Here is a 182,208-nt window from a genome sequence, read left to right on the forward strand (position 1 = left end):
GAGGGCCCGCAGCGATCACGCTGCGGGCCCTCCGGCGTTCCGTACGCCCCCCGGGGCCGTACGGCTACGGCTGCCGAGTCAGTTCTCGTCGCGGCGGAGCGAGGGCTTCAGGTCCTTCAGCCGGCCCAGCAGGCCGTTCACGAACGAGGGCGACTCGTCCGTGGAGAACTCCTTCGCCAGCTGCACCGCCTCGTCGAGCACCACGGCGTCCGGGGTCTCGTCGACCCAGATCAGCTCGTAGGCACCGAGGCGCAGGATGTTGCGGTCGACGACCGGCATCCTGTCCAGCGTCCAGCCGACGGCGTACTGCGCGATGAGCTCGTCGATCCGCCGCGCCTTGGCGGCGTAGCCCTCGACCAGCTCCATCGTGTATTCGCTGACCGGCGGCTGCCGGGTGTCGGACCGGGAGTGCCGGATCCAGTCCGCGAGGACCGTCAGGACGTCCACACCGCGCTGGTCGCCCTCGAAGAGGATCTGGAAGGCGCGCTTGCGGGCCGTGTTGCGGGCAGCCACGGTTAGCTGTTCACCCGGCCGAGGTAGTCGCTGGTGCGGGTGTCGACCTTGATCTTCTCACCGGTGGTGATGAAGAGCGGGACCTGGATCTGGTGACCGGTCTCCAGGGTGGCGGGCTTGGTGCCACCGGTGGAGCGGTCGCCCTGGACGCCCGGCTCGGTCTCCTGGATGACCAGCTCGACGGCGGCCGGCAGCTCGACGAAGAGCACCTCGCCCTCGTGCTGGGCGACGGTGGCCGTGAAGCCCTCGATGAGGAAGTTGGCGGCGTCGCCGACGGCCTTGCGGGCGACCATGAGCTGGTCGTACGTCTCCATGTCCATGAAGACGAAGTACTCGCCGTCCATGTAGGAGAACTGCATGTCGCGCTTGTCGATCGTGGCCGTCTCGACCTTGACGCCGGCGTTGAACGTCTTGTCGACGACCTTGCCGGAGAGCACGTTCTTCAGCTTGGTGCGCACGAAGGCCGGGCCCTTGCCGGGCTTGACGTGCTGGAACTCGACGACGGACCAGAGCTGGCCGCCTTCGAGCTTGAGCACCAGGCCGTTCTTGAGGTCGTTCGTGGAAGCCACGGTTGCGGAATCTCCTGGACTGACGTGGACGACCCCGGCGCACGCGCGCAGCCCGAAGGCTAGAGCGCGAGCAGTTCCTTGGTCGTGATGGTGAGTAGCTCGGGTCCGCCGTCCGCCTCGGGGCGTACGACGAGCGTGTCATCGATCCTGACACCGCCCCGGCCCGGGAGGTGGACCCCCGGTTCGACGGTGACCGGCACGCAAGCGTCCAGTTTACCCATGGCCGCGGGGGCAAGCTGCGGGTCCTCGTCGATTTCGAGCCCGACACCGTGCCCCGTCAGGGACGGAAGGCCTTCCGCGCGGCCCCCGGAATCCAGTACCTGGCGGGCCGCGCGGTCCACGTCCCGGTAGGCGGCGCCGGGTGCCAACGCCTCCCGTCCGGCGCGCTGGGCGGCGAAGACGAGGTCGTACAGCTCGATCTGCCAGTCGGCGGGCGAGGTGCCGATCACGAACGTACGGCCGATCTCGCACCGGTAGCCGCGGTAGGTCGCGCCGAGACAGACGGAGAGGAAGTCGCCCTCCTCGACACGCCGGTCGGTGGGCCGGTGGCCGCGGCGTCCCGAGTTCGGGCCGGTGCCGACCGAGGTCGCGAAGGCCGGTCCGTCCGCGCCGTGGTCGACGAGACGGCGCTCCAGCTCCAGGGCGAGATGGCGTTCCGTACGGCCGACGAGAATGGATTCGAGGAGTTCACCGAGCGCCTGGTCGGCGATCTCGGCGCCGATCCGCAGCGCGGAGATCTCCTCCTCGTCCTTGATCACGCGCAGCTGCTCCACCGCGCCGCCCAGGTCGGCCAGGCGCAGCCGCGGCGCGACCGAGCCGAGGGCGCGGTGCCGCGTCACGGTCAGGTGGTGCTCCTCGACCGCGAGGGAGTCGGCGCCCTGATCGGCCGCCGCACCGGCGGCGGCGACGGCCGGATCACCGCCGGCGCGCGACAGCACCCGGACCTCCAGCGCCTCGTCGGGGCGCCCCTCCGCGGCTTCGCCGGACGGAGGGCCGTCGCACAGCAGCACGTCCTCCTCGCTGCCGAGCAGGAGTACCGCGCCGAGCGGCGCGGCTCCGGCGAGATACCTCACGTTGGCGGGACGGGTGACGAGCGCCGCCGCGCTGCCGCCCGCCGTACAGCGCTCCCGGAGCCGCTCTCTGCGGGTCGCGTACACCTCTGGCATGAAACCGAGCCTACGAGCGGTGGCCGGATGTCGCCGGTCCAGAGGGCCGGACGGGTAGTCCTCCGCCTCGGAGGGACGGATGCGGGACGCGACCGCGACGGGCGGGAACCCTGCCCGGGCACGGCGGCGAGCCCGACGGCCGAGGTCCCCGTGCCGGGCACACCGATGGTCCTGCCCGGCACGGACGCCCCCGCCGGGCAGGACGGCGGACCCGAGCGGCAGACCGCCGGGTACGACAGGGAACTCACGCGGCGGAAGTCCACCGCCTCGTACGACGGCCGTCCGGTCGGTTCGTCATCGGGGCGGGCCCGACGGCCTCACCACCGCGGCGGAACGGGTGGTCTCACCGGTGCCGGGGAGCGGCCGGTCTCACCACTGCGGCGGGCTGGCGATCGCGCGGGCCAGGACCTCGTCCAGGACGTGGGCCGTGGCCGCCACGTCGAGCTGCGAGTTGTCGATGATCGGGAGCCCGGAGCCGTACCAGCCGGCCATCCGGCCGTGGATCCGCGCGACCTCCTCGTCGCTGAGCCTGCGGTTCCCGGAGCGCTCCGCGTTGCGCTCCAGGACCACTTCCAGGCCCGGCAGGAGCACGACCGGCAGCAGCCCGGGGCCCACGTGCCGCTTCCAGCCGCCGAGGCCGACGACCGGCCGGTCGGGGAAGACCGCGTCGTCGAGGATGCACGAGATGCCGTTGGCCAGGAAGTTGCGGGCGGCGAAGCCGCAGGTGCGGCGGGCGAGACGATACTGCGCCTCGGAATGGTCGTTCCATCCCGACTGCGGGTCGGCGAAGCCCGAGCGCACCCATTCGCGTACGTCGTCGAGGCTGATGTGGGCCGTGGGAACCCGGCGGTGGTCCGCCCAGTACCTGGCGACGCTGGTCTTCCCCGCGCCCGCGGGGCCGATGAGCAGGACCGCGAGCGTGGTCGCCGCGGGGTCGGGCGCGCCCGTGGCGGGCGGCGGGCTCGGCATGGCCACCGAGACGCCCGGAGGGAGCTGCACATGCCCGGTGCCGTCCGGCACGGGCGGATGCGGCGGAGGCTGCACCGACGGGTGCTGCGGAGGCTGCGGGGGCATCTGATGCGGCGGCAGATGGTGCTGTGGCGCCTGGGCGGGCGGGGCGCCGGGCGGCACCGGCGCGCCGGCGAAGCCCGGAGCGGGCGCGGGACCCTGCTGCCCCGGGTACTGTCCGGCCGGCGACCAGCCGACGGCCGGCCCTCGCCCCGGCTGGTGGGGCGGCAGCGGAGCCCCCACTGCGTGCTGCATCCGGTGCCACTCCGTCTCGTACAGGCGATGAGCGCTGGCGGACGGGACGCGGGCCCCGTCGCTACTGAACGGTACCTTCCCCGGCCGCCGTTGTGTGAACGGCCGGGGACGGTGCGAAGTGCCCGGGAAGGAGAGGCAAAACGGGCTGAGCAGGTGCGCTTCGGAGGATAAGACCCCGCGCGGCGCGGTCGGCTACTCGCCGACCTCGCCGTAGGCGGCGAGCAGGACGGCCGGGTCCGGGCCCTCCAGGACGGTCGGCTTGGCCAGTCCGTCGAGGACGATGAAGCGCAGCAGGTCGCCGCGGGACTTCTTGTCGACCTTCATGTTCTCCACGAGCTTGGGCCACTGGTCGTAGCGGTAGCTGAGCGGGAGACCGACGGACTCCAGGATCGTGCGGTGCCGGTCGGCGGTCGCGTCGTCCAGCCGGCCCGCGAGGCGGCCCAGTTCGGCGGCGAAGTGCATGCCGACGGAGACGGCGGCGCCGTGCCGCCACTTGTAGCGCTCGTTCTTCTCGATGGCGTGGGCGAGCGTGTGGCCGTAGTTGAGGATCTCGCGCAGCCCCGACTCCTTGAGGTCCCCGGAGACGACCTCGGCCTTGACCCTGATGGAGCGCTCGATCAGCTCGGCGGTGTGCGGGCCGGCCGGCGTCCGGGCCGCCTCGGGGTCGGACTCGATGAGGTCCAGGATCACCGGGTCGGCGATGAAGCCGGCCTTGATGATCTCCGCGAGCCCGGAGACGTAGTCGTGGACCGGCAGCGAGTCGAGCGCGGCCAGGTCGCACAGCACGCCCGCGGGCGGGTGGAAGGCGCCGACGAGGTTCTTGCCCTCGGCGGTGTTGATGCCGGTCTTGCCGCCCACCGCCGCGTCGACCATGGCGAGCACGGTGGTGGGAACGGCGATCCAGCGGACCCCGCGCAGCCAGGTCGCCGCCACGAAACCGGCGAGGTCGGTGGTGGCGCCCCCGCCGACGCCGACGATCACGTCGGTGCGGGTGAAGCCGGACTGGCCCAGCGCCTTCCAGCAGTAGGCCGCGACCTCGGCGGTCTTGGCCTCCTCGGCGTTCGGCACCTGGATGGCGACGGCCTCGAAGCCCTGCTCCGCCAGGTCGGCGCGGAGCGCCTCACCGGTGTCGGCGAGCGCCTCGGGGTGGATCACGGCGACACGCTTGGCCTTCTCGCCGATCAGGGTGCCGAGTTCGCCGAGGAGCTGACGGCCGATCAGGACCTCGTAGGGGTCGGTGCCCGCGGTGCCGCCGACCTGGACCCGGGTCACTGCCTCGCTCATGCTTCCTTCAACTCCAGTGCGTCGAGGACCGCCTGGGCGACCTCATCGGGGGTGCGTCCGTCGGTCGCCACGACCGCGCGGGCGACCTCGGTGTACAGGTGGCGGCGGGCCTCCATCAGCTCGCGCCACTGCTTGCGCGGGTTGACGGCGAGCAGCGGCCGGGCCGCGTTCAGGCCGGTGCGCTGCACCGCCTCCTCCACGTCCATGGAGAGGTAGACGACCTGGTGGCCGGCGAGCAGCGCGCGGGTGTCGGCATCGAGGACCGAGCCGCCGCCCAGCGCCAGGACGCCGTCGTGCCCGGCGAGCGCCGCGCGCACCGCCTCCTTCTCGAGGGCGCGGAACGCGGGCTCGCCCTCCTCGACGAAGATGTCGGCGATGCTGCGGCCCTCGGCGGCCACGATGTCGTCGTCCGTGTCCCGGTAGGCACAGCCGAGCCGCTCGGCGACGAGCGCGCCCACCGTGGACTTGCCGACCCCCATCGGGCCGACGAGGACCAGCCGCGGGGCGGTCACCGGATGGCCAGGTTCTCGAGGTAGGACCGGACGTTGCGGCGGGTCTCGGTGACCGAGTCGCCGCCGAACTTCTCGGCCACCGCGTCCGCGAGGACGAGGGCGACCATGGCCTCGGCGACGATGCCCGCGGCCGGGACGGCGGAGACGTCGGAGCGCTGGTGGTGGGCCTTGGCGGCCTCGCCGGTGGCGACGTCGACGGTGGCCAGCGCGCGCGGCACGGTGGCGATCGGCTTCATCGCGGCGCGGACGCGCAGCAGTTCGCCGGTGGTCAGACCGCCCTCGGTGCCGCCGGCGCGGCCGGAGACGCGGCGGATGCCCTCGGGCGTGGAGACGATCTCGTCGTGGGCCTGGGAGCCGGGAACCCGGGCCAGCTCGAAGCCGTCGCCGATCTCGACGCCCTTGATCGCCTGGATGCCCATCAGGGCGCCGGCGAGACGGGCGTCCAGCTTGCGGTCCCAGTGGACGTGCGAGCCGAGGCCGACGGGGACGCCGTACGCGAGCACCTCGACGACGCCGCCGAGCGTGTCGCCGTCCTTGTGGGCCTGGTCGACCTCCGCGACCATCGCCTTCGAGGCGTCGGCGTCGAGGCAGCGCAGCGGGTCGGCGTCGAGCTTCTCGACGTCGGCCGGGGTGGGGTAGACGCCCCCCGGAGCCTTCACTGAGCAGAGCTCGACGACGTGGGAGACGATCTCGATCCCGGCCGTCTCCTTCAGGTACGACCGGGCGACGGCGCCGAGCGCCACGCGGGCCGCGGTCTCACGGGCGGAGGCGCGCTCCAGGATCGGCCGGGCCTCGTCGAAGCCGTACTTCTGCATGCCCGCGAGGTCGGCGTGGCCGGGCCGCGGGCGGGTCAGCGGGGCGTTGCGGGCGAGACCGTCGAGGATCTCCTGGTCCACCGGGTCGGCCGCCATGACCTGTTCCCACTTGGGCCATTCGGTGTTGCCGACCATGACCGCGACCGGGGAGCCGAGGGTGAGGCCGTGCCGGACGCCGCCGAGGAAGGTGACCTCGTCACGCTCGAACTTCATCCGGGCACCGCGTCCATAACCCAGGCGCCGCCGGGCGAGGTGGTCCGCCACCATCTCCGTGGTGATCGGCACGCCGGCGGGAAGGCCCTCCAGCGTCGCGACAAGTGCGGGACCGTGGGACTCCCCCGCGGTCAGCCAGCGCAACCTGCTCAACGGTGCTCCTCATGCTCGCGCCCTGGTACTGCTGCTGCGTACACGTGTCCTCGCGTACGGCGACGGCGCGACCGGGTGCGCGGCCCTGGCCCGCCATGTCCGATCCTCCCACGTTCGGGGGCGGAAACAGGCCGCAGGTCCATCAGGCGGGACGGCCGGGCGCGGACGGCGGACTCAGCGCGCCCCGTCCTGTCCCTGTACCGGCGCGTGGTCGCCGGGGAAGTCGGCACCGCTCGGCCCGGCCGACGCCGGGGTCTGCTGGGGCTGGTTCTGCTGCGGCTGGTTCTCCTGGAGTTGGTTCTCCTGGGGGGCGTACGCGCCCAGATAATCCGCGCCACGCCCCTGTCCGTACTGCGCCGCGGCGTGCACGGGCTGCCCCGTCCGCACGGCGCGCCGGTACTGGATCTTGCGCTTGAGCTTGAGGGTCCACGAGCCGACGACGGCGAGCACAACCAGCGCGAGCACCATGACCTGCACCCAGCCGGGCATGAACCACAGTATGAACTTCAGGACGAGCTCGAAGATCTCGCTCCTGCCGGACGCCAGCGGCACCCCGGTGGACATGTCGGTCATGTACCTGACTCCCCTGACCCCTCGCTCCGCCCCCTGCGGAACTCAGTGGATCTTAGCGGGAGGCGAGCGCGTGCTCCCCCGCCTTCCTCATGGCGTCCACGGGGGCCGGGTGCCGTCCGGTCATCTGCTCCACCTGGAGCACCGCCTGGTGGACGAGCAGGTCGAGTCCGCCGACGACGGCCCCGCCGTACGCGGACCAGCGCGCCGCGAGGTCGGTCGGCCAGGGGTCGTACAGCACGTCGAAGAGGGTCGTGGGGCGCCCCGGGACGGCGGCGGCCAGCGCGTCCGTGGTCCCGGCCGGCGTCGTGGCGATCACCAGGGGCGCCCGCAGCGCCTGTTCGGCGTCTGCCCAGTCCTCGGTGCGCACCTCGATCTCGAGGCGCTCGCCCCACTGCCGCATCTCGGCGGCCCGCTCCCGGCTCCGGACGTACGCGACGACCTCGCCGGTGCAGATCCGCGCGAGGGCGGCCAACGCGGAGGAGGCGGTGGCGCCGGCGCCGAGGACGGCGGCCGAATCGACCTGTTCGATGCCCCGCTCGCGCAGCGCGGCGACCATCCCGGGGATGTCGGTGTTGTCCCCGACGCGCCGCCCGTCCTCGGTGAACACGACGGTGTTGACCGCCTCGACGGAGGCGGCCGTCTCGCTGATCTCGTCGAGGAGCGGCATGACGGCCCGCTTGAGCGGCATGGTCAGCGACAGTCCGGCCCACTCCGGTCCGAGGCCCCCGACGAAAGCGGGCAGCGCCTCCTCGTCGACCTCGAAGCGGTCGTACGCCCAGTCACCGAGACCCAGCTCCCGGTACGCCGCGCGGTGCAGCACCGGGGAGAGGGAATGGGCGATCGGCGAACCGAGCACCGCGGCCCGGCGGGCATCAGTTGCCCGAGCTGGCATTGAACTTGTCCTTGAGTTTCTCGAATTCGGCGAGCGTCTTGGCGAATTCCGTGTTGTTCTGACCGTCGGTCGCCACGAAGTACATCCAGCCGTCCTTCGTGGGGTTGAACACCGCCCTGAAGGCGTCGTCACCGGGATTGCCGATCGGACCGGGCGGCAGACCCCGATGGTAATACGTGTTGTACGGGTCCGGATTGCTGTTGATCTCGGACTCACCGATATTGATCTTGCTCTGCCCCTTCAGGTAATTGAAGGTCGAGTCGAACTGAAGTTTCTGATTGGTCTCGGTGTTGGTGCTCTTCAGGCGGTTGTAGACGACCTCGGCCATCTTGCGGTAGTCGTCGTGCGTCTTGCCCTCCGCCTGGACCAGGCTCGCGACCGTGACCACCTGCAGCGGATCGTCGAGCTTGAGTGCCTTCGCCTTCGCCACGAGTCCCATCGCCGCGTACCTCTTGTCGGCCTGCGCGACCATGCTCTTCAGCACGGTCTCGGGCTTCATCCCCTTGGCGGCGGGATACGTGAGCGGGTAGAGGAACCCTTCCAGGGGATCCTTTATGTCCTTGTTGCTGTTCGCCCAGCTCGGAAGCCCGAGGGTCTTGTACTTCTTCTTCGCGACGGCGCTGGTGGTGCCCTTGGCGAGGCCGAGCTTCGCGTCGATCGCCGCGTACACCTGGGCATTGCGGGTCCCGGGAGGCACGGTCACGTTGTTCTGGCTCTTGGGGTCGAGCATCAGCGCGACGGCGCTCTTGGCCGACATCCCCTTGCGCAGGATGTAGGCGCCCGCCTGGATCGTCTTGCCCTTGGGATTCTCCGCCTGGGCCGACACGAACGCGTCCACGCTCTTGACGACACCGGCCGCCTTGAGCTTCTGGCCGATCACATAGCCGCCCTCGCCCTTGGCGATCTCGACGGGAACCTGCCCCGAGCCCTCGCCCGCGAAATCGGGGGCGGAGCCGAAACGATTCTGGTAGTACTGGTACCCGAAATACCCGGCTCCGGCGATACCGCCGCCGAAGACCAGGACGACCACCAGGCAGGCGACGCCGTTGCGGCTCTTCTTGCCCTTGCCGCCCCCGCGCTCCTTGCCCCCGCGCTCCTTGCGGTCACCGCGGCCCCGGCGCTCCTTCGGGTCGTCGTCCTCGTCGAGGTCGTCGTCCTCGTCGTCGTCACCGGCGAAGAAGGCGTGCTCGCCCTGGTCCGGTCCCGGGTCCCAGTCCGACTCGGACTCGGGTTCGGGTTCGGGTTCGGCGCCGCGCCGGGCCGGCGGCTCGGGCGGCGGATAGGCCTCGGGCGTGTTGTAGAGGTCGGGCTGCTCGCCCGCGTACTGGCCCGCGTAGGGGTCGGCGGGGTCGGCCGCGTACGGCACCTGCGGCTGCGCACCGCTGCCGCTGTCGGCGTACTGCTGCTGGCCCTGACCCGGGTACTGCTGCCCCTGGCCGGGGTACTGCTGACCACCCTGACCCGGGTACTGCTGACCCTGGCCGGGATACTGCTGCTGACCCTGCCCCGGGTACTGCTGCTGCCCCTGGCCGGAGTACTGCTGCTGGCCCTGGCCGGGGTACTGCTGGCCCTGGAACTGCTGACCCTGGTACTGCTGACCCTGGTACTGCTGCTGGCCGGGATACTGCCCGTGCTGGCCCTGCTGCGCGTACTGCTGCTGGCCCTGGTACTGCTGACCCTGGCCCCAGTCGCCCTGCTGCTGCGGATAGTGCTGCGGCTGGCCGCCGTCGTAGGCGGACTGGCCGTCGGCGGCCTGCCCGCCCCATCCGCCGTCCCCGTACAACGGGTCCTCCGGATGCCACGGTTCGGAGCCAGGGCCCCGGCCATACTCAGTCATCGATCCCCTACGAGCCGCGAGCCGGCAGCGGCCGGCTCGCGTGGCCCGGCTCCCGTCCGCCTCTTTACTGTGCGACGGCTGTTCGAACACCACCGCATCGGGCGGAACGTTACCGTATCGCGATCACATGACCACTTCGACGCCCTCTCCGGGCGACTTGCCTGACACCCGTTCGGATTCCAGGGCTTGCTGCAGGATGACGACTGCCGCAGCCTGGTCGATCACCGACCGGCCCTTCTTCGTCTTCACACCCGCGGCACGCAGGCCCTGGCCGGCCGTGACCGTGGTCATCCTCTCATCCAGGAGCCGTACCGGAACAGGAGCGATCCCTTCCGCGAGCTCCTGGGCGAAGGCGCGGACCTTGGCCGCGGCCGGGCCCTCGCCCCCCTTGAGGGAGCGAGGGAGTCCGACGACGACCTCGATCGGCTCGTACTCCTCGACGAGTTGCCTCAGTCGGCGGTGGGCGGCCGGGATGTCACGTCCCGGGACCGTCTCCACCGGAGTCGCGAGGATCCCGTCGGGGTCGCACGAGGCGACCCCGATCCGGGCGTCCCCGACGTCGATCGCGAGCCGACGTCCTCTGCGCATGTCCGCGGCCCTTACTTGGCCGTCTCGGCGACGAGGCGCTGGACCGCGTCGATGGCCTCGCCGACGGCGGCCGGGTTCTGGCCGCCGCCCTGGGCGACGTCCGGCTTGCCGCCACCGCCGCCGCCGAGGGTCTTGGCGGCGCCGCGGACCAGGTCGCCGGCCTTCAGACCGCGCTCACGGGCGGCCTCGTTGGTGGCGATGACCGTCAGCGGCTTGCCGCCCACGACGGTGAACAGGGCCACGACGGCGGCGCGTCCACCCTGGATGCGGCCGCGCACGTCGAGGACCAGCTTGCGCAGGTCGTCGGCGCCCGTGCCGTCCGGGACCTGACCGGTGACCAGGGCCACGCCGTTCACGTCCTGGGCGGACTCGACCAGACCGGCGGCGGCCTGCAGGACCTTCTCCGCGCGGAACTTCTCGATCTCCTTCTCGGCGTCCTTCAGCTTGCCGAGCATGGCGGAGACCTTCTCCGGAAGCTCCTCCGGACGACCCTTGACCAGCTCCTGGAGCTGGGCGACGACCGTGTGCTCACGGGCCAGGAAGTTGTAGGCGTCGACGCCGACCAGGGCCTCGATGCGGCGCACGCCGGAGCCGATGGACGACTCGCCGAGCAGCTTCACCAGGCCGAGCTGGGCGGTGTTGTGCACGTGCGTGCCGCCGCACAGCTCCTTGGAGAAGTCGCCGATGGTCACGACGCGGACGCGCTCGCCGTACTTCTCGCCGAACTCGGCGATGGCGCCCTGCTTCTTGGCCTCGTCGATGCTCATGACCTCGGCCTGGACGTCCAGGTCGCGGGCGAGCACCTCGTTGATCTGCTGCTCGACGTCCGTCATCACGGCCGTCGGGACGGCGGACGGGGAGCCGAAGTCGAAGCGGAAGCGGCCGGGCTGGTTCTCGGAACCGGCCTGGGCGGCCGTCGGGCCCAGCGCGTCGCGCAGCGCCTGGTGCGTGAGGTGCGTGGCCGAGTGGGCGCGGGCGATGGCCTTGCGACGGCGTACGTCGATGGTGGCCTGGGCCTTGGCACCGACGGTGGCCTCGCCGACCTGGACGACACCCTTGTGGACGTACACACCGGGGACGGGCTTCTGGCAGTCGCGGATCTCGATGACGGCACCGGAGTCGACCCGGATGCGGCCGGTGTCACCGATCTGGCCGCCGCCCTCGGCGTAGAACGGGGTGCGGTCGAGGACGATCTCGACCTCGTCGCCCTCGGTGGCGGCCGGGGAGGAGACGCCGTCGACGAGGATGCCGACGATCGTCGACTCGGCCTCGGTGCCGTCGTAGCCGACGAAGTCGGTCTCGCCGGCGGCGTCGGCGATCTGGCGGTAGGCGCCGAGGTCGGCGTGGCCGGTCTTCTTGGCGCGGGCGTCGGCCTTGGCCTTGTCCCGCTGCTCCTTCATCAGGCGGCGGAAGCCGTCCTCGTCCACCGACAGGCCCTGCTCGGCGGCCATTTCGAGGGTGAGGTCGATCGGGAAGCCCCAGGTGTCGTGGAGCAGGAACGCCTTGTCGCCGGCGAGGACCGTGCCGCCGGACGACTTGGTGTCGGTGATGGCCGTGTCGAGGATGTTCGTGCCGGCCTTCAGCGTCTTGAGGAAGGCGGCCTCCTCGGCGAGGGCCACGGTCTCGATGCGCTGCCGGTCGGTGACGAGCTCCGGGTACTGCTGGCCCATCATGCCGATCACGACGTCGATGAGGTCCTTGACGACCGGTCCGGTGGCACCGAGCAGACGCATGTTGCGGATGGCGCGGCGCATGATGCGGCGCAGCACGTAGCCGCGGCCCTCGTTGCCGGGGCTCACACCGTCGCCGATGAGCATCACGGAGGTGCGCATGTGGTCGGTGACCACGCGCAGCGAGACGTCGGAGTCGTGGGCGGCGCCGTACTCGACGCCGGTCAGCTCGGTGGCCTTCTTGATGACGGCCATGGACGTGTCGATCTCGTACATGTTCTGCACGCCCTGCAGGATCATGGCGAGACGCTCGAGGCCGAGGCCCGTGTCGATGTTCTTGCTGGGCAGCTCACCGAGGATCTCGAAGTCGTCCTTCGAGATGCCCTCACCGCGCTCGTACTGCATGAAGACCAGGTTCCAGATCTCCACGTAGCGCTCGTCGTTGACGGCCGGGCCGCCCTCGACGCCGAACTCGGGGCCGCGGTCGTAGTTGATCTCGGAGCACGGGCCGCAGGGGCCCGGGACGCCCATGGACCAGTAGTTGTCCTTCTTGCCCAGGCGCTGGATGCGCTCGGCCGGGACGCCGATCTTGTCGCGCCAGATGGTCTCGGCCTCGTCGTCGTCGAGGTAGACCGTGATCCACAGGCGCTCGGGGTCGAGGCCGTAACCACCCTTGTCCTGGGGCGAGGTGAGCAGCTCCCAGGCGTAGGTGATGGCGCCTTCCTTGAAGTAGTCGCCGAAGGAGAAGTTGCCGCACATCTGGAAGAACGTGCCGTGGCGGGTGGTCTTGCCGACCTCTTCGATGTCGGGCGTGCGCACGCACTTCTGCACGCTGGTGGCGCGGGCCCAGGGGGCCTTGACCTCACCGAGGAAGTACGGCTTGAAGGGGACCATGCCGGCGGGGACCAGGAGCAGAGTCGGGTCGTCCGCGATGAGCGACGCCGAAGGGACGACGGTGTGACCGCGCTCCTCGTAGAAGCTCAACCAGCGGCGGCGGATTTCAGCCGACTCCATCAGTGGTCCTCATTCCGGTTGTACGAGTACGTCGTGTTGTCGATGTACTTGATCTGCTTGTTGTCGCCGGGCTGCCCGCCGCCGATCGCGCGGATGCGGCGTTGCGTGGGCAGTTCGGGGTCGGGGTGCCCGTTCAGGCCGAGCACCTCTCCGAGTTCGGCCTCGCGCTGGGCCATCCCGTCGCGGACGTCGAGCGCGAACTCCTTGAGCCGGTGGCCCGCGTCGATCGCCTTGTTCGCGGCCTGCGCCGCGAGGCTCTCGGGGGTCAGCTGCCTGAGCTTGCGGTTGACCTTGGTGGTGGCCCATACACCCGCGGCTGCGCCCGCGGTGAACCAGAACGTACGGCGGAACATCGCTGCGTCAGTCCTTCTTCCGCTTTCCCCGCCGCGCGGACGGGACGGTGCGGCCCACGATCACGGTACGCCGGGACGCTTTGTCGGGCACATTCTCTCGACGGCCTCCGATGGCCCGGCGCACGCCGTAGCCGAACGCCGCGACCTTGACCAGCGGGCCGCCGAACGTGGAGGCGACGGTCGTCGACAGCGCCGAGGCGTTCGACGTGACCTCCTGGACGTCCGACGCGATGGCGTCGACCCGGTCGATCTGCGTCTGCGCGGAGCGCACCGCCTCGGAGGCGTCGGCCAGGAGCGGGACGGCCTGTTCGGTCACGTCCGCCACGAGCTTGGTGGTCGCCCTGAGCGTCTGGGCCAGCCTCACCAGCGCGACGGCGAGGAAGGAGACCAGGATCGCCCAGAAGACGGCCACCAGGATCCCGGCCACCTCACCACCGGACACTGTGCACCCGCTCCCTGACTGTGTGCCTGAACATCGAAAAGTCGTCACCCGAGCCTATCGCGCCGGGGCCGGGGCTCCGTACCGCATTAATCCGCTCCGGAGTGTGGAGTTGCGCGAACCGATTGTACGGAGCGCTAACGGGTCAGTACGCTCCGTATCTCATGCAGCGTTCTCAGCCCGTACGGCGCTCCGCTCCCGGCGTACCCGGCAATCTGCCTCTGGAACTCGACGCGTTCGTGGGGCGCTCCGCGGAGCTCGCCCGGCTGGCCGAGGCGCTGGAGACGGTCCGCCTGGTCACCGTGACCGGCATGGGGGGCGTCGGCAAGTCGCGGTTCGCCGCGCACGCCGCGGCGGGGACGGACGTGCGCGACGGGGTGTGGCGCGTGGACCTGTCCGCGGTGCGCGATCCGGAACTCGTCGGCCACGCCGTGGCCGAGGCCCTCGGTCTGACGGACCACACGGCGAAGTCTCCCCGTCAGGTGCTGCTCGACCACGTCGCCGGGCGTCGGCTCCTGCTGGTCCTGGACGGTTTCGAGCACCTGGTGGACGCGAGCGCCTCGCTGGTGGGCGAGCTGCTGCGGCGGACACCCGGGCTGCGGGTGCTCGCCGTGGGCCGCAGACCGCTGGACATCGCGGGCGAGCGGGTGTTCCCGCTGGCCCCGCTGGACGTGGCGGAGGCGGTGGAGCTGTTCACGGACCGGGCGACGGCCCGGGTGCCCGGCTTCGCGCTGGACGAGGGGAACGCCTCCGACGTCCGGGAGCTGTGCCTGCGCCTCGACGGGATCCCGCTGGCGCTGGAGCTGGCGGCGGGACGCGTCGGCGTCCTCTCCCCCGCGCAGCTCCTCGCCCGGCTGGAGGACCGGTTCCGGCTGCTGACCGGCGGTGTGCGCGACGCGTCGCCCCGGCACCGGACCCTGCGGACGGCGATCGGCTGGAGCCACGAACTGTGCACTCCGGGAGAGAGGCTGCTGTGGGCGCGGCTGTCGGTGTTCGCCGGGCAGTTCGACCTGGAAGCCGCCGAATACGTGTGCAGCGGGGACGGACTGCACGCCGGCGACGTCCTCGACGTGCTCGGCGAACTGCTCGCGCAGTCGGTGCTGTCGCGCGAGGAGACCGCGGCGGGCGTGCGCTACCGGATGCTGGACACGGTCCGGGCCTACGGCGCGCACTGGCTGGCGGCGACGGGCGACGCGGAGCGGCTGCGCCGTCGCCACCGCGACTGGTACATGGGCCTGGTCACCTGGTGCGAGCTGGACTGGTTCTCGCCGCGGCAGGGCGAGGTCGCGGTCCGCGTCGAGACGGAACTGCCGAATCTGCGCTGCGCGCTGGAGTACTCGCTCACCGAACCCGGCGAGGCGCATCTGGGCCAGTACCTGGCGGGCTCGCTGTGGTTCTACTGGGTCGGCTGCGGCCGGCTCGCCGAGGGCCGGCACTGGCTGGAGCGCAGCGTCGAGCTCGACGGCGACCGCGACCAGTCGCGGCTGAAGGCCCTGTGGGTGCTCGGCTACGTGGCGGTCCTCCAGGGGGACCCGGTGCCCGCGCTGTCCGCGCTCCAGGAGTGCCGCGAGGAGGCGGAGCGCTGCGAGAACGCCGTCGCCCTCGCCTACGCCGAGCACCGCACCGGCTGTCTGGCCCTGGTCACGGACGACATGGCGCGCGCCGAGGTCCTGCTGCGCTCGGCGCTGGACCGCTACCACGCGATCGGCGAGCTCAACAGCAATGTGCTGATGGGCCAGATCGAACTGGCGATGGCGCTCGCCTTCCAGGGCGACATGCCGGGCGCGGTGCAGCTGTGCGAGGACGTCCGCGGGGTCTGCGAGGACCACGGGGAGCGCTGGGCGCTGGCGTACGCGCTCTATGTCCTCGCCTACCAGGCCCAGGCCGAAGGCGATCCGGCACGGGGCCGCGGCCTGCTGGAACGGGGGCTCGGCATCGCGCACGGCTTCCGTGATCTGCTCGGCACCGTCCTCTCGGTCGAGCTGCTCGCCCTGATCACGGCGGTGGAGGGTGATCCGGCCGAGGCGGCGCTGCTCCAGGGGGCGGCGTCGCGGATGTGGCCGTCGGTGGGCCTGCCGCTGTTCGGTTCGGCGTACTACAACGCGCCGCACGAGCGCTGTGCGGCCCTTTCCCGGCAGCAGCTGGGTGACGAGCGCTACGAGGAGTGCGTGCGGGCGGGAGAGCTGCTCGGGCGGGACGCGGCGGTCGCCCGTGCGCTGGGCGGTGCCGGGGTCCCGCCGCTCGGGGCGGTGCCGTCGCCGCGCAGACTGCCCCCGGACGTGCGAGAGCCCGCCGTCTCGCCCACCTCGAAGGGCGGGGAGACGACGGGCTGACACTGACGCGCAGGTGGTACCGCGTCCGCTGCAATAAGATCAGCGGGCGTAGTACTCGACGACGAGCTGCTCGTCGCAGATCACCGGGATCTCCTTGCGGTTCGGCTCGCGGTCCAGGCGGAAGGCCAGGGCGGCGAGGTTCACCTGGAGGTAGCGCGGGGTCTCGCCGTCGGGGGCGAAGCCGCCCGCGCGGGAAACCTCGAACAGCGTCTTGCTGCGGCTGCGCTCGCGGACCATCACGACGTCGTCGGGACGGACGCGGAACGAGGGCTTGTCGACCTTCTGGCCGTTGACCTCGATGTGGCCGTGAACGACCATCTGGCGGGCCTGGTAGATCGTGCGGGCGATGCCCGAACGCAGGACCAGCGCGTCGAGACGACGCTCCAGCTCGATGATCAGGGCCTCACCGGTCTTGCCCTGGACCTTGGAGGCACGCTCGTAGGCGCGGACGAGCTGGCGCTCGGACACGTCGTACTGCGCGCGCAGACGCTGCTTCTCGAGCAGACGGACCTTGTAGTCCGAGTTCTGCTTGCGGCCACGGCCGTGCTCACCCGGCGGGTAGGGGCGGGCCTCGAAGTACTTGACGGCCTTCGGGGTCAGCGCGATACCGAGCGCACGCGACTTCTTGACCTTGGGGCGGGACTGGTTCGCCATGAACCAAACACCTCATGTTTCTGATGCGAATACGGCTTCACCAGGGTTAGGGGAGGTCGCAATCCGCAGCCCGGGAAACCCTCCTCGCCGCTGTGGAGATCCACGGGGACGGGGCGGGCAGCCGCTCCTGGGTCTGGGCACATACGTGCAGCACGCGAGTGGCCCACCGGCCGCTCCCGGGAATCCGGGTGGTGGTGGGCTGCCCGCGACACCTTCGACGGTGCGCGACGCTCCTGGAATCCCCCCGTGGAGGCGGGGGCTCCGGCTGGATGTCCCGTTCTGGTGGTGCCGACCGGAGCCGGACACGGGACTCAGCGCTTCGAGCCATGCTACAGGGTGCTCAGGCACGCCCTCCACCGAGGTGCTTCCTGGTCCACTCCACCGCGTCGGCGTACCGCGCCTCGGCTCCGTGCCGGGTCGGCGCGTAGTACCGCCGGTCCGTGAGCCCGTCGGGCGCGTACTGCTGGGCCGCGATGCCCTCGGGCAGGTCGTGCGGGTACACGTACCCCTGGGCGTGCCCGAGCTTGGCCGCGCCCTTGTAGTGCCCGTCGCGCAGATGGGCCGGCACCGGACCCGCGTGCCCCTTGCGCACGTCCTCCAGGGCGGCGCCGATGGCCGTCGTCGCGGCGTTGGACTTCGGGGCCAGCGCCAGGGCGATGGTGGCGTGGCTGAGGGTGAGCGCGGCCTCGGGAAAGCCGATCATCGCGACGGCCTGGGCGGCCGCCACGGCTATGGGCAGCGCGTTCGGGTCGGCGAGGCCGATGTCCTCGCTGGCGGAGATCATCAGACGGCGGGCGATGAAGCGGGGGTCCTCGCCCGCCTCGACCATCCGGGCCAGGTAGTGCAGGGCGGCGTCCACGTCGGAGCCTCGGATGGACTTGATGAGTGCGCTCGCCACGTCGTAGTGCTGGTCGCCGTCGCGGTCGTACTTCACGGCGGCGCGGTCGACGGTCTCCTCCAGCGTCTGGAGGGTGATCTCCGGCTCGCCCTTGTCGAGGGCGGCGCCGGCCGCGGCCTCCAGGGCGGTCAGGGCGCGGCGGGCGTCGCCGCCGGCGATCCGCAGCAGATGGTCCTCGGCGTCCCCGGGCAGGGCCACGGAGTCCTTGAGGCCGCGCTCCGAGACGAGCGCCCGGCGCAGCAGGCCGCGCAGGTCGTCGTCGGTGAGCGGTTCGAGGGTGAGCAGGAGGGAGCGGGAGAGCAGTGGCGAGATCACCGAGAAGTACGGGTTCTCGGTGGTCGCGGCGATCAGCGTCACCCAGCGGTTCTCCACGGCCGGGAGGAGGGAGTCCTGCTGGGCCTTGCTGAAGCGGTGGATCTCGTCCAGGAAGAGGACGGTCTCCTTGCCGAAGCCGCCGACGGCACGGCGGGCGCCGTCGATGACCGCGCGCACCTCCTTGACGCCCGCGGTGATCGCGGACAGTTCCACGAAGCGCTTGTCGGTGGCCTTGGAGACGACGTACGCGAGGGTCGTCTTGCCGGTGCCCGGCGGGCCCCAGAGGATCACCGAGGACGGTCCGGCCGGACCGCCGCTCCCCTCGGCCACGAGCCTGCGCAGGGGAGAACCCGGCTTGAGCAGATGCTGCTGCCCCACGACCTCGTCGAGGGTGCGCGGGCGCATCCGCACGGCCAGGGGGCTGCCGGCGGGGTCCTTCTCCTGGCGTTCTTCTGCGGCGGCGGTGAACAGGTCGGGCTCCACGTCAAGAACCTTATGTCACCGCACGGACAATCCCCCCGGTCCGGTCAGCTGGTCCAGAAGTCCCACCAGCGGGTCAGGATCAGCATGCCGATGATGCCGATGTGCAGCGTCGGCAGGACCCAGGTGAACTCGCCGAAGAAGCCCTTGAGCCAGCCCGGGGCGGGCAGGAAGCCGTTGCGGACGTTGAAGGACGTGACGTACCAGAACATGATGATCGTGGCGACCCAGGCCAGGCTGCACCACAGGCACAGCGAGTTGATCCGGTACAGCGACTGGAACTGGAGCCAGGTGCAGAACGCGACGCCGAAGAGCGTGCCCGCGTTGAAGGTGAGCCAGTACCAGCGCGGGAAGGTGGCCCGCGCGAGCAGGCTCACGCCGACGCAGATCACGATGCCGTAGGCGACGAGCCCCATCATCGGGTTCGGGAAGCCGAAGGCCGAGGCCTGGGCGCTCTTCATGATGTTGCCGCAGGAGACCACCGGGTTCAGACTGCATCCCGGAACGAAGTTCGGGTTCTCCAACAGCTTGAACTTGTCGATCGTGATGACCCACGCGGCGAGGAGACCGGCCGCCCCTGTGATCACCAGCAGCACGGCGAGGGCACGGCTGCCGCCCACCGTCCGCGGAGCGGCGGCGGGGCGTTCCTGATCGGTCGGGACGTCCTTGACTGTCGTCTTGTTCATCACGCCGTTTCCGTAGCGTCGAAGGGGCCTGTGGGCAGGCTCATTGTGCCGCACCCGCCCGTCCGTCCACCGTTCGGTGGACATAAGAAGGTACGCACGGTCGCCCCGGAAGGTTCGGTTCGGGGACAGGCTCGTCCGTATGACCACACACGCGGAACGACTCGCGGTGGACGTACGGGGGCTGCGCAAGCAGTACGGGGACGTGACCGCGGTCGACGGTATCGATCTGGGCATCCGGCAGGGCGAGGTGTTCGGCCTGCTCGGGCCGAACGGAGCGGGCAAGAGCACCACCGTGGAGATCCTCCAGGGCAATCGCCGGCGGGACGCGGGCGAGGTCTCCGTGCTCGGCTCGGACCCTGCGACGGCCACGCGCGCGTGGCGCTCACGCGTCGGAATCGTCTGGCAGGACGAATCCGCGCCCGCCGAGTTGACGGTGGGCGAGACGGTGCGCCATTTCTCCCGTTATTACCCGAATCCCCGTGACCCCGAGGAAGTCATCGGTCTGGTCGGTCTCGAGGCGAAGGCGGGCAGCAGGATCAAGTCGCTCTCGGGAGGTCAGCGCCGGCGGCTCGACGTGGCCCTCGGGGTGATCGGCGGGCCCGAGCTGCTGCTCCTGGACGAGCCGACCACGGGTTTCGACCCGGCGGCGCGGCGCCGGTTCTGGGAACTGATCCGCAAACTGGCCGACGAGGGCACGACCATCCTGCTGACCACGCACTACCTGGAGGAGGCCGAGGCCCTCGCGGACCGGCTGGCGGTCGTCGCGCGGGGCCGGGTCGTCGCCGAGGGCGAACCGGCCGCGCTGCGCGAGCGGTTCGGCAGCGAGGCCACGGTGGAGTGGACGGAGGCCGACGGCAGCCCGCGCAGCGAGCGCACCGACACCCCCACGAGGACGGTCGCCGAGCTCACCCGCCGTTTCGACGGGGAGATCCCGGGACTGCGGGTGAGCCGTCCCACCCTGGAGGACGTCTATCTGCGACTGACCGGCCTGGAGGACGCGCGATGACCACGACCGACGTACGACCGGGCACGAAGGACACCTCCGCCCGGCTGCCCGGCGCCTGGGGGCTGGGGCTGCGCCGCGGCGGCCTGGAGCTCAGGCAGTTCTTCCGCCAGCGCGACCAGGTGGTGTTCACCTTCGCCTTCCCGGTCGTCTTCCTGTTCCTGTTCGCGTCGATCTTCAGCAACGACGTGAAGGGCGCGGGCATCACCGCCTCCCAGCTCTACGTCCCCGCGATGATGGCCGCCGGCATCATGTCGACCAGTTTCCAGTCCCTCGGCATCTCGATCGCGATCGAACGGGACGAGAAGGTGCTGCGCCGGCTGCGCGGCACGCCGATGCCGCCGGCCGCGTACTTCTTCGGCAAGATATGGCTGGTCCTGGTGACCGGCGCCCTGGAGACGGCGGTCCTTCTCACCGTCGGCACCACGCTGTACGACGTCGACCTGCCCTCGAGCCCCGGCAAGTGGGCGGACTTCGGCTGGATCTTCGTCCTGGGGCTCACGGCCTGCGCCCTGCTCGGCATCGCGATCAGTTCGGTCCCGAAGTCCGGCAAGAGCGCCACATCGGTGGTCGTCCTGCCCTTCCTCGTCCTCCAGTTCATCTCCGGCGTCTACATCGCCATCGACACCATCCCGGACTGGATGCTGAACATCGGCGCGCTGTTCCCCCTCAAGTGGATGTGCCAGGGGCTGCGCGGGGTGTTCCTGCCCGACTCCGCGAAGGTCCTGGAGCAGGCGGGCGACTGGGAGTTCGGGCGGATCGCGCTGGTGCTCGGAGCGTGGTGCGTCGGAGGATTGCTGCTGTGTCTGCTGACCTTCCGCTGGAAGAACCGGCGCGACGGATGACGACTCCGGCCGCGCGCACCGGCCCGGCGCCGGACCGGACCCGAACCGGTCCGGCACCGGGCGGGGCCCGCGCGTCGAACACCTGGGAACTCTCGTTCCGGCTCTGGGACGCGTACTTCGCCGTCGTGTGGGTGGCCACCCTGGTGTTCGTGCTCGGCACGGCGCACCCGGGGTGGCACGTCCGGCTCGCGGCGGGCGGGGTGCTCCTGCTGCTGATCCCCTGGTACCTGCTGGTCGGGCGGCCCGTCCTCACCGCCGAGGTCCCCGACGAGCGCCGCGCCCTCGGCTACATCGCGGGCGCGGTCCTGCTGTTCCTGCCGCCCGGCGTGCTCGTCGGCGAGACCCGGCTGATGACCTTCGCGCTCATCCCGCAGTGCTTCATCGCGCTGCGGCTGCGCCGGGCCCTGACCGCCTCGGCCGTCATCAACATCGCGCCGGTGGCGGGCTGGGCCCTGCTGTGGCGGCCCGGCGGACAGGCCCTGTTCTTCAACTCGGTCTTCGCGGTGGTCACGCTCGTCTTCTCGGCGGCGCTGGGGAGCTGGATCATCCGCATCATGGAGCAGAGCCGCGAACGGGCCGAGCTCATCACCGAACTGGACGCCAGCCGCCACGAGATCGCCCGGCTCTCGGCCATGCACGGCGCGCTGGCCGAACGCGAACGGTTCTCCCGGGAGATCCACGACACCCTCGCGCAGGGTTTCACCAGCCTCCTGATGCTGGTCCAGGCCGTCGAGGCCGAACTCGACCACGATCTGCCGCAGGCCCGCCGCCATCTGGCCCTCATGGACGAGACCGCCCGGCAGAACCTCGCCGAGGCACGGGCCCTGGTCGCCGGCGGGGCGCCCGCCGACCTGGACGGCGCCACGCTGCCCGACGCGCTGCGGAGGCTGGCCGCCCGCCACGACGCGAGCATCGCCGTGACCGGTCCGGTGCGCCCGCTGCCCGCCGGCCCCGAAGTGGTGATCCTCCGCTCCTGCCAGGAGGCGCTGGCCAACGCCCGCAAGCACGCGGGGAGTTCACCCGCCGTCACGGTCGGCCTCGCGTACGCGGCCGACTCGCTGGCCCTGTCGGTGCGCGACGACGGCCGGGGCTTCGACCCCACCGCGCCGGTCGACGGGTACGGTCTGGCGGGGCTGCGCGCCCGGGCCGCCGAGGTGGGCGGCACCGCTCTCATCCGCAGTGCGCCGGGCGACGGGACGACCGTCACCGTGCGCCTGCCCGTCCCCGGGAGTGACGTGTGATCCGGATCATCCTCGCCGACGACCACCCCGTCGTACGCGAAGGGCTGCGCGCGATGCTCAGCGCCGAGCCCGACCTCGAGGTGGTCGCCGACGCGTCCAGCGGACCGCGCGCGGAGGCGCTGGCCGCCGAACTCCGGCCGGACATCGTGCTCATGGACCTGCGGATGCCCGAGGGCGGGGGTGTCGACGCGATCGTGCGGATGACGCGGGCCGGTCTGCCCTGCCGGGTCGTCGTGCTGACGACGTACGAGACGGACCGGGACATCCTGCGGGCGGTGGAGGCAGGAGCCGCGGGCTATCTGCTGAAGGACCTGCCGCGCGCCGAACTCGCGGACGCCGTACGGGCCGCGGCGCGCGGCGAGACCGTGCTGGCGCCGTCGGTCGCGGCCCGGCTGGTCGACCAGCTCCGCAGCAGGCCGGAGCGGCCGCGTCTCTCCGAGCGGGAGACCGCGGTGCTGCGGCTGGTGGCCGAGGGCTGCACGAACGCGGAGATCGGCCGCCGCCTCTTCATCGGCGAGTCCACCGTGAAGACCCATCTGCTGCGGGCCTTCGGCAAACTGGGGGTGGACGACCGGACGGCGGCGGTGACGAGCGCCATGCGCCACGGGCTGCTGGAGTGAGCCACGGCCCGCCGGAGCGAGGCCCCGGGCACTGGTTCGCGGCACCCGCCGCGAACCGGGGAGCAGGCCCGCGGCGCCCGTCCCGGTGGGGGACCCACCGGGACGGGAAGAGCCGCGTCAGCCCAGGCGCGAGCGCAGTTCGGACACGAGCGCGTCGACCGCGACCGCCGTCTGCTCCCCGGACTCCATGTCCTTGAGCTGCACGACGCCCTCGGCGAGGTCACGTTCGCCGGCGACGACCGTGAAGCGGGCCCCGCTGCGGTTCGCGTTCTTCATCGCGCCCTTGAGGCCCTTCGCGCCGTACGAGAAGTCGGCGGCGACACCGGCCCTGCGCAGTTCGGTGACCACGCCGAAGAGGATCCGGCGGGCCTCCTCCCCGAGCGGCACCGCGAACACACTGGTGGATGCGGGGAGTTCGAGCTCCACGCCCTCCGCCTCCAGCGCCAGCACCGTACGGTCGACGCCCAGCGCCCAGCCGACGGACGGCAGCGCGGGGCCGCCGATCATCTCGGACAGTCCGTCGTAGCGGCCTCCGCCGCCGACCGCGGACTGCGAGCCGAGACCGTCGTGCACGAACTCGAAGGTCGTGCGCGTGTAGTAGTCCAGGCCGCGCACGAGCTTCGGGTCGTCCTCGAAGGAGACGCCCGCGGCCGTGATCAGGTCGCGCACCTCCTCGTGGTACGCCTTGCAGCCGTCACAGAGGTAGTCGCGCAGCAACGGCGCCCCGCCCAGTTGCTTCTGGACGTCCTCGCGCTTGTCGTCGAGCACGCGCAGCGGGTTGATCTCCGCGCGGCGCAGCGTCTCCTCGTCGAGGTCCAGTCCGCGCAGGAAGTCCTGGAGCGCGGCCCGGTAGACGGGACGGCACTCCTTGTCGCCCAGGCTGTTCAGCAGGATGCGGAAGTTGCGCAGGCCCAGCGAGCGGTACGCCTGGTCCGCCAGGATGATCAGCTCGGCGTCGAGCGCCGGGTCCTCGGCTCCGATCGCCTCGGCACCCACCTGGGAGAAGTGGCGGTACCGCCCCTTCTGGGGGCGCTCGTAGCGGTAGTACGAGCCCGAGTACCAGAGCTTGACGGGGAGGTTGCCCGCCTTGTGCAGGTTGGCCTCGAGCGCCGCGCGCAGCACGGAGGCGGTGCCCTCGGGGCGCAGGGCCAGCCTGTCGCCGCCCTTGGTCTCGAAGGCGTACATCTCCTTGGTCACGATGTCGGTGGACTCACCGACACCGCGGGCGAACAGTTCGACGTTCTCGAAGCCGGGCGTCTCGATGTAGCCGTAGCCGGAGTTGCGCAGCGGGGCCGCGATGGCCTCGCGGACCGCGAGGTACTTGGCGCTGTCCGGCGGAATGAGGTCGTACGTGCCCTTGGGGGCCCTGAAGGTGCTCACGGAAGTCTTGTCACATTCCTCGTCGAGGAGCGGCGGTCGGGTCCGCTCCCAGGCCGGCGGCCACCTGCCGCAGATACGGGTTGGTGGCGCGTTCCTGGCCGATGGTCGTCTGGGGGCCGTGGCCGGACAGCACCACGGTCGAGTCGTCGAGCGGCAGGCACACACGGCCCAGCGAGTCGAGCATCTCGTCCATGTCGCCGCCCGGCAGGTCGGTGCGTCCGATGGAGCCGGCGAAGAGCAGATCCCCGGAGAAGAAGACGGACGGGATGTCCGCGCTCTCGGGCATCCGGAACGTCACCGACCCCTTCGTATGGCCCGGGGCGTGCGCGACGGAGAGGTCGAGGCCCGCCAGCTTCAGCTCGGCGCCGTCGGTCAGCGTCCGCACGTCGTCGGGCTCCCCCACGGTCAGCTCGCCCATCAGCGGCATCCCGATGGACCGGCCGAGCGCCTTCTCGGGGTCGCTCATCATGTACCGGTCCGCGGGGTGGATCCAGGCGGGCACGTCGTGCGCTCCGCACACCGGGACGACCGAGGCGACGTGGTCGATGTGGCCGTGGGTGAGGATGACCGCGACGGGCTTGAGCCGATGCTTCTCGAGCGCGTCCTCGACTCCCTGGGCGGCCTGATGGCCCGGGTCGATGATCACGCACTCCTCACCCGCGGCGGGGGCGACCAGGTAACAGTTGGTCCCCCAGGCCCCGGCGGGGAACCCGGCAATGAGCACGATCGTCCTTCGTGGTGGCGTACGCGCGAGTGTCGTACGGGCGGGTGGCTGTGGATCAGAGCCTACCGGCGCTGCCGATTCCTCAGCTAACCCATATACGGTACGGGGCACACGCAGGCGGTCGGCTCAGGCGACGCACGCGTCCCACTCGACGTACGAGACGCACGAGGAGAACTCCGGTGGTCAGCCAGGAACAGCGGCGGCGTCAGCTCGCCCGGGAGAAGTTCTTGCGACAGCAGCAGCGCCGCACATCCGCTCGACGAAGGACCCGAACGCGCAACGCGGTGATCGCGGCGGTCGTCGGCGTGGTCGTCGCGGGCGGTGCGACGGCATACGCGACCGGGGCCTTCGAGAGCGACGGCAAGAAGGCGAACGCGGGCGCCGGGGCGACGCCCAGCGCGACGCCGACGAGCAAGGCGCCCGATCCGTGCGAGAAGCCCGCCGCGGGCAAGGTGAAGCCGCTCACGTGGAAGAAGGAGCCGGCGCTCACCATCGACAAGTCCGCCGCCTACACGATGAAGCTGGCGACGACCTGCGGCGACATCGACATGTCCCTCAAGGCGTCCGCCGCCCCGCACACGGTGAACTCGTTCGCCTTCCTCGCCGGCAAGGGTTACTTCGACCACACCAAGTGCCACCGGCTCACCCCCGAGGGCATCTACGTGCTGCAGTGCGGTGACCCGCAGGGCACCGGCGCCGGCGGTCCGGGCTACACCATCCCGGACGAGAACCTGAAGGACAAGGCCCTCAAGGGCAACGTGTACCCCGCGGGCACCGTCGCGATGGCCAACCAGTACAACTCCCAGACGCAGCAGGGACGCAACACGGGCGGCAGCCAGTTCTTCCTCGTCTACCGGAACAGCCCGCTCCCGCCCGACTACACACCGTTCGGGACGATTTCCGAGGCGGGGATGAAGGTCCTGAAGAAGATCGCCGCCGCCGGCGCGCAGGCTCCCGATCCCCAGACCCAGAACACCGCGCCGAACGCGACCGTGGTGATCGACAAGGCGACGGTCACGAAGTCCTGACCGTCAACCGGGGAACTTCGGTCGCGCGGGATGCGGACAGGCAACCCGCTGGTCGCCTATGTTGGCCGTGACGAAACTGTGGACGATGCCAGGGGGCTCCGAAGCCCCACACAGGCATCATGTGGAGGAGGCGCTGTGAGCAGCGACCCGTGGGGCCGCGTCGACGAGACGGGGACCGTGTACGTGCGTACGGCCGACGGCGAGCAGGTCGTCGGCTCCTGGCAGGCCGGCACGCCCGATGAGGCGCTGGCCTACTTCGAGCGCAAGTACGAAGGCCTGGTTGTCGAGATCGGCCTCCTCGAGAAGCGGGTGAAGACCACCGACCTGTCGGCGAAGGACGCCCAGACCGCCATCGATCACATCCGTGAGCAGGTGGACGCCCACCACGCGGTCGGCGATCTGGACGCGCTGAAGGTACGGCTGGACAAGCTCGTGGAGACCGTCGACGCGCGCCGCGAGGAACGCAAGGTCCAGCGGGCCAAGCAGTCCGACGAGGCGCGGCACGCCAAGGAGGCGCTGGTCGTCGAGGCCGAGGAGCTGGCGCAGAGCGACCAGTGGCGGGCGGCCGGTGAGCGGCTGCGCGCGCTGGTGGACACGTGGAAGGGGCTGCCGCGACTCGACCGCAAGTCGGACGACGAGCTGTGGCACCGCTTCTCGCACGCCCGCTCGGCGTTCTCCAAGCGGCGCAAGGCGCACTTCGCCTCGCTGGACGCGCAGCGCGAGGAGGCCCGCAAGGCCAAGGAGAAGCTGGTCGCCGAGGCCGAGGCGCTGTCCGGCTCGACGGACTGGGGTCCGACGGCGGCCCGTTACCGCGAGCTGATGGCGGACTGGAAGGCCGCGGGCCGCGCCCAGCGCGAGCACGAGGACGACCTGTGGAACCGCTTCCGCGGCGCCCAGGACGTGTTCTTCGCCGCGCGCAGCGGGGTCTTCGCCGAGCGTGACGCGGAGCAGACGGAGAACCTGAAGCTCAAGGAGGAGCTGGCCGAGGAGGCCGAGAAGCTCGTCCCGGTGACGGATCTGAAGGCGGCCCGCGCGGCCTTCCGGTCCATCAACGAGCGCTGGGAGGCCATCGGCCACGTGCCGCGCGACGCCCGCCCGAAGGTCGAGGGCCGGATGCACGCGGTGGAGCGGGCCCTCCAGGAGTCGGAGGAGACCGAGTGGCGCCGGACGAACCCGGAGGCACGCGCGCGTGCCGAGGGGCTGACCGGTCAGCTGCAGGCCGCCGTGGACAAGCTCCAGGGCCAGATCGAGGCGGCGCGCTCCGCGGGCAACACCGCGAAGGCCGACAAGCTCCAGAAGGAGCTCGACGGCCGTCAGGCGCTCCTCGACCAGGCGCTGAAGGGTCTTCAGGAGTTCGGCGGCTGATTCGGCCGCGCACGCGCGAAGGGGCTCCCGTACGCACCGTACGGGAGCCCCTTCGTGTGCCGCCGCCGGCCCGCCCGGTACGCGGCCGGGCGGGACCGGACGGGCGTCAGGCCTCCGAGGGCCTGCGGGCCGACGTCACGCGGTACACGTCGTAGACGCCCTCGACGCCCCGTACGGCCTTCAGGACGTGTCCCAGGTGCTTGGGGTCGCCCATCTCGAAGGTGAACCGGGAGGTGGCGACACGGTCGCGCGAGGTCTGGACGGCCGCGGACAGGATGTTGACGTGCTGGTCGGACAGCACGCGGGTGACGTCCGACAGGAGCCTGGACCGGTCCAGGGCCTCGACCTGTATGGCGACCAGGAAGACCGAGGACTGGGTCGGCGCCCATTCGACCTCGAGGATGCGCTCGGGCTCGCGCGAGAGCGAGTCGACGTTGACGCAGTCGCTGCGGTGGACCGACACTCCGCTGCCACGGGTGACGAAGCCGATGATCGGGTCGCCCGGCACCGGTGTGCAGCAGCGGGCGAGCTTGACCCAGACGTCGTCGACGCCCTTGACGACCACCCCGGGGTCGTTGTTGCTGCGCCGCTTGCGGCTGCGGCCCCGCGCCGGCGGTACGGACTCGTCGATCTCCTCGGTGGCCGCCTCCTCGCCGCCGAGCGCCTGGACGAGCTTGTGGACGACGCTCTGGGCGGTGACGTGGCCCTCGCCGATCGCCGCGTACAGGGACGAGATGTCGGGATAGCGCATCTCGTGCGCGAGGGTGACCAGGGAGTCGCCGGTGAGGATGCGCTGGATCGGCAGGTTCTGCTTGCGCATCGCGCGGGCGATGGCGTCCTTGCCGTGCTCGATCGCCTCGTCGCGGCGTTCCTTGGAGAACCAGGCGCGGATCTTGTTGCGGGCGCGCGGCGACTTCACGAAGCCGAGCCAGTCGCGGGAGGGGCCCGCGCCGGCCGCCTTGGAGGTGAAGACCTCGACCAGGTCGCCGTTGTCCAGGGTGGACTCGAGCGGCACCAGGCGTCCGTTGACCCGTGCTCCTATCGTCCGGTGGCCGACCTCCGTGTGGACCGCGTACGCGAAGTCCACCGGCGTCGCCCCGGCCGGAAGCGCTATCACGTCGCCCTTGGGCGTGAAGACGAAGACCTCGTTGCGCGAGAGGTCGAAGCGCAGGGACTCCAGGAACTCGCTGGGGTCCTCGGTCTCCTTCTGCCAGTCGAGCAGCTGGCGCAGCCACGCCATGTCGTTGACGGTGTCCTGGCCCGCGCTGCCCTTGGCCGCCCGGGGCACGTCGGTGCGGATCTTGGAGGAGCCCGCGACGGTCTCCTGCTTGTACTTCCAGTGCGCGGCGATGCCGTACTCGGCGCGGCGGTGCATGTCGAACGTACGGATCTGGAGTTCGACGGGCTTGCCGTTGGGGCCGATGACCGTCGTGTGCAGCGACTGGTACATGTTGAACTTCGGCATCGCGATGTAGTCCTTGAACCGGCCGGGGACCGGGTTCCATCGCGCGTGCACGGTGCCGAGCGCCGCGTAGCAGTCGCGGACGGTGTCCACGAGGACGCGGATGCCCACCAGGTCGTAGATCTCCGCGAAGTCACGGCCGCGGACGATCATCTTCTGGTAGACGCTGTAGTAGTGCTTCGGGCGGCCGGTGACGGTCGCCTTGATCCGGGCCGCGCGCAGGTCGGACTGGACCTCGTCGGTCACTATGGCGAGGTACTCGTCGCGCTTGGGGGCGCGTTCGGCGACCAGGCGCACGATCTCGTCGTACATCTTGGGGTAGAGGATCGCGAAGGCGAGGTCCTCCAGCTCCCACTTGATGGTGTTCATGCCCAGGCGGTGGGCGAGCGGCGCGTAGATCTCCAGGGTCTCGCGCGCCTTCTTCTCCTGCTTCTCGCGCTTGAGGTAGCGCATGGTGCGCATGTTGTGCAGGCGGTCGGCGAGCTTGATGACCAGGACACGGGGGTCCTTGGCCATCGCGACGACCATCTTGCGCACGGTCTCGGCCTGGGCGGCCTCGCCGAACTTGACCTTGTCCAGCTTGGTGACGCCGTCGACGAGGAGGCCGACGGCGTCACCGAAGTCGCGGCGGAGCTGGTCCAGGCCGTACTCGGTGTCCTCGACCGTGTCGTGCAGGAGGCCGGCCATGAGCGTCGCCGGGTCCATGCCGAGCTCGGCGAGGATGGTGGTGACGGCGAGCGGGTGCGTGATGTACGGGTCGCCGCTCTTGCGCTTCTGGCCCCGGTGCCAGCGCTCGGCGACCTGGTAGGCCTTCTCGATCTGCCGGAGCGTCGACGTCTCGATCTTGGGGTCGTTGCTGCGCACTATCCGCAGCAACGGCTCCAGAACCGGGTTGTAGGGGTTCGAACGCTGGACGCCGAGGCGGGCCAGACGGGCCCGGACGCGGTTGGAGGAACCGCCGGAGCGCGTGGGCTGGGGTGCCGCCGGACGGGCCGCCGGGGTGCTCGCGGGGCGCTCGGGAGGGGCGGGCTTGGGACGTGCCCCTCCGGCGGCCGCGCCGTCGGGCGCGGACTGGGCGTGCTCGACCGGCCCGCTCGCTGCCTTCCGTGCGGGCTTCTCCGCGGCGCCCGAGGCGGGCTCGGGCTGGGCGGAGGCGGTTCGCCCCAGGCGTTCCGCGCTGGGGGCGAGTGGCTGGGCCTCGTCTGGCAAGAGGGCTCCTCGTGCGCGATCCGGGTCCCCCGGTCAGGCTCCGGAAACCCCATGGTAGCGATCCTCCGCGCCGGGCTCGCTGCCGGCCGCCGACGGCGGCCTCGTACAAGGGAACGCCAGAGGCGGGCGCCGGATTCCTCCGGGCCCGCCTCCACGGTGTCCTACGGGTGCCTCAGGCCTTTCGGGGGCCTTTCCGGGAACGGACTCCCGGGTGGCGTGCGCGCGGTCCTCAGACCGTCAGGAGCGCTTCCAGGGGAGCCCCGGCCAGGGCCGGCTCCAGACGGCCGCGGCCGCCCAGGAAGCCGAGCTCCATCAGCACGGCGACGCCCGCGACCTCGGCACCCGCCCTGCGGATGAGCTGGAGCGACGCCTCCGCGGTGCCGCCGGTGGCGAGGACGTCGTCGACGACCAGTACGCGGTCGGCCGCGCCCAGGTCCTCGGCGTGCACCTCGATCTCGGCGGAGCCGTACTCCAGGTCGTACGCCTGCGACAGGGTCGCTCCGGGGAGCTTGCCCGCCTTGCGCACGGGGATGAAACCGATCCCGGCGTGGACGGCGACCGGGGCCCCGAGGATGAAGCCGCGGGCCTCCAGACCGACGATCTTGGTGGCGCCGTTGCGCACGGCGATCTCCGCCAGGGCGCCGGTGAGCGCGCCGAACGCGGCCGGGTCGGCCAGGAGCGGGGTGATGTCCTTGAACATCACGCCCGGCTCCGGGTAGTCGGCCACGTCACGGATGCGGCTGGTCAGCAGCTCTTCGATGCCGGTCATCGGCGCTTCCCCGAGGGACGGCCGCGGCCGCGGGAGCGGGACGCGGGCTGGCTGCGGGGACCGACGACCGCCGGGGCGGCGTCGTCCAGGTCGTCCTCGTACGAGGAGTCGGTGGCCCCCGGCTCCAGGGACTCGCCCGTGGCGGCCGCCTGGGCCCGCTTGGCGAGGACCCGCTTGCGCAGGGCCTTCATCTCCGGCTCGCGCTCCTTGAGGTCGGCGACGAGCGGCGTGGCGATGAAGATCGAGGAGTACGCACCGGCCGCGAGACCGACGAACAGCGACAGCGAGATGTCGTTGAGCATGCCGGCGCCGAGGACGCCGCCGCCGATGAACAGCAGGCCGGCGACCGGCAGCAGCGCGACCACCGTGGTGTTGATGGAACGCACCAGGGTGCTGTTGATCGAGCGGTCGGCGACGTCGCTGTAGGTCCAGCGGGTCTGCTTGGTGATCCCCTTCGTCTGCTCCTTGAGGCTGTCGAAGACGACGACCGTGTCGTAGAGCGAGTAACCGAGGATCGTGAGCAGACCGATCACCGTGCCCGGGGTGACCTCGAAGCCGACCAGGGCGTAGATGCCGACCGTGATGGTGATGTCGTGGATCAGCGCGACCAGGGCCGCGATGGCCATGCGCCACTCGAAGGCGATCGCCAGGTAGATCACGACCAGGACCATGAAGATCGCCAGGCCCTCCCAGGCCTTGTTGGCGATCTGGTCACCCCAGCTGGGGCCGACCAGGTCGGCGTTGATCTTCTCGGAGTCGACCTTCAGGTCGGTGGCGAGCTTCGTCTTGATCGCGTCCGACTTGTCGGTGTCGATGCCGGCGATCTGGATGCGCAGTCCGCCGTTGCCGAGCTTCTGGACGACGGCGTCGTGGCCGGAGGCCTCTTCCGCGAACGTCTCCGCCTGGCTCACCGAGATGCTGGTCTTGTCGGTGGTGAAGACGGCGCCGCCCTGGAACTCGATGCCCATGTTCAGGCCCCGCACCGTCAGGCCGAGGATGGCCGTGATGGTGATCAGGATCGAGATGCCGTACCAGATCTTGCGCTTGCCGACGAAGTCGTAGCCGATCTCGCCGCGGTGGAGCCGGGCGCCGAGGGTGCCGAGTTTCGACATCTCACGCCTCCTTCGTGTCGACGGGGGCGGACGCGCGACGGGTGCGGCGCAGCGGCGGCTTGGCGCCCAGTCGCTTCGGGTCGAGGCCGGACCAGCTGTGGCCCTCCGCGAAGAACTTCCTGCGGGCCATGATGGTCATCAGCGGCTTGGTGAAGAAGAACACGACGACGACGTCGAGCACCGTGGTCAGACCGAGGGTGAACGCGAAGCCCTGCACCTTGCCGACGGTGACGATGAAGAGCACCGCCGCGGCGAGGAACGACACGAAGTCGGAGACCAGGATGGTGCGCCGGGCACGCGGCCAGGCACGCTCGACGGCCGGGCGCAGGGAGCGGCCCTCACGGATCTCGTCCCGGATGCGTTCGAAGAAGACGATGAACGAGTCCGCCGTGATACCGATCGCGACGATCGCGCCGCAGACGGCCGGGAGGTTCAGCGCGAAGCCGATGGCCGGGCCGAGCAGCGCCATGAGCACGTAGGTGAGGATCGCCGAGACGCCCAGGGAGGCGATGGCGATGACCGACAGGCCCCGGTAGTAGATCACCAGGTAGAGGACGACCAGGGCGAGGCCGATGGCGCCCGCGATCAGACCGGCGTGCAGCTGCTCGCCACCGAGCGCGGCGGTCACCGTGGTGACGCTCGACTCGTGGAAGGTGAGCGGCAGGGCGCCGTACTTCAGCATGTTGGCCAGGTCCTGGGCCTCGGTCTGGGTGAAGCTGCCGGAGATCTCCGCGCTGCCGCTCAGCGACTGGGCCACGGAGGGGTCGGAGACGACCTGACCGTCGAGGACGATGGCGAACTGGTTCTGCGGCGGCTGGTTCTGGGCCAGCTTGCCGGTGATGGCGGCGAACTTCTTGGAGCCACCGGACGTGAAGTCCATGGTGACCTTCCAGCCCGCGGCGCTCTGCGTGTCGAAGACCGCGCCGGCCTTCTTGATGTCCGTACCGGCGACCTCGGCCGGGCCGAGGATGTACTTCTGCCACTGGCCGGCGGAGTTCTTGTCCTGGCCGCAGGCCACGGTCGGCTCGGTCGGCTTGACGCCGGTGCCGGCCTTGGCGCGGACCGCCTTGTCGGTGCAGTCGATCGTGGCGTACTCGGCCTGCAGCTTGGCGGTCGCCGGGTCCGTGCTCGCGCTCGCGGACGGCGAGGCGCTGGAGGAGGCCGAGGCGCTCGGGCTGCTGCTCGCGGACGGCGAGGAGCCCGCCTTCAGGGCGTCGGTGACCGCGCGGCCCTGGGTGGTGGCGGAGGCCGACGGCTTGGCGGAGGACGAAGCGGACGGGGACGCCTTGTCACCGGTCTTGGCGGAGGAGCTGCTGGAGGCGCTCGGCGACGGGGTGGCCGAAGCCTTGGCGCCGGAGACGTCGGTGGCCAGCACGGGACGGAAGTACAGCTTGGCGGTGGTGCCGACCTGCTCGCGGGCCTGCTTGGAGTTCGTGCCCCGGGGGATGTTGACAATGATGTTGTCGGATCCCTGGGTCTGAACCTCGGCCTCGGAGACACCGAGACCGTTGACACGGCGGTTCATGATGTCGACCGCGGTGTCCATGTTGGTCTTGTTGATCGCGTTGGGCTGGCCCGGCTCGTTCTGCGCCGTGAGCGTGATGCTCGTGCCGCCGGCGAGATCGATGCCGAGGCGCGGAGTCGTGTTGCCGGAGGCGAACATCCCCCCGGTGAGCGCCGCGATGGCGATCAGGATCAGGGCCAGCGAGCGCCCCGGCCTGCTCTGGGCGCTCGCGTTCCGGCCCTTCTTCGGTGCTGCCACCTTCTCGTACTCCCTCTCGGGCCGCCCTGCGCCGGGTGAGCGCCTGGACGGCCATGCCATGGTGTCGGGACTCCGTGCGAGAACAGCACGTCCCGGGAGGCGCGCGGCGCGATCGGACCGCGCCGCGCTCCCGGGTCGTGACTACTTCGCGTCGGCCCCGCCGTCGGTCTTCTTCGGCTCCGCCCCGTCGGCGTCGGCCTCGTCGGCCTTCGCCTCGACGGCCTCGTCGGCCGGCTTGTCCGCCGCGTCCTTCTTGCCGAGGTCGAGGGGCTTGTCGTCGGAGGCGTCGGAAGAGGCGTCGGCGGCGGGCTCGTCGGTCTCGGTGAGGGAGGAGGCGTCGTCCGGCACGACCGAGCCGTCGGTCTTCAGGTCGTGCTCGATGCCGTGGACGATGCGGTTGTACTCGTCGTCCGTGAGGACGGCGCCGATCGCGTTCTTCGCGAAGAGCAGGTCGACACCGGGCGCGGCGTCGAGGAGGACCGTGTCCTCGTTGACCTCCTTGACGGTGGCGTACATACCGCCGATCGTGCGCACGCCGGAGCCGGGCTGCATCTCGTTGCGCATGGAAGCCGCCTGCTGCTGCTTCTTCTTGGCCGACCGGGTCATCAGGAACATGGCCCCGATGAGCACGATGAACGGGAGGAGGGTCACTGGACTCACGGGTCGGGACTTCCTTCTTCGACCGCGCATCGAGGTGAGCGGCCTGCTGGATGGGGGTATGTATGCCGTCGACATGGGCGGCATCGGCGGAGTCTAAGCGAGTCCGCACTCAGGGAACAACGCTCAGCATGGCACCGGGGTTCCTGCCCCGGTGCGTACGCACGCCGTCACGCCCCGAACAGGTCCTCTTGTCCGTTTCCGCCGGCTGCCCGGCGTGGCGGGGTGAGGCCGAGATGTGCCCATGCCGCGGGTGTCGCCACCCGGCCACGGGGAGTGCGGGCGAGGAGCCCCTCCCGTACGAGGAAGGGTTCGGCGACCTCTTCCACCGTCTCACGCTCCTCCCCCACAGCGACAGCAAGTGTGGACAATCCGACAGGACCGCCGCCGAAAAGCTTGAGCAGGGCTTCGAGGACTCCGCGGTCGAGCCGGTCCAGACCGCGCGCGTCGACCTCGTAGACCTTCAGCGCCGCCGCGGCGATCTCCCGGGTGATGATCCCGTCCGCTCTGACCTGGGCGTAGTCGCGCACGCGGCGCAGCAGGCGGTTGGCGATGCGGGGCGTGCCCCGGGAGCGGCCGGCGATCTCCGCCGCGCCCTCGGCGTCGATCTCGACGTCCAGGAGGCCGGCGGAGCGGTTGATGACGCGCTCCAGCTCGGCGGGCTCGTAGAACTCCATGTGCGCGGTGAACCCGAAGCGGTCGCGCAGCGGCGGGGGCAGCAGTCCCGCGCGCGTGGTGGCGCCCACCAGCGTGAACGGGGGCAGCTCCAGCGGGATGGCGGTGGCGCCGGGGCCCTTGCCGACGATGACGTCGACGCGGAAGTCCTCCATCGCCATGTACAGCATCTCCTCGGCGGGCCGGGACATGCGGTGGATCTCGTCGAGGAAGAGGACCTCTCCTTCCTGGAGGGAGGAGAGGATCGCGGCGAGATCCCCGGCGTGCTGGATGGCGGGACCGCTGGTGATGCGGATGGGAGCGCCCATCTCGGCCGCGATGATCATGGAGAGGGTGGTCTTGCCGAGGCCGGGGGCACCGGAGAGCAGCACGTGGTCGGCGGTGGCTCCCCGCGCGCGTGCGGCGCGCAGCACCAGGTCGAGCTGCTCGCGGACCTTCTCCTGGCCGATGAACTCGTCCAGGTCCTTGGGGCGCAGCGCGGCCTCGACGGCCTGGTCCTCGCCGTCGGCGACCGATCCCACCAACCGTTCCGCGGCGGGGCCGACGAGCCGCTCGTCGGCGGCTTCGTCTGTCGTGTCGTCCCAGTTCATCGGTGGTGCCTCGCGGTCTCGTGGTGGTGGGGCGGTCGGCGGTCCGGCGGGCGCGGCCCGCGCCGGGGCGCGGGCCCGGCCCGGGGGCCGGGGCCGTTCAGCGGGCGCGGTTCAGGGTCTGCAGGGCCGCTCTGAGGAGCTGGCCGACCTGCGGGGTTCCCCCGGCGGCCTCGGCCTGCGGGGCGACGGCGGCGACCGCCTCGTCGGCCTCGCGGGTCGCGTAACCGAGGCCGACGAGCGCGGCGTGCAGCTGGTCGCGCCAGCCGGCGGTGACCGCCGTGCCGATGGCCGGACCACCGGGGCCGAGGGGCTCGCCGAGCCGGTCCTTGAGCTCCAGCAGCAGCTTCTGGGCACCCTTCTTGCCGATGCCGGGGACGGCGACGAGCGCCTTCTCGTCACCGGTGGACACGGCGCGGCGCAGGGCGTCGGGGGTGTGGACGGCGAGCATCGCCTGGGCGAGGCGCGGACCGACTCCGCTCGCGGTCTGGAGCAGCTCGAAGACCTGGCGCTCGTCGTCGTCGGCGAAGCCGTAGAGGGTGAGCGAGTCCTCGCGTACGACGAGGGAGGTGGAGAGTTTCGCGTGCTGTCCCGTGCGGAGCCCGGAGAGCGTGCCGGGCGTGCACTGGACGGCGATGCCGATGCCGCCGACCTCGACCACCGCGGAGTCCGGGGCGAGGGCGGCGACCGGGCCGCTGACGAAGGCGATCATGCGGTACGGCCTTTCGGTGCTGGGTTCGAGGCGTGCGCGGCCGCGGCCCGCTGGAGTCTGTTCTGCGCGACGGCCCGGGCGGGCCCGGTCCGCGCGGCGGCCTGCTGGAGCCGGTTCTGGGCGGGAGCACGCCAGATGTGGCAGATGGCGAGCGCCAGGGCGTCCGCCGCGTCGGCGGGCTTGGGCGGCGCGGCGAGCCGGAGCAGACGGGTGACCATCGCGCCGACCTGGGCCTTGTCCGCACGTCCGCTGCCGGTGACGGCGGCCTTGACCTCGCTCGGGGTGTGCAGTGCGACGGGGATGCCCCGCCGGGCCGCGCAGAGCATGGCGACGGCGCTGGCCTGGGCGGTGCCCATCACGGTCCGTACGTTGTGCTGGCTGAACACCCGCTCCACGGCGACGTACTCGGGTTCGTACTCGTCGAGCCACTGCTCGATGCCCTGCTCGACGGCGACCAGGCGCAGGCCCAGTTCGGCGTCCGCCGGGGTGCGTACGACTCCCACGCCGAGCATGGTCAGGGGGCGCCCGGCCACTCCCTCGACCACCCCGACACCGCACCGGGTCAGCCCGGGGTCAACGCCCAGCACCCGCACCGGGCCCTCCTTCGATCTCGCCGCTCGTCACCGGGGTGTTCCCGGTTCGTGCAGGCTATCGGGTGCCACTGACAGAGCGGCGGGCCGACGGGGGTGTCCCGTCGGCCCGCCGCTCCGCACGGACCTCGCTCAGGCGCCGGTCAGGCGTCGACCTTCTCCATGACCTCGTCGCTGACGTCGAAGTTGGCGAAGACGTTCTGCACGTCGTCGCTGTCCTCCAGGGCGTCGATCAGCTTGAAGATCTTCCGGGCGCCCTCCTCGTCGAGCTCGACCTGCATGGTCGGGACGAAGTTGGCGTCGGCGGAGTCGTAGTCGATGCCGGCCTCCTGGAGCGCGGTGCGCACCGCGACCAGGTCGGTGGCCTCGGAGAGGACCTCGAAGCTCTCGCCGAGGTCGTTGACCTCCTCGGCGCCCGCGTCGAGCACGGCACCGAGGACGTCGTCCTCGCTCAGCCCGCCCTTGGGGACGACGATGACGCCCTTGCGGTTGAAGAGGTACGACACGGAGCCCGGGTCGGCCATGTTCCCGCCGTTGCGGGTCATGGCGACGCGGACGTCCGAGGCGGCGCGGTTGCGGTTGTCGGTGAGGCACTCGATGAGCACCGCGACACCGTTCGGGCCGTAACCCTCGTACATGATCGTCTCGTAGTCGGCGCCACCGGCCTCGAGACCGGCGCCGCGCTTGACCGCGGAGTCGATGTTCTTGTTCGGGACCGAGCTCTTCTTCGCCTTCTGGATGGCGTCGAAGAGGGTCGGGTTGCCGGACACGTCGGCACCGCCGGCACGGGCGGCGACCTCGATGTTCTTGATCAGCTTCGCGAAGAGCTTGCCGCGCTTGGCGTCGATCACGGCCTTCTTGTGCTTCGTCGTAGCCCATTTAGAGTGGCCGGACATCTGCCTGTCTCCTTCGCGTAACCCAACCTGTACGGACTCCCCCGGGCTTCAGGAGCCTGGGAGGCCCCACAGATCCTACAAGGACGCCGGTGTCCGGTTCGCGCGCACCATGTCGACGAACAGACCGTGCACGCGGTGATCGCCCGTCAGTTCCGGGTGGAACGACGTGGCGAGCGCGTTTCCCTGGCGGACCGCGACGATGTGACCGCCGTGCTCGGCGAGCACCTCGGCCTCGGCACCCACGGACTCCACCCAGGGGGCGCGGATGAAGACGCCCTCTACAGGATCGCCCTCGACACCCTTGACGTCGACCGCCGCCTCGAAGGACTCGTTCTGCCGTCCGAAGGCGTTGCGGCGCACGATCATGTCGATGCCGCCGACGGTCTCCTGGCCCGAGCGCGGGTCGAGGATCTTGTCGGCGAGCATGATCATGCCCGCGCAGGTGCCGTAGACGGGCAGGCCCTCGCGGACCCGCGCGCGCAGCGGCTCCATCACTCCGAAGAGGACCGCCAGCTTGGAGATGGTGGTGGACTCGCCGCCGGGAATAACCAGACCGTCGATCTCGGCGAGTTCCTCGGGACGCCGCACCGGCCTGGCCACGGCGTCCGCCGCGGCCAGGGCGATGAGGTGTTCCCGCACGTCGCCCTGGAGGGCCAGGACGCCTATGACAGGGGTGCTCATGCGATTACCAGCCGCGGTTCGCGTAGCGCTCGGTCTCGGGGAGGGTGTCGCAGTTGATGCCGACCATGGCCTCGCCGAGGTTGCGGGACGCGTCCGCGATGATCTTCGGGTCGTCGTAGAAGGTGGTGGCCTTCACGATGGCGGCGGCGCGCTTGGCCGGGTCGCCCGACTTGAAGATGCCTGAGCCGACGAAGACGCCCTCGGCGCCGAGCTGGCGCATGAGCGCGGCGTCGGCGGGGGTGGCGACACCACCGGCGGAGAACAGCACGACCGGCAGCTTGCCGAGCTCGGCGACCTCCTTGACGAGCTCGTACGGGGCGCGCAGGTCCTTGGCGGCGGCGTACAGCTCGTTGTTGTCGAAGCCGCGCAGACGGGCGATCTCGTTCTTGATCTGGCGCAGGTGGCGGACGGCCTCGACGACGTTGCCGGTGCCGGCCTCGCCCTTGGAACGGATCATGGCCGCGCCCTCGGCGATGCGGCGCAGGGCCTCGCCCAGGTTGGTGGCGCCGCAGACGAAGGGGGTCGTGAACGCCCACTTGTCGGAGTGGTTGACCTCGTCGGCCGGGGTGAGGACCTCGGACTCGTCGATGTAGTCGACACCGAGGGACTGCAGGACCTGGGCCTCGACGAAGTGGCCGATGCGGGACTTGGCCATCACCGGGATGGAGACCGCCTCGATGATCTCCTCGATCATGTTCGGGTCCGACATCCGGGCGACGCCGCCGTCCTTGCGGATGTCGGCGGGGACCCGCTCCAGGGCCATGACGGCAACGGCTCCGGCGTCCTCGGCGATCTTCGCCTGCTCGGCGTTGACCACGTCCATGATCACGCCGCCCTTGAGCTGCTCGGCCATGCCGCGCTTGACGCGGGCGGTGCCGATCGCGGTGTTCTCGGCGGAGTTGGGGAGGGTGCTGGACACGGGTTGACCTCACTCGGTGAAAGAGGATTTCTGCAGCTCCGAGGAAACGCGAGGCGACCAGTCCACTGCAAGGGCCAATGGGGAGGCGGTGGCTCGTTTTCGTCTCCGTCGGCCCGTGTACATCAGTTCGTCGGCCGGTCCGCCAGGGCCGTCGGGGGCTCGTCGTCCATCTCGAAGGCCATGGGGAACGGGGCGTGGCCCGCGAGGCGGAACCAGCGGACCTTGCGGTGCCGGCGCAGGGCGCGGGCGGCGCGCACGGCGTCGTTGTGGAAGCGCCGCGCCATCGGCACCCGGCGCACGGCCTGGGCCAGCTCGCCGGCCGCCTCCTCGCCGCCGGGCACCTCGCGTACCGCCTCGACCTGCTGGTTCTCCCCGAACACCGCCCGCAGGGCCTGGCTCAGCTCGCTCTCGGCCACCTCGCGCTGCTCCTCCTCGGCCTGCCGGGCCGCGTGTGCCGCTTCGTAGAGCACGATCGAGGCGGCGGGGTCGAGCACCCCGGAGGTGGCCAGCTCCTGCGTCACGGAGGCCCGGCGCAGCAGCTGCGCGTCGAGGGCGGCGCGTGCGGCGTCGATACGGGAGTGCAGCCGGTCGAGACGCCCGGCGGTCCAGCTCAGGTAGAGGCCGATCACGACGAGGCCGACGAGGATCCAGATGAGGGTTGCGGTCACGGGCCGCAAGGCTACCCGTGCGCCTCGCCGGCCCGCCGGGCCCCGCGCGCGGGGTGGGCCGCCCCGGCGGGACCGGCTGCCCGCGGCGCCGCCGACGGACGGCCGGGGGCCGGACCGTCGTGTTCCGGCCTTTCTTCACGCGCCGGGACCACGGGCCTCCCGTCGGGGCGTCCGACGGCCTCCCCGCCCGGGGAGACGGCCCCGGGCCGGACCGGCGTGCGGGCCCTTCCGGCACGACGGGCCGGGCCGTCAGTCCCGGGCCAGGCCGAAGCGGGCGCGCAGGCCCGTGCGTTCGTCCGCGGCCACCGCGGCCGCGCCGTCCGTCACCGTCTCGTACACGGACAGGATGTCCGCGCCGACCGTCGACCAGTCGAAGCGGCGTACGTGCTCGCTCCCCCGCTCGCGCAGCGCGGCCCGGCGCTCCGGGTCGGCGAGCAGGCGCAGCGCGGCGGCGGCCAGGGCGTCCGCGTCCTCGTTGGCGAACAGCTCACCCGCGGAGCCCTGGTCGAGGACCTGGGCGAACGCGTCGAGATCGGCGGCGAGCACGGGCGCTCCGGCGGACATCGCCTCGACCAGGATGATCCCGAAGCTCTCGCCGCCGGTGTTGGGCGCGACGTACAGGTCGACGCTGCGCAGGAGACGGGCCTTGTCCTCGTCGCTGACCATGCCGAGGAACTCGACGCGCGAGCGCATCTCGGCGGGCAGCGACTCCACGGCCTCCTTCTCGTCGCCGCGCCCGGCGACCAGCAGCCGCGTCTGCGGCCGCTCGGCCAGGATCGCGGGCAGGGCCTTCATGAGCACCGGCAGGCCCTTGCGGGGCTCGTCGATGCGGCCGATGAAGCCGATGGTGTCGCCCTGCCACTCGGGCTTGGGCTTGGCGCGGGCGAAGAAGTCGACGTCGACGCCGTTCGGGATGACGACGGCGTCACCGCCGAGGTGCTCGACCAGGGTGCGCCGGGCGTACTCGCTCACGGCGATCCGCGCGCTGATCTTCTCCAGGGCGGCCTGGAGGATGGAGTACGCGGCGACCATCGCCCTGGAGCGCGGGTTCGAGGTGTGGAAGGTCGCGACGATCGGGCCCTGCGCGGCCCAGCAGGTCAGCAGGCCGAGCGACGGCGAGGACGGCTCGTGGATGTGGACCACGTCGAAGGTGCCCTCGTGCAGCCAGCGCCGCACCCGGGCCGCGGACAGGAAGCCGAAGTTCAGCCGGGCCACCGAGCCGTTGTACGGAACCGGGACCGCGCGGCCCGCCGAGACGACGTACGGCGGCAGGGGTGTTTCGTCGTCCGCGGGGGCGAGGACGGAGACCTCGTGCCCCAGGCCGATGAGATGTTCGGCCAGGTCGCGGATGTGGAACTGGACGCCGCCCGGAACGTCCCAGGAGTAGGGGCAGACGATGCCGATCCTCACGAGGCCCTCTTCTCGGGATCCGGCGTGCCGGACCCCTCACGGGGAGCCTTCCCGGCGTCGAGGTCCTTGAGCCACAAACGCTGCAACATGTGCCAGTCCTCCGGGTGGTCGGCGATGCCACTGGCGAAGGCGTCGGCCAGCGCCTGTGTCATGACAGACGTCTTCTCGGCACGGGTACCTGACTCGGGGACCTCGACGGGTGGGTGCACCTGGCCGCGCATCACGGGCGAGTCGTCGTACCAGAGCGTCACGGGCAGGAGGATCGCACCGGTCTGCTGGGCGAGCAGGGCCGGTCCCGCGGGCATCCGGGTCGTCTCGCCGAAGAACTCCACCTCGACGCCCGAGGCGGACAGATCGCGTTCGGCGACCAGGCAGATCAGTCCGCCGTCGCGCAGGCGCCGGGCCAGCGTGCCGAACGCGGCCCCGCCGCTGTGCGGGATGACCTCCATGCCGAGGCCCTCGCGGTAGGCGACGAAACGGTCGTACAGCGACTCGGGCCTGAGGCGCTCCGCGACGGTCGTGAACGGCGTGTCGAGCGCGGTGGTGACCCAGGCGCCCGCGAGGTCCCAGTTCGCCATGTGCGGAAGGGCCAGGATGACGCCCCGGTCGGAGGCGATGCCGTCGGTGAGGCGGTGCACGTCCTTGGGATCGAACCCGTTCGTCACCCGTTCCTCGCTCCACGCGGGAAGCCGGAACGACTCCATCCAGTAGCGCAGGTACGAACGCATGCCGGCCCTGGAGAGCTCCGCGAGCCGCTCGGGCGTCGCGCCCGGCACCACGCGCGCGTAGTTGCTCTCCAGACGCCGGACCCCCTTGCCGCGCCTTCTCCAGGCGATGTCGGCGATCGTGCGGCCGAGGCGCACGGCGACCGGCTCGGGGAGCTTCTTGACGGTGCTCCAGCCCAGGGCGTACGCGCCGTCGACCAGCCTTTCCCTGAGGCTGGTCACGAGGTGGCCTCACTGCTCTGGGCGGCGACCTCGGCGTCCGCCTCGGCGGCCTCCCGGCGGACCGTGACGACCCGCTGGATCAGCGTGACGAGGCTGCCCACGGCGACGATCCACAGCGCGATGGGCAGCAGCACCTGGATGCCGGGCACCCCGAACGTGTGCAGACCCGCCAGACCGGCCGCGACCAGCGAGATCACCAGCCGCTCCGCGCGCTCGACGAGACCGTTGACCGCGACCGGCAGACCGATCGACTCGCCGCGGGCCTTGGTGTACGACACCACCTGGCCGCTGGCCAGGCAGAAGATCGAGACGGCGCACAGGACGTTGTCGTCGCCGTTGCCCGCGTACCAGAGTGCGAAGCCGCCGAAGATCGCGCCGTCGGCGACCCGGTCGAGGGTGGAGTCCAGGAAGGCGCCCCAGCGGCTGGAGCGGCCGAGCTGGCGTGCCATGTTCCCGTCGACCAGGTCGGAGAACACGAAGAGCGTGATGACGATCGTTCCCCAGAAGAACTCGCCCCGGGGGAAGAAGACCAGTGCGCCCGCCACGACTCCGGCCGTGCCCAGGAGAGTGACCGTGTCGGGGCTCACCCCCCGGCGGACGAGAAACGCGGCGAACGGTGTGAGGACACGCGTGAAGAATGCACGCGCGTACTTGTTCAGCATGGCCTTCCCGAGGGTCGGTGTCGCCGGGCGGCCCCTGCTGGCCGTCGGCTGGCCCATCGTAGCCACGCGTGCGCTTGTGCGATGTCCGGGCACCCGCACCCCGTGTCACGGCCCGGTGCCGCCGGTGTCACGGCGCGATCGCGCCGTCCGCCGTCCCTCGTATGGACGCGGGGTGACGCGAGTGCAAAGCTCGAAGACACCGCGGGCGTCACCGGAGCCGCCACCGCTGGGGTGCCCCCGGACGGGATCTGGGGGAGGCCCGGCATCTCCCGCGCCCACAGAGACCTCACCGTGCACGGGAGGCAGGACCATGGGCGACAAGGCGAACGCACACCCCGGAGCCGCCGGCAGGGCTACGGCGGCCGACCACCCCGCGTCCGTACGGAATGTGGTGCTGGTCGGCCACAGCGGATCGGGCAAGACGACATTGGTGGAGGCTCTCGCGCTGACGGCGGGAGCGGTGAACCGGGCGGGCCGCGTGGAGGACGGCGGCACCGTCTCCGACTACGACGAGATCGAGCACCGGCAGCAGCGTTCGGTGCAGCTCTCCCTGGTACCCGTCGACTGGGACGGGTTCAAGATCAACCTTCTCGACACCCCCGGATACGCCGACTTCGTCGGCGAACTGAGGGCCGGTCTGCGAGCGGCGGACGCGGCCCTCTTCGTCGTCTCGGCCTCGGACGGGGTGGACGGCTCGACCCGGATGCTGTGGGAGGAGTGCGCGGCCGTCGGCATGCCGCGGGCCATCGTGATCACCCACCTCGAGTCGGCCCGGTCGGACTTCGAGGAGATGACCGCGACCTGCGCGCAGGCGTTCGGCGGGGACGACCCCGACGCCGTGCTCCCGCTGTACCTGCCGCTGCACGGCGCCGCGGGGCCGGACGGGCACGCGCCCGTGACCGGTCTGATCGGCCTGCTCACCCAGCAGCTGTTCGACTACTCCTCGGGGGAGCGCAAGGAGGCGGACCCGGGGCCCGAGCAGCAGGAGCTCATCGAGACGGCCCGCAACCGGCTGATCGAGGGGATCATCGCCGAGAGCGAGGACGAGACCCTCATGGACCGCTATCTCGGCGGCGAGGAGATCGACCTCAAGACACTCGTGCAGGACCTGGAGCGGGCCGTGGCCCGCGGAAGCTTCTTCCCGGTCCTGGCCGCCGCGCCCGCCGCCGAGGGAGCCCGGCAGGGGCTCGGCACGGTCGAACTCCTCGAACTGGTCACGGGCGGCTTCCCCACCCCGCTGGAGCGCCCGGCGCCCACCGTGACCACCCCGGACGGAGCGCCGCGCGAGGTGAATGCCTGCGACCCGGACGGGCCGCTGGTCGCGGAGGTCGTGAAGACCGCGTCCGACCCGTACGTGGGCCGGGTCTCCCTGGTCCGGGTCTTCTCCGGAACCCTCCGCCCCGACGCGACGGTGCACATCTCCGGGCACGGACTGACCGACCGCGGGCACGAGGACCACGACGTCGACGAGCGGATCGGCGCCCTGTCCGCACCGTTCGGCAAGCAGCAGCGCGCCCTCACCCACTGCATCGCGGGCGACCTCGCCAGCGTGGCGAAACTGAACCGCGCCGAGACCGGGGACACCCTCTCGGCCAAGGACGACCCGCTGCTCATGGAGCCGTGGCAGATGCCCGACCCGCTGCTCCCGCTCGCCATCGAGGCGCACAGCAAGGCGGACGAGGACAAGCTCTCCCAGGGGCTCGGCCGGCTGGTGGCCGAGGACCCCACCATGCGCCTGGAGCAGAACCAGAACACCCATCAGGTCGTCCTGTGGTGCCTGGGCGAGGCGCACGCGGACGTCGCCCTGGAACGGCTGCGCAACCGGTACGGCGTGCAGGTCGACGTGGTCCCGCACAAGGTCTCCCTGCGCGAGACGTTCGCCGGTCCGTCCACCGGGCGCGGACGCCACGTCAAACAGTCCGGCGGGCACGGCCAGTTCGCGATCTGCGAGATCGAGGTGGAACCGCTGCCGAACGGCTCGGGCATCGAGTTCGTGGACAAGGTGGTCGGCGGCGCGGTCCCCCGGCAGTTCATCCCCTCCGTCGAGAAGGGCGTGCGCGCCCAGGCGGCCAAGGGCGTGGTCGCCGGCTACCCGCTCATCGACGTACGGGTCACGCTGAAGGACGGCAAGGCGCACTCGGTGGACTCCTCCGACGCCGCGTTCCAGACGGCGGGCGCGCTCGCGCTGCGCGAGGCGGCCCGCGACGCCGTGATCCACCTCCTGGAACCGGTGGCGGAGGTGAGCGTCCTGGTCGGCGACGACTACGTGGGCCCGGTGATGAGCGACCTGTCGGGACGGCGCGGCCGGGTGGTCGGCACCGAGCAGGCGGCCGGCGGGCGCACCCTCGTCCGCGCCGAGGTGCCGGAGATCGAGATCGGGCGGTACGCCGTCGACCTGCGGTCCGTCTCGCACGGGACGGCGCGCTTCGACCGGCGTTACGCACGGCACGAACCCATGCCGCAGCACATCGCCGAGCGGCTCCGCGAACAGGACCCGGGTACCTGAAGGCCCTGCGCCCCCCGGTCACTTCTTCGGGGGTTTCATCCGTCGGTGGGCGGCTTCGGCCGTCCGCCGACGAATGTCGGCCGCGGCCGATACTCTGAGAACTGATCAAGACGAAGACCTGATCAACAGGTGTGCGGGACACCGAAGTCGGGAAGGCCGCAGGAGCGGGGGCGGCGGCGATGGGGGCGGAAGTGGCATTCGACGGTTTCGATTTCACTCCCGGGGCGCAGGTGCCGCTCACGGGCTCCGCGGGGCAGACGGCGGCGACCTTCGCCCTCGCCTCGGCGGCGTACCGCGACAGTCCCATGGAGGAGATCCTCAAGGCCGACAACGAGTGGCACCAGTCCACGGTGAAGGCCGGCCGGATCAAGCTGTTCGCGCCGAACCTCGGCGAGGCCTTCGCGGGAGCCGTCGCCGCCCGCATGCTGGGCGCGGGCCGCGCTCCGCTCATCCAGTCCTTCGGCACCGAGCCGCAGGTCGTCGTGGAGCACTGTCTCGCGGCGACCAACATCCGCCGGGAGCGCGACAACTGGCTGTCGGCCGTCATGGTGCTCTGCGGGCTGCTGTTCCTGCCCGGACTGCTGGTGTGGCTGATGGTCTTCCAGATCCGTACGCAGATCGCCAAGCGCGCGGACAAGCGGGGTTCCGCGCTCGGCACCACCCTCCTGTTCGCCGTCGGCGCCCTGGCCGTCCTCTTCCTCGTCCGCATGCCGTTCACGGGCTTCTGGGCCTGGTACGCGCGCGCCGCGGTGGTCCTTCCGGTCGTCGGCTGGCTGTGGGCGAAGCAGATCTGCGAGCGCACCGCCAAGGATCTGCGGGAGCGCTGGGACGGCCTGCTGTCGGGCGGGGGCATCGGCGCCAAGATCCCCGAGGCGGTCCCCGGCAGCCCCGGTGAGACGGCGGCGGAGCAGTTGCGCCAGTCGCTCGCCCGGCTCAGCGCGGAGCAGCAGTCCAACTCGGTCTTCTACGCGGGCCCCAAGGGCGTGCTCGGCATGGGCACCCGCTGGGGCAGCTGGCAGCTCGCCGAGGACCTGGTGGCGCAGGACCCGAAGAAGGAGATCCACCCGTTCCGCAGCTGGGACGTCATCCGCAGCATCCACGACCAGTTGCGCATGCTGGAGCGCGGCCCGCTCAACACCGGTGGTTTTCCGGCGCCTTCGATAAAGCACTGGATCGTCACCCCGATCGGCGAGAAGGCGACCGCGGTGTCCCGGCCGGGCGGCACGGACGTGGACGCCTACACGGTCAAGACGCACGCCGTGCAGGACATCTGCAACAAGCAGCAGTTCGGCAGCGGGGACCGGCACTACCTCGGGGTCCAGTGGACGCTCTGGGACGGCCAGCTGATCATCACCATGATGATCACGGTGACCGTGCTGCACCAGACGCTGCGCATCGAGGTGACCGGGCATGCGCTGGGGCCGGTGAACCCGCTGTTCACCACCAAGCCGGAGGCCCCCACCAAGGAGGTCGCCAAGACCGTCAAGTTCTGGGAGACCCGCAAGGTGAGCCTGCCGCTGGTCACCGCGGACGAGGTCGTACGGCTCGCGGCACGGGCACCCCTGACCTGGTATCCGCCGCTGCTGAACTGGATCGGCGGGAGCCTCGGGCTGCCCGAGCCCTTCGGTCTGCGGCACGCCTGGGCCGATCAGCCGTGGCGGCACCGTTTCATGGCGGACGACGCGCTGCGGGCCGCGACGCCCGTGCTGCGCGTGGTGCACTCGGCGGCGATCAAGGTCCTCGAGGAGAACGGCGTCGACACGGAGAAGTTCGGCAACCGCTCGGCCTTCCTCAGCACGGCGGTGCAGGACCCCTCGCCGCGCAAGGCCGACGTGTACGACGCCTAGCCGCACGACGGTCGCGCCCGGGGCGCGACGGCGGCCGGGGCGCCCGGTGGGGCGCCCCGGACCCGGCTACGCGGTGGGCCAGGCCTCCGCCAGCATCTTGCGGGTGTCCGCGAGAAGCTGCGGCAGGACCTTGGTGTGGCCGACGACCGGCATGAAGTTGGTGTCGCCGCCCCAGCGGGGCACGATGTGCTGGTGCAGATGGGCGGCGATGCCGGCGCCCGCGACGGTTCCCTGGTTCATGCCGATGTTGAAGCCGTGGGCACCGGAGGCGGTGCGCAGGGCGGTCATGGCCTGCTTGGTCAGCTCACCGAGTTCGGCGGTCTCCGGCCCGGTGAGGTCCGTGTAGTCGGCGACGTGCCGGTAGGGCACGACCATGAGGTGCCCGCCGTTGTACGGGTAGAGGTTGAGCACCGCGTACACGTGCTCTCCGCGCCTGACGATCAGCCCGTCCTCGTCGGACTTGGCCGGTATCGAGCAGAACGGACAACCGTCGTCGGCCCCCGGGCCGGTGGGCTTGTTCTCGCCCTGGATGTAAGCCATCCGGTGGGGCGTCCAAAGGCGCTGGAACGCGTCCTGCGTTCCCACTCCGATCTGCTGCTCCGGCTCACTCGTCATGTGTTGCAGCATATTGCTTCGCCCGTTCGCGGCGTGTCGGCGGGTACCGGACGAAGGAGCCCCCGGCCAAGCTGTGGCCATGGACGACGACAGCCCGATGACCCGCTGGGAGCACCGCACCGAGGTACCCCTGTCGATCGCGTCACTGCTGTTCCTCGCCGCGTACGCGGTCCACGTCCTGGCGCACCGTCTGCCCGGGGCGGCACGCGACGTCTGCTTCTCGGTGATCATGGCCACCTGGGCGGCGTTCCTCGTCGACTACCTGGTGCGCTGGCGGCTGAGCGGACAGGGCCGGCGGTTCGTCCGGCACCACGTGCTGGACACCGTCGTCCTCATCCTGCCGCTCCTGCGTCCCCTGAGGGTCGTCAAGCTCTACGACGCCGTGCAGCGGCGGCGCGGAGAGCCCCGTCTCCCGCTGTACGCACGGGTGATCTTCTACGCGAGCCTCTCGGTCCTGCTGCTCGGCTTCTCGGGCGCCCTCGCCGTCTACCAGGCCGAGTACCAGGCGCCCCACGCGACGATCGTCACCTTCGGCGACTCGGTGTGGTGGGCCGCCTCCACGCTCGCGACCGTCGGGTACGGCGACGTGACGCCGGTGACGCCGATGGGGCGGACGATCGCGGTCGCCATGATGGCGTGCGGTCTGGGGCTGCTCGGCGCGGTGACGGGCTCGTTCTCCTCCTGGCTGCTGCAGGTGTTCTCGCGCGAGGGCGACGACGTGAGGCCCCCGGGAAGCTGAGCTTCCCGGGGGCCTCGAACCCCGCGTGTGCGGGGAGCATGTCGACATCTGCCAGGTCCGACCGACTGCGTCGGGAACATCCCCACTCACGCGGGGACAACGTCACACCTGAACGCGACGCTCCACGACATCGACGAGCTTCGCCAGCGCTTCGTCACGCGGGATGCCGTTCTCCTGCGAACCGTCGCGGTAGCGGAAGGACACCGTGTCCGCGTTCATGTCCTCGTCGCCGACGATGACCATGAAGGGCACCTTCTGCTTCTGGGCGGTCCTGATCTTCTTCTGCATCCGGTCCGAGGACGCGTCCACCTCGACGCGCAGGCCCTTCTTCCTCGCCTCGGCGGCGAACTTCTGCAGGTACTCCACGTGCGCGTCGCCGATCGGGATGCCGACCGCCTGGACGGGCGCCAGCCACGCCGGGAACGCGCCCGCGTAGTGCTCCAGGAGCACGGCGAAGAAGCGCTCGATGGAACCGAAGAGCGCGCGGTGGATCATGACCGGACGCTGCTTGGAGCCGTCGGGACCGGTGTACTCCAGGTCGAAGCGCTCGGGCAGGTTGAAGTCGAGCTGCACGGTCGACATCTGCCAGGTACGGCCGATGGCATCGCGAGCCTGCACGGAGATCTTCGGGCCGTAGAAGGCGGCGCCGCCCGGGTCCGGGACCAGCGGGAGGCCCTGCTTCTCGGCCACCTGGCGGAGCGTCTCGGTGGCCTCCTCCCAGATCTCGTCCGAACCGACGAACTTCTCCGGGTCCTTGGTGGACAGCTCGAGGTAGAAGTCGGTCAGGCCGTAGTCGCGCAGCAGGTTCAGGACGAAGGTGAGCGTCTTGTCGAGCTCCTCCGCCATCTGCTCCTTGGTGCAGTAGATGTGCGCGTCGTCCTGGGTGAAGCCCCGGGCACGGGTCAGGCCGTGCACGACGCCCGACTTCTCGTACCGGTACACGGTGCCGAACTCGAACAGGCGCAGCGGCAGCTCACGGTACGAACGGCCGCGCGCGTCGAAGATCAGGTTGTGCATCGGGCAGTTCATGGGCTTGAGGTAGTAGTCCACGCCCTCGTCGAGCTGCATGGGCGGGTACATGCCGTCGGCGTACCAGTCCAGGTGGCCCGAGGTCTCGAAGAGCTTCCCCTTGGTGGCGTGCGGGGTGTAGACGAACTCGTAGCCCTCCTCCTCGTGCCGGCGGCGCGAGTAGTCCTCCATGACCCGGCGGACGATGCCGCCCTTGGGGTGGAAGACGGCGAGGCCGGAGCCGATCTGCTCCGGGATGGAGAACAGGTCCAGCTCGTTGCCCAGCTTGCGGTGGTCGCGCTTCTCGGCCTCGGCGAGGAAGTCGAGGTGCGCCTTCAGCTCCTCCTTGGAGGGCCAGGCGGTGCCGTAGATGCGCTGGAGCATCGGGTTCTTCTCGCTGCCGCGCCAGTACGCGGCGGCGTTGCGCATCAGCTTGAAGGCCGGGATGTTGCGGGTGGTGGGCAGGTGGGGACCGCGGCAGAGGTCCTTCCAGCACAGCTCGCCGGTCTTGGCATCGAGGTTGTCGTAGATGGTCAGCTCGCCGCCGCCCACCTCGACGTCCGCGCCGTCGTCCGAGGAGGCTGAGCCCTTGATGCCGATGAGCTCCAGCTTGTACGGCTCGGACGCGAGCTCCTCGCGGGCGTCCTCGTCGGTGACGACGCGGCGGGAGAAGCGCTGCCCGCGCCGCTGGATCTCCTGCATCTTCTTCTCGACGGCCTTGAGGTCCTCGGGCGTGAAGGGCTTCTCGACATCGAAGTCGTAGTAGAAACCGTCCTTGACCGGCGGGCCGATGCCCAGCTTGGCCTCGGGGAAGAGCTCCTGCACGGCCTGGGCCATCACGTGGGCGGTGGAGTGGCGCAGGATGTTCAGGCCGTCCTCGGAGGAGATCTCGACGGGCTCGACCTCCTCGCCGTCCTTCACCTCGTGGGCGAGGTCCTTCAGCTCACCGGCCACCCGGGCCGCGACGACGGTGCGCTCGCCGGTGAAGAGGTCGGCGGCCGTAGTGCCCGTCGTCACCACGCGCTCTTCCCGCTCGGAATCGCGTTGGATGATCACACGGACGTCTGACACCGGTCTCTCCTGACTGAAGGGGTCCCGCACCACGTACGGCATGGCGCGGCAATGCCCCGAATCCTACCGAGCCGGGGGTCCCCTCCGCGAAACGGTTGTGGACGGTGCGCTCCGGTCCGCGCCGCGCGGGCGCCCGGATCCCCGCCGTACCGCGCCCGGCGCTCGCCGTCCGCGCGCCTCAGTCCTCGCTGCACGCCTCCTCGAAGAAGTCCAGGTTCTCCTGGAGCGACTTCATCAGCCGGTCCCGTTCGGCCTCGTCCACCTGGACGGGTACGACTCCGGTGGCGTCCGTGAGCCTGCGGAAGCCGCCGCGGCTCTCCAGACGGCCGTGCACCCGTACCGGCAGTCCGACGATGTGCGCCTGGCCCGCGATCCGGTACGCCTCCTCGTCGAGGGTCATCCGGACGTGCGGGACCTCGGCGCCCGCGATGACCCGCAGCCGTACCGTGCCGGCCCCGCGCGGGCCCGACCTGCGCATCCGGACCACGGCACCGGTGAGCCTGACCGGCACGGACGGCTCCTCGCGCAGATAGCGGGCCCCGGCCTCGCGCAGCACGGGCAGGTCGCCGGGCGAGAACTCGACGGGCTCGGCGGGGTTCGCTCCGCCCTCGGGGACGCCCGCGGCGGGTGACCACTCGACGGTGATCCGGGCGCCCTCGGTGCCCCGGACGAGGGCCACCAGGGACTCCGTCAGCTCATGACTGACGCCCGCCTCGACGGCCGCGTCGAAGGCGTCCATGCCGCCGGTGGCCCGCTGGTAGTCGATGGCCTCGCGGGCGGCGCACAGCGCCTCGTGCAGGCGCACGGCGAGCGGCCGGCCCGTGGTGACGGGCACGAAGGCGGTGAGGCCGCGGCCGCCCGGTTCCGCGCCGACCAGGACGTTCTCCAGGGAGGCGCCGGCCGCCCTGCGGTGGCGGGCGCCGTAGTAGCCGGCCCGCGCGCGGGCCGCGAGCGCGCCGGCGAGCAGCATCTGGCGGGCGGCCCCGCGGGTCCGCTCCTCGACGGTCCAGGGCGCCGCGCCCACGGGACCGGTCGGGACGTCCCGCCACCAGTGGATCTCGTCGCTGGGCACGGCGAGGGCGAGGAGGACGTCACGCGCGGACGGGGAGGCGCTGCGGGCGAGCGCGACGAGCGCCTCGCCGAGGAGGTCGTCGCTGTCGGGGAAGGCCCGGTTCTCCGGCACCAGCAGGCTGGTGCCGCCGCCCCCGGGCCCGGGTGGGGTCCACCTGCCGTACCGCCCGGCCGCTCCCCCGCGGCGCTGCCAGCCGTGGCGCCGCAGCAGCGCGCCGAGAACGGCCGGGTCCACCTGGTCGGGGGCCGGCGGATCGTTCCAGAAGGCTTCGGCAGGATGGGGCCTGACCGGCCGGAGGACCTCGTCGATGGGGCGGTGTGTCATGGTCTGCCTCCCGTCCCGACCCTCGTCATGATCTCGCACAGGGCCCGGTCGTCGAAGATGCGGGCCGTCGGGATGCGGACGGTGGTCCGGCGCCGGCCCGTGATGGCGTGTCCGGCGAGATTGATCCAGTAGCAGCAGTGCCGCAGGTCGAGCCGGTCGTGGCTGGCGCGCAGCCAGTCGTCCTGGGATCTGGGCACGAGCATCACGACCAGGATCTTGTGCACCGAGACCGGGGTGCGCGCGAGCTTCACCAGGTGCTCGTTGTCGAGCGTGAAGGAGAAGGCGGGCCCCGGAGGGTTCGGCGGGATCTGGTACGTGCACTTGAGCTGCACCTTGATGGTGACTTCGTCGTCGACCGTGTGCCCGGGGGCACTGTGGCTGACGTGCCAGTCGATGCCGTTGTCGGGAAACGGCTGGGACAGCGAACAGCCCGCGGCCGCCGCGACGGCGTGCAGGTAGCCCACCTGCAAGGTCTCCATGCAGGCGGTGGTGGCGAGCGATCCGCGGTGGGGTGCCGTCCGCTGGGGCAGCAGCCCGCCCCGTTCGGGCTGCGCGATTGCCATGAGCCCAACAGCCTTCCAGGCTTGATGTATCCCCGTGACGGGTCGCTGAACTGCAAAGACCCGTACCTCTGTTGTCTCCTTCCGGCGTACGGCGCAAACAGCCCGGGTATCACCAAACGGGCAGAAGGCGGTGCGTCAGCTGCCGTGGGTGAACGAGGAGTTGTGTGCGTATGACGTGCTGGTACGAGGGCCCTTTGGCCGCGTTCGACACGGAGACCACGGGCGTGGACGTCGAGACCGACAGGATCGTGTCGGCCGCCGTCGTCGTCCAGGACGCGGCGGGTGCCCGTCCGAGGGTGACCCGGTGGCTGGTGAACCCGGGAGTGCCGGTCCCCGAGGGGGCCACGGCGGTGCACGGGCTCACGGACGAACATCTGCAGCGCAACGGCCGCTGGCCGTCGCCCGTGATGGAGGAGATAGCGCGGGAGCTGAGCGAACAGGCCACGGCGGGCCGGCCGCTGGTGGTGATGAACGCCCCGTTCGATCTGACGCTGCTGGACCGGGAGTTGCGCAGACATCGCGCCTCGTCGCTCGACCGCTGGTTCGAGTCGGCGTCGCTGCGCGTGCTCGATCCCCGCGTCCTGGACAAGCATCTGGACCGCTACCGCAAGGGCCGCCGCACCCTGACCGATCTGTGCGCGCACTACGAGGTGACGCTGGAGGGCGCGCACGACGCGGCGGCCGACGCGCTGGCCTCCATGGAGGTCGTCCGTGCGGTGGGGCGCCGTTTCTCGGCCCGGCTGGAGCGGCTGTCACCGTCCGAACTGCACACGCTCCAGACGGTGTGGCACGCGGCACAGGCGCGCGGGCTACAGGCCTGGTTCGCGCGCAGCGGTTCGCCGGAGGCGGTGGATCCGGCGTGGCCGCTGCGCCCGGAACTGCCGGCGGCGGCCTGACCGGGTGCGATGCGGGCGAGAACGACGAAAGACCGGCCCGTCGACGACGGACCGGTCTTTCCCGGGTGGGCGATACTGGGTTCGAACCAGTGACCTCTTCGGTGTGAACGAAGCGCTCTCCCACTGAGCTAATCGCCCGGGAACGGACTGAACAATACAGGTCCCGGCGGGTGGGGTTCAAACCGCGTCGAGGTGAGCCTTCAGACCGCGCCGTCCCGCGCGCATCATCAGGGCGTGGTTGGCGCGGAAGAAGGGCCGTCCGGGCACGGCGAGCCGCCGCAGCAACGGCGTGGTGACGTGCACCTCCTGGTCGTACCGGGCACGGGTTCCCGGGCCGGCCGCGGCGAAGGTCCAGCGTGCCCAGCCGTCGAGATCGCCCGACATCCGGATCTCCAGGACACCGGCCTCCGGGTCCCGGCGCGCCGCGCGGGCGGTGATGGTGATGTCGTACGGCAGGACCGAGCGGATCCGGATGACGCCGCTGTGCTCGTCGACGGGTCTCACCTCGCGCACCTGGGGCCACCAGCGCGGATAGGTCTCGGCCCGTTCCAGGACCGCGTAGACGTCCGCCGGCGGCGCGGGCAGCTCCCACACGGTGCGGAAGCGGTAGTGGGTCCAGTCCATGGACCGAGTGTGCCCACCGGGGCCGGCTGCCGGAAGTACCCGCCGGGTACGTGCACCTGTATGAGTACGGCGTGAGTATCCGCACTCATGTCCGGGTGGCGTGCCCCCGGCCACACTCCGGACCATGACCCAGATTCCGTCCCCGGCCGACGAGTTGCGGCTCATCGACACCGAGCTGCGGCAACTCGACGCGCGCCGGTCCGTGTTGCTGACCCGCCGTGCCTGGCTCGTCCACGCGCTCCGGCAGACGCCCGCACCGACCGCGCCCCCGGCACCCGGGGCCCGGCGGTCCGAGACCACCGGGCCCGGCGTGCAGAACGCCCTCCTGCTCCTCGGCGGCATCCTGCTGGCCGTCGCCGCCGTCGCGTTCACGCTGGTCGGCTGGGGGCACCTGGGGATCACGGGACGGTCGCTGGTGCTCGGCGCGGTGACGCTGGCCGCGCTCGGCGCACCCGTGCTCCTGCTGCGCCGCGGACTGCGTTCGACGGCCGAGGCGCTGGCGGGGATCGGTCTCGTGCTGACGGTCCTGGACGCGTACGCGCTGTACGCGGTCGCGCTCCCCCGCACGGACGGCGTCGGCTACGCGGCGCTCGCCTCGGCGGCGCTGGCCGCGGTGTGGGCGGCGTACGGAGTCGCGCTGGGCGCGCCGCTCCGGGCGGCCGGCCCCGAGGCGCGTCCGTCGCTGCGGCTGCCGCTGCCCGCCGCCGTGGCCGCCGCGCAGCTTCCGCTGCTGCTGTGGGCGGTGGCCGCCTCCGCGGGTGCGTACGCCGTCACGGCCGCCCTGCTGGTCACGGCTGCGCTCGACGCGGTGCTCGCCCCGCGCACGCCCATGAGGTCCGTCCGTGCCGTCGCCGCCGCCGGGGCGTACGGGCTGGGCGGCTGGGGCACCTTCGCCGCCGGCTGGCTGTCCTGGACGTCCGCCGGCCCGGGCGCCGCCGCACGGGCGGCGGCGCTCCTCCTCCTCGCCGCCTCCATCGCGCTGACGACGGCGTGGGGTGCCCCGAAGCCGGGCCTCGGCACGAACACCGCGACGGGCGTCGCGACGGCCGGCGGGCTGATCGGCGTCGTCGCGTTCGGCGGGGTGCTGCGCGTGTCCCTGCCCGGCATGTGGACGGTCCCCGGTCATCTGGTGTGCGGTGTCGCCCTGCTGGCCGTCGCCGGGGCGGGACTGCCCGCACCGGTGCGCCGCGGGCTCGCCCTGGCCTCCGGCTGCGTGGGGGCCCTCTCCGTGGCCTGGGCGCTGCCGGTGGTCGCGATCTCCCTGCTCGGACCGGTCGGCCGGGTGGGCTCCGTCTGGTCCGGTGCTCCGGCGGACGCGCGGGACGCGGTGACGAACGGGCTGCCCTGGCCCGCGGACGTGGTCACGGCACCGCTCGTGCTCGCGCTCGTCGCCGCCGCCCTGGTGGTGGCCGTCCGCACCGCCGCGTGGCGTCCGTACGCCCTGGCCTGTGCGCTGACCCTGGCGTGGGCGACGCTGATCGTCCTCCCGGCGACCCTCGAACTCCCCTACGCGGCCGCGCTGTCCGTCCACGGACTCCTCACGGCGGCCCTGCTCGGGTACGCCCGCCGGACCGGCCCCCGGGTGACGGCTCTGGTGCTGTCCCCGCTCACCTCCCTCAGTCTCGCGTTCCTCGCGCTCGCCTCCGAGGGCGCGACCCTGACCGTGCTCGCCGCGCTGACCGTCCTGTTCGCGGCGGCCGCCCCGCGGCCCGGCCTCGGCCCGGTCGCGGCGCCCGCGGCCCTCGGGTACGCGACGGCCCTCGCCTGCGCCGCGGGCGCCTCGCTCGGTCTGCAACCCCCGCACACGGCACTGCTCGTGCTGCTCGTGCCCGCGGCCGCCGCACTGCTCGCCGCGCGCACCGAGGACGGGCCGACGACCGTGTCGGTCGAGATCGCCGGCGCCCTCGCCGGGCTGCTCGCCGTCGCCCTCGCGGTGACCGAACCGGCCCTGCTGGCCACGGTCCTGGCCCTGTGCGGACTGATCGCCGCGGGGACGGCCGTGCGGGAGGACCGGCGCCCCGTCGGGTACGCGGCCACCGCCCTGTTCGTGCTCGCCTCCTGGGTCCGCCTCGCGTCCTGGGGCGTCGGCTCCCCGGAGGCGTACACCCTGCCGGTCACCGCTGCCGCCCTGCTCCTGGGCGCGTACCGGCGCCGCTCGGACACCTCGGTGTCGTCGTGGACGGCGTACGCGCCCGGCCTGTCCGTGACGCTCGTGCCGAGCCTGTTCGCGGCGTGGGGCGACGGGCAGTGGCAGCGTCCGCTGCTGCTGGGCGCGGCGGCGCTCGCCGTGACCCTGCTGGGCGCACGGCACCGGCTACAGGCCCCGCTGGTGCTGGGCGGCGCCGTGCTCGCGCTGGACGCCCTGCACGAACTCGCCCCGTACATCGTGCAGGTGGTGGACGCGCTTCCCCGCTGGACGCCTCCCGCACTCGCCGGTCTGCTGCTGCTCGCGCTGGGCGCCACCTACGAGCAGCGGATCCGCGACGCACGGCGGGTGCGGGAGGTGCTGGGGAGGATGGGCTGACGGGAGCTCACCGGGGACCGGTCACGACGGCATCCGGTCTCCGAGGAGCGCCAGGTTCTCGATGGCGGCGAGGCCGTAGAGCGCCGTGTCGTTCGTGTAGACCCAGTTTGCCTCGCTGCCCGGCACCAGCGTGACCGGTCCGCTCAGTTCCTCCGTCCTCCAGGGCGAGGACTCGGTGTAGCCGTCGGAGGCGTAGAACTTCGTCCAGGCCCGGGTGGCGAGTTGCGCGTCACCCGTCTGGACGGCGGCGTACGCGTCGAGGCGCGAATGGCCCTGGAAGAGCAGCAGGGTGCCGAAGTTGGTGCCGTAGCGGGCCGCCTGCTCGGTCTTGGTGGCGTTGAAGTAGCGGCAGTAGTCGAGGTACGCCTCCTTGAAGGCGGGCATGTCGACGAGATCGATGAGTTCGGCGCACAGTTCGTTCAGGCCGAAGACCGCGGACAGGTGCGAGACCCCGACCACCGGCTCGGCCGCGACGGCGAACCGACCGGTGTCGAGGTCGTACAGGCCGGAGCCCTGGACGAATCCGTTGGGCTGCGCGGCGATGGTCTCCATCGTCGACAGCACCCGCGCCCTGGCCTTCTCCCACTTCGGCCCCTTGCGTTCCCACTCGGTCAGCCACGCCGAGACGAGCCCGCTCCAGTCCGTGCCGAAGCCGATCGACAGGGCGTGCCGGTCCGGTGTGTACGGATCGGTGCGAATCTTGCGCAGCGGGTCCAGGGCGAGGAAGGTCTCGTCGGAGTCGACGTTGGCGCGCATGAGGTCGCCGACGCGCTCGTCGGCGGTGAGGAAGTAGTAGTAGCGCCGGTAGGTGGTGTTGGCGATGCGCTGCTGTTTGGCGCTGTCGGCGTAGTGCTGCACCCCGTGCCGGGTGCCGAGCCCGGCCCACTGACCGAGGTGGTAGACGTCGACCTCGCCGGTGTGCCGGGTCATCGCCTCGGCGAAGCGGAAGATGTCCGCGCGGCCGCTGCGCAGGTAGGCGAACCACAGCCACAGGTCCGGCGACAGCTCGGAGTTGTCCCAGGCGTAGCCGCCGACGTCGTAGCGCCACTGGTGCCTGACCGGGTCGTACGAGTGCATGACGTCGCCGTAGTCCCAGAAGCCGTACCAACGACGCATCTCCACCTGGTCCTTGTAGTAGGTGAAGAGGAAGTCGAGGTGGTCCTCGATCTTCGCCTTGGCGGATGTCGACCGGTCGGGCTCGGAGTAGAGCCCCGGGCCGAAGACCTTCGCCCCGATCAGCTGCCGGGGCGGGGCGGCCAGTTGCGGCAGGACGCGCACGGCGTCGACCTGCCGGGCGAGTTGCTCGGGCGAGGGGGTGGACTCGTTGGCCCAGAAGAGCAGTTCGGAGGTGCGGGCGATGCCGTAGGGGGTGCCGAAGCCCGGTTCGTAGTCCTCGTAGGTGATGTTGAGGCCCTCGAGCTGTTCGGCGTACGTGTCCTGGCCCATGCCGTCGTGGTAGAAGCGCAGGTCCATGGGCCGCGCCTCGGGCGACCAGAGCCAGAGGGTGACCTCGGCCTCGTCGGTGTGGGCGTCGCGGACGTCGAGCTGGGCGGGGAACTTCTCCCAGAAGTCCCGCAGCCCGAAGGAGAGTCCGCCGCTCGGCCCGCCGACGTAGCCGAATCCGGAGGCGCGCCGGCCGCCGCCCGCCGCGATCCAGCCGTGCCCCTTCTTGGTGCGCTTGCGCAGGGTGAAGCCGTCGGCGGAGAGCTGGGAGAGGGTGTAGTCGCCCCACTGGGGGACGTACTGGAGCCGGGTGGTGACCCGCTGGTCCCAGGTGGACGGGTCGGCGAGCCTCTCACCCGCGAACTGGGCCGCCTGGACGGCTGCTCCGGGGTCGCGGCGCAGCCCGGTGACGCCCTGGACGGCCTCGCGGAGGAGCCCGGTCCCGTCACCGCCGATCCGGACGTGCCGGTCGTAGGCGGCGTCCCGCATCGGCACGGTGAAGCGGACGCCGAGCCCGCGGACGAAGTCGCCGCTGCTCCTGCCGGGTTCCTGCTTCCCGTCGAAGGTGACCGTGTGCACCATGCGGAAGGAGTCGGCGCCCGCGTAGAAGTACAGGCGGACCGAGAAGGGCAGCCAACTCCTGCCGCCCTTGCGGTGCTTGCCGTCGATGCGGACGACGGCCCGCACCGGGCCGTCCTGTTCGACCTCGGCCCCGGAGATCGCGCTCTCGAAGCGCTCGTACTTCTCGGCGCCCTGGTCCTCGTCCTCGATCTCCGGCTGGCGGACGAGGACGAGGCGGCCGTTCCCGGCGATCTCGGTCGTGCCGCGCGTCACGGACCTGACCAGTGCGGAGCCGCTCTCGCCGATCTTCACGGTGATGACCCCGGTCGAGACGTCGATGGTGCCGCCGCTCCGGTCGACGGTCACCGCGCGCTCCGGCACGGCGGGCTCCCCCGCGGTCAGCATGAGGCCGCTCGCGTCCGAACTCATGGCGTGCGCGGTCCACTTGAGGGATCCGTCCGGCCAGTAGGCGATCGGCCAGGACTGCACGGGAACGGCCTTGCCGCCGGCGTCCGTGAGCGCGAACGTCCGCTCGGGCCGGTACGCGCCTCTGGGCCAGGGCACTCCGACGGTGGAACCGGGGGCGGCGCCGAGGCCGCCGTCCTCCAGCCAGCGGAGGCTCACGGGGTCCGCGCCGGCCGCTTCCCCTCCGGGGGCGGCCTGCGCGTCGGTGGTTCCGAGGGACCGGCTGAACTGCGCGGCGGCCCCGGCGACGGCGGCCGCCTTGAGAAGGGACCTGCGGGGGATGGGCGACATGGCCTTCCTCTCCTTACGGGATGGTCAGGGGCATGACAGAGATGAGGACGCGGCCGGGACGGGCCGGGGCACGCGGGAACCCCGTCCCGCGGGAGTGCGGGATCAGCGGCGCCGCCGGCGTTCCTCGACGGCGACGGCCGCCCCGGCCACGGCCCCCAGGGCGGGGACCGCGAGCGGCGCGACGAGCAGGGCGGAGCAGACCACCACGGCCGCCCCGCAGACGAGCAGGAAGGACCCGGCGGGATCGAGGACGGTCCGGCGCCCGGCGTCCGCGAGCAGCCCGCGCCACGCGGCTCCCGGCTCCCAGACCGCGGCCGCGCGCAGCAGCGCGACCACTCCCCCGGTCAGCGCCAGGAGGCCGACGGCCCCGGCGAACGGCCCTCCGGGAATCCCCGCACGCGCGGCCCGGACGTCCACCAGGACCGCCGCCGCCCCGGCCCACCCGGCGACCCCGACGAGCCAGCCGCCCCGTACGGCCGTCCGGAGGTCTGCCACGAACTCCCGCCCTCCGCCGCCCTCGTGAGCCGTACGCCGGCGCAGGTGCCGCGCGCCGGCCGCGAACGCGGCGGGAACGGTGACAAGGGGCAGCGAGGCCAGCGCGATCCACACACCGGTCAGCAGACACTCCGCGAAGACGGCGAACCGCTCGGCGAGGACGGACTCCCGCGGTGCCCTGCGCACCGTTCCCCCGACGCGGGCCCTGGTCCGCACGACGCCCACCTCAGCCCTTCAGTCCGGAGGTCGCCATGCCATCGATCAGATACCGCTGGAAGGCGAGGAAGAAGAGGAGCACGGGCAGCAGCGCCACCAGCGACATCGCGATCATGCCACCGTAGTTGGCGACCCCCTCCTGGTCGCGGAACATCATCATGCCGAGCGAGACCGTGTACTTGCCGGGCTCGTTGAGATAGATCAGCGGGCCCATGAAGTCGTTCCAGGCGTTGATGAAGGTGAAGATCGCGCTGGTGATGAGGGCGGGGCGGCACAGCGGCAGCACGATCGACCAGTAGATGCGCAGGTGTCCGCAGCCGTCGAGCCGCGCCGCCTCGTCCAGTTCGCGCGGCAGGTTCCGCATGAACTGCACCATGAGGAAGACGAAGAACGCCTCGGTGGCCAGGTACTTGCCGATCAGCAGCGGCACATAGGTGTTGACCAGCCCCGCCTTCTGGAACATCACGTACTGCGGGATCAGCAGCACGTGGTACGGCAGCAGGAGCGTGCCGATCATCAGCGAGAACAGCACGTTCCGTCCGGCGAACCGGATCCGGGCGAAGGCGTACGCGGTCAGCGAGCAGGAGACCAGGATGCCGGCGACCGAACCGAGAGCGTAGAACAGGGAGTTCTGGAAGAAGGTGGCGATCGGGATGTCGGCGATCCCGTCGGCCAGCCCCTTGAAGTTGGCCAGGACCGGGCCGGTCGGGAACAGCTCCAGGCTGCCGATGATCTCGCGGCTCGGCTTGAAGGAGGCGCCGACGACCCAGAGCACGGGGTAGAGGACGACCGCGAGGACCAGCAGGGCCCCGGTGTGCCAGACGAGTGAGCCGGCTCGCCCCCGTACGCGTGCCGAGGTCTTCGCGGCGCCGGGGCCGGGCGCCTTGCCGGTGACCGTGCTCATCGGGCGTCCTCCTCGTAGTGCACCCAGCGCTTCTGCGACCAGAAGAGGACGGCCGTCACCAGCGCGACGGCGAGCAGCAGCATCCAGGCCATGGCGGAGGCGAAGCCCATCTGGGACTCCTTGAAGCCCTTCTGGTAGAGGTAACAGGTGTAGACGAGCGTGGCGTCGGCCGGACCGCAGGTGGCGTTGGAGACCACGTACGCCGAACCGAAGATCTGGAACGAGTGGATGGTCTCCAGCAGGACGTTGAAGAACAGGACGGGGGACAGCATCGGCAGCGTGATGCTCCAGAACCTGCGCAGCGGTCCCGCGCCGTCCACCTCCGCCGCCTCGTACAGCTCCCTCGGCACCTGTTTGAGCCCGGCCAGGAAGATGACCATGGGGGCGCCGAACTGCCAGACGGTGAGCGCGACCAGGCTGTAGAGCACCCACTCCGGGTCGCCGACCCAGCCCCCGGAGCGGAAGCCGAGGAAGGTCTGCACACGGTCCACGACGGCGTCGTCGGAGAACAGCGCGCGCCAGACGAAGCCGACCGAGACGCTCGCGCCGATCAGCGACGGGGCGTAGAACGCGGCCCGGTAGAAGGCCTGACCGCGGCGGCTCCGTGCGAGCAGCAGGGCCACTCCGAGCGCCAGCAGCAGCTTGAGCGGCGTACCGATGACGACGTACTCGGCCGTCACCTCGACCGACTTACGCCACCGGGGGTCGTCGAACATGGTGGTGAAGTTGTCGAAGCCGATCCACCGGGGCGAGTCGAAGAGGTCGTAGTCGGTGAAGGCGAAGTAGAGGGAGGCGACCATCGGACCCGCGGTCAGGAGCAGGAAGCCCGCGATCCAGGGCGACATGAAGAGGTAGCCGGCGAGGTTCTCGCGGCGCCGCCCCGGGCGCGTTCCGGCGACGGGGTGCGCGGGGCGCGCCCGCTGCGCTTCGGGCGGAGAGTCCTTGACGAGCGTCACGGCGGTTCCCATCAGGCGGAGAGGGCGGTCTTCGCCTCGGAGAAGAACTGCTTCACCGCGTCGGAGACCTTGGTGGTGCCCTGGGACATGTCACCGCCGATGCGCAGGAAGGCGGCCTCGACGGTGTCGGCGCCCGCCGGGTGCGGGGTGATCGCGCCGAGCACACCGGCCGCGGCGACGTCCTTCTCGTACTGCGCGATGGCCTTGCTGGGGGCGTCGGAGGGCTGGAAGGCGTCGAACTGCTCGGTGGTGGCGAGGATCCCCCGGTCGTAGCCCATGATCTTGCCGACCTCGGGGTCGTGGACCATGAAGTCGATGAACCGGGCCACTTCCTCGGGATGCTTGGTGTGCGCGGAGGCGCTGAGCATCAGCGAGGCGAGGTACTGACCGGTCTGCCTGCCGTCGGTCGTCGGAATCGGCGCCAGACCGTAACTGCTGTCGCCCTCCGCCGTATAACGGACCGTGAAGTTGTCCCAGGTGAACTCGGAGGCCGCGTGGCCCGCCGAGAGGGAGGACTTGGGTTTGTCCTGTTCGACCCGCTTGGGATCGGTGATGATGCCGGCCTTGACGCGGTTGTAACCGTCGGCCCACCACTCCGTCAGATCGGCCTCGTCGAAACCGAGTCCGTCCTCGGTGAAGAACGCCTTGCCGTTCTGCCGGAGGTAGAGGTCGTACAGATACATGATGCTGAAGTAACCGGTGTCGCCCGCCACCTTCTGGGTGTCGTGAATCCTCTTGAGCGCGGCGAAGTACTCGTCCCAGGTCCAGCCCTGCTTCGGATCGACGCCCGCCTTCTCGAACACCTTCTCGTCGACGACAAGTGACATGGTGTTGGACCCGACGGGAATCCCGAGCTGCTTTCCGTCGACCTGGCCGACCTTCTCGACCCCGGCGCGAAAGTTCTTCAGGCTCAGATTTCCGGCGTCTATCTGGGACTTGAGGTCGAGCAGGATCCCTCGCTTGTCGTACTTCCGCAGAAACCCGACGGCGTTCTGGAATACGTCCGGCGGATTTCCGCCCGCGGCCTGGGTCTGGAACTTCTCCCAGAAAGCCACGTAATCCTGGAAGTCCGTCTGTACCTTGATCTTCGGATATTTCTTCTCGAAGAGCGCGATGGAGCGGTTGATCCGCTTCGCCCGCTCGTCCGCGCCCCACCAGGCGTAACGGATCGTCACCGTCCCGTCCCCGGCGCCGCTTCCGCCCCCACCGCAGCCCGTCGTCGCGGCCAGCCCCAGCGCGGCCACCGAAGCCCCGGCCGCCTTGAGGACCGTCCGCCTCTCGACACTCCCGTTGTTCCCCACTGCCGGGCCTCCCCGCAACGTCGACGCCATCCGCATGAATCGTTTCAAGTAAGCGCTTGCTGGCACAAGGTACGGAGGCGCTCCGGGCGCGTCAATGATTCGGACAGGAATTGACGTGCGACGCCCCGATCCCGCCGCACCGACCCCTGCGCCCCTTCCCGCACACCCGTGCACGAGTACGCAGGTCGGACCCGCGCGGTCGGCCCACCGAACATTCCCTGGGTCACGGAACCGCTCGGCGGCGCGGCCGAAAACGTACTGTCGCGGGGGCGTTGACGGGATGTCGGCCGAGGGTGGGGGAAACGGAGCGTGAGGGGTGGGGCACCTGCCCGCGCGCCGCGCCGACGTTCACGGACACCGGACCCCTCCGAACCTCCCCACCCGACCCACCGGCCGGACCAGGACACCCACCAGGCCCACCACCCCGGCGCACCACCACTCCCCCGCACCCAGGAACGCACGGAATGCACGGAACGGGCCCGGTACGACCACCACGAAGCACCCGCAGTCGGCCGCGCACAGAGGGGACCGTGCCGGCACAACGGGCCCGGTACGACCACCACGAAGCACCCGCAGTCGGCCGCGCACAGGAGGGGCCGCGGCCGGCACAACGAGCCCGGCACGACCACCACGAAGCACCCGCGGCCGGGATCCGGCGGGAGGGGCCGTGCCGGTACATCGAATGCCCGCAGGCCGGACGGATCGGAGCCCACCAGCACCTCTCGACCCCGGGGGGATCCGTTCGGATGCGGGCGGATGTACCGGCGCGGCCCCGACCCACCCACCGGACCGCCGGGCACGTACCTGCGTCCAGGACGATCGGGCCACCCCCGCCCCGGGACGACGAAAGCGGCCCCGGTCCACGATGTCGTGGGCCGGGGCCGTCTGTCGTACGTGTGGGCGATACTGGGTTCGAACCAGTGACCTCTTCGGTGTGAACGAAGCGCTCTCCCGCTGAGCTAATCGCCCGGGTGCAGGAAGAACATTACCCCATGTCAGGGGATGGCTTCGACCATCCGGACCAGCCCGGAGCAGCCCCACGCCGACCTCGTCACTCCTCGATGTTCCACGGCATCACGAGGCCGAACCTCCAGAGGTACACCCCCACCAGCACGGCGACGATCACGAGGCCGACCGTGGTGAGGATGATGTTGCGGCGCCGGACCTTGGGGTCGAGCGCCCGCTGCGCGGCCTCCGTGACCTTGCGCTTCGTCCAGCGGAGCACGAGCTGGGCCCAGACGAACTCGGTCGCCCAGATCGCCATGCCGCCGAAGATCACCAGCCAGCCGGGACCCGGCAGCGGAAGCATGACCACGCCGGCGGCGACCACCGCGAGCCCGACGACGAAAACGCCCACCTGCCAGCTCACGTGCAGCGCGCGGCGGGCCTTGATGAATTGGGGCGCGCGCGAACCGAGCGCTCGCTCATTCTCCGCCCCGTCGTCCCCCCTGTCGTGCACCCCGTCGTCCGCCATGGCGGCCTCGCCCAACTCGTCACTCCCCGTATTCATACGACCAAACCCTACCCGAGAGAAACCAGTCACCGGAATGGCCCTATCCGGAGAACGCGCCCTCGGCCGGATGAGTTACATAAAGACATGCAAAACCCTCAGAGGGGTTTACAACGGCACCGTAGGTGGCATGTCGATTTCGCCGACGTGCGAATCCCCGAGCGCACACTGAGCGAAAGGCCCTGGCGCTTATGAACACCACGGTCAGCTGCGAGCTGCACCTGCGCCTCGTTGTGTCGAGCGAGTCCTCACTGCCTGTACCCGCAGGACTGCGGTATGACACGGCCGATCCCTACGCCGTGCACGCCACCTTCCACACCGGAGCCGAGGAAACCGTCGAGTGGGTGTTCGCCCGCGACCTCCTCGCCGAGGGCCTCCACCGGCCCACCGGTACCGGCGACGTCCGAGTCTGGCCGTCCCGGAGCCACGGCCAGGGCGTCGTATGCATCGCCCTGAGCTCCCCGGAGGGTGAAGCCCTGCTCGAAGCCCCCGCGAGGGCCCTGGAATCATTCCTGAAGCGAACGGACGCAGCCGTGCCGCCCGGCACGGAACACCGGCACTTCGATCTCGACACGGAGCTCTCACACATCCTGGCCGAGAGCTGACGCGTCACGACAGAGCCGCCCGGCGCCGTCCACTCGGGGAGACGGCTCGGGCCCAGACAACCGCATAGGGAAGGCACCGGCGCCGACGCCGCGGAAAGTTCGCGGCGGCGGCGCCGCTGCACGCCGCCCCTGGGCACGGACTCCCGTTCCCGTCCACCTGCTCCCGTCCACGCCGCTCCCATCCACCCGCTCCCATCCACCCGCGCCCGTCTCCCCCGCGCCGGGAAGCCACTACCATCGGCCAGCATCGGGCGGGCGCCCTCGCCCGACCCCCAGGCCAGGGAGCGAAACGTGCTGATCACCCACGACACCCGGTGCGCACTCGACGCCGTGGTGGATCTGGTGAACACCGCGCCGGAGGACGAGACGGCGGACGGGCTCGCCGATGTGCCGTCCCTCGCCGATTTCGTACGAAAGCACGAGATCAGTGATGTCGGTGTGCTGTCGGAGCGCGATCTCGCAGCCGTACGGGACGTTCGCGGCCGGTTCGCCGGGATCTTCGCCGCCGACGACCCGCGTACCGCCGCCTCGCTCATCAACGAGCTGGTGGCGGCCGCCGGCACCACGCCCCGGCTGACGGACCACGACGGCTACGACTGGCACGTCCACTACTTCGCGCCGGGCGCCTCGGTCGCCGACCACCTCGCGGCCGACTGCGGGATGGCTCTGGCCTTCTTCGTGGTCGCCGGAGAGCAGGACCGGCTGCGGCGCTGCGAGGCCCCGGACTGCCGGCGGGCCTTCGTCGATCTCTCCCGCAACCGCTCCCGCCGCTACTGCGACAGCCGCACCTGCGGGAACCGGCTCCATGTGGCCGCCTACCGGGCACGCCGCAAGGAAGCCGCGGGCTGACCGGCTCGCACCGCCACAGGCGCCACGGGACCCACGGACGAGATGCCGGCCGACCCTCTCGGAAGAAGGCGGACTCGCGACCGGTCCAGGGTCGGACTTACGACCGGTCCAGGGTCGGACTCGCGACCGGTCCGGGGTCGGACTCGTGGCCGGACCGACGGAGCCCTCGGCGGGTGACGCCAGGGGCTCCGTGTACAGCTCAGAGCAGCAGCAGGTCGTGCAGCGAAGCCATGAGCAGCAGACAGCCGATCACCGCAAGGAAGATCATCAGCGGCGGCTGGGAGAGCGCGAAGAGACAACCACGCCGCTCCTCGGGCGGAGCAGCGGTGTCGCTCGTTGTTGTGTCCAGCATCTCGCGGGCGATGATGCAGCAGAGAACGCCCGCTTCGCGATCAACACGCCCGGAACGTACGGGAGTTCGCTGGATGATGTGACGGGAGCGCTCGAACGTGAACGGTTCCGCGCGTTCCCTGTGTCACGTATGCGATCTTGTGTCGCTCCGGCGGGTCATATTCCGTGCTTCTTCAGGATCGCCTCGATGTCGCTGAAGTCGTCCCCGGAGCCGTTCGCCCGTGGCGCGGCGGCCGGCCGGGTGGCCGGGCCGGAGCCCTGGCCCAGCGACGGGGCCGAGGCCGCGGGAGCCGCCGCCTCGCGCCGGCCGGCGGCCTTCGCGGCTCTGCGCTCCTTCCGCGTCCCGCCCTCGCGCCGCTCCACGGCGCGCGTGATCATGAACAGTGCCCAGGCTCCGCCGAGCACCACGAAGCCGGCCCACGCGGTCGGGCTGAACGCGGTGTCGGCCAGCCAGCCGACCACTCCGGTCATGACCAGGCCGAGCGGCACCAGGGAGTAGGCGGCGATCCGGGCGGCCGCCAGGAAACGCTTGCGGTACGCCGTCACCGCGGCGATGCCCAGGCCGGCGACGGAGACGGCGGAGCAGACGGTCTCTGCGATCATTCCGGTCCTCCAGGCGGGCTCGGCACGACATGGTTCCTCGTGCCTTCCATCCTGCACCGCCCCGTGCCCGGTATGCCACGGTCCGGGCAGACCTCAGGGACATCTCGGGGTCGCCGTCCTCCTCAGGTCCCGGTGGGACCGCCCCCCTCACCGGACTGGGAGACTGGATCCCATGAACGACTCCTCCACCGCGCGCCCGGCTCCCGTCGTCCTGGAGGTCTGGTGCGATCTCCAGTGCCCCGACTGCCGTGACGCCCTCGCCGACCTCCGCGCGCTGCGCGCCCGCTACGGCGACCGTCTGGAGCCGCGCCTGCGGCACTTCCCCCTGGAGAAGAACAAGCACGCCTTCGCCGCGGCGCAGGCCGCCGAGGAGGCCGCCGAGCAGGGGGCCGCCTGGCCGTACGTCGAGGCCGTACTCGGTCGCGTCGAGGAGCTGAACCGCGGCGGCGAAGACTTCCTGGTCTCGGTCGCGCGGGAACTCGGGCTGGACGCCGAGGAGTTCGACACGGCCCTGATCGACGGGCGGCACATCCTGATCGTCGACGCGGACCAGGCCGAGGGCAAGGCGATCGGCGTCACCGGTACCCCGACGTACGTCATCGGTGGTGAGCGCCTGGACGGCGGCAAGAGCCAGGAGGGGCTGCGCGGGCGGATCGAGGAGATCGCCGACCGCCTGCTCGCCGAGCGGGCCTGACACCCGCCGGTTCCGTGACGGGCCCGGGCTCCGGTCCGGGCCCGGAGCCGTCACGGCTAGAGCAGCGTCTTGTACAGGTGGTACTCCGTCGTCCCGTAGCCGAGCGTCTCGTAGAGCCGCTCGGCCGGGGTGTTCCCCGCGAAGACGTTGAGGGCGATGGCGGTCAGTCCGGCGGCCGCCGCCCGGGCCTCGGCGAGCCGCATGAGCGTCCGGCCGTGTCCGTGTCCGCGCCGGTCGGCACGGACACGGACGTCGTAGACGAAGGCGCGTCCGCCCCGGCGCCCCAGCCAGAGATCGCCCACGGGGACGCCCTCGTGCTCCAGGACGCTCAGCCACATGTTCGCGGTGGCCGGACCCTGCGGCAGCGCCCCGCCGAAGTCGCGGTCCGCCTTGGCGAGCGCCTCGGCCTCCGGTACCCCGCGCCGGATCCAGTCCTCCGCGTAGTCCCGCCTGCCCGCCCGGTCCCAGGTCTCGTACTCGTCCTGGGTCATGGGACGGTCGGCGCTGCCCGGCGGGAGGACGAGCACGGAATCGTCGAGCGGCTTCTCCATGATGCGGTTGCGCAGCACGTAACCGAGCGCCCTGACGAGCCCCAGGGCCGCCGTGGCCTCGCCGGGAACGGTCACCTCGATCCGCCGGCAGCCCCAGCCGCGGGCCACCTCCTCCGCGGCCAGCGCGGCCACGGTGCCCCGGCCGCGGCCCCGGTCCGGCTCGTCGATGCCGAGCTCGTGGATCCTGGCGACGGGCGGGCCCGATCCGGGTTCCGTGGCGAGGTGTACCCGGCCGACGGGACGGCTGTTCACGCACACCTGGTAGCGGCGTGAGAGCGCCCCGTCGGCGGCGTGGTGAAGCGGCTCGGTCGGCCGCAGGGTCGTGGTCATCACGGGTGTTGTACCCGCCGGCGCTCACGTCGTCAGCCGAATTTCCCGGTGATCACGGGCAGGTGGCCTCCGGGGCCGCTCAGGGGTCGAGGTCGTCCCCGGCCCGCTCCTCGAAGAGGCGCATCGCCTTGGCGGTCACCGGGCCCGGCGCGCCCGGCAGTTCACGGGCGTCGATCCGGTGCACGGCCTGGACGTCGCGCAGCGTGGAGGTCAGGAAGACCTCGTCGGCGTGCTCCAGGACGTCCAGCGGCAGGTCGGTCTCCCTGGCGCCGGTCCATTCGACCGTGAGGGCACGGGTGATGCCGGCGAGGCAGCCGGAGGCGACCGGCGGGGTGTGTATCTCGCCGTCGAGGACGACGAAGACGTTCGACCCGGTGCCCTCGCAGAGTCGGCCCACCGTGTTGGCGAACAGCGCCTCGGACGCGCCGTGTTCACGCGCGCGGGCCAGGGCGACGACGTTCTCGGCGTACGAGGTGGTCTTCAGGCCGGCCAGGGCGCCGCGCTCGTTGCGGGTCCAGGGGACGGTGACGACGGCCGTGGAGTCGGGGCGCGGGGCCGAGCCGCCGAGCGCGACGACGAGGGTCGGGCCGTGCTCCCCGCGGTCGGAGCCGAGCGGCCCGTGACCGCCGGTGTAGGTGATGCGGAGCCGGCCGAGCGGCATCGGGTTGGCGTCGAGGACGGCGGCGCAGGCGCGGCGCACCTCGTCGGCGTCGGGCTCGGGCAGGCCCAGGCCGCGTGCCGAACGGGCCAGCCGGTCGAGGTGGCGGGTCAGTGCGAAGGGCCGGCCGTCGACCGCCTTCACGGTCTCGAAGATGCCGTCGCCCACGGTCAGCCCGTGGTCGAAGACGGAGACACGGGCGGCCTCGATGTCCTGCAGCCCGCCGTCGAGCCAAAGCTTCACTGGTCCTACCTCGCATGTGAATGTGCCGGGCGTGTCGTCCGGCACGGCGTTCCGGCCCCGGTCCCCGCGCCGCCCCCGGATCCGGGTCAGCCGGTGAGGGTCCCGTCACCCGCGTCGTACGTTCCCGACGCTACCGCGAGCAGCCGGGACGCCTTCAGCTCGGTCTCCCGCCACTCCCCCTCGGGGTCGGACCCCCAGGTGATGCCGGCCCCCGTGCCGAAGCGCAGGACGCCGTCGGCGCGGTCGATCCAGAAGGTACGGATGCCCACGGCCAGCTCTCCGGTGCCCCGGTCGGCGTCGACCCAGCCGATGCCTCCGCAGTACGGGCCGCGCGGCGCGGTCTCCAGGGCCTCGATGATCCGCAGCGCGCTGGACTTCGGGGCGCCGGTGACGGAGCCGGGCGGGAAGGCCGCGGCCAGGAGTCCGGGCCAGCCGACGTCCTCGCGCAGTTCGCCGCTGACGGTGGAGACGAGGTGGACGAGCCCCGGGTGCTTCTCGACGACGCACAGGTCGGGCACGGTCACGGTGCCGGTGGCGCAGACCCGGCCGATGTCGTTGCGGACGAGGTCCACGATCATCACGTTCTCGGCGTAGTCCTTGTCGAGGAGGTCCGCCTCGGTGCGTCCGGTGCCCTTGATCGGGCCCGACTCGACGCCGCGGCCCGCGCGGCGCACGAAGAGTTCCGGGGAGGCGGTGGCTATCTCGACGCCGTGCTCCGGCAGCCGAATCGTTCCGGCATAGGGCGCCGGGTTGCCGCGGGCCAGCAGGGCGGTCAGCGCGTCGACGTCGGCGTCGGCCGGGACGGGCGCGGAGAGCACGCGGCAGAGGTTCGCCTGGTAGACCTCGCCGGCCGCGATGTGCTCCCGGATGCGCCGGACACCGGCCGTGTACGCGGCGCGGTCGAGGGACGACGTCCAGTCGCCGGCCGCCGGTCCGTGCCACCGTCCGGGCACCGGGGCGGGCACCGGCTCCTCCCGTACGTCCCGGAAACGGGCGCAGGTCAGGCGTCCTTCGAAGTCTGCGGAGACGGCCCAGAAGCCGGTCGAGTCCAGGGCCGCGGGATCGCTGGTGACGTCGAGGAGACCGGTCGCCACGAGGCCGCCGAAGCGGGCGAGAGGAGGGAGGTCGAGCACGCAGACGAGTCTAGGGCGGGTGTCCTGCGAGTGCCCTGGCCATGTCCCTGGTCAGGCAGACCGCAGCACGCTGCGGAAACGCGTTTTTGTGCTGGCCCGGGAATCCGCTAGAGTTCAACACGTCGCCGGGACGCGCAAGCGAAACGGAAACGACAAGCGGACGTAGCTCAGTTGGTAGAGCGCAACCTTGCCAAGGTTGAGGTCGCCAGTTCGAACCTGGTCGTCCGCTCGCAGGAAGTGGGGGATCTTCCCGAACCCGCACTCCTGGTGGAGTGGCCGAGAGGCGAGGCAACGGCCTGCAAAGCCGTCTACACGGGTTCAAATCCCGTCTCCACCTCCAAGGACGATTAGCTCAGCGGGAGAGCGCTTCCCTGACACGGAAGAGGTCACTGGTTCAATCCCAGTATCGTCCACCGGTCCGCAAGGACCTGATCCGCAAGGATCCCCGCGCGATTAGCTCAGCGGGAGAGCGCTTCCCTGACACGGAAGAGGTCACTGGTTCAATCCCAGTATCGCGCACGCAGTACCAGCAGCAAGCGTGGCTCCGACCGCGTGACCTGCGCGATTAGCTCAGCGGGAGAGCGCTTCCCTGACACGGAAGAGGTCACTGGTTCAATCCCAGTATCGCGCACCAGCAAAGCCCCCGGCCGTCTCGACGGCCGGGGGCTTCGTCGTGCCCGGGATCACACCCGTCCCAGCCCGTGCGACCCGGCCGACGCGGCCCGGACACGCCGGAGGGGCCCCTCTGTTCGAAAGGGGCCCCTCCGGGTGGCTCAGGACGAGAAGAGCATGTGACCGAAGCTCTTGTGGCGGTGGTGGCCGCCGTGACCGCCGTAGTGACCACCGCCGTGACCGCCGTGCTGCGGGGCGCCCCAGGCGGGGGCCGGCGCGGACGGGTACGCCTGCGGGGCACCCGGGGGCGGCGGCGCGGGCTGGGACCACTGCGACTCCACGCGGGTCAGTGCCTCCAGCTCGCCGTAGTCGAGAAAGATGCCGCGGCAGCCGCTGCACTGCTCGATCTGGACGCCGTTGCGGTTGTACGTGTGCATCGGCGCATGACATTTCGGACACTGCATGCTCGGCTCAACTCCTCGCCGGTCGGTACTGCTTCCGCCAGGACAGACACTGCCCGGCCTCGGTCGGTTGCAGCCTACGTCGCGAAACCCCGGGGCAACTCGGGCGGGAGGGCACTCATTCGGTCACAGGCGTCGACCACGGCCTGCTGCACCTCGTCCAACGGCCTCCTCGCGGCGGCGGACTTGGCGATCGCCAGGGCCGCGGTCTGCACGGTGAGGGCACGGGCCGCGACGTCCAGGGCGGGCCAGGGATCGCCGTCGGCGGGAACGGCGGGACCGCCCGCGTCCCGGTAGGCGGTCAGGAAGCGGAGCCACTCGTCGGGCGGCAGCAGCCCGCAGGCGTACCAGGCGGCGGGGCGGGCCAGGTCCCAGGCCGGGTCGCCGACGCCCAGGTCGTCGACGTCGATGAGGAGCCAGGGACCGTCCGGCGCGGGGCGGCGCACGAGCTGGCCGAGGTGCAGGTCGCCGTGGCACAGGGTGGCGGTGTCCGGCATCGGGGCCTCGGCCCGCGCCCAGCCGGGCAGCGCGGCCCAGGCCCCGAGGACCGGCGCGGCGGCCGGGTGCGGGCCCGCCGCGCGCAGCCGGGCCACCGCGCGGGCGGCCTTGACGGGTCCGCGCATGGGCGGCAGCCCGTCCGGGGCGGGGGTCCGGTGCAGCCGGGCCAGCAGGGTCGCGGCCTCCTCCCAGGGGGCGGCGTCGGGGGTGTCGGGATCGACGGGGGAGCCGTACGGCCAGAGGGTCACCCGGCGGCCGAGGAGACCGGCGGGGGCGGGGTCCAGCGGCGGCAGGAGGATGCCGGGGAGGCACGTGGCCGCGAGGACGCGCCGGGCGAGCTCGTGGGGGTCCGTGTCCGGGGCGTGGACCTTGGCGACGACGTCGCCGTGGCGGACCACCGTGCCGTCGTCCCGGTCCGCGAGGAGCGTGTCCTCGGCGCCGCAGGAGCAGGCTCCGCGGGGGCGGGGCACGGCCGTCGCCGGGTGGGCCGCGTCACGCGCCACGGCGGTGAGCGCGGGCAGCAGGCTGTCTACGGTCACGGATCTCCCTGGGCTGTACGACGTCTGCCGGTGAGGGTACGCAGCCGCGGGCGGACCCTGGCACCCGGCACCGCGGCGGCCGGGCGGCAGCCCGCTTCGCGGCCCGGCGCCCGTTCCCCGCGCCCCGGAGTCCGGCACACGGCACACGGCACAAAGAGATGCCCGCGCAGCTCCCCAGCTGCGCGGGCATCTTCCTGCCGTCCGCCGCACCCCCGTCCCCACGGGGTTTCATGGCCGGATGTCCCCGCCCGGACCGCTCTTCCGGGCCCGGGGCGCCGCTCAGCGCCCCAGCATCACGCCCACGGACGACGCCTGTGTGACCACCGCGTCCCAGCCGCCGAAGACGACCACCAGCAGGGCCGCCAGGGGGAGGACCATCGCTGTCGCCACCAAGGGGTGGCGCTGACCCTGGCGGGTGCCGAACGCGGCGGTGTACACCTTGCGCCCCTGCGTACGGAGCTCTGTCCGCGATGCCGTGTGGGCCATGGTCCCTCTCCTGACCGAGATTCCGTCGTGCCTGGCAGCGGCGGGTGTCTGACCTCGGGGGACGAGTGCTGCACCCGCCGCTTGACCTCAAATCTAGGCGCGTGACGGCGCCGGGTCGTCATGCCCTCGTACCGATTGCCGGGCCTCCCGGAGGATGAGCCGTGACCTGCGGAGTACTACCGTGGGTGGAGACGCGGACCCAGGTCTCAGGGTCTTCCCGGAGGGGGCGTCCGATGTGCCCCTACTGTTCCGAACCGTCCTCCCGGGGAACCGGCTGCTCGACGAGTGCCAGCACCCGAGTCGCCATGAAGCGGGCGGTCCGTACCACTGTTCCGTTTCGAGTGACTTCGCTCACTTCTACGACACCTCGGCGCACCGCCGTCTCCACCCGGCGACCCGCCCTGCTCGCCACCACCTCGTACGTACGCGTCGTGTCCCCCGCGTCCACGACTATCTCCACACGGTCACCCTTCACGGGCTCAATCCCCCTTCTGTGACAGACGGTTGGGATCACAGGCGGCCCAAAGGGGCCCTGTTCGCACGCTCTCTGACCACCTCTCAAGTTTCCCACCCGGCACTGACAATCGATCGGAACGAGAGGGCGCGGCCTCTGCGCGCACCCGGCCGCGGAAACGTAAGCTGTGGCTCGTCAAACGGACCGGGCAGCGGGGATGAACATGGCGATGATGCGCCTGAGGCGCGAGGACCCGCGTGTCGTCGGCTCGTTCAGGCTTCACCGACGGCTCGGCGCGGGCGGCATGGGTGTCGTCTACCTGGGATCCGACCGGCGTGGCCAGCGGGTCGCGCTGAAGGTGATCCGGCCCGACCTGGCGGAGGATCAGGAGTTCCGTTCCCGGTTCGCGCGCGAGGTCTCGGCGGCACGGCGGATCAGGGGCGGCTGCACGGCACGGCTCGTCGCCGCCGACCTGGAGGCGGACCGGCCCTGGTTCGCCACGCAGTACGTGCCCGGCCCCTCCCTGCACGACAAGGTCGCCGAGGAGGGTCCGCTGTCGGCCGCCGACGTGGCCGCCGTCGGCGCCGCCCTCTCCGAGGGGCTGGTCGCGGTGCACGAGGCCGGGGTGGTCCACCGCGACCTCAAGCCGTCCAACATCCTGCTGTCCCCGAAGGGGCCGCGGATCATCGACTTCGGCATCGCGTGGGCGACCGGGGCGAGTACGCTCACCCACGTCGGCACGGCGGTCGGCTCCCCGGGCTTCCTGGCGCCGGAGCAGGTGCGCGGCGTCGCCGTCACCCCGGCCACGGACGTGTTCGCCCTCGGGGCCACCCTCGCGTACGCGGCGACCCAGGACTCACCCTTCGGACAGGGCAGTTCCGAGGTGATGCTCTACCGCGTGGTCCACGAGGAGCCCCATCTGCACGGGGTTCCGGACGCCCTCGCGCCGCTCGTGCGGGCCTGCCTGGCGAAGGACCCCGAGGAGCGGCCCAGCACCCTCCAACTGTCCCTGCGGCTCAAGGAGATCGCGGCCCGCGAGGCCCAGGGCATGGTGGACGCGCGCCCGCCCGCGCCGCGCTCGGACCCGGACCGGCCGACGGGACGCCTGGCCGAGCAGTACGCCGAACAGCGCACCCAACGGCGTCCGGGGACCACGCCCCCGCCGCGGGGGACCACTCCCCCGCCGCGCACCGGCGGGACGAACGGCGGGTCGCGGTCGGGGGCGCGCCCCGCGCCCGTCCGCAACACCGGCCGCACCGGGAACAGGCCCGCCCCCCGCAGCGGCGCCGGACGGCCCGGTCAGCGCACCACCAGGACCGGCAGGCGCCCCGCCAATCCACGGCTGCTGCGCCAGCGGCTCTTCGTGTTCGTGGTGGTGACGCTGCTGGTCGCGCTCGGTATCGCGGCGGCCCAGGGGTGTCAGGGGCCGTCCCGCGGACTCGACGACGGCCCGCGCAAGGTCGTGCACCAGGAACGGCCGGCGTCCGGGGCGTTCCCGTAGGCGGTACGGTCCCCAGGTCCGTGCGGGCGCGCCTCACGACGGCGGCCGGCGCACGGTCCTCAGCTCTCGGGGCGGCCCGTCGCCACCGCGTAGAAGGCCACCGCGGCCGCCGCGCCGACGTTCAGGGAGTCGACGCCGTGGGCCATCGGGATGCGGACCCATTCGTCGGCCGCCATCAGGGCCCTGGTGGAGAGCCCGTCGCCCTCCGCGCCGAGCATCAGCGCGACCCGGTCCATCTTGTGCGGGGCGGCCTCGTCGAGGGATCTCGCCTTCTCGTCCGGGGTGAGGGCGAGCAGGTTGAACCCGGCGTCGCGCACCGACTCCAGGCCCTTGGGCCAGGTGTCGAGCCGGGCGTACGGGACCGAGAAGACCGCGCCCATCGAGACCTTCACCGAGCGGCGGTAGAGGGGGTCGGCGCAGTCCGGGGAGAGCAGCACCGCGTCCATGCCGAGGGCGGCGGCGGAGCGGAAGATGGCGCCGATGTTGGTGTGGTCGTTGACCGACTCCATGACGACGACCCGGCGCGCGGTCCGCAGCAGTTCCTCCGCCGTCGGCAGCGGCTTGCGCTGCATCGAGGCGAGCGCCCCCCGGTGCACGTGGTAGCCGGTGACCTGCTCGGCGAGCTCCGGGCTGACCGCGTAGACGGGTGCCGGGAGCTCGTCGATGACGTCGCGCATGACGTCGACCCACTTGGCGGACAGCAGCATCGAGCGCATCTCGTAGCCGGCGTCCTTGGCCCGTCTGATGACCTTCTCGCCCTCGGCGATGAACAGGCCCTCGGCGGGTTCGCGCTTGCGGCGCAGTTCCACGTCGGTCAGGCCCGTGTAGTCGCGCAGACGCGGGTCGTCGGGGTTCTCGACGGTGATGAGATCGGCCACAGGGTGATACTGCCTTGTCCTGGGTGCGGTGCCAACGGCTGGGAACGGGTTGGGTTACCCGGGGTTACTCGGGAAGTCCGGAGCCGATGCCCACGACCTCGCCGATGACGATGACCGCGGGCGGTCGCACGTCCTCGGTGCGGACGGTCTCGGCGACGGTGGCCAGGGTGGCGTCGACGCGCCGCTGAGCGGCGGTCGTGCCCTCCTGGACCAGGGCGACGGGGGTGTCGGCGGGCTTGCCGTGTGCCACGAGGGTGTCGGCGATCTTGCCGATCTTGTCGACGCCCATGAGGACGACGAGGGTGCCGCGGAGTTCGGCGAGCGCCGACCAGTCGACGAGGGAGCGCTCGTCGTCGGGGGCGACATGACCGCTGACCACGGTGAACTCGTGGGCGACGCCCCGGTGGGTGACAGGGATGCCCGCGGCGCCCGGCACCGAGATCGAGCTGGAGATGCCGGGGACGACCGTGCAGGCGATCCCGGCCTCGGCGAGCGCCTGGGCCTCCTCCATGCCGCGGCCGAAGACGAAGGGGTCGCCGCCCTTGAGCCGGACGACGGACTTGCCCTGCTGCGCGTGCTCGATGAGCGCGTTGTTGATGGCCTCCTGGGCCATGAACCGGCCGTACGGGATCTTCGCCGCGTCGATCACCTCGACGTGCGGCGGGAGTTCGGCGAGCAGGTCACGGGGGCCGAGCCGGTCGGCGATGACCACGTCGGCCTCGGCCAGCAGCCGGCGCCCGCGGACGGTGATCAGGTCGGGGTCGCCGGGACCTCCGCCGACCAGGGCGACACCGGGGGTACGGGTGCGGTGGTGCGGCGCGACGAGCGTCCCGTCGCGCAGGCCCTCGACCACGGCGTCGCGGATGGCGGCGGTGTGGCGGGGGTCGCGGCCCTTGGCGTCGGTGGTGAGGACGGCGACGGTCACGCCCTCGCTGTGGCCGGTGGCCGGGGTCCAGGCGGTCGCCGCGTCGGCGTCGTCCGAGCGGACGCACCAGACGCGGTGGCGCTCGGCCTCGGCACTGGCCTCGGCACTGGCCCGCGGGTCGCTGGTGGCGATCAGCGCGTACCAGGCGTCGGCGAGGTCGCCCTCCTCGTACGGGCGCCTCGTCCAGGTGATCTCGCCCGCGTCCGCCATCGCCTCGACGGACGGGGTCGCCTCCGGGGACACGAGGTGGACGTCCGCGCCCGCCGCGATGAGCGCGGGGAGCCGGCGCTGGGCCACCTGGCCACCGCCGAGGACGACGACACGACGACCGGAGAGGCGGAGGCCCACCGGGTATGCGGGGTGTTCGGCCATGGCGGTGCGGCTCCTCGTACGTGCAGGCGGTGCGGTGGGCGCTGCGGCTCTGGAGCGGCCCTGACATGGGGTTCTTCGGTAGGAGTCCAGACTACGGCGGGCCGGGTGGGCGGCGCTGGACGCCTGCCCACCCCACCCGTGCCGTGGACCTACTTCTCGGTCACCCCGGCCGAGTCGAACGTCGCGACCTCGTGCATCGCCCGCGCCGCGCTCTGCACGACGGGCAGGGCCAGGAGGGCGCCGGTGCCCTCGCCGAGACGCAGGTCGAGGTCGATCAGGGGACGCAGGCCCAGCTTGTTCAGGGCGGCCACGTGACCGGGCTCGGCGCTGCGGTGGCCCGCGATGCAGGCGGCCAGCACCTCGGGGGCGATGGCGCGGGCCACCAGGGCGGCGGCGCCCGCGCTGACGCCGTCCAGGATCACCGGCGTCCGCAGGGACGCGCCGCCGAGGAGGAGACCGACCATGGCGGCGTGCTCCAGACCGCCGATCGCCGCGAGGACGCCGATCGGGTCCGCCGGGTCCGGCTGGTGGAACTCGATGGCGCGGCGGACGACCTCGGTCTTGCGGGCCAGGGTCTCGTCGTTGATGCCGGTGCCGCGGCCCGTCACCTCGGCCGGGTCGGCACCGGTGAAGACCGAGATCAGGGCGGCCGACGCGGTCGTGTTGGCGATGCCCATCTCACCGGTCAGCAGCGCCTTGTTGCCCGCGGCCACCAGGTCGCGGGCCGTCTCGATGCCCACCTCGAGCGCGGCGACGGCCTCTTCCCGGGTCATGGCGGGACCCGTGGTCATGTCGGCGGTGCCGGCGCGGACCTTGCGCGGCAGCAGGCCCGGCGTGGCGGGCAGGTCCGAGGCGACGCCCACGTCGACGACGCAGACCTCGGCGCCCACCTGGTTGGCGAAGGCGTTGCAGACCGCGCCGCCACCGAGGAAGTTGGCCACCATCTGGCCGGTGACCTCCTGCGGCCAGGGGGTGACGCCCTGCGCGTGGACACCGTGGTCACCGGCGAAGATCGCGACGGCGGCCGGCTCCGGGATCGGCGGCGGGCACATCCGGGACAGGCCCGACAACTGCGCGGAGATGATCTCCAGCATGCCGAGGGCGCCCGCGGGCTTGGTCATCCGCTTCTGGCGCTCCCACGCCTCGCCCAGCGCCTTGGCGTCCAGGGGGCGGATGTTGGAGACCGTCTCGGCGAGCAGGTCGTGCGGCTCCTCGCCGGGCAGGGCGCGGCGGCCGTACGTCTCCTCGTGCACGACCCACGACAGGGGGCGGCGCTTGGACCAGCCGGCCTGCATCAGCTCGGGCTCCTCCGGGAACTCGTCGACGTACCCGACGCACAGGTAGGCGACGACCTCCAGGTGGTCGGGCAGGCCCAGGGCGCGGACCATCTCGCGCTCGTCGAAGAAGCTGACCCAGCCGACGCCGAGGCCCTCGGCGCGGGCGGCGAGCCAGAAGTTCTCCACGGCGAGCGCGGCGGAGTACGGGGCCATCTGCGGCTGGGTGTGCCGGCCGAGGGTGTGACGGCCGCCGCGGGTCGGGTCGGCGGTGACGACGACGTTCACCGGGGTGTCGAGGATGGCCTCGATCTTCATTTCCTTGAACTGCTTGGCGCGGCCCTTGGGAAGCGACTTGGCGTAGGCCTCGCGCTGGCGCTGGGCGAGTTCGTGCATGCTGCGCCGGGTCTCGGCGGAGCGGATGACGACGAAGTCCCAGGGCTGGGAGTGACCGACGGACGGCGCGGTGTGCGCGGCCTCCAGGACGCGCAGCAGCACGTCGTGCGGGATCGGGTCGTCGCGGAAGCCGTTGCGGATGTCGCGGCGTTCGCGGATCACCCGCAGGACGGCCTCGCGTTCGGCGTCGTTGAAGCCGGGGGCGGCCGGACCGGTGGACTCGCGTACCTCTTCCACCACGGCCGTGCCCTCTTCCTGGTCCGCGCCCTGGGTGCGCAGGTCCTCCGCCTGCTGCGCGGCCACGGGTTCCGGCTCCGCGGTGAGCGGCTGCGGCACGGACACGCCCTCGGGCTCGGCCTCCGCCTCCCGGGGGGCGGGCACCGACGCCTGCGCGACCGGCTCGGCCTCCGCCACGGGAGTCTCCTCGGCCGGTACGGGCGCCACGGTCACGGCGGCCTGGGCCGGCTCCTGGGCCGGCGGCTGCTCCTCGACGGCCGGCGGGACGGTCACGCCGTGCGGCGGGGTCGGGGCCAGGTGCGCGGCCGTCGGCACCGTGCCCTCCACGGGCACGAAATGGCCGAGGCTCTGGTCGGCCTGGGGCACGACGGGCGCGCCGGGGAATCCGGGGACGCCCGCCGCCGGGTCCGTACCGCTCTCGGGGTGCGGGTCACCGTCGGCCCGGCCCACGGCCTCGGTCGGCGCGTCCGCCTCCACCGGTGCGGCCTGCGGGGTCTCGGCGGAACCGGGGCCGGGCAGGTCGGTGCCGTCGTGGGCGGCGGCCTCCTCTGCCGGAACGGCACCGTTCTCGGCGGGGGCCGGCCGGTCGGTGAACTGCTGGGCCTCGGCCGCGTCGGGGGTGATGTCCTGTCCGCTCTGCGAGGCGTCCGCCGAGCGCGCGGAGAGCGCCGACAGCGCGGAGTCCGGGGTCTCGTAGGGGTGCGGGACCGGGGCTCCGACGGGCTGCTCGTCTCCGGGCAGGGAGGCCTCGTCCACGAGGGGAACGGCCTGTTCCGGCGCGGGGGCGACGGGCTCGGCCTCCTGAACCACGGGCTCGGCCGGGCCGGCTCCGTCGGTGTCCTGGTCGGCGGGCTGCTCCGGGGCCTGCGCGGCGGCGTCCTCGGCGGGGACGGGCTCCTCGGCCGGGGCGTGCGGCACCGCGGGCCCGGCGTCCTCGGCGAGCTGCGCCGGTACGACCTCGGGCACGGGCGTCTCCGCCCCGCTCGCGATCCCTGTCACGGCGTCGGCGGTGTCCGGTGCGCCCGGGGTCTCCGGGGCGTCCTGGAACTGCGGGGCGTCCGGGCCGTCCGTCGCGGGCACGGCCTCGGGGGCCGGGTCGTCCGTCCGGTCCTGGAGGCCCAGCGGCGCCGCGTCGGCCTCCGGCGCGGGTGCCTGGGCGGCGTCGGGCGCCGGGACCGAGTCGTGGACGAGGTGCTCCGCCACGACGGCGGGTGCCTGCTCGGCCTCCGCGGCCCCCGGCAGCTCGGGGTCCGGTACGGGCTCCGCGTCCACCGCGGAGCCGGGCAGCTGTCCCGTCTCGGGGACGACCGTCCCAGGGGCGGCCGTCTCCGCGGCCATGACCTCGCCGCCCGCCGGAACGGTCCCCCACGGCGCCGCGCTCTGCGGCGGGGCCTCGGCGGACTGGGGCACGTCCAGGTACTCCGGACCGACGGTCGGCGGGCCGGCCTGGTGCAGGGGCACGACCGGGGTGGTCATGGAACCCGGACGGGCACCCGCCGGTCCGCGGTCGGCGAGCGAACGCACCGGGCTGGAGGAACCGTCCGGCGTGGGCGGACCGAGGTGCAGCGGACGGCGCGGCGCCACGGGCTGCGGGACCGGCTGGGGCACGGGCGCCGGGCTCGGCGCGCGCACGGCGCCGAGGTCGATGGCGCCGGTGTCGCGGCCGTCCGTCTCGTGCGGACCGGGTTCGTCGGTGAAGGGCATCGGGGCCGGCGGCGGCACCTCGTTGCCCCAGGCTCCCTGGGCACCGGGCGCGCCCGGCAGCAGGAGCAGGTCGTCGTCCTCGACAGGGTTCTCGGAAGCGTCGAGGAAGGTGTACGCACCCGGTGCGGCGACGCCCGGCTGCTCCACCATGCCTGCGTTCTCCGGCAATCCCTCGCCCGGGACCTGGCCGGTGTCGGTCATGCGTACCCCTCGCCCATCGGATTAGTGCTCCAAAGTCCAGCTCGCCCGGAACGGCGCACCGACCGCCCCACAGTGAAGAACGAGCGTGCGTGCCCAGCGGCACGAACGACCCGCCTACAAAGACGACAAAGCCATTAACTGGCATTGTCCCGGTCATCCCGCCCTCGCGACAGCGTGATCCGCGAGTGCCCGCTGTGGACTGCGCCACGTTGCGCGTCCTCCGGTTCCGACGTACCCCACACACGCCTCAAAACGGGCGGGTTTTCCGGACATTGGCCGACGAAAGGCCGACCTCCGGGAGCGGTACGACGATCGGCCAGCCTACCGCGCGCAGTACGACAACAGGATCACGGGGCGCGATCCGGCAGACGGCCGCTGAGCAGGAACGCGACGCTCCGCTCCTTCTCCGTCCAGGCCCTCGTGTCGAGTTCGACGGACTGGACGAGGGCGCACTCGACGTCATAGCCGTGTTCGGTCAGATCGCGGCCGATGAGTTCGGCGGCGTCACGGGTGGCGGCGTGCGCGACGATGCGCTGGGGCCGGCGGTCCGCGACCGCGGAGACGACCTCCGCTCCCCCGCCCCCGACGCGCACGACATCGGGTTCGGGCAGGTCCTCCAGGACGTGCGGGGCGCTGCCGTGCACGATCTGCATCTGCACGCCGTACCGGCGGGCCGAGTGCTCGGCGCGGGCGCAGGAGCCCGGACTGCGGTCGACCGCGATGACGGCGGCACCGGTGCGGGCGGCCTCGACGGCGAAGGCGCCGCTGCCGGAGCCGATGTCCCAGACGAGGTCGCCTACGCGCGGTCCCAGCCGGGCGAGTTGGGCGGCGCGCAGCAGATCGGTCTCGCCCTCGCCGAGCGCCCCGCCGTACGCGCCCGCGGGCAGCGCCCAGCCGCGCGGTCCGCCGCCGGGGTCCCGGCCGGCGATCCAGCCGCTCCCCTGGGCTGCGGCCACGAAGCCGCCGATGACGATCACCACGTTCGGGTCGCGCCAGGTGTGGTCGGCCGCCTTGTCGGAGGTCAGGATCGTGACCTGCTCGCGGGCGGTGCCGAGTTCCTCACAGATGACGAAGGTGCGGTGCACTCCCTCGAGCAGCAGCCCGAGTTCGGCGGGTCCGGCCCCGGGTGAGGTGAGAACTGCGACTTTAGTGTGGGCTCGGCATACATTCACCGCGCGTCGCAGCGTACGGCTGTGTGCGACGACTACTTGTGCGTCGTCCCAAGGCATCCCGGCACGGGCGAAGGCGGCGGCCACGGCGGAGACGGCGGGCACGACCTCGACCTCCAGGCCGAACTCGGGTGCGCGCAGAGTGCGTACGACGCCGAAGAACCCCGGATCCCCGTCGGCGAGGACGACGGCGGTGCCCCGGTGGCTCGCGATCCGGCCGGCGGCGAGGGCGACACTGCCCAGCCGGACGCGTTCGGCGCCCTCGGGCACTTCGGGGAGCTCGAGATGGTGGGCCGCGCCGGCCACCATCGTGGCGGCACCGAGGGCGGAGCGCGCCGCAACGGTCAGCGGCGAGCCGTCCCAGCCGATCACCGTGACCCGGTCGGCCATCGTCGTCAGTCTCCAGAAGGTCTTCGCAGGTCTCAGGTGCAGCCCGGGCGGGCTTGGTGAGGGTACCCCGGTGCGGTCCGGCGGCGGTGTGCCGGTCGGCGTGGCGCGCGACGCGAGCGGTCCCGTCCCGCCCGGACGACGGCCGCGGTCCACGGGACCGGGATCCGGCGAGGTGCCCCATGTGCACCCGTATGACCCGACACGACCGCATACGACTCACCACGACCGTGTACGACCCGTCATGGCAGGTCCCGTTCGCCGGGGCGGGCCGCGCGCGGGGACCGCCGTGCCCGCCCGGTCCCCTCAGTTCCAGTCGTTGAACGAGGCGAAGCCGCCGGTGTCGCCGAGGTGCCCGTCCATGCCGTCCAGGTCCTCGGGCAGCAGGCTCCACACGATGAAGTCGGTGCGCAGGTCGACCCAGGTGCCTTCCTCGGTCCGGGTGCGCGCTATGCAGGCGTTGCGCAGCACGCCCTCGCTGATGCAGCCGATCTTCTGGGCGACCTGCTGCGAGGCGGTGTTGCCGGCGGCCGTGCGCAGTTCGACGCGCTCGAACTTCTGGTCGCTGAAGAGCCATCGGGCGGTGGCGAGCGCGGCCTCGGAGGCGTAGCCCTCGCCCCGCGCCCAGGGGGCGATGATGTAGGACAGCTCGGTGGAGCGGACCCGCCAGTTGGTCTTGCCGAGCTGGATGACTCCGACCAGGCGCTGGGTGAGGAACTCGGTGACGGCGAGGTCGAGGCCACGCCCCTGGGCCCGTTCCGTGGGCGCGTAGTCGGTGATCCAGTCGTGGGCACCGCCCTCGGTGAACGGCTGCGGGATCGACGTCCACGCCGCCACCATCTCGTCGTTCATCATCTCCGTCAGCGCGGGCACGTCGTCCTCGTCGAGCGCACGCAGGACCAACCGCTCCGTGCTGATGGAGATGTCGGGGAAGGTGCTCGTCATGCGACGCTCCGTAACCGTCGGGGACTTCGGACCTGATGTACCGTCGGGTCCGCTGAACTGCCCAGCATGCAGCATGAAACCACCGAACGGCACAACGGGGTCCACTCCGGGTAATGGAGTGGACCCCGTGCGGTGACGAGGGCGGCCGCGGGCGGCGGGCCGCCCGGTCCCCGGCCTACTTGAACGACGGGATGACGGAACCGGCGTACTTGTCCTCGATGAACTTCTTCACCTCGGGCGAGGTGAGCAGCTTGGCGAGCTTCTTCACCCGCGGGTCGTTCTCGTTGCCCTTCTTGACGGCGAGGAAGTTCCCGTACGGGTTGTTCGTCGCCGACTCCAGGACGAGCGCGTCCTCGGCGGGCTTGAGGCCGGAGGATATGGCGTAGTTGCCGTTGATCACCGCGGCGTCCACGTCGTCCAGGGAACGCGGGGTCTGAGCCGCCTCGACCTCCTTGAACTTGAGGTTCTTGGGGTTCTTGGCGATGTCCTGCGGGGTCGCCTCGCTGCCGGCGCCGTCCTTGAGGGTGATGAGCCCGTTGGACGCGAGCAGCTTCAGGGCCCTCGCCTCGTTCACGGCGTCGTTCGGCACGGCGACGGTCGCGCCGCTCTTCAGCGCGTCGGCGCTCTTCACCTTGTGGGAGTAGAGGCCGAGCGGCTCCAGGTGCACCGTGACGACGGGCACGATGTGGGTGCCGCGCTTCTTGTTGAAGTCGTCGAGGTACGGCTGGTTCTGGAAGTAGTTGGCGTCGACCGAGCCGTCCTCGGTGGCCGTGTTGGGGACGATGTAGTCCTGGAACTCCTTGACCTCCAGGTCGAGGCCCGCCTTCTTCGCCAGGTTCTTCTCGATGAAGTTCAGGATCTCGGCGTGGGGGACCGGGCTGGCGGCGACGACGAGCGGGCCGCTGTAGTCGGAGGACGAGGAGGAGTCCTTGTCCGAACCGCAGGCGGAGAGACCCAGGGTGAGGGCTCCGGCGGCGAGGACGGCGGTGGTGATCTTGGCAGTGTTACGCACGAAAAGTGCCTTTCCTGAGGGGTGGAGCGACCCCGTCATGGGGTGGACGGGGAAATCTGTGAGGGGGCCGGGGCCTCGCGGGTCCACGGCGGGGCCGGGGAGCGCGCGGGGTCCGCGGGTCGTTCAGGCGGCCTCGCCGACGTCCGCGGCGGCGGGCCGGCGGGACTTCAGCAGGCGCAGCCTCGGGGCCGGGCCCGAGTGGCCGCCGCGGCGGTCCAGGGTGCGGGCCGCGTGGTCACCGGCGAACTGGATGGCCGAGATGACCACGGCGAGGATGGCGACGATGATCCACATCAGCTCGGTCTCGAAGCGCTGGTAGCCGTAGCGGATGGCGAGGTCGCCCAGCCCGCCGGCGCCGACGGTGCCGGCCATCGCGGAGTAGCCGATGAGGGCCACGACCGTGGTGGTCGCCGAGGAGATCAGCGACGGCAGCGCCTCGGGGACGAGGACCTTGCGGACGACGGTCCAGGTGTTGCCGCCCATCGCCTGCACGGCCTCGACGAGCCCGCCGTCCACTTCACGGACGGCCGTCTCGACCAGACGCGCGAAGAACGGGATCGCGCCGATGGCGAGCGGCACGATGGCGGCCTCGCGGCCGATGGTCGTGCCGGTGACCCAGCGGGTGAAGGTCATCAGGGCGACCATCAGGATGATGAACGGCATCGAGCGGGCGATGTTCACGACCTGCCCGACGACCTTGTTGGCGACGACGTTCTGCAGCAGGCCACCACGGTCCGTCAGCACCAGCAGGAGACCGAGCGGCAGACCGCCGACGATCGCTATGAGGGTGGACCAGCCGACCATGTAGAGCGTGTTCCAACACTCCTCGGACAGCAGCGGCTGCATCTCGTTCCAGCTCACTTGGCGGCACCTTCCTCGACCAGCTCGGGCTGCTGCCCCTGGATCTCGATCTGCAGGCCCTGCTCGCGCAGGAATCCGATCGGCACGACGTTCTCCTCGTAACGGCCGGGCAGTTCGATGCGCATCCGGCCGACCTGCCTGCCACCGACGGTGTCCATCGCGGCGCCGAGGATCGAGATGTCGATGTTGTAGGTGCGCGAGAGCTGCGAGATGACCGGCTGGGTGGCCGACTCCCCGTGGAAGGTGACGTCGATGACGGTGCGGTCGTCGCCGGAGGCGGTGCCGCTGACCGGGAAGAGGGCGGAGGCCAGCTCGGAGCCGGGCGTCGCGAGCAGTTCGCTGACGGTGCCGGACTCCACGATGCGGCCCTTGTCCATCAGCGCGGCCGAGTCGCAGACCGTCTTGACGACGTCCATCTCGTGGGTGATGAGCAGGACGGTGAGGCCCAACTGGCGGTTCAGGTCGCGCAGGAGCTGGAGGATGGAGCGGGTGGTCTCCGGGTCGAGGGCGCTGGTCGCCTCGTCGGAGAGCAGCACCTTCGGGTCGCCGGCCAGCGCGCGGGCGATGCCGACGCGCTGCTTCTGGCCGCCGGAGAGCTGGGCCGGGTAGGACCCCGCCTTGTCGGACAGGCCGACCAGGTCGAGGAGTTGGAGGGCCTTGCGGCCGCGCTCCCTCCTGGTGAGCCCGAGGATGTCGAGCGGCAGCTCGACGTTCTCCTGGACGGTCCGCGAGGACAGCAGGTTGAAGTGCTGGAAGACCATGCCGATCCGGGTGCGCGCCCGGCGGAGTTCCCGGCCGGCGCGCGAGCCGCGCCCGACGAGGGCGGTGAGGTCCTGGCCGGCGACGGTGACCGTGCCGGAGGTGGGACGCTCCAGGAGGTTGACGCAGCGGATGAGCGAGGACTTGCCGGCGCCGGACTGGCCGATGACGCCGTACACCTCGCCTTCGCGGACGTGCAGATCGACGCCGTCGAGGGCGGTCACTTCACGGCCGCGCGAGCGGTAGACCTTGGTGAGGCCCGTTGTCGTGATCACTGGGGTTTCCGTCACTGTCGAGTGCGGGGCGTGGGTGTGCGCCGGGCACGGGTGCATTCGGTCGGAACGCGGCACGGTTCTCGCGATGGCGATGGAACCGGAAGGAGAACGTGTGCGCGGGGCAGCCCGGTCACGTACGCGGTACGGACACGAGGCGCGGCGGTCCCGCTTCGGGGCGCGGGATCAGAAGGTGGTGCGAGGGCCCTCTAGCAGGCACACATTCGACACATACAACGAGCACCGGGCGTCATGGTCGCCTCGGTCGCAAGGATGCGGTTGCTCGTCGTGGTCATGGGAGGAAGTAAAGCAGACCGGGGGCCGGGGGCCACCACCGCTGTCCGAATAGCGGACAGCGGTGGACGGTCCCCGGCCGTCGCGGAGGCCTTTCAGCCCCGGACGGAGGTCTCCGTCCCCCTCGTCCGTCACCAGTACGGACAAGGCTGAGCGGTCCTCGACGACGAGGTCCGCGTCGAGTTCGCCGGCCTGGTGCGCTGTGGCCAACGCCACGGTGGTCATGCCCGCGGCGCGGCCCGCCCGGAGCCCGGCGGGGCGTCCTCGAGGACGACGCACCGGGCGGGATCCACGCCCGGTGCGCGGGCGGCCGGCGGACAGGCCTCGGGGTCGGGCTCGCCCCGGGTGGTGCCGTCGGCCCGGCGGGGCAGCCCGGGGGCGAGCGCATCAGGTCTTTTGGCCCGTAATAGGGTCACGGCATGTTCGTTGCCCTGACGGTCGTGACGGCCGTCGCCGCGCTCGCGCTCGCCGCCTGGTGCGGCTGGGCCGCCCACCGCGATCAGCCCACCAAGGACTGGCACTTCATCGGCATGGCCGTGGTGAGCGTGCTCGCCCTGGTCCAGCTGGTGATCGGCGTCGTCCAGCTGGCACGCGGCGAGAAGCCGGAACAGGGCACGACGATCTTCGTGGCGTATCTGATCGGCGCCTTCGCCTGCATTCCCGCCGCGGGATTCATGTCGCTGGCGGAGCGCACCCGCTGGGGTTCGGTCACGGTGGCGGCCGGCGGCGTCGTCCTGGCCGTGCTCGAGGTCCGGCTCTACGACATCTGGGGAGGCTGAGATGACGGCCGCGGAGGAGAACACGACCGTGACGCGGGACGAACAGGACGGGACCCCGGCGGAGCCGGACGCGACGAAGCGCGCGCGGCTCATCGGCGGCCCCGGCATCCTGCTGGTGTGGCTGTACGGGGTGATGGTCGTCGGCGCCGTCTCCCGGTCGGCCGTGCAGATCTCCACGCAGTTCGACAAGGCGCCGCTCGCCTACTCGCTGTCCGCGGTCGCCGGTCTCGTCTACGGGTTCATCACGTACTCGCTCGTGCGCGGCGGCGAGACGGCGCGCAGGGCGGCGCTGGTGTGCTGCGCCGCCGAGCTCGCGGGCGTACTGGTCGTCGGTACCTGGACGCTGGCCGAGCCGTCCGCCTTCCCCGACGCCACGGTGTGGTCGGACTACGGCATGGGCTATCTCTTCATCCCGGTCCTGCTGCCGCTGTCGGCGATGTACTGGCTGCGCAAGGCGCGTACGAACGCCGGCTGACGGCCCGGCCGGAGCCGGCCGCAGTCAGGCGCTGGCGGCGTACGCTCCGGCGTCGGCGCCCTTGGCCAGGGTCACCAGTGTCAGACGCTCGCCCACCCGCTCCTGCGAGACGGGGGCGTAGCCGTGCTTGCGGTACAGGCGCAGGTTGCGCTCGCTGCGGTGGCCGGTGAACAACTGGAAGGACTTCGCCTCCCCCTCGGCGCCGAGGCGGGCCTCGATCGCGTCGAGCAGGCGTCCGCCCAGGCCGTGCCGCTGCATGCGCGGGTGCACGATGAGCTTGTTGATGCGGGCCGTGCCGTCGGCGTCGACGGCGCCGCGTACGGAGGCCACCACCTCGTCGCCGAGCCGGGCCACCAGTACGGTGCCGCCCGCCAGTTCCGCCCTGAGCGAGTCGAGCGGCTGCGTGAGCGGTTCGATGCCGTAGTCGCCGTACAGCTCGGCCTCGCTCTGATAGCAGAGGTACTGCAGCTTCAGGATCGGTTCCGCATCCTGCTCGGTCGCCGCCGAGATGGTCACGCTCATGCCCATGTGTGCATGCCTCCCGCTCACCTGTTCCGGTCGTCCCCCACTCCTATCCCCGTCGTCAGCGGGCCGCAACCTCCGCGGTCAGCAATCGCCGGAGACATCCGAGACATCTGGAGCGTTCCGGACCGAGACTTCCCTGTGAGATACCCAACTCGCCCGCGATCTCCCGGTAGGTGAGGTCCTCCGGGGAGAGCAGGGCGGCCATCAGGACCGGGCAGCGGCCGGGCAGCCGGCGCACCGCCTCGTGCAGCTCGCGACGGCGGACGGCGGCCAGCGCCCGCTGCTCCGGGCCGGGGCCGTCGTCGTCCGCGGGTTCGGTGGCGTAGGGCCGCTCGGCGCGGGCCCTGCGGCGGCTGCGGCGGGCCTCCGAGCGCACGGCCCGGCGCACCCAGCGCCGCGGGTCGGCGGGCGGTCCCGTCGCGTCCAGGCGTTCCAGCAGCCGCAGCCAGACGGCCTGCTCCAGGTCGCCGGACTCCTCGCCGCAGGCCTGGGCCTCCGCCGACGCCTCGGCGGCGAGCAGCGGCCCGAGGGCGGTCACCATCTCGTGGGTCATGCGTGGAACGACACGGCCGCCCCGGCGAGAGGTTGCCGGGGCGGCCGTTTCTCACCCCATCCGGGACGGGTGGGCGGTTCGTTGACGGCTGCGGGCTTCCGTCCCGTTCCCGGCCACCGGTCCGCCGGCGTACCGGGGCGACGGGCTCACCGCCCCAGGAAGTCCGCGCGGGCCAGCACCGCGGTGTCCGCGTTGTCGGTGAAGACGCCGTCGATGCCCGTCTCGAAGTAGGCCCTGAAGGCGCCGAAGGGATCCCCGTAGGCGTCCACGGCGGTGCCCTTGCGGAAGTTCGCGGGGAGGAAGGGGTTCTCGTTGCGCATGGTGTACGGGTGCAGGATCAGGCCCGCCCGGTGCGCGTCGGCGACGAGCGTGGTCGGGCTGGTGAGGTTGCCGGCCGCGTCCTTCGGGACGACGAGGTCGAGCGTGGGGCCGATGCCCTGCGCGTACGAGGCGATCCACTCCAGGCCGGCGGGTGTGACGAGGTCGGCGACCGTGCGGGGGTCGCCCGCCGCGACGAAGTCCCAGGGACGGGTGTTCGCGGCCGACAGCAGGACGACGAGCGGGTTGCCGACGAGCTCGTCCAGCCGCTGGATGCTGCTCGGCTCGAAGGACTGGAGGATGACCGGCGAGTCCTTCCTGTCCTTGCCGTACTTGCGCAGCAGTTTCGCGACCCGCTCCTCCAGGCCGAGGCCGAGCGCCCGGAAGTAGGTGGGGTGCTTGGTCTCGGGGTAGATCCAGACCTGCTTGCCGCGCCTGCGGGTCTGCTCGTCCTGCCAGCGGAGCACCTCTTCGAAGGTGGGGATCTCCCAGCGGCCGTCGTAGAGGGTGTTGTGCGGACGGTTGGCGGGGACGCGCTCCACGGCGCGCAGGGTCTTCAGTTCGGCGAGCGTGAAGTCCTCGGTGAACCAGCCGGTGGTGGGGACCCCGTCGAGCGTCTTGGTGGTGCGGCGGCCGGCGAACTCGGGGTGCGCCGCGACGTCCGTGGTCCCGCCGATCTCCGGTTCGTGCCGGCACACGAGGTGACCGTCCCTGGTGGGCACCAGGTCACCCGCCTCGACGACGTCGGCGCCCAGGTCGAGGGCGAGCTGGTACGAGCCGAAGGTGTGCTCCGGCCGGTAGCCGCTGGCCCCGCGGTGTCCGATGACGGTCGGTCTGGGCAGGCTCCGGTAGCCGCCGCCCCCGTGGCGTCCGTCCGCGCTCGCGGTGCCGGGCAGGCCGAGGGCCGCTCCGCCCGCCCCGAGCACCGCGGCCGAGAGCAGCGTCCGCCGCGCCGTTCCCCGCTCCTGACCGTTCGACTCCTGCGCCCCCATGAGCGCTCCTCCCGCCGTAGGTGCCCTGCCTGACGAAGCGGGACGATCGTAGGTGCCCCCGTGTGACGACGGGGAGGCCCGCGGCGGAACAGTGGGTGACCTCGGACGGCCGCACGGCAAGCGGAACATGACGGTCCGTCGGCATCGGCCGGGCGGTCCCGGGTAGGCGTGACCCGAGGCGGGCGAGCGGCCCCGCACCGGGCGCTCACCCGTTCGCCGGTACCCGTACGCGATGTCCGTCACACCGGTCCGCCCCGCTCTCCACCGCTCACGGGCACGCAACCGCAGGTAAACGTAGGTCAACAGTGCGTATCCGGTCGATGAAGTCGATGTGCAATCGACCGGGAACCGCGAGTATCGTCCTCACCTGCACAGATTCCATACCGATCCCTTGAAACCGGAGGGCCCGTTGTCCCGCTTCGCGCTCATCAAGGCAGTGTTCGGAACGATCATGCGCCCGATGTTCCGCCTACGGGTGGAAGGCGTGGAGAACATCCCCGGCGACGGCCCGGTGATCCTCGCCGGCAACCACCTCACGTTCATCGACTCGATGATCCTTCCGCTGGTCTGCGACCGGCAGGTGTTCTTCATCGGCAAGGACGAGTACGTCACGGGCAAGGGCCTCAAGGGCCGGCTCATGGCGTGGTTCTTCACCGGCGTCGGCATGATCCCGGTGGACCGGGACGGCGCCAACGGCGGCGTGGCCGCGCTGATGACCGGCCGCCGGGTCCTGGAGGAGGGCAAGATCTTCGGGATCTACCCCGAGGGCACCCGCTCCCCCGACGGCCGTCTGTACCGCGGCCGCACCGGCATCGCCCGGCTCACCCTGATGACCGGCGCCCCGGTCGTCCCCTTCGCGATGATCGGCACGGACAAGCTCCAGCCGGGCGGCGCGGGCATGCCGCGGCCGGGCAAGGTCACGGTCCGCTTCGGACCGGCCATGGAGTTCTCGCGCTACGAGGGCATGGACCGCGACCGGTACGTGCTGCGCGCCGTCACCGACTCCGTGATGACCGAGGTCATGCGGCTCTCCGGCCAGGAGTACGTCGACATGTACGCCACCAAGGCGAAGGCCGCCTAGCGGCGCGGCACACCAGGGCAAAAGGGTGGGCTCCGACCGGAGATCTCCGGTCGGAGCCCACCCTTTTGCGGCCACGTCTCCCGCCGAGGCCCCCGTTCCGGCGCGGCCACGCGCCTCCCACCGGGGCCCCATCCGGCGCGGCCACGCACATCCCGCCGGCTACCCGTTCCCGCGGGCCCAGCGCATCTCGCCAGGTCCCCGCTCCCGCGCGGTTACGCTTCCAGCTTCTGGTCCCGCAGCAGGAACCAGGCCGCCGCCGCGGTGGCGAGCAGGACCGCCGCGCCCGCGCCGGAGGCGAGTGCCAGACCGTCCACGAAGGACTCCCTGGCCGCGGTCAGCAGTGCCTCGGCGGTGTGCTCGGGCAGGTGTCCGGCGGCCTCCACCGCTCCGCCCAGCGAGTCGTGCGCCGCGGCCGGCGTGCCCGCGGGGCCGGTGAAGCCGGCGTAGACGCCGGTCACGACGGAGCCGAGCAGGGCGATGCCCAGAGCCGCTCCGAGTTCGTACGCCGTCTCGGAGACCGCGGACGCGGCGCCCGCCTGCTCCTTGGGCACGGCGGAGAGGATGACGTCGGCGGTGACGGTGAACGAGAAGCCCGCGCCGACACCGACGACCAGCAGGGCCGCGCCGAGCAGCGGATAGCCGGTGGAGCGGTCCAGCACCGTGAGCACGCCGAGCGCGAGGCCCACCGCGGCGAGTCCGCCGGACACGACGGTCCGCACGGAGAAGCGCCGCGCGAACCGCCCGGCGACCAGACCCGCCGCCACCGCGCCCACGGCGGCGGGGACTTCGGCGAGCCCCGCCTCGAACGGGCCGCGGCCCTGCACGAGTTGCAGGTACTGGGACAGGAAGAACACGAGCCCTGACATACCGAGCACCGTGAACAGGTCGGCGAGGACCGCACCGGAGAACCCCCGGTTGCGGAACAGACGGACGTCCAACAGCGGCTTCGTGAGCGACAGTTGGCGACGCACGAAGCAGAAGAGGGCGACCGCCCCCAGCAGGCCCGCGGCGAGCGCCGCGCCGCCCGGCCCGTGCGCGGCGAGCTCCTTCACCGCGTACACCACACCGATGAGCCCGACGAGCGAGAGCGTCACGCCGATCAGGTCCCAGGGGCCGGGGTCCGGGCTCTTCGACTCGGGGAGCAGTCTGCGCCCGACGAGGACGAGGACCACCATCACCGGCAGGTTGATGAGGAAGACCGAGCCCCACCAGAAGTGCTCGAGCAGGAAGCCGCCGACGACGGGCCCCACCGCGGTGCCAGCGGAGGCCGTCGCGCCCCAGATGCCGATGGCGAGGCTGCGCTCGCGCGGGTCGTGGAAGATGTTGCGGATCAGGGCCAGGGTGGCGGGCATCAGGGTCGCGCCCGCGACGCCGAGCAGCGCCCGCGCCAGGATCATCATCCCGGGTGTCGTGGCATAGGCGTTGAGCACGGATATCAGGCCGAACGCCGTGGCGCCGGTCAGCAGCAGCCTCTTGCGGCCGATGCGGTCACCGAGACTGCCCATGGAGACGAGCAGACCGGCGATGACGAAGGAGTAGACGTCACCGATCCACAGGAGCTGGGTGCCCGAGGGTTCGAGGTCCTCACTGATGTACGGGGTCGCGAGGCCGAGGACGGTCGCGTCGACGGCCACCAGCAGCACGGCGAGGACGAGGACGCAGAGCGCGAGCCAGCGGCCCGGGCGCTTCCGCGTCTCCGTCGCGACCGCCGGCCGCAGGGTGCTGGTCATGGTTCCTCTCTCCTGAGCGCGCCGCCGAGCAACAGCTCGACGATCATGTGGTGGAAGTCCTTGGCGGCGACCCGGCCCTCGGTCACGGCCCAGGACGCCGAGGCCATCAGCCCGTAGAGCGCCTCGGTGAGCCAGGCCGGGGTGAGATCGATGCGGAACTCGCCGCTCTCCTGGCCGCGCCGGAACAGCGCGGCCACCCGGACGTCGATCCGGGCCCAGCCCTCGTGCTGACCGTCGCCCTCGAACAGCTGGTTCTCCGTGTAGAGGAAGGCGAGCAGTCCGGCCGACCGCTCCAGCTCGCCCACCAGGCGGCGCACGGCCTCCTGGGCGGTGCCGTCACCGAGACGGGCCGCGTCCAGCGCGGCCTCGCACTCCTCGATGCCGAGCGCCTCCAGCGCCCGGACCAGCGCGTCCCGGCCGGCGAACTGGCGGTGCAGCGTGGCCCGGCTGATCCCGGCGGCCTTGGCCACCTCGTCCATCGTCGCGGTGGATTTGCGGGTGAGCAGGGCGGCTGCGCTGCGCAGCACGTGTTCACGGTCGACAGCCATGAGACAACAGTACCGCAAGTGAGACATGAATGTCTCACAAGGAGCATGCGCGTCTCATACCCATCTGCCTCGGGTGCCCGAAACGCGCCTCCGACGGGACTCCCGGCCCCTTGGCGCTCAGTGCCAGGGCAACTGCCCGCGCCGCTCCCAGTACGCCCGCGGTTCCTCCACCAGCGCGGCGAGCCGGGACAGCTGGTCCTCGTCGAGGTCGACGACCGCCGCGTGCAGGTTCGAGGCGAGCTGGTTGGCGGTGGCCGCCCCCGACAGCACGACGCCGGCCCAGGGCTGCCGCAGGATCAGCGCGAGGGCGACCGCGTCGCAGCCCAGGGAGGTCTCCTCGGCGACGGCGCGCAGGACCTCGGGCGCACCGGGCCCGGCGAGCCGGCCGTTGGCCACTCCCTCCTTGACGATCACCGTGAGCCCGGCGTCGTGGGCCTCGGCGAGCGCCGGGGCGGCGGAGGTCTCCAGGACGTTGTACGTGGACTGGACGGTACGGAAGAGCGGCTCGCCGTCGACCGTGACGGCCAGCGCCGCCCGGATCGCCTCCGCCTGGGCGGGTCCGCTGGTGGAGAAGCCGATCGACAGACCGCCGGCGGCCGCCTCGGCGAGGGCCGCGTGCAGTTCCTTGTCGGTGAGGGCCGGACTGTCCGGGGTCACCGAGTGGATCTGGTAGAGGTCGAGCCGGTCGCCGAGCAGTTCCGCGGTCTCGGCGCGCTGCCGCTCGTACATGGCGAGGCCGTGGTCCTTGACCTCGTGCGTCTCGGCGTCGGTGCGCCAGTCGGCGGTGTAGGCGTAGCCCCACTTGCTGCCGACGACGACGTCGTCGACGTCCGGGCGGCCGCTCAGCCAGTCGGCGAGGAACTCCTCGGAGCGGCCGTAGGAACGGGCCACGTCGAAGTAGCGCACGCCCTGGGCGTAGGCGGCCTCGAGGAGTTCACGGGTGCGCTCGCGCAGGGCGTCGACGCTGCGGTCGGCCGGGAGGTCCTCCTCGCGCCCGAGGTTGATGTAGCCGGGGCGCCCCACCGCGGCGAGCCCCAGGCCGAGGTGGGCGGTGGGAGTCGTGGCTGAGGCGAGACGTGCGAAGGGCATCGCGGCTCCGTTCGGTCGGCTCCTTGCGGCTCCCGGCCAACGTAACCCGCGACACCCTCCGCCGTACGGCACCCGCCCCGGACCGCGGACCGTGTCCGCTCCGCGGGCGGGCCGGCCCGGCGGCGGGCGGCGTCAGCCCTCCGCTCCCGAACCGGCCCCCGGCGCGAACCCCGCTCCTGCTACTGCTTCCGCTTCGCCGCCGCCCACGTCTGCTGGGCGGCGACGTCCGTCTTGATCTCGGCGAGCTGGACGGCGACGGCGCTCGGGGCCGTACCGCCGCGGCCGTCGCGGGAGGCGAGGGCGCCGGGGACGTTCAGGACGGACCGCACCTCGGGCGTCAGGTGCGCCGAGATCTTCGCGAACTGCTCGTCGGTCAGCTGGTCCAGCTCCTTGCCCTCCGCCTCGGCGACCTTCACGCACTCGCCGGCGACCTCGTGCGCGACGCGGAACGGCACGCCCTGCTTGACCAGCCACTCGGCGATGTCGGTGGCGAGCGAGAAACCTGCCGGGGCCAGCTCCTCCATGCGCTCGCGGTGGACGGTCAGCGTCGCCATCATGCCGGTGAAGGCGGGGAGCAGGACCTCCAGCTGGTCGCAGGAGTCGAAGACCGGCTCCTTGTCCTCCTGGAGGTCGCGGTTGTACGCGAGGGGCAGCGCCTTGAGCGTGGCCATCAGTCCGGTCAGGTTGCCGATCAGACGGCCCGACTTGCCGCGCGCCAGCTCGGCGATGTCCGGGTTCTTCTTCTGCGGCATGATCGACGAGCCCGTGGAGAAGGCGTCGTGGAGGGTGACGAAGGAGAACTCCTTCGTGTTCCAGATGATGACCTCCTCGGCGATCCGGGAGAGGTTCACGCCGATCATCGCGGTGACGAAGGCGAACTCCGCCACGAAGTCGCGGGAGGCCGTGCCGTCGATGGAGTTGGCGGAGCTGCCGTGCTCGAACCCGAGGTCCTTCGCCACCGCCTCCGGGTCCAGGCCGAGGGAGGAGCCGGCCAGCGCACCGGAGCCGTACGGCGAGACGGCCGTCCGCTCGTCCCACTGGCGCAGCCGCTCCGCGTCCCGGGACAGGGACTGGACGTGGGCCAGGACGTGGTGCGCGAACAGCACGGGCTGGGCGTGCTGGAGGTGGGTGCGCCCCGGCATCGCCACGTCCGGGTGCGCCTCCGCCAGGCCGATCAGCGCCTCCTGGAGGTCGGCGATCAGACCGCCGATGATCCGGGCGTGGTCGCGCAGGTACATCCGGAAGAGCGTGGCCACCTGGTCGTTGCGGGAGCGGCCGGCGCGGAGCTTGCCGCCGAGGTCGGGGCCGAGGCGCTCGAGCAGGCCGCGCTCCAGGGCGGTGTGCACGTCCTCGTCGGCGATCGTGCCCACGAAGGAGCCGTCGGCGACGTCCGCCTCCAGCCGGTCGAGGCCCTCGATCATGCGCGTGAGTTCGTCCTCGGTGAGCAGGCCCGCCTTGTGCAGCACGCGCGCGTGGGCACGGGAGCCGGCGATGTCGTACGGCGCGAGGCGCCAGTCGAAGTGGACCGACGCGGACAGCTTGGCCAGGGCCTCGGCGGGACCGTCGGCGAACCGTCCGCCCCAGAGCCGGACGTCACCGCTGTTGCTGCTCACTTGCGTTACTCCTCGAAAGGTGTGGATGTGCCACCGCCTCCCCACGCGTACGTGCGTGAGGAGGCGGCTGCCAGGCTATTGCTCGGGGGTTCGAGGCGGCGGACACGACACGGTCCGCGCCAAGTCCCTTACGTCCTAGGCCAGATCCCGCTTGGCGGCGATCTTCGACGACAGGCTGTAGATGTCGATGAAGCCCTTGGCCGCGGCCTGGTCGAAGGTGTCGCCGGTGTCGTACGTGGCGAGGTCGAAGTCGTAGAGCGAGGTGTCCGAACGCCGGCCCGTGACGACCGCGCGGCCGCCGTGCAGGGTCATCCGGATGTCGCCGTTGACGTGCTGGTTGGCCTCGGCGATGAAGCCGTCCAGGGCCCGCTTGAGCGGGGAGAACCACTGGCCGTCGTAGACCAGTTCGCCCCAGCGCTGCTCGACCTGCCGCTTGTAGCGGGCGAGTTCACGCTCGACGGTGACGTTCTCCAGCTCCTGGTGGGCGGTGATCAGCGCGATCGCGCCCGGAGCCTCGTACACCTCACGGGACTTGATGCCCACGAGCCGGTCCTCGACCATGTCGATCCGGCCGATGCCCTGGGCGCCGGCGCGCTCGTTGAGCTGCTGGATGGCCTGCAGGACGCTGACGGGCTTGCCGTCGATGGCGACCGGGACGCCCTGCTTGAAGGTGATGATCACCTCGTCGGCCTCGCGGGCCTCGGCGGGGTTCGAGGTGTACTCGTAGATGTCCTCGATCGGGGCGTTCCAGATGTCCTCCAGGAAGCCCGTCTCGACCGCGCGCCCGAAGACGTTCTGGTCGATGGAGTACGGGGACTTCTTGGTGGTGGCGATCGGGAGCTGCTTCTCCTCGCAGAAGGCGATCGCCTTGTCCCGGGTCATCGCGTAGTCGCGGACCGGCGCGATGCACTTGAGGTCGGGGGCGAGGGCGACGATGCCGGCCTCGAACCGCACCTGGTCGTTGCCCTTGCCGGTGCAGCCGTGGGCGACCGTGGTGGCGCCGTGCTTCTGGGCGGCGGCGACGAGGTGCTTGACGATCGTCGGCCGGGAGAGGGCGGAGACCAGCGGGTAGCGGTCCATGTAGAGGGCGTTGGCCTTGATCGCCGGGAGGCAGTACTCGTCGGCGAACTCGTCCTTGGCGTCGGCGACCTCGGCCTCGACGGCACCGCAGGCGAGTGCTCGCTTGCGGATGACGTCCAGGTCCTCGCCGCCCTGGCCGACGTCGACCGCAACGGCGATGACCTCGGCGCCCGTCTCCTCGGCGATCCAGCCGATGGCGACGGAGGTGTCCAGACCGCCCGAGTAGGCGAGTACGACGCGCTCGGTCACGGGATTCTCCTCACAGTGCATTCGCTGACATGCATGAGTATGCAGCACTCTGCATGGTTCGTCAATCGCGGCTCGCCCCACACACCCGGCGAAGGAATCTTCACGGAGGGTTGAACGCCCGTAATCGTTTCCGCGTATCTCCCGCTGAACGCAGGCGCCGCGTTCGCGCACGACAGGCACACGGACCATGACCGACCAGTCGAACACCGGTCGGCCGTCCGCCCCCGACCCGAGTGAGGATTCCGCATGTCCAGGGCTCTTCCGAAGTACAACAAGCGGCGCGTCGTGATGATCGGCGGAGCCTCCGCCGTGGTGCTGTCCGCGGCGGTGATCGCCGGCAGCGCGCTGGCGGGCGAGACGCACAACGACAACGCCCAGAACGCCACGACGAAGGCCGCCGCGAGCACCATCACCTGCCCGGACGTCGCCTCGAAGCTGCCCGCGGTCCCCGCCTCCGCCAAGGCCGAGGTCGACAGGAACCTCGCCCTGCTGAACACCCAGATCGCCGAGGCCAACAAGCGACTCGTCGACACCGTCGGACAGGGCGGCCCCAACTTCGTCCAGAACGCGATCCTCGGCCCCCTCAAGGACAAGCGCGTCTCCACCATCGACCGCATCGCGATCTCCATCGGCCGCACCGCCGCCAAGCCCACCGGACTGGACACCCTCGCGGCCTGCACCCTGAACACCGCGGGAGGCGCGGCAGCCGACGGCACGGCCACCGCGTCCGCCGCCCCGAGCGCGACGGCCGGCGCTCAGGCGGGCGGGGCCGCCGGAAGCGGCGCAGCCGCCACCGCGGGCACCATCACCTGCCCGGACGTCGCCTCGAAGCTGCCCGCGGTCCCCGCCTCCGCCAAGGCCGAGGTCGACAGGAACCTCGCCCTGCTGAACACCCAGATCGCCGAAGCCAACAAGCGACTCGTCGACACCGTCGGACAGGGCGGCCCCAACTTCGTCCAGAACGCGATCCTCGGCCCCCTCAAGGACAAGCGCGTCTCCACCATCGACCGCATCGCGATCTCCATCGGCCGCACCGCCGCCAAGCCCACCGGACTGGACACCCTCGCGGCCTGCACCCTGAGCAAGTGACCTGACCGGTGACGCGACCGCCCCGTAGACGCCGACCGGGGCGGCCCACGGGTTCCGGCGGTGCCCCTGAACGACGCCGCCGGAACCCGCAATCCCTTAGACAGGCGAAAGGTCTTCCCCGATAATCATTAGACATGGGAAAGACCTATGAACGCATCGACGGCCGCCTCCGCACCTTCATCGAGGCACAGCCCCTCTTCTTCACCGCGACCGCGCCCCTGTCCGGGGACGGCACGGTCAATCTCTCCCCCAAAGGGCTCACCGGTTCGTTCGCCGTCGTCGACGAACTGACCGTGGCGTATCTGGACTTCGCCGGGAGCAACGCGGAGACGATCGCGCATCTGCGCGAGAACGGCCGGATCACCCTGATGTGGTGCGCCTTCCAGGGCCCGCCCAACATCGTCCGGGTGCACGGCCGCGGCGAGCCGGTCTTCCGCGACGACCCGCGTTTCAAGGAACTCCTCACCCATTTCCGCGGCATCGACCCGACCCCGCACGGACTGCGCGCGATCATCGTCGTGACCGCCGAGCTCGTCCGTGACACCTGTGGCTACGCGGTCCCCTTCATGGCCTACGACCAGGACCGCGACCTGCACGGCAAGCGCTTCGCACGCGAGGACGACGCCTCGCTGAGCGAGTACTTCACCAAGAAGGAGCACATCGCGACGAGCCTGGACGGACTTCCCGGGCTGCCGCTGCCGTTGCCCCCCAGTACGGTCTGAGCCATGCGCCTCGGAGCCGCCGCCCTCGCGTCCGCGTCCCTGCTCGCCCTGGCCCCGAGCGGGCCGCCGCCCGCCACCGTCCTTCCCGCGCGGCTGGCCGACACGGGCGGCGGGAGCCAGCTCCTCACGGCCGAGGCCCCGCGCCCGAACGCGACCTCGGGGACGCTCACCTGGTGGGACCTGCGGGGCGGACGCTGGGTGCGGGCCGGCTCGGCGCCCGCGCGGTTCGGGGCGCGCGGACTCGTCGAGGGCGGAGCCCGGCTCCAGGGCACGAACACGACACCCACCGGTCTGTACGAGCTGCCGTACGCGTTCGGGACCCGGGCGGCACCGCGCGGGACCTCGATGCCGTACCGCCGGGTGAACAAGGACTCCTGGTGGTGCCAGGACAACGCCTCCCGCTCGTACAACCGGTGGACCGAACCGCGCCCCGCGGACTGCCGGGCGAAGGAGTCCGAGCATCTGATCACCTACGCCGGGCAGTACGCGCACGCCCTCGTCATCGGCTTCAACTACGAGCGGCCCGTACGGGGCCGGGGCGCGGGAATCTTCCTGCACGTCAACGGCGACGGCCCGACGGCCGGCTGCATCTCGGTCTCCAAGGACGCGATGCGGCGCCTCCTCACCTGGGCAGACCCCGCACGAGCCCCCCACATCGCCATCGGCACGACGACCGGAACAACGACGATCACCCGCTACTGACGACACCGCACCACCGACCGCCACCCCCGCGCACCCGCACCCGCACCCCATCTCACCCGCAGCCGGGTACGCACAGGAGGGGACGTGCCGGTACATCGAATGCCCGCATCCGGACGGATCGAAAGCCACCCGCACCTCTCGACGTCCCCGGGATCCGTTCGGATGCGGGCGGATGTACCGGCGCGGCCCCGCCCCCCACCGGAACCGGGCCACCGGCCCTGGGCCACCGGAACCGAGCCACCGTTCAGACCGCCGGAAGTCTGACCGTGAACGTCGTCGCCCCCGGGCTGCTCTCCAGGCCGACCGTGCCGTCGTGCGCCTCGACCACGGCCGCCACGATCGACAGGCCGAGCCCCGCCCCGCTGCCGGAGGCGTCGGCACGGCGCCGGTCCGCCCGGGTGAAGCGCTCGAAGACACCCGGCCGGACGTCCTCGGGAACCCCGGGACCGTCGTCGTGGACCTTCAGCACGGCGTCCTTCCCGTCACGCTCCAGGGACACCGTCACCCGGGTGCCCGGGGGCGTGTGGACGCGGGCGTTGGCCAGCAGGTTCGCCGACACCTGCTGGAGCCGGTGGAGGTCGCCCGTCACCGTCACCGGCTCCTCCGCAAGCTCCAGCACCCAGCGATGGCCGGGGCCCGCCGCGCGGGCGTCGGTCACCGCGTCGAGGACGAGACGGGTCAGGTCGACGGGCAGGCGCTCCAGGGGACGCCCCGCGTCCAGACGGGCCAGCAGCAGCAGGTCGTCGACCATCTCCCCCATGCGCGCCGACTCGGCGGCGATCCGCTCGAGGGCCCGCGTCACCTTCGGGGGCACCGGCCCGGGGTGCAGCAGCGCGAGCTCGGCGTGGCCCCGGACCGAGGCGACCGGGGTGCGCAGCTCGTGGCTGGCGTCGGCGGCGAAGGTGCGCAGCCGTTCCTCACTCGCGTGCCGCTTGGTGAGCGCGTCCTCGACATGGCCGAGCATGCGGTTGAAGGCGCCGGCGACACGGCCCACCTCGCTGCGCGGGTCCGCCCCGGGCGCCCGTGGAGGCAGTGCCACCTCGCCGCTGGCGAGCGGGAGTTCGCTGACCCGGGTGGCGGTCGCGGCGACCCGGTTCAGCGGCCGGAGCGACCAGCGCACCCACAGGGCCCCGGTGACCCCGGCGGCCACGAGCGTCACGCCGAAGACCAGGGAGGCGACGAGTTCCAGACGGTGGACGGCCGCGTCGACCGGCTCCGTGGGCAGCCCGGTGATCAGGACGTCGCCGTCCTTGCCGGGCGTCGCCAGGACGCGGTAGTCGCCGAGACCCGAGATGCACACGGTGTGGGCCCGGCCGTCCGCCGGGACCGCTGCCAGGGCCGCCTCGTCGTGGGCGGTCGGATCCACGTTCCGGACGGCCGTGCCGGAGCCCGGCGGCACGACGGCGGCGTTGGTGACGTCCCCGCCGACCAGGCGCGCCCCGAACGTGCCGGTGCTCTGGCGCCGGATGTCGCCGCGCTCGTCGCCGTCGTGGTCGGACGGCTTGCCGGGCGACGTCGCCGAACCGTGCTCCAGGCTCGCCGGGAACCGCGCCCCGGCCTCCTGGAGCTGCTGGTCGAGGCGGCCGGTCAGGAAGCCGTCCAGTTCGTAGACCGCGGCCAGGCCGACGGCCGCGCAGCTGAGCGCCAGCAGCACGAGCAGTCCGGCGGTGAGGCGAGCGCGCATCGTGCGGGGCCGGGGCAGCGCCCGCAGCGCCGAGGCCGCCCGGGCCCGCCGGGGCCCCTTCCCGTTCCCGTCCCGCATGTCCGGCCTCACCGGCCCGCCGCGGGCTTGAGGACGTACCCGGCGCCCCGGACCGTGTGGATCATCGGCTCCCGGCCGGCGTCGACCTTCTTGCGCAGATAGGAGATGTAGAGCTCGACGACATGGGCCTGGCCGCCGAAGTCGTACGACCAGACGCGGTCGAGGATCTGTGCCTTGCTGAGCACCCGGCGCGGGTTGCGCATGAGGAAGCGCAGCAGCTCGAACTCGGTCGGCGACAGCTCGATCAGGTCCCCGCCCCGGGTCACCTCCCGGGCCTCCTCGTCCATCGCCAGGTCTCCGACGACCAGCCGGGGGCCCTCGTCGATCCGGCGGGCCATGCCGGCGCGGCGGAGCAGTCCGCGCAGCCGGGCGACGACCTCCTCCAGGCTGAAGGGCTTGGTGACGTAGTCGTCGCCGCCCGCCGTGATGCCGGCGATGCGGTCCTCCACCGCGTCCCGGGCGGTGAGGAAGAGGACGCAGACACCCGGCAGCACGGTGTGCAGATCGCGCAGCACGGCGAAGCCGTCGGTGTCCGGGAGCATCACGTCGAGGACGACGGCGTCGGGCAGCAGCTCGCGCGCCCCGGCTGCGGCCGAGGCGCCGTCGTGCGCGGTACGGACCTCCCAGCCCTCGTACCGCAGCACGCCGGAGAGGACCTCGGCCAGGTCCGGATCGTCGTCGACGACGAGGACGCGCACGGGGGTGCCGTCGGGCCGCGTGAGCGCGGGCGGCCGCCCGGCCCCACGGGACCGGCCGGCACCGGCGCTCGTGGGCCGGGAAGTACCGGGATCCGCAGCTCGGGAAGCACCCGGATCCGCGACTCGGGAAGCACTGGGGTCTGGGGAGGGAGTGTTCATGTCGCCTTCCAGCATCGCGCCTCCCGGCGGTCCCTCCCCTCCGTGCGGCCTCTGAGTTTCCTCTGAGTCGCCTCTGCGTCGCCTCTGCGCGAGAACCCGCTCTCAGTTCGCTGTGAGTCCGCCCGGAACGGGCTCGTTCAGAGCCGCCTCAGAGGTTCACCGAGCACAGTTTCCACCCGGACCGCAAGAAAGCAGGACGCACAGATGACCACGGTGTACGAGCGGGCTGCCCCGCGCACGACACGAGGACGCGGGCGGCCCCGGCCCTCGCCCGCCGGACCGCTGCTCGCCCTGCTGTGGGCGGGAGCGGCCGGAGTCCTCGCCCTGTGGTGGGCCGACACCCGGTCGGTGGTGGGCCTGGCGGGCTGGCTGACGGACGCCGGACGGATCGCCGGACTGCTGTGCGGCTACGCCTGCGCCGTCCTGGTGGCGCTGATGGCCCGGGTCCCGCTCCTGGAGCGGCGCGTCGGCTCCGACCGGGTGGCCCGCTGGCACGCCATGGCCGGCCGCTACACGATCTGTCTGCTCGTCGCGCACGTCACGCTGATCCTCTTCGGCTACGCGGCCCAGGACGGGACGGACGTCGTCCACGAGACGATCGGCGTGGTGTTCGACTACCCGGAGATGCTCAAGGCGACGACCGGCACGGTCATCCTGTTCGCCGTCGGGATCACCTCGGCGCGCCGGGCCCGCCGCCGGATCAGCCACGAGTTCTGGTACTACGTGCACCTGCTGACGTACGCGGCGGTCTTCCTGGCCTTCTTCCACCAGCTCGCGCTCGGCTCCGACTTCGTCGGCGACGCGGCGGCCCGGGCCGCCTGGTACGCCCTGTACCTCGGTACGGCCGCGCTCGTCGTGTGGTTCCGGCTGCTCGCCCCGGTGCGGCTCAACCGGCGCCACCGGCTGCGCGTGGAGTCCGTGCACCGGGAGGCACCCGGGGTCTTCTCCGTCGTGATCCGCGGGGAGCGGCTGGACGAACTGGACGCGCGGGCCGGCCAGTTCTTCCGCTGGCGGTTCCTCGCGGACGGAATGCGGTGGACCTCGACGCCGTACTCGCTGTCGGCGCCGCCCCGGCCGGACCGGATGCGGATCACGGTGAAGGCGCTCGGCGACCACAGCGCGGCCGTCGGGACGCTGCGTCCCGGCACCCGGGTGTGGGCGGAGGGCCCCTACGGCTCGCTGACGGCGGACCGGAGCAGTACGGCGAAGGCCCTGCTGATCGCGGGCGGCGTCGGCATCACGCCGCTGCGCGCCCTGTTCGAGACCCTGCCCGGCCGGGTCACGCTCCTCTACCGGGCGCGCACGGCCGAGGACCTGGCACTGGGCGGCGAGTTGGAGGACATCGCGCGGTGGCGCGGGGCCCGCGTCCTGTACGCGCTCAACGCCGCCGACGGCACCCGCCCGCGGTTCACCGCCGAGTCGCTGCGCGAGGCCGTGCCGGACGTCGCCGAGCACGACGTCTATCTCTGCGGTCCCCCCGCGATGGCCCGGGACCTGTACGGGGCGCTGCGCGCAGCGGGCGTCCCCGACCGCCGTATCCACCACGAGTCGTTCGAGCTGTGAGGCCGCCGTGCACGCCCTGAAGAAGAACCGTCCGCTGCGCCGGGTGACGCTGGCGGCCGCCGCCACGGTCACCGGTTTCGTCCTGCTGCTCTCGCTGAAGCCGCACACGCCGCCGGCACCGGCCGAGGCCTCGTCGTCCGTGGGCCGTTCCTCCACCGCGGCCCCGGGCGACTCGTCCGGGAACACCCCGGAAAGCGACTCCGGCGGTTCCGCGGGCACGTCCGGGGGCTCGAAGAGCACGGGGAGCAAGACCGTCACCGGCGATACGGTGCAGACCCGTTGGGGTCCGGTCCAGGTGCGGATCACGCTGAAGGACGGCCGGATCACCGAGTCCGCCGCGGTCGTCTATCCTTCGGACAATCCCAGGGACCAGGAGATCAACAGTTACGCGATTCCCCAGCTCAGGCGCGAGACACTGGCCGCGCAGAGTGCTCGGATCGACTCGGTGTCCGGAGCCACCTATACCAGCGACGGATACAGGCAGTCACTCCAGTCCGCACTCGACTCGGCAGGCCTCTGAACGCACGGGCGTCGTGGACCGTATCTCTGGGCCAGGGGGCCACTCCCCTCACCCCGTCTCTCCAGGACGAACACGGAGGAACCGTGTCCACGATCGCCGGTGGTCGCGCCGCGCGGCGCCAGACCATGCGCCGAATCCGCCCTCGCCGCTCGCCCGCCGTCCCGCTGTTGATCGCCGTCTGGGCCGGCGCCGCCGCCGTCCTCTGGCTGTGGTGGAACAACACCCCGTCCATCGCGGACAACAACAGCAGGATCCTCAACGCCGGGCGCATCACCGGGCTGCTCGCCGGTTATCTGATGGCCCTCGTGGTGCTGCAGATGGCCCGGGTCCCCGCCCTCGAACGCAGGGTGGGATCGGACCGGGTGGCGCGCTGGCACGCGATGACCGGCCGCTACACCATCTGCATGGTCATCGCCCACCTCTTCCTGACGATGTGGGGCTACGCCCTGCAGTCCGGCAAGGGGCTCGGCGGGATCGTGCAGCAGACCGTCGACTCGGTCAACCAGCTGCCCGACATGGGCAAAGCGGCGATCGGCACGGGCCTGCTCGTGCTGATCGGGTTCATCTCCGTCGGCTGGCTGCGCCGGCTGATCCCGTACGACACCTGGTACCACGTCCACCTGCTGACGTACGCCGCGGTGTTCCTGACGTTCTGGCACCAGCTGTCCACCGGCAACGACTTCGCGGTGGAGCCCGTCGCCAAGACCGTCTGGTACGGGCTCTACGGCTCGGTGACCGCCCTGGTCATCTGGTACCGAATCCTTTCTCCGATCCGGCTGAACCTGAAGCACCGGATGCGGGTCCAGGCGGTCATCGAGGAGACGCCCGGCATCGTGTCGGTGCTGATCAGCGGACGCAAGCTGCACCGGATGGGCGCGGAGGCGGGGCAGTTCTTCCGCTGGCGCTTCCTGGCGCCCGGGATGCGCTTCAGCTCCCACCCGTACTCGCTCTCGGCGTCGCCCCGCCCCAACATGCTGCGCATCACCGTGAAGGCGATCGGCGACCACAGCGCCGGCCTGCGTGATCTGGAGCCGGGCACCCGGGTCTGGGCCGAGGGCCCCTACGGCGCCCTGACCGCCGACAAGCGCAGCCGCGGCAAGGTGCTCCTGGTGGCGGGCGGCGTCGGCATCACCCCGATGCGGACGCTGTTCGAGACCCTTCCCGGCGCGTCGGGCGACCTCACGCTGCTCTACCGGGCCAACACCACGCAGGACCTGGCCCTGTGGGACGAACTGGCCGCCATCTCCAAGGAGCGCGGGGCGCGGCTGATGTACGCGGTGAACAGCCCCGACGGCGAGCGTCCGGACATCTCGGCGGACTCCCTGCGCCGCAAGCTGCCCGACATAGACGACCACGACGTCTTCATGTGCGGGCCGCCCGGCTTCGCCCAGGAGGTGTACGCGGCACTGCGCGGCGCGGGCGTCCCCGCTCGCCGCATCCATCACGAGTCGTTCGAGATGTGAGCGACGGGAGTCAGGAACGATGAAGAAGAATCACCCCATCCGCCGGTTCGTGCTGGCGAGCGCCGCCACCGTGTCCGGAATAGTGCTGCTGCTGGCGCTCAAGCCCGCGTCCGACCCGGCCGCCGCCTCGGCGCAGGCCGGTGCCGTGCCCCAGCAGACGGCGGCCGCCCAGGGGGCTCAGGGCGGCGCCGCCGAGCAGGCGGGCGCCGGCACCGTCCTCGGTGACGTGGTGCGGACCGAGTACGGCCCGGTCCAGGTGCGGCTCACCATGAGCGGCGGCAAGATCACCAAGGCCGAGGCGGTCCAGGCGCCCGCGGGCGGGACCAGCTCCCAGAAGACCGAACTCTCGGTGCCCAAGCTCAACCAGGAGGCCGTCGCGGCGGGCAGCGCCGACATCGACAGCGTCTCCGGCGCCACCTACACCAGCGAGGGCTACAAGAAGTCCCTCCAGTCGGCCCTGGACAAGGTGAAGACCTCCGGCGGCACGTCGGACTCCTCGAGTTCCCCGGGCAAGGCCTCCGCGACACCGGCCGCACAGGCACGCGTCGTCACCGGGACCGTGGCGAACACCCAGTACGGCCCCGTCCAGGTCCGGCTCACGCTCGCCGGCAAGAAGATCACCAAGGCCGAGGCGGTCCAGGCGCCCTCGGGCGGGACCAGCTCGCAGAAGACCGAACTCTCGGTGCCCAAGCTCAACCAGGAGACCGTCGCGGCGGGCAGCGCCGACATCGACAGCGTCTCCGGCGCCACCTACACCAGCGAGGGCTACAAGAAGTCCCTCCAGTCCGCCCTGGACAAGGCCGGTGTCTGAGCCCGTCGAGGACGCACCCCAGGAGCTGCGCCACGCCGAGGAGGTGATGGGCACGGTCTTCTCCTTCGACGTGCGCGGCGGCGAACCCGGGGCCGTGCGCACGGCGTTGGAGGAGGCGGTCACCCGACTCCACCGCGTGGACGAGGTGTTCAGCACCTACCGTGAGGACAGCCAGATCTCGCGGCTCGTCCGCGGGGAGATCACCGTCGAGGAGTGCGACCCGGAGGTCGCCGAGGTCCTCGAGCTGGGCGCCGAGGCGGAACGGGTCAGCGACGGCTGGTTCAGCACGCGTTACGAGGGGCGGCTCGACCCCACGGGGATCGTCAAGGGCTGGGCGGCGGAACACGCGGCCCAGCGTCTCGCCGCGGCCGGGGCGAGCGGAGTGAGCGTCAACGGCGGCGGCGACGTCCAGCTGCTCGGCGTCCCCGGGCCGCACCGCCCCTGGCGGGTGGGCGTGTCCGACCCGCTCCGTCCGGGCACGCTCGCCGCGGTGATCTCCGCGGCCGGTGCCGACGAGCTGGCCGTCGCGACCTCGGGCACCGCCGAACGCGGTGCCCACATCGTCGACCCGCGCACCGGGAGGTCCGCGGTCACCGACCTGGTGGCCGTGACCGTGGTGGGCCCCCGGCTGACCTGGGTGGACGCCTGGGCGACCGCGGCCTTCGCGATGGGCTCACGGGCGGGCCTGGACTGGCTGGAGTCGCTTCCGGACGTGGAGGCGCTGCTCATCACGGCGGGCGACGAGGTCAGATGCACGGGAGGCCTCGCCCGGCGCCTGGGCTGACCGGCGCCGGCCCCGCCCCGGCACTCCTGTCGGCGCGTACGACGGTGGAGGCGCGCCCCGGAGCGGGGTGCGCCTCCACCGTCGTACGCGTCAGTGATCCTTCTGGGCCAGCCGCAGCAGGTGATCGGCCAGCGCCTGGCCGCCCGTCGCATCGCGGCTGATCAGCATCAGGGTGTCGTCCCCCGCGATCGTGCCCAGGACGTCGTGCAGTTCCGCCTGGTCGATCGCCGAGGCGAGGAACTGCGCGGCCCCGGGCGGGGTGCGCAGGACCACGAGATTGGCCGAGGCCTCCGCGGAGATCAGCAGCTCCGCGGAGAGCCTGCGCATCCGCTCCTCCTTCGCCGACTCCCCCAGCGGCGCGCGCGGGGTGCGGAACCCGCCCTCGCTCGGCACCGCGTAGATGAGGTCGCCGTCGTTGTTGCGGATCTTCACCGCGTTCAGCTCGTCGAGGTCCCGGGAGAGCGTCGCCTGGGTGACGTTCAGCCCGTCGTCGGCGAGGAGCTTCGCCAACTGGCTCTGCGAGCGCACCGGTTGCCGGTTGAGGATGTCCACGATCCGGCGGTGGCGTGCGGTGCGGGTCTGCGGCACGGCGGGCCCCGCGTGCTCGTGGTCCTGCGCGTGACTCATCGTCTTCGTCCCATTTCCCGGGATCACCCGTCCCCGTTGACTGCGTCGAGGATGCCGGGAAGGGCCCGGAGGAAGGCGTCCACCTCGTCGTCGCCGAGGTTCAGCGGCGGCATCAGCCGTACGACATCGGGGGCGGGCGCGTTCACCAGGAGACCGGCGTCCTGAGCCGCCTTCTGCACCTGGGGCGCGAGCGGCTCGGTGAGCACGATACCCAGGAGCAGCCCCGCACCCCGGACGTGGTCGATCAACGGATGGCCGGAACCGTCACCGAGCCCCTCGATCCCGTCCCGCAGCTTCTCGCCCACGCGCTTGACGTTCTCCAGGAGTCCCTCGGACGCGATCGTGTCGAGCACGGCGAGTCCGGCGGCGCACACGACCGGATTGCCGCCGAAGGTCGTTCCGTGGTGGCCCGGCTCCAGCAGTGCGGCGGCACGGCCGAAGGCGACGGTGGCGCCGAGCGGCAGTCCGCCGCCGAGGCCCTTGGCGAGCGTGACGACGTCGGGCAGGACGCCCTCGTGGGCCTGGTACTCGAACCAGTGGCCGGTGCGGCCGATGCCGGTCTGCACCTCGTCCAGGACGAGCAGGGCGCCGTGGGCCGCGGTGATGGCGCGCGCCGCCTTCAGATAACCCGGGGGCGGTACGACCACGCCCTTCTCGCCCTGGATCGGCTCGATGATCACCAGCGCGGTGTCCTCGGTGACCGCCTGGGCGAGGGCCTGGGCGTCGCCGTACGGGACGTGCGTGACGTCGCCGGGCAGCGGCAGGAAGGGCTCCCGCTTGCCGGACTGGCCGGTGAGCGCGAGGGCGCCCATGGTCCGCCCGTGGAAGCCGCCGGTGGTGGCGACCATGTGGGTCCGGCCGGTCAGCCGGCCGATCTTGAACGCGGCCTCGTTGGCCTCGGCGCCCGAGTTGCAGAAGTACACCCGGCCCTCGCGGCCGAAGAGCTGCAACAGCCGTTCGGCGAGGGCGACGGGCGGCTCGGCGACGAAGAGGTTGGAGACATGGGCGAGGGTGCCGATCTGCCGGCTCACCGCCTCGACGACGGCGGGGTGGCCGTGGCCGAGGGCGTTGACCGCGATGCCGCCGACGAAGTCGAGGTACTCGTTCCCGTCGGCGTCCCACAGCCTGGTCCCGGCGCCGCGGACGAGCGGCAGCCGCGGGGTGCCGTAGTTGTCCATGAGCGCGCCCTGCCAGCGCTGGGTGAGCTCCTCGTTCGTCGTGCCGCCGGTCATTCCGCGTCCCCCGCTTCCTCGTCGTCCGGCACGACCATCGTGCCGATGCCCTCGTCGGTGAAGATCTCCAGCAGGATCGAGTGCTGGACCCGGCCGTCGATGACACGGGCGGTGGTGACGCCGTTGCGCACGGCGTGCAGACACCCCTCCATCTTCGGCACCATGCCGCTGGCCAGCTCGGGAAGCAGCTTCTCCAGCTGGGAGGCGGTGAGGCGGCTGATCACCTCGTCGCTGTCGGGCCAGTCCTCGTACAGTCCCTCGACGTCCGTGAGGACCATGAGGGTCTCGGCGCCCAGCGCGGCAGCGAGTGCCGCAGCCGCCGTATCAGCATTGACGTTGTAGACATGTCCGTCGTCCTGGCTCCGGGCGATCGAGGAGACGACCGGGATGCGGCCGTCGGCGAGCAGGGCCTCGATCGCGCCCGTGTCGATCGCGGTGATCTCGCCCACCCGCCCGATGTCGACCAGTTCGCCGTCGATCCGGGGCCGGTGCTTGGTGGCGGTGATGGTGTGCGCGTCCTCGCCGGTGAGGCCGATGGCGAGCGGTCCGTGCTCGTTGAGCAGTCCGACCAGCTCGCGCTGGACCTGTCCGGCCAGCACCATGCGGACGACGTCCATCGCGTCCTCGGTGGTGACGCGCAGGCCCGCCTTGAACTCGCTGACGATGCCGTGCCGGTCGAGGGCCGCGTTGATCTGGGGACCGCCGCCGTGCACGACGACCGGCCGGAGGCCCGCGTGGTGCAGGAAGACGATGTCCTGGGCGAAGGCGGCCTTCAGCTCGGCGTCGACCATGGCGTTGCCGCCGAACTTGACGACGACGGTCTTGCCGCGGTGCCGGGTCAGCCAGGGCAACGCCTCGATGAGGATCTGCGCCTTGGGCAGGGCGGTGTGCCTACGGGTCGGGTTCGTCGGATTCGTCATGAAGAGTACGCGCTGTTCTCGTGGACGTAGTCGGCGGTGAGGTCGTTGGTCCAGATCGTGGCGGTCGCGTCGCCCGCGGCGAGGTCCGCCACGATGTGGACCTCTCGGAAGCGCATGTCGACGAGTTCGCGGTCCTCGCCGACGCCGCCGTTCTTGCAGACCCACACGCCGTTGATGGCGACGTTGAGCCGGTCGGGCTCGAAGGCGGCCCGGGTGGTGCCGATCGCGGACAGGACACGGCCCCAGTTGGGGTCCTCGCCGTGGATCGCGCACTTGAGGAGGTTGTTGCGGGCGATGGAGCGGCCCACCTCGACGGCGTCGTCCTCGGTCGCGGCGTTGATCACCTCGACCTTGATGTCCTTGCTCGCGCCCTCCGCGTCCCGGATGAGCTGCTGGCCGAGGTCGTCGCAGACCGCGCGGACCGCCTCGGCGAACTCCGCCCGGTCCGGGGTGACTCCGCTGGCCCCGGAGGCGAGCAGCAGCACGGTGTCGTTGGTGGACATGCAGCCGTCGGAGTCGACGCGGTCGAAGGTGGTGCGGGTGGCCGCGCGCAGCGCCCGGTCCAGGTCCGCGCCGTCCACGTCCGCGTCGGTGGTGAGCACGACGAGCATGGTGGCCAGGCCGGGGGCGAGCATGCCGGCGCCCTTGGCCATGCCGCCCACCGTCCAGCCGGTCCCGGTCACGACCGAGGTCTTGTGCACGGTGTCGGTCGTCTTGATGGCGATGGCGGCCTTCTCGCCGCCGTGCGGGCCGAGCTGGGAGACGGCCAGGTCGACGCCCGGGAGCAGTTTCTCCATCGGCAGCAGCACGCCGATGAGGCCCGTCGAGCACACGGCCACGCTGCCCGCGCCGATGTCGCCGAGCGCCTCGGCGACCTTCTCGGCGGTGGCGTGGGTGTCCTGGAAGCCCTTGGGACCCGTGCAGGCGTTGGCGCCGCCCGAGTTGAGGACGACGGCGTTCAACTCGCCGCTCTTGAGGACCTGTTCCGACCACAGGACCGGCGCTGCCTTCACACGGTTGGAGGTGAAGACGCCCGCGGCGGCGCGGCGGGGCCCGGTGTTGACCACGAGGGCCAGGTCCGGGTTGCCGTTCTCCTTGATCCCTGCGGCGACCCCGGCCGCGGTGAATCCCTGTGCTGCCGTGACGCTCACGGTGCGACTCCGATCGTGGAAAGCCCCAGGTCCTCGGGGAGGCCGAGGGCGAGGTTCATGCTCTGGACGGCACCGCCCGCGGTGCCCTTGGTGAGGTTGTCGATGGCGCTGACCGCGATGATGCGGTGCGCGGCGGCGTCGTACGCGACCTGGACCTGAACGGCGTTGGAACCGTAGACGGACGCCGTGGCCGGCCACTGCCCCTCGGGCAGGAGGTGGACGAAGGGCTCGTCGGCGAAGGCCTTCTCGTAGGCGGCCCGGACGGACTCGGCGGTGACGCCCGGCCCCGCCTTGGCGCTGCACGTGGCGAGGATGCCGCGGGGCATGGGCGCGAGGGTGGGGGTGAAGGACACGGTGACGGGCTCGCCGGCGGCGGCGGAGAGGTTCTGGATCATCTCCGGGGTGTGCCGGTGGACGCCGCCGACGCCGTACGGGGTCATCGACCCCATGACCTCGCTGCCGAGCAGGTGCGCCTTGGGCGCCTTGCCGGCGCCCGAGGTGCCGGAGGCGGCGACGATCACGGCCTCGGCCTCGGCCAGCCCCGCCGCGTACGCGGGGAAGAGGGCCAGCGAGGCGGCCGTCGGATAGCAACCGGGTACCGCGATGCGCTTGGACCCCTCCAGCGCGGCGCGGGCACCCGGCAGTTCGGGGAGGCCGTAGGGCCAGGTCCCGGCGTGGGGAGAGCCGTAGAACCGCTCCCAGTCGGCCGGGTTCTTCAGCCGGAAGTCGGCCCCCATGTCGACCACGAGGACCTCGGGACCGAGCTGCTCGGCGACCTCGGCGGACTGCCCGTGGGGCAGCGCGAGGAACACGACGTCGTGGCCGCGCAGCGCCTCGGCGGTGGTCTCGGTGAGGACGCGGTCCGCCAGCGGGAGCAGATGCGGCTGGAGCTCACCGAGCCGCCGGCCCGCGTTGGAGTTGCCGGTCAGGGTGCCGATCTCGATCTCGGGGTGCGCCAGGAGCAGGCGCAGCAGTTCCCCGCCCGCGTACCCACTCGCTCCCGCCACCGCCGCGCGCATCGTCATGGAACCCTCCTCTTGGATGGCATGACTATACGTTTCGATGCACGTTTATGCAATCCTCCTCGATCGGCCGCCTCGGGCTCCTGAGGCTCAACGTTTCCAGGTGGCGAGTGAGCCGTCGAGACGGCGAGGCCGAGTGTCGAACCCGGCGGCAGACGATGAGCCGAAGCACGACAGTCGTCACGAAGCCAGGCCCTGCCGTCACCACGGCCGACGGCAGAAGCGGAGCACCGGGCAGGAGATAGCGTTCCGGCATGACCTCAGCACCGCCCCGGTTCCCGCCGTATCCGATCCGTGGCGTGCACGTGCTGCATCAGAAGCAGAACTGCGCGCCGCACTTCGCGGAGATAGTGGTGGATTTCGAGCCCGCAGCCGAGGGCTTCGCCTTCGAGGCGGCCCAAGGGCTGACGGTGGAGTACGAACCTGCCGAGAACCTGCCACGCTTCATCGCGGCTGCCGCCGCGGGGCTCGAGGAGCAGCTGAGCTTGCCCGAGCACGGAGTCGTGATCGCCACTCGGGTGGTGCTGCGACGCGTCCGCGCCGATACGTTCGGCTCTCACGAACTGGCGTTCAAGATCGCGGGCTGTCTCGCCGCCCGCAAGGCTTTGGAGCGCACGGGGGCGCCACGACTCTGAGCGGCGCCCCGGCTCCGCCCCCGCACGGGGGCGTGCCGTCACCGAGGGCCTGTGCCGCCGGGTCGGCGCGCGTGGGACCGGCTCCGGCCGCGGCGCGCGCAGGGCGCCCCACCGCAGGCGCACTTCGCGGCGCTGGACCACTCGGCACAGGAGAAGCCCGCGGCGGAGCAGGAAGCGGCCGCGCAGAGCTCCGATGGACTCGGCACCCTCCGGGGGCCGGCGGCCGAGATCCCCAGAAGGTGCCTCGGGTGCCGCCGGTGACCTCGGCCGCGGGGAGGCCGTCCCGGGTCAGGAACGCTTCGCGTCCCGCTCCGTGTTCTTCTGCTTGATGCGCGCCGTCTCCTTGCGGACCTCCGCCTGGGTGGCGCGCTCACGCCGCAACCACTCGGGGTCCTCCGTCTTCAGCGCCTCGATCTGCTCGGTGGTGAGCGCCTCGCTGACGCCGCCGCGGGCGAGTCCGGCGATGGAGACGCCGAGCTTGGCGGCGACGACCGGCCGCGGGTGCGGGCCGGTGCGGCGCAGCTCCTGGAGCCACGCGGGCGGGTCGGTCTGCAGCGCGTTCAGCTCGGCACGCGAGACGACACCCTCCTGGAACTCGGCGGGGGTGGCCTCGAGGTACACACCCAGCTTCTTCGCCGCGGTGGCGGGCTTCATCGTCTGGGCGGTCTGGTGCGAACTCATGAGGTCAAGGGTATCGAGCGCGCGGGCCGCCGCCGACCATCGCGGGTGCGGCGCCCGGGGTCCCGCCGGGTAATCTGACGTGGTGACCGGCTCCGAAGCATCCCCTTCCTTCAGGCTCGCCTACGTTCCGGGGGTGACGCCCTCGAAGTGGGTGCGGATCTGGAACGAGCGGCTGCCCGACGTTCCCCTGGTCCTCGTCCCGGTGTCCGCCGCCGAGGTGTACGACGTCCTGCGGCGCGGCGACGCCGACGCGGGGTTCGTCCGGCTGCCGGTCGACGGGACCGACCTGAGCGCGATCCCCCTCTACACCGAGACGACGGTCGTCGTGGTCCCCAAGGACCACATCGTGGCGGCGGTCGAGCAGGTCTCGGGCGAGGACCTCGCCGACGACATCGTGCTGCACCCCGAGGACGACCCGCTGGACTGGGAACGGCTGCCGGGCAGGCCCGCGCTGGAGCGGCCCGCCGTGACCGCCGACGCCGTGGAACTCGTCGCGGCGGGCATCGGGGTCGTGATCGTGCCGCAGTCCCTCGCCCGGCTCCACCACCGCAAGGACCTCACCTACCGGACGGTCACGGACGCCCCCGAGTCGCGGGTCGCGCTGGCCTGGCCGGAGGAGCGGACGACCGACATGGTGGAGGACTTCATCGGCATCGTGCGCGGACGCACGGTCAACAGCACGCGCGGGCGTTCCCAGACCCCGCCCGCGGCGCAGCGGAAGGACCGGGGCGCGGCGAAGTCCGCCGGGTCCGCCTCCCGGAAGTCCGACGCGGGCGGTGCCCGGCGCAAGCCCGCGCCGGGCCGGACGGGCGGCAAGGGCGGTGGCGGGGCCGCGGCCAAGAACTCCCGGGGCGGCGGCGGTACGGGCGGTCCGAAGGGCGGCGCGAAGCGCGGCAGGCCCCGCCGCGGTTCCTGACCCCCGGGACGGTCCGGCGGTGCCCCGTCCGGCGGGCGGTGGTCCGAACGGCAGGACGGGGAGGCCGGAGCGCGTCGACGGGGCGCGCCGCGTCGGACGGGACGGAGAGCGGGACGGCATGGGCGAGTTCTGGCCGGTTCAGGACGTGCTGGCGCACCTGGGCGGAAGCTGGCGGGTCGAGCGCGGTGTGCGGGACCTCGCGAGCGGCGCCGAGGGGCGCTTCACCGGCACGACGGTCTTCGGGCCGCTGGACGGCGCCGGGCTCCTGCACCGGGAGTCGGGCACGTTCGTGTGGCAGGGCGTAGCGCGGCCCGCCGAGCGGACCCTGCGGTTCCTGCCGGGCGACGCCCCCGGTACCGCCCTCGTACGGTTCTCGGACGGCCGCCCGTTCCACGACCTGGACCTGACGAGCGGGCGCTGGGTCGCCGACCACCCGTGCGCGGCGGACCTCTACCGGGGCGAGTTCACCGTCCGGGACGAGGGCCACTGGCGGTCCGTGTGGCGGGTGCGGGGGCCCGCGAAGGACCTGGTGCTCACCACCGGCTACACGCGCCTGGTCTGAGCGGGCGCCCCGTCGACGCGCAGGTTCCAGCGGCCCGCCCGGCCCGTCACGGTGACCGCCGACAGGGGACGGACGTCGATGTTCCAGTACGTCGACGGCGGCGCCTTCAGTGCGTAGACCAGCGCGGCCCGTACCACCGAGGGCTCGGCCACCGCGACGATGCTGCCGCCGTCCTCCCCCGGCCGGGTGTCGAGCCAGGCACCGACCCGGGCGATGAAGGCCAGCAGGCTCTCACCGCCGTGGGGCGTGGAGCGCGGATCGGACAGCCAGGAGTCCACGGCCTCGGGCTCACGGGCCATGGCCTCGCCCAGGGTGAAGCCCCGCCAGCGGCCCATGTCGCAGTCACGCAGGGCGAGCTGGACCAGGGGTGCGTAGCCGAGGACGTCACCGGTGGCCCGGCTGCGGGGCGTCGGCGCGCAGTAGCGGAGCTCGGCCGCCGCCAGCGGCAACAGCTCCGCGGCGGCGCGCTGCGCTTCTTCCCATCCCGCCTGGTCCAGCGGCCGGTCGTCCTCGAAGCGCTCCGCGAGCAGCGCGGAGCTGCGTGCGGCTGCGACGAACGTGACCCGAAGATGCATGCGCAGATCGTGGAGCGCGGGGCTCCACGGGTCAAGGGTGTTACGCACGGTGTCCGAATATTCACCGGGGCATCGGCTCCGGGTCTATGCCCCGGCTGCGCGGGTTCCCCGGATCCGGTCTTCTCACCGACGGGGCCCGGGCGCGGGGGCCGGGCGGTGGCACGGAGTCCGGTCGCAGGGGCCGGGCGGCGGCACGGAGTCCGGGCGCGTCGGGCTCAGGTCCGCACCTCGTCGTACGCCGCCGCCAGACGCCGGACGCCCTCCGTGATCTCCTCCGTCCCCGCCACCGCCGCGAAGCTCAACCGGATCCGCGCGGCGGGGGGTTCGGCGCTGTAGTAGGGGCGGCCGGGAGTGACGGCCACCCCCGCGCGCAGGGCGGCCGCGGTGAACGCGGACTCGTCGGTACCGTCGGGCAGCCGCCCCCACAGGTGGTAGCCGCCGAACGGGACGTGGGGCAGGGCGAGTTCGGGGATCCGTAGCCGCAGGGCCGCGGTCATGGTGTCGCGCCGGGCCTTCAACTCGGCCGAAACCGTGCGCAGATGACGCGGCCAGGCGGGCGAGCCGACGAGTTCGAGCGCGGCCTCCTGGAGCGGGCGCGGCACGAAGAAGGTGTCGACGACCTGGATGGCGCGCAGCCGTTCCAGCACCGGACCGCGCGCGGCCAGGGCGCTGACCCGGAAGCTCGGCGAGGTCGCCTTGGTCAGCGAACCGACGTGCACCACGACCCCGTCGGGGTCCTCGGCGGCCAGCGGACGCGGCAGCGGCGGGGCGTCCTCGTGCACCAGGCGGCGTACGAAGTCGTCCTCGACGACGAAGGCCCCGGCGTCCCGTGCGATGCGCAGCACCTCGCCGCGCCGCTCGGGCGAGAGCACGGCGCCGGTCGGGTTCTGGAACAGCGGCTGGCAGACGAAGACCCGGGCGCCGGTCGCCCGGAAGGCGTCCGCCAGGAGCTCGGGCTTCACCCCGTCGGGGTCGACCGGGACCGGGACGGGGCGGAGGCCGGCGGCGCGGGCGATGGCGAGCATGCCCGGATACGTGGGCGACTCGACCAGGACCGGGGCGCCGGGCGGCGCGAGCGCGCGCAGGGCGGTCGTCAGGGCGGTCTGGCCGCCCGCCGCGACCAGCACCTCGGCGGCGCCGACCGCCCCGCCGATCCCCCGGGCGAACCACTCGCGCAGTTCGGGCAGTCCCTCCATGGGCGGCCGGGACCAGGCGCCGGGGCGGCGGCCCGCCCGGGCGAGGGCCGCGCCCATCGCCCGCTCCGGCTGGAGCGAGGGGTGCAGATAGCCGCCGTTGAACTCGACGACACCGGGGGGCGGAGCGGCGAGCGAGACGAGGACGCCGGAAGCGTCCACGGTGCGGGGGACGGCCTCGGCCGCGGCGTCCGCGCTGAGCGCGATCTCCTGCCAGGAGGTGTCCCCGGCGGTCGCGGCGGGCCGGGGGCGCGCCCGGAAGGCGCCCGCACCGGGCCGGGTGACCACGAGGCCCTCGGCGGCCAGCTGCGCCAGCGCCCGGGACACGGTCACCGGACTCACCCGGAACCGCTCGACGAGCGCCCGGCTGGACGGCAGCTTTCCACCAGGAGAGTAGCGGTCGAGCTCTTTCCTCAAGCTGTCCGCCAGATCGACCACACTGCTACGCTCTTGCATGAGAGCACAGAGTAGCGCTATCGACCGGACCGGGATAGCGGTCAGCACCGGCACCGAGCCCCCGGCCTCCACCCCGTCCCGGAGCCCGGCCCCGGGAGACCGCCGCTCGGGCACCCTCCAGGCGGCCCTGGGTGTCACCGCCTTCTCCCTCACCTTCCCCGCGACCGCCTGGGGTCTCACGGGCTTCGGCCCCTGGTCGCTGGTGACCGTGCGCTGCGTCCTCGCGGCGGTTCTCGCCGGCGGCTGTCTGCTGGCCCTGCGGGTCCCCCGGCCGGCCCGGCGGCATCTGGCGGGCCTCGCCGTGGTCGCCGCGGGTGTCGTCCTCGGCTTCCCGCTCCTGACGACCCTCGCCCTGCGGACCTCCTCCACCGCCCACGCCGCCGTCGTGGTCGGGCTGCTGCCGCTCACGACGGCCCTGTTCTCGGCCCTGCGCACCGGCGCACGGCCGTCACGGACGTTCTGGTTCGCGGCCTGCGCGGGCGCGGCGGCCGTGATCGCGTTCACCGTGCAGCAGAGCGGCGGATCCCTGACCGGCGCGGACGCCTATCTCTTCGGTGCCCTGCTGATCTGCGCGGCGGGCTACACCGAGGGCGGCCGGCTGGCCCGGGTGATGCCGGGCTGGCAGGTCATCGGCTGGGCCCTGGTCCTGTGTCTGCCGCTGAGCGTTCCGGGCGCGCTGCTCGCGTTGTCGTACGAGCCGGTGCAGCTGACGGCGCACAGCGTGACCGGGCTGCTGTGGGTCGCCGCCGGTTCGCAGTTCCTCGGCCTGGTCGTCTGGTACCGGGGGATGGCGTCGATCGGGATCCCCAAGGCCAGCCAGTTGCAGCTGGCCCAACCGCTGCTCACACTGGTGTGGTCGGTACTGCTCCTGGGCGAGCGGCTCACCCCGGCGGCACCCCTGACGGCGGCCGCCGTCCTCGTCTGCATCGCTCTGACCCAGCGGGCACGGGGCTGACCCGCACGCACCGGACCGGCCGGCCGGTGCCCCGGGCCCTGGCCCGAGGACCGCGAACCGCCGCTCCCGTACAGACGAGGAGACCGTTCAGATGCACGCAAGCAAAGGCGACAAGCTGGTGCAGCACGGCAGGACCGTCGGCCAGCGCGACAAGGTCGCGGAGATCACCGAGGTCATGGGAGCGGAAGGCTCTCCCCCCTACCGCGTGCGGTTCGAGGACGGTCACGAGGCCGTGTGCCTGCCGGGCCCGGACTCCGAGATCCGCCACGGTGACATGCCCCGGCGGAAGATGCCGCGGTAGGACGACGACAGCAGAAGCGGACCGGACGCCGGCGGGCCCTCAGCGCGAGGGCTTCGCCGGCTGCCGGTAGTGGTCGGCCACGACCCGCGCCATCGCCCCGATCCGGTCGGCGCCGGCCTCCGAGGCCGCGAAGAAGACGTGCCCGCGCACTTCGGGGTGGCGGCGGGCGAGGGTGAGGTGCCGGGAGAGTTCGGCCGGGTCCTGCCAGGCCGCAGGCTGCGCCGGGTCGCCCGCCTTGTACAGCGCCTCGCCCGCGTACAGCTGCACGCCCGTGCCCCGGGCGACCCGCGCCCACCAGGACAGCAGCAGCGCGTAGTCGGCGGCGGCGAAGCCGATGTTCCAGTAGAGCTGGGGGCAGACGTAGTCCACCCAGCGCTCCCTGACCCATTTCCTGGTGTCGGCGTACAGGTCGTCGTACGTCTCGACGCCGGCCCGGGTCGGTGAGCCGAGCGGGTCGGTCGACGCGTTGCGCCAGACGCCGAAGGGACTGATCCCGAAGCGGACCCCGGGGCGCACCTTCCTGATCCCGGCCGCCGTCTCCAGCACCAGCAGGTCGACGTTGTGGCGCCGCCAGGCCGCCCTGTCCGGGAAGCCCGCGCCGTGTTCGGCGTACGCGGCGTCGTCGTCGAAGCGCTCGCCGCGCACCGGGTACGGGTAGAAGTAGTCGTCGAAGTGGACGCCGTCGACCGGGTACCGGCGCACCGCGTCGAGCATCGCGGCCCGGACGAACGTGCGGACCGGGGGCAGCCCGGGGTTGTAGTAGAGCTTCCCGCCGTACCGCACGGTCCAGTCCGGGTGGAGCCGGGCGGGGTGCGAGGGGGCGAGCCCCGCGGGGTCCGGCCGTCCCGAGACGCGGTACGGGTTGAACCAGGCGTGCAGTTCCAGGCCGCGCGCGTGGGCCTCCCGTACCGCGGTGCCCAGCGGGTCCCAGCCGGGAGCCTCGCCCTGGACCCCGGTCAGCCAGCGGGACCACGGCTCGTACGGGGAGGGCCACAGCGCGTCGGCGGCGGGGCGGACCTGGAAGAACACGGTGTTCAGACGCAGCCGCACGGCCGTGTCCAGATGGGCGAGGAGTTCGGCGCGCTGACGCGCGGGGCTCAGGCCGGTGCGGGAGGGCCAGTCGCGGTTGGAGACGGTCGCGAGCCACATGCCCCGCATGGCGCGCGGGGCCGCCGCCGACCGGTGCGGCGCGCTCGCGCCCCGGGCGGCGGCGTCCCCCGCCGTGCCGAGCCCCGGCAGTGTCGCGAGCGCGGCCGCCGTGAACGCCCGGCGTGACAGTCGCCCCATACCCGTACCCCCGTGTCGAGGATTCGTCCGGTAACGGACCGTATCGAGACCCAGCATGCCCCACCCCGGCGATCGATCATCGATACTTCGGAGTAACGTGCACGTTCGGAGCAGGGGCCGAACAACGGACCGCCTGCCAGGGCCTGCGGATCAGCGAAGGGAACGATGTGACCGACATCGAACGCGTCGGAGTGGTGGGCTGCGGCCAGATGGGAGCGGGCATCGCCGAGGTGTGCGCCCGCGCCGGACTGGACGTCAAGGTCGCCGAGACCACCGGCGAAGCCCTGGAGATCGGCCGGACCCGGCTCTTCTCCTCCCTCGCCAAGGCGGCCGGGCGCGGAAAGATCTCCGAGGAGGAGCTCAAGGCCACCCAGGACCGGCTGAGCTTCACCACGGACCTCGGCGAGTTCGCCGACCGCGACCTGGTGATCGAGGCCGTCGTGGAGAACGAGCAGGTGAAGACCGAGATCTTCCAGGTGCTCGACCAGGTGGTGACCAGGCCGGACGCGATCCTGGCCTCCAACACCTCCTCGATCCCGCTGGTCAAGCTGGCCGTCGCGACCTCGCGGCCCGACCAGGTCGTCGGCATCCACTTCTTCAACCCGGCCCCGGTGCAGCAGCTCGTCGAGCTGATCCCGGCGCTGACCACCTCCGAGGGCACCCTCGGCCGCGCCCAGCTGTTCGCCGAGAAGGCGCTCGGCAAGCACGCGATCCGCGCCCAGGACCGCTCGGGCTTCGTCGTCAACGCGCTGCTGATCCCGTATCTCCTGTCCGCGATCCGGATGTTCGAGTCGGGTATGGCGAGCCGCGAGGACATCGACAACGGCATGGAGATGGGCTGCGCCCACCCCATGGGCCCGCTCAAGCTGTCCGACCTGATCGGTCTCGACACGGTGGCCTCGGTCGCGTACTCGATGTACGAGGAGTACAAGGAGCCGCTGTACGCCGCTCCCCCGCTGCTCCAGCGCATGGTCGACGCCGGCCGCCTCGGCCGCAAGACCGGCTCGGGCTTCTACACCTACGGCTGACCCCCTCGGACACCCGCTCCGTTCCACGGAGTTCGCGCGGGCCCGGCACCTTCCACGGTGCCGGGCCCGCGTCGTTCACACGCCGTGTGCGCACCGGGCCCGCATATGCCCGGCGCACACTCTCCCCACGTGCCCACCAGGCGAGTTGACTTTCCGTGCGCAGACACAGGGATGTGCCGACCACGGAAAGGAGCGGACTCGTGACCGCCGACCCCGAGCATCCCGCGGCACCGAAGGAGATCGCGGAGTTACGCCGGTCGCTCGAAGTGGGGTTCACCCGCATCGAGGGCGGACTGGCGCTGCTCACCCAGCGCGACGACCAGACGGCCAAGGACCTCGATGACCTCAGCACGCGGATCGTCGCGCTCGAACACACCCGCTGGCCCCTGCCCACCGTCGCCGTCGTCGCGGCCGTGGGCGCACTGGCCGTCGCGGTCTGGCAGGCTCTGGGCCACTAGGCTCCAGGACGCGCGAGGGGGGTGGATCAGGGCAACGCGTCCTGCCCGAGCCTGAGGTGGTGCAGCAGGAGCAGTGCGGCCGCCATGTTGGCGGCCGGGACCTCACCGCGGGCGACCATGTCGGGAACCAGCTTGAGGGGAACCCATTCCCGGCGGTCGGACTCGAAGTCGTCCACGGGGTGTCCGGTGTACGCGCCCTCGTCGGCCCAGTAGATGTGGTGCCGGGCGTCGGTGAGCCCGTTGGAGGGCTCGACACTCATCAGATGCCGCAGGGGCCCCGGCCGCCACCCGGTCTCCTCCTCCAGTTCGCGGGCCGCCGCCACGGCGATGTCCTCGCCGTCCTCCACGACGCCCGCCGCGAGCTCCCATCCCCAGCTGTCGGTGATGAAGCGGTGCCGCCACAGGAGCAGCACCTCGTTGGCCTCGTTCACCACCGTCGCCACGGCGACGGGCCGCAGCCGTATCAGGAAGTGATCGAGGTGCCGCCCGTCCGGCAGCTTCACATCTGCGAGATTGACACTGAACCAGCGGTTTTCATACACAGTTCGTTCGTTCTGTTTCGTCCACTGCACGGTTCTGCCACCTTCCGCCGAGTGAAGGCAATATCGCAGCAGCGACGTCCCGGCAGCAGGGCTCACCGGGGTCGGGACGCAGCACGGCGGCGGTGGACACGGCCCGGCGGAACGGCCGCCCGCGTGCCCGGTGCCGCTCGCGCCCCGGTGCTTCGGCTCGGCGTGCGGAACGGCTTGTCCGGCCGCTTCCTACAGCGGTACGCGCAGCGCGCCGTCGATGAGTTCGGCGGCCTCGGTCGTACCCGCGCAGCCGCTGCGCACCAGGTGTTCGCGTACCGCGCGAAGTCTGTCGCGCAGCCGCTGGGACTCCATCCCCCGCGCCTGCTCCGCCATCTGCACGGCCGTCGCCACCGCCTTGTCGGCGTTGCCCTGGCGCAGTTCGATCTGGCTGAGCATGGCCAGCCGGTGCACCCGCCCCCGGTCGTGCGCCGGAGTGTCGACCGCGGCCGCGGCGTGCTCCGCTGCGGCCACCAGGTCGCCGAGGCTGAGCAGCGCCTCCGCCACCTGTACGTTGACCAGTCCCGGCTGGACATAGCCGGTCTCGTCGGGCTCGTAACCGCGCCGGATGCGCTCGGCGGCCTGCTCGGCACGCCGTATGCAGGACAGCGCGCTGCTGCCGTCGCCGAGGTGCGCGTACGCCTTGGCCTGCATGGCGTAGAGGTCGGAGGCGAGCGCCGGGGTGATGTGGCGCCCCGCGGCGCGCAGCGCGGCCTCGGCGAAGGCGACCGCCTGCCGGTACTCGCGCATGAACAGCGACTGGTTGACCAGCAGGGCTATGACGTAGGCCCCGAGTCCCCTGTCCCCGCTGGCCTTCGCCAGGCGCAGCGCCTGGTGGAAGTAGCGCTGGGCGAGTCCGTGCGCGTCGGAGTCGTAGGCGCAGATGCCCGCGATGGCCACCAGCCCGCCCGTCGCGCGGTGGAGCTGCCGGCCGGTGGCGTCGGTGTAGCTGCCGCGCAGCAGGGGCGCGGTCTCGGAGTTGAGGAAGCCGACGATCCGGGTGCGGGTCGCCATGCCCCCGGCCTTGCGGTACATCTGCTCGTAGTGGGCCCGCGCCGCGCGCAGCATCTCGATGTCGGCCATGCTGACCCGGTGGCGGCCGCCGCGGGAGACGTCCACGTCCTCGGGCGGGTTCTCCCACTCCCACACGGGCATCACGGCGGGGGTTCCGGTGACGGCGGGGGCACCGAGGATGTGGGGGCGCTGCTGTTCGTCGGAGCGCCACAGCGCGGTGGCGCGTTCGACGAAGCCGGAGAGCGAACCGGGGTGCGGGGTGGAGGGTTCGCCGGGGACCCCGAGGCCGATGTCGTCGAGCGTGACGGGCCGGTGCAGCCGTCCCGCGAGCACCTCGCAGATCAGGTCGGGCACCTGTCCGCGCGGTCGCTGGCCCTTCAGCCACCGTGCCACGGCGGTGTGTTCGTAGCGCAGCGCCAGACCGCGGGCCCGTCCCGCCTGGTTGACGTGGGCGGCGAGTCCCGCGTGCGAGATGCCCGCCTCGTCGAGGATCGCGTCGAGCAGGGTGTTGGGCTGCATGGGAGGCCCCCCGGGTGGCTCGTTGCCGACGGCGCCGGTCGTGCGGGCCGCGCCCGACCGCACCAGAGAGAGTAGTGCGTCCCCTTTCACACGGGGTGTGATGGGAATGCCCGCATCCGCACGGTGCGCGCGCTGTCGCGGAGAGTTTCGCACCGGTTGACTGAAATGCCTCGCAAGAGGCCGGCCGGGCCGCCGGCTCCCCCTCGTACAGTGCGGCGGCCCGCTCCGCGCCGTCCGCCCGGCCGCCTGCCCGACACTCCGTGGCCGGGCGGACGGCAGAGCCGGCCGGGGCGACCGCGGGACCCCGGTCGTCCGGGTGCGGGTCCCGTGGCCGGTCGCCCTTTCCCCTCCCGGAACCCGGAGGAGCGCATGCCGTCGTCCGTGCCCGCCCGGGGCTCGTGGGACAGCCCTCATCGGGGCACGTGCTGGGACACCCGGCCCTGCTTCAGGGCGAGGGGCCGGCGGTCGTTGTGCAGCACCAGGAGGGCCACGTCGTCGTCGGGCCGGCCGCCGGTGTGGCGCAGCAGACCGGTGAACACCGCGCGCAGCACGGCCTGCGGTACGACGGGCCCGTCGCGGACGGCCGCCGCGAGCGCCGGGAGCAGCGGGAAGAAGCGTCCGCGGGCGTCCCGCGCGTCCTCGGCTCCGTCGGTGTGCAGGAAGAGCCCCTCACCGGGCCGGAGCCGGCCGCAGGGTTCGGCCGGGAGACGGGCCGGGAGCGGGAACGGCCCGAGCGGCGGCAGCGGTTCGACGCGGACGAGCGGCCGGACGTGGCCCCGGGCGAGCAGATACGGCCAGGGGTGGCCGCAGTTGAGGGCGTGCACCTCGCCGTCGCCGCGGATCTCCAGCAGCAGGACGGTGACGAACTCCTCGGCGGCGGGGCCCTCGGGGTCGAGCCCGGCGGAGGAGTGTTCGGCCCGGTCCCGCTCGCGCAGGTGCCGGGCCAGCGCCCGCTCGAGTCTTCTGAGGACGCCGCCGAGCTCGGCCTCGTCGTGGGCGGCCTCGCGGAAGCTGCCGAGGACGGCGGCGGCGGTCCCGATGGCTCCCAGTCCGTGCCCGCGGACGTCCCCCATCACGACCCGCACGCCGTGTTCGGTGGCGATCGCCTCGTACAGATCGCCGCCGATGCTCGCGCCGTGGTCCGCGGACAGCTGGGCCGCGGCGATGTCCAGCCCGTCGATGCGCGGCGGCAGCGGGCGCAGCAGGACGTTCTGCGCGGCTCCCGCGACCCTGCGGATCTGCCGGAGTTCACGCAGCAGCACTCTTCTGACGTGGAGTATCAGACCGGCACCGACCATGAAGAAGACGGCGCTGGTGGCGACGCGGGCGCCGAGTCCGTTCTGCTGCGCGAGCGGACAGGCCATCTTGTACGAGATCGCCAGCGCGCCCCAGACCGCGGGCAGCCCCAGGTTCACCGCCCGGCGCAACGGCGGCCGTCCGGTGGCACGCAGGACCCGGTGGCCGAGGACGCCGCGGCCGTGCTCCTCACGGGTGGACCCGGTGCGGGGTCCCCGGCCACGCACCATCCGGTCGAATCCGGCCCTCAGCCGGTCACGTCGGCGACGCGGCCCGAGGACCGCTCTGGCCGGGTTCCGCGAATGCGTCCGGGGCGTCTCCCTGCGGGGTGCCCCAGCCTTGATACGGATCATGCCGATTGGCCCCCCAATAGGCACGGACAGCGCAGACGGCCTCGGAGAGACCGTTCCGAATTCTGTCGACCGCCCGACCCGGGCGGGCCGGATCACCCGGACATGTCACCCGAATGAGTGAGGTGTCTTCGTGTGCCCGCATTTATGCAGGCAGGGGCCGGGAAACCCCGGACAGGGGCGGCGGAATCACGGCCGGGGCCGCTGGAACCCGTGCCCTTCCGACAGCGGGAAGTCCGGGCCCGGTCCTCGCACTTCATGCCGGAACGGCGCGGCCCGACCGCGCCGTTCCGGTCCGGGGTCGACCCGTACGACGGTGCCTTCCGCCCGCACGGGGGCGGTTCTCCCTTCGCGGGTGGCCGACGAACGGACCCCGTGGGCTCACCGGGGGGCGAGGAGGTCGCGGGTCAAGGCCGCGAGCCGCGCTCGTGCCGCCGTGTCGTAGGCCTGCTCGTGGGCGGGGCTGTCGGTGAACCGGTCGAAGTACCTCCCTGTCACGGTCCGCAGGGCCGGGTCGGTGATCAGCCGGACGGTCGGGCGAACGCCCTCGTCGATGCCGATTTCGGGTATGAGCCCGGACTCACGCACTCCCGGCGTGTCCATCAGGTGTGCCGGGTGCACGGCGTTGACGGTGACCTCGCTGTCCGCCAGCTCGGCGGCGAGGTCGAACGTCGACATGATCATCGCCAGTTTGCTGCGGCAGTAGGCGTCGACGCCCGTGTAGTCGCGCTCGAGCATGACGTCGTCGAAGTCGATGGGCGCCTGCCCGATCGAGGCGACGTTGACCACGCGCGCGGGAGCGGAGGCGGTCAGCAGCGGCAGCAGCTCGCGGGTCAGGAAGCAAGGCGCGAGGTGATTGACGGCGAAGCGCAGTTCGTGGGCCTGGGCACTCACCTCGCGCCTGGTGTGGTCGGTGCCGAAGCCGATGGCGGCGTTGTTGACCAGAACCTCGAGCCTCGGCTCGGTGTCGAGGATGCGGGCCGTCATGACGCGGACCTGGTCGAGGTCGGACAGGTCCGCGAGGAAGGTACGCACCGTCACGTCCGGCGCCACGGCGCGCACCGCCGCCGCGGTCTCGTCGAGCCTCCCGGGGTCACGGCCGTGCAGCAGGAGTGTCGCGCCCCTGCCGGCGAGGTCGAGTGCGACATGGCGGCCGAGCCCCTGCGTGGCACCGGTGATCAGGATCGTCTTGTCGTGCAGTGAAGCGGAGGGCGTTCGCGTGTTCATGGGTTGTGTTCTATCAAGACCTTGATAGAACTTCCAACCTTGATAACTATCTACAGCTGTATATTCGCCATCGTGGGGACGACCGCGGACGACCGCCTCGGGACGGACACCAAGCGCGCGGAGCAGGCCCTCGTGGCGGCCAGGAGCTCGGCGCCGAAGGATGCCGGCCTGACCGTCGCGCGGTACGTCGCGCTCTTCATCCTCACCGGCAGTCCAGGTGTTTCCGGCGCCGCCCTGGACCGTTCGTGCCTGGTCGCACCACAGGCCATGGCGGCCGTGCTCAAGACCCTCGAAGAGCGCGGCCCGGTGGCCGGGTCGGCGCACCCGTGGCATCGGAAGATGCTGGAGACGCACCTCACCGACACCGGCCGGCGAGCGGTCCGGCTCGCCGACGCCCAGGCCGTACGCATCGAGCGCCGCCTCGCCGAGGAGTTCACCCCGCAAGAACGCGACACCCCGAGACGGCTGCCCGCGCGATGTGTCACCGCCGTCCGAGAGGACCGAAACCCACGACCCGCCCGTCCGGCCGCCCCGGAAGGGCGGTCTCACGGTGATCGGAGCGGCTGAGGCGAGCGTCGGGAACAACCACCGCTGGAGCGCCGCCTGCCACCGCACGGGCCGCGGGGCGCGGGCTTCGGTCGCTCCGCCGACGTCGCCGGCCCGGTGTCCGGCGACGGGCACCGGGAGGTCCCCGGTTTCCGGGACGGCGGCGGACGAGTACGGCCGACCGGGCACGAACCGGTCGGCCGTACTCGTCCGGGGGCGCCCGGAAACGGGAGCGGGGAACCGCGCGCCCGGCCGCGGAACGATCCGCGGTCACGGCGCACGGTTCCCCGGCGCATCCGATGGAACCGTCAGGCTCCGCGCAGCACGGCCCCCGTGCGCTCGGCGGCCAGCGCCACCGCCGCGTCGCGGGCCGCGGAGGCCTCGTCGACGGTCAGCGTGCGGTCGGCGGCACGGAACCGCAGCGCGTAGGCGAGGGACTTCTTGTCCGCGCCGAGCTGCTCGCTCTCGTACTCGTCGAACAGCCGGATGGACTCCAGGAGTTCACCCGCGCCCTCGTGCAGGGCCGCCTCGACGTCCGTGTGCGGGACGCTCTTGTCGACGACCAGCGCGACGTCCTGCGTGGCGACCGGGAAGGTCGAGATCTTCGGGCCCTTGGGGTGGCCCGAGCTCGCCCGCTCCAGCGCGTCCAGGTCCAGCTCCATCGCGCAGGTGCGCGCGGGCAGGCCCAGCGTCTTCAGGACACCGGGGTGCAGCTCACCGGCGTGCCCGATGACCTGCTCCGCGCCGTCCACGACGACCGCGAGCTCGGCGCAGCGACCCGGGTGCCACGGCCCGTACTGGCCGGAGCGGACGAGGAGTTCGGTCCCCGCCTCCCGGGCCAGGGTGCGCGCGGCCTCGATCGCGTCGGCCCAGTCGGCCGGGCGTCCCTTGCCCCACCAGCCGGCCTGCTCGCGGGCGCCCGCGAGGACGACGGCGGCGTGCCGGGGCTGGACGGGAAGCGCGGCGGTCAGGGACGCGATCTCCTCGTCGGCGGGACGGCGGTCGACGGGCAGCCGCCCGGCGACGCGCAGTTCGTCCTGCGGGTGGAAGACCAGGCCGGTCTCGAAGAGCGCCAGGTCGTGGCTGCCGCGTCCGTCGTTGCGGCGCAGGGCCCCGAGCAGGCCCGGCAGCAGCGTCGTGCGGAGCGCGGGCTCCTCGTCGGAGAGCGGGTTGACCAGCTTGACGACCTTGCGCTTCGGGTCGTCGTCGGCGAGGCCGAACTGGTCGAAGACGTGCTCGCCGATGAACGGGTAGTTCAGCGCCTCGACGTATCCGGCGCCGGCCAGCGCGCGGCCGACCCGGCGGTGCAGCCGCTGCCGGTCGGTGAGGCCGAGGCCCGCCGGCGGCTTGGGCAGCGTGGAGGGCAGGTTCTCGTAGCCCTCGAGCCGGATGACCTCTTCCGCGAGGTCGTTCGGGTCGGTCAGGTCGGGCCGCCAGGACGGCACGGTGACGATCAGCTCGTCCTGTCCGTAGACGTCGCAGCCGACCTGCTGGAGGCGGCGGACGACGGTCTCGCGGCCGTAGGCGACACCGGCCACCTTGTCCGGGTGGTCGGCCGGGATGGTGATGGTGTGCGGCGCGGACGGCGCGATCACCTCGGTGACCCCGGCGTCGGCGGTGCCGCCGGCGAGGAGCACGAGGAGGTCCACGGTCCGCTGGGCCGCGGCCGAGGTGGCCGCGGGGTCGGCGCCGCGCTCGAAGCGCTTGGACGCCTCGGAGGCCAGCTTGTGCCGGCGGGCCGTGCGCGCGATGGAGATCGGGTCGAAGTGCGCGGCCTCGATGACGACCTCGGTGGTGGTGCCCTCGGTGTCGTCGATCTCGGTGTGGGCGCCGCCCATGACGCCCGCGAGGCCGATGGGGCCGCGGTCGTCGGTGATCACCAGGTCGCCCGCGTCCAGCGTGCGCTTGACGCCGTCGAGGGTGGTGAGCTTCTCGCCCCGCTCGGCCCGGCGCACGCCGATGGTGCCCTCGACCCGGCTGCGGTCGTAGGCGTGCAGGGGCTGGCCGAGCTCCAGCATCACGTAGTTGGGGACGTCGACGGCCAGCGAGACCGGGCGCATGCCGGCCTTCTGCAGCCGGCGGCGCAGCCAGATCGGGGACCGGGCGTCGGGGTCGAGGCCGGTCACCGTGCGCGCGGTGAAGCGGTCGCAGCCCATGGGGTCGCTGATCTGCACCGGGTGACCGAACGCGTTCGGGGCCGGTACGTCGAGCAGCGCGGGGTCGCGCAGCGGCAGGCCGTAGGCGATGGCGGCCTCGCGGGCCACACCGCGCAGCGACAGCGCGTAACCGCGGTCGGGCGTGACGGCGATGTCGAGGACCTCGTCGACGAGCTGGAGCAGCTCGATCGCGTCGGTGCCGGGCTCGACCTCCGGCGGCAGCACGATGATGCCGCCGCTGCCGTCGTCGCCCATGCCCAGCTCGTCGCCGGAGCAGATCATGCCGTGCGAGGTCTTGCCGTACGTCTTGCGCGCGGCGATCGCGAAGTCGCCGGGCAGGACGGCGCCGGGCAGGACCACGACCACCTTGTCGCCGACGGCGAAGTTGCGCGCGCCGCAGACGATCTCCTGGGGCTCACCGGTGCCGTTGGCGGTGCCGACGTCGACGGTGCAGAAGCGGATGGGCTTCTTGAACTCCGTCAGTTCCTCGATGGTGAGCACCTGGCCGACGACCAGGGGGCCCTTGAGGTCGGCGCCGAGCTGCTCGACCGTCTCGACCTCGAGTCCTGCCGAAATGAGTTTGGCCTGGACGTCGCGCCCGGTCTCCGTCGCCGGCAGGTCGACGTACTCCCGCAGCCAAGAAAGCGGGACCCGCATCAGATCTCCATCCCGAACGGCCGGGTGAACCGGACGTCACCCTCGACCATGTCTCGCATGTCTTCAACGTTGTGACGGAACATCAGCATCCGCTCGATGCCGAACCCGAAGGCGAATCCGCTGTACTTCTCCGGGTCCACGCCACAGGCGACCAGCACCCGGGGGTTGACCATGCCGCAGCCCCCGAGCTCGATCCAGCCCTCGGAGGAGCAGGTCCGGCAGGGGCGGTCGGGGTTGCCGACGGACTCGCCCTTGCAGACGTAGCAGAGCATGTCCATCTCGGCGGACGGCTCGGTGAACGGGAAGTAGTTCGGGCGCAGCCGGGTCTTCATGTCCGAGCCGAAGAGCGACTGGACCATATGGTCCATGGTGCCCTTGAGGTCGGCCATGGTCAGGCCCTCGTCGACGGCCAGCAGTTCGATCTGGTGGAAGACCGGGGTGTGCGTGGCGTCGAGCTCGTCCGTGCGGTAGACGCGGCCGGGGCACACGACGTAGACGGGCGGCTCCCGGTCGAGCAGGGCGCGGGCCTGCACCGGCGAGGTGTGGGTGCGCAGCACGACACCGGACTCGTCGCCGTGGGTGCCCTCGGGGCCCTCGACGAAGAAGGTGTCCTGCATCTGCCGGGCCGGGTGGTCGGGCGTGAAGTTGAGGGCGTCGAAGTTGAACCACTCCGCCTCGACCTCGGGGCCCTCGGCGACCTCGTACCCCATGGAGACGAAGACGTCCGCGACCCGCTCCATCATGGTGGTCAGCGGGTGCCGGGCGCCGGACGGTACGCGGTCGTACGGCAGGGTGACGTCCACCGCCTCCTCGACCAGTACGCGGGCGTCCCGCTCGGCCTCCAGTTCGCCCTGGCGGGCGGCGAGGGCCTTGTTCACGGCGCCTCGGGCCTGGCCGACGAGCTTGCCGGCCGCGGCCTTGGCCTGCGGGGGCAGTGCGCCGATCTCGCGGTTGGCGAGGGCCAGCGGGGAGGTGCCGCCGGTGTGGGCGACCTTGGCCTCCTGGAGCGCGTCGAGGTCACCGGCGGCGGCGAAGGCGGCGAGCGCCTCGTCCCGCATGCGCTCGATCTCTTCCGGTTTCAAGGCCTCGACCTCTACAGGGTCGTACGACTTATTAGGTGCCGACATCTCTTCCCGTGCTTCCGGTTGGCTGGCTGAGGGTCCCCGTCATCGACTCGGAGACGAATCGTCCGCAGATGAGTGGACGCAAAGGTGCCAAAGGCCGAGTCTATCGGGGGTGGGGGCCCGACCAGGACGGGGCGTCCCGGCGGTGTTCCCGTGCGGATGAGCCCGTGGGGGCCGCTGTGGCGCTAGAGGAGATACGCCGGGGTGCCCACGGGCAGCGTAAATCGGAACTCGGCGCCCCCGCCGGGGGCGCGGCCGACCGTGATGGTGCCGCCGTGGGCTTCGACGATGCCCTTGACGATGTAGAGCCCGAGGCCGGTGCCGCCGCGCTTGCTGCCCCGCCAGAAGCGGGTGAAGACGCGGTTCATGGACTCCTCCGGGATTCCGGTGCCCTCGTCGCTCACGGTGACCGACGTGACGGCGTTCGCCGTGCCCTCCTCGTCCGGCCGCTCGCGCGGGGACGTGGAGGGTGCCACCTCGATGGTGACGGTTCCCTCGCCGTGGCGCACCGCATTTTCGATCAGGTTGCTGAGCACCTGGTCGATCTTGTCGGGGTCGGCCCACAGGGCGGGCAGGGGCTGTTCGATGCGCAGCAGGAAGCGGTCGGCGGGCTGGCCGGAGGCGACGTACGCCTGGATGTGCCGGCCGACGGCGGCGGCGATGTCGACGGGCTGGCGGCGCACTTCGAGGCGCCCGGAGTCGATGCGGGAGATGTCGAGGAGTTCGGCGATGAGCCGGGTGACGCGGTTGGCGTCGGCGTCGACGGTCTCCAGCATCAGTTTCTTCTGGTCGTCGGTGAAGCGTTCCCACTTGGCGAGCAGGGTCGCGGTGAAGCCCTTGACGGAGGTGAGCGGGGAGCGCAGTTCGTGGGCGACCGTGGCGATCAGCTCGGCGTGGCTGCGCTCGGTGCGGCGGCGGGCCTCGGTGTCGCGCAGGCAGACGACGACCCGGCGGACCGGCCCGGTGGGGTGGGTGCGCACGTAGCGCGCGGAGACGAGGATCTCGCGGCCGCCGGGGAGCAGCAGGTTCCGCTCGGGCTGGCCGTTGCGGATGGCGAGACCGCCGTAGGGGTCGGTCAGCTGCCACCAGCGCCGGCCCTCCAGGTCCTCCAGCGGGAGGGCCGATTCGAGTCGGCGGCCCAGGGCCTCGGCGGCCGGGACCGCGGTGATCCGGGCGGCGGCGGCGTTGAAGCACACGACCCGGCCGTGTTCGTCGGCGACGACGATCCCGTCGGGCAGGTCGTCGGGGTCTATGCCGAGTCCGGTGCCGGTCGCGGCGGTGTCATCGTGCCGGGACGCGGACGCGCCGCGCGCGTCCCGCGCGCGCAGCGCGCTCTGGGCACCGCCCGTGCCGACACTCATCCCCTTACCCCACCTCTCGTCCGGCGCAGAGGGCCCCCGGGCCCGTCACCCTACTAGCTGCCGGTGACGGAGCGGCACCCTGTGGAGGCGCGCTGTGCACGGGCCGACGCGTAGAGACATACGGCCGCGGCCGTGGCCAGGTTCAGGCTCTCGGCCTTTCCGTGGATCGGAACGCGCACGACGGCATCGGCGAGCGCACGGGTCTCCTCCGGAAGCCCCCAGGCCTCGTTGCCGAAGACCCAGGCCGTGGGGCCGCCCATGGTCCCCTTGTCGAGTTCGTCGTCGAGGTCGTCCTCGCCCGCGCCGTCGGCGGCGAGGATGCGGACGCCGACGTCCTTGAGTCCGGCCACGGCCTGCTCGACGGGCACGCCGACGGCGACGGGCAGATGGAACAGGGACCCGACGGAGGCGCGCACGGCCTTGGGGTTGTAGAGGTCGACGGAGGCGTCGGTGAGAACGACGGCGTCGGCGCCGGCGGCGTCCGCGCAGCGCAGCACGGTCCCGGCGTTCCCGGGGTCGCGGACGTGCGCGAGCACGGCGACGAGCCTGGGGCGGGCGGCGAGGATCTCCTCGAAGGGCGTGTCGACGAACCGGCAGACGCCGACGATCCCCTGCGGGGTCACCGTCGTGGAGATGTCCGCGATGACCTGCTCGTCGGCGAGGTGCACCCGGGCTCCGGCGGTACGGGCCTCCGCGACGAGGTCGGCGTACCGCTCGGCGGCCTCCACGGTGGCGAACAGCTCGACGAGCGTGCCGTCTCCGTGCGCCGCCGCCTCCCGCACGGCCTGCGGTCCCTCCGCGAGGAACAGCCGCTCCTTCCCCCGGAAGTTCCGCCGGGCGAGCCGCCGCGCGGCGGAGACACGCGGCGAGCGCGGAGAGATCAGCTCGGGAGCGGCGGGGGGCATGTTCTGGTTCACCTTCGATATCTGTGCGGCCGATATCCGTGCGGCTCGCACGGCAGCGGGGGGTGGCTGCGACCTCCAGGGGCGCGGGGAACTGCGCGACCAGCACCCGACGGCCCGCACCCGAAACGACTGCCCGTGGGGTCAGCGACAAAGGACCCGCAGGTTTTCACACCTGCGGGTCCTTCAGTCACGTCGGCTAGAGCCAGCGCAGCGTCACGCGGCCTTCGGCGCGTTGACGTCCGCGGGCAGGGCCTTCTGCGCGACCTCGACGAGCGCGGCGAACGCGTTGGCGTCGTTGACGGCCAGCTCCGCGAGGATCTTGCGGTCCACCTCGACGTTGGCGGCCTTCAGACCCTGGATGAGGCGGTTGTACGTCATGCCGTTCTGGCGGGCCGCAGCGTTGATGCGCTGGATCCACAGCTGACGGAAGTCGCCCTTGCGCTTCTTGCGGTCGTTGTAGTTGTAGACCAGCGAGTGGGTGACCTGCTCCTTGGCCTTGCGGTACAGGCGCGAACGCTGACCGCGGTAGCCGGAGGCCGCCTCGAGGATCGCCCGGCGCTTCTTGTGGGCGTTGACTGCCCGCTTGACGCGTGCCACTTTTTAACTCCTTGTAGCGGGGCCGTGGTTGGACTCACACGACCCGAAATCGATGGGGTCCCGGATCAGACGTACGGCGCTGGGCGCCGGTACGTCACTTGCCGAGAAGCTTCTTGATCTTCGCGGTGTCGCCCGGGGCCATCTCGGCGGTGCCGGTGAGGCGGCGCGTCACGCGGGACGACTTGTGCTCGAGCAGGTGGCGCTTGCCGGCGCGCTCACGGAGCACCTTGCCGGAGCCGGTGATCTTGAAGCGCTTGCTGGCACCGCTGTGCGACTTGTTCTTCGGCATAGCGCCGTTCTCTCCTCGTCAGTGGCGTTCCGGTGCCCGGTCGCAGGACCGGGCACGGGTGGAACGTCATATGTATCGGTTGGCATCCCCGGGCCGGTGGCCCTGGGATCAGGCCTCGGCTGACGCCTCGGCCGGGGTCTCCGCCGACTCGGCCTCGGCGGGCGCGCTCTCGGCGACACCCTCCTCGGCGGCGTTCTGCGAGCGGCCGGGGTTGGCCTTCGCTTCCGCCTTGCGAGCCGCCTGAGCCTCACGGGCCTCGGCCATCGCCTCGGTCTTCTTCTTGTGCGGACCGAGAACCATGATCATGTTTCGGCCGTCCTGCTTCGGGTTCGACTCGATGAACCCGAGGTCCTCGACGTCCGTCGCGAGGCGCTGCAGCAGTCGGTAGCCGAGCTCCGGCCGGGACTGCTCGCGACCACGGAACATGATCGTGATCTTGACCTTGTCGCCCTGCTTGAGGAACCGGACGACGTGACCCTTCTTCGTGTCATAGTCGTGCGGGTCGATCTTCGGCCGGAGCTTCATCTCCTTGATGACCGTGTGCGCCTGGTTCTTGCGCGCCTCACGGGCCTTCATGGCCGACTCGTACTTGAACTTGCCGTAGTCCATGAGCTTGCAGACGGGCGGGCGGGCGTTCGCCGCCACCTCGACGAGGTCGAGGTCGTACTCCTGAGCAAGCTCAAGGGCCTTGGCAAGCGGAACAATCCCGACCTGCTCGCCGCTGGGACCGACAAGTCGCACTTCGGGAACGCGAATCCGGTCGTTGATGCGGGGCTCGGCGCTGATGGATCCTCCTCGGTAGCACCACACGGCGGTCTGGCGGACAGCCGCGTATGTCTCTGATGACACTTCGACCAACCACCGCAGGGCACGAAAAAATGCCCCGGACGGGACACAGGCGGGGCTCCATGACAACCGGAGCACCGCCGCGGTCAACCGCGGGGCGCGCAATCGGGCGACTCCATCGTCCGTACGGAACGATGGCGGCCGCCTGACCGGATGACCCGCCGCCCGGAAGGCGGTCAGGTGGGAGATCGGAGCCTCCACTTGTGGGCCGGGCACATACATGTCCGGCCGGTCGTTACACAAGGTTAGCAGTTCCGCCGGGTACGCGCTAACCGGCGGCTTCCTCCCCGCCGCCCACCGGACGGGGAGGCTCCCCTCCCCCACCGGGCGGAAGGCTCCCGTGGACGGGGGCGCGCGCGCCGGGGCCTATCGTGTGGGGCATGAGTGACACCCCTCCCCAGAACCCCGACTTCGACACCATGACCCGCGACATCGCCGAGGTCCCCGCGGTCGAGGTCATCGTGACGGTCGCCGTCAACCTGATGAGCGCCGCAGCCGTGAAGCTCGGTCTCACCGAGGAGGGCGACGAGCACAAGGACCTGGACGAGGCGCGCAAGCTGGTCACCGCGCTCGCCGGGCTGCTCGACGCGAGCGCGACCGAGATCAGCTCCTTCCACGCGGCGCCGCTGCGCGACGGCCTCAAGTCCCTCCAGCTGGCCTTCCGCGAGGCGTCCCTGGTCCCGGACGAGCCGGGCCAGGGCCCCGGCGAGAAGTACACGGGCCCCGTCTACGGCTGACCCGTGTCCGTGCGGCGTACGGACACGGACCCTCCCGTGCGCCTATCCGCGTACGTACAGGGGCTCGCCCGGAGGCGTCGCCCCGGCCGGCAGCAGTGCCAGGTCGAGGCCGCGCACCAGGCGGGCCCTCAGTGTTTCGTCGGCCGCGAGCCGCTCGGCCACCGCGCGGGCGGTCTCGGCGGGCGCGGCCGACGGGTCGAGCACGAGCGCGAGGGTGCCGTCCGCCGGTCCCGGGCCGAGATGGGCGCGGGCCACCCGGGGCTCGGCGGCGACCGCGGCCCGTACCGCCTCGACCACGGCGGGGTCGGCGAGCGGATCGGTGGTCGTGCGTCCCTCGGCGAGCGCCAGCAGGGCGGAACCGGTCAGCTCGTAGGACACGGGTCCGGCCATGTCCACCACGATCGTGTCGGCCTTCTCGTGCGCCGCAGCCTCCAGGACCTGGTTCAGGCGTACGGCCACGGGGCGGGCCTCGGGGTCCCAGCGGGCCAGCGAGTCCGTGGACGTGAAGGCGGGCAGGGCCGTGCGGCCGCCGGCCTTGAGCGTGGGCACCGCCATGTCGCTGGTCTTCTCACGGCGCAGCCCGTTCTCGTCCTCCTCGACCTCGCCGAGGATCGCCACGACGGGCACGAGCAGCCGGGCGCCCCTGAGCGCCTCCAGGACCAGCGGTACGGCGCCCCGGTCCGCGGACCAGTCCGCGAGAGCGGCGCTCAGCCGGGGGTCCGCGGAGCCGTCGTCGTCGGAGAAGCCTGAGTCGGGAATGTTCTTGTTCGCCACGGTCCCCGACCCTATCGGGGGGATCCTGCTGCGCTTGTGCGGCCCCCGTGACCCGCGGGCAACGGGATTCATGAGTTTCTCAGCCTTCCCTGACACGCCTCTAACACGCGCCTAACCGCGGGCACAGCCCGGCCGTCCAGCATCGCCGGATGGACCGTCACAGAGCACGCGGGCGTCGCGCCCGGCCCTCCCGACGCAAGCCGCTCCTGTCCGCCGCGGTGGCGTCCGTCGTCCTCGTCGGCGCCACGGCGGCCGGGACGGTGTACATGAAGGCACAGGCGCACGACGGCCCGTCCGCCGTATCGTCGGCGGCGCCGGCACCGTCCTCCGCGTCGCCGGCCGGGAGCGAGGAGGCATCGGTGGAACCCGTGGCGGAACCCTCCGTGGACCGGGACGCGCTGCTCGCGAAGGCGCTGGGGTCGGTGACGCCGGAGACCGGCGCGAAGACGTCGGTCGCCGTCCTCGACGTCGACTCCGGCGAGAGCGCCGCCCACGGTGACGCGGCCTTCGACACCGCGAGCATCGTCAAGGTGAACATCCTGGCCGCGCTGCTGCTCCAGGCGCAGGACGCGGACCGGCATCTCACCGCGCAGGAGAAGGCGTACGCCACCAGGATGATCGAGAACAGCGACAACGCGTCGGCGACCGCGCTGTGGGCGGCGATCGGCCGGGCCGACGGTCTGGACTCCGCGAACGAGCGCTTCGGCCTGACGGCCACCCAGGGCGGCGACGGCGAGCTGTGGGGGCTGACCCAGACCACCGCGAGCGACCAACTGACCTTGCTCCGGCAGGTGTTCGGGGAGGACTCCGAGCTGAGCGCGGCCTCGCGGTCCTATCTCCAGGGACTCATGGGCGAGATCGAGACCGACCAGCGGTGGGGGGTGTCGGCGGCCGCCGACGGTTCTCGATGGGCGCTGAAGAACGGCTGGTTGGCACGGAGCACGACCGGGCTGTGGGACGTCAACAGCATCGGGAGGATCTCCGCAGGCGGCCACGACTACCTGGTGGCGGCGCTGTCGAACGGGAATTCCACCCAGGCGAAGGGCATTTCGCTGGTGGAAGCGGTGTCGAAGGCCGCGGTGTCCGCGTTCCAGGACACGACCGAGGACTGAGGGCTCCGGCCGGAAGGGCGAGGCCGGGACTCCGGGACCGACGGGCCCGGCGCGCCGGGGAGCACCGGGTGCTCCCCGAACTGCGTTCGCGGCTAAGGCCGTTCGAACGGAGCGTTCCTGCGGACGCGCCACAGGAACGCCGCCGCTCCCAGCAGGGCCAGGCCCAGGCCTCCCGCGAGGGGGGCGGCCCAGCCGGCCGAACCGCTGTCGTCGTCGGGGGCGTCGGGGCCGGTGCCGAAGTACTTGCGGCCGTACTCGGCCGGCTCGAGTCCCTCCGGCTTCAGCCGGCCGGCCGCCTCGATGGCGGCGGCGGGGTCGACGAAGCCGAAGCCGCGGGAGTCGTCGCGGCCCCCGGAGGGAGCGTTGCGGGCGGTGTCCTCCAGCAGCTGCTTGATCTGCGCCGGGGACAGCCCCGGGTGGGCGGCCTTGACGAGCGCGACCGCGCCGGAGACGAACGCGGACGCCGCGCTGGTGCCCCAGCCCTCGTAGTACCGGTCGTCCGGGTCGGCGATGACCACGTCGACGCCCGGGGCGCTGACGGTGGCGTACCAGCGGCGGGTGGAGAAGGAGGCGTGGGTTCCGTAGCGGTCGACTGCGGCCGCCGCGATCACGCCGGGGTAGGCGGCGGGGTACGAGATGTGGTCGCCCTTCTCGCCTCCGTTTCCGGCCGAGGCGACGACGGCGACCCCCTTGCTCAGCGCGTACTGGACGGCCTCGTCCTCGGCGGGCTCGGGGTGCGCGGACCTGGAGTCGTCGCCGAGGGAGAGGTTGATGACGTCGGCGCCGTGGTCGGTGGCCCAGCGGATGCCGTCCGCGAGCGCGTTGCCCCGGGTGTTGCGGGCCTTGGAGCGGGCCGGGTCCTTGTCCTCGAGGATGACGCGGACGGGCAGGATCTTCGCCTCCGGGGCGATTCCCATGACGCCGTCGGCGTCGCCCGGCCCGTGGCCGTGCCCGGCGATGATGCCCGCCATGGCGGTGCCGTGCCGGGCCCAGGTCCGGTCGCCGCGGCTCGCGCCGAAACCCACCAGGTCCTTCTCCGCGAGCACGTTGCCCTTGAGGTCCGGGTGCAGGGCGTCGACGCCGGTGTCGAGGACGGCGACGGTGATGCCCTTGCCCTTGGTCGTGCGCCACGCCTGCTGCGTGTGCATCGCGTCGAGACCCCACTGCTGGGCGCGTATGCCGTCGGCGTGCGCGACGGTCGAGGGCACCAGCGCGAGGGACGCCGCGAGGGCGGCGGCGAGAGCGCCGGACCTGCGGGAGAGCCTGGGTGCGCGGGCCCGCCGGACGCGGTCGGCGGGAGCCGGCGTTCCGGCGGCACCGGGCCCGCGGCTCTGCTCGGTACGGCCGCCGGGGCCGTCGTCGCGGTTCATGACGGCTTCTCCGTGGTCGAGGTGACGGTCTTGCGAAGGCCCCGCTCGACCCGGTCCGCGAGGCCCTTCGCCTCGTGGCCGAGGCCCGCCTGGGCCGCGGCCGTGGTCGAGTCCGGCTTCATCGCGTCGGCGGCGGGCTGCGGGCCGGCGACGGTGCGGCCGTCCGCGAACCCCGAGACCGCGTACACGACGGCGGGGGCGTCCGTGAGGACCGACAGGGTCCAGGAGGCACGCTGGTTCTTGCCGAAGCCCTCGGCGTCGGTGCCCTTGGCCGCGTAGGGAAGGGGCAGCAGGTCGGTGCGCCGGTCCAGGCCCTCCTTGCGGAAGCGGGCCTTCAAGGAGGTCATGCCCGCGGCGTCCGCCTTGGTGAACAGCAGGCCGACGGTGGTGACATGGCTGCGGGTCGCGTCCACGTAGGTGGCACGCAGCAGGCGCAGACAGCCGACGGGGGCGAGGGCCTGGCGCAGCAGCGGGTCGAAGGCGTCCTTGCAGCCGGTGTCGGGGGCGACGGCGATCCGCGTCCAGGTGCGGTCGGAACCGCCGGGGCCCGCGCCGTCGCCGCGCACGGTCGGCGGGAAGAGCCGGTCCACGGGCACGCCGTGCCAGAGCTCTCCGGCCGCCGTGAAGGCGCCGGGCGAACCGGGTCCGTCCGCGTCGTCACCGGTGAGCCAACTCCCGGTCACCGCGCCGCCGATGAGCCCGAGTCCGAGAACGACACAGGTCGCGGCGGTCACGGCCAGGGGCCGGGCCCGTCCGCGGAACGGACGCGGCCGCACGGTGCCTCCGCCGTACGTCCCGGGTTCCGCGAACGGCACGAAGGGGCGCTCCGCGCCAGGGGGCGCGCCTTCGGGCACCGCCGTGGACGGGGACGGAACGAACGGGTGCGTGGCCGCGGACGGCCGGTCGTCCCGTCCGGACCATGTCTCCCGTGCCGCCTCCGTGACCCGCTCCCCGGGAACGGGGGCCTGCCCCGCCGCCGCGGCCCGCCCGGGCACCGCGGGATCGGACGGACGCGGGGGCTCGGAGGGCTGTGAGGGCACGGAGGGGTGCGGGGTGCCGGACGGACGGTGAGGTCCGGACGGGCCTGAGGACTCGCCGGGCCGCGGGGCTCCGAAGCCGCGGGACGGGCCGAAGGACGGTGCGGGCTCGGACGGCTGCGCCGTCCCGGAGGGGTGCGAGGTCCCGGAAGCGGGTGCCGGGCCGAACGACCGCGGGGGTTCGGCCGGCGGCGCGGACCCGGCGGGGCGCGGGGGCCCGGACGGGCGCTGCGGCGCGGCGGGATGCGACAGCCTGGCGGGGCGGGGCGCGGGACGCTGTGTCCCGCCGGGGCGTGAGGGCCCCGCCGGGTGCGGCGCCCCGTCGGGACGTGCGGGCCCGGCGGACGCGGGCGGCGTGTCCGGGAAGCGTGCGGAGGCCGCCGGGGGCGGCGGGACCGGCGGACCCGTCCGGCCCTCGGGGCGCGGGGGGAGGTGGTGCCGGTCCTCCGGCCGCGACGCGGATCCGGGGCCTCGCGGAGCGGTGTCCGGCGCGGAACGCCGCGCGGTCGCCGAGGGTGGGGCCGGGCGCTCCGACGGGGACGGCGCGGAACCGTACGCGGCGGCTTCCGGGGCCGGGCGCGGTGCGCCGGACGGTGGCGGACCGGTCGGGACGGACCGGGGGGCGTCCGGTCCCGGCGTGCCGTTCGGGGCGGACGGTCGTACGTCGGATCCCGGCGTGCCGTTCGGGGCGGACCGCAGCTCGTCGGACCCCGGCGCACCGGACGAGGCCGGCCGTCGCACGTCGGTCTCCGGCGCACCGGGCGGGGTGGACCACGGCCTGCCGGGCGACACGGACTCCGGCGCGGCGGGTGAGGCGGCCCCCGGGGCAGCAGGTGAGGCGGACCTCGGCGCACGGGCCCCGGCCGGTCCCGGCGCACCGGCCGCACCGGTCGACGCGGACGCCGGTCCGCCGGACGAGACGGTCCCGGAGGTACCGGAGGCGGTCCCGGACTCACCGGTCGTGGCGGCCCTCGGCCGGACGAGCGAGACGGTCCTCGGCGCACCGGTCGCGGTGGATTCCGGCGCGCCGGACGCGGTGGCACCCGGCCTGCCGGACGGGGCGGGCCCCGGGGCATCGGACGGGGCGGACGCGGGTGCGCCGGACGAGTCCGGTCCCGGCTCGGGCGACGGGCCCGCCCCCGGGGCGTTCGCGGTACCGGGCGCCGCGCCGGCGTCCGTGGAGGTGTCGGAGAAGTCGAAGGCCCGCGGTGGCTCGGGCACCCGCGGAGCGTGTCCGGGCCCCGGCCCGAAAGCCGACACCACGAACGGATCCGGCGCGAAAGCCTCGTCGGAGGGGCGGAAACCGCCTCCGGCCGTGGAGCGTCCGCCCGGCACGCCGGACCGGTCCGGCGCCGACGGCGGCCGGACGGGCTGGGGCGGTACCGGCGGGACCGTGCCACGGGGCGGGCCCGCGGGGCGCGGCGGAACCGACGGAGCGCGGTCGGACGCGGCCTGCCCGGGTCCGGAAGGGAACGCGGTCCGCCCTGCCCCGGAGGGGGACCCCGGCACGAGCGGCGCGGGGTCCTCGGCGGACCAGTCCTCCCCGCCCGACAGGTCCGGTCCGGGCGGACGGACCGGCTCCGGCGGAACCGGAGGACGGCCTGGAGCCGACGGGTTCACGGGGGGCTGCGGGGTCCGAGCGGCCGCGGCGGGCGGGACGTCGGGGCGCCGGGGATTCGAGGCACGCCGCGCTTCCGTACTCATGCACCCCCCGTTTCCTCGTACCGGGCTGTCGGACGCCCCGGAGCTCGGCGAGCCGTTTCGTGTGCGCGAGAGGTCCACCACGGGCACGCATACCCGCGCCGGTGGACCGTCACCCCGGGCAGGACCCGCCGAGGCGAGGTCGTCCCTCCCTGCGTCCACGTCACTCTACGGGTTGACGCACGTCGGGCGGGAACCAGTACGAGGCCCCGGGGCATCTGCCCGGAACATCCCCCTACCCTGCGGTAATGGAGTCTGGCAGTCTTCGCTCATGACTGCCCGTGCCGCCGACAGGGCCCGCTACGACCGGGCCACCGCTCATCTCGACGCCCCCGTCGCCATCGTGGACCTGGAGGCCTTCGACGCGAACGCGGACGACCTGGTCCGCCGGGCCGGCGGGAAGCCGATCCGCGTCGCCAGCAAGTCCGTCCGCTGCCGTGCCCTGCTGGAACGGGTCCTGGAGCGGGACGGCTTCGCGGGGATCATGTCGTTCACCCTCGCCGAGTCGCTGTGGCTGGCCCGGTCCGGTTTCGACGACGTCCTGCTCGCCTATCCGTCGGCCGACCGCAAGGGCTACGCCGAGCTGGCCTCCGACCCCAAGCTCGCCGCCGCGGTGACCGTCATGATCGACGACCCGGCGCAGCTGCGTCTCATCGACGAGGCGCGCGAGGGCGGCAAGGAGGTCGTCCGGGTCTGTCTGGAACTCGACACCTCGCTCAGGCTGTTCGGCGGCCGGGTCCGGGTCGGGGCGCTGCGTTCGCCGCTGCACTCCCCCGCCCAGGTCGCGGACCTGGCCCGTGCGGTCAAGCGCGCGCCCGGGTTCAAGCTGGTGGGGATCATGGCGTACGAGGGTCACATCGCGGGCGTCGGTGACGCGGTCTCGGGGCGTCCGCTGCGCTCGCGGGCGGTGCGGCTCATGCAGGCGACCGCCCGCAAGGAGCTCGCCGAGCGGCGCGCGGAGGCCGTCCGGGCGGTACGGGCCGTGGAGCCGGACCTCGAGTTCGTCAACGGCGGCGGCACCGGCAGCGTCCAGCACACGGCCGCCGAGGACGCGGTCACCGAGATCGCTGCCGGGTCGGGGCTCTACGTGCCGAGGCTCTTCGACAACTACACGTCCTTCAGCGGACGTCCGGCCGCGCTGTTCGCCCAGCCCGTGGTGCGCCGGCCGGGTGTGGGTGTGGTGACCGTGCTGGGCGGCGGATATCCCGCCTCCGGGGCCGCGGGCGCAGACCGGCTGCCCGTCCCGTATCTGCCGGAGGGGCTGTCCTACGACCCCCAGGAGGGTCCCGGCGAGGTGCAGACCCCGCTGCTCGGCTCCCCCGCGGACGATCTGCTCATCGGCGACAAGGTGTGGTTCCGGCACGCGAAGGCCGGTGAGCTGTGCGAGCGGTTCGACACACTGCACCTCGTGGAGGGCGACACGGTCACGGCCTCCGTCCCGACCTACCGCGGAGAGGGCCACACCTTCCTCTGACCCGCGGGGTCAGGACCTTCCGCCGGGAGGGCGGGCGCCCGTCCGTACCCGGCCGTCCGGCCCGGGGACACCCGTCCCCGGGCCGGACGGCCGTCGTTCACTCGGACGGGCCGATGCTGCTGCCCACCCCGCCGCCCGCGTCCTTCCCGCCCACCGAGCGGATGCCCGCGGTGATCCTGTCCATGTCGGACAGCGGCGGTGCGTCGGCGCCGGCGTCGATGGCGAACCGGACGATGACCAGGGACTGCGAGCCCACGCTGGACTGGAAGGCCAGCGACTCGACCCAACCCCCGGGCCCCACACCGGTCCTGACCTTCCAGCGCACGAGATATCCGGCGCGTCCGGCGACGGCGACCGAGCCGGACTTCACCACCTGGTGGGAGGTGATGCCGCGGAAGGGACGGCTGCCGACGAGGTCGTGGCCGTAGGCGCTGTCGGCGGCGTCCTCGATGTCCCCCTCGGCGAGGGCCTTCGGGGAGGTCTCGTCGGTGGCCGTGACGGTGAGCGAGTCGACCCGGCCGTGCCGGCACAGACCGGGGTCGCCCGGGCAGTCGTAGGTGCGCGGGGTCGACAGCACCATGTCGTGGTCGGTGGCGTACTGCGGTTTCGCCCAGCCGTCGAGGACCGGGAAGGTGATGCCGTTCAGCTCGTCCACGACGACGGACGGATCACCGGCCGAGGGCGAGGGGGCGGACGGTGACGGCGAGGGCCCGTCGGTCCGGCCGGGAGAGGCGGTCGCGGGCGTGGTCCGTGCCACGCTCTCGTCGTCGCCGTCCTGGCTCAGCAGCACGGCGCCCGTGACGATCGCGGCCACGAGGACGACGGCGGCCGTCACGAGGGCGACGGCCTTGGCCCGGCCGGAGCCGGAGCCGTCGGCCGACGGGGTCTGTATCAGGGGTTGTTGGGGCGCTTCGGGCTGACGCCGGTGGTCGGTCCACGCGGTCCCGTCCCACCAGCGCTCGACGAGCGGGTACGACGGGTCGCGGTACCAGCCGGGTGGGGGCGTCATGCTCATCCCGGCACTCTAGTGCCGCCGCCGGCGGCGGGACGTGCCGGGACGAGCGGTCCCCGGGGGCCGCGGGCGGGGGTGGCGGGAAGCCGCCTCCCACCCGGTCCGTACCCGCGGCCGGGCTACAGCGGTGTGACGTACGCGCCCGAGATGCCCCCGTCCACCAGGAAGTCGGTGGCGTTCACGAACGAGGAGTCGTCGCTGGCGAGGAACGCGACGGCCGCCGCGATCTCGTCCGCCTCGGCGAACCGTCCGACCGGGATGTGCACGAGCCGGCGCGCGGCCCGCTCGGGGTCCTTGGCGAACAGCTCCTGGAGCAGCGGGGTGTTGACCGGGCCCGGGCAGAGCGCGTTGACCCGGATGCCCTCCCGGGCGAACTGGACACCGAGTTCGCGGGACATGGCCAGGACCCCGCCCTTGGAGGCCGTGTACGAGATCTGGGAGGTCGCCGCGCCCATCCGGGCCACGAAGGAGGCGGTGTTGACGATGGAGCCCCGGCCCTGGCGGCGCATGTAGGGGATGGCGGCCTTGCAGCACAGGTAGACGGAGGTGAGGTTGACCTCCTGGACGCGCTTCCATGCCTCCAGGCCGGTGTCCAGGATGGAGTCGTCGTCGGGCGGTGAGATGCCCGCGTTGTTGAAGGCGATGTCGACCGAGCCGTAGGTGTCGTACGCCGTCCTGAACAGGTTCTCGACCTGGTCGGGGTCGGTCACGTCGACCTTGACGAAGGTTCCGCCGACCTCGGCGGCCACGGCCTTCCCGTGCTGCTCGTCGATGTCGCCGCAGACGACGTTCGCCCCCTCGGAGGCGAGCCGGCGCGCGGTGGCGAGGCCGATGCCGCTGGCGGCGCCGGTGATGACGGCGGTGCGGCCCACCAGGCGGCGGCAGACGGTCTCGGGGGTGTCTGAAGTCACTGTGCGGGACCCTCCGTGCTGATGAAGACGTTCTTGGTCTCGGTGAAGGCGGTGAGGGCGTCCGGGCCGAGTTCGCGGCCGATCCCCGACTGCTTGAAGCCGCCGAAGGGGGTCCAGTAGCGGACGCTGGAGTGGGAGTTGACGGACAGGTTGCCGGCGCGGACGGCCCCGGAGACGCGCAGGGCGCGGCCGACGTCGCGGGTCCAGACGGAGCCGGACAGGCCGTAGTCGGTGGCGTTGGCGAGCCGGACGGCGTCGGCCTCGTCCTCGAAGGGCAGCACGACGGCGACGGGGCCGAAGACCTCCTCGACGGCCACGCGCGCGCCGGGGCCGACGCCGGTGAGGACGGTGGGCTCGAACCAGAAGCCGGGGCCTTCGGGGGCCTTGCCCCGGATGCCGGGCGCGTCGGCGTCGACGTAGGACCGGACGCGTTCCAGCTGGGCCGCGGAGATCAGCGGGCCCATCTGGGTCCGCTCGTCGGAGGGGTCGCCGACGACGACGGACTCGACGGCCGGGGCGAGGAGTTCGAGGAAGCGGTCGTGGACGGAGCGCTGGACGAGGATGCGGGTGCGGGCGCAGCAGTCCTGGCCGGAGTTGTCGAGGAAGGACATGGGGGCGGAGGCGGCGGCGGCCTCGACGTCGGCGTCGGCAAAGACGATGTTGGGGCTCTTGCCGCCGAGTTCGAGGGTGACGCGCTTGAGGAGGGCGGAGCCTTTCGCCAGCACCTGCTTGCCGACGGCCGTGGACCCGGTGAAGACGATCTTCGCGACGCCGGGGTGGGTGACGAGCGCGTCGCCCGCGACGGGACCCGCGCCGGGCAGCACCTGGAAGAGGTGCTCGGGCAGGCCCGCTTCCAGGGCGAGTTCGGCCAGCCGCAGCGCCGTGAGCGGGGTCGTCTCGGCCGGTTTGAGGACGACGGCGTTGCCCGCGGCGAGGGCGGGCGCGGTGCCCCAGGCGGCGATGGGCATCGGGAAGTTCCAGGGCGCGATGACGCCGACGACGCCGAGCGGTTCGAGGAGGGTGATGTCGAGGCCGCCCGCGACCGGGATCTGACGCCCTGTCAGTCGTTCCACTCCCCCGGCCGCGTAGTCGAGCAGATCGCGCACGTTGCCCGCCTCCCAGCGGGCGTTGCCGAGGGTGTGGCCGGCCTCGCGGACCTCCAGGCGGGCCAGTTCCTCGATGCGGCCGTCGACCTCGGCCGCGAAGCGGCGCAGCAGCCTGGCCCGGTCGGCGGGAGCGAGGGCGGCCCAGCGGACCTGGGCCCGGCCGGCCCGTACGACGGCGTCGTCCACGTCCTGGGCGGTGGCGGCGGGGACGGTGGCGACGACCTCCTCGGTGGCGGGGTTGAGCACCCGGAGCTCGGACTCGTTCGACACGGAAGGACCTCTCACATGCGTTCGAAGGAGCGGCGCAGCTCCCAGTCGGTCACCGCGGCGTCGAAGGCCTCCAGTTCGACGCGTGCCATGTTGCGGTAGTGCTCGACCACCTCGTCGCCGAAGGCGGCCCGGGCGATCGGGCTGTTCTCCCAGAGCTCGGCGGCCTCGCGCAGGGTGGTGGGGACGTGCTCGTACGCGGCGGCGTAGGCGTTGCCCGGGCACGCCTCGGGCAGCTCCAGCTTCCGCTCGACGCCGTACAGGCCCGCCGCCACCAGTCCGGCGACGGCCAGGTGCGGGTTGACGTCGCCGCCGGGCAGCCGGTTCTCGAAGCGCGTGGAGCGGCCGTGGCCGACGACCCGGAGCGCGCAGGTGCGGTTGTCGTGGCCCCAGGCGACGGCGGTCGGGGCGAAGGAGCCGGGCTGGAACCGCTTGTAGGAGTTGATGTTGGGCGCGTACAGGAGGGAGAAGTCGCGCAGCGCGGCGAGCTGTCCGGCGAGGAAGTGGCGCATCACCTCCGACATGCCGCCCGGGTCCCCGGCGGAGCCGGCCATCACGTTGGTGCCGTCGGCGTCGGCCAGGGAGAGGTGGATGTGGCAGGAGTTGCCCTCGCGCTCGTTGTACTTCGCCATGAAGGTGAGCGAGACGCCCTCCTGGGAGGCGATCTCCTTGGCGCCGGTCTTGTAGATCGCGTGCTGGTCGCAGGTGACGAGGGCCTCGTCGTACCGGAAGGCGATCTCGTGCTGGCCGGGGTTGCACTCGCCCTTGGCGGACTCGACGGTCAGGCCCGCTCCCCGCATCTCGTTGCGGATGCGGCGCAGCAGGGGCTCGATGCGTCCGGTCCCGAGGACCGAGTAGTCGATGTTGTACTGGTTGGCCGGGGTGAGCCCCCGGTAGCCGCTGTCCCAGGCCTGCTCGTAGGTGTCCTTGAAGACGATGAACTCCAGCTCGGTGCCGACCTGGGCGGTGTAGCCGAGCGCGGCGAGGCGCTCCAGCTGGCGGCGCAGGATCTGGCGGGGGGCGGCCACCACCGGGGAGCCGTCGTTCCAGGCGAGGTCGGCGATGAGCAGGGCGGTGCCCTCGTTCCAGGGGACGCGCCGCAGGGTGGCGAGGTCGGGGTGCAGGGCGAAGTCGCCGTAGCCCCGGTCCCAGGAGGACATGGCGTATCCGTCGACGGTGTTCATGTCGGTGTCGACGGCGAGGAGGTAGTTGCAGCCCTCCGTGCCGTGCTCCAGGACCTCGTCGAGGAAGAAGGCCGCGGCGAACCGCTTGCCCTGGAGCCGCCCCTGCATGTCGGGGAAGGCCAGGACGACCGTGTCGATGTCACCGGCCTCGACGAGGACGCTCAGTTCCTCGACGGAGAGCGGGGGTGTGCGGTCTGCCACCGGAAAGTCCTCCTTGGGTCAGCCGAGGGCCATAAGGTATTGCGGAGGACCATTGCTTGGGAAGGGGGCGCGACCTGATGACGCGGGCGGAACCCGGACGCGGGACGGGCGACCGGCTGACGCCGGTCCTGCGGCCGGTGCGGGCGGGCAACGGCTTCGAGGAGGCGCTGGAACAGATCCTCCAGATCGTCCGGCTCGGTCTGGTGCCGGGTGGCGAACGGCTGCCCGCGGAGCGGGAGTTGGCCGAGCGGCTCGGCATCAGCCGGGTGACGCTGCGCGAGGTCCTGAAGGTGCTCCAGGACCAGGGGCTGGTCGAGTCGCGGCGCGGACGCTACGGCGGCACCTTCGTGCTGGCGCGCACCGACACACCGGGCGAGCACGAACTGCGCCGCAGGGTCGCCGCGGTCGACATCGAGGACGTGCTGCGCTTCCGCGAGGTCCTGGAGGTGGGTGCGGCCGGGCTGTGCGCGGCGCACGGGCTCGACGCGGAGCGGGCCGCCCGGCTGCGCGAGGCGCTGGAGCGGACGAACGACGCCCCGCTGGCCGACTACCGGCGCCGGGACACCCTGCTCCACCTCACCCTCGCGGAGCTGTGCGGCTCCCCTTCCCTCACCGCGCGGTACGCGGCCGTCCGCGCGTCCGTCAACGACCTGCTCGACTGCATCCCGCTCCTCGTCCGCAACCTGGAGCATTCGCAGCGCCAGCACACCGCCCTGGTCGAGGCGGTTCTCGACGGGGACGCGGACGGGGCGCGGGAGATCATGCGGGAGCACTGCGCGGGCACGGCGGCGCTGCTGCGGGGGTTCCTGGCCTGAGCGGGACGTGAGGCGCGGGGGCCGGCGCGTCCCCCTCCCGGGGCCGCGCGTTTCGCTCCCCGCCCCGCAAAGGTATGAGAGTTTTCCATTGACAGCGTCGAGGAGATCCGAGGAGTAGCGCGTGGGCAGGCCGCTGGTCGGTGTGAGTACGTATCTGGAGGCCGGGACTCGCTGGGGCGTGTGGGAGATGGAGGCCGCGCTGCTGCCGGCCGGCTATCCACGGCTCGTGCGGGCGGCGGGCGGACTCGCCGTGATGCTGCCGCCGGACGATCCGGCCCTGGCGCGCGAGACCGTCGCCCGGCTCGACGCGGTGGTCGTCGCGGGCGGCCCCGACGTCGACCCCGCCCGGTACGGCGCCGAGCGCTCCCCGCACACGGGCCCGTCCGCCCCCGAACGCGACGCCTGGGAACTCGCCCTGATCCGGGCCGCGTTGGACTCGGGCACCCCGTTGCTCGGCATCTGCCGGGGGCACCAGCTCCTGAACGTCGCCCTCGGCGGCACCCTCGTCCAGCACCTCGACGGACACGTGAAGGACACCGGCGTCGTCGGACACCACGAGGTGACCCCCGTTCCGGGGACGCGGTACGCCGGTCTCGTACCGGAGCCGTGCGCCGTGCCGACGTACCACCATCAGGCGGTCGACCGTCTCGGGGCCGGCCTCACGGCGAGCGCGCACGCGGCGGACGGCACCGTGGAGGCGGTCGAACTCCCCGGCCCCGCCTGGGTCCTGGGGGTCCAGTGGCACCCGGAGATGGGTGACGACCTGCGGGTGATGCGGGGCCTGATCGTGGCGGCGACCTGAGCGTTCCGAGTCCCGCACCGGCATTTTCCGCCCCTCCGCCCCTCCCCGACGTACCCGGAGGCGCTGGAAAGTCTCAGCCCGTCCGGCGATCGAGGACGAGGCCGCCAGGCCGAAGCGGGGGTCCGGGGGCGGCAACCCCAGGTACGGGACGGGAAGGGGCGGAGGGGGCGAAAAACGTCTGTCCCGTCACGCCCCCCGCGTCAGGGAGAGCAGGTCGCGGGCCGGCCCCGTGGGACGGTGGCCCGTGGGCCAGACCGCGCGCAGGGCGCGGGTGAGCCGGACGTCGGCCAGGGGGATGCCCACCAGGCGGTGGGCGGAGAGCTCCTCGCCGAGGGCGAGTTCGCTCAGGACGGCGGGTCCCGCGCCACTGACGGCGGAGGCCTTGACCGCCGTCGTCGAGGACAGCTCGATCAGCGGGCGGGCGAGCCCGCCGAGCGCGGAGTCGAGGACCTGACGCGTGCCCGACCCCTCCTCGCGCAGGATGAGCGGTGTGGCGGCCAGCTCCGCCGCCGCGAGGGGTGCCCGGCGGCGCGCCCAGGGATGTCCGGGCGCCGTCACCACGATCAGCCGGTCGTGCGCGATGACGGCGGCGTCGAGACCGGACGGCACCGAGAGCCCCTCGACGAACCCGAGGTCCGCCTCGCCCGTCAGGAGCCGCTCGGCCACGGCGGCGGAGTTCCCCGCGAGCAGCGACACGGCCGTGTCGGGACGCTGTGCGCGCAGCGCGATCAGCCAGCCGGGCAGCAGGTACTCGGCGATGGTCATGCTCGCGGCCACCCGCAGCCGCGAGTCGCGCCGGTCGCGCAGGGCCTGCGCCCCGGCGTCGAACGCCTCGGCCGCGTCCACCACCCGCCGGGCCCAGTCCGTGACGAGCGCCCCCTCACGGGTGAGCCGGGACCCGCGCGGCGAACGGTCGACGAGCGCCACCCCCAGCAGCCGCTCCATGGACCGGATACGGCTGCTGGCCGCCGGCTGCGTGATCCCCAGTTCGCGTGCGGCGCGCCCGAGACTGCCGAGGCGCGCCACGGCCAGCAGCAGCTCCAGCGCGCCCAGATCGGGAACCCGGTGCGCGATCCCGACACCGGGCCGATCCTCCGCGCTGCTGCTCATAAAGCCAGCTTATGCCGTCATAGGCGCGCACTCCCTGGTGGGGAGCCCGCGGCGGCACGACTGTGATGTCATGGTCACCGCAGCCCAGCCCCTGTCCGCCCATCAGGCGGGAATCCTCCCCGGCACGAAGACACCCCGTGTCCCGGGAAACCGCGCCGTCGCCGCACTCCGGTATCTCGGCCCCAACTGGTACGCCTCCGTGATGGGCACCGCGATCGTGGCCACGGCGGGAGCAGGGCTCCCCGTGGACGTGCCAGGCCTGCGCACCGCCTGCGCCGCCGTGTGGGCCCTCTCGCTCACCCTGCTGGTGTCGCTGCTCGCCGCCCGCGCCCTGCACTGGACGTACCACCGCGACCAGGCCCGCGCCCACTTCCTCGACCCGGCCGTGGTCCCCTTCTACGGCTGCCTCTCGATGGCCCTGCTCGCCGTGGGCGGCGGCACCCTCCTGGTCGGCCGGGACTGGATCGGGACACCGGCGGCCCTCGCCGTGGACACCGTCCTGTTCACCGCCGGGACGCTGATCGGACTCGCCGCCGCCGTGGCCGTCCCCTACCTCATGGTCGTACGGCACCGGATCGAGCCCGGACAGGCGTCCCCCGTGTGGCTGCTGCCGATCGTCGCCCCCATGGTGTCGGCCGCCCTCGGCCCCCTCCTCGTTCCCCACCTGCCGGCGGGACAGCCCCGGGAGACCCTGCTCCTCGCCTGTGTCGCGATGTTCGGGATCAGTCTGGTGGCCACGTTCGTGATGCTGCCGATGATCTTCGCGCGGCTCGTCACCGCCGGTCCGCTGCCGCTCGCGCTCACCCCGACGCTGTTCCTCGTGCTGGGCCCGCTGGGCCAGTCGACCACCGCGGTGGGCAAGTTCGCGGACGCCGCCCCCGGTGTGGTGCCCGCCCCCTACGACCAGGGCTTCACCCTCCTCGCCGTCCTCTACGGCGTCCCCGTGCTCGGTTTCGCCCTGCTGTGGCTCGCGCTGGCCGTCGCGATGGTCGTACGGGCCCGCCGCCAGGGCATGGGCTTCGCGATGACCTGGTGGGCCTTCACCTTCCCGGTGGGCACCTGCGTGACCGGCGCGGAGGGCCTGGCCCGGCACACCGGCCTGGCCGCCTTCGAGGTGCTCGCCGTCGCCCTGTACGTCCTGCTGGTGGCCGCCTGGTCCGTGGCCGCCGTCCGGACCGCCCACGGCCTGATCGGCGGAAAGCTGCTCGCGGCACCTCGCTGAGAACGGCCTTCCCGCACCGCGTCCCGGCCTTCGCCGGACCGGAGACCACCCCGAAGTCCTGCCCGCACATACGAATGGTCCCGGCCCGGGCTCGAGGCCCGGGGCCGGGACCGTTCATCCGCCGGCGACTACGCGTCGGCCGGGATGTCAGAAGGCGTCGTTGTTGCAGCCCGCGGAGGAGCCGAGGTGGGTGGCCTGGCCGCCCGGGTTGCCCTCGCCGCCCAGCGCGTTGCCGAGCGCACCGTTGAGGATGCCGACCTCGCCGAGGACGTCCGCGTTCAGGTCGTGCGACTTGCAGGAGGTGCTCTGCCCGACCTTGATGCCGTCGCCGCCACCCGCGTGGGCCGTGCCGCCCATGAACGCGATGCTGCCGAGAGCGGCGACGAGAACAGCGGCCTTGCGAAGCTTACGCATGTCATCTCCAATGGAGTTGAATCGTTGCGATCCGTGAAAGATCGCCTTGTGCAGTCACAGAAAGTAGTGCGAACTCCGCCGGACCCGTCGGCGACGCGCTGGATCTTGTGCCCGTGTCGCAGAAGCACCCGAAAGCCGTAACGCGGGCGAATAATCAGGTCTTCGGGCGGAGTTGACGGTGACCGGCATGCCGATGGCACGGGAGACCGCCGGGCCGGAAACCACTCCGGGGTCCTGCCGGTGCACGCGCAAGGTCCCGGCCCCGAGCCTGAGGCTCGGGGTCGGGACCGTTCATTCACCGCCGACCACGTGTCGGCCGGGATGTCAGAAGGCGCTGTTGCTGCAGCCCGCGGTGGAGCCGAGGTGGGTGGCCTGGGCACCCGGGTCACCCTCGCCGTTCAGCAGGTTGCCGGCCAGACCGTTGAGAACGCCGACCTCACCGAGGACGTCCAGGTTCAGGTCGTGCGACTTGCAGGTGGCGCTCTGCTTGACGGTGATGTCGTCACCACCCGCGTGGGCGGTGCCGCCCACGAACGCGATGCTGCCGAGAGCGGCGATCAGAACAGCGGCGTTACGAAGCTTACGCATGTCATCTCCAATGGAGTTGAATCGTTGCGATCCGTGAAAGATCGCCTTGTGCAGTCACAGAAAGTAGTGCGAACTCCGCCGGACCCGTCGGCGACGCACTGGATCTTGCGCCCGTGTCGCAGAAACACCCGAAAGCCGTAACCCGGACGAATAATCAGGTCTTCAGGCGGAGCCGGCGACGGCCGGCCCTCGACCGGACGGGACGGGAGGCCGCCCCACGGCCGCCGCCCTCGGCACGGGGTCTCAGCCCAGCGGAGCCCCGGCACGCCCCAAGTGACGTGCCGACCGGGCTGATTCGCCCGGCCGGGCTGGAATCACGCGCGAAGAAAGAGGAGTTCGGATCCCTCTCCTGCGGCGGAAGACGAAGTCGACGCGCACGAGGTCGAGTTCATCGGCATCCGCGAGCGCCGGACGGTTCCTGGAGCCCGAGGACCGCACCTCGCCGTCATCGCGGTCACCGGGCGGACGGCCATCGCCGAGATGACCGCAGCGCCTCGCCGAGCCGCACGGGCGCCTCGGCGAGCGAGGGGCCGTACCAGGTCAGCAGGCGGCCGTCGACGAGGGCACAGGGCAGTCGCGGGAAGGCCTCCGGCCCGTCCTCGGCGGTGAAGCGGTACGGCTCGTCGGGCAGCACCACCAGGTCCGCGCCCGTCGCCGTCAGCTCGGCGACGGGGACACGGGGGTAGCGGTCCTCGTGGTGCGCGTACGCGTTGTCGACGCCCAGTCTCGCCAGGACGTCGCCCGCGAAGGTGTCCCGGCCCAGCACCGTCCAGGGCCGCCGCCAGACCGGCACGACCGCGGTCCTGCGGCGGGCCGGGACGGGCAGCTCGGCCCAGGCGGCCTCCGCCGCGTCCAGCCACCGCGGACGGCCTCGCGCGCCGCACGCGCCGAGCACCCGGTCCAGTTCTCGGAAGGCCCCCGGCACGTCCCGCACCTCGGTGACCAGCACCTCGATCCCCGCGTCCCGCAGAGCGGCCAGATCGGGCTCCCGGTTCTCCTCCTCGTTGGCGACGACGAGATCGGGGGCGAGTCGTACGACGGCGTCGACGTCGGGGTTCTTGGTGCCTCCGATCCGTGCGGCGTCCAGGTCCGCCGGGTGGCTGCACCAGTCGGTCACGCCGACCAGGACCCCGGGCACGGACACGGCCACGGCCTCCGTCAGCGAGGGAACGAGGGACACCACCCGCATACCCGTCCGCCTCTCCAGCGCCGTTCCCGTGTCCCGCCATCCTCTCCCGCGCCGCCGTCGGCCGCCCGTCGCCGCCCTCGCCCCTCAGCGTTTGCCGAAGTCGCGCCGGTCCTCCACCGCGTCGACGTGGCCGGCGACCTCGACGACGACCACCCGGGTGTCCGGCACGGTGGCGCGCCAGCGGTGCCGGACACCGCCCGTCAGATAGAGCGTGTCGCCCCGCCCCAGACGGTGGGCACGTCCCTCCGCCTCGACCTCGACGCCCCCGTCGGCGACGTACATCAACTTGTCGTTGCGGTTCTGGAGTTCGCGTGCTTCCTCGTGGTCGCCGGTGAACTCGGTCGCGTGCAGCTGGTGGTGACCGCGCACCAGGGGGCGCGCGTGGGACCCGGGAGTGAACTCGGCCCCGGCGTCGGCGCGCACGACGTCGACACTGCACGCCGGGTCGGCGGCGGCGAGCAGGTCGGCGGCCGTGGTGCCGAGGGCGTCGGCGACCCTCTCCAGGGAACTCCTGCTGGGCCGCGCCCGCTCGTTCTCCACCTGGCTGAGAAAGGGCACCGACAGGCCGCTGCGTTCGGCCACGACGGCGAGGGTGAGCCGCAGTGCACGGCGCTGTCGCCGTACGGCCGCGCCCACCCGAAGGGGCTGTTCTTTGTGGTCGCCCATCGCTCCGGCTCCCTCCCTCGCGTCGTCGGTCCGCGAACCGCCCGGTCTTCCGGCCCGCCGCTTCTGTTGAGTTGTTTGCACCCTACGCATGTTCGGCAAACCGTTTCATGGACCCGTCACATCGCTGTCACTTCGAGGGAGTGTGAGGGTTACAGTTCGCGCCACCGCGCGAGCCGTCGCGCGCCCGGCGCCGCCGCCCCCGCGCACGGGACGAAAGGGCCGATCACGGGGCGGGACACCCGTCCGGCCCTTTCGGCGGCTCGCTCGGACCCTGAAGTCCGTTCTCCCGAAGCCCGGTTGACGGTTCGCGCCGCCCCGGGGCACGCGGTGCCCGCCGGGTTCGGGCGGGTCCGCGCGCACCGAACCGATGCGCGGCGGCCGTCGGAGCGGTGCGCGAGCGGGGGACGGCGCGCCGTACGCGCGGCCGCCCCGGCGGGCGGGAACCACACGGGCCGGGCGCGGTCGCGGACCGCGGCACGGTTGTCCGGATCTCTCTCGTACGCCAGTACGCCGCCACCGGTGCCGCCGGTCCGCGCGCGGGCCGACGGCCGACCGGACGGGGGTGGGCTCCGCGGGCTCCGGGAACGCGACGCCGGGTGGTCCCCGTCGTCAGGGTTCTCCTCCCCGTACGGGTGGGGAGAACCCTGACGACGGGGGACCACCCGGCGGAGTGAACCGCGCGCCGCGGGGCGGCGGACCGCCCTCCACCGTGGAGCCGTCCGCCGCGCGGTGTCCGGGCGCCCCCCGACCGGGCGGCGACGGCTTCCTCCCCGTGCCCCTCCCCCGAGCGGGCTGCCCGAGCTCCTCCTCCAGGCCGCCGGGTCCGGTCCTCTCCGTCCCGAAGTCCCCGGTCCGTCCGGTCACTTCCGGACACCGGGTCGGCAAGTCCCCCTCGGCCACGGCCCGGATCGGGTCGTCCTCACCGAACGGCTCGCTGCCGTCGGCGAGTCGGGCGGGCCCGTACCGGCTGTCCGCCCGGAGCGGCGATCGCGGGACGACCGCGACCGGCCGCTTCTCGACGCACGCGCCTCAGCTCGTCGTGGCGGCGGAGTCCTCGACGGGGGCCAGTTCACCGGCGACCGAGGGGTTCTTCTCCAGCCAGGCGCGCACGGCGTCCTGCTGCCGGCCCTTGCCGGCCTTGTTGATCTCGGCCTCGAGGCCGGTGAGCTGCTTCTCGGTCAGCTCGAAGTCCTTCAGCCACTTCCCGACGACCGGGTCGTCCTTCGCGAAGCCCTTGCGGGAGAGGGTGTGCACCCCGTCGCCCTTGCCCCAGGCGCCCTCGGGGTCCTTGAGCTTCTTCAGGTCGTAGTCGCTGTAGGCCCAGTGCGGGGACCAGAGGGTGACGACGATCGGCTGCTTCCTCGCGTACGCGCGCTTCAGCTCGGCCAGCATCGCGGGCGTGGAGCTGTCGACGACCTCGTACTCCCCGTCGAGCCCGTACGCCTTGAGCACCTTGCTCTTGAGCAGGCCCATCATTCCGGCGCTGGACTCGATCCCGGTGATCCTGCCGCCGAACCTCCCGGCCTGTCCCTTGAGGTCCTCCAGGGAGTCGACGCCCTTCATGTAGGCGGGCACCGACAGCTCCAGGGACGTCGGGCCGTACCAGGAACCCAGGTCGTCGAGCTGCTCGCCGTACTTCTTCCAGTACTCGGCGTGGGTGGTCGGCAGCCAGGAGTCGGTCTCGAAGTCGACGTCGCCCTGGGCGAGCGAGGTGTAGAGCGGGCCGGCGTCGAACTGCCGGGCCTCCACCTGGTATCCGCGCCGCTCCAGGATCTCCTTCCAGAGGAAGGTGGAGGCGACGCCCTCGTCCCAGGGGATGTAGCCGATGGTGATCTTCCGGCCCCGGCCGACGTCCTGGCCGTCGGCCGCGGTGGCGGGCGTGGCCGGGCCGCCGAAGACACCCATGCCGCCCGCGACGAGCGCGAGCACGACGACTCCCACCAGGGCGACGGCGGGGCGGGGCCGGTACGACCAGATCCGCAGGCCCTGCGCGGCGCGGGCCCGGGCGGCGGCACGGCGGCCGAGCGGGGAGACCTGGGTGCCGAGCGCGCCGGTCATGCGGTCGAGGTAGATCGCGAGGATGACGATGGCGACGCCGGCCTCCGAGCCGAGGCCGACGTCCAGCTGGCCGATGGCCTCGTTGACGTCGCCGCCGAGGCCGCCGGTGCCGACCATGCCGGCGATGGCGGCCATGGACAGGCCCAGCATGATGACCTGGTTGACGCCCGCCATGACGGTGGGCAGGGCGAGCGGGAGCTGGACGCGCAGCAGGGTGGCGCGCGGGGCGGTGCCGAACGCTTCGGCGGCCTCGACCAGTTCCGCGTCGACCTGGCGGATGCCCAGCTCGGTCATGCGGACCCCGGGGGCCAGCGCGAAGATCAGGGTGGCGACGATGCCGGCGGAGGCGCCGGTGCCGAAGAACAGGATCGCCGGGATGAGGTAGATCATCGCCGGCAGCGTCTGCATGAAGTCGAGGACGGGCCGGACGACGGCGCTCACACGGTCGGAGCGGGCCGCCCAGATGCCCACGGGCACGGAGACGACGAGCGCGATGAGGGTCGCGACGAGGACCAGGGAGAGGGTCACCATCGCGTCCTCCCACAGGTCGAGGGAGTCGATGAAGGCGAATCCGGCGAAGGTGAGGACACCGGCGGCGGTGCCGCGCAGCCAGAACGCGACGACGGCGAGGATGCCGGCGAGGAGCAGCGGCTCGGGTGCCTGGAGGACCGCGTCGATGCCGTCGTAGGTGCCGGTGAAGACGGTCTTGAGGAGGTCGAAGAGCCACCCCATGTGGTGCAGCAGCCAGTCGACCGCACCGTTGACCCAGTCGCCGAAGGGGATCCTAGGCACGGGCCTTCACCCCCTTGGTCCGTCCGCCGGGACATTGCCCGGGGGTGCGCCGCTCGTCGCCGAGGAAGCCGACGAGCCGCTGCCTGGGGACGACGCCGACGAGGGCGTGCTTCTCGTCGAGGACGGCGACCGGGTGCGGGAGGCGGGCGCTCATCGCGCAGAGGTCCACGAACGGGGTGTCGGGCGTGGCGGTCTCGCAGGCGCAGTCGGCCTCGTCGCCGCGCAGGTCCGTGTCCATGACGGCGCCCGCGGTCAGCACCCGCGAGCGGTCGACGTCCTGGGTGAAGGAGGCGACGTAGTCGTCGGCGGGCCGGACGAGGATGTCCTCGGCGGTGCCGTTCTGGACGACGCGGCCGTCGCGCATGACGGCGACGCGGTCACCGAGGCGCATGGCCTCGTTGAGGTCGTGCGTGATGAAGACGATGGTCTTCTTCAGCTTCTTCTGGAGTTCGAGGAGCTGGTCCTGCATGTCGCGGCGGATCAGCGGGTCCAGCGCGCTGAACGACTCGTCCATGAGCAGCAGACCGGCGTCGGTGGCGAGCGCGCGGGCGAGACCCACGCGCTGCTGCATACCGCCGGACAGTTCGTCGGGCCAGGACTTCTCCCAGCCCGCGAGTCCGGCCAGTTCCAGCGCCGCGGCCGCCCGTTCACGGCGTTCGGCGGCCGGTACGCCCTGGACCTCCAGGCCGTAGGCGGCGTTCTCCAGCACGCTGCGGTGCGGGAACAGCGCGAAGTGCTGGAAGACCATGCTGATCTTCTTGGAGCGGACCTCGCGCAGTTCGCGCGCGCCGAGCGCGGTGAGGTCCTGGCCGTCGAAGCGCACGTGTCCCGCGGTGGGCTCGAGCAGTCCGTTGAGCATGCGCAGCAGCGTGGACTTGCCGGATCCGGACAGGCCCATGACGACGAAGATCTGCCCGGGTTCCACCGTGAAGGACGCGTCGATCACGGCGGCGGTGGTGCCGTCGGCGCGCAGTTCCTCACGGTCGGCCCCCTGGCGGAGCCGTTCCACGGCCGCTTCCGGTCGTCTTCCGAACACCTTGTAGAGGTGGTCGGCCTCAAGCCTGGATGACACAGGTGCCTCTCGTCGGGGCAGGGGAACGCGCCGAGCGGAGATCTCCGCGCTCCCGGCTGCCGGTGACGGTCGAGTACGTTGAATACACAACCGAGTTCGTTCAGTGGCCGCGCCTGCCCGGGCTCACGCGGAGCAAACACGGGAGTGGTCCAGGTCACCGTCAGTGGCGTACGGCATGATGCGGAGCGTGACTCCCCAGACGCGCCGCCTCATGCTCCTCGACACCGCCTCGCTGTACTTCCGCGCCTACTTCGGTGTGCCGGAGTCCGTGAAGGCCCCGGACGGCACCCCGGTGAACGCCGTGCGCGGACTGCTGGAGTTCATCGACCGCCTGGTCAGGGACCACCGCCCGGACGACCTGGTGGCCTGCATGGACGCGGACTGGCGTCCGCAGTGGCGGGTCGACCTGATCCCGTCGTACAAGGCGCACCGGGTCGCCGCGGAGACCGAGACCGGTCCGGACCAGGAGGAGGTGCCGGACACCCTCTCCCCGCAGGTGCCCGTCATCGAGGAGGTCCTGGACGCCCTGGGCATCGCCCGTGTGGGGGTCGAGGGGTACGAGGCCGACGACGTGATCGGCACGTTCACCGGACGTGCCACCGGCCCGGTCGACATCGTCACCGGCGACCGGGACCTGTACCAGCTCGTCGACGACGAACGGGGGGTGCGCGTGCTGTACCCCCTCAAGGGCGTCGGCACGCTCCAGCTCACCGACGAGGCCTGGCTGCGCGAGAAGTACGGCGTCGACGGTCCGGGGTACGCGGATCTGGCGCTGCTGCGCGGCGACCCGAGCGACGGACTGCCCGGGGTGCCCGGCATCGGGGAGAAGACGGCCGCGAAGCTGCTCGCCGAGTTCGGTGACCTGGCCGGGATCATGGCCGCCGTCGACGACCCCGAGGCGAAACTGACGCCCTCGCAGCGCAAGCGGCTCGACGAGTCCCGCCCGTACATCGCGGTGGCGCCGACGGTCGTCAAGGTGGCGGGGGACGTTCCGCTCCCCGAGGTGGACACCTCGCTGCCGCACGCCGCGCGCCACCCCGCGGCACTGGACGAGCTGGCCGCGCGCTGGGGTCTGGGCGGCTCGCTGCACCGTCTGCTCGCCACTCTGCAGGCATAGGTGAACACTTCTGACATGACCGATACCGGTTCATGCATGGTTACCGCATCGGAAGAGGTGCTAACTTAGGTAAGCCTAAGCATGTGAACAGGAGGCAGTCATGGCAGAGCGCCCGGAACGCAAGCCCCGGAAGCCCCACTCCGCGAAGGTCGTGCGGACCGAGCGGCTGACCCCTCACATGCAGCGGGTGGTGCTGGGCGGCGACACTCTCGCGGACTTCGCCACGAGCGGCAGAACCGACCACTACGTGAAGCTGCTCTTCGGCCCCCCGGGTGTCACCTATCCCGAGCCCTTCGACCTGGAGCGCGTCCGCGAGGAGTTCCCGCGCGAGCAGTGGCCGGTGACCCGGACCTACACCGTGCGCGCCTGGGACCCCGAGACGCGCGAGCTGTCCCTGGACTTCGTGGTGCACGGGGACGAAGGACTCGCCGGGCCGTGGGCCCTTCGGGCACAGCCGGGCGAGGTCGTCCGGTTCATGGGACCCGGTGGCGCGTACGCGCCCGACCCGAGCGCCGACTGGCACCTGCTCGCCGGTGACGAGAGCGCGCTGCCCGCGATCGCCGCCGCGCTGGAGTCCCTGCCCGACGCCGCCGCGGTCCGCGCCTTCGTCGAGGTCTCCGGGCCCGAGGAGGAGCAGAAGATCGACTCCGACGCGGAGATCGTCTGGCTGTACCGCGGCGACCGGCCCGTCGGCGCGGCCCTGGTGGAGGCCGTACGAGCCCTGGAGTTCCCGGAGGGCCGGGTGCACGCGTTCGTGCACGGCGAGGCGGGCTTCGTGAAGGAGCTGCGCGGACTGCTGCGGGTCGAGCGCCAGATTCCGCGCGAGGACCTGTCCATCTCCGGCTACTGGCGTCTCGGCCACAACGAGGACGGGTGGCAGGCCTCGAAGCGCGAGTGGAACGCCAAGGTGGAGGCCGAGCAGGAGGCCCCGGCCTAGACATCGGCCACTCCCCCCGCCGTATCCGGAGGCGGACCCGCACCACGCGGGTCCGCCTCCCGGCGTTTGCGCGGGCCGCGGCCGCGTGAGGAATTGGGCCCGTCGCCGACACGGCCGTGACACGCGGGCGAAACAGGGTCTCCCTAATTTCTGTCGTCCGACAGGAATTCCGACCGCCCTTCGCGCCGAAGGCAGGTGCCGCCGTGACCACCACCGCCCCCTCCGACGTACGCCCCGATCCGCCCGTCTCCCCGGACGACCGCTCCCTGTCCGAGTTCGGCTACCGCCAGGAGCTGCACCGCAGCCTCGGCCGGTACGCCTCGTTCGCCGCCGGGTTCTCCTTCATCTCGGTCCTCACCACGGTCTTCCAGTTCTTCGCCTTCGGGTACGCGTTCGGCGGCCCGGTCTTCTTCTGGACCTGGCCGGCCGTGTTCGCCGGCCAGCTGGCGGTCGCCGCGTGCTTCGCGGAACTCGCCGCGCGCTACCCGATCTCCGGCGCGATCTACCAGTGGTCCTCACGCCTGTCGAACCCCTCTTTCGGCTGGTTCGCCGGCTGGATCATGGTGATCGGACAGATCGTGGTGGTCGCCGCGGCGGCCATGGCCCTTCAGACGGTCCTGCCGGCGATCTGGTCCGGCTTCCAGCTGATCGGCGACGACCCGGCCCCGACCAGCCCCGACGGCGCCGCCAACGCGGCCGTCCTGGGCGTCGCCCTGCTCGCGCTGACCACGCTGGTGAACGTCCTCGACAACCGCGTGATGTCCGCGGTCAACCGGATCGGCGTCACCGCCGAGATCATCGGCGCCGTCCTGATCATCGTGCTGCTGTTCACCCACTCCGAGCGCTCCCCCGGCATCACCTTCCACACCGGCGCCGGCACGGGCGGCCTGTTCGGGGCGCTGATGGTGGGCTCGTTCATGGCCGCGTACGTGATGATCGGCTTCGACAGCGCCGGGGAGATGAGCGAGGAGACCCACCACCCGAGGCGCACCGCGCCCCGGACGATCCTCACCGCGCTCGGCGCGGCGGGCCTGCTCGGCGGACTGATCGTGCTCGGCGGACTGCTCGCCGCCCCGAGCCTGACCGACGGCAGGCTGGGCGTCGAGGGACTGAGCTACGTCCTGACCAGCAGCCTCGGCGACGGGGTCGGCCGGGCACTGCTCGCCGACGTGGTGGTGGCCGTCGCGGTGGCGACCCTGGCGATCCAGACCGCCGCCGGCCGCATGCTCTTCTCGATGGCCCGCGACGGCCGGCTCCCCCTCTCCGGGCGGCTCGCGAAGGTCGACCCGAGGACCGGCATGCCGAACGCCCCCGCCCTGGTCGTCGGCGTCCTCGCGGCGGCCCTGCTGCTCCTGGACCTCGCCTCCCCGGACGCGTTCCTGGCGATCGGGACCACCTGCATCGCGATGCTGTACCTCGCGTACGCGATGGTCACCGGACCGCTGCTGGTGCGCCGGCTGCGCGGGCGCCTCACCGCGGACGGCACCGACGAGACGGGCGCCCCGCTCTTCTCCCTGGGCCGCTGGGGTGCCCCCGTCAACGTGCTCGCCCTCGGCTACGGCCTGTTCATGACGGTCAACCTGGCCTGGCCGCGGGCCGCGGTGTACGACCCGGCGGGCGGACACTGGTACTTCCGCTGGTTCACCGTGCTCTTCCTCGTCGTGACGCTGGCCGTGGGAGCGGGGTACCGGGCGTACGCGGCGCGGGCGGCGAAGGCACGGGCGCCCGAAGCGGCCGGGGCCTCGTACGCTTGACCGGTGAGACGCAAGCCCCGGATCCCGCCCGCTCCCCTCCCGCAGCGCCACGGGGTCGACCCCGTGCGGATCAGACTGCCGCGCGAGGGGAGCTGGGCCACCGCGCGGGCGTATCTGGTGGACCGGCTCGCGGCGGGCGACGGAGTCATCGACACGATGATCGGCGAGGGGCTGATCGTCCGCGAGGACGGCCGGCCGCTGACCGTCGAGGCCGCCTACGCGCCGGGGATGTTCCTGTGGTTCCACCGCGAACTGCCCGACGAGGAACCGGTGCCGTTCCCGCTCGAGGTGGTGTACCGGGACGACCACATCGTCGTCGCCGACAAGCCGCACTTCCTGGCCACCACACCGCGCGGCAGCCATGTCGCCGAGACGGCCCTCGCCCGGCTGCGCCGGGACCTCGGTCTGCCGGAGCTGGGCGCGGCGCACCGTCTCGACCGGCTGACCGCGGGGCTCGTGCTGTTCACCGTACGGCCCGGGGAACGGGGCGCGTACCAGTCGCTGTTCCGCGACCGGCTGGTCGGCAAGGAGTACGAGGCCGTGGCGCCGTACGACGCCGCTCTCTCCCTGCCGCGCACGGTCAGCAGCCGCATCCTCAAGGAGCGCGGGGTGATGGCCGCGCGGGAGGTGGAGGGCGAGCCGAACGCGGTCACCGGGATCGGGCTGGCCGAGCGCCGGGGCGGGCTGGCGCGCTACCGGCTGACCCCCCGCACCGGGCAGACCCATCAGCTCCGGGTGCACATGAGCACGTTGGGCGTGCCCATCCTCGGCGATCCGCTGTACCCGGTGGTGACCGGGCCGGTGCCGGCCGGAGACTTCCGGCGTCCGCTGCAACTGCTGGCGCGGACACTGGAGTTCACCGATCCGGTCACCGGCCGGGAGCATCGGTTCGTCAGCGGACGGACGCTGGGGGCGTGGACCTCGCACGACGCCTGGTCGGCCGGGGGGACCGGACAGCCGTAGGCCCGCCACCGGCCCCGGGGGATCAGTGGCCGCGCCACCAGCGCAGCAGGCGCTGCCAGGCGCCCGGGCGTCCGGCAGGTCCGGGAGCGGCCGGTGCGGGCGCGGGGGCGGCGGGCCCCGGTGCGGGCGCGGCCGGGGCCGTGTCCTCGGTGGTCACCTGCCAGGGGGCCCGCTGGGAGGGCAGCGCGCGCACGGACGGCCGTTGCGTGACGTCCTGGGTCGGCTTGGGCTCGAACCGCACGGGCAGATCGACGAGGTGGCGCGAGGACATGGTGCTCCGCCAGCGCAGGTCGCTCTCGTCGCAGTCGAGTTCGACGTCCGGCAGCCGCAGCAGCAGGGCGTCGACGCCGACGTCGGCGATGGCACGGCCGATGTCCTGCCCCGGGCACTCGTGGGGGCCGCCGCCGAAGGCGAGGTGGGAGCGGTTGCCCTGCATGCTCGCCGCCAGGTCGGGGCGGATGCGGGGGTCGACGTTGCCGGGCGCGATCCCGAACAGCAGTCCGTCACCCTTGCGGATGCACTGGCCGCCCAGCTCCGTGTCCTGTTTGGCGAAGTAGCCGAGGACGGCACTGAAGGGCGGCTCGTTCCACAGGGACTGCTCGACCGCCTCGGGCACGGTCATCTGCCCGCCGTTGAGCTGGGCGCGGAAGCGCGGGTCGGTGAGCAGCATGCGCAGCACGTTGGCGATGAGGTTGGCGGTGGCCTCGTAGGCGGCGAGCAGGACGAGCCGCAGGTGCTGGGCCACCTCGTCGTCGGTGAGCCGTGCGGGGTGGTTGATGAGGTGGGTGGTGAAGTCGTCCTCGGGCTCGGCACGGCGCCGCAGGGTGTGCTGGGTCAGCACGCTCATGACGTACTCGTTGCTGGCGATGGCCGTGTCGGTGCCCTTGAGCAGGTCGCGGCTGGCGTGCACCATGCGGTCGTTGTAGTCCTCGGGCATGCCGATGATCTCGCAGAGCACGGACATCGGCAGGTGTTCGGCGAACTGTCCCACCAGGTCGGCCTTGCCGAGCGGGCAGAACGCGTTGACCAGGCGCTGCGTGGCGCGGTTGATGTAGCGGCGCAGGCTGCGGAAGTCGATGGTGGTCATCGCGCCGGTGACGGCGCCGCGCAGTCTGAGGTGCTCGTCGCCCTCGGCGTGGGAGCAGATGGGCTGCCAGGCGATGTGGGGGGCGAGCGGATGGTCCGCTCCCGCCGAGCCGTCCTGGACGGCGGTCCACAGCCGGCTGTCGCGCGTGTAGTGGGAGGGGGTGCTGATCATGTGCAGGTTCTCGGCGTGACCGAGGACCACCCAGATCGGCACGTCGTCGTGCAGCGACACGGGTGCCACGGGACCGTGTTCGGCGCGCAGCTTCTCGTACAGCGCGCCCAGGTCCTCGGCCTCGGGCCCGTGGAGGCGACGCAGTCCGCCCGGACCGACGCCGGGTCCGACGGCATGGGCGGGGCAGCCGGGCGGGGGTCCGAACGCGGGTTCTTCCGTACCTGCGGGGGAATGGGATTCGGTCGTCACAGTGATCGCTCCGAAGCTCAAATACGTTCTATGGGTGGGCAGTTGGCGTACGGATGCCGTATTCACCGTACGGCGTTCAGCTGCGCGTGGACGTCATCGCCAGGGAATGCAGGAACCGCATCAGGGTCATCAGGGTGTCGCGGCTCGACGCCCTGCGGCGGGCGTCGCACCGCACGATCGGGATCTCCTCGGGCAGGTCGAGCGCGGCCCGCAGGTCCTCGACCGGGTACCGGGGCGCGTCGGGGAACTCGTTCGTCGCGACGACGAACGGGACGCCGCGTTCCTCCAGGCGTCCGATCACGTCGAAGCCGGCTTCCAGCCGGCGGGTGTCGACCAGGACGACCGCGCCGAGCGCTCCCTCGAACAGGCCGTTCCACAGGAACCAGAAACGCTCCTGGCCGGGAGTGCCGAACAGGTAGAGCACCAGCTGGTCCGTCAGGGAGATCCGGCCGAAGTCCATGGCCACGGTGGTGGCCGTCTTGGTCTCGGCCCCGTAGTCGTCGTCGACTCCGATGCCGGCCTGCGTCATGGTCTCCTCGGTCGTCAGCGGCCTGATCTCGCTGACGGAGCCCACCATGGTCGTCTTGCCGACCCCGAAGCCGCCCACGATCACGATCTTCACCGCCGCCTGCGCGGTGTGCGGGAGGTGGTCCCCGGCGCGAGGGCCCGTGACGGTGTCAGAGCTTTTGAAGTCCATGCATCACCGCTTCGAGGAGGGAACGGTCGGGGAGCGCCTGACGGGCGATCGGGGCGCGCGCCCGTACCAGTCCGGCCGCCAGCAGCTCGGTGAGCAGGACGGTCACCACGCTGAACGGCAGATGGAGATAGGCCGAGATCTCGGCCACGGACAAGGGGGTCCCGCACAGCCGCAGCAGTGCCGTCTGCTCCGGCTGGATGCCGGGCGGCGGCACGGCGGCACGCGCCACGACCAGCGTGACCAGGTCGACCTCGGCCCGGTCGGTGTCCTCGCCGCCGCCCGTGAGCACGTACAGGCGTTCCGGGTTCCGCGGTCCGTCCCGGCCCTCCTCCCCCTCGGAGCCTTCCGGGTGCGCGAGCGGGGACGGGGGTGCGGGAGGTTCCGGGGGCCGCTCCCTGGGCCGGCGCCGTCGTCGTTGCGGAGGAGTCATACGGTCTGCCCGTTGCGGCGGGGCGGACTCGTGAGATGGGCGCCGATCCGTACGACGAGGTCGCGCATGCGGTTGCTCATCAGCCCGGGTTCCGCGGTCTGGTCGGCGAGCACGGCGAGGTAGGCGTTGGGTCCCGCCGACATCAGGTAGAAGTAGCCGCCGTCGATCTCGATGAGGACCATCCGCATCCGGCCGTCGCTCCTGGGGATCTCGCCCGCGACGGCTCCCGCGAGGCTCTGCAGGCCCGCGCAGGCGGCGGCGACCCGGTCGGCCGCGTCCGGGTCGCCGCCGTAGCGGGCGATGCGCAGTCCGTCGGCGGAGAGCACCACGATCTGCTGGATGCCCGGCACTCCGTCGGCGAGTTCCTTGAGCATCCAGTCGAAGTTGGCTCGCTGCTGGATCACTTGAGGTCCCCCTCGTCGTCGGCCTCGGCAGGGGCCGGCTGGTCGTCCGTGCTGGACGCGGTCGGGTCCGGGTCGTCCTTGAGCCCGTTCATGAACGCCTCGACCCACAGCCCGGGTCCGGGCTCCTTCTCCTGCGGCCCGGGGCCGGGTTCCCACGGGGCGGCGCCGGCGGCCTCCTGCTCGGCGCGCGCCTCGGCGTACCGCCGGCTCAGCGGGACCTTCATCCGGCTGCGGCGCTGCGGAAGACCGCCCGGCGTCCATTCCGTGACGACCGGGACGTCGTCCTCGCGGGGGTCGTCGCCGGAGGAGGGGACGCGGGGCCCGGTGGTGGGCTTGCGCTTCTTGGGCTTGCGCGCCGGGCCCGCGACACCGCCGTTGTCGATGCCGGCCACGGCGCCGGCCCCGATGCCGTGCGCGAGGCCGGGGGCGAAGTCGGTGGTGAGCATGGAGCGCGGTGCGACGAGGACGGCGCGGACACCGCCGTACGCGGACTGCCGCAGCGACACCTGCATGCCGTACATCTGGGCGAGCCGTCCGACGACGGCCATGCCGAGCCGGGGCGCCTGGCCCATGACGTTCGGGTCGACGCCCGCCGCGGCCAGCCGGAGCAGTTCCTCGATCCTGCCGCGGGCCTCGTCGCTGAGGCTGACGCCGCCGTCCTCGATCTCGATGGCGATGCCGGTCTGCACCTCGATGGCGGTGACGTGCACCTTGGTGTGCGGCGGCGAGTACCGGGTGGCGTTGTCCAGGAGCTCGGCCAGGGCGTGGATGAGCGGTTCGACGGAGACGCCGTCGACGGCGATGTCGACGATGTTGTGCAGTTCGATGCGCCGGTACTCCAGGATGCGGGACATCGCGCCGCGCAGCACGCTGAACAGCGGTACGGGTTCGGGCCACCGGCGTCCGGGACGGCCGCCGCCGAGCACGGCGATGGAGTCGGCGAGTCGGCCGATCAGCGCGGTTCCGTGGTCGATGCGCAGCAGGTCGTCGAAGACCTCGGGGTTGCGCCCGTGGTCCTCCTCCATCTCGCGGAGTTCGTTGTTCTGCTGGTGGACGATGGCCTGGACGCGCCGGGCGATGTTGACGAAGGAGCGCTGGGCGGCGTCACGCGTCGACTCCTCGGCGTCGATGATCTTGAGCAGTGTCTTCAGCAGTTCCTTCTGGGACTCGGGGATCTCGTGGAGGTCCGGGGTGTCGCGGCCCAGGGTGCGGACGACCTCCGCGGGGGAGTCCCCGTCGTGCAGCCGGTCGATCGCGTAGGGCAGGACCTCCCGGGTGAAACGCACGGTCTCCCGGTCGTGCTCGGCGACGCGCCGTTCCAGGGAGGCGGTGCGGCGCGCGAGGTCGGCGCGCAGTTCCCGGGCGACGCGGCCGCGGCGGACGGCCTCGCCGCCGACCGCCACGACCAGCAGCGTGGCGAGGCCGCCGCACAGGGCGACCGCGCCCCGGGCCGGCTCCGTCACCGCGGCGACGGCGGCGGCGGTGGCCGCCGCCATCAGGACGGCCGGCAGCAACAGCACGCGCGCGTAGGGAAGTTCACTCTCACCGGGAGGCGACTGAACACTCACCATGTATGCCCTCTGAGACAGGTCGGCCGGAGTGGGGGAGATTTACGGGGGAAGCGTCACGGATCGGACGAGCCGAACCGGATCTTCGGAACCTTTGGGAACAAGCGCACGAATACATCCCAACTCGGTGCGCCGCGGGCGAGCCTAGTCCGACCGGATCATCGCCGTGTCATATTCGGCAAGCACCTGAAACCGCCCATGGGGCTGGAGTAGCCTCGGCTCCATTTGCACGCTGCGCCCCCACTCGCACACGATGCGTGACGGCGTGCGGGCGCGCGGGAGCACGGTGACGACGGCCCGGATCCTCAGATCCCGGCGATCCGCAGCGCCGCGTCGGCCGTGGCCTCGGCGAAGGCCGGCACCGGGCGCTGCGGATCGGAGCGGCGCACGAGGATGACCCCCTCGATCAGCCCGAACAGCAGATCCGTGCGCAGATCGAGCTCACTCTTGGCGAGCGCTCCCCCGGCCGCCGTCGCGGCGAGCAACTGGCGGTAGGTGTCCTTGAGTTCGGCCCGCACGGCATGGAAGCCGGCGAAGCGTTCGGTGCGCACCTCGGGCAGCAGGTAGAGACCGCCGAGGTTGTGCGGTCCCCCGCAGAGCACCTCGACGTCGGTGCGGCACAGCTGCCACAGCCTCCGCTCCGCGGGCACCGTGTCGTCGGCGAGGAGTTCACGGGCGCAGACGAGCGAGGGCGTGACCGTGGACTCCAGGAGCTCCGCGAGCAGTTCCTCCTTGCCGGAGACGTAGTGGTACATGGACGCCTGGCGCATGCCCGCCCGCTCGGCGACGGCACGGGTGGTGGTGGCCGCGTATCCCCGTGTGGTGAACAACTCGGCCGCGGCGTCCAGCAGTTCGGCGCGCGGCGTCAGCCCGCTGTCCGGCCGCCGATCGGCCCGAGGCCTGCCGACCCGTCGCCCGCCACCCGTTCCCATGCGCTCGATCCTCGCACACGCGCCACGCCCCGGCAGGGCGCCCGGCCCGCGCCGCGGACACCGGACGGCCGCGGGCAGCCCCCCGTACCGGCGGCGCCCCCCCGTGAGGGACAGGTAACCGGGCGGCAACACACGGGACACGGCCGCGACCCACCCCGCCCCTAATTTCTGTCGCGCGACAGAAATGACCGAGGAGCCGGAGGACCCGCGATGGCGACAGCGACCACCCACGGAGCACGCGATCACGCCCGCGCCCAGCAGGGGACCCGCGCCGAGGCCATGCCCGTCGTCCCCGCGGACGACTGGCCGGCACCGCCGCCCGGGGCGGGCCCGCTCGTCTGGGCCGAGACCGTGGCGGGCGGCAACTACACGCACAAGGTGCTGGCCCGGGGCACCGAACTGCGCCTGACCGACCTCACCGGCGACGCCTGCGCGCACCTGCTGCTGTACGTCGCGGACCGGCCGTGGGAACGCCTGAACGTCGCCGACACCGTCAAGGTCCAGTGGAACGCCTACCTGGGCGAGGGCCGGCTGCTCCTCTCCGACCAGGGCCGGGTGCTCGCCTCGGTCGTCACCGACACCTCCGGACGGCACGACGCCCTGTGCGGCACCTCCACGCTCCTGCGCAACACCGAACGCTACGGGGACGGGACCCCGCAGTCCGCGTCCCCGGCGGGCCGCGAGCTGTTCAAGCTGGCCGCCGCCAAGAACGGGCTCGGACCCCGCGATCTGCCGCCCTCGCTCTCCTTCTTCCAGGGCGTGGAGATACGCGAGGACGGCTCACCGGCCTTCACCGGCTCGGCCGGCCCCGGCGCCTCCGTCACCCTGCGCGCCGAGCAGGACCTGACGGTGCTGATCGCCAACGTCCCGCACCCCGCCGACCCGCGCCCGCACTACACCAGCACCCCGCTGGAGGTACTGGCCTGGCACGCACGGGCCACCGCGGCGGGCGACCCGCTGTGGGAGGCCACGCCCGAGGGCCGCCGCGCCTTCCTGAACACCGCCGAATTCCTTGCCACGAGGGGGCTCGCATGACGCACGTCACCGTCCCGGCCCGGGCCGCCTGGTCCGCCGTCGTCCGCGCCGGCCGGACGCTCACCGTCACCGACCTGCACGGCAACCAGGCCGTCGACTTCCTGGTGTACGACGCCGCCGACACCGCCGTCCGCTACAGCGCCCCCGACACCATCCAGGCCCAGGGCAACATCTTCCTGACCACGGGCAGCGTCCTGATGTCGAACGAGCACACCCCGCTGATGACCGTCGTCGAGGACGAGGTCGGCCGGCACGACACGGTCGGCGGCGCCTGCTCCAAGGAGTCCAACACCCTGCGCTACGGCCACCACACCTGGTCCCAGCACGCCTGCGTGGACAACTTCCTCGCCGAGGGCGCCCGCTACGGCCTCGGCAAGCGCGACCTGGTGTCGAACATCAACTGGTACATGAACGTGCCGGTCGAGGAGGACGGCACCCTCGGCATCGTCGACGGCATCTCCGCCCCGGGCCTGAGGCTGACCCTGCGCGCCGAACGCGACGTGATCGTGCTGGTCTCCAACTGCCCCCAGATCAACAACCCGTGCAACGGCTTCGAGCCGACCGAGGTCGCCATGACGATCGGGGACCCCGCATGAGCTTCGACACCCTGCTGGTCGCCAACCGCGGCGAGATCGCCGTCCGCGTCATCCGCACCGCCCGCGAACTGGGCCTGCGCACCGTCGCCGTGTACTCCGACGCCGATCGCGCCGCGCCCCACGTCCGCCTCGCCGACGAGGCCGTGCGGCTCGGCCCGGCCCCCGCCAAGGAGTCCTACCTCGACGGCGACCTGGTCCTGAAGGCCGCCAAGGACACCGGGGCCGGGGCCGTCCACCCCGGCTACGGCTTCCTGTCCGAGGACGCGGCCTTCGCCCGGCGCTGCGAGGACGCCGGGATCGTGTTCGTCGGGCCGACACCGGAGCAGCTGGAGCTGTTCGGCGCCAAGCACACCGCGAGGGCGGCGGCCGAGGCCGCGGGGGTGCCGCTGGCTCCCGGCACGGGGCTGCTCCCCGGCCTCCCCGAGGCACTGGAGGCGGCCGACCGCATCGGCTATCCCGTGATGCTCAAGGCCACCGGCGGTGGCGGCGGCATCGGCATGTCCGCCTGCCGGTCCGCCGCCGAACTCACCGAGGCCTGGGACCGGGTGCAGCGCGTCGCCGCCGCCTCCTTCTCCTCGGCCGGGGTCTTCCTGGAACGCCTGGTCGAACACGCCCGCCATGTCGAGGTGCAGGTCTTCGGCGACGGGCGGGGCCGGGTCGTCACCTTCGGCGACCGCGACTGCTCGCTCCAGCGCCGCAACCAGAAGGTCCTGGAGGAGGCGCCCGCGCCGGACCTCCCCTCCCCCGTCCGCGAGCGACTCGCCTCCGCCGCACGCGAGTTGTGCGCCTCGGTCGGCTACCGCTCGGCCGGAACCGTCGAGTTCGTCTACGACGCCGCCCGCGAGGAGGCCTACTTCCTGGAGGTCAACACCCGCCTCCAGGTGGAACACCCGGTCACCGAGGAGATCTACGGCGTCGACCTGGTCGCCTGGATGCTGCGCCTGGCCCGGGGCGAGCGGAACGTCGTACGGGACCCGGGGACACCCCGCGGTCACGCCGTCGAGGCGCGCGTGTACGCCGAGGACCCCTCACGCGAACACCGGCCCAGCGCGGGCCTGTTGACACGGGTGGAGTTCCCCTCCGGGGTCCGCGTCGACGGCTGGGTCGAAACGGGCACCGAGGTGACCGCCTCCTACGACCCGATGCTCGCGAAGGTGATCGCGTACGGGGCGGACCGGGCCGAGGCCCTGGAACGCCTCGACACGGCGCTGGCCGCGACCCGCGTGGACGGCATCGAGACGAACCTCGGTCTGGTGCGGGCCGCGCTCGCCGAACCCTCCTTCCGGCGGGCGGCGCACTCCACCGCCACGCTGGCCGGCGTGAGCGATCCCACCCCGCGCGTCGAGGTCGTCTCCGGCGGCACGCTCACCACCGTGCAGGACTGGCCCGGCCGCACCGGCCACTGGCAGGTCGGGGTGCCGCCCTGCGGACCGATGGACGACCTCTCCTTCCGGCTCGGCAACCGCGCGCTCGGCAACCCCGAGGGCGCGCCGGGCCTCGAATGCACCCTTCAGGGACCGGCGTTGAGGTTCACCCACGCCACGACGGTCTGCGTCACGGGCGCTCCCGCGCCGGTCACCGTGGACGGGTCCGCCGTCGCCCGGTGGGAGCCGGTGACCGTACCGGCCGGGGCGGTCCTCGAGATCGGGACGCCCGCCGGACCCGGCCTGCGCACCTACGTCCTGTTCGCGGGCGGCGGCCTGGACGTGCCCGCTTTCCTCGGCAGCGCCTCCACCTTCACCCTCGGCCGGTTCGGCGGCCACGGGGGCCGCGCCCTGCGCACCGGCGACGTCCTGCACGGCGGCGCGGTCACGGGCACCGGAGCGCCCGTGCCGGCCGCCGACCGCCCCGGCCTCACCACCGAGTGGCGCATCGGCGTCCTCGAAGGGCCGCACGCCGCGCCGGAGTTCTTCACCGAGGACGACATCCACGACTTCTACGCCGCCGACTGGAAGGTCCACTTCAACTCGGCCCGCACCGGGGTGCGGCTCGTCGGACCCAAGCCCCGCTGGGCCCGCGCCGACGGCGGCGAGGCCGGCCTGCACCCCTCCAACATCCACGACACCCCCTACTCGGTCGGCGCCGTCGACTACACCGGCGACATGCCGGTGCTCCTCGGCCCCGACGGCCCCTCCCTGGGCGGCTTCGTCTGCCCGGCGACCGTCGTCAGCACCGAACGCTGGAAGCTCGGCCAGCTCCGTCCCGGCGACACCGTGCGCTTCGCACCGCTCGCCGACGACGGCTCCGCGCGGCCACCGATCGTCGACGGAGGGGTCCTCGCCCGGGACGGCGACGTCACCTACCGCCGCAGCGGCGACGACAACCTGCTCGTCGAGTTCGGCCCCATGCAGCTCGACCTCGCCCTGCGGATGCGGGTCCACGCGCTGATGGAGGCCGTGGCGGCGGCGGGCCTCGACGGCGTCACCGACCTGACCCCGGGCATCCGCTCGCTCCAGATCCAGGCCGACCCGGGCCGGCTCCCCCAGCGCGAACTCCTGGACACCGTGCGGCGCACGGTCCGCGCCCTGCCCCCGACCGACCGGCTCGTCGTCCCCTCCCGCACCGTCCACCTCCCGCTGTCCTGGGACGACCCGGCCACCCGCGAGGCCATCGCCCGCTACATGGCCGGTGTCCGCGACGACGCCCCCTGGTGCCCGTGGAACATCGAGTTCATCCGCCGGGTCAACGGCCTGGACTCGGTGGACGACGTCTACCGCACCGTCTTCGACGCCGAGTACCTGGTCCTCGGCCTCGGCGACGTCTACCTGGGCGCGCCGGTCGCCACCCCGCTCGACCCGCGCCACCGGCTGGTCACCACGAAGTACAACCCGGCCCGCACCTGGACCGCCGAGAACTCGGTCGGCATCGGCGGCGCCTACCTGTGCGTCTACGGCATGGAGGGCCCCGGCGGCTACCAGTTCGTCGGCCGGACGACCCAGGTGTGGTCGCCCTGGCAGCAGCGCGGCGCGTTCGAACCCGGCAAGCCGTGGCTGCTGCGCTTCTTCGACCGGATCAAGTGGTACCCGGTGGAGGCGGACGAACTCCTCGAACTGCGGGCCGACATCGTCTCCGGCCGTTTCGTGCCGCGCGTCGAGGAGGGCACCTTCTCGCTCGCCGCGTACGAGGCCTTCCTCGCCGAGAACGCCGGGTCCGTCGCCGAGTTCCGGTCCCGGCAGGGTGAGGCGTTCTCCGCCGAGCGGGACGCCTGGGAGGCCGCGGGCGAGTTCGCCCGCGCCGAGGCGGCGGCCGCCCCGCCCGCACCGGCCGGCGAGGTGAGCGTCCCCGAGGGCGGCCGGCTGATCGAGGCCGAGTTCGCCGCGTCGGTGTGGCAGCTGAACGTGGCACCGGGCGAACGGGTCACGGCGGGGCAGCCGTTGCTCGCCCTGGAGGCGATGAAGATGGAGTCACGCGTCCCCGCCCCCGTCGACGGCGTGGTCCACCAGGTCCTGACCCGCCCGGGCGACCAGGTGGAGGCGGGCACGGCCCTGCTCGTACTCGCTCCCCCGGAACCCTCGACCCCCTGACCCCTGGCTCCCGCCCCTCGACCCCCTGACCCCTCGCCCCTCGACCCCTGCCCCGGCCGCCGCCCCCTCGCCGCCACCGCCACCGGACCGGCCCGCACCGGCCCGGCCGGGGCCCCGCCCGCTCGCCCCGTCTCCCCCGCACCGGTCCGGCCACGGCCTCCGTCCCGCCCCCCGTCTCCGCCCGCGCACGACCTCCGTCACGAGGAGTCCCGATGTCCGCCCTCACCCGAGTCCGCCTGGCGTACGCCCGTATCGAGGCCGTGGACCGGCCCGAGATCTGGATCGGCCTGCGCCCCCGGGCACAGGCCGAGAGCGAGGCCCGCGCCGTGGACGAACGGATCGCCGCCGGCGAGCACCTCCCGCTCGCCGGCAGGCTCCTCGCCGTGAAGGGCAACATCGACGTGGCCGGCCTGCCCACCACCGCCGGATGCCCGGCCTACGCCTACCCCCCGGAAGCCGACGCGCCCGCGGTCGCCCGCCTGCGCGCGGCCGGGGCCGTCGTGCTCGGCACCACCAACCTCGACCAGTTCGCCACCGGCCTGGTCGGCACCCGCTCTCCCTACGGTGCCGTCCGGGGCGCCCTCGACCCGGAGCGGATCAGCGGCGGCTCCAGCTCCGGATCGGCCGTCGCGGTGGCCCTCGGCATCGCCGACCTCGCCCTCGGCACCGACACCGCCGGCTCCGGGCGGGTGCCCGCCGCGTTCAACGGCATCGTCGGTCTCAAACCGACCCGGGGCCTGGTGCCGACCACCGGCGTCGTCCCGGCCTGCGCCTCCCTGGACTGCGTCACCGTGTTCGCCCGCACCCTCCCGGAGGCCGAACAGGCCCTCGCCCACCTGGCCTCCCCCGCCGCACGCGAACTCCCGCCCCTGGCACAGCGCGCGCCCGGCCCCTGGCGCGTCGCCGTCCCGCCGACGGCACAGCTCGGCGAACTGGACGAGGGCTGGGCCCAGGCCTACGAGGCGGCGGTGCGCCGGCTCGTCGCGGCCGGGGCCGACGTGCGCACCCTCGACCTCACCCCGTTCACCGAGGCCGCCGCGATGCTCTACGAGGGCGCCTTCGTCGCCGAGCGCTACACGGCGGTGGGGAGCTTCATCGACAAACTGATCTCCGAGGGAGGTGCCGGGCTCGACCCGACCGTCGCCGGGATCATCACCCGCGCCCGGGACATCCCGGCCCACCAGCTGTACGCCGACCAGGAGCGGCTGGCCTCCTTGCGAGCCCGGGCGCTCGCCGAACTGGCCGACGCCGACGCACTGCTCCTGCCCACCACGCCCGGCCATCCCACGCTCGCCGAGGTCGCCGCCGACCCGCTGGGCGCCAACGCCCGCCTGGGCCGCTTCACCAACTCCACGAACCTCTTCGACCTGGCGGCCGTCGCCGTCCCGGCCGGGCGGACACCCGCGGGACTTCCCTTCGGCGTGATGCTGATCGGACGTGCGTTCACCGACGAACGGCTCGCACGGATCGCCCGCTCGCTGGAACCGGGGACGAGCCTCGCCGTGGTGGGGGCGCACCTGTCCGGCCAGCCGCTCAACACGCAGTTGCTGTCCCTGGGCGCCCGCCTCGACCGTACGACCACCACCGCCCCCGTCTACCGGCTGCACGCCCTGGACACCAGCCCGCCGAAGCCGGGTCTCGTCCATGTCGGCGCGGGCGGCGCCGCCGTCGAGGCCGAGGTGTGGAGCCTGCCCGCGGACAGCCTCGGACGCCTGCTGGCGGCGCTCCCCCGCCCGATGGTCCTGGGCAGCGTCGAACTGGCCGACGGCACCCACGTGCCCGGGTTCCTGTGCGAACCCGGCGCGTTGAAGGACGCCCCCGACATCACACGGCACGGCGGCTGGCGCGCGTACCTCGACGACCGGCGGTCAGGCTGACGGCAGCCCACGGACCGGGCATCGGCGGGTGGCACGGGCGGCCGCCCGCCGGAGCCGTCGAGGGCGGTGACGGCCGGACACACCGCAGGCCGGGTGCGGGCCGCCGCCGGCCGGCCTGTCCGCCCGGCGCCGCACGCCACGACGAGCGCGGGGTGCGGGCCGCCTCCGGCCCGGAGCCGGTGGCGGCCGGGCCGTCGCCGGTCAGCCCACCGACGAGTAGGCCACCACCCCGCGCAGCAGGGCGTCGACCGCCTTGCGGGCGTTCTTCGCGACCGTCGACCTCTCGCCGCCCGAAACGGGCGCCGCGGCCGCGATCTGGCCGAGGACGTCGATGACCTGCTTGCACCAGCGCACGAAGTCACCGGCGGGCATCTCGGCCTCGCGCAGCACCTCGTCCAGGCCCTTGCCGGACGCCCACTCGTGGGCGGCCCAGGCGAAGCCGAGGTCCGGCTCGCGCTGGCCCACGCCCTCCGTCTGGTTGATCCGGAAGTCCTCCTCCAGCGCGTCCAGCCGGCCCCAGATCCGCACCATCTCGCCGAGCGCGGCCTTGGCCTTGCCCGAGGGCACCTTCGGCGCCATCGCGTCGTCGGCCATCCGCGACTCGTACACCAACGCCGAGACGCAGGCGGCCAGTTCCGCCGGGGAGAGCCCGTCCCAGACGCCGGCGCGCAGGCATTCACTGGCCAGCAGGTCGAGTTCGCCGTACAGCCGGGCGAGCCGCTTGCCGTGCTCGGTGACCTCGTCGCCGCGCAGATAGTCCAGCTCGGTGAGCAGGGCGACGATCCGGTCGAAGGTGCGGGCGATGGTGTTCGTCCGGCCCTCGATACGGCGCTCCAGCTGCGAGGTGTCCCGCTTGAGCCGGTGGTAGCGCTCGGCCCAACGGGCGTGGTCCTCGCGGTCGTTGCAGCCGTGGCAGGGGTGCGCGCGGATCGCGGTGCGCAGCCGGGCGATCTCACGGTCGTCGGCGGCCTCGGAGCGCCGCTTGCGGTGCCGGTCCGGGACGATGTGCCCGGCCCTGGTGCGCAGGGCGGACGCGAGGTCCCGACGGGACTGCGGCGAACGCGGGTTGAACGACTTGGGGATCCGCATCCGGTCGAGCGCCTCGACCGGCACCGGGAAGTCCATCGAGGCCAGCCTCTTGACCTGGCGTTCGGCGGTCAGCACCAGCGGGCGCGGACCGTCGTGCTGCTCGAAGCCCCGGTGGCCGTTCGACCGGCCCGCGGGCAGCCCCGGGTCCAGCACCAGCGCGAGTCCCGCGTACTTGCCGGTGGGCACGTGGATCACGTCACCGGGCTTCAGCTTCTCCAGCGCGACGGCCGCCTCGGCACGCCGCTGCGACACCCCCTGCCGGGCCAGTTCGGTCTCGCGGTCCTTCAGTTCGCGACGCAGCCCCATGTACGCGTCGAAGTCCCCGAGGTGGCAGGTCATCGACTCCTTGTAGCCCTCGAGGCCCTCCTCGTTGCGCTGCACCTGCCGGGAGATCCCGACGACCGACTTGTCGGCCTGGAACTGCGCGAACGACGTCTCCAGCAGCTCGCGCGAGCGGTGCCGGCCGAACTGCTCGACCAGGTTCACGGCCATGTTGTACGACGGCTTGAAGCTGGAGCGCAGCGGATAGGTGCGGGTGCCGGCGAGTCCGGCGAGGTGCTCGGGACTGAAGCCGCGCTGCCACAGCACGACCGCGTGGCCCTCGACGTCGATGCCGCGGCGGCCTGCCCGGCCGGTCAGCTGAGTGTACTCGCCGGGTGTGATGTCGGCGTGCTGCTCGCCGTTCCACTTGACGAGCTTCTCCAGGACCACCGAGCGGGCCGGCATGTTGATGCCGAGCGCGAGGGTCTCCGTCGCGAAGACGGCCTTGACCAGGCCGCGGACGAACAGTTCCTCGACGACCTCCTTGAAGGTCGGCAGCATGCCCGCGTGATGGGCGGCGATGCCGCGCTCCAGGCCCTCCAGCCACTCGAAGTAGCCGAGGACGTGCAGGTCCTCGTCCGGGATGGAGGCGGTGCGCTCCTCGACGAGCTCGCGCACCCGCGCACGGGCCGCGTCGTCGTTCAGCCGCAGACCGGCGTACAGGCACTGCTGCACGGCGGCCTCGCAGGCGGCGCGGCTGAAGATGAACGTGATGGCGGGCAGCAGCCCCTCGGCGTCGAGCCGCTCGATGACCTCGGGCCGGCCCGGCGTCCAGATCCGCGAGCGCTGTCTGCGCTCACGCTCGCGGTCGGCCTCGCGCATCGCGCGGCCCCGTCTGCGGTCCTGGTACGACGGACGACTCGCCTCCATGCGCGCCATGCGCGTGAGGTCGGGGTTGACCGCCTTGCGCTGGCCCTCGCCCTCCTCGAAGAGGTCGTACATCCGGCGCCCGGCCAGCACGTGCTGGAACAGCGGGACGGGCCGGTGCTCGGAGACGATCACCTGGGTGTCACCGCGCACGGTGTCCAGCCAGTCACCGAACTCCTCCGCGTTCGACACGGTCGCCGACAGCGACACCAGGGTCACCGACTCCTGGAGGTGGATGATCACTTCCTCCCAGACGGCGCCGCGGAAGCGGTCGGAGAGGTAGTGCACCTCGTCCATCACCACGTAGCCGAGCCCGAGGAGGGTGTTCGAGCCCGCGTACAGCATGTTCCGCAGCACCTCGGTGGTCATGACGACCACCGGTGCCTCGGAGTTGACGCTGTTGTCGCCGGTGAGCAGGCCGACCTTGTCCGCGCCGTAGCGGCGGCACAGGTCGGCGTACTTCTGGTTGGAGAGCGCCTTGATCGGCGTGGTGTAGAAGCACTTCTTGCCCTGCTGGAGGGCGAGGTGGACGGCGAACTCGCCGACGATCGTCTTGCCCGAGCCGGTGGGCGCGGCCACCAGCACACCCTTGCCCGCCTCGAGCGCCTGGCAGGCCTCGATCTGGAAGGGGTCGAGGCCGAAGTCGTACATCTCGCGGAAGGACGCGAGCGCGGTGGCCTGCTCGGCAGCGCGCCTGCGCGACGCCGCATACCGCTCGGCCGGTGAGAGGTCCTCTGTCATCGTGCTTTCGAGACTACCGGGAGGCACTGACACAAGGACGATCATTATCCGGATCAGCGGCCGTGAAACCCCGGATCCCCGCAGCTCAGGGAAGTGCGACGCGCACGGCTGCCCGTATGCACTCCGCGGTCAGCGGCAGCGGCCCGAGCGGCTCCCCGTCCGCGTAGCCGGTGACGCCCTCGGCGAGGAGTTCGACGCGGGACGCCCGGTGCACGCTCACCACGGGATGGCCGACGTGGGTGCCCCGGTAGACCCGGGGGAAGATCTTGAGCAGCGTCGCGCGGCTGCAGTCACCGACGACGGTGATGTCGAACAGCCCGTCACCGAGGCTCGCGCCGGGGCAGATCTTCATGCCGCCGCCGTACGACGGCCCGTTGCCGACGGCCACGAGCGTCGCCTCGGTCTCCAGCGTCTCCCCGCCGTCCAGCGTGATGCGGTACGGGAGGGGCCGGAAGGCGGCCAGTTCGGCGACCATGGCGACGTCGTACTTGAAGCGGCCGACGGGCAGGCGCATCCGGTTCCCGCGGTCGTTGACCCGGGAGTCGAACCCGGAGGCGAGGACGGTGCCGAACCAGGTGCCGTTCACCCGGCCCAGGTCGACCTCGCGCAGCCTCTCGCCCTTCAGCGCCTCGGCGATCATCCGTCCCGCCGCCGCCGGGTCGCTCACGGGCAGCCCGAGGGCCCGCGCGAAGTCGTTGCCGGTCCCGGCGGCGACCAGGCCGAAGGGGGTACGGGTCCCGGCGACGGCCTGGAGGGCCAGGTTCGCCATGCCGTCCCCGCCGACCGCGACGAGGGCGCCGGTACCGCCGGCGACCGCCTCTCGGGCCCGCGCGAGGGCGTCCGCCGTGTCCTCGCCCTGGACCGTCTCGACGGAGAATCCCGCGGCGCGCAATGCGGAAGCGGCCGGCAGCGCCGCTCGGGCGCCCCGGCCGCGGCCCGCGGTGGGGTTGACGAAGAGGGTGATCTCGCTGGTCACAGGGTGACCTTACGAGGTCCCGGGGCGTCGTCAGGTCACGTCGTCATAACCGTTGACCCGGTCCCTGGTCGCCTGCTCCGGAAGGGTCCGGGCGGTACTCACGTTCTCGACGTCGCCGATGTCCTCGGGAGTGAGGTCGAGATCGGAGGCCTCGTCGTCGGCGGGCCCGGACTCGTCACGCCGGCGCTTGCGCCGGTCGTTGAGCAGCGAGAAGACGACCGCGCCGAAGTACAGGATCCAGATCGGTCCGGCGAGCGCGAGCATCGTCAGCGGGTCGGTGCTGGGGGTGGCGACCGCGGCGAAGACCGTGATGCCGATGATCATGCCGCGCCACCAGCCGAGCATGCGCCGGCCGGTGAGGATGCCCGTGAGGTTGAGCATCACCAGGAGCAGCGGCAGCTCGAAGGAGAGGCCGAAGACCACCACCATGCGCGTGACCAGGTCGAGCAGGTCGTCCAGCGGCAGGAGGTTGTTCACGCCGGACGGCGTGAACTCCATCAGGACCTTCGCCGTGGTGGGCAGCACCTTGTAGGCGAAGAACGCTCCGCCGAAGAACAGCGGGACGCCGGTGCCGACGAACGCGTACGCGTACTTCTTCTCACTCTTGTGCAGACCCGGGGCGACGAACGCCCAGAGCTGGTAGAGCCAGACCGGCGAGGCGAGCACGACGCCCGCCATCAGGGAGACCTTCAGCGCCAGGGTGAACGGGGCGAGCAGACCGTTGATGGTGATCTGCGCGCACTGGTGGTTCTTGGGCTGCTTCGCCAGTTCGGCGAACGTCTCGGGGCACCCGACGGAGTTCAGGACCGGCTCGGTGAAGAAGTTGATGATGTCGTTGTAGTAGAAGGCAGCGACGATCGTCACGAGGACGATGGCCAGCACCGCCTTCGCGAGCCGGTTGCGGAGCTCGCGAAGATGGTCCGCGAGGGGCATCCGCCCCTCAGGGTCCTTCTCCGTGTTGCGGGCAGACTTGAGCAACCCACATCCTCATCTCGTGCGGCGGGCCGGATTCGACCGGCCCTGCGTCAGCGCTGGGTCGTGTCCGTCGGCTCGTTGACCGGGCGCGAGCTGGTCACGTCGCCGGGGGCGGCCTGGATCGTGCGCTGAGCCGGGGGCTGCTCGTCGGCGGCGGGCTGGGCCGCCGGGGCCGGGGCGCCGCCCTCCTCCTTC

163 protein-coding genes, 7 tRNA genes and 3 pseudogenes are annotated in these 182,208 nt (G+C 72.2%); 54 read left to right on the forward strand and 119 right to left on the reverse strand.

All coding sequences use genetic code 11. The features are described 5' to 3' along the window. Positions 1–78: 78 nt before the first annotated feature. The 14 genes from nusB to CW362_RS03230 form a co-directional block, all read right to left on the reverse strand. The gene (nusB, locus tag CW362_RS03160; RefSeq protein WP_103547786.1) at positions 79–513 is read right to left on the reverse strand and encodes a transcription antitermination factor NusB; all 435 of its coding nucleotides are present in this window, start codon (positions 511–513) and stop codon (positions 79–81) included. A gap of 2 nt (positions 514–515) precedes the next feature. Then, positions 516–1,082: an elongation factor P gene (gene efp, locus CW362_RS03165; RefSeq protein ID WP_103547787.1), complete on the reverse strand. Its 567-nt coding sequence runs from the start codon at positions 1,080–1,082 to the stop codon at positions 516–518. 59 nt (positions 1,083–1,141) lie between these two features. Beyond that, on the reverse strand, positions 1,142–2,248 hold the full coding sequence (locus tag CW362_RS03170) for an aminopeptidase P family protein (RefSeq protein ID WP_103547788.1): 1,107 nt from the start codon (positions 2,246–2,248) through the stop codon (positions 1,142–1,144). Positions 2,249–2,617: 369 nt separating this feature from the next. Further along, entirely contained in the window at positions 2,618–3,511 is an 894-nt protein-coding gene (locus CW362_RS03175) for a Pro-rich N-terminal domain-containing protein (protein WP_103547789.1), read from the reverse strand. A gap of 192 nt (positions 3,512–3,703) precedes the next feature. Continuing rightward, positions 3,704–4,795, reverse strand: a complete 1,092-nt coding sequence (gene aroB, locus CW362_RS03180; protein WP_103547790.1) for a 3-dehydroquinate synthase — start codon at positions 4,793–4,795, stop codon at positions 3,704–3,706. Next, positions 4,792–5,274: a shikimate kinase gene (locus CW362_RS03185; protein ID WP_103547927.1), complete on the reverse strand. Its 483-nt coding sequence runs from the start codon at positions 5,272–5,274 to the stop codon at positions 4,792–4,794. The genes aroB and CW362_RS03185 overlap by 4 nt, the downstream gene beginning before the upstream one ends. 29 nt (positions 5,275–5,303) lie before the next feature. Beyond that, the gene (gene aroC / locus CW362_RS03190) at positions 5,304–6,488 is read right to left on the reverse strand and encodes a chorismate synthase (protein ID WP_103547791.1); all 1,185 of its coding nucleotides are present in this window, start codon (positions 6,486–6,488) and stop codon (positions 5,304–5,306) included. A gap of 174 nt (positions 6,489–6,662) precedes the next feature. Beyond that, positions 6,663–7,061, reverse strand: a complete 399-nt coding sequence (locus tag CW362_RS03195) for a hypothetical protein (RefSeq protein WP_240657627.1) — start codon at positions 7,059–7,061, stop codon at positions 6,663–6,665. Between the two features lie 52 nt (positions 7,062–7,113). Continuing rightward, on the reverse strand, positions 7,114–7,953 hold the full coding sequence (locus CW362_RS03200) for a shikimate dehydrogenase (protein ID WP_103547792.1): 840 nt from the start codon (positions 7,951–7,953) through the stop codon (positions 7,114–7,116). Continuing rightward, the gene (gene mltG / locus CW362_RS03205; RefSeq protein WP_103547793.1) at positions 7,934–9,790 is read right to left on the reverse strand and encodes an endolytic transglycosylase MltG; all 1,857 of its coding nucleotides are present in this window, start codon (positions 9,788–9,790) and stop codon (positions 7,934–7,936) included. The genes CW362_RS03200 and mltG overlap by 20 nt, the downstream gene beginning before the upstream one ends. Before the next feature lie 123 nt (positions 9,791–9,913). Continuing rightward, a complete protein-coding gene (ruvX, locus tag CW362_RS03215; protein WP_103547794.1) occupies positions 9,914–10,378 on the reverse strand; it encodes a Holliday junction resolvase RuvX in 465 nt (154 codons plus the stop codon). Positions 10,379–10,389: 11 nt separating this feature from the next. Beyond that, on the reverse strand, positions 10,390–13,062 hold the full coding sequence (gene alaS / locus CW362_RS03220; protein ID WP_103547795.1) for an alanine--tRNA ligase: 2,673 nt from the start codon (positions 13,060–13,062) through the stop codon (positions 10,390–10,392). Continuing rightward, positions 13,062–13,415, reverse strand: coding sequence for a DUF6167 family protein (locus CW362_RS03225; protein ID WP_103547796.1), 354 nt, complete (start codon positions 13,413–13,415; stop codon positions 13,062–13,064). The genes alaS and CW362_RS03225 overlap by 1 nt, the downstream gene beginning before the upstream one ends. 7 nt (positions 13,416–13,422) lie before the next feature. After that, complete coding sequence (locus tag CW362_RS03230) at positions 13,423–13,857, reverse strand: DUF948 domain-containing protein (protein WP_162683949.1); 435 nt, start codon at positions 13,855–13,857, stop codon at positions 13,423–13,425. 161 nt (positions 13,858–14,018) lie between these two features. Here CW362_RS03230 and CW362_RS03235 point away from each other — a divergent pair, with 161 nt between their 5' ends. Beyond that, positions 14,019–16,187 carry an ATP-binding protein gene (locus CW362_RS03235; RefSeq protein ID WP_103547798.1) on the forward strand — a complete coding sequence of 723 codons (2,169 nt, stop codon included), beginning with the start codon at positions 14,019–14,021 and terminating at the stop codon, positions 16,185–16,187. Positions 16,188–16,226: 39 nt separating this feature from the next. Here the strand turns inward: CW362_RS03235 and rpsD are convergent, their stop codons facing one another. From rpsD to CW362_RS03250, 3 genes are all read right to left on the reverse strand, one after another. After that, positions 16,227–16,841, reverse strand: coding sequence for a 30S ribosomal protein S4 (gene rpsD / locus CW362_RS03240; protein WP_037621164.1), 615 nt, complete (start codon positions 16,839–16,841; stop codon positions 16,227–16,229). Positions 16,842–17,181: 340 nt separating this feature from the next. Next, positions 17,182–18,537 (reverse strand): replication-associated recombination protein A, encoded by a 1,356-nt coding sequence (locus CW362_RS03245; protein ID WP_103547799.1) that lies wholly within the window; start codon positions 18,535–18,537, stop codon positions 17,182–17,184. Positions 18,538–18,581: 44 nt separating this feature from the next. Next, the gene (locus CW362_RS03250) at positions 18,582–19,223 is read right to left on the reverse strand and encodes a vitamin K epoxide reductase family protein (RefSeq protein ID WP_162683950.1); all 642 of its coding nucleotides are present in this window, start codon (positions 19,221–19,223) and stop codon (positions 18,582–18,584) included. 136 nt (positions 19,224–19,359) lie between these two features. Between CW362_RS03250 and CW362_RS03255 the strand changes: the two genes are divergently transcribed. From CW362_RS03255 to CW362_RS03270, 4 genes are read left to right on the forward strand one after another with little or no spacing between them, the layout of a single operon-like run. Continuing rightward, complete coding sequence (locus CW362_RS03255; protein ID WP_103547800.1) at positions 19,360–20,226, forward strand: ABC transporter ATP-binding protein; 867 nt, start codon at positions 19,360–19,362, stop codon at positions 20,224–20,226. Then, positions 20,223–21,068 (forward strand): ABC transporter permease, encoded by an 846-nt coding sequence (locus tag CW362_RS03260; RefSeq protein WP_103547801.1) that lies wholly within the window; start codon positions 20,223–20,225, stop codon positions 21,066–21,068. The genes CW362_RS03255 and CW362_RS03260 overlap by 4 nt, the downstream gene beginning before the upstream one ends. Then, positions 21,026–22,309: a sensor histidine kinase gene (locus CW362_RS03265; RefSeq protein ID WP_240657628.1), complete on the forward strand. Its 1,284-nt coding sequence runs from the start codon at positions 21,026–21,028 to the stop codon at positions 22,307–22,309. The genes CW362_RS03260 and CW362_RS03265 overlap by 43 nt, the downstream gene beginning before the upstream one ends. Continuing rightward, a complete protein-coding gene (locus CW362_RS03270; RefSeq protein ID WP_103547803.1) occupies positions 22,306–22,929 on the forward strand; it encodes a response regulator in 624 nt (207 codons plus the stop codon). Before CW362_RS03265 ends, CW362_RS03270 begins: the two co-directional genes overlap by 4 nt. Before the next feature lie 117 nt (positions 22,930–23,046). Here the strand turns inward: CW362_RS03270 and hisS are convergent, their stop codons facing one another. Then, positions 23,047–24,309: a histidine--tRNA ligase gene (gene hisS / locus CW362_RS03275; RefSeq protein ID WP_103547804.1), complete on the reverse strand. Its 1,263-nt coding sequence runs from the start codon at positions 24,307–24,309 to the stop codon at positions 23,047–23,049. 10 nt (positions 24,310–24,319) lie between these two features. Beyond that, positions 24,320–25,033 carry an MBL fold metallo-hydrolase gene (locus CW362_RS03280; protein WP_103547805.1) on the reverse strand — a complete coding sequence of 238 codons (714 nt, stop codon included), beginning with the start codon at positions 25,031–25,033 and terminating at the stop codon, positions 24,320–24,322. A gap of 179 nt (positions 25,034–25,212) precedes the next feature. Here CW362_RS03280 and CW362_RS03285 point away from each other — a divergent pair, with 179 nt between their 5' ends. Together CW362_RS03285 and CW362_RS03290 are read left to right on the forward strand one after the other, a co-directional pair. Continuing rightward, positions 25,213–26,061, forward strand: a complete 849-nt coding sequence (locus CW362_RS03285; protein WP_103547806.1) for a peptidylprolyl isomerase — start codon at positions 25,213–25,215, stop codon at positions 26,059–26,061. Between the two features lie 135 nt (positions 26,062–26,196). Next, positions 26,197–27,426, forward strand: a complete 1,230-nt coding sequence (locus CW362_RS03290) for a DUF349 domain-containing protein (RefSeq protein WP_103547807.1) — start codon at positions 26,197–26,199, stop codon at positions 27,424–27,426. Between the two features lie 106 nt (positions 27,427–27,532). Here CW362_RS03290 and CW362_RS03295 read toward each other — a convergent pair whose 3' ends face one another. The 15 genes from CW362_RS03295 to pgsA form a co-directional block, all read right to left on the reverse strand. Continuing rightward, positions 27,533–30,097: a RelA/SpoT family protein gene (locus CW362_RS03295; RefSeq protein ID WP_162683951.1), complete on the reverse strand. Its 2,565-nt coding sequence runs from the start codon at positions 30,095–30,097 to the stop codon at positions 27,533–27,535. 229 nt (positions 30,098–30,326) lie between these two features. Next, the gene (locus CW362_RS03300; RefSeq protein ID WP_103547808.1) at positions 30,327–30,866 is read right to left on the reverse strand and encodes an adenine phosphoribosyltransferase; all 540 of its coding nucleotides are present in this window, start codon (positions 30,864–30,866) and stop codon (positions 30,327–30,329) included. Beyond that, positions 30,863–31,978, reverse strand: coding sequence for a protein translocase subunit SecF (gene secF / locus CW362_RS03305; RefSeq protein WP_103547809.1), 1,116 nt, complete (start codon positions 31,976–31,978; stop codon positions 30,863–30,865). The genes CW362_RS03300 and secF overlap by 4 nt, the downstream gene beginning before the upstream one ends. A gap of 1 nt (position 31,979) precedes the next feature. Then, complete coding sequence (secD, locus tag CW362_RS03310) at positions 31,980–33,740, reverse strand: protein translocase subunit SecD (RefSeq protein WP_103547810.1); 1,761 nt, start codon at positions 33,738–33,740, stop codon at positions 31,980–31,982. Positions 33,741–33,881: 141 nt separating this feature from the next. Continuing rightward, positions 33,882–34,400 (reverse strand): preprotein translocase subunit YajC, encoded by a 519-nt coding sequence (gene yajC / locus CW362_RS03315; protein ID WP_103547811.1) that lies wholly within the window; start codon positions 34,398–34,400, stop codon positions 33,882–33,884. Between the two features lie 167 nt (positions 34,401–34,567). Then, positions 34,568–35,662, reverse strand: a complete 1,095-nt coding sequence (gene ruvB, locus CW362_RS03320) for a Holliday junction branch migration DNA helicase RuvB (RefSeq protein WP_103547812.1) — start codon at positions 35,660–35,662, stop codon at positions 34,568–34,570. A gap of 97 nt (positions 35,663–35,759) precedes the next feature. After that, entirely contained in the window at positions 35,760–36,371 is a 612-nt protein-coding gene (ruvA, locus tag CW362_RS03325; protein ID WP_103547813.1) for a Holliday junction branch migration protein RuvA, read from the reverse strand. Beyond that, complete coding sequence (gene ruvC, locus CW362_RS03330) at positions 36,368–36,964, reverse strand: crossover junction endodeoxyribonuclease RuvC (protein ID WP_103547814.1); 597 nt, start codon at positions 36,962–36,964, stop codon at positions 36,368–36,370. The genes ruvA and ruvC overlap by 4 nt, the downstream gene beginning before the upstream one ends. 140 nt (positions 36,965–37,104) lie before the next feature. Beyond that, positions 37,105–37,857, reverse strand: coding sequence for a YebC/PmpR family DNA-binding transcriptional regulator (locus CW362_RS03335; protein ID WP_103547815.1), 753 nt, complete (start codon positions 37,855–37,857; stop codon positions 37,105–37,107). 75 nt (positions 37,858–37,932) lie between these two features. Beyond that, entirely contained in the window at positions 37,933–38,538 is a 606-nt protein-coding gene (pdxT, locus tag CW362_RS03340; RefSeq protein ID WP_103547816.1) for a pyridoxal 5'-phosphate synthase glutaminase subunit PdxT, read from the reverse strand. Positions 38,539–38,542: 4 nt separating this feature from the next. Further along, positions 38,543–39,457 (reverse strand): pyridoxal 5'-phosphate synthase lyase subunit PdxS, encoded by a 915-nt coding sequence (pdxS, locus tag CW362_RS03345; RefSeq protein WP_103547817.1) that lies wholly within the window; start codon positions 39,455–39,457, stop codon positions 38,543–38,545. A gap of 122 nt (positions 39,458–39,579) precedes the next feature. Continuing rightward, positions 39,580–40,125, reverse strand: coding sequence for a LemA family protein (locus tag CW362_RS03350; protein ID WP_103547818.1), 546 nt, complete (start codon positions 40,123–40,125; stop codon positions 39,580–39,582). Between the two features lie 249 nt (positions 40,126–40,374). Beyond that, complete coding sequence (locus tag CW362_RS03355) at positions 40,375–41,535, reverse strand: glycosyltransferase family 4 protein (protein ID WP_103547819.1); 1,161 nt, start codon at positions 41,533–41,535, stop codon at positions 40,375–40,377. Next, complete coding sequence (locus tag CW362_RS03360; RefSeq protein ID WP_103547820.1) at positions 41,532–42,482, reverse strand: phosphatidylinositol mannoside acyltransferase; 951 nt, start codon at positions 42,480–42,482, stop codon at positions 41,532–41,534. Before CW362_RS03360 ends, CW362_RS03355 begins: the two co-directional genes overlap by 4 nt. Continuing rightward, positions 42,479–43,201, reverse strand: a complete 723-nt coding sequence (pgsA, locus tag CW362_RS03365; RefSeq protein ID WP_103547821.1) for a phosphatidylinositol phosphate synthase — start codon at positions 43,199–43,201, stop codon at positions 42,479–42,481. Before pgsA ends, CW362_RS03360 begins: the two co-directional genes overlap by 4 nt. 253 nt (positions 43,202–43,454) lie before the next feature. Here pgsA and CW362_RS03370 point away from each other — a divergent pair, with 253 nt between their 5' ends. Both CW362_RS03370 and CW362_RS03375 read left to right on the forward strand, forming a co-directional pair. After that, complete coding sequence (locus tag CW362_RS03370; RefSeq protein ID WP_103547822.1) at positions 43,455–45,650, forward strand: elongation factor G-like protein EF-G2; 2,196 nt, start codon at positions 43,455–43,457, stop codon at positions 45,648–45,650. A 179-nt stretch (positions 45,651–45,829) separates the two neighbouring features. Next, the gene (locus CW362_RS03375; RefSeq protein WP_103547823.1) at positions 45,830–47,497 is read left to right on the forward strand and encodes a hypothetical protein; all 1,668 of its coding nucleotides are present in this window, start codon (positions 45,830–45,832) and stop codon (positions 47,495–47,497) included. Positions 47,498–47,563: 66 nt separating this feature from the next. Here the strand turns inward: CW362_RS03375 and CW362_RS03380 are convergent, their stop codons facing one another. After that, complete coding sequence (locus CW362_RS03380) at positions 47,564–48,124, reverse strand: HIT family protein (protein ID WP_103547824.1); 561 nt, start codon at positions 48,122–48,124, stop codon at positions 47,564–47,566. Between the two features lie 67 nt (positions 48,125–48,191). Here CW362_RS03380 and CW362_RS03385 point away from each other — a divergent pair, with 67 nt between their 5' ends. Continuing rightward, on the forward strand, positions 48,192–48,851 hold the full coding sequence (locus CW362_RS03385) for a potassium channel family protein (RefSeq protein WP_103547825.1): 660 nt from the start codon (positions 48,192–48,194) through the stop codon (positions 48,849–48,851). Positions 48,852–48,953: 102 nt separating this feature from the next. Here CW362_RS03385 and thrS read toward each other — a convergent pair whose 3' ends face one another. The 3 genes from thrS to CW362_RS03400 all read right to left on the reverse strand — a co-directional run bounded on the left by thrS (position 48,954) and on the right by CW362_RS03400 (position 52,889). Continuing rightward, positions 48,954–50,930, reverse strand: coding sequence for a threonine--tRNA ligase (gene thrS / locus CW362_RS03390; RefSeq protein WP_103547932.1), 1,977 nt, complete (start codon positions 50,928–50,930; stop codon positions 48,954–48,956). A gap of 178 nt (positions 50,931–51,108) precedes the next feature. Continuing rightward, entirely contained in the window at positions 51,109–52,326 is a 1,218-nt protein-coding gene (locus CW362_RS03395) for a hypothetical protein (protein ID WP_103547826.1), read from the reverse strand. Next, entirely contained in the window at positions 52,323–52,889 is a 567-nt protein-coding gene (locus tag CW362_RS03400; protein ID WP_103547827.1) for a DUF4365 domain-containing protein, read from the reverse strand. Before CW362_RS03400 ends, CW362_RS03395 begins: the two co-directional genes overlap by 4 nt. Before the next feature lie 170 nt (positions 52,890–53,059). On the opposite strand from CW362_RS03400, the gene CW362_RS03405 reads away from it, so the two are divergent. Further along, positions 53,060–53,785 carry a 3'-5' exonuclease gene (locus CW362_RS03405; RefSeq protein ID WP_103547828.1) on the forward strand — a complete coding sequence of 242 codons (726 nt, stop codon included), beginning with the start codon at positions 53,060–53,062 and terminating at the stop codon, positions 53,783–53,785. A gap of 66 nt (positions 53,786–53,851) precedes the next feature. Here the strand turns inward: CW362_RS03405 and CW362_RS03410 are convergent. Both CW362_RS03410 and CW362_RS03415 read right to left on the reverse strand, forming a co-directional pair. Continuing rightward, positions 53,852–53,923, reverse strand: a tRNA-Val gene (locus CW362_RS03410). A gap of 39 nt (positions 53,924–53,962) precedes the next feature. Next, positions 53,963–54,409, reverse strand: coding sequence for an SRPBCC family protein (locus tag CW362_RS03415; RefSeq protein ID WP_103547829.1), 447 nt, complete (start codon positions 54,407–54,409; stop codon positions 53,963–53,965). 124 nt (positions 54,410–54,533) lie between these two features. Here CW362_RS03415 and CW362_RS03420 point away from each other — a divergent pair, with 124 nt between their 5' ends. Next, on the forward strand, positions 54,534–56,933 hold the full coding sequence (locus CW362_RS03420; RefSeq protein ID WP_103547830.1) for an SCO7613 C-terminal domain-containing membrane protein: 2,400 nt from the start codon (positions 54,534–54,536) through the stop codon (positions 56,931–56,933). A gap of 21 nt (positions 56,934–56,954) precedes the next feature. On the opposite strand, the gene CW362_RS03425 is transcribed toward CW362_RS03420, so the two are convergent. The 7 genes from CW362_RS03425 to CW362_RS03455 form a co-directional block, all read right to left on the reverse strand. Continuing rightward, complete coding sequence (locus tag CW362_RS03425) at positions 56,955–59,693, reverse strand: exo-rhamnogalacturonan lyase family protein (RefSeq protein WP_103547831.1); 2,739 nt, start codon at positions 59,691–59,693, stop codon at positions 56,955–56,957. 102 nt (positions 59,694–59,795) lie between these two features. Continuing rightward, a complete protein-coding gene (locus CW362_RS03430; protein WP_240657629.1) occupies positions 59,796–60,404 on the reverse strand; it encodes a hypothetical protein in 609 nt (202 codons plus the stop codon). A gap of 10 nt (positions 60,405–60,414) precedes the next feature. Next, positions 60,415–61,308, reverse strand: coding sequence for a carbohydrate ABC transporter permease (locus CW362_RS03435; RefSeq protein ID WP_103547832.1), 894 nt, complete (start codon positions 61,306–61,308; stop codon positions 60,415–60,417). Beyond that, on the reverse strand, positions 61,305–62,276 hold the full coding sequence (locus CW362_RS03440) for a carbohydrate ABC transporter permease (protein WP_206300851.1): 972 nt from the start codon (positions 62,274–62,276) through the stop codon (positions 61,305–61,307). Before CW362_RS03440 ends, CW362_RS03435 begins: the two co-directional genes overlap by 4 nt. After that, entirely contained in the window at positions 62,276–63,565 is a 1,290-nt protein-coding gene (locus CW362_RS03445) for an ABC transporter substrate-binding protein (RefSeq protein ID WP_103547833.1), read from the reverse strand. The genes CW362_RS03440 and CW362_RS03445 overlap by 1 nt, the downstream gene beginning before the upstream one ends. A gap of 897 nt (positions 63,566–64,462) precedes the next feature. Continuing rightward, positions 64,463–64,534: transfer RNA gene (locus CW362_RS03450), tRNA-Val, on the reverse strand. A gap of 82 nt (positions 64,535–64,616) precedes the next feature. Next, positions 64,617–65,075 carry a TIGR02611 family protein gene (locus tag CW362_RS03455; protein WP_103547834.1) on the reverse strand — a complete coding sequence of 153 codons (459 nt, stop codon included), beginning with the start codon at positions 65,073–65,075 and terminating at the stop codon, positions 64,617–64,619. A 191-nt stretch (positions 65,076–65,266) separates the two neighbouring features. Between CW362_RS03455 and CW362_RS03460 the strand changes: the two genes are divergently transcribed. Further along, complete coding sequence (locus CW362_RS03460) at positions 65,267–65,680, forward strand: SsgA family sporulation/cell division regulator (protein WP_003959770.1); 414 nt, start codon at positions 65,267–65,269, stop codon at positions 65,678–65,680. 291 nt (positions 65,681–65,971) lie between these two features. Beyond that, the gene (locus CW362_RS03465) at positions 65,972–66,529 is read left to right on the forward strand and encodes a CGNR zinc finger domain-containing protein (protein WP_103547835.1); all 558 of its coding nucleotides are present in this window, start codon (positions 65,972–65,974) and stop codon (positions 66,527–66,529) included. A 199-nt stretch (positions 66,530–66,728) separates the two neighbouring features. On the opposite strand, the gene CW362_RS43720 is transcribed toward CW362_RS03465, so the two are convergent. Further along, positions 66,729–66,881: a hypothetical protein gene (locus tag CW362_RS43720; RefSeq protein WP_167455603.1), complete on the reverse strand. Its 153-nt coding sequence runs from the start codon at positions 66,879–66,881 to the stop codon at positions 66,729–66,731. Between the two features lie 155 nt (positions 66,882–67,036). Continuing rightward, positions 67,037–67,483 (reverse strand): hypothetical protein, encoded by a 447-nt coding sequence (locus CW362_RS03470; protein WP_103547836.1) that lies wholly within the window; start codon positions 67,481–67,483, stop codon positions 67,037–67,039. 172 nt (positions 67,484–67,655) lie between these two features. Between CW362_RS03470 and CW362_RS03475 the strand changes: the two genes are divergently transcribed. After that, on the forward strand, positions 67,656–68,177 hold the full coding sequence (locus tag CW362_RS03475) for a DsbA family protein (RefSeq protein ID WP_103547837.1): 522 nt from the start codon (positions 67,656–67,658) through the stop codon (positions 68,175–68,177). Between the two features lie 56 nt (positions 68,178–68,233). On the opposite strand, the gene CW362_RS03480 is transcribed toward CW362_RS03475, so the two are convergent. From CW362_RS03480 to CW362_RS03490, 3 genes are all read right to left on the reverse strand, one after another. After that, positions 68,234–69,058: a GNAT family N-acetyltransferase gene (locus CW362_RS03480; RefSeq protein WP_103547838.1), complete on the reverse strand. Its 825-nt coding sequence runs from the start codon at positions 69,056–69,058 to the stop codon at positions 68,234–68,236. Between the two features lie 79 nt (positions 69,059–69,137). Further along, complete coding sequence (locus CW362_RS03485; RefSeq protein ID WP_103547839.1) at positions 69,138–69,959, reverse strand: aminotransferase class IV; 822 nt, start codon at positions 69,957–69,959, stop codon at positions 69,138–69,140. An 86-nt stretch (positions 69,960–70,045) separates the two neighbouring features. Continuing rightward, complete coding sequence (locus tag CW362_RS03490) at positions 70,046–71,092, reverse strand: chorismate-binding protein (RefSeq protein WP_103547840.1); 1,047 nt, start codon at positions 71,090–71,092, stop codon at positions 70,046–70,048. A 156-nt stretch (positions 71,093–71,248) separates the two neighbouring features. On the opposite strand from CW362_RS03490, the gene CW362_RS03495 reads away from it, so the two are divergent. The 5 genes from CW362_RS03495 to CW362_RS03515 all read left to right on the forward strand — a co-directional run bounded on the left by CW362_RS03495 (position 71,249) and on the right by CW362_RS03515 (position 71,726). Continuing rightward, a tRNA-Gly gene (locus CW362_RS03495) sits at positions 71,249–71,321 on the forward strand. A gap of 37 nt (positions 71,322–71,358) precedes the next feature. After that, positions 71,359–71,432: transfer RNA gene (locus CW362_RS03500), tRNA-Cys, on the forward strand. Between the two features lies 1 nt (position 71,433). Beyond that, positions 71,434–71,505: transfer RNA gene (locus tag CW362_RS03505), tRNA-Val, on the forward strand. Between the two features lie 34 nt (positions 71,506–71,539). Then, positions 71,540–71,611 (forward strand) — tRNA-Val (locus tag CW362_RS03510). Between the two features lie 40 nt (positions 71,612–71,651). Then, positions 71,652–71,726: transfer RNA gene (locus CW362_RS03515), tRNA-Val, on the forward strand. Positions 71,727–71,865: 139 nt separating this feature from the next. Here CW362_RS03515 and CW362_RS03520 read toward each other — a convergent pair. The 4 genes from CW362_RS03520 to CW362_RS03535 all read right to left on the reverse strand — a co-directional run bounded on the left by CW362_RS03520 (position 71,866) and on the right by CW362_RS03535 (position 74,163). Then, a complete protein-coding gene (locus CW362_RS03520) occupies positions 71,866–72,168 on the reverse strand; it encodes a TFIIB-type zinc ribbon-containing protein (RefSeq protein WP_103547841.1) in 303 nt (100 codons plus the stop codon). 74 nt (positions 72,169–72,242) lie between these two features. After that, the gene (locus CW362_RS03525; protein WP_103547842.1) at positions 72,243–73,202 is read right to left on the reverse strand and encodes an aminoglycoside phosphotransferase family protein; all 960 of its coding nucleotides are present in this window, start codon (positions 73,200–73,202) and stop codon (positions 72,243–72,245) included. Positions 73,203–73,481: 279 nt separating this feature from the next. Next, positions 73,482–73,688 carry a hypothetical protein gene (locus tag CW362_RS03530; RefSeq protein WP_103547843.1) on the reverse strand — a complete coding sequence of 69 codons (207 nt, stop codon included), beginning with the start codon at positions 73,686–73,688 and terminating at the stop codon, positions 73,482–73,484. Between the two features lie 241 nt (positions 73,689–73,929). Further along, positions 73,930–74,163 (reverse strand): hypothetical protein, encoded by a 234-nt coding sequence (locus tag CW362_RS03535; protein ID WP_103547844.1) that lies wholly within the window; start codon positions 74,161–74,163, stop codon positions 73,930–73,932. A 196-nt stretch (positions 74,164–74,359) separates the two neighbouring features. Here CW362_RS03535 and CW362_RS03540 point away from each other — a divergent pair, with 196 nt between their 5' ends. Next, on the forward strand, positions 74,360–75,643 hold the full coding sequence (locus CW362_RS03540) for a serine/threonine-protein kinase (protein WP_162683952.1): 1,284 nt from the start codon (positions 74,360–74,362) through the stop codon (positions 75,641–75,643). A gap of 59 nt (positions 75,644–75,702) precedes the next feature. Here the strand turns inward: CW362_RS03540 and CW362_RS03545 are convergent, their stop codons facing one another. From CW362_RS03545 to CW362_RS44320, 9 genes and pseudogenes are all read right to left on the reverse strand, one after another. Then, complete coding sequence (locus CW362_RS03545) at positions 75,703–76,521, reverse strand: TrmH family RNA methyltransferase (RefSeq protein ID WP_103547846.1); 819 nt, start codon at positions 76,519–76,521, stop codon at positions 75,703–75,705. A 64-nt stretch (positions 76,522–76,585) separates the two neighbouring features. Then, on the reverse strand, positions 76,586–77,818 hold the full coding sequence (gene cobA, locus CW362_RS03550; RefSeq protein ID WP_103547847.1) for a uroporphyrinogen-III C-methyltransferase: 1,233 nt from the start codon (positions 77,816–77,818) through the stop codon (positions 76,586–76,588). A gap of 149 nt (positions 77,819–77,967) precedes the next feature. Then, a complete protein-coding gene (gene cobT, locus CW362_RS03555) occupies positions 77,968–81,630 on the reverse strand; it encodes a nicotinate-nucleotide--dimethylbenzimidazole phosphoribosyltransferase (RefSeq protein WP_103547848.1) in 3,663 nt (1,220 codons plus the stop codon). Between the two features lie 347 nt (positions 81,631–81,977). Next, a complete protein-coding gene (gene cbiE, locus CW362_RS03560) occupies positions 81,978–83,189 on the reverse strand; it encodes a precorrin-6y C5,15-methyltransferase (decarboxylating) subunit CbiE (RefSeq protein WP_103547849.1) in 1,212 nt (403 codons plus the stop codon). A 303-nt stretch (positions 83,190–83,492) separates the two neighbouring features. Beyond that, positions 83,493–84,131 carry a GNAT family N-acetyltransferase gene (locus tag CW362_RS03565; RefSeq protein ID WP_103547850.1) on the reverse strand — a complete coding sequence of 213 codons (639 nt, stop codon included), beginning with the start codon at positions 84,129–84,131 and terminating at the stop codon, positions 83,493–83,495. Positions 84,132–84,306: 175 nt separating this feature from the next. Continuing rightward, complete coding sequence (locus CW362_RS03570; protein ID WP_103547851.1) at positions 84,307–85,143, reverse strand: MetQ/NlpA family ABC transporter substrate-binding protein; 837 nt, start codon at positions 85,141–85,143, stop codon at positions 84,307–84,309. A gap of 123 nt (positions 85,144–85,266) precedes the next feature. Continuing rightward, positions 85,267–86,004: a methionine ABC transporter permease gene (locus tag CW362_RS03575; RefSeq protein ID WP_103547852.1), complete on the reverse strand. Its 738-nt coding sequence runs from the start codon at positions 86,002–86,004 to the stop codon at positions 85,267–85,269. Next, positions 86,001–87,095, reverse strand: coding sequence for a methionine ABC transporter ATP-binding protein (locus tag CW362_RS03580; RefSeq protein ID WP_103547853.1), 1,095 nt, complete (start codon positions 87,093–87,095; stop codon positions 86,001–86,003). Before CW362_RS03580 ends, CW362_RS03575 begins: the two co-directional genes overlap by 4 nt. 354 nt (positions 87,096–87,449) lie before the next feature. Then, a pseudogene (locus tag CW362_RS44320) lies at positions 87,450–87,688 on the reverse strand (HAD-IA family hydrolase); the annotation flags it as partial. 60 nt (positions 87,689–87,748) lie between these two features. Between CW362_RS44320 and CW362_RS03590 the strand changes: the two are divergent. Both CW362_RS03590 and CW362_RS03595 read left to right on the forward strand, forming a co-directional pair. Next, entirely contained in the window at positions 87,749–88,108 is a 360-nt protein-coding gene (locus CW362_RS03590) for a hypothetical protein (protein WP_103547854.1), read from the forward strand. 1 nt (position 88,109) lies between these two features. After that, entirely contained in the window at positions 88,110–88,583 is a 474-nt protein-coding gene (locus CW362_RS03595; protein ID WP_240657630.1) for a hypothetical protein, read from the forward strand. Between the two features lie 24 nt (positions 88,584–88,607). On the opposite strand, the gene CW362_RS03600 is transcribed toward CW362_RS03595, so the two are convergent. From CW362_RS03600 to CW362_RS03610, 3 genes are all read right to left on the reverse strand, one after another. Further along, positions 88,608–89,111, reverse strand: coding sequence for a GNAT family N-acetyltransferase (locus tag CW362_RS03600; RefSeq protein WP_103547855.1), 504 nt, complete (start codon positions 89,109–89,111; stop codon positions 88,608–88,610). Positions 89,112–89,166: 55 nt separating this feature from the next. Next, the gene (locus CW362_RS03605) at positions 89,167–89,661 is read right to left on the reverse strand and encodes an RNA polymerase sigma factor (protein ID WP_103547856.1); all 495 of its coding nucleotides are present in this window, start codon (positions 89,659–89,661) and stop codon (positions 89,167–89,169) included. A gap of 146 nt (positions 89,662–89,807) precedes the next feature. Then, positions 89,808–90,971, reverse strand: a complete 1,164-nt coding sequence (locus CW362_RS03610; RefSeq protein ID WP_103547857.1) for a glycerophosphodiester phosphodiesterase — start codon at positions 90,969–90,971, stop codon at positions 89,808–89,810. Positions 90,972–91,422: 451 nt separating this feature from the next. On the opposite strand from CW362_RS03610, the gene CW362_RS03615 reads away from it, so the two are divergent. Continuing rightward, a complete protein-coding gene (locus tag CW362_RS03615) occupies positions 91,423–92,052 on the forward strand; it encodes a lysophospholipid acyltransferase family protein (RefSeq protein ID WP_225860412.1) in 630 nt (209 codons plus the stop codon). Between the two features lie 212 nt (positions 92,053–92,264). Here the strand turns inward: CW362_RS03615 and CW362_RS03620 are convergent, their stop codons facing one another. The 5 genes from CW362_RS03620 to CW362_RS03640 form a co-directional block, all read right to left on the reverse strand. Beyond that, the gene (locus tag CW362_RS03620) at positions 92,265–93,782 is read right to left on the reverse strand and encodes an MFS transporter (RefSeq protein WP_103547859.1); all 1,518 of its coding nucleotides are present in this window, start codon (positions 93,780–93,782) and stop codon (positions 92,265–92,267) included. Continuing rightward, a complete protein-coding gene (locus CW362_RS03625; protein WP_240657631.1) occupies positions 93,779–94,330 on the reverse strand; it encodes a TetR/AcrR family transcriptional regulator in 552 nt (183 codons plus the stop codon). Before CW362_RS03625 ends, CW362_RS03620 begins: the two co-directional genes overlap by 4 nt. Before the next feature lie 117 nt (positions 94,331–94,447). Next, on the reverse strand, positions 94,448–95,419 hold the full coding sequence (locus CW362_RS03630) for an aldo/keto reductase (protein WP_103547860.1): 972 nt from the start codon (positions 95,417–95,419) through the stop codon (positions 94,448–94,450). A 179-nt stretch (positions 95,420–95,598) separates the two neighbouring features. Next, a complete protein-coding gene (gene argH / locus CW362_RS03635; RefSeq protein WP_103547861.1) occupies positions 95,599–97,032 on the reverse strand; it encodes an argininosuccinate lyase in 1,434 nt (477 codons plus the stop codon). 135 nt (positions 97,033–97,167) lie between these two features. Beyond that, positions 97,168–98,361, reverse strand: a complete 1,194-nt coding sequence (locus CW362_RS03640; RefSeq protein WP_103547862.1) for an argininosuccinate synthase — start codon at positions 98,359–98,361, stop codon at positions 97,168–97,170. A 246-nt stretch (positions 98,362–98,607) separates the two neighbouring features. Here CW362_RS03640 and CW362_RS03645 point away from each other — a divergent pair, with 246 nt between their 5' ends. The 3 genes from CW362_RS03645 to CW362_RS03655 all read left to right on the forward strand — a co-directional run bounded on the left by CW362_RS03645 (position 98,608) and on the right by CW362_RS03655 (position 100,874). After that, positions 98,608–99,450, forward strand: coding sequence for a hypothetical protein (locus CW362_RS03645; RefSeq protein ID WP_103547863.1), 843 nt, complete (start codon positions 98,608–98,610; stop codon positions 99,448–99,450). A 134-nt stretch (positions 99,451–99,584) separates the two neighbouring features. Beyond that, positions 99,585–100,172, forward strand: a complete 588-nt coding sequence (locus tag CW362_RS03650; RefSeq protein WP_103547864.1) for a pyridoxamine 5'-phosphate oxidase family protein — start codon at positions 99,585–99,587, stop codon at positions 100,170–100,172. A 3-nt stretch (positions 100,173–100,175) separates the two neighbouring features. Further along, entirely contained in the window at positions 100,176–100,874 is a 699-nt protein-coding gene (locus tag CW362_RS03655; RefSeq protein ID WP_103547865.1) for a L,D-transpeptidase family protein, read from the forward strand. A gap of 244 nt (positions 100,875–101,118) precedes the next feature. On the opposite strand, the gene CW362_RS03660 is transcribed toward CW362_RS03655, so the two are convergent. Together CW362_RS03660 and CW362_RS03665 are read right to left on the reverse strand one after the other, a co-directional pair. After that, entirely contained in the window at positions 101,119–102,558 is a 1,440-nt protein-coding gene (locus tag CW362_RS03660; protein ID WP_376451747.1) for a sensor histidine kinase, read from the reverse strand. An 86-nt stretch (positions 102,559–102,644) separates the two neighbouring features. After that, a complete protein-coding gene (locus tag CW362_RS03665; protein WP_240657632.1) occupies positions 102,645–103,493 on the reverse strand; it encodes a response regulator transcription factor in 849 nt (282 codons plus the stop codon). Between the two features lie 204 nt (positions 103,494–103,697). On the opposite strand from CW362_RS03665, the gene CW362_RS03670 reads away from it, so the two are divergent. From CW362_RS03670 to CW362_RS03690, 5 genes are all read left to right on the forward strand, one after another. Then, the gene (locus tag CW362_RS03670) at positions 103,698–105,056 is read left to right on the forward strand and encodes a ferredoxin reductase family protein (protein ID WP_103547868.1); all 1,359 of its coding nucleotides are present in this window, start codon (positions 103,698–103,700) and stop codon (positions 105,054–105,056) included. A gap of 7 nt (positions 105,057–105,063) precedes the next feature. Beyond that, positions 105,064–105,576 carry an FMN-binding protein gene (locus CW362_RS03675; protein ID WP_103547869.1) on the forward strand — a complete coding sequence of 171 codons (513 nt, stop codon included), beginning with the start codon at positions 105,064–105,066 and terminating at the stop codon, positions 105,574–105,576. 125 nt (positions 105,577–105,701) lie between these two features. Next, a complete protein-coding gene (locus tag CW362_RS03680) occupies positions 105,702–107,039 on the forward strand; it encodes a ferredoxin reductase family protein (RefSeq protein ID WP_103547937.1) in 1,338 nt (445 codons plus the stop codon). A 19-nt stretch (positions 107,040–107,058) separates the two neighbouring features. Further along, positions 107,059–107,850 carry an FMN-binding protein gene (locus CW362_RS03685; protein WP_206300852.1) on the forward strand — a complete coding sequence of 264 codons (792 nt, stop codon included), beginning with the start codon at positions 107,059–107,061 and terminating at the stop codon, positions 107,848–107,850. Positions 107,851–107,896: 46 nt separating this feature from the next. Then, positions 107,897–108,634 carry an FAD:protein FMN transferase gene (locus tag CW362_RS03690; protein ID WP_103547938.1) on the forward strand — a complete coding sequence of 246 codons (738 nt, stop codon included), beginning with the start codon at positions 107,897–107,899 and terminating at the stop codon, positions 108,632–108,634. A gap of 90 nt (positions 108,635–108,724) precedes the next feature. Here the strand turns inward: CW362_RS03690 and CW362_RS03695 are convergent, their stop codons facing one another. Genes CW362_RS03695 through argC form a run of 5 tightly spaced genes read right to left on the reverse strand, consistent with a single transcriptional unit; the run spans position 108,725 to position 113,589 of the window. Next, positions 108,725–109,261 (reverse strand): arginine repressor, encoded by a 537-nt coding sequence (locus CW362_RS03695; RefSeq protein ID WP_103547870.1) that lies wholly within the window; start codon positions 109,259–109,261, stop codon positions 108,725–108,727. A gap of 23 nt (positions 109,262–109,284) precedes the next feature. Next, entirely contained in the window at positions 109,285–110,493 is a 1,209-nt protein-coding gene (locus tag CW362_RS03700; protein WP_103547871.1) for an acetylornithine transaminase, read from the reverse strand. Further along, complete coding sequence (argB, locus tag CW362_RS03705; RefSeq protein WP_103547872.1) at positions 110,490–111,413, reverse strand: acetylglutamate kinase; 924 nt, start codon at positions 111,411–111,413, stop codon at positions 110,490–110,492. The genes CW362_RS03700 and argB overlap by 4 nt, the downstream gene beginning before the upstream one ends. Next, the gene (gene argJ, locus CW362_RS03710) at positions 111,410–112,564 is read right to left on the reverse strand and encodes a bifunctional glutamate N-acetyltransferase/amino-acid acetyltransferase ArgJ (RefSeq protein WP_103547873.1); all 1,155 of its coding nucleotides are present in this window, start codon (positions 112,562–112,564) and stop codon (positions 111,410–111,412) included. The genes argB and argJ overlap by 4 nt, the downstream gene beginning before the upstream one ends. Next, on the reverse strand, positions 112,561–113,589 hold the full coding sequence (argC, locus tag CW362_RS03715) for an N-acetyl-gamma-glutamyl-phosphate reductase (protein WP_103547874.1): 1,029 nt from the start codon (positions 113,587–113,589) through the stop codon (positions 112,561–112,563). The genes argJ and argC overlap by 4 nt, the downstream gene beginning before the upstream one ends. Before the next feature lie 251 nt (positions 113,590–113,840). Between argC and CW362_RS03720 the strand changes: the two genes are divergently transcribed. Further along, the gene (locus tag CW362_RS03720) at positions 113,841–114,221 is read left to right on the forward strand and encodes a hypothetical protein (protein ID WP_103547875.1); all 381 of its coding nucleotides are present in this window, start codon (positions 113,841–113,843) and stop codon (positions 114,219–114,221) included. 288 nt (positions 114,222–114,509) lie between these two features. On the opposite strand, the gene CW362_RS03730 is transcribed toward CW362_RS03720, so the two are convergent. Further along, the gene (locus CW362_RS03730) at positions 114,510–114,902 is read right to left on the reverse strand and encodes a DUF5997 family protein (RefSeq protein WP_103547877.1); all 393 of its coding nucleotides are present in this window, start codon (positions 114,900–114,902) and stop codon (positions 114,510–114,512) included. Between the two features lie 82 nt (positions 114,903–114,984). On the opposite strand from CW362_RS03730, the gene CW362_RS03735 reads away from it, so the two are divergent. Together CW362_RS03735 and CW362_RS03740 are read left to right on the forward strand one after the other, a co-directional pair. Then, positions 114,985–115,818, forward strand: a complete 834-nt coding sequence (locus tag CW362_RS03735; protein ID WP_103547940.1) for a LysR family substrate-binding domain-containing protein — start codon at positions 114,985–114,987, stop codon at positions 115,816–115,818. Between the two features lie 118 nt (positions 115,819–115,936). Continuing rightward, complete coding sequence (locus tag CW362_RS03740) at positions 115,937–116,380, forward strand: DUF6314 family protein (protein WP_103547878.1); 444 nt, start codon at positions 115,937–115,939, stop codon at positions 116,378–116,380. Here the strand turns inward: CW362_RS03740 and CW362_RS03745 are convergent. Both CW362_RS03745 and CW362_RS03750 read right to left on the reverse strand, forming a co-directional pair. After that, positions 116,362–116,955: a histidine phosphatase family protein gene (locus CW362_RS03745; RefSeq protein ID WP_103547879.1), complete on the reverse strand. Its 594-nt coding sequence runs from the start codon at positions 116,953–116,955 to the stop codon at positions 116,362–116,364. The two genes, CW362_RS03740 and CW362_RS03745, sit on opposite strands and share 19 nt — an antisense overlap. A gap of 215 nt (positions 116,956–117,170) precedes the next feature. Beyond that, positions 117,171–118,604 (reverse strand): aminotransferase-like domain-containing protein, encoded by a 1,434-nt coding sequence (locus CW362_RS03750; protein ID WP_103547880.1) that lies wholly within the window; start codon positions 118,602–118,604, stop codon positions 117,171–117,173. On the opposite strand from CW362_RS03750, the gene CW362_RS03755 reads away from it, so the two are divergent. After that, complete coding sequence (locus tag CW362_RS03755) at positions 118,603–119,559, forward strand: DMT family transporter (RefSeq protein ID WP_103547881.1); 957 nt, start codon at positions 118,603–118,605, stop codon at positions 119,557–119,559. The genes CW362_RS03750 and CW362_RS03755 overlap by 2 nt on opposite strands. Positions 119,560–119,650: 91 nt before the next feature. Next, complete coding sequence (locus CW362_RS03760) at positions 119,651–119,860, forward strand: DUF1918 domain-containing protein (RefSeq protein WP_103547882.1); 210 nt, start codon at positions 119,651–119,653, stop codon at positions 119,858–119,860. A gap of 39 nt (positions 119,861–119,899) precedes the next feature. On the opposite strand, the gene CW362_RS03765 is transcribed toward CW362_RS03760, so the two are convergent. Further along, positions 119,900–121,147 (reverse strand): glycoside hydrolase family 10-like protein, encoded by a 1,248-nt coding sequence (locus CW362_RS03765; RefSeq protein WP_103547883.1) that lies wholly within the window; start codon positions 121,145–121,147, stop codon positions 119,900–119,902. Positions 121,148–121,314: 167 nt separating this feature from the next. Here CW362_RS03765 and CW362_RS03770 point away from each other — a divergent pair, with 167 nt between their 5' ends. Continuing rightward, a complete protein-coding gene (locus CW362_RS03770) occupies positions 121,315–122,175 on the forward strand; it encodes a 3-hydroxybutyryl-CoA dehydrogenase (protein ID WP_162683955.1) in 861 nt (286 codons plus the stop codon). Between the two features lie 200 nt (positions 122,176–122,375). After that, positions 122,376–122,633 carry a hypothetical protein gene (locus tag CW362_RS03775; RefSeq protein WP_103547884.1) on the forward strand — a complete coding sequence of 86 codons (258 nt, stop codon included), beginning with the start codon at positions 122,376–122,378 and terminating at the stop codon, positions 122,631–122,633. Positions 122,634–122,659: 26 nt separating this feature from the next. Here CW362_RS03775 and CW362_RS03780 read toward each other — a convergent pair whose 3' ends face one another. The 4 genes from CW362_RS03780 to CW362_RS03795 all read right to left on the reverse strand — a co-directional run bounded on the left by CW362_RS03780 (position 122,660) and on the right by CW362_RS03795 (position 127,608). After that, the gene (locus CW362_RS03780; RefSeq protein WP_103547885.1) at positions 122,660–123,205 is read right to left on the reverse strand and encodes an NUDIX hydrolase; all 546 of its coding nucleotides are present in this window, start codon (positions 123,203–123,205) and stop codon (positions 122,660–122,662) included. 189 nt (positions 123,206–123,394) lie between these two features. Further along, positions 123,395–124,735, reverse strand: coding sequence for an NsdA family TPR-like regulatory protein (locus tag CW362_RS03785; protein ID WP_103547886.1), 1,341 nt, complete (start codon positions 124,733–124,735; stop codon positions 123,395–123,397). Positions 124,736–125,145: 410 nt separating this feature from the next. Beyond that, entirely contained in the window at positions 125,146–126,099 is a 954-nt protein-coding gene (locus CW362_RS03790; RefSeq protein ID WP_240657635.1) for a PP2C family protein-serine/threonine phosphatase, read from the reverse strand. Between the two features lie 663 nt (positions 126,100–126,762). Continuing rightward, entirely contained in the window at positions 126,763–127,608 is an 846-nt protein-coding gene (locus CW362_RS03795) for an SDR family NAD(P)-dependent oxidoreductase (RefSeq protein WP_103547888.1), read from the reverse strand. A gap of 21 nt (positions 127,609–127,629) precedes the next feature. Between CW362_RS03795 and CW362_RS03800 the strand changes: the two genes are divergently transcribed. Next, positions 127,630–128,175 (forward strand): MarR family winged helix-turn-helix transcriptional regulator, encoded by a 546-nt coding sequence (locus tag CW362_RS03800; RefSeq protein ID WP_240657633.1) that lies wholly within the window; start codon positions 127,630–127,632, stop codon positions 128,173–128,175. 287 nt (positions 128,176–128,462) lie between these two features. Here CW362_RS03800 and pheT read toward each other — a convergent pair whose 3' ends face one another. The 7 genes from pheT to infC all read right to left on the reverse strand — a co-directional run bounded on the left by pheT (position 128,463) and on the right by infC (position 136,053). After that, positions 128,463–130,967 (reverse strand): phenylalanine--tRNA ligase subunit beta, encoded by a 2,505-nt coding sequence (gene pheT / locus CW362_RS03805; RefSeq protein ID WP_103547890.1) that lies wholly within the window; start codon positions 130,965–130,967, stop codon positions 128,463–128,465. Further along, on the reverse strand, positions 130,967–132,094 hold the full coding sequence (gene pheS / locus CW362_RS03810) for a phenylalanine--tRNA ligase subunit alpha (protein ID WP_103547891.1): 1,128 nt from the start codon (positions 132,092–132,094) through the stop codon (positions 130,967–130,969). Before pheS ends, pheT begins: the two co-directional genes overlap by 1 nt. A 182-nt stretch (positions 132,095–132,276) precedes the next feature. Further along, entirely contained in the window at positions 132,277–133,452 is a 1,176-nt protein-coding gene (locus tag CW362_RS03815; RefSeq protein ID WP_103547892.1) for a sensor histidine kinase, read from the reverse strand. A gap of 53 nt (positions 133,453–133,505) precedes the next feature. Further along, entirely contained in the window at positions 133,506–134,357 is an 852-nt protein-coding gene (locus CW362_RS03820; RefSeq protein ID WP_103547942.1) for a TrmH family RNA methyltransferase, read from the reverse strand. A 213-nt stretch (positions 134,358–134,570) separates the two neighbouring features. After that, a complete protein-coding gene (gene rplT / locus CW362_RS03825) occupies positions 134,571–134,954 on the reverse strand; it encodes a 50S ribosomal protein L20 (protein WP_103547893.1) in 384 nt (127 codons plus the stop codon). A gap of 94 nt (positions 134,955–135,048) precedes the next feature. Continuing rightward, the gene (gene rpmI / locus CW362_RS03830; RefSeq protein ID WP_055528302.1) at positions 135,049–135,243 is read right to left on the reverse strand and encodes a 50S ribosomal protein L35; all 195 of its coding nucleotides are present in this window, start codon (positions 135,241–135,243) and stop codon (positions 135,049–135,051) included. Positions 135,244–135,351: 108 nt separating this feature from the next. Beyond that, positions 135,352–136,053, reverse strand: coding sequence for a translation initiation factor IF-3 (gene infC, locus CW362_RS03835; protein WP_103547894.1), 702 nt, complete (start codon positions 136,051–136,053; stop codon positions 135,352–135,354). A 416-nt stretch (positions 136,054–136,469) separates the two neighbouring features. Between infC and CW362_RS03845 the strand changes: the two genes are divergently transcribed. After that, positions 136,470–136,826, forward strand: a complete 357-nt coding sequence (locus CW362_RS03845; RefSeq protein ID WP_037628367.1) for a DUF1844 domain-containing protein — start codon at positions 136,470–136,472, stop codon at positions 136,824–136,826. Positions 136,827–136,868: 42 nt separating this feature from the next. Here CW362_RS03845 and CW362_RS03850 read toward each other — a convergent pair whose 3' ends face one another. Continuing rightward, positions 136,869–137,600: an SseB family protein gene (locus CW362_RS03850; protein WP_103547895.1), complete on the reverse strand. Its 732-nt coding sequence runs from the start codon at positions 137,598–137,600 to the stop codon at positions 136,869–136,871. Positions 137,601–137,749: 149 nt separating this feature from the next. Between CW362_RS03850 and CW362_RS03855 the strand changes: the two genes are divergently transcribed. Continuing rightward, on the forward strand, positions 137,750–138,712 hold the full coding sequence (locus CW362_RS03855; RefSeq protein WP_103547896.1) for a serine hydrolase: 963 nt from the start codon (positions 137,750–137,752) through the stop codon (positions 138,710–138,712). Positions 138,713–138,804: 92 nt separating this feature from the next. Here the strand turns inward: CW362_RS03855 and mycP are convergent, their stop codons facing one another. After that, positions 138,805–140,082 carry a type VII secretion-associated serine protease mycosin gene (gene mycP / locus CW362_RS03860; RefSeq protein WP_103547897.1) on the reverse strand — a complete coding sequence of 426 codons (1,278 nt, stop codon included), beginning with the start codon at positions 140,080–140,082 and terminating at the stop codon, positions 138,805–138,807. Then, entirely contained in the window at positions 140,079–140,897 is an 819-nt protein-coding gene (locus tag CW362_RS03865) for a hypothetical protein (protein ID WP_240657634.1), read from the reverse strand. The genes mycP and CW362_RS03865 overlap by 4 nt, the downstream gene beginning before the upstream one ends. Before the next feature lie 2,194 nt (positions 140,898–143,091). Between CW362_RS03865 and CW362_RS03870 the strand changes: the two genes are divergently transcribed. Further along, positions 143,092–144,294, forward strand: coding sequence for an amino acid deaminase/aldolase (locus CW362_RS03870; RefSeq protein WP_103547944.1), 1,203 nt, complete (start codon positions 143,092–143,094; stop codon positions 144,292–144,294). Between the two features lie 97 nt (positions 144,295–144,391). Here the strand turns inward: CW362_RS03870 and CW362_RS03875 are convergent, their stop codons facing one another. The 4 genes from CW362_RS03875 to CW362_RS03890 all read right to left on the reverse strand — a co-directional run bounded on the left by CW362_RS03875 (position 144,392) and on the right by CW362_RS03890 (position 148,975). Next, positions 144,392–145,309, reverse strand: a complete 918-nt coding sequence (locus CW362_RS03875; RefSeq protein WP_103547898.1) for a DUF2510 domain-containing protein — start codon at positions 145,307–145,309, stop codon at positions 144,392–144,394. A gap of 116 nt (positions 145,310–145,425) precedes the next feature. Next, a complete protein-coding gene (locus CW362_RS03880; RefSeq protein ID WP_103547899.1) occupies positions 145,426–146,217 on the reverse strand; it encodes a 3-oxoacyl-ACP reductase in 792 nt (263 codons plus the stop codon). Continuing rightward, positions 146,214–147,593, reverse strand: coding sequence for an aldehyde dehydrogenase family protein (locus CW362_RS03885; protein WP_103547900.1), 1,380 nt, complete (start codon positions 147,591–147,593; stop codon positions 146,214–146,216). The genes CW362_RS03880 and CW362_RS03885 overlap by 4 nt, the downstream gene beginning before the upstream one ends. Positions 147,594–147,604: 11 nt before the next feature. After that, positions 147,605–148,975, reverse strand: coding sequence for a glutamine synthetase family protein (locus CW362_RS03890; RefSeq protein WP_103547901.1), 1,371 nt, complete (start codon positions 148,973–148,975; stop codon positions 147,605–147,607). A 77-nt stretch (positions 148,976–149,052) separates the two neighbouring features. On the opposite strand from CW362_RS03890, the gene CW362_RS03895 reads away from it, so the two are divergent. After that, on the forward strand, positions 149,053–149,790 hold the full coding sequence (locus CW362_RS03895) for a FadR/GntR family transcriptional regulator (protein WP_103547902.1): 738 nt from the start codon (positions 149,053–149,055) through the stop codon (positions 149,788–149,790). A gap of 121 nt (positions 149,791–149,911) precedes the next feature. Further along, positions 149,912–150,592 carry a gamma-glutamyl-gamma-aminobutyrate hydrolase family protein gene (locus CW362_RS03900; protein ID WP_103547903.1) on the forward strand — a complete coding sequence of 227 codons (681 nt, stop codon included), beginning with the start codon at positions 149,912–149,914 and terminating at the stop codon, positions 150,590–150,592. 186 nt (positions 150,593–150,778) lie between these two features. On the opposite strand, the gene CW362_RS03905 is transcribed toward CW362_RS03900, so the two are convergent. Next, a complete protein-coding gene (locus CW362_RS03905) occupies positions 150,779–151,702 on the reverse strand; it encodes a LysR family transcriptional regulator (RefSeq protein ID WP_103547904.1) in 924 nt (307 codons plus the stop codon). Between the two features lie 70 nt (positions 151,703–151,772). On the opposite strand from CW362_RS03905, the gene CW362_RS03910 reads away from it, so the two are divergent. Continuing rightward, complete coding sequence (locus CW362_RS03910; RefSeq protein WP_103547905.1) at positions 151,773–152,924, forward strand: TDT family transporter; 1,152 nt, start codon at positions 151,773–151,775, stop codon at positions 152,922–152,924. A 147-nt stretch (positions 152,925–153,071) separates the two neighbouring features. On the opposite strand, the gene CW362_RS03915 is transcribed toward CW362_RS03910, so the two are convergent. From CW362_RS03915 to CW362_RS03940, 6 genes and pseudogenes are all read right to left on the reverse strand, one after another. Then, positions 153,072–153,338 (reverse strand): hypothetical protein, encoded by a 267-nt coding sequence (locus tag CW362_RS03915; RefSeq protein WP_103547906.1) that lies wholly within the window; start codon positions 153,336–153,338, stop codon positions 153,072–153,074. 324 nt (positions 153,339–153,662) lie between these two features. Then, positions 153,663–153,926: a hypothetical protein gene (locus tag CW362_RS03920; protein WP_103547907.1), complete on the reverse strand. Its 264-nt coding sequence runs from the start codon at positions 153,924–153,926 to the stop codon at positions 153,663–153,665. A gap of 454 nt (positions 153,927–154,380) precedes the next feature. Further along, positions 154,381–155,115, reverse strand: coding sequence for a helical backbone metal receptor (locus CW362_RS03925; protein ID WP_103547908.1), 735 nt, complete (start codon positions 155,113–155,115; stop codon positions 154,381–154,383). An 84-nt stretch (positions 155,116–155,199) separates the two neighbouring features. After that, positions 155,200–155,781: a helix-turn-helix domain-containing protein gene (locus CW362_RS03930; RefSeq protein ID WP_103547909.1), complete on the reverse strand. Its 582-nt coding sequence runs from the start codon at positions 155,779–155,781 to the stop codon at positions 155,200–155,202. 1,035 nt (positions 155,782–156,816) lie between these two features. After that, positions 156,817–158,631: pseudogene (locus CW362_RS03935) on the reverse strand (ABC transporter permease/substrate binding protein); the annotation flags it as partial. Then, entirely contained in the window at positions 158,624–159,703 is a 1,080-nt protein-coding gene (locus tag CW362_RS03940; RefSeq protein WP_103547910.1) for a quaternary amine ABC transporter ATP-binding protein, read from the reverse strand. The gene CW362_RS03940 and the pseudogene CW362_RS03935, both read right to left, overlap by 8 nt. 178 nt (positions 159,704–159,881) lie before the next feature. Here CW362_RS03940 and CW362_RS03945 point away from each other — a divergent pair, with 178 nt between their 5' ends. From CW362_RS03945 to CW362_RS03960, 4 genes are all read left to right on the forward strand, one after another. Beyond that, positions 159,882–160,820 carry a 5'-3' exonuclease gene (locus tag CW362_RS03945; RefSeq protein WP_240657637.1) on the forward strand — a complete coding sequence of 313 codons (939 nt, stop codon included), beginning with the start codon at positions 159,882–159,884 and terminating at the stop codon, positions 160,818–160,820. A gap of 100 nt (positions 160,821–160,920) precedes the next feature. Then, positions 160,921–161,757, forward strand: coding sequence for a siderophore-interacting protein (locus tag CW362_RS03950; RefSeq protein ID WP_103547911.1), 837 nt, complete (start codon positions 160,921–160,923; stop codon positions 161,755–161,757). A gap of 203 nt (positions 161,758–161,960) precedes the next feature. Then, positions 161,961–163,511: an amino acid permease gene (locus CW362_RS03955; protein WP_103547912.1), complete on the forward strand. Its 1,551-nt coding sequence runs from the start codon at positions 161,961–161,963 to the stop codon at positions 163,509–163,511. 3 nt (positions 163,512–163,514) lie between these two features. After that, entirely contained in the window at positions 163,515–164,474 is a 960-nt protein-coding gene (locus tag CW362_RS03960; protein ID WP_103547913.1) for an RluA family pseudouridine synthase, read from the forward strand. Positions 164,475–164,496: 22 nt separating this feature from the next. Here the strand turns inward: CW362_RS03960 and CW362_RS03965 are convergent, their stop codons facing one another. The 6 genes from CW362_RS03965 to CW362_RS03990 all read right to left on the reverse strand — a co-directional run bounded on the left by CW362_RS03965 (position 164,497) and on the right by CW362_RS03990 (position 170,012). Next, positions 164,497–165,981, reverse strand: coding sequence for a cytochrome P450 (locus CW362_RS03965; protein WP_103547914.1), 1,485 nt, complete (start codon positions 165,979–165,981; stop codon positions 164,497–164,499). Positions 165,982–166,057: 76 nt separating this feature from the next. Next, complete coding sequence (locus tag CW362_RS03970) at positions 166,058–166,678, reverse strand: GTP-binding protein (RefSeq protein WP_103547915.1); 621 nt, start codon at positions 166,676–166,678, stop codon at positions 166,058–166,060. Continuing rightward, positions 166,659–167,108: a DUF742 domain-containing protein gene (locus CW362_RS03975; RefSeq protein ID WP_103547916.1), complete on the reverse strand. Its 450-nt coding sequence runs from the start codon at positions 167,106–167,108 to the stop codon at positions 166,659–166,661. Before CW362_RS03975 ends, CW362_RS03970 begins: the two co-directional genes overlap by 20 nt. Next, positions 167,105–167,512, reverse strand: coding sequence for a roadblock/LC7 domain-containing protein (locus CW362_RS03980; RefSeq protein ID WP_103547917.1), 408 nt, complete (start codon positions 167,510–167,512; stop codon positions 167,105–167,107). The genes CW362_RS03975 and CW362_RS03980 overlap by 4 nt, the downstream gene beginning before the upstream one ends. Further along, complete coding sequence (locus CW362_RS03985; protein WP_103547918.1) at positions 167,509–169,083, reverse strand: ATP-binding protein; 1,575 nt, start codon at positions 169,081–169,083, stop codon at positions 167,509–167,511. Before CW362_RS03985 ends, CW362_RS03980 begins: the two co-directional genes overlap by 4 nt. Positions 169,084–169,385: 302 nt before the next feature. Further along, positions 169,386–170,012: a TetR/AcrR family transcriptional regulator gene (locus CW362_RS03990; protein ID WP_103547919.1), complete on the reverse strand. Its 627-nt coding sequence runs from the start codon at positions 170,010–170,012 to the stop codon at positions 169,386–169,388. 210 nt (positions 170,013–170,222) lie between these two features. On the opposite strand from CW362_RS03990, the gene CW362_RS03995 reads away from it, so the two are divergent. The 4 genes from CW362_RS03995 (at position 170,223) to atzF (ending at position 177,044) form a co-directional block, all read left to right on the forward strand. Then, on the forward strand, positions 170,223–171,047 hold the full coding sequence (locus CW362_RS03995; protein ID WP_103547920.1) for an urea amidolyase associated protein UAAP1: 825 nt from the start codon (positions 170,223–170,225) through the stop codon (positions 171,045–171,047). Then, positions 171,044–171,643: an urea amidolyase associated protein UAAP2 gene (locus CW362_RS04000; RefSeq protein ID WP_103547921.1), complete on the forward strand. Its 600-nt coding sequence runs from the start codon at positions 171,044–171,046 to the stop codon at positions 171,641–171,643. The genes CW362_RS03995 and CW362_RS04000 overlap by 4 nt, the downstream gene beginning before the upstream one ends. Beyond that, a complete protein-coding gene (locus CW362_RS04005) occupies positions 171,640–175,167 on the forward strand; it encodes a 5-oxoprolinase/urea amidolyase family protein (RefSeq protein ID WP_103547922.1) in 3,528 nt (1,175 codons plus the stop codon). Before CW362_RS04000 ends, CW362_RS04005 begins: the two co-directional genes overlap by 4 nt. A gap of 212 nt (positions 175,168–175,379) precedes the next feature. Next, positions 175,380–177,044, forward strand: a complete 1,665-nt coding sequence (atzF, locus tag CW362_RS04015) for an allophanate hydrolase (protein ID WP_103547923.1) — start codon at positions 175,380–175,382, stop codon at positions 177,042–177,044. A gap of 201 nt (positions 177,045–177,245) precedes the next feature. Here atzF and CW362_RS04020 read toward each other — a convergent pair whose 3' ends face one another. The 4 genes and pseudogenes from CW362_RS04020 to CW362_RS44325 all read right to left on the reverse strand — a co-directional run. Beyond that, positions 177,246–180,107, reverse strand: a complete 2,862-nt coding sequence (locus CW362_RS04020; RefSeq protein ID WP_103547924.1) for a DEAD/DEAH box helicase — start codon at positions 180,105–180,107, stop codon at positions 177,246–177,248. A gap of 40 nt (positions 180,108–180,147) precedes the next feature. Then, positions 180,148–181,038 (reverse strand): diacylglycerol kinase, encoded by an 891-nt coding sequence (locus tag CW362_RS04025; protein WP_103547925.1) that lies wholly within the window; start codon positions 181,036–181,038, stop codon positions 180,148–180,150. A gap of 30 nt (positions 181,039–181,068) precedes the next feature. Continuing rightward, complete coding sequence (gene tatC, locus CW362_RS04030; RefSeq protein WP_206300853.1) at positions 181,069–182,016, reverse strand: twin-arginine translocase subunit TatC; 948 nt, start codon at positions 182,014–182,016, stop codon at positions 181,069–181,071. Between the two features lie 47 nt (positions 182,017–182,063). Next, positions 182,064–182,208 (reverse strand): annotated as a pseudogene (locus CW362_RS44325) (twin-arginine translocase TatA/TatE family subunit); the annotation flags it as partial.

This window comes from Streptomyces populi, from assembly GCF_002911015.1.
GTDB lineage: Bacteria > Actinomycetota > Actinomycetes > Streptomycetales > Streptomycetaceae > Streptomyces > Streptomyces populi.

Coding starts and splice junctions, on each gene's coding strand:
- CW362_RS03170 (WP_103547788.1), bottom strand. CDS start 2,248: ATGCCAGAGGTGTACGCGACCCGCAGAGAGCGGCTCCGGGAGCGCTGT.
- CW362_RS03175 (WP_103547789.1), bottom strand. CDS start 3,511: ATGCAGCACGCAGTGGGGGCTCCGCTGCCGCCCCACCAGCCGGGGCGA.
- aroB (WP_103547790.1), bottom strand. CDS start 4,795: ATGAGCGAGGCAGTGACCCGGGTCCAGGTCGGCGGCACCGCGGGCACC.
- CW362_RS03185 (WP_103547927.1), bottom strand. CDS start 5,274: ATGGGGGTCGGCAAGTCCACGGTGGGCGCGCTCGTCGCCGAGCGGCTC.
- CW362_RS03195 (WP_240657627.1), bottom strand. CDS start 7,061: ATGACCGACATGTCCACCGGGGTGCCGCTGGCGTCCGGCAGGAGCGAG.
- CW362_RS03200 (WP_103547792.1), bottom strand. CDS start 7,953: ATGCCAGCTCGGGCAACTGATGCCCGCCGGGCCGCGGTGCTCGGTTCG.
- mltG (WP_103547793.1), bottom strand. CDS start 9,790: ATGACTGAGTATGGCCGGGGCCCTGGCTCCGAACCGTGGCATCCGGAG.
- ruvX (WP_103547794.1), bottom strand. CDS start 10,378: ATGCGCAGAGGACGTCGGCTCGCGATCGACGTCGGGGACGCCCGGATC.
- alaS (WP_103547795.1), bottom strand. CDS start 13,062: ATGGAGTCGGCTGAAATCCGCCGCCGCTGGTTGAGCTTCTACGAGGAG.
- CW362_RS03225 (WP_103547796.1), bottom strand. CDS start 13,415: ATGTTCCGCCGTACGTTCTGGTTCACCGCGGGCGCAGCCGCGGGTGTA.
- CW362_RS03235 (WP_103547798.1), top strand. CDS start 14,019: ATGCAGCGTTCTCAGCCCGTACGGCGCTCCGCTCCCGGCGTACCCGGC.
- rpsD (WP_037621164.1), bottom strand. CDS start 16,841: ATGGCGAACCAGTCCCGCCCCAAGGTCAAGAAGTCGCGTGCGCTCGGT.
- CW362_RS03255 (WP_103547800.1), top strand. CDS start 19,360: ATGACCACACACGCGGAACGACTCGCGGTGGACGTACGGGGGCTGCGC.
- CW362_RS03260 (WP_103547801.1), top strand. CDS start 20,223: ATGACCACGACCGACGTACGACCGGGCACGAAGGACACCTCCGCCCGG.
- CW362_RS03300 (WP_103547808.1), bottom strand. CDS start 30,866: ATGACCGGCATCGAAGAGCTGCTGACCAGCCGCATCCGTGACGTGGCC.
- secF (WP_103547809.1), bottom strand. CDS start 31,978: ATGTCGAAACTCGGCACCCTCGGCGCCCGGCTCCACCGCGGCGAGATC.
- ruvB (WP_103547812.1), bottom strand. CDS start 35,662: ATGAACTGGGACGACACGACAGACGAAGCCGCCGACGAGCGGCTCGTC.
- ruvA (WP_103547813.1), bottom strand. CDS start 36,371: ATGATCGCCTTCGTCAGCGGCCCGGTCGCCGCCCTCGCCCCGGACTCC.
- CW362_RS03335 (WP_103547815.1), bottom strand. CDS start 37,857: ATGTCCGGCCACTCTAAATGGGCTACGACGAAGCACAAGAAGGCCGTG.
- pdxT (WP_103547816.1), bottom strand. CDS start 38,538: ATGAGCACCCCTGTCATAGGCGTCCTGGCCCTCCAGGGCGACGTGCGG.
- pgsA (WP_103547821.1), bottom strand. CDS start 43,201: ATGGGCCAGCCGACGGCCAGCAGGGGCCGCCCGGCGACACCGACCCTC.
- CW362_RS03370 (WP_103547822.1), top strand. CDS start 43,455: ATGGGCGACAAGGCGAACGCACACCCCGGAGCCGCCGGCAGGGCTACG.
- CW362_RS03375 (WP_103547823.1), top strand. CDS start 45,830: ATGGGGGCGGAAGTGGCATTCGACGGTTTCGATTTCACTCCCGGGGCG.
- CW362_RS03380 (WP_103547824.1), bottom strand. CDS start 48,124: ATGCTGCAACACATGACGAGTGAGCCGGAGCAGCAGATCGGAGTGGGA.
- CW362_RS03385 (WP_103547825.1), top strand. CDS start 48,192: ATGGACGACGACAGCCCGATGACCCGCTGGGAGCACCGCACCGAGGTA.
- CW362_RS03395 (WP_103547826.1), bottom strand. CDS start 52,326: ATGACACACCGCCCCATCGACGAGGTCCTCCGGCCGGTCAGGCCCCAT.
- CW362_RS03400 (WP_103547827.1), bottom strand. CDS start 52,889: ATGGCAATCGCGCAGCCCGAACGGGGCGGGCTGCTGCCCCAGCGGACG.
- CW362_RS03405 (WP_103547828.1), top strand. CDS start 53,060: ATGACGTGCTGGTACGAGGGCCCTTTGGCCGCGTTCGACACGGAGACC.
- CW362_RS03415 (WP_103547829.1), bottom strand. CDS start 54,409: ATGGACTGGACCCACTACCGCTTCCGCACCGTGTGGGAGCTGCCCGCG.
- CW362_RS03420 (WP_103547830.1), top strand. CDS start 54,534: ATGACCCAGATTCCGTCCCCGGCCGACGAGTTGCGGCTCATCGACACC.
- CW362_RS03425 (WP_103547831.1), bottom strand. CDS start 59,693: ATGTCGCCCATCCCCCGCAGGTCCCTTCTCAAGGCGGCCGCCGTCGCC.
- CW362_RS03435 (WP_103547832.1), bottom strand. CDS start 61,308: ATGAGCACGGTCACCGGCAAGGCGCCCGGCCCCGGCGCCGCGAAGACC.
- CW362_RS03440 (WP_206300851.1), bottom strand. CDS start 62,276: ATGGGAACCGCCGTGACGCTCGTCAAGGACTCTCCGCCCGAAGCGCAG.
- CW362_RS03455 (WP_103547834.1), bottom strand. CDS start 65,075: ATGAATACGGGGAGTGACGAGTTGGGCGAGGCCGCCATGGCGGACGAC.
- CW362_RS03460 (WP_003959770.1), top strand. CDS start 65,267: ATGAACACCACGGTCAGCTGCGAGCTGCACCTGCGCCTCGTTGTGTCG.
- CW362_RS43720 (WP_167455603.1), bottom strand. CDS start 66,881: ATGCTGGACACAACAACGAGCGACACCGCTGCTCCGCCCGAGGAGCGG.
- CW362_RS03470 (WP_103547836.1), bottom strand. CDS start 67,483: ATGATCGCAGAGACCGTCTGCTCCGCCGTCTCCGTCGCCGGCCTGGGC.
- CW362_RS03475 (WP_103547837.1), top strand. CDS start 67,656: ATGAACGACTCCTCCACCGCGCGCCCGGCTCCCGTCGTCCTGGAGGTC.
- CW362_RS03480 (WP_103547838.1), bottom strand. CDS start 69,058: ATGACCACGACCCTGCGGCCGACCGAGCCGCTTCACCACGCCGCCGAC.
- CW362_RS03520 (WP_103547841.1), bottom strand. CDS start 72,168: ATGCAGTGTCCGAAATGTCATGCGCCGATGCACACGTACAACCGCAAC.
- CW362_RS03530 (WP_103547843.1), bottom strand. CDS start 73,688: ATGGCCCACACGGCATCGCGGACAGAGCTCCGTACGCAGGGGCGCAAG.
- CW362_RS03540 (WP_162683952.1), top strand. CDS start 74,360: ATGAACATGGCGATGATGCGCCTGAGGCGCGAGGACCCGCGTGTCGTC.
- cobA (WP_103547847.1), bottom strand. CDS start 77,818: ATGGCCGAACACCCCGCATACCCGGTGGGCCTCCGCCTCTCCGGTCGT.
- cobT (WP_103547848.1), bottom strand. CDS start 81,630: ATGACCGACACCGGCCAGGTCCCGGGCGAGGGATTGCCGGAGAACGCA.
- cbiE (WP_103547849.1), bottom strand. CDS start 83,189: ATGGCCGACCGGGTCACGGTGATCGGCTGGGACGGCTCGCCGCTGACC.
- CW362_RS03565 (WP_103547850.1), bottom strand. CDS start 84,131: ATGACGAGCACCTTCCCCGACATCTCCATCAGCACGGAGCGGTTGGTC.
- CW362_RS03580 (WP_103547853.1), bottom strand. CDS start 87,095: ATGCACCCGTGCCCGGCGCACACCCACGCCCCGCACTCGACAGTGACG.
- CW362_RS03590 (WP_103547854.1), top strand. CDS start 87,749: ATGTTCGTTGCCCTGACGGTCGTGACGGCCGTCGCCGCGCTCGCGCTC.
- CW362_RS03595 (WP_240657630.1), top strand. CDS start 88,110: ATGACGGCCGCGGAGGAGAACACGACCGTGACGCGGGACGAACAGGAC.
- CW362_RS03600 (WP_103547855.1), bottom strand. CDS start 89,111: ATGGGCATGAGCGTGACCATCTCGGCGGCGACCGAGCAGGATGCGGAA.
- CW362_RS03605 (WP_103547856.1), bottom strand. CDS start 89,661: ATGACCCACGAGATGGTGACCGCCCTCGGGCCGCTGCTCGCCGCCGAG.
- CW362_RS03610 (WP_103547857.1), bottom strand. CDS start 90,971: ATGGGGGCGCAGGAGTCGAACGGTCAGGAGCGGGGAACGGCGCGGCGG.
- CW362_RS03615 (WP_225860412.1), top strand. CDS start 91,423: ATGCGCCCGATGTTCCGCCTACGGGTGGAAGGCGTGGAGAACATCCCC.
- CW362_RS03620 (WP_103547859.1), bottom strand. CDS start 93,782: ATGACCAGCACCCTGCGGCCGGCGGTCGCGACGGAGACGCGGAAGCGC.
- CW362_RS03625 (WP_240657631.1), bottom strand. CDS start 94,330: ATGGCTGTCGACCGTGAACACGTGCTGCGCAGCGCAGCCGCCCTGCTC.
- CW362_RS03630 (WP_103547860.1), bottom strand. CDS start 95,419: ATGCCCTTCGCACGTCTCGCCTCAGCCACGACTCCCACCGCCCACCTC.
- CW362_RS03645 (WP_103547863.1), top strand. CDS start 98,608: ATGTCCAGGGCTCTTCCGAAGTACAACAAGCGGCGCGTCGTGATGATC.
- CW362_RS03650 (WP_103547864.1), top strand. CDS start 99,585: ATGGGAAAGACCTATGAACGCATCGACGGCCGCCTCCGCACCTTCATC.
- CW362_RS03655 (WP_103547865.1), top strand. CDS start 100,176: ATGCGCCTCGGAGCCGCCGCCCTCGCGTCCGCGTCCCTGCTCGCCCTG.
- CW362_RS03660 (WP_376451747.1), bottom strand. CDS start 102,558: ATGCGCGCTCGCCTCACCGCCGGACTGCTCGTGCTGCTGGCGCTCAGC.
- CW362_RS03665 (WP_240657632.1), bottom strand. CDS start 103,493: ATGAACACTCCCTCCCCAGACCCCAGTGCTTCCCGAGTCGCGGATCCG.
- CW362_RS03670 (WP_103547868.1), top strand. CDS start 103,698: ATGACCACGGTGTACGAGCGGGCTGCCCCGCGCACGACACGAGGACGC.
- CW362_RS03680 (WP_103547937.1), top strand. CDS start 105,702: ATGCGCCGAATCCGCCCTCGCCGCTCGCCCGCCGTCCCGCTGTTGATC.
- CW362_RS03685 (WP_206300852.1), top strand. CDS start 107,059: ATGAAGAAGAATCACCCCATCCGCCGGTTCGTGCTGGCGAGCGCCGCC.
- CW362_RS03690 (WP_103547938.1), top strand. CDS start 107,897: ATGGGCACGGTCTTCTCCTTCGACGTGCGCGGCGGCGAACCCGGGGCC.
- CW362_RS03695 (WP_103547870.1), bottom strand. CDS start 109,261: ATGAGTCACGCGCAGGACCACGAGCACGCGGGGCCCGCCGTGCCGCAG.
- CW362_RS03700 (WP_103547871.1), bottom strand. CDS start 110,493: ATGACCGGCGGCACGACGAACGAGGAGCTCACCCAGCGCTGGCAGGGC.
- argB (WP_103547872.1), bottom strand. CDS start 111,413: ATGACGAATCCGACGAACCCGACCCGTAGGCACACCGCCCTGCCCAAG.
- argC (WP_103547874.1), bottom strand. CDS start 113,589: ATGACGATGCGCGCGGCGGTGGCGGGAGCGAGTGGGTACGCGGGCGGG.
- CW362_RS03720 (WP_103547875.1), top strand. CDS start 113,841: ATGACCTCAGCACCGCCCCGGTTCCCGCCGTATCCGATCCGTGGCGTG.
- CW362_RS03730 (WP_103547877.1), bottom strand. CDS start 114,902: ATGAGTTCGCACCAGACCGCCCAGACGATGAAGCCCGCCACCGCGGCG.
- CW362_RS03740 (WP_103547878.1), top strand. CDS start 115,937: ATGGGCGAGTTCTGGCCGGTTCAGGACGTGCTGGCGCACCTGGGCGGA.
- CW362_RS03745 (WP_103547879.1), bottom strand. CDS start 116,955: ATGCATCTTCGGGTCACGTTCGTCGCAGCCGCACGCAGCTCCGCGCTG.
- CW362_RS03755 (WP_103547881.1), top strand. CDS start 118,603: ATGAGAGCACAGAGTAGCGCTATCGACCGGACCGGGATAGCGGTCAGC.
- CW362_RS03750 (WP_103547880.1), bottom strand. CDS start 118,604: ATGCAAGAGCGTAGCAGTGTGGTCGATCTGGCGGACAGCTTGAGGAAA.
- CW362_RS03760 (WP_103547882.1), top strand. CDS start 119,651: ATGCACGCAAGCAAAGGCGACAAGCTGGTGCAGCACGGCAGGACCGTC.
- CW362_RS03765 (WP_103547883.1), bottom strand. CDS start 121,147: ATGGGGCGACTGTCACGCCGGGCGTTCACGGCGGCCGCGCTCGCGACA.
- CW362_RS03785 (WP_103547886.1), bottom strand. CDS start 124,735: ATGCAGCCCAACACCCTGCTCGACGCGATCCTCGACGAGGCGGGCATC.
- CW362_RS03790 (WP_240657635.1), bottom strand. CDS start 126,099: ATGGCCTGTCCGCTCGCGCAGCAGAACGGACTCGGCGCCCGCGTCGCC.
- CW362_RS03795 (WP_103547888.1), bottom strand. CDS start 127,608: ATGAACACGCGAACGCCCTCCGCTTCACTGCACGACAAGACGATCCTG.
- pheT (WP_103547890.1), bottom strand. CDS start 130,967: ATGCGGGTCCCGCTTTCTTGGCTGCGGGAGTACGTCGACCTGCCGGCG.
- pheS (WP_103547891.1), bottom strand. CDS start 132,094: ATGTCGGCACCTAATAAGTCGTACGACCCTGTAGAGGTCGAGGCCTTG.
- CW362_RS03815 (WP_103547892.1), bottom strand. CDS start 133,452: ATGAGTGTCGGCACGGGCGGTGCCCAGAGCGCGCTGCGCGCGCGGGAC.
- CW362_RS03820 (WP_103547942.1), bottom strand. CDS start 134,357: ATGCCCCCCGCCGCTCCCGAGCTGATCTCTCCGCGCTCGCCGCGTGTC.
- rpmI (WP_055528302.1), bottom strand. CDS start 135,243: ATGCCGAAGAACAAGTCGCACAGCGGTGCCAGCAAGCGCTTCAAGATC.
- CW362_RS03845 (WP_037628367.1), top strand. CDS start 136,470: ATGAGTGACACCCCTCCCCAGAACCCCGACTTCGACACCATGACCCGC.
- CW362_RS03855 (WP_103547896.1), top strand. CDS start 137,750: ATGGACCGTCACAGAGCACGCGGGCGTCGCGCCCGGCCCTCCCGACGC.
- mycP (WP_103547897.1), bottom strand. CDS start 140,082: ATGAACCGCGACGACGGCCCCGGCGGCCGTACCGAGCAGAGCCGCGGG.
- CW362_RS03870 (WP_103547944.1), top strand. CDS start 143,092: ATGACTGCCCGTGCCGCCGACAGGGCCCGCTACGACCGGGCCACCGCT.
- CW362_RS03875 (WP_103547898.1), bottom strand. CDS start 145,309: ATGAGCATGACGCCCCCACCCGGCTGGTACCGCGACCCGTCGTACCCG.
- CW362_RS03895 (WP_103547902.1), top strand. CDS start 149,053: ATGACGCGGGCGGAACCCGGACGCGGGACGGGCGACCGGCTGACGCCG.
- CW362_RS03905 (WP_103547904.1), bottom strand. CDS start 151,702: ATGAGCAGCAGCGCGGAGGATCGGCCCGGTGTCGGGATCGCGCACCGG.
- CW362_RS03910 (WP_103547905.1), top strand. CDS start 151,773: ATGGTCACCGCAGCCCAGCCCCTGTCCGCCCATCAGGCGGGAATCCTC.
- CW362_RS03915 (WP_103547906.1), bottom strand. CDS start 153,338: ATGCGTAAGCTTCGCAAGGCCGCTGTTCTCGTCGCCGCTCTCGGCAGC.
- CW362_RS03920 (WP_103547907.1), bottom strand. CDS start 153,926: ATGCGTAAGCTTCGTAACGCCGCTGTTCTGATCGCCGCTCTCGGCAGC.
- CW362_RS03925 (WP_103547908.1), bottom strand. CDS start 155,115: ATGCGGGTGGTGTCCCTCGTTCCCTCGCTGACGGAGGCCGTGGCCGTG.
- CW362_RS03930 (WP_103547909.1), bottom strand. CDS start 155,781: ATGGGCGACCACAAAGAACAGCCCCTTCGGGTGGGCGCGGCCGTACGG.
- CW362_RS03945 (WP_240657637.1), top strand. CDS start 159,882: ATGCGGAGCGTGACTCCCCAGACGCGCCGCCTCATGCTCCTCGACACC.
- CW362_RS03950 (WP_103547911.1), top strand. CDS start 160,921: ATGGCAGAGCGCCCGGAACGCAAGCCCCGGAAGCCCCACTCCGCGAAG.
- CW362_RS03970 (WP_103547915.1), bottom strand. CDS start 166,678: ATGGACTTCAAAAGCTCTGACACCGTCACGGGCCCTCGCGCCGGGGAC.
- CW362_RS03975 (WP_103547916.1), bottom strand. CDS start 167,108: ATGACTCCTCCGCAACGACGACGGCGCCGGCCCAGGGAGCGGCCCCCG.
- CW362_RS03985 (WP_103547918.1), bottom strand. CDS start 169,083: ATGGTGAGTGTTCAGTCGCCTCCCGGTGAGAGTGAACTTCCCTACGCG.
- CW362_RS03990 (WP_103547919.1), bottom strand. CDS start 170,012: ATGGGAACGGGTGGCGGGCGACGGGTCGGCAGGCCTCGGGCCGATCGG.
- CW362_RS03995 (WP_103547920.1), top strand. CDS start 170,223: ATGGCGACAGCGACCACCCACGGAGCACGCGATCACGCCCGCGCCCAG.
- CW362_RS04000 (WP_103547921.1), top strand. CDS start 171,044: ATGACGCACGTCACCGTCCCGGCCCGGGCCGCCTGGTCCGCCGTCGTC.
- CW362_RS04005 (WP_103547922.1), top strand. CDS start 171,640: ATGAGCTTCGACACCCTGCTGGTCGCCAACCGCGGCGAGATCGCCGTC.
- atzF (WP_103547923.1), top strand. CDS start 175,380: ATGTCCGCCCTCACCCGAGTCCGCCTGGCGTACGCCCGTATCGAGGCC.
- CW362_RS04020 (WP_103547924.1), bottom strand. CDS start 180,107: ATGATCGTCCTTGTGTCAGTGCCTCCCGGTAGTCTCGAAAGCACGATG.